Source organism: Novosphingobium fluoreni, from assembly GCF_014196615.1.
GTDB classification, from domain to species: Bacteria; Pseudomonadota; Alphaproteobacteria; order Sphingomonadales; family Sphingomonadaceae; genus Novosphingobium; species Novosphingobium fluoreni.
The window spans coordinates 1-229,437 of the sequence record NZ_JACIDY010000002.1; the positions used below are offsets into that span (position 1 = coordinate 1).

Annotated in this window: 212 protein-coding genes, 1 tRNA gene, 2 rRNA genes and 2 pseudogenes (1 of these 217 only partly in view); 124 read left to right on the forward strand and 93 right to left on the reverse strand. The window is 64.0% G+C overall.

Annotation, left to right across the window (positions count from 1 at the left end):
- From GGR39_RS03700 to GGR39_RS03740, 9 genes are all read left to right on the forward strand, one after another.
- Positions 1-98 (forward strand): 23S ribosomal RNA (locus tag GGR39_RS03700); the annotation flags it as partial.
- Between the two features lie 145 nt (positions 99-243).
- Positions 244-358: ribosomal RNA gene (gene rrf, locus GGR39_RS03705) — 5S ribosomal RNA — on the forward strand.
- Positions 359-574: 216 nt separating this feature from the next.
- Positions 575-651: transfer RNA gene (locus GGR39_RS03710), tRNA-Met, on the forward strand.
- Positions 652-860: 209 nt separating this feature from the next.
- Positions 861-2,072, forward strand: a complete 1,212-nt coding sequence (locus GGR39_RS03715; RefSeq protein WP_183615956.1) for a phage integrase central domain-containing protein — start codon at positions 861-863, stop codon at positions 2,070-2,072.
- A complete protein-coding gene (locus GGR39_RS03720; protein WP_183615957.1) occupies positions 2,069-2,344 on the forward strand; it encodes an HU family DNA-binding protein in 276 nt (91 codons plus the stop codon). The genes GGR39_RS03715 and GGR39_RS03720 overlap by 4 nt, the downstream gene beginning before the upstream one ends.
- Positions 2,345-2,528: 184 nt before the next feature.
- Complete coding sequence (locus tag GGR39_RS03725) at positions 2,529-3,413, forward strand: MucR family transcriptional regulator (RefSeq protein ID WP_183615958.1); 885 nt, start codon at positions 2,529-2,531, stop codon at positions 3,411-3,413.
- A 1,361-nt stretch (positions 3,414-4,774) separates the two neighbouring features.
- Positions 4,775-5,068 (forward strand): plasmid stabilization protein, encoded by a 294-nt coding sequence (locus tag GGR39_RS03730; protein ID WP_183615959.1) that lies wholly within the window; start codon positions 4,775-4,777, stop codon positions 5,066-5,068.
- Positions 5,069-5,071: 3 nt separating this feature from the next.
- Complete coding sequence (locus GGR39_RS03735; protein WP_183615960.1) at positions 5,072-5,683, forward strand: flavodoxin family protein; 612 nt, start codon at positions 5,072-5,074, stop codon at positions 5,681-5,683.
- Between the two features lie 43 nt (positions 5,684-5,726).
- A complete protein-coding gene (locus tag GGR39_RS03740; protein ID WP_183615961.1) occupies positions 5,727-6,947 on the forward strand; it encodes an NAD(P)/FAD-dependent oxidoreductase in 1,221 nt (406 codons plus the stop codon).
- A gap of 27 nt (positions 6,948-6,974) precedes the next feature.
- On the opposite strand, the gene GGR39_RS03745 is transcribed toward GGR39_RS03740, so the two are convergent.
- Genes GGR39_RS03745 through GGR39_RS03770 form a run of 6 tightly spaced genes read right to left on the reverse strand, consistent with a single transcriptional unit; the run spans position 6,975 to position 10,290 of the window.
- Positions 6,975-7,241, reverse strand: coding sequence for a DUF2171 domain-containing protein (locus GGR39_RS03745; protein WP_183615962.1), 267 nt, complete (start codon positions 7,239-7,241; stop codon positions 6,975-6,977).
- 22 nt (positions 7,242-7,263) lie between these two features.
- The gene (locus tag GGR39_RS03750) at positions 7,264-7,437 is read right to left on the reverse strand and encodes a hypothetical protein (protein WP_183615963.1); all 174 of its coding nucleotides are present in this window, start codon (positions 7,435-7,437) and stop codon (positions 7,264-7,266) included.
- Positions 7,430-7,738, reverse strand: coding sequence for a DUF3175 domain-containing protein (locus GGR39_RS03755; protein ID WP_183615964.1), 309 nt, complete (start codon positions 7,736-7,738; stop codon positions 7,430-7,432). The genes GGR39_RS03750 and GGR39_RS03755 overlap by 8 nt, the downstream gene beginning before the upstream one ends.
- Positions 7,739-7,741: 3 nt before the next feature.
- Positions 7,742-8,512 carry an SDR family NAD(P)-dependent oxidoreductase gene (locus GGR39_RS03760; RefSeq protein WP_183615965.1) on the reverse strand — a complete coding sequence of 257 codons (771 nt, stop codon included), beginning with the start codon at positions 8,510-8,512 and terminating at the stop codon, positions 7,742-7,744.
- 12 nt (positions 8,513-8,524) lie between these two features.
- Positions 8,525-9,715 carry a zinc-dependent alcohol dehydrogenase gene (locus GGR39_RS03765; RefSeq protein WP_183615966.1) on the reverse strand — a complete coding sequence of 397 codons (1,191 nt, stop codon included), beginning with the start codon at positions 9,713-9,715 and terminating at the stop codon, positions 8,525-8,527.
- Positions 9,715-10,290, reverse strand: coding sequence for an SRPBCC family protein (locus tag GGR39_RS03770; RefSeq protein ID WP_183615967.1), 576 nt, complete (start codon positions 10,288-10,290; stop codon positions 9,715-9,717). The genes GGR39_RS03765 and GGR39_RS03770 overlap by 1 nt, the downstream gene beginning before the upstream one ends.
- A 300-nt stretch (positions 10,291-10,590) precedes the next feature.
- On the opposite strand from GGR39_RS03770, the gene GGR39_RS03775 reads away from it, so the two are divergent.
- The 10 genes from GGR39_RS03775 (at position 10,591) to GGR39_RS03815 (ending at position 17,563) form a co-directional block, all read left to right on the forward strand.
- Positions 10,591-11,244 (forward strand): PAS domain S-box protein, encoded by a 654-nt coding sequence (locus GGR39_RS03775; protein WP_246388290.1) that lies wholly within the window; start codon positions 10,591-10,593, stop codon positions 11,242-11,244.
- Positions 11,225-11,581, forward strand: coding sequence for a hypothetical protein (locus GGR39_RS17185; protein WP_246388292.1), 357 nt, complete (start codon positions 11,225-11,227; stop codon positions 11,579-11,581). The genes GGR39_RS03775 and GGR39_RS17185 overlap by 20 nt, the downstream gene beginning before the upstream one ends.
- Positions 11,565-12,239 (forward strand): CinA family protein, encoded by a 675-nt coding sequence (locus GGR39_RS03780; protein WP_246388294.1) that lies wholly within the window; start codon positions 11,565-11,567, stop codon positions 12,237-12,239. Before GGR39_RS17185 ends, GGR39_RS03780 begins: the two co-directional genes overlap by 17 nt.
- A gap of 9 nt (positions 12,240-12,248) precedes the next feature.
- On the forward strand, positions 12,249-12,761 hold the full coding sequence (locus tag GGR39_RS03785; RefSeq protein ID WP_183615968.1) for a hypothetical protein: 513 nt from the start codon (positions 12,249-12,251) through the stop codon (positions 12,759-12,761).
- Complete coding sequence (locus tag GGR39_RS03790; RefSeq protein ID WP_183615969.1) at positions 12,761-13,243, forward strand: DUF421 domain-containing protein; 483 nt, start codon at positions 12,761-12,763, stop codon at positions 13,241-13,243. The genes GGR39_RS03785 and GGR39_RS03790 overlap by 1 nt, the downstream gene beginning before the upstream one ends.
- Positions 13,244-13,351: 108 nt before the next feature.
- The gene (locus tag GGR39_RS03795) at positions 13,352-13,864 is read left to right on the forward strand and encodes a hemerythrin domain-containing protein (protein ID WP_183615970.1); all 513 of its coding nucleotides are present in this window, start codon (positions 13,352-13,354) and stop codon (positions 13,862-13,864) included.
- Positions 13,865-13,889: 25 nt separating this feature from the next.
- Positions 13,890-14,747, forward strand: a complete 858-nt coding sequence (locus GGR39_RS03800; RefSeq protein ID WP_183615971.1) for a glucose 1-dehydrogenase — start codon at positions 13,890-13,892, stop codon at positions 14,745-14,747.
- Positions 14,748-15,446: 699 nt separating this feature from the next.
- Entirely contained in the window at positions 15,447-16,331 is an 885-nt protein-coding gene (locus GGR39_RS03805; RefSeq protein ID WP_183615972.1) for an ArdC family protein, read from the forward strand.
- Positions 16,328-16,576 (forward strand): RNA polymerase sigma factor sigma-70 region 4 domain-containing protein, encoded by a 249-nt coding sequence (locus GGR39_RS03810; RefSeq protein WP_183615973.1) that lies wholly within the window; start codon positions 16,328-16,330, stop codon positions 16,574-16,576. Before GGR39_RS03805 ends, GGR39_RS03810 begins: the two co-directional genes overlap by 4 nt.
- A 63-nt stretch (positions 16,577-16,639) precedes the next feature.
- Positions 16,640-17,563, forward strand: a complete 924-nt coding sequence (locus GGR39_RS03815; protein ID WP_183615974.1) for a HEPN domain-containing protein — start codon at positions 16,640-16,642, stop codon at positions 17,561-17,563.
- A 131-nt stretch (positions 17,564-17,694) separates the two neighbouring features.
- Here GGR39_RS03815 and GGR39_RS03820 read toward each other — a convergent pair.
- Positions 17,695-17,895: pseudogene (locus GGR39_RS03820) on the reverse strand (conjugal transfer protein TraD); the annotation flags it as partial.
- A gap of 56 nt (positions 17,896-17,951) precedes the next feature.
- On the opposite strand from GGR39_RS03820, the gene GGR39_RS03825 reads away from it, so the two are divergent.
- From GGR39_RS03825 to tnpC, 3 genes are read left to right on the forward strand one after another with little or no spacing between them, the layout of a single operon-like run.
- A complete protein-coding gene (locus GGR39_RS03825) occupies positions 17,952-18,374 on the forward strand; it encodes a transposase (protein WP_183615975.1) in 423 nt (140 codons plus the stop codon).
- Complete coding sequence (gene tnpB, locus GGR39_RS03830; protein WP_169041454.1) at positions 18,374-18,730, forward strand: IS66 family insertion sequence element accessory protein TnpB; 357 nt, start codon at positions 18,374-18,376, stop codon at positions 18,728-18,730. Before GGR39_RS03825 ends, tnpB begins: the two co-directional genes overlap by 1 nt.
- A 31-nt stretch (positions 18,731-18,761) precedes the next feature.
- Positions 18,762-20,300, forward strand: a complete 1,539-nt coding sequence (gene tnpC, locus GGR39_RS03835) for an IS66 family transposase (RefSeq protein ID WP_183615976.1) — start codon at positions 18,762-18,764, stop codon at positions 20,298-20,300.
- 57 nt (positions 20,301-20,357) lie between these two features.
- Here the strand turns inward: tnpC and GGR39_RS03840 are convergent, their stop codons facing one another.
- The gene (locus GGR39_RS03840) at positions 20,358-20,858 is read right to left on the reverse strand and encodes a conjugal transfer protein TraD (protein WP_425490578.1); all 501 of its coding nucleotides are present in this window, start codon (positions 20,856-20,858) and stop codon (positions 20,358-20,360) included.
- Between GGR39_RS03840 and traA the strand changes: the two genes are divergently transcribed.
- From traA to GGR39_RS03860, 4 genes are all read left to right on the forward strand, one after another.
- Complete coding sequence (gene traA, locus GGR39_RS03845) at positions 20,857-23,763, forward strand: Ti-type conjugative transfer relaxase TraA (RefSeq protein WP_183615977.1); 2,907 nt, start codon at positions 20,857-20,859, stop codon at positions 23,761-23,763. The genes GGR39_RS03840 and traA overlap by 2 nt on opposite strands.
- A gap of 10 nt (positions 23,764-23,773) precedes the next feature.
- The gene (locus GGR39_RS03850) at positions 23,774-24,379 is read left to right on the forward strand and encodes a DUF6118 family protein (protein WP_183615978.1); all 606 of its coding nucleotides are present in this window, start codon (positions 23,774-23,776) and stop codon (positions 24,377-24,379) included.
- A gap of 428 nt (positions 24,380-24,807) precedes the next feature.
- Entirely contained in the window at positions 24,808-26,115 is a 1,308-nt protein-coding gene (locus tag GGR39_RS03855; protein ID WP_246388296.1) for a hypothetical protein, read from the forward strand.
- 159 nt (positions 26,116-26,274) lie between these two features.
- Entirely contained in the window at positions 26,275-30,636 is a 4,362-nt protein-coding gene (locus tag GGR39_RS03860) for an NACHT domain-containing protein (protein WP_183615979.1), read from the forward strand.
- Positions 30,637-30,874: 238 nt separating this feature from the next.
- Here the strand turns inward: GGR39_RS03860 and GGR39_RS03865 are convergent, their stop codons facing one another.
- On the reverse strand, positions 30,875-31,987 hold the full coding sequence (locus GGR39_RS03865) for a DUF3800 domain-containing protein (protein WP_183615980.1): 1,113 nt from the start codon (positions 31,985-31,987) through the stop codon (positions 30,875-30,877).
- 264 nt (positions 31,988-32,251) lie between these two features.
- Here GGR39_RS03865 and GGR39_RS03870 point away from each other — a divergent pair.
- Positions 32,252-33,690, forward strand: a pseudogene (locus GGR39_RS03870) (IS1182 family transposase).
- Between the two features lie 422 nt (positions 33,691-34,112).
- Here GGR39_RS03870 and GGR39_RS03875 read toward each other — a convergent pair.
- Together GGR39_RS03875 and GGR39_RS03880 are read right to left on the reverse strand one after the other, a co-directional pair.
- The gene (locus GGR39_RS03875; protein ID WP_183615981.1) at positions 34,113-37,235 is read right to left on the reverse strand and encodes a hypothetical protein; all 3,123 of its coding nucleotides are present in this window, start codon (positions 37,233-37,235) and stop codon (positions 34,113-34,115) included.
- A 262-nt stretch (positions 37,236-37,497) separates the two neighbouring features.
- A complete protein-coding gene (locus GGR39_RS03880; protein ID WP_221225959.1) occupies positions 37,498-38,433 on the reverse strand; it encodes a citrate synthase in 936 nt (311 codons plus the stop codon).
- 270 nt (positions 38,434-38,703) lie between these two features.
- Between GGR39_RS03880 and GGR39_RS03885 the strand changes: the two genes are divergently transcribed.
- Positions 38,704-39,792, forward strand: a complete 1,089-nt coding sequence (locus tag GGR39_RS03885) for a citrate synthase (protein WP_183615983.1) — start codon at positions 38,704-38,706, stop codon at positions 39,790-39,792.
- A 195-nt stretch (positions 39,793-39,987) separates the two neighbouring features.
- Here the strand turns inward: GGR39_RS03885 and GGR39_RS17515 are convergent, their stop codons facing one another.
- The 5 genes from GGR39_RS17515 to GGR39_RS03910 form a co-directional block, all read right to left on the reverse strand.
- Entirely contained in the window at positions 39,988-40,101 is a 114-nt protein-coding gene (locus GGR39_RS17515; RefSeq protein ID WP_221225960.1) for an SEC-C metal-binding domain-containing protein, read from the reverse strand.
- 145 nt (positions 40,102-40,246) lie between these two features.
- Entirely contained in the window at positions 40,247-41,062 is an 816-nt protein-coding gene (locus tag GGR39_RS03895) for a phytanoyl-CoA dioxygenase family protein (protein WP_246388306.1), read from the reverse strand.
- 24 nt (positions 41,063-41,086) lie between these two features.
- Complete coding sequence (locus GGR39_RS03900) at positions 41,087-41,641, reverse strand: hypothetical protein (protein WP_221225961.1); 555 nt, start codon at positions 41,639-41,641, stop codon at positions 41,087-41,089.
- A gap of 176 nt (positions 41,642-41,817) precedes the next feature.
- Positions 41,818-43,038 carry a PepSY-associated TM helix domain-containing protein gene (locus GGR39_RS03905; RefSeq protein ID WP_221225962.1) on the reverse strand — a complete coding sequence of 407 codons (1,221 nt, stop codon included), beginning with the start codon at positions 43,036-43,038 and terminating at the stop codon, positions 41,818-41,820.
- Positions 43,039-43,040: 2 nt separating this feature from the next.
- Entirely contained in the window at positions 43,041-45,161 is a 2,121-nt protein-coding gene (locus GGR39_RS03910; RefSeq protein ID WP_183615986.1) for a TonB-dependent siderophore receptor, read from the reverse strand.
- 331 nt (positions 45,162-45,492) lie between these two features.
- On the opposite strand from GGR39_RS03910, the gene GGR39_RS03915 reads away from it, so the two are divergent.
- The gene (locus GGR39_RS03915) at positions 45,493-46,125 is read left to right on the forward strand and encodes a tyrosine-type recombinase/integrase (RefSeq protein WP_183615987.1); all 633 of its coding nucleotides are present in this window, start codon (positions 45,493-45,495) and stop codon (positions 46,123-46,125) included.
- 697 nt (positions 46,126-46,822) lie between these two features.
- Here GGR39_RS03915 and GGR39_RS03920 read toward each other — a convergent pair.
- Together GGR39_RS03920 and GGR39_RS03925 are read right to left on the reverse strand one after the other, a co-directional pair.
- Positions 46,823-47,827 carry a serine hydrolase gene (locus GGR39_RS03920; protein WP_183615988.1) on the reverse strand — a complete coding sequence of 335 codons (1,005 nt, stop codon included), beginning with the start codon at positions 47,825-47,827 and terminating at the stop codon, positions 46,823-46,825.
- A gap of 155 nt (positions 47,828-47,982) precedes the next feature.
- Positions 47,983-49,932, reverse strand: a complete 1,950-nt coding sequence (locus GGR39_RS03925; RefSeq protein WP_183615989.1) for a potassium transporter Kup — start codon at positions 49,930-49,932, stop codon at positions 47,983-47,985.
- A 162-nt stretch (positions 49,933-50,094) separates the two neighbouring features.
- Between GGR39_RS03925 and GGR39_RS03930 the strand changes: the two genes are divergently transcribed.
- The 3 genes from GGR39_RS03930 (at position 50,095) to GGR39_RS03940 (ending at position 52,892) form a co-directional block, all read left to right on the forward strand.
- Positions 50,095-50,502, forward strand: coding sequence for a DUF2946 family protein (locus GGR39_RS03930; RefSeq protein ID WP_183615990.1), 408 nt, complete (start codon positions 50,095-50,097; stop codon positions 50,500-50,502).
- Between the two features lie 89 nt (positions 50,503-50,591).
- On the forward strand, positions 50,592-52,580 hold the full coding sequence (locus tag GGR39_RS03935; RefSeq protein WP_183615991.1) for a TonB-dependent receptor family protein: 1,989 nt from the start codon (positions 50,592-50,594) through the stop codon (positions 52,578-52,580).
- Between the two features lie 87 nt (positions 52,581-52,667).
- Positions 52,668-52,892 (forward strand): DUF3072 domain-containing protein, encoded by a 225-nt coding sequence (locus GGR39_RS03940; RefSeq protein ID WP_058737354.1) that lies wholly within the window; start codon positions 52,668-52,670, stop codon positions 52,890-52,892.
- 43 nt (positions 52,893-52,935) lie between these two features.
- Here GGR39_RS03940 and GGR39_RS03945 read toward each other — a convergent pair whose 3' ends face one another.
- On the reverse strand, positions 52,936-55,008 hold the full coding sequence (locus tag GGR39_RS03945) for a protein-disulfide reductase DsbD family protein (RefSeq protein ID WP_183616465.1): 2,073 nt from the start codon (positions 55,006-55,008) through the stop codon (positions 52,936-52,938).
- Between the two features lie 105 nt (positions 55,009-55,113).
- On the opposite strand from GGR39_RS03945, the gene GGR39_RS03950 reads away from it, so the two are divergent.
- Positions 55,114-56,796 carry an alkaline phosphatase family protein gene (locus GGR39_RS03950; RefSeq protein WP_183615992.1) on the forward strand — a complete coding sequence of 561 codons (1,683 nt, stop codon included), beginning with the start codon at positions 55,114-55,116 and terminating at the stop codon, positions 56,794-56,796.
- Positions 56,796-58,049 carry an FAD-dependent monooxygenase gene (locus tag GGR39_RS03955; protein ID WP_183615993.1) on the forward strand — a complete coding sequence of 418 codons (1,254 nt, stop codon included), beginning with the start codon at positions 56,796-56,798 and terminating at the stop codon, positions 58,047-58,049. The genes GGR39_RS03950 and GGR39_RS03955 overlap by 1 nt, the downstream gene beginning before the upstream one ends.
- A 212-nt stretch (positions 58,050-58,261) precedes the next feature.
- Here the strand turns inward: GGR39_RS03955 and GGR39_RS03960 are convergent, their stop codons facing one another.
- The 3 genes from GGR39_RS03960 to hemC are packed head-to-tail and all read right to left on the reverse strand — an operon-like array spanning position 58,262 to position 60,905.
- Positions 58,262-59,212, reverse strand: a complete 951-nt coding sequence (locus GGR39_RS03960; RefSeq protein ID WP_183615994.1) for an MICOS complex subunit MIC60 — start codon at positions 59,210-59,212, stop codon at positions 58,262-58,264.
- 50 nt (positions 59,213-59,262) lie between these two features.
- The gene (locus GGR39_RS03965; RefSeq protein ID WP_183615995.1) at positions 59,263-59,970 is read right to left on the reverse strand and encodes a uroporphyrinogen-III synthase; all 708 of its coding nucleotides are present in this window, start codon (positions 59,968-59,970) and stop codon (positions 59,263-59,265) included.
- Entirely contained in the window at positions 59,967-60,905 is a 939-nt protein-coding gene (gene hemC, locus GGR39_RS03970; RefSeq protein WP_183615996.1) for a hydroxymethylbilane synthase, read from the reverse strand. The genes GGR39_RS03965 and hemC overlap by 4 nt, the downstream gene beginning before the upstream one ends.
- Before the next feature lie 101 nt (positions 60,906-61,006).
- Here hemC and tsaD point away from each other — a divergent pair, with 101 nt between their 5' ends.
- From tsaD to GGR39_RS03990, 4 genes are all read left to right on the forward strand, one after another.
- Positions 61,007-62,035: a tRNA (adenosine(37)-N6)-threonylcarbamoyltransferase complex transferase subunit TsaD gene (tsaD, locus tag GGR39_RS03975; RefSeq protein WP_183615997.1), complete on the forward strand. Its 1,029-nt coding sequence runs from the start codon at positions 61,007-61,009 to the stop codon at positions 62,033-62,035.
- Complete coding sequence (locus tag GGR39_RS03980; protein ID WP_183615998.1) at positions 62,032-63,033, forward strand: NAD(P)H-dependent glycerol-3-phosphate dehydrogenase; 1,002 nt, start codon at positions 62,032-62,034, stop codon at positions 63,031-63,033. The genes tsaD and GGR39_RS03980 overlap by 4 nt, the downstream gene beginning before the upstream one ends.
- A gap of 89 nt (positions 63,034-63,122) precedes the next feature.
- Positions 63,123-64,544, forward strand: coding sequence for a lipopolysaccharide biosynthesis protein (locus tag GGR39_RS03985; protein WP_183616466.1), 1,422 nt, complete (start codon positions 63,123-63,125; stop codon positions 64,542-64,544).
- Positions 64,545-64,611: 67 nt separating this feature from the next.
- Positions 64,612-65,247, forward strand: a complete 636-nt coding sequence (locus tag GGR39_RS03990) for a hypothetical protein (protein ID WP_183616467.1) — start codon at positions 64,612-64,614, stop codon at positions 65,245-65,247.
- A 106-nt stretch (positions 65,248-65,353) separates the two neighbouring features.
- On the opposite strand, the gene GGR39_RS03995 is transcribed toward GGR39_RS03990, so the two are convergent.
- From GGR39_RS03995 to GGR39_RS04010, 4 genes are all read right to left on the reverse strand, one after another.
- Positions 65,354-65,545, reverse strand: a complete 192-nt coding sequence (locus tag GGR39_RS03995) for a CstA-like transporter-associated (seleno)protein (RefSeq protein ID WP_183615999.1) — start codon at positions 65,543-65,545, stop codon at positions 65,354-65,356.
- A 4-nt stretch (positions 65,546-65,549) separates the two neighbouring features.
- Positions 65,550-67,550 carry a carbon starvation CstA family protein gene (locus tag GGR39_RS04000; RefSeq protein ID WP_281374455.1) on the reverse strand — a complete coding sequence of 667 codons (2,001 nt, stop codon included), beginning with the start codon at positions 67,548-67,550 and terminating at the stop codon, positions 65,550-65,552.
- A 289-nt stretch (positions 67,551-67,839) separates the two neighbouring features.
- Positions 67,840-68,478, reverse strand: a complete 639-nt coding sequence (locus GGR39_RS04005) for a hypothetical protein (protein ID WP_183616001.1) — start codon at positions 68,476-68,478, stop codon at positions 67,840-67,842.
- A gap of 29 nt (positions 68,479-68,507) precedes the next feature.
- Positions 68,508-69,503, reverse strand: a complete 996-nt coding sequence (locus GGR39_RS04010; RefSeq protein ID WP_183616002.1) for a sterol desaturase family protein — start codon at positions 69,501-69,503, stop codon at positions 68,508-68,510.
- A 243-nt stretch (positions 69,504-69,746) separates the two neighbouring features.
- Between GGR39_RS04010 and GGR39_RS04015 the strand changes: the two genes are divergently transcribed.
- A complete protein-coding gene (locus GGR39_RS04015; RefSeq protein WP_183616003.1) occupies positions 69,747-70,979 on the forward strand; it encodes a glycosyltransferase family 87 protein in 1,233 nt (410 codons plus the stop codon).
- Here the strand turns inward: GGR39_RS04015 and GGR39_RS04020 are convergent.
- The 3 genes from GGR39_RS04020 to GGR39_RS04030 form a co-directional block, all read right to left on the reverse strand.
- Entirely contained in the window at positions 70,968-72,437 is a 1,470-nt protein-coding gene (locus tag GGR39_RS04020) for a hypothetical protein (protein WP_183616004.1), read from the reverse strand. The genes GGR39_RS04015 and GGR39_RS04020 overlap by 12 nt on opposite strands.
- A 113-nt stretch (positions 72,438-72,550) precedes the next feature.
- Positions 72,551-73,015, reverse strand: a complete 465-nt coding sequence (locus GGR39_RS04025; RefSeq protein WP_183616005.1) for a nuclear transport factor 2 family protein — start codon at positions 73,013-73,015, stop codon at positions 72,551-72,553.
- 20 nt (positions 73,016-73,035) lie between these two features.
- Positions 73,036-74,040 carry an NADP-dependent oxidoreductase gene (locus tag GGR39_RS04030; protein WP_183616006.1) on the reverse strand — a complete coding sequence of 335 codons (1,005 nt, stop codon included), beginning with the start codon at positions 74,038-74,040 and terminating at the stop codon, positions 73,036-73,038.
- Positions 74,041-74,288: 248 nt separating this feature from the next.
- Between GGR39_RS04030 and GGR39_RS04035 the strand changes: the two genes are divergently transcribed.
- Positions 74,289-76,709 (forward strand): TonB-dependent receptor, encoded by a 2,421-nt coding sequence (locus GGR39_RS04035; protein WP_246388316.1) that lies wholly within the window; start codon positions 74,289-74,291, stop codon positions 76,707-76,709.
- 110 nt (positions 76,710-76,819) lie between these two features.
- On the opposite strand, the gene GGR39_RS04040 is transcribed toward GGR39_RS04035, so the two are convergent.
- Complete coding sequence (locus GGR39_RS04040) at positions 76,820-77,230, reverse strand: nuclear transport factor 2 family protein (RefSeq protein WP_343055765.1); 411 nt, start codon at positions 77,228-77,230, stop codon at positions 76,820-76,822.
- Between the two features lie 105 nt (positions 77,231-77,335).
- Between GGR39_RS04040 and GGR39_RS04045 the strand changes: the two genes are divergently transcribed.
- Genes GGR39_RS04045 through GGR39_RS04055 form a run of 3 tightly spaced genes read left to right on the forward strand, consistent with a single transcriptional unit; the run spans position 77,336 to position 79,158 of the window.
- Positions 77,336-78,343, forward strand: a complete 1,008-nt coding sequence (locus GGR39_RS04045) for an NADP-dependent oxidoreductase (RefSeq protein ID WP_183616008.1) — start codon at positions 77,336-77,338, stop codon at positions 78,341-78,343.
- A 4-nt stretch (positions 78,344-78,347) separates the two neighbouring features.
- Positions 78,348-78,698 (forward strand): Rieske (2Fe-2S) protein, encoded by a 351-nt coding sequence (locus GGR39_RS04050; RefSeq protein ID WP_183616009.1) that lies wholly within the window; start codon positions 78,348-78,350, stop codon positions 78,696-78,698.
- A gap of 34 nt (positions 78,699-78,732) precedes the next feature.
- Positions 78,733-79,158 (forward strand): nuclear transport factor 2 family protein, encoded by a 426-nt coding sequence (locus GGR39_RS04055; RefSeq protein WP_183616010.1) that lies wholly within the window; start codon positions 78,733-78,735, stop codon positions 79,156-79,158.
- Between the two features lie 61 nt (positions 79,159-79,219).
- Here the strand turns inward: GGR39_RS04055 and GGR39_RS04060 are convergent, their stop codons facing one another.
- Together GGR39_RS04060 and GGR39_RS04065 are read right to left on the reverse strand one after the other, a co-directional pair.
- A complete protein-coding gene (locus GGR39_RS04060; RefSeq protein WP_183616011.1) occupies positions 79,220-79,987 on the reverse strand; it encodes an SDR family NAD(P)-dependent oxidoreductase in 768 nt (255 codons plus the stop codon).
- An 89-nt stretch (positions 79,988-80,076) separates the two neighbouring features.
- Positions 80,077-82,359, reverse strand: a complete 2,283-nt coding sequence (locus GGR39_RS04065; protein ID WP_183616012.1) for a TonB-dependent receptor — start codon at positions 82,357-82,359, stop codon at positions 80,077-80,079.
- 156 nt (positions 82,360-82,515) lie between these two features.
- Here GGR39_RS04065 and GGR39_RS04070 point away from each other — a divergent pair, with 156 nt between their 5' ends.
- Positions 82,516-83,529: an NADP-dependent oxidoreductase gene (locus GGR39_RS04070; protein ID WP_183616013.1), complete on the forward strand. Its 1,014-nt coding sequence runs from the start codon at positions 82,516-82,518 to the stop codon at positions 83,527-83,529.
- A gap of 57 nt (positions 83,530-83,586) precedes the next feature.
- Here GGR39_RS04070 and GGR39_RS04075 read toward each other — a convergent pair whose 3' ends face one another.
- A complete protein-coding gene (locus GGR39_RS04075; protein ID WP_183616014.1) occupies positions 83,587-84,345 on the reverse strand; it encodes an SDR family NAD(P)-dependent oxidoreductase in 759 nt (252 codons plus the stop codon).
- 137 nt (positions 84,346-84,482) lie between these two features.
- On the opposite strand from GGR39_RS04075, the gene GGR39_RS04080 reads away from it, so the two are divergent.
- Entirely contained in the window at positions 84,483-85,283 is an 801-nt protein-coding gene (locus GGR39_RS04080; RefSeq protein WP_183616015.1) for an SDR family NAD(P)-dependent oxidoreductase, read from the forward strand.
- A 2-nt stretch (positions 85,284-85,285) separates the two neighbouring features.
- Here the strand turns inward: GGR39_RS04080 and GGR39_RS04085 are convergent, their stop codons facing one another.
- The gene (locus GGR39_RS04085) at positions 85,286-86,971 is read right to left on the reverse strand and encodes an AMP-binding protein (protein WP_246388318.1); all 1,686 of its coding nucleotides are present in this window, start codon (positions 86,969-86,971) and stop codon (positions 85,286-85,288) included.
- A gap of 110 nt (positions 86,972-87,081) precedes the next feature.
- Between GGR39_RS04085 and GGR39_RS04090 the strand changes: the two genes are divergently transcribed.
- Both GGR39_RS04090 and GGR39_RS04095 read left to right on the forward strand, forming a co-directional pair.
- Positions 87,082-88,260 (forward strand): aromatic ring-hydroxylating oxygenase subunit alpha, encoded by a 1,179-nt coding sequence (locus GGR39_RS04090; protein WP_221225963.1) that lies wholly within the window; start codon positions 87,082-87,084, stop codon positions 88,258-88,260.
- A 97-nt stretch (positions 88,261-88,357) separates the two neighbouring features.
- Positions 88,358-89,680 carry an aromatic ring-hydroxylating oxygenase subunit alpha gene (locus tag GGR39_RS04095; RefSeq protein WP_183616016.1) on the forward strand — a complete coding sequence of 441 codons (1,323 nt, stop codon included), beginning with the start codon at positions 88,358-88,360 and terminating at the stop codon, positions 89,678-89,680.
- A 51-nt stretch (positions 89,681-89,731) separates the two neighbouring features.
- On the opposite strand, the gene GGR39_RS04100 is transcribed toward GGR39_RS04095, so the two are convergent.
- From GGR39_RS04100 to GGR39_RS04110, 3 genes are read right to left on the reverse strand one after another with little or no spacing between them, the layout of a single operon-like run.
- A complete protein-coding gene (locus GGR39_RS04100; protein WP_183616017.1) occupies positions 89,732-90,511 on the reverse strand; it encodes an SDR family oxidoreductase in 780 nt (259 codons plus the stop codon).
- A gap of 22 nt (positions 90,512-90,533) precedes the next feature.
- Positions 90,534-91,352, reverse strand: coding sequence for an SDR family NAD(P)-dependent oxidoreductase (locus tag GGR39_RS04105; RefSeq protein WP_183616018.1), 819 nt, complete (start codon positions 91,350-91,352; stop codon positions 90,534-90,536).
- The gene (locus GGR39_RS04110; protein ID WP_183616019.1) at positions 91,349-92,176 is read right to left on the reverse strand and encodes an SDR family NAD(P)-dependent oxidoreductase; all 828 of its coding nucleotides are present in this window, start codon (positions 92,174-92,176) and stop codon (positions 91,349-91,351) included. Before GGR39_RS04110 ends, GGR39_RS04105 begins: the two co-directional genes overlap by 4 nt.
- A gap of 109 nt (positions 92,177-92,285) precedes the next feature.
- On the opposite strand from GGR39_RS04110, the gene GGR39_RS04115 reads away from it, so the two are divergent.
- On the forward strand, positions 92,286-93,734 hold the full coding sequence (locus GGR39_RS04115; RefSeq protein WP_183616020.1) for an SRPBCC family protein: 1,449 nt from the start codon (positions 92,286-92,288) through the stop codon (positions 93,732-93,734).
- 3 nt (positions 93,735-93,737) lie between these two features.
- The gene (locus GGR39_RS04120; protein ID WP_183616021.1) at positions 93,738-94,538 is read left to right on the forward strand and encodes a ThuA domain-containing protein; all 801 of its coding nucleotides are present in this window, start codon (positions 93,738-93,740) and stop codon (positions 94,536-94,538) included.
- Between the two features lie 104 nt (positions 94,539-94,642).
- Here the strand turns inward: GGR39_RS04120 and GGR39_RS04125 are convergent, their stop codons facing one another.
- On the reverse strand, positions 94,643-95,773 hold the full coding sequence (locus GGR39_RS04125) for an acyl-CoA dehydrogenase family protein (protein ID WP_183616022.1): 1,131 nt from the start codon (positions 95,771-95,773) through the stop codon (positions 94,643-94,645).
- A gap of 151 nt (positions 95,774-95,924) precedes the next feature.
- Here GGR39_RS04125 and GGR39_RS04130 point away from each other — a divergent pair, with 151 nt between their 5' ends.
- Positions 95,925-96,698: a helix-turn-helix transcriptional regulator gene (locus tag GGR39_RS04130; protein ID WP_183616023.1), complete on the forward strand. Its 774-nt coding sequence runs from the start codon at positions 95,925-95,927 to the stop codon at positions 96,696-96,698.
- On the opposite strand, the gene GGR39_RS04135 is transcribed toward GGR39_RS04130, so the two are convergent.
- Positions 96,689-98,365 carry a GMC family oxidoreductase gene (locus GGR39_RS04135; RefSeq protein WP_183616024.1) on the reverse strand — a complete coding sequence of 559 codons (1,677 nt, stop codon included), beginning with the start codon at positions 98,363-98,365 and terminating at the stop codon, positions 96,689-96,691. The two genes, GGR39_RS04130 and GGR39_RS04135, sit on opposite strands and share 10 nt — an antisense overlap.
- Before the next feature lie 104 nt (positions 98,366-98,469).
- Between GGR39_RS04135 and GGR39_RS04140 the strand changes: the two genes are divergently transcribed.
- Genes GGR39_RS04140 through GGR39_RS04170 form a run of 7 tightly spaced genes read left to right on the forward strand, consistent with a single transcriptional unit; the run spans position 98,470 to position 105,368 of the window.
- On the forward strand, positions 98,470-98,910 hold the full coding sequence (locus GGR39_RS04140; RefSeq protein ID WP_343055766.1) for a Zn-ribbon domain-containing OB-fold protein: 441 nt from the start codon (positions 98,470-98,472) through the stop codon (positions 98,908-98,910).
- The gene (locus GGR39_RS04145) at positions 98,907-100,067 is read left to right on the forward strand and encodes a thiolase family protein (RefSeq protein WP_058737321.1); all 1,161 of its coding nucleotides are present in this window, start codon (positions 98,907-98,909) and stop codon (positions 100,065-100,067) included. The genes GGR39_RS04140 and GGR39_RS04145 overlap by 4 nt, the downstream gene beginning before the upstream one ends.
- Positions 100,068-100,072: 5 nt before the next feature.
- Positions 100,073-101,281: an acyl-CoA dehydrogenase family protein gene (locus GGR39_RS04150; RefSeq protein WP_183616025.1), complete on the forward strand. Its 1,209-nt coding sequence runs from the start codon at positions 100,073-100,075 to the stop codon at positions 101,279-101,281.
- A gap of 46 nt (positions 101,282-101,327) precedes the next feature.
- Complete coding sequence (locus tag GGR39_RS04155; protein WP_058737319.1) at positions 101,328-102,317, forward strand: thiamine pyrophosphate-dependent dehydrogenase E1 component subunit alpha; 990 nt, start codon at positions 101,328-101,330, stop codon at positions 102,315-102,317.
- A gap of 17 nt (positions 102,318-102,334) precedes the next feature.
- A complete protein-coding gene (locus GGR39_RS04160; protein WP_183616026.1) occupies positions 102,335-103,348 on the forward strand; it encodes an alpha-ketoacid dehydrogenase subunit beta in 1,014 nt (337 codons plus the stop codon).
- Between the two features lie 13 nt (positions 103,349-103,361).
- Positions 103,362-104,801 carry a 2-oxo acid dehydrogenase subunit E2 gene (locus GGR39_RS04165; protein ID WP_183616027.1) on the forward strand — a complete coding sequence of 480 codons (1,440 nt, stop codon included), beginning with the start codon at positions 103,362-103,364 and terminating at the stop codon, positions 104,799-104,801.
- Between the two features lie 9 nt (positions 104,802-104,810).
- Positions 104,811-105,368 carry a VOC family protein gene (locus tag GGR39_RS04170; RefSeq protein ID WP_183616028.1) on the forward strand — a complete coding sequence of 186 codons (558 nt, stop codon included), beginning with the start codon at positions 104,811-104,813 and terminating at the stop codon, positions 105,366-105,368.
- A gap of 22 nt (positions 105,369-105,390) precedes the next feature.
- On the opposite strand, the gene GGR39_RS04175 is transcribed toward GGR39_RS04170, so the two are convergent.
- Positions 105,391-106,044, reverse strand: a complete 654-nt coding sequence (locus tag GGR39_RS04175) for a nuclear transport factor 2 family protein (protein WP_183616029.1) — start codon at positions 106,042-106,044, stop codon at positions 105,391-105,393.
- Between the two features lie 312 nt (positions 106,045-106,356).
- Here GGR39_RS04175 and GGR39_RS04180 point away from each other — a divergent pair, with 312 nt between their 5' ends.
- The 5 genes from GGR39_RS04180 to GGR39_RS04200 all read left to right on the forward strand — a co-directional run bounded on the left by GGR39_RS04180 (position 106,357) and on the right by GGR39_RS04200 (position 110,602).
- Positions 106,357-106,932, forward strand: a complete 576-nt coding sequence (locus tag GGR39_RS04180; RefSeq protein ID WP_221225965.1) for a 2OG-Fe(II) oxygenase — start codon at positions 106,357-106,359, stop codon at positions 106,930-106,932.
- The gene (locus GGR39_RS04185) at positions 106,929-107,459 is read left to right on the forward strand and encodes a prepilin peptidase (RefSeq protein ID WP_183616030.1); all 531 of its coding nucleotides are present in this window, start codon (positions 106,929-106,931) and stop codon (positions 107,457-107,459) included. Before GGR39_RS04180 ends, GGR39_RS04185 begins: the two co-directional genes overlap by 4 nt.
- A gap of 132 nt (positions 107,460-107,591) precedes the next feature.
- Positions 107,592-108,587, forward strand: coding sequence for a ParB/RepB/Spo0J family partition protein (locus tag GGR39_RS04190; RefSeq protein ID WP_183616031.1), 996 nt, complete (start codon positions 107,592-107,594; stop codon positions 108,585-108,587).
- Between the two features lie 769 nt (positions 108,588-109,356).
- Positions 109,357-109,740, forward strand: coding sequence for a response regulator (locus GGR39_RS04195; RefSeq protein ID WP_058737312.1), 384 nt, complete (start codon positions 109,357-109,359; stop codon positions 109,738-109,740).
- A gap of 103 nt (positions 109,741-109,843) precedes the next feature.
- Positions 109,844-110,602, forward strand: a complete 759-nt coding sequence (locus tag GGR39_RS04200; protein WP_183616032.1) for a sensor histidine kinase — start codon at positions 109,844-109,846, stop codon at positions 110,600-110,602.
- On the opposite strand, the gene GGR39_RS04205 is transcribed toward GGR39_RS04200, so the two are convergent.
- Positions 110,599-111,657, reverse strand: coding sequence for a sensor histidine kinase (locus GGR39_RS04205; protein ID WP_221225966.1), 1,059 nt, complete (start codon positions 111,655-111,657; stop codon positions 110,599-110,601). The genes GGR39_RS04200 and GGR39_RS04205 overlap by 4 nt on opposite strands.
- Positions 111,658-112,331: 674 nt before the next feature.
- On the opposite strand from GGR39_RS04205, the gene cpaB reads away from it, so the two are divergent.
- The 17 genes from cpaB to GGR39_RS04290 all read left to right on the forward strand — a co-directional run bounded on the left by cpaB (position 112,332) and on the right by GGR39_RS04290 (position 127,358).
- The gene (cpaB, locus tag GGR39_RS04210) at positions 112,332-113,279 is read left to right on the forward strand and encodes a Flp pilus assembly protein CpaB (protein WP_343055767.1); all 948 of its coding nucleotides are present in this window, start codon (positions 112,332-112,334) and stop codon (positions 113,277-113,279) included.
- Positions 113,280-113,305: 26 nt separating this feature from the next.
- The gene (locus GGR39_RS04215; protein WP_343055768.1) at positions 113,306-114,469 is read left to right on the forward strand and encodes a type II and III secretion system protein family protein; all 1,164 of its coding nucleotides are present in this window, start codon (positions 113,306-113,308) and stop codon (positions 114,467-114,469) included.
- Between the two features lies 1 nt (position 114,470).
- Positions 114,471-115,637 (forward strand): CpaE/TadZ family protein, encoded by a 1,167-nt coding sequence (locus GGR39_RS04220; RefSeq protein WP_183616036.1) that lies wholly within the window; start codon positions 114,471-114,473, stop codon positions 115,635-115,637.
- Entirely contained in the window at positions 115,634-116,992 is a 1,359-nt protein-coding gene (locus GGR39_RS04225; RefSeq protein ID WP_183616037.1) for a TadA family conjugal transfer-associated ATPase, read from the forward strand. Before GGR39_RS04220 ends, GGR39_RS04225 begins: the two co-directional genes overlap by 4 nt.
- Entirely contained in the window at positions 116,986-117,894 is a 909-nt protein-coding gene (locus tag GGR39_RS04230) for a type II secretion system F family protein (protein WP_183616038.1), read from the forward strand. Before GGR39_RS04225 ends, GGR39_RS04230 begins: the two co-directional genes overlap by 7 nt.
- Positions 117,894-118,790, forward strand: coding sequence for a type II secretion system F family protein (locus tag GGR39_RS04235; protein WP_183616039.1), 897 nt, complete (start codon positions 117,894-117,896; stop codon positions 118,788-118,790). Before GGR39_RS04230 ends, GGR39_RS04235 begins: the two co-directional genes overlap by 1 nt.
- A gap of 2 nt (positions 118,791-118,792) precedes the next feature.
- Positions 118,793-119,488 (forward strand): tetratricopeptide repeat protein, encoded by a 696-nt coding sequence (locus tag GGR39_RS04240; protein WP_183616040.1) that lies wholly within the window; start codon positions 118,793-118,795, stop codon positions 119,486-119,488.
- Positions 119,489-119,493: 5 nt separating this feature from the next.
- A complete protein-coding gene (locus tag GGR39_RS04245; RefSeq protein ID WP_343055769.1) occupies positions 119,494-121,257 on the forward strand; it encodes a TadG family pilus assembly protein in 1,764 nt (587 codons plus the stop codon).
- Positions 121,258-121,406: 149 nt separating this feature from the next.
- Positions 121,407-121,583, forward strand: coding sequence for a Flp family type IVb pilin (locus GGR39_RS04250; RefSeq protein WP_183616042.1), 177 nt, complete (start codon positions 121,407-121,409; stop codon positions 121,581-121,583).
- 71 nt (positions 121,584-121,654) lie between these two features.
- Positions 121,655-121,828, forward strand: coding sequence for a Flp family type IVb pilin (locus tag GGR39_RS04255; RefSeq protein WP_183616043.1), 174 nt, complete (start codon positions 121,655-121,657; stop codon positions 121,826-121,828).
- A complete protein-coding gene (locus tag GGR39_RS04260; RefSeq protein WP_425490580.1) occupies positions 121,825-122,277 on the forward strand; it encodes a TadE/TadG family type IV pilus assembly protein in 453 nt (150 codons plus the stop codon). Before GGR39_RS04255 ends, GGR39_RS04260 begins: the two co-directional genes overlap by 4 nt.
- Positions 122,278-122,302: 25 nt before the next feature.
- Positions 122,303-122,764, forward strand: a complete 462-nt coding sequence (locus GGR39_RS04265; protein WP_183616044.1) for a hypothetical protein — start codon at positions 122,303-122,305, stop codon at positions 122,762-122,764.
- Positions 122,765-122,945: 181 nt separating this feature from the next.
- Positions 122,946-123,884, forward strand: a complete 939-nt coding sequence (locus GGR39_RS04270) for a response regulator (protein ID WP_246388320.1) — start codon at positions 122,946-122,948, stop codon at positions 123,882-123,884.
- Positions 123,877-124,071 carry a hypothetical protein gene (locus GGR39_RS04275; RefSeq protein WP_183616046.1) on the forward strand — a complete coding sequence of 65 codons (195 nt, stop codon included), beginning with the start codon at positions 123,877-123,879 and terminating at the stop codon, positions 124,069-124,071. Before GGR39_RS04270 ends, GGR39_RS04275 begins: the two co-directional genes overlap by 8 nt.
- A 244-nt stretch (positions 124,072-124,315) precedes the next feature.
- Positions 124,316-125,485 carry a formate-dependent phosphoribosylglycinamide formyltransferase gene (gene purT, locus GGR39_RS04280; protein WP_183616047.1) on the forward strand — a complete coding sequence of 390 codons (1,170 nt, stop codon included), beginning with the start codon at positions 124,316-124,318 and terminating at the stop codon, positions 125,483-125,485.
- Between the two features lie 133 nt (positions 125,486-125,618).
- Positions 125,619-126,914, forward strand: a complete 1,296-nt coding sequence (locus GGR39_RS04285) for a sensor histidine kinase (protein WP_183616048.1) — start codon at positions 125,619-125,621, stop codon at positions 126,912-126,914.
- Positions 126,915-127,091: 177 nt separating this feature from the next.
- Entirely contained in the window at positions 127,092-127,358 is a 267-nt protein-coding gene (locus tag GGR39_RS04290; RefSeq protein WP_183616049.1) for a hypothetical protein, read from the forward strand.
- A gap of 65 nt (positions 127,359-127,423) precedes the next feature.
- Here the strand turns inward: GGR39_RS04290 and glnA are convergent, their stop codons facing one another.
- The 5 genes from glnA to GGR39_RS04315 all read right to left on the reverse strand — a co-directional run bounded on the left by glnA (position 127,424) and on the right by GGR39_RS04315 (position 132,468).
- The gene (gene glnA / locus GGR39_RS04295; RefSeq protein WP_058735259.1) at positions 127,424-128,833 is read right to left on the reverse strand and encodes a type I glutamate--ammonia ligase; all 1,410 of its coding nucleotides are present in this window, start codon (positions 128,831-128,833) and stop codon (positions 127,424-127,426) included.
- Between the two features lie 173 nt (positions 128,834-129,006).
- The gene (locus GGR39_RS04300) at positions 129,007-129,345 is read right to left on the reverse strand and encodes a P-II family nitrogen regulator (protein WP_058735258.1); all 339 of its coding nucleotides are present in this window, start codon (positions 129,343-129,345) and stop codon (positions 129,007-129,009) included.
- A 391-nt stretch (positions 129,346-129,736) separates the two neighbouring features.
- Complete coding sequence (gene argC, locus GGR39_RS04305) at positions 129,737-130,660, reverse strand: N-acetyl-gamma-glutamyl-phosphate reductase (protein WP_058735257.1); 924 nt, start codon at positions 130,658-130,660, stop codon at positions 129,737-129,739.
- Positions 130,657-131,010, reverse strand: coding sequence for an SH3 domain-containing protein (locus GGR39_RS04310; protein WP_246388322.1), 354 nt, complete (start codon positions 131,008-131,010; stop codon positions 130,657-130,659). Before GGR39_RS04310 ends, argC begins: the two co-directional genes overlap by 4 nt.
- Before the next feature lie 72 nt (positions 131,011-131,082).
- A complete protein-coding gene (locus tag GGR39_RS04315; protein WP_183616050.1) occupies positions 131,083-132,468 on the reverse strand; it encodes a leucyl aminopeptidase family protein in 1,386 nt (461 codons plus the stop codon).
- 47 nt (positions 132,469-132,515) lie between these two features.
- Between GGR39_RS04315 and GGR39_RS04320 the strand changes: the two genes are divergently transcribed.
- Together GGR39_RS04320 and map are read left to right on the forward strand one after the other, a co-directional pair.
- Positions 132,516-133,361, forward strand: coding sequence for a DUF4163 domain-containing protein (locus GGR39_RS04320; RefSeq protein WP_058735254.1), 846 nt, complete (start codon positions 132,516-132,518; stop codon positions 133,359-133,361).
- Positions 133,362-133,410: 49 nt separating this feature from the next.
- The gene (gene map / locus GGR39_RS04325; RefSeq protein ID WP_183616051.1) at positions 133,411-134,238 is read left to right on the forward strand and encodes a type I methionyl aminopeptidase; all 828 of its coding nucleotides are present in this window, start codon (positions 133,411-133,413) and stop codon (positions 134,236-134,238) included.
- Positions 134,239-134,414: 176 nt separating this feature from the next.
- On the opposite strand, the gene GGR39_RS04330 is transcribed toward map, so the two are convergent.
- From GGR39_RS04330 to GGR39_RS04385, 12 genes are all read right to left on the reverse strand, one after another.
- Positions 134,415-135,095, reverse strand: coding sequence for a CDP-alcohol phosphatidyltransferase family protein (locus GGR39_RS04330; protein WP_242866974.1), 681 nt, complete (start codon positions 135,093-135,095; stop codon positions 134,415-134,417).
- A 166-nt stretch (positions 135,096-135,261) separates the two neighbouring features.
- The gene (locus GGR39_RS04335) at positions 135,262-135,441 is read right to left on the reverse strand and encodes a hypothetical protein (protein ID WP_058735251.1); all 180 of its coding nucleotides are present in this window, start codon (positions 135,439-135,441) and stop codon (positions 135,262-135,264) included.
- A gap of 121 nt (positions 135,442-135,562) precedes the next feature.
- Complete coding sequence (locus tag GGR39_RS04340) at positions 135,563-136,816, reverse strand: adenosylmethionine--8-amino-7-oxononanoate transaminase (RefSeq protein ID WP_183616052.1); 1,254 nt, start codon at positions 136,814-136,816, stop codon at positions 135,563-135,565.
- Complete coding sequence (gene bioD, locus GGR39_RS04345) at positions 136,813-137,451, reverse strand: dethiobiotin synthase (protein WP_183616053.1); 639 nt, start codon at positions 137,449-137,451, stop codon at positions 136,813-136,815. The genes GGR39_RS04340 and bioD overlap by 4 nt, the downstream gene beginning before the upstream one ends.
- Positions 137,448-138,251, reverse strand: a complete 804-nt coding sequence (locus GGR39_RS04350) for a methyltransferase domain-containing protein (RefSeq protein WP_288487681.1) — start codon at positions 138,249-138,251, stop codon at positions 137,448-137,450. The genes bioD and GGR39_RS04350 overlap by 4 nt, the downstream gene beginning before the upstream one ends.
- Complete coding sequence (locus tag GGR39_RS04355; protein WP_246388325.1) at positions 138,209-138,850, reverse strand: alpha/beta fold hydrolase; 642 nt, start codon at positions 138,848-138,850, stop codon at positions 138,209-138,211. Before GGR39_RS04355 ends, GGR39_RS04350 begins: the two co-directional genes overlap by 43 nt.
- Positions 138,841-140,004 (reverse strand): aminotransferase class I/II-fold pyridoxal phosphate-dependent enzyme, encoded by a 1,164-nt coding sequence (locus GGR39_RS04360; RefSeq protein ID WP_183616054.1) that lies wholly within the window; start codon positions 140,002-140,004, stop codon positions 138,841-138,843. The genes GGR39_RS04355 and GGR39_RS04360 overlap by 10 nt, the downstream gene beginning before the upstream one ends.
- Before the next feature lie 76 nt (positions 140,005-140,080).
- Positions 140,081-140,281: a hypothetical protein gene (locus GGR39_RS04365; RefSeq protein ID WP_183616055.1), complete on the reverse strand. Its 201-nt coding sequence runs from the start codon at positions 140,279-140,281 to the stop codon at positions 140,081-140,083.
- Positions 140,281-140,460, reverse strand: coding sequence for a DUF4169 family protein (locus GGR39_RS04370; protein ID WP_058735245.1), 180 nt, complete (start codon positions 140,458-140,460; stop codon positions 140,281-140,283). The genes GGR39_RS04365 and GGR39_RS04370 overlap by 1 nt, the downstream gene beginning before the upstream one ends.
- A gap of 13 nt (positions 140,461-140,473) precedes the next feature.
- Entirely contained in the window at positions 140,474-141,931 is a 1,458-nt protein-coding gene (locus GGR39_RS04375; protein WP_183616056.1) for a helicase HerA domain-containing protein, read from the reverse strand.
- 93 nt (positions 141,932-142,024) lie between these two features.
- Positions 142,025-142,717: a hypothetical protein gene (locus GGR39_RS04380; protein WP_183616057.1), complete on the reverse strand. Its 693-nt coding sequence runs from the start codon at positions 142,715-142,717 to the stop codon at positions 142,025-142,027.
- Between the two features lie 112 nt (positions 142,718-142,829).
- Complete coding sequence (locus GGR39_RS04385) at positions 142,830-143,369, reverse strand: hypothetical protein (protein ID WP_183616058.1); 540 nt, start codon at positions 143,367-143,369, stop codon at positions 142,830-142,832.
- Between the two features lie 180 nt (positions 143,370-143,549).
- On the opposite strand from GGR39_RS04385, the gene GGR39_RS04390 reads away from it, so the two are divergent.
- Positions 143,550-144,323 (forward strand): DUF72 domain-containing protein, encoded by a 774-nt coding sequence (locus GGR39_RS04390; protein WP_183616059.1) that lies wholly within the window; start codon positions 143,550-143,552, stop codon positions 144,321-144,323.
- Between the two features lie 10 nt (positions 144,324-144,333).
- Positions 144,334-144,810 (forward strand): COG3650 family protein, encoded by a 477-nt coding sequence (locus tag GGR39_RS04395; RefSeq protein ID WP_221225968.1) that lies wholly within the window; start codon positions 144,334-144,336, stop codon positions 144,808-144,810.
- A 27-nt stretch (positions 144,811-144,837) separates the two neighbouring features.
- Here GGR39_RS04395 and GGR39_RS04400 read toward each other — a convergent pair whose 3' ends face one another.
- Positions 144,838-145,263, reverse strand: coding sequence for an OsmC family protein (locus GGR39_RS04400; protein WP_058735241.1), 426 nt, complete (start codon positions 145,261-145,263; stop codon positions 144,838-144,840).
- Positions 145,264-145,512: 249 nt separating this feature from the next.
- Here GGR39_RS04400 and GGR39_RS04405 point away from each other — a divergent pair, with 249 nt between their 5' ends.
- Genes GGR39_RS04405 through GGR39_RS04415 form a run of 3 tightly spaced genes read left to right on the forward strand, consistent with a single transcriptional unit; the run spans position 145,513 to position 147,307 of the window.
- Positions 145,513-146,601, forward strand: coding sequence for a PAS domain-containing protein (locus tag GGR39_RS04405; RefSeq protein ID WP_183616060.1), 1,089 nt, complete (start codon positions 145,513-145,515; stop codon positions 146,599-146,601).
- A gap of 35 nt (positions 146,602-146,636) precedes the next feature.
- Positions 146,637-147,011: a response regulator gene (locus GGR39_RS04410; RefSeq protein ID WP_183616061.1), complete on the forward strand. Its 375-nt coding sequence runs from the start codon at positions 146,637-146,639 to the stop codon at positions 147,009-147,011.
- Positions 147,008-147,307 (forward strand): hypothetical protein, encoded by a 300-nt coding sequence (locus GGR39_RS04415; RefSeq protein ID WP_246388326.1) that lies wholly within the window; start codon positions 147,008-147,010, stop codon positions 147,305-147,307. The genes GGR39_RS04410 and GGR39_RS04415 overlap by 4 nt, the downstream gene beginning before the upstream one ends.
- Before the next feature lie 18 nt (positions 147,308-147,325).
- Here GGR39_RS04415 and GGR39_RS04420 read toward each other — a convergent pair whose 3' ends face one another.
- From GGR39_RS04420 to GGR39_RS04430, 3 genes are all read right to left on the reverse strand, one after another.
- Positions 147,326-147,694, reverse strand: a complete 369-nt coding sequence (locus GGR39_RS04420; protein ID WP_425490581.1) for a DUF427 domain-containing protein — start codon at positions 147,692-147,694, stop codon at positions 147,326-147,328.
- A gap of 29 nt (positions 147,695-147,723) precedes the next feature.
- Positions 147,724-148,419 carry a DUF2490 domain-containing protein gene (locus GGR39_RS04425; RefSeq protein WP_183616062.1) on the reverse strand — a complete coding sequence of 232 codons (696 nt, stop codon included), beginning with the start codon at positions 148,417-148,419 and terminating at the stop codon, positions 147,724-147,726.
- Positions 148,420-148,484: 65 nt separating this feature from the next.
- Complete coding sequence (locus tag GGR39_RS04430; protein WP_183616063.1) at positions 148,485-149,150, reverse strand: extensin family protein; 666 nt, start codon at positions 149,148-149,150, stop codon at positions 148,485-148,487.
- A 212-nt stretch (positions 149,151-149,362) separates the two neighbouring features.
- Between GGR39_RS04430 and GGR39_RS04435 the strand changes: the two genes are divergently transcribed.
- From GGR39_RS04435 to GGR39_RS04450, 4 genes are all read left to right on the forward strand, one after another.
- Positions 149,363-150,493 (forward strand): phosphoserine transaminase, encoded by a 1,131-nt coding sequence (locus GGR39_RS04435; protein WP_183616064.1) that lies wholly within the window; start codon positions 149,363-149,365, stop codon positions 150,491-150,493.
- Positions 150,494-150,627: 134 nt separating this feature from the next.
- Positions 150,628-152,211, forward strand: coding sequence for a phosphoglycerate dehydrogenase (serA, locus tag GGR39_RS04440; RefSeq protein ID WP_058735234.1), 1,584 nt, complete (start codon positions 150,628-150,630; stop codon positions 152,209-152,211).
- A 156-nt stretch (positions 152,212-152,367) separates the two neighbouring features.
- Positions 152,368-153,492 (forward strand): ATP phosphoribosyltransferase regulatory subunit, encoded by a 1,125-nt coding sequence (locus GGR39_RS04445; RefSeq protein ID WP_183616065.1) that lies wholly within the window; start codon positions 152,368-152,370, stop codon positions 153,490-153,492.
- A gap of 61 nt (positions 153,493-153,553) precedes the next feature.
- Positions 153,554-154,324 carry an SDR family oxidoreductase gene (locus GGR39_RS04450; protein WP_183616066.1) on the forward strand — a complete coding sequence of 257 codons (771 nt, stop codon included), beginning with the start codon at positions 153,554-153,556 and terminating at the stop codon, positions 154,322-154,324.
- A 4-nt stretch (positions 154,325-154,328) separates the two neighbouring features.
- Here the strand turns inward: GGR39_RS04450 and GGR39_RS04455 are convergent, their stop codons facing one another.
- The 4 genes from GGR39_RS04455 to GGR39_RS04470 form a co-directional block, all read right to left on the reverse strand.
- Positions 154,329-156,020, reverse strand: coding sequence for a M28 family metallopeptidase (locus tag GGR39_RS04455; RefSeq protein WP_425490582.1), 1,692 nt, complete (start codon positions 156,018-156,020; stop codon positions 154,329-154,331).
- A gap of 139 nt (positions 156,021-156,159) precedes the next feature.
- Entirely contained in the window at positions 156,160-156,486 is a 327-nt protein-coding gene (locus tag GGR39_RS04460; RefSeq protein ID WP_183616067.1) for an entericidin EcnAB, read from the reverse strand.
- Positions 156,487-156,621: 135 nt separating this feature from the next.
- Positions 156,622-156,888 (reverse strand): GlsB/YeaQ/YmgE family stress response membrane protein, encoded by a 267-nt coding sequence (locus tag GGR39_RS04465; protein WP_058735230.1) that lies wholly within the window; start codon positions 156,886-156,888, stop codon positions 156,622-156,624.
- A 130-nt stretch (positions 156,889-157,018) separates the two neighbouring features.
- Positions 157,019-158,488 (reverse strand): DUF389 domain-containing protein, encoded by a 1,470-nt coding sequence (locus GGR39_RS04470; protein WP_246388328.1) that lies wholly within the window; start codon positions 158,486-158,488, stop codon positions 157,019-157,021.
- Between the two features lie 135 nt (positions 158,489-158,623).
- Between GGR39_RS04470 and GGR39_RS04475 the strand changes: the two genes are divergently transcribed.
- Complete coding sequence (locus tag GGR39_RS04475) at positions 158,624-159,949, forward strand: chloride channel protein (RefSeq protein WP_058735228.1); 1,326 nt, start codon at positions 158,624-158,626, stop codon at positions 159,947-159,949.
- A 42-nt stretch (positions 159,950-159,991) separates the two neighbouring features.
- On the opposite strand, the gene GGR39_RS04480 is transcribed toward GGR39_RS04475, so the two are convergent.
- Positions 159,992-160,237, reverse strand: a complete 246-nt coding sequence (locus GGR39_RS04480) for a DUF3253 domain-containing protein (RefSeq protein ID WP_058735227.1) — start codon at positions 160,235-160,237, stop codon at positions 159,992-159,994.
- Complete coding sequence (locus GGR39_RS04485) at positions 160,234-160,812, reverse strand: MarR family winged helix-turn-helix transcriptional regulator (protein WP_183616069.1); 579 nt, start codon at positions 160,810-160,812, stop codon at positions 160,234-160,236. Before GGR39_RS04485 ends, GGR39_RS04480 begins: the two co-directional genes overlap by 4 nt.
- Positions 160,813-161,004: 192 nt before the next feature.
- Here GGR39_RS04485 and GGR39_RS04490 point away from each other — a divergent pair, with 192 nt between their 5' ends.
- Positions 161,005-162,198 carry a DUF2252 family protein gene (locus GGR39_RS04490; protein ID WP_183616070.1) on the forward strand — a complete coding sequence of 398 codons (1,194 nt, stop codon included), beginning with the start codon at positions 161,005-161,007 and terminating at the stop codon, positions 162,196-162,198.
- Between the two features lie 52 nt (positions 162,199-162,250).
- Here GGR39_RS04490 and GGR39_RS17520 read toward each other — a convergent pair whose 3' ends face one another.
- The 10 genes from GGR39_RS17520 to GGR39_RS04540 form a co-directional block, all read right to left on the reverse strand.
- A complete protein-coding gene (locus GGR39_RS17520) occupies positions 162,251-162,334 on the reverse strand; it encodes a DUF4287 domain-containing protein (protein ID WP_425490588.1) in 84 nt (27 codons plus the stop codon).
- Positions 162,335-162,422: 88 nt separating this feature from the next.
- On the reverse strand, positions 162,423-164,990 hold the full coding sequence (locus GGR39_RS04500) for a sensor domain-containing protein (RefSeq protein ID WP_343055809.1): 2,568 nt from the start codon (positions 164,988-164,990) through the stop codon (positions 162,423-162,425).
- A gap of 167 nt (positions 164,991-165,157) precedes the next feature.
- Positions 165,158-167,836 carry a M1 family metallopeptidase gene (locus GGR39_RS04505; RefSeq protein ID WP_183616072.1) on the reverse strand — a complete coding sequence of 893 codons (2,679 nt, stop codon included), beginning with the start codon at positions 167,834-167,836 and terminating at the stop codon, positions 165,158-165,160.
- Positions 167,837-167,942: 106 nt separating this feature from the next.
- A complete protein-coding gene (locus GGR39_RS04510; RefSeq protein ID WP_343055771.1) occupies positions 167,943-169,064 on the reverse strand; it encodes an alpha-hydroxy acid oxidase in 1,122 nt (373 codons plus the stop codon).
- Complete coding sequence (locus GGR39_RS04515) at positions 169,061-169,741, reverse strand: Fe2+-dependent dioxygenase (protein WP_183616074.1); 681 nt, start codon at positions 169,739-169,741, stop codon at positions 169,061-169,063. Before GGR39_RS04515 ends, GGR39_RS04510 begins: the two co-directional genes overlap by 4 nt.
- 101 nt (positions 169,742-169,842) lie before the next feature.
- Positions 169,843-172,248 carry a TonB-dependent receptor gene (locus GGR39_RS04520; RefSeq protein WP_183616075.1) on the reverse strand — a complete coding sequence of 802 codons (2,406 nt, stop codon included), beginning with the start codon at positions 172,246-172,248 and terminating at the stop codon, positions 169,843-169,845.
- A gap of 135 nt (positions 172,249-172,383) precedes the next feature.
- Positions 172,384-173,364 (reverse strand): FAD:protein FMN transferase, encoded by a 981-nt coding sequence (locus GGR39_RS04525; protein ID WP_183616076.1) that lies wholly within the window; start codon positions 173,362-173,364, stop codon positions 172,384-172,386.
- 7 nt (positions 173,365-173,371) lie between these two features.
- Complete coding sequence (locus tag GGR39_RS04530) at positions 173,372-174,265, reverse strand: DUF4198 domain-containing protein (protein ID WP_183616077.1); 894 nt, start codon at positions 174,263-174,265, stop codon at positions 173,372-173,374.
- 45 nt (positions 174,266-174,310) lie between these two features.
- Entirely contained in the window at positions 174,311-174,793 is a 483-nt protein-coding gene (locus GGR39_RS04535) for a DUF2271 domain-containing protein (RefSeq protein ID WP_058735218.1), read from the reverse strand.
- Positions 174,794-174,816: 23 nt separating this feature from the next.
- Positions 174,817-175,512, reverse strand: a complete 696-nt coding sequence (locus GGR39_RS04540; protein ID WP_183616078.1) for a PepSY-associated TM helix domain-containing protein — start codon at positions 175,510-175,512, stop codon at positions 174,817-174,819.
- Between the two features lie 154 nt (positions 175,513-175,666).
- On the opposite strand from GGR39_RS04540, the gene GGR39_RS04545 reads away from it, so the two are divergent.
- The 6 genes from GGR39_RS04545 (at position 175,667) to GGR39_RS04570 (ending at position 186,127) form a co-directional block, all read left to right on the forward strand.
- Positions 175,667-176,452 carry an energy transducer TonB gene (locus GGR39_RS04545; RefSeq protein WP_183616079.1) on the forward strand — a complete coding sequence of 262 codons (786 nt, stop codon included), beginning with the start codon at positions 175,667-175,669 and terminating at the stop codon, positions 176,450-176,452.
- Between the two features lie 99 nt (positions 176,453-176,551).
- Positions 176,552-178,657, forward strand: coding sequence for a glycogen debranching protein GlgX (gene glgX, locus GGR39_RS04550; RefSeq protein WP_183616080.1), 2,106 nt, complete (start codon positions 176,552-176,554; stop codon positions 178,655-178,657).
- Positions 178,654-180,348: a malto-oligosyltrehalose trehalohydrolase gene (gene treZ / locus GGR39_RS04555; RefSeq protein ID WP_183616081.1), complete on the forward strand. Its 1,695-nt coding sequence runs from the start codon at positions 178,654-178,656 to the stop codon at positions 180,346-180,348. The genes glgX and treZ overlap by 4 nt, the downstream gene beginning before the upstream one ends.
- Positions 180,345-182,285 (forward strand): 4-alpha-glucanotransferase, encoded by a 1,941-nt coding sequence (gene malQ, locus GGR39_RS04560; RefSeq protein ID WP_183616082.1) that lies wholly within the window; start codon positions 180,345-180,347, stop codon positions 182,283-182,285. Before treZ ends, malQ begins: the two co-directional genes overlap by 4 nt.
- Positions 182,282-184,696, forward strand: a complete 2,415-nt coding sequence (gene treY, locus GGR39_RS04565; RefSeq protein WP_183616083.1) for a malto-oligosyltrehalose synthase — start codon at positions 182,282-182,284, stop codon at positions 184,694-184,696. Before malQ ends, treY begins: the two co-directional genes overlap by 4 nt.
- A gap of 108 nt (positions 184,697-184,804) precedes the next feature.
- On the forward strand, positions 184,805-186,127 hold the full coding sequence (locus GGR39_RS04570; protein ID WP_183616084.1) for a dihydroorotase: 1,323 nt from the start codon (positions 184,805-184,807) through the stop codon (positions 186,125-186,127).
- A gap of 3 nt (positions 186,128-186,130) precedes the next feature.
- On the opposite strand, the gene rarD is transcribed toward GGR39_RS04570, so the two are convergent.
- Positions 186,131-187,030 carry an EamA family transporter RarD gene (rarD, locus tag GGR39_RS04575; RefSeq protein ID WP_183616085.1) on the reverse strand — a complete coding sequence of 300 codons (900 nt, stop codon included), beginning with the start codon at positions 187,028-187,030 and terminating at the stop codon, positions 186,131-186,133.
- Positions 187,031-187,201: 171 nt separating this feature from the next.
- Here rarD and GGR39_RS04580 point away from each other — a divergent pair, with 171 nt between their 5' ends.
- Together GGR39_RS04580 and GGR39_RS04585 are read left to right on the forward strand one after the other, a co-directional pair.
- A complete protein-coding gene (locus GGR39_RS04580) occupies positions 187,202-187,612 on the forward strand; it encodes a glycine zipper 2TM domain-containing protein (RefSeq protein WP_183616086.1) in 411 nt (136 codons plus the stop codon).
- A 345-nt stretch (positions 187,613-187,957) separates the two neighbouring features.
- A complete protein-coding gene (locus GGR39_RS04585) occupies positions 187,958-188,668 on the forward strand; it encodes a hypothetical protein (RefSeq protein ID WP_183616087.1) in 711 nt (236 codons plus the stop codon).
- Between the two features lie 82 nt (positions 188,669-188,750).
- On the opposite strand, the gene GGR39_RS04590 is transcribed toward GGR39_RS04585, so the two are convergent.
- Both GGR39_RS04590 and GGR39_RS04595 read right to left on the reverse strand, forming a co-directional pair.
- Positions 188,751-190,157, reverse strand: coding sequence for a succinylglutamate-semialdehyde dehydrogenase (locus tag GGR39_RS04590; RefSeq protein WP_183616482.1), 1,407 nt, complete (start codon positions 190,155-190,157; stop codon positions 188,751-188,753).
- Between the two features lie 106 nt (positions 190,158-190,263).
- The gene (locus GGR39_RS04595; protein ID WP_183616088.1) at positions 190,264-191,694 is read right to left on the reverse strand and encodes a protein adenylyltransferase SelO family protein; all 1,431 of its coding nucleotides are present in this window, start codon (positions 191,692-191,694) and stop codon (positions 190,264-190,266) included.
- 67 nt (positions 191,695-191,761) lie between these two features.
- Here GGR39_RS04595 and GGR39_RS04600 point away from each other — a divergent pair, with 67 nt between their 5' ends.
- From GGR39_RS04600 to GGR39_RS17525, 5 genes are all read left to right on the forward strand, one after another.
- Positions 191,762-192,637, forward strand: a complete 876-nt coding sequence (locus tag GGR39_RS04600) for an alpha/beta fold hydrolase (protein ID WP_183616089.1) — start codon at positions 191,762-191,764, stop codon at positions 192,635-192,637.
- Between the two features lie 14 nt (positions 192,638-192,651).
- Positions 192,652-193,779, forward strand: coding sequence for a glycosyltransferase family 4 protein (locus GGR39_RS04605; RefSeq protein ID WP_183616090.1), 1,128 nt, complete (start codon positions 192,652-192,654; stop codon positions 193,777-193,779).
- A 147-nt stretch (positions 193,780-193,926) separates the two neighbouring features.
- A complete protein-coding gene (locus tag GGR39_RS04610) occupies positions 193,927-194,700 on the forward strand; it encodes a tetratricopeptide repeat protein (RefSeq protein ID WP_183616091.1) in 774 nt (257 codons plus the stop codon).
- A gap of 23 nt (positions 194,701-194,723) precedes the next feature.
- Positions 194,724-196,052: an outer membrane protein assembly factor BamB family protein gene (locus GGR39_RS04615; protein ID WP_246388330.1), complete on the forward strand. Its 1,329-nt coding sequence runs from the start codon at positions 194,724-194,726 to the stop codon at positions 196,050-196,052.
- Between the two features lie 961 nt (positions 196,053-197,013).
- Positions 197,014-197,511, forward strand: coding sequence for a methyltransferase family protein (locus GGR39_RS17525; RefSeq protein ID WP_425490589.1), 498 nt, complete (start codon positions 197,014-197,016; stop codon positions 197,509-197,511).
- Between the two features lie 36 nt (positions 197,512-197,547).
- Here GGR39_RS17525 and GGR39_RS04625 read toward each other — a convergent pair whose 3' ends face one another.
- Both GGR39_RS04625 and GGR39_RS04630 read right to left on the reverse strand, forming a co-directional pair.
- Positions 197,548-198,933 (reverse strand): glutamate--cysteine ligase, encoded by a 1,386-nt coding sequence (locus GGR39_RS04625; protein ID WP_183616094.1) that lies wholly within the window; start codon positions 198,931-198,933, stop codon positions 197,548-197,550.
- A 24-nt stretch (positions 198,934-198,957) separates the two neighbouring features.
- Positions 198,958-199,734: a 16S rRNA (uracil(1498)-N(3))-methyltransferase gene (locus GGR39_RS04630; protein WP_183616483.1), complete on the reverse strand. Its 777-nt coding sequence runs from the start codon at positions 199,732-199,734 to the stop codon at positions 198,958-198,960.
- 158 nt (positions 199,735-199,892) lie between these two features.
- On the opposite strand from GGR39_RS04630, the gene ubiA reads away from it, so the two are divergent.
- The 7 genes from ubiA to GGR39_RS04665 all read left to right on the forward strand — a co-directional run bounded on the left by ubiA (position 199,893) and on the right by GGR39_RS04665 (position 206,671).
- Positions 199,893-200,792 (forward strand): 4-hydroxybenzoate octaprenyltransferase, encoded by a 900-nt coding sequence (gene ubiA / locus GGR39_RS04635; RefSeq protein ID WP_183616095.1) that lies wholly within the window; start codon positions 199,893-199,895, stop codon positions 200,790-200,792.
- A gap of 115 nt (positions 200,793-200,907) precedes the next feature.
- The gene (locus GGR39_RS04640) at positions 200,908-201,516 is read left to right on the forward strand and encodes a flavodoxin family protein (protein WP_183616096.1); all 609 of its coding nucleotides are present in this window, start codon (positions 200,908-200,910) and stop codon (positions 201,514-201,516) included.
- 343 nt (positions 201,517-201,859) lie between these two features.
- The gene (locus tag GGR39_RS04645) at positions 201,860-203,035 is read left to right on the forward strand and encodes an HlyD family secretion protein (protein ID WP_183616097.1); all 1,176 of its coding nucleotides are present in this window, start codon (positions 201,860-201,862) and stop codon (positions 203,033-203,035) included.
- Position 203,036: 1 nt separating this feature from the next.
- A complete protein-coding gene (locus GGR39_RS04650) occupies positions 203,037-204,626 on the forward strand; it encodes an MDR family MFS transporter (RefSeq protein WP_183616098.1) in 1,590 nt (529 codons plus the stop codon).
- Positions 204,626-206,122, forward strand: coding sequence for an efflux transporter outer membrane subunit (locus tag GGR39_RS04655; protein WP_183616099.1), 1,497 nt, complete (start codon positions 204,626-204,628; stop codon positions 206,120-206,122). Before GGR39_RS04650 ends, GGR39_RS04655 begins: the two co-directional genes overlap by 1 nt.
- 69 nt (positions 206,123-206,191) lie before the next feature.
- Positions 206,192-206,374: a hypothetical protein gene (locus GGR39_RS04660; protein ID WP_183616100.1), complete on the forward strand. Its 183-nt coding sequence runs from the start codon at positions 206,192-206,194 to the stop codon at positions 206,372-206,374.
- A 66-nt stretch (positions 206,375-206,440) separates the two neighbouring features.
- Positions 206,441-206,671, forward strand: coding sequence for a hypothetical protein (locus GGR39_RS04665; protein ID WP_183616101.1), 231 nt, complete (start codon positions 206,441-206,443; stop codon positions 206,669-206,671).
- A 5-nt stretch (positions 206,672-206,676) separates the two neighbouring features.
- Here GGR39_RS04665 and GGR39_RS04670 read toward each other — a convergent pair whose 3' ends face one another.
- The 3 genes from GGR39_RS04670 to GGR39_RS04680 are packed head-to-tail and all read right to left on the reverse strand — an operon-like array spanning position 206,677 to position 209,608.
- Positions 206,677-207,372, reverse strand: coding sequence for a TadE/TadG family type IV pilus assembly protein (locus tag GGR39_RS04670; protein WP_183616102.1), 696 nt, complete (start codon positions 207,370-207,372; stop codon positions 206,677-206,679).
- Positions 207,369-207,959, reverse strand: coding sequence for a TadE/TadG family type IV pilus assembly protein (locus GGR39_RS04675; RefSeq protein ID WP_183616103.1), 591 nt, complete (start codon positions 207,957-207,959; stop codon positions 207,369-207,371). The genes GGR39_RS04670 and GGR39_RS04675 overlap by 4 nt, the downstream gene beginning before the upstream one ends.
- A complete protein-coding gene (locus GGR39_RS04680; protein WP_183616104.1) occupies positions 207,956-209,608 on the reverse strand; it encodes a pilus assembly protein in 1,653 nt (550 codons plus the stop codon). Before GGR39_RS04680 ends, GGR39_RS04675 begins: the two co-directional genes overlap by 4 nt.
- 203 nt (positions 209,609-209,811) lie before the next feature.
- Between GGR39_RS04680 and GGR39_RS04685 the strand changes: the two genes are divergently transcribed.
- Together GGR39_RS04685 and GGR39_RS04690 are read left to right on the forward strand one after the other, a co-directional pair.
- Positions 209,812-210,027 carry a hypothetical protein gene (locus GGR39_RS04685; RefSeq protein ID WP_058735192.1) on the forward strand — a complete coding sequence of 72 codons (216 nt, stop codon included), beginning with the start codon at positions 209,812-209,814 and terminating at the stop codon, positions 210,025-210,027.
- Positions 210,028-210,087: 60 nt separating this feature from the next.
- A complete protein-coding gene (locus tag GGR39_RS04690; RefSeq protein ID WP_183616105.1) occupies positions 210,088-210,780 on the forward strand; it encodes an SDR family NAD(P)-dependent oxidoreductase in 693 nt (230 codons plus the stop codon).
- Positions 210,781-210,798: 18 nt separating this feature from the next.
- On the opposite strand, the gene GGR39_RS04695 is transcribed toward GGR39_RS04690, so the two are convergent.
- From GGR39_RS04695 to GGR39_RS04720, 6 genes are all read right to left on the reverse strand, one after another.
- Complete coding sequence (locus GGR39_RS04695; RefSeq protein WP_183616106.1) at positions 210,799-211,182, reverse strand: hypothetical protein; 384 nt, start codon at positions 211,180-211,182, stop codon at positions 210,799-210,801.
- Entirely contained in the window at positions 211,182-212,405 is a 1,224-nt protein-coding gene (locus tag GGR39_RS04700; protein WP_183616107.1) for a molybdopterin-dependent oxidoreductase, read from the reverse strand. The genes GGR39_RS04695 and GGR39_RS04700 overlap by 1 nt, the downstream gene beginning before the upstream one ends.
- A 192-nt stretch (positions 212,406-212,597) precedes the next feature.
- Positions 212,598-213,683, reverse strand: a complete 1,086-nt coding sequence (locus tag GGR39_RS04705; RefSeq protein WP_246388332.1) for an LLM class flavin-dependent oxidoreductase — start codon at positions 213,681-213,683, stop codon at positions 212,598-212,600.
- Complete coding sequence (locus tag GGR39_RS04710; protein WP_183616108.1) at positions 213,680-214,588, reverse strand: aldo/keto reductase; 909 nt, start codon at positions 214,586-214,588, stop codon at positions 213,680-213,682. The genes GGR39_RS04705 and GGR39_RS04710 overlap by 4 nt, the downstream gene beginning before the upstream one ends.
- Positions 214,585-215,616 (reverse strand): LacI family DNA-binding transcriptional regulator, encoded by a 1,032-nt coding sequence (locus GGR39_RS04715; RefSeq protein WP_183616109.1) that lies wholly within the window; start codon positions 215,614-215,616, stop codon positions 214,585-214,587. The genes GGR39_RS04710 and GGR39_RS04715 overlap by 4 nt, the downstream gene beginning before the upstream one ends.
- On the reverse strand, positions 215,613-217,625 hold the full coding sequence (locus tag GGR39_RS04720; RefSeq protein WP_183616110.1) for an alpha-glucosidase: 2,013 nt from the start codon (positions 217,623-217,625) through the stop codon (positions 215,613-215,615). Before GGR39_RS04720 ends, GGR39_RS04715 begins: the two co-directional genes overlap by 4 nt.
- A 143-nt stretch (positions 217,626-217,768) precedes the next feature.
- Between GGR39_RS04720 and GGR39_RS04725 the strand changes: the two genes are divergently transcribed.
- Entirely contained in the window at positions 217,769-220,069 is a 2,301-nt protein-coding gene (locus GGR39_RS04725; RefSeq protein WP_183616111.1) for a TonB-dependent receptor, read from the forward strand.
- 93 nt (positions 220,070-220,162) lie between these two features.
- Here the strand turns inward: GGR39_RS04725 and GGR39_RS04730 are convergent, their stop codons facing one another.
- The gene (locus GGR39_RS04730) at positions 220,163-220,780 is read right to left on the reverse strand and encodes a DNA-3-methyladenine glycosylase family protein (RefSeq protein WP_183616112.1); all 618 of its coding nucleotides are present in this window, start codon (positions 220,778-220,780) and stop codon (positions 220,163-220,165) included.
- Positions 220,781-220,927: 147 nt separating this feature from the next.
- Here GGR39_RS04730 and GGR39_RS04735 point away from each other — a divergent pair, with 147 nt between their 5' ends.
- From GGR39_RS04735 to GGR39_RS04775, 9 genes are all read left to right on the forward strand, one after another.
- Positions 220,928-221,926 carry a cysteine synthase A gene (locus GGR39_RS04735; RefSeq protein WP_183616113.1) on the forward strand — a complete coding sequence of 333 codons (999 nt, stop codon included), beginning with the start codon at positions 220,928-220,930 and terminating at the stop codon, positions 221,924-221,926.
- Positions 221,927-221,941: 15 nt separating this feature from the next.
- Positions 221,942-222,289, forward strand: coding sequence for a hypothetical protein (locus tag GGR39_RS04740; protein ID WP_221225969.1), 348 nt, complete (start codon positions 221,942-221,944; stop codon positions 222,287-222,289).
- Entirely contained in the window at positions 222,252-222,998 is a 747-nt protein-coding gene (locus GGR39_RS04745; protein WP_183616114.1) for a DUF4350 domain-containing protein, read from the forward strand. The genes GGR39_RS04740 and GGR39_RS04745 overlap by 38 nt, the downstream gene beginning before the upstream one ends.
- Before the next feature lie 386 nt (positions 222,999-223,384).
- Complete coding sequence (locus GGR39_RS04750; protein ID WP_343055773.1) at positions 223,385-223,939, forward strand: division/cell wall cluster transcriptional repressor MraZ; 555 nt, start codon at positions 223,385-223,387, stop codon at positions 223,937-223,939.
- The gene (gene rsmH / locus GGR39_RS04755; RefSeq protein WP_183616115.1) at positions 223,936-224,910 is read left to right on the forward strand and encodes a 16S rRNA (cytosine(1402)-N(4))-methyltransferase RsmH; all 975 of its coding nucleotides are present in this window, start codon (positions 223,936-223,938) and stop codon (positions 224,908-224,910) included. The genes GGR39_RS04750 and rsmH overlap by 4 nt, the downstream gene beginning before the upstream one ends.
- Complete coding sequence (locus GGR39_RS04760; RefSeq protein WP_183616116.1) at positions 224,907-225,458, forward strand: hypothetical protein; 552 nt, start codon at positions 224,907-224,909, stop codon at positions 225,456-225,458. Before rsmH ends, GGR39_RS04760 begins: the two co-directional genes overlap by 4 nt.
- Entirely contained in the window at positions 225,459-227,276 is a 1,818-nt protein-coding gene (locus GGR39_RS04765; RefSeq protein ID WP_183616117.1) for a peptidoglycan D,D-transpeptidase FtsI family protein, read from the forward strand.
- Positions 227,273-228,751: a UDP-N-acetylmuramoyl-L-alanyl-D-glutamate--2,6-diaminopimelate ligase gene (locus GGR39_RS04770; RefSeq protein ID WP_183616118.1), complete on the forward strand. Its 1,479-nt coding sequence runs from the start codon at positions 227,273-227,275 to the stop codon at positions 228,749-228,751. The genes GGR39_RS04765 and GGR39_RS04770 overlap by 4 nt, the downstream gene beginning before the upstream one ends.
- A gap of 1 nt (position 228,752) precedes the next feature.
- Positions 228,753-229,437, forward strand: the start of a protein-coding gene (locus GGR39_RS04775; RefSeq protein WP_183616119.1) for a UDP-N-acetylmuramoyl-tripeptide--D-alanyl-D-alanine ligase. Its footprint extends 785 nt past the window's final position; only the first 685 of its 1,470 coding nucleotides appear in the window; its start codon is at positions 228,753-228,755; the stop codon falls past the right edge of the window.

Sequence of the window (229,437 nt, forward strand, 5' to 3'; positions counted from 1 at the left end):
CTTAGAGTCGTGATAGACCATCACGTTGATAGGCCGGGTGTAGAAGCAGGGTAACTTGTGGAGCTAACCGGTCCTAATCACTCTGTTCATGCTTGCGAAGTCCCACCATCAATGACAAACCTGCCCAAAAGCAGGCACGCTCATCGACTGGACGACAAGCCAGCCAGACACATCATCTGCAAAAAATACCGCACGGGAAAACATCGATTGAAAACCCTCGTGAGCCATGCGCTCGCTCCATTGCTTGGTGACCATAGCGTCAGTGACCCACCCGATCCCATCTCGAACTCGGCCGTGAAACCTGACAGCGCCAATGGTACTAACGCTCAAGCGTTGGAAGAGTAGGACGTCGCCAGGCATTGAAGCCAGCGCACAGCTCACGAGAACAAAAACCCATTCACAAGTCAGGGCAATCCGCCCACTCAAAGAGGGCCCTCACAGGCCCTCTTCGCGTTTCAACAAAACGCACTAACACCTTCGCGGGGCAAAGCAGCCCGCAAGTCCAAGGTCGACACCGTCTCCTCGGACAACACAAAACTGCTGCAAAAGGGCTGACACACTCAGCCCATGGTGACGCGGGGTGGAGCAGCCCGGTAGCTCGTCAGGCTCATAACCTGAAGGTCGTAGGTTCAAATCCTACCCCCGCAACCATACATCTCAATCCCACAACCGCTCTAGTGAACTCAGAGCGGTTTTTTTGTGCCTGTTTTCTACAGCTTAAGCCCGAGTCGCAAGGCTCCAGATCGTCTCAAAGCAGCCCCCTAAATGCCAGGACGGCGATTTGCATCTGGGGGTATTTTGTGGGGTACTGCCCGGCAGCACCGCAGGAGTACCCCCACATGGCCCTCAAGGAACTGGAAGTGCGCTACGCCACCAAGCGCCAAAAGGACTACAAGCTTGCTGATGGTGAGGGCCTCTACGTCCTCGTCCGTCCCAACGGCTCCAAGCTCTGGCGGCTCAAGTACCGCTTTGCCGGCAAGGAAAAGCTGCTCTCGATCGGCTCCTATCCGAAAGTGAGCCTGGCAGATGCGCGGCTTCGCCGCGCGGAAGCCAAGGTGGCATTGGGGCAGGGGAGGGATCCTGGCGCTCAAGACACGCCGGTACACGGCACGACCTTCGAGGAGGCCGCGCGAGCCTGGCATGCAAATCGTCTTTCCTCACTCGAGCCCAGCCACGCCGAGCGCCTGATGACGCGGCTCGAGCGCGACGCCTTTCCTCCGCTTGGCGCGAAGCAGCTTAAGGAGATCACCAGCGCGGACGTGTTGGCGATGGTGCGCGCTGTCGAAGCGCGCGGTGCCTTGGACGTCAGCCGCCGTCTCAAGCAGCATGTCAGCCAGATTTACCGCTTTGCCATTCCGCAGGGCTGGGCGGATCAGGATCCTGCCGCTCACATCACCGATCTGCTCAAGCCCAAGCCGCGGGTGCGGCACATGGCACGAGTTGGCGTGCGTGAGCTGCCGGAGCTCGTCCGTGCGATCGACCAGTACGATGGCGAGGAGAACCCGCGCAGGCGGGCGATCACGCGTGCGGCAATGCTGTTTACGCTGCTGACTTGGGCTCGCACCAACGAGACCCGGCTTGCAACCTGGGATGAGTTTGAGGGTCTGGATACGCCGGAGCCGCTGTGGCGAGTGCCAGCAGAGCGCATGAAGATGGAACGCGAGCATCTCGTACCCCTTTCTCGGGAGGTTGTGGCCTTGTTGAAGCGTCTGCCCAGCTATGGGGGGCGCGGCTTTGTCTTTCCTGGCGATAAGCCGGAACAGCCGCTGTCGCAGAACACCATGATTTATGCCTGCTACCGCATGGGTTACCGTGGCCGGCAGACGGTCCATGGCTTTCGGGGGCTTGCCTCGACCTGGGCGAACGAGGCCGAGGACTATCGATCCGACTGGATCGAGTTGGCCCTGGCCCATGCCGAGCAGGACGAGGTGCGCGGTGCCTACAACAGTGCGCTTTACCTGACGCCGCGGCGACGGATGCTACAGGACTGGGGAATTTTCATCGCTGGCATGCTGGAAGGCGAGGGCAAGCCCGCTAGAAGCGCTGCTCCACAACTGGAGAGTACCACATGAACAATGCCGAGCTCGCAGAGCGAATTGCTGAGACCAACGAGCTGACCAAGGCTGACGCTCGCAAGATCGTCGACGCCGTCTTCGCCGCCATCGCTGACGCAGTTGCTGCCGGCGACGAGGTCGCGCTGAATGGCTTTGGCAAATTCAAGGTGAAGGACAGCGCTGCGCGTGAGGGCCGCAACCCGTCGACTGGCGAAACCATCCAGATTGCCGCTTCCAAGAAGCTTGGCTTCACGCCAGCCAAGGCGGTGAAGGATCGCCTGAACGGTTGATTGAACAGGCCTCGCGTAAATATGTGCGCGGGGCCTTTTGGCTGCTTCATTACCGCGGCGCCAGACGCATCGCGAAGAGTTGCAGACGGCTGAGTGCATATCGACTACACTGCCTGGTAGTGATTTGTTGATCAGATGACGGGAAAAGCTGCCGTCAGATCCGCTTGCGTGAAGGAAAAGCTGAATGTCGGAGATCGAGTCCACCAATGATGTTGCGGCGCTGACAGTGCAACTGCTGAGCGCATACCTTGCGAACAATACGGTGGCGTCGCAGGACATTGCTGGCTTGATCCGCACGACCAGAGAAGCGCTCACCGGCGAGCAGGTCGAAACGCAGCCGGAGCCGGAGACTTTCACACCCGCAGTCTCGGTGCGCAAGAGCCTGGCCTCGCCCGAGCACATCATCAGCCTTATCGATGGCAGGCCCTACAAAACCCTGAAGCGGCATCTTGCGTCGCATGGACTGACGCCTGATGCCTATCGGTCGCGGTACAATCTCCCGGCCAGCTATCCCACGGTCGCTCCGGCCTATGCTGACAAGCGCCGCGAAGTTGCACAGCAGCTTGGGCTGGGCCGCAAGAAGCCGGAGGAGACTGCTACAGCGACATTGACCGTGCCTCAAAGCACGCAGACTGAGGCGCCTTCGGCGTCGGAGCAGCGGGCAACGCCAGTAGCCAAGAAGCGCGCGGGCACGTCTGCCCCAACCAAGGCCGCTGCCGCTCGTCGTGTTAAATCAAAGACGAAGGCAGCGGGAGCTGCTGACTCCACGGCTGAACTTCCCGCCGCCATGCAGGACAGTGCTGCTGTTGAACAGTCTGTAGAGGCAGCGCAGAAGCCAAAGCGCCGCGCAAAGCTGGGAGTGTTCAAGAAGTCGGATGATGAACGGGCGAGCGCGCCTGCCGCGCAAGCAGAGGCTTCGCCGCCGCCGCAGGGCTCGATTGAAGACGTTGCTGCCGCCGCAGAGCCGGCAAAGCGCAAGAGCCCCAAGCGCATGGCGCGTGGCACCGCCTCCACCCAGACCGATCAACCCGGCGCTCGGGCGCCTATCGAGGGCGAGAAGAGCGAGTAACGCAGCCTCAGGCGAGGCGCGGTAGCGCGCCCCTCGCTGGCCTGGCAGGCTTTGTGTCAGGCCCGGCGGATGCGGTTTGGGTGCTGTGTCGAAGCTGGCTTACTTGCGTGCCAGTGGCCATTGCTTGCAAGGGTAAGCGGCACACCGCAGTCCTCACATAGTGCGAGGCGCTGGTCGTTTACGCCTCGGTGGATCGAGACTGTCGAAGGCTGGTGCCGGCCAAGTATGCACAGGAGAGACACTCAGCCTGGATAGATCCGGGTGTAACGATCCTCAATTCGGTGACGCCGCGTTCTAAACAGAAGCTGTGGACACGGTGTGGACTACGCAGGCAGAGGACGGAGGCTTGAGGCTTGCTCAATCAGCGCTTTCGTACCGCCGGCAATGATAGCGGCGAGGCTGCACCCCAGGCTAGGCTGGCGCATGCAGGCCTGACCGCTCTGGAGCGCCAAGATGAAATAAGCCGACGTTTGTTCAGGTGGCTAAGGCAATGGCGGCTGCCGCCGACAAAGCCGTCGTTCCGAGGCTCGATACGACCCCCTGAAACCTGCCTTCTGTTCATATCTCGAGGCCGAGCTGCGAAGGGCAGATTATAGGGCCCGAGCCGGCCAGCCTTTGCGACGGATAAGTCGTGGTAAGCTGCCATAAATTCGTAAGCTTGCGGCTGTGGACGTTCTCGCCTTCTTTGTTCTTCCGTTCAGCGGTCTTGTAGCTTTTGGGGCGGTTCTTTGGTGCGCGATCGTCAGAGATCATGCACCGCGCCTCATTTGGCCATGCGCCTTCTGCACTCTCGTAGCGGCTACGGCTGTCGTGGGACTGCCTACGACCTACCCGACGCTCGCATGGGTCTTCTTCCTTGCAGCTATGGCGTTTCAAGCGGCAATCGGAACTATGATCGGAGCAGCAGCAGCAAGGCTTGCCATGGCTCTGTTCCGCAAACTGAGGAGAAAGCCGAACTGAGACGGTGCCCGTGCCAGCTCTGGCCGTCCAATATTGGGCGTGTCCGGAACGGCGGCTTCTGACGTTAGAAGCGAGAAGCCGTCATTCCAGATCAGACTTTCGAGCAAGGCCGCTGCCGCTGACATAGCGGACGGCAACCCAGGAAAATTGGTCTCCTGAAACTTGCCGTCTGTTCATCGCATCGGAAATTGGCCGACTTTGGTTCGCTTCAGGCCACCCTCAACGGCATCGCGAACTGTGGATTTCCACCTCGGGAATTCCCGGAATTTTCCTGATGGTCCCAAGCAAGAAGTATGGATCGGCTCCCAGCGCGATCTGAGCCAATCAGTCGGAGTTCACAACCCGCGGCACCGTTGTGCCTTTCAAGCGTTTCGCCGGCATGAAAATGCAAAGAAAACGTCATGCCCCGCGGAGACAAGTCGAGCTATTCCGACAAGCAGAAGCGCAAGGCCGAGCATATCGAAAAGGGATATGAAGATCGCGGGGTTAGCAGCAAGGAAGCTGAACGACGCGCCTGGGCGACGGTGAACAAGGAATCAGGCGGTGGAAACAAGTCCGGCTCGGGACGCGGCAAGGCAGAGAGCCGAGCCTCTTCGCGCAAGGGCGGCAAGATCAGTGGGTCGAGCCAGAGCCATGAGAAGCGATCGGCGGCGGCCAAGAAGGGCTGGGAGACGCGCCGCAAGCGAGCGGGGTAGGACATGCCGGCGATCAAGGCTTTGCCTCTCAACTGCACGTTGAAGAGCGACCCCAGTGAGACCTCGTCCACCGATGCGATGATCACAGTGCTGGCCGATGCCTTTCGCGACCGGGATGTCGCTGTAAGCGAGACCATCCGCGTGGCGGCGCTCAACATCAGGCCGGGCGTCACTTCGGACGAGGGCGAAGGCGACGACTGGCCGGCGCTGCGCAAGAAAATCCTTGCCCATGATATATTGATCCTCGGGGGACCGATCTGGATGGGACAGGTCAGCAGTATCGCCAAGCGCGTGCTGGAGCGCATGGACGCCTTCCTCGAAGAAACCGACGATCACGGACGCATGCCGAGCTACGGGAAGGTCGCGGTCGCCGCCATCGTCGGCAATGAGGATGGCGCACATTTCTGCTCGGCGCAGATTTTTCAGGCGCTCAACGATGTCGGCTGGACGATCCCGGCTGTGGCTGCCTGTTATTGGGTCGGCGAGGCAATGGGATCGACCGATTTCAAGGATCTCAACGCAACCCCGGAAATGGTCGCTAAGACGGCGAAGATGGTGGCCAGCAACGCCACGCATCTCGCCGGCCTGCTTAGCCAGCAGAATTATCCCGGATGAGGCTGTTCGCGATCGGCGCCGCTGTTGAACTGCCAATGGCCCGATGACACTCACCGAATGCCGCGACCTGCGCACCGGGGATGTTCCCTGGCAGGAAACGGACTGGCCGTCGCGGCCGTCCGATCCATTTCCAGCCGAGCCTGTCGACGTCGCCATCGTCGGATCGGGAATCGTCGGCGCGCTCATCGCTCAGCGGCTGGCGGATAGCGGGCGGCGCATCGCCCTGTTCGACCGCCGTCCGCCTGGTTGCGGCAGCACGGCGGCCTCCACCGCCGAGATCATGTGGGCCATGGATGTGCCGATGAGCCATCTTGCGACTGAGATCGGCGAAGCGGAGGCAGCGCGACGGTGGACGCGTGTGCTCACCGCCGTGCGTGATCTCGGGAAACACATCGATGCGCTGGGGCTGAATGGTGGAAGGGTTGCCCGCCCCACACTCTATCTTACCGGCTCTGTCCTCGATGAGGCCGGGCTGGTCAGGGAAGCGGATATCCATCGTCGCAACGGCTTGCCCTCCGTCTTTCTGCGAGCGGAGGAGGTGGCGGAGCGCTTCGATATCGCGGCCCGCGCGGCAATCGCGTCGCAGGGCGGCTTCGAGATCGAGCCGGTTCGCCTGTGCCATGCCCTGCTGGATCGCGCGCGCAGAGAGGGCGCGAACTTGCACTGGCCTGTTGATGTGACCGGACTCCACCCTGACGATAGCGGAATCGTTCTGGAGATGGCCGATGGAAGAAGCTGCCGAGCCGAAAACGTGATCCTCGCCACGGGATATGAGCGCGCGTCGCTGTTCCTGCCGCCCGCGTTCGGCCTGCACTCCACCTTCGCGATCGCCACGCCGCCGGGCGGCGCACCGCTCTGGCGTGAGCGGGCGATGATCTGGGAAGCGTCCGACCCGTATCTCTATGTCCGCACTGACCGTATCGGACGCATCATCGCGGGCGGAGAAGATATAGAGTCCGCCGATGAGGCCGTGCGAAACGCGCTGCTGGGCTCGAAAGCGGGTGCCATTGCCGCCAAGCTTGAGACCTTGCTTGGCGCCCGCCCGATCACCATCGACCGGAAGTGGGCGGCAACCTTTGGCGCCTCGCCCGATGGCTTGCCGGCGATCGGCCCCGTCGCGACGATGCCGAACGTTTGGATGGCGGCGGGTTTCGGCGGCAACGGCATCGCTTTCGCCAGCCTCGCCGCTCAAATGCTCGAGCGGGAATTGGGCGGCGAGCCCGATCCGGATCGCGATTGTTTCAGTCCTTACCGTTTTGAGTGACCGAGCGGCGCGGTCCTCGCGAGCCGGTCACGGGTTCTTCTCGGTCAGCGGCTCGCCCCCTTTCTCCTCCTCGAGCAGCACCGCCGCCGACCCGGCTGCGGACAACCGCACCTGATCACCTTCCACGGCAGCCACAAGGCCGCCCGAGAAATAATGATGATGATCGCCATGCGATCCACTGTCGGCCTTGGTCATCTTGATCCGATCGCCTTCGACCTTATCGACAGTGCCGATATGGACACCGTCGGCGCCGATGATTTCCATATGCTCCCTGATCTGGCTGAGGTCGGCCATGTGCATCACTCCTTGCTGTTCGTCACTGCTGGGACGGGTAATCTTCCGGTTTGACGGTGCCGACCATGGGCCGGTCCTCGACCTTTTCCACCGGCCGGCCCCCGCCCGTTCGCGTATCGTTGTCGGTGCTATCCGGACGGGCATCGCCCAGAGGGCCACGCGAGGTCTGGTCGCGCTCCCTGCCTTTCTCAGCCATGGGCTTTCTCCTTGTGCGTGTCCTTCGGCTCACTGTCGAATGCTTCACGCAGTTCATCCTTGGCTTTCTCCAGCACCTGCCGCTGGCCCTTGCCGAGATTGTCTCCCGCGCGATTGATATAGAAGTTGAGCATGCCCATCGCCGATTGCAGCGGCGTGCCCTTGCGGCGCTTGCTGCGTTCAGCCGAGCACTTGAGCGACGCAGCGATCTTGACGGGATCGTCCTGCTTGAAAACGCCGTCCTCGAGATCGAGCGCGTCCGAATGCTCGGTCACGTCCTGCGACCATTTCTTGCCGGCCATAGCTCAATCCTTCCCGCTGCCCGGCTCGGCCATGCCGCGATGCAGCTGCGCCGGCACGGATTGTGGCAGCACACCCGACGCGGCGACCTGGAGCTTGTTCTTCCAGCCCGAGATTATCGTGTCCTTGCCGGCCATCAGCGCGTCCCAGCCGTCCTTCGCGACATCCGCAGGATCGGATTTCTTGTCATTCTGGCCGACCTTGGTGTCATCCATGCCGGCACGGTGGAAGAACTCGGTCTCGACCGGTCCAGGTTCGAGGGTGGTGATTGTGATCCCGGCATGCTCCTTGAGCTCATTGCGGATCGCGGCGGTGAAATTGTCGATGAACGCCTTCGTGCCGTTATAGACCGCCGAGAAGCTGCCCGGCATCCAGCCCGCGATTGAGCCGGTCACGAGAACCTTGCCTTCGCCCTGCGCCACCATCTTCGCGAGTACCTTCTGCAACAGGTAAACGGTGCCCGTCACATTGGTGTCGATGACATGGCGCCAGTCACTGACGGCGTGGTCGAGAAACGGTCCGCCGAGGCCATGCCCAGCATTCGCGCACAGCAGATCGATACGCCGGCCACCGGCGGCGTCGAGCAGTCGATCGACCCCTTCGAGCGTCGCGAGATCGACTTCGAGCGTCCGGGCATTGGCATTCCCGACTGACGGATCGACAAAGGGCGTGTCGGCAACCAGCAGCAGGTCATATCCGTCCGCAACCGCCAGTCTGGCAAGCTCGGCGCCGATGCCGGTCGAAGCGCCGGTGATGATTGCGAATTTGTCAGCCATGTCGGTTTCTCCTTACGCGGCGACCCGGTCGAGGCCCGGTTTCAGGACCACCTTGGTCACGTCGTTCTGGTGATCGTGGAAGATCTTGTAGCCCTCAGGCGCCTCGCTCAGCGCCATGCGGTGGCTGATCAGGAAGGTCGTATCGATCTTCCCTTCCATGATCGCAGCGAGCAGCCCGGGCAGATAATGCTGCACATGGGTCTGGCCCGTCTTTAGGGTCAGTCCCTTCTCCATGAAGGCGCCGAGCGGAAATTTGTCGACAAAGCCGCCATAGACCGCAGGCATCGACACGCGACCGCCCTTGCGGCAGGCGATGATCGCCTGGCGGATCGAATGGGTGCGGTCGGTGCCGGTGAAGGTCGAGACCTTGATCTGGTCCCAGACATTGTCGACGAACAGGCCGTGCGCCTCAAGGCCGACCGCGTCGATGCAGGCATCCGGGCCGATGCCGCCAGTCATCTCCATCAGCGCCTCGTAGGTCTTACTTTCCTCGAAGTTGAGGGTTTCGGCGCCGAACTTGGCCGCCAGTTCGAGCCGGCGCGGGAAATGGTCGATCGCGATGACGCGCTCAGCGCCCATCAGGAAGGCGGACTGCACGCAGAACAGGCCAACGGGACCGCAGCCCCAGACCGCGACCGTATCGCCCGGCTCGATCTGTGCGAATTCCGCCGCCTGCCAACCGGTCGGCAGGATGTCCGACAGGAACAGCACCTTGTCATCATCGATTCCGTCGGGAATGACGATCGGACCCACGTCGCTGAACGGCACGCGGACATATTCGGCTTGGCCCCCCGCATAGCCGCCGGTCATGTGGCTGTAGCCGAACAGCCCCGACATCGGCTGGCCGTAGAGCGTCTGAGCGATGTCCTGATTGTCCGCCGGATTGGCGTTGTCGCAGGCGGAATATTGATGCTTGCCGCAATGATAGCAACTGCCGCAGGCGATCGTGAACGGCACCACCACGCGCTGGCCCTTTTTGAGCGTTGATTTGGGGCCGGTCTCGACCACCTCGCCCATGAACTCATGGCCGAGGATGTCACCCGCCTGCATCGTCGGGATGTAGCCGTCGTACAGATGGAGGTCCGACCCGCAGATCGCCGTCGAAGTGACCTTGATGATCGCATCGCGCGGGTTGAGGATTTCTGGATCATCGACAGTGTCGACGCGGACGTCATGCTTGCCGTGCCAGGTGAGCGCGCGCATCAGGCGGTCTCCTCTTTCAATTGCTTGTGTGTCCGCGCTGCCGTGGCGATTTCGCCGGTCTCCATGAGCTGTTTGAAGCGCCGCAGGTCACGGCGCGCCTGAATCGCCGGCTCGCGCTGGAACATCTTGGCGATGACCTTGCCGATGAAGCCGGCGGGTGGATCGTAGAGAATGGTCGCGGTGACCACCGTGCCGCGATCGCCTGCGTCCCTGAAGTCGATGCGTCCGCTATTGGGGACATCCGCGCCTTCCGTCGATGCCCAGGCGATCAGTTCGTCAGGCCGTTCCTCAGTGATGACGGCATCCCACTCGACGGTCTTGCCGCCGGGTGCCTTCACGACCCAATGGCTGGTGGTATCGTCGATCAAATCGACACGCTCGACATTGTCCATGAAGCTGGGAAGTTTCGTGAAGTCGCGCCAATAGGCGTAGAGTTCGGCGCGTGGCCGGTTGATCGTCACGGAGCGGCCGACAAGACTATGGCCTTTGGCCTCGAGCAGATTCTCTGTCGCATCGATAATTCCGTCGCTGCGCTTCGACGTCGTGATCGGTGCATCGTCACGCAAATCGGCCATTGCACTTCTCCTGCAGAGTGGGGTCTTCGGCGCTCGGGGGCTCGAATTGCAGAACGGGCATCATGGCCGCATCGTTCCGGCAGGAAGCACAGCCTGTCACGGCCACGGCTCGGCCTGCGTCAATATCCGGCTGGCCGATGAGTCTTCGTGCCGAACCGATGGCCCGTGGTTTGTTCCCAGGGGTGGAATCTGCTATCGTGCGGACTAGCCGACGGCCAACGCACTGTCGGAGCTCAGCTGCGGACCTTCCGCGGACGCCATGCTATTCCTTCAATGCGCCGCCGCAAGGAAGGATCGAACATGTCACCGGTAAGTCTGCATTCCCTGTCCGATCCGCACTTTTCCGCCGACACGACAGCCTGGCTTGCGGCGATCGTCGAGGATTCAACCGATGCCATCCTCAGCAAGACACTCGATGGCACTATCACCAGCTGGAACGCGGGTGCTGAGCGCCTGTTCGGCTATTCGCGCGAGGAAGCCGTCGGAAGGCCGATCAGCCTGATCATACCGGAGGAGCGCCTACACGAGGAGGCCGATATCGTGGCCCGTTTGCGCCTGGGCGAACGCATCGGCCGGTTCGAGACGGTCCGGTGCACCCGAGAGGCCGTACCCGTTCATGTCGAAGTGGCAATCTCGCCGCTTCGCAACGCCGACGGGACGATCATCGGCGCCTCCACGATTGCGCGCGATATCAGTGAACGGCTGCGACATGCGAATGAGCAGGCGCTGCTGCTGAGCGAGATGAAGCATCGGGTGAAGAACCTGCTGTCGATCGTTCAGGGCCTGATCAGCATCGGCGGTCGCCGCGCCGATGATGTCCAGACGTTCACCGAGGAATTGAACGCCCGTATCACATCGCTCGCTGCCGCGCAGTCGCTGGTGCTGCACAGCGAGGACAGGGCCGACGACCCTAGGCGAGATCCTCGCGGCGGTGATGGCACCCTATGGAGATGACGGCATCGCGGTTGTGGATTGCGATACAGTGGTCGGCCAGCATGCGATGACGTCGCTTGCGCTGCTGTTCCACGAACTCGCCACCAATGCGGTCAAATATGGTGCGCTCTCCAATCCAGACGGTTCGCTCAGCGTCGACATCGCCACCGATGCCGCAGCGGTCTCCGTGTTCTGGCGGGAAGAGGGCGGCCAGTGGTCGGAAAAGCCTCAGGCGGGGTTCGGCACGAGCCTGCTCGACGCGACCCTCAGGGGACTTCAGGGAACGATTGTCCGGGAATGGCGCGACGGCGTCTTTGAGACTGTCCTGAAGCTCCCGCGGGATGCCCTGGCGCGCTGAGGAAAAGCCACTGCCGCATTTCCAAGGGAACGGTATCGGCAGGACAGAGGTTTCTTACCAGCCGATGGCGCCGACAGAGAGAAGGAAGATGTCCTCGCAGCACAAAGCCATGCCGACACCGGACGCCGAGACGCTGTCGCCGGTTTTACCTGACGACATTATCGAGGCGGCAATGGTCCTGCTCGAAACCGCGAGCAAGGCCAAGATCGGGATCGCGACCGCGGAAAGCTGCACCGGCGGGCTGCTTGCTTCGCTGCTTACGGATATCGAGGGCGCCAGCAACGCCTTCGACCGTGGCTTCGTTGTCTACAGTAACAAGGCCAAATGCGACCTGCTCGGGCTCAGCCATCAGATGATCGACGATTGCGGCGCGGTCAGCGAGCCGGTGGCGCGCGCCATGGCCGAAGGCGCCTTGCGCCGGTCGGACGCCCGGCTGGCGATTGCGATCACCGGCTTTGCCGGCCCCGGCGAACCCGGCGACGAACCCGGGCTGGTGCATTTCGCCTGCGCCGCGCATGGGGTGGAGACACGCCATATCGTCTGCCATTTCGGTGACATCGGGCGCGGTGCGACACGGATCGAGAGCCTGCGGGTCGCGCTCGACATGCTGCCCGACATGCTATCGGCTGTGGCGGGTCGACCGCAGCGGGCGGCCTGAGCTCTGGCCATGGCAGCGCAGGCGCCGGACGGCATCACGCAAGAGCATGAAAGCAACAGCCGGAGGGCCAACCCCTGGCCGCTCCTCCTTCTCATCGTGTTGCTGGGCGCCGGACTGGCCGGCCTGTTCGGTGGCCAGCCGGCCATCGTTCGGCACTCGTCGAACGATATGGTCGCCATGAGCGTGCGAACGCCGGAAACGCTGCGCAACGGCATGGCGTTCGAGACGATCGTCGAGGTCACGCCGCAACGGCCGATCGGTGATCTCGTCATTGCCGTCTCGGATGTTCTGTGGCGGGAAATGACCATCAACACGATGATCCCGGCCGCAGGTGATGAAAGCCACAGGAGCGGCTTTCATCGCTTTTCCTTCGGTGACGCCAAGCCGGGCGAGACTTTCCGCTTCAAGATCGATGGCCAGATCAATCCACCGCTGTTCGCGGGAACGAGCGGCGAGGTCGTGGCGCTTGACGGCGAGCGTCGGCTGGCCGCTGTGCCGGTCACGATCAAGGTGCTGCCCTGATGGACATCATCCTGCGCGCCAGCGTGATGTTCTTCGTCATGTATCTGTTGCTCCGGCTGTTGGGCAAGCGGGAGCTGAGCCAGGTCACGCCGTTCGAACTGGTGCTGCTCGTCGTGATGGGCGACCTGGTCCAGCAGGGCATTACCCATAATGATCTCAGCATGACGGGCGCCGCCCTCGCCATTGGCACCATCGCCTTCTGGGCACTGGCGCTGAGCTGGGCCACCTATCTCTCCCCACGCGCCGAAAGGTTGCTGGAAGGCGTGCCACGCGTGTTGGTCAAGAACGGTGAACTGATCATGGCTAATATGCGCCGCGATCGCATCACCCGTGCTGAAGTGGAAATCGAGATGCGTCTCGCGGGCATCGCCCATATTGCCGAGGTTGCGTGGGCCATCCTCGAGCCCAATGGCAAGATCAGCTTCATCGCGAAGAAGGAAGAAGAGACATCCAAACAGGAAGATGATGACAAGACGGTGTGAAGGTGATCGCATTCAACTGCTTCACGCTTCGTCGTGCTGCGAGTCGCTTGCAGGGAACGGATGCCATGATCCGCTCATTTTCCGGGTAGCACTCCAAAGGAGGATATCATGCCCCGCGAAACCTTCACCGACGCCATCGCCTTGCTCAAGGCCGACCACCGCAAGGTCGAGGATCTGTTCGAGCAGTTCGAGAAAGCCACATCATCGAGCAGCAAACAGAAGCTCGCCCACGCGATATGCACGGAACTCAAGATCCACACGCTGATCGAGGAAGAAATCTTCTATCCCGCCTTTCGCGGGAAGATTGAGAGCGACACGCTCGACGAAGCCTATGTCGAGCATGACGGCGCCAAGGTGCTGGTGAACGACATCGAGGCCGGCAGCCCCCAGGACGATTTCTACGACGCCAAGGTCAAGGTCCTCTCCGAGGAGATCAAGCACCACGTCCATGAAGAAGAAATGCCGTCCGAAGGCATGTTCGCCCAATGCCGGAAGACCGATGTCGATCTGGTCGTGCTGCGCGACCAGATGCTGGCCCGCAAGGAGGAACTATTGGCGCAGGCGAAATCGGCTGGCCTGCCGCTGGCACAGCCGACCGCCGTGCATCTGATCGCGGCCTAACGCTCTAACTGCGAAGGATGTGGCCATGACCGGCGATCCCCGTCCGCCTTACCCCGAGCAGCAGCAGCCGATGCCGGGCAGGACCGATGCAATGGACCCGCGGCCCGACCACGGCGAGGAGAGCTATGCCGGCTCCGGCCGGCTGGCGGGCAAGCGCGCGATCATCACCGGCGGCGACAGCGGCATCGGGCGGGCGGTGGCGATCGCCTATGCGCGCGAAGGCGCCGACCTTCTCATCTCCTATCTCGACGAGCATGAAGATGCTCGCGAAACCCAAAAATGGATTGAAAAGGCGGGGCGGAAGGCGGTTCTGGTGCCCGGAGACATCAGTGACGCCGGGCATTGCGGGGCGATTGTCGAGAAGGCGATCGCGAAGCTGGGCGGTATCGATATTCTCGTCAACAATGCGGCCCATCAGGCGAGCTTCGAGGATATCGAGGACATTTCCGATGACGAGTGGCAGTTGACCTTCGCTGTCAACATCCACGCGATGTTCTACCTTTCCAAGGCTGCGGTCCCGCATCTGATGAAGGGTGGCGTGATCATCAACACGACCTCTATCAACGCCGATCAGCCCAATGCCAGCCTGCTCGCCTATGCGACCACCAAGGGCGCGATCCAGAATTTCACGATGGGCCTCGCGCAGATGCTTGCGGACAAGGGCATCCGCGTGAACTGCGTCGCGCCCGGCCCGGTGTGGACGCCGCTGATCCCTTCGACCATGCCGCCCGAGGCGGTGAAGACATTCGGCGAAAACACACCGCTTGGCCGCGCCGCGCAGCCGCGCGAACTTGCACCTCCCTATGTGATGCTTGCCAGCGATGAGGCGAGCTACATCACCGGCGCGACCGTGCCGGTGACGGGTGGCCGCCCATTTATCTAGGCCGTAGCGATCTCAAGTGGCAGGCACAGCGACGGAGGCTATTCGAGGTCTTCGATTCCGCAACCGCTGCCACCTCAACCTTGCAATGAGCCGCCCAATTCCGCCGCCGGTTCGATCCTGTTGAAATGGTGCGCCCGGAATGATCGACTATCTGTCGGTCATGACACTACCTGAGTGAGTTTCATCCGCTTTTTGGTGCTATCGCTTCGCCCTTGACGGTTCAAGTTGGGGCATGAAGCTGACACGCCCCCCGGGACGTCACCAGAGAGTGCTTTTGCCAGGTAAGGTGAAGACAAGATCTGGCGTCTCAGTGCGTCGCACTGATCGCGCTCTACCTCCGCTTCGCTCCGGCCGAGTCGCCTGATCGGCGTCTCGTCGGCTTGGCCGTCACGATCGCCTGACGCGTGTCCCGCCTGCTGTGGGCAGGCCGGTGTGAGCTGCCTTGCAGCTCGTCAGTTGTCGCCCGCGCTGGTGCGCGCGGCGGCGTAGGCCTTTGGCGGCATCAAGGTGACGGGGGGCGTCGCTGCCCGTTAGCCCCGCCTCGCCGGGGCGCAACCCCGCCTCGCTGCACTTGCAGGTCCTCCACTTCGTTGCAGCCTTGTCAGGTGCGCCCCGCCTTGGCCGGCGGGGCTGTTGGTCCGCTCCTGCCGCCCCCCGCCACCCTGGCGCCGGTCAATGGCGGTTTGAGGAGTGAAGGACATGAAGGACCATCGTCAGAGCCTCTACGCCGAGGTAACGCAGCGGATCATCGCGGAGCTGGAAGCAGGCAGGTTGCCGTGGGTGCAGCCTTGGGATGCAAGCCAGTGTGCGTGCACGATGCCGAGCAACGCGATGTCGGGACGAAGCTATTCTGGGATCAACGTGCTGATCCTGTGGGGGGCCGGCGTGGAGCAGGGCTTCACCTCCCAGCGCTGGCTGACCTACCGGCAGGCCGAACAGGCAGGCGGACATGTGCGGCGCGGCGAGAAGGGCACGGTCATCTGCTATGCCGATCGCTTCACCCTCAGGGACGGGGCGGACAAGGCCCAGAGCGAGGATCGCGAGGCGAGGACGGTTGCATTCCTCAATCGGTTCACCGTCTTCAACGTGGATCAATGCGAAGGGCTGCCAGAGGCGCTGAAAAGCCTGCAGGTCTCGGCGGATCCGATCGTTGCGGTTGAGGCCGTCGACGCGATCATCCGTGCCAGTGGTGCCGACGTCCGGATCGGTGGTGGCGAGGCCTACTACTCGCCGGTGCAGGACTATGTGGCAGTGCCACCGCAAGCTGCCTTCCACGAGCCGATCAACTGGTACCGCACGGCACTGCATGAGCTGGGGCACTGGACCGGGCACACGAGCCGATTGGGACGCGATCAGTCGGGCAAGTTTGGATCAGCCGCTTATGCCCGGGAAGAACTTGTCGCCGAGATGGCGAGCGCGTTTGCCTGTGCCTCGCTCGGCATCGTGCCGACAGTGCGCCATGCCGACTACGTGGGTGCCTGGCTCCCGGTGCTGCGTGCCGACGAGAAGGCGATCTTTCGGGCCGCGAGTGCAGCCAGCAAGGCAGCGGACTTTCTCCTGAGCTGTGGGGAGGCGCAAGCATGAGCGAGCAGCGTCCCTCGCGTGCCTTCGTGAGGAAGGCACGCCGCAGCCTGCGGCGCATGACCAATCTGCAGCGTGAGGTGTTCCTGGCCATGCGCTTTGAAGAGGGTGTGACTTACGCCCAGCTGGCTAAACGCTATGGCCTGACCGAGAGCGAGGTGCAGCACGCGTTCGCATGCGCGCTATTCATCTTCGCCAAGAGCATACGCAAGCCTGAGTCCTGGTGGTGGCGCTTGTGGCCATGGTGACCAGCCACACCCGTCAAGCGATGGCTTGCCATCGCTCGGCTGCCGCGACAGGGTAGCCGTGTTATGCGCATCGATCTCGATCATCTACCACCCGCCAAGCAGCGTGAGCTGGAACGTGTGGTGCAGATCATCTTTGAGGAGTTCGGAGCCGCGCACGAGAACGCGACTGCGCGGCGCAAGCGTGGTCGCATTCTCAAGGTGATCCTCTATGGCAGCCACGCGCGTGGCGGCTGGGTCGACGAGCCGCATACCGCCAAGGGCTACGTCTCCGACTTCGACCTGCTGATCATCGTCAACCAGAAGGAGCTGACCGACCGCGCAGCCTATTGGACCGCGGCCGAGCAGCGCCTGATCGAAGAGAAGCTAGCCGGCCGCCTGCGCACACCCGTCAACTTCGTGGTGCACTCCTGGCAGGAGGTCGGCGACGGGCTTGCGCACGGGCGCTTCTTCTTCCTCGACATCGCACGTGATGGGATTGTGCTGCAGGAGGTGGACGACAGGCCACTGCCCGAGCCCAAGCCGAAGACCCCGCAGCAGGCGCTGGCGATGGCAAAGGAGTACTTCGAGGAGTGGATAGCCAGCGCCTCAGATTTTTCAGACAGCGCCAAGCATCTCATGGAGAAGGGCCGATCAAAGCGGGCAGCTTTTATGCTGCATCAAACCGCCGAAAGCCTCTATCATTGCGTGCTTTTAGTCAGCACCTTCTACACGCCGCACAACCACAACCTTGCATTCCTGCGCACGCAGGCCGAGCGGCTCGACATGCGACTGGTCTATGCATGGCCGCGCGAGACACGGCGTGAGCGTGCGATGTTCGAGAAGCTCAAGGACGCCTACGTGAAGGCGCGCTACTCGAAGCACTACAAGATCACCTCCGAGGAGCTCATGTGGCTTGGCGAACAGGTCGAGGAACTCGGCCGGGTCGTGCACGCGATCTGCACTGAGCGGATCGCGCAATTGGAAGCCACTGCTCGCAACGCTGGCTGAAGGTTCAAGGGTGTGTTTTCGCGGAGCCGCTAGGACTTTTATTGGGAGGCCGTTCTTCGTAAGAGCGTCCGCAACTTAGGTTCATTCGACCGTTGCCAAGCCGGAATGACTTGCTCAGCTTTGCGAGCAGGTCATTTTCTCTCCTGCGGATCAGCGAGAAAGGCGCGCTTGCCACGTCGGCGCCATAGCGTCAGCATAGCCTCACGGTCCTCGCCGCGCAGTCGCGCTGCTGCTTCAGTCAGCAGACCGAGTATCACCGCCCGATCGTCGTCAACGAGCTCGACCAGCCCGGCCTTTGCGATCAGACCACCAAGCTCGATCAGATGGCGGGTAAGCGGTGTTCTGGCGGCACCTTGCGTGGCCTCGGGGTGGTGGTTGAAGTGCGGGGATGGACGAGCACCGCGTTACGACCGCATTGGACACGCACATTGGAGTGCCTCTGAAGCCTCCTGGGCGGGTCGAGGTCCTTGGCCGACTGTCAGGTCGGCGCCGCGTCTGGACGGTTGAGCAGAAGCTGGAGCTAGTCGCCGAGATGGAGCGCTGCGATAACGTCGCGGCCTTTGCTCGCGAGCGGGAGATCAGCACGGCGCTGTTGTACACGTGGCGCAGGGAGCTGCGTTACGCGATGGAGGCCGCCAAGCTTCCGCCACGCGACGAGCCGATGTTTGTGCCGGTCGTGGGTGGCTCACCACCGAGCTCGGGCGATAGCATTGAGGTCGAAGTTGGTGGTGCCGTGGTCCGGATAGGACAGGCCGTCAGGACCGATCTGGCCGTGGCCATCATTCAAGCCCTGCAAGCGGGGGCCAGCTGATGATTGGGATCGGTCCAGGTGCGAAGGTCATGGTCGCCACGCGTCCGGTGGATTTCCGCAAAGGCCCGGATGCGCTGGCTGCGCTGGTCGGCGCGGAGTACGGCGGCGATCCCTATTCCGGCGTGATCTATGTGTTCCGGGCCAAGCGCAGCGACCGGATCAAGCTCGTCTGGTGGGATGGCACCGGGCTGTGCCTGATGGCCAAGAGGCTGGAGTCCGGCGGGTTCAAGTGGCCGGCGATCCGGGACGGCGTGATGCGGCTGACGGCGGCGCAGTTGGGCGCCTTGCTCGAGGGTCTGGACTGGCGCCGGGTGCACGGCGGACGCCGCCCGATCGCCCCGCAGATTGCCGGTTGACGGGGGTTCTCACTGCTGATTCACTCCATCCATGCTCATGGAGGCGGACCTGCCAGAAGACGTTGAAGCGCTCCGTGCGTTCGCCCTCGAGCAGTCTCGCAAGCTGGCCGATGTGATGGTCGCCAAGGGTGAGTCCGACGCAGAGATCGAGCGGCTTCAGTCGATCATTGATGCGTTCGTGCGGCACCGGTTTGGCCGCAAGTCCGAGCAACTCGATCCCGACCAACTCGAACTCTGCCTGGAAGATATCGAGACAGCGCTCGGCAAGGCCCGCGCCGTCAGCGAGGCGGTGGTCACGAAGGCCGGCGGTGAGCGGCCCCGCAAGGCCAACCGCGGCTCGCTGCCAGCGCATCTGGATCGGATCGAGCAGGTCATCGACGTCGAGGATAAGTCCTGCACCTGCTGTGGCGGCGCGCTCCACCAGATCGGTGAGGACGTGGCCGAGCGTCTCGACGTCGTGCCGACCACCTTCCGCGTGCTGGTCACCCGCCGTCCGCGCTATGGCTGCCGCTCGTGCGAGAGCGCGATCGTCCAGGCACCGGCCCCGGCGCGAATCGTCGAGGGCGGCATCCCCACCGAGGCGCTGATCGCGCAGGTCCTGGTCGCCAAGTATGCCGATCACCTGCCCTTATACCGCCAGGCCCAGATCTACGCGCGGGAAGGCATCCAACTCGACCGATCCACCCTGGCGGACTGGGTTGGCCGGGCCGCCTGGTACCTGCGCCCCTTGCGCGATCACATCCTCGAGCGATTGCGACGATCCGAGCGGCTGTTCGCCGACGAGACCACGGCGCCGGTGCTCGATCCCGGCCGCGGGCGGACGAAGACGGGCCAGCTCTGGGCCTATGCCCGGGACGATCGACCGTGGGGCAGCGAAGATCCGCCGATGGTGGCCTATGTCTATGCCGCTGACCGCAAAGGTGAGCGGGCCGAAGCCCATCTCGGTGACTTCGCCGGCATCCTGCAGGTCGATGGCTTTGGCGGCTATGCCGCTCTGGCCAGGCGCCGGCAGCAGGTGAGCCTGGCCTTCTGCTGGTCGCACGTGCGGCGTAAATTCTACGAGCTGGCCGACAACTCGCCGGTCGCGGCCGAGGTGCTACGCCGGATCGCCATGCTCTACGCGATCGAGGACGAGGTTCGCGGCACCTCGGCGGAGCAGCGCCGCGCCGTGCGCGCCGAACGGGCCCGCGCCATCGTCGATGACCTGCACGTCTATCTTGAGGCGCGGCTCCGGCAGGTCAGTGCCAAGAGCAAGCTCGCCGATGCCATCCGCTACGCGCTGACCCGCTGGGCCGGGCTGTCACTGTTCCTCGACGACGGCCGCGTCGAGCTGGATTCCAACACCGTCGAGCGGTCGATCAGGCCGCTGGCCCTCAATCGCAAGAATGCCCTGTTCGCAGGTTCAGACGAAGGCGGCGACAACTGGGCGGTCATCGCCACGCTGATCGAGAACTGCAAGATCTCCGGCATCAACCCGCACGCCTGGCTGACAGACACCTTGGCCAAGCTGGCCAGCGGTCATCCAGCGAACGCCGTCGGCGAACTTATGCCATGGACGGCCGTGGCCTGAGGACACCGCTTACGATGGCGGGTCCGCTCGCGTCGTTTCACCTGCCAATCTCGGGTGTCATGCCGCGCCTGGCTCGCTGCTAGCCGGTGGCGTGCTGCTGTCACCCGGCCGAGCGCTTGCCGGCTCGCTGGTAGCGCGCTCGCCAGTGCCCTGCCGCTCGCCTGAAAAGAAGGCGGCACCGCGCCTGCGCCACACCTCTTTCGTCGCGCGATCGCTGGTACCGGCAGCCGCAAGAAGCGCGCCGGCGAGTTCTTCTGATGCGAGGCTGTCGGCACCTGTCGCGATGACCAGCTCGCCGAGCTGGCTCTGCCGGCGCGATTTGAGTTGCCGCGCTTTCTGCTCGAGTGCCTTGAGCTCCGAATCGTAGTCACGGGGTTTGCGCATCTGTCCGGCTCCTTGTAGTGGGTGGCGGACTGACCAGTTATCGTCGCTCTCGATCAGCGGCAATGTCGTGAAATCTCCTGAGATTTCGTATTCCCGAGGTTGATGAAATCTTTCGAGGGCGCGCTTATACGTCGTGCCGACGTCGCTTTTGAAGTGTAAGTGGATGGCCGTCATGGCGATCTACCACTTCTCGGCCAAAGTCATTTCCCGCGCTTCCGGCTCGTCCGCCGTGGCCGCGGCCGCCTACCGCTCGGCCTCAAGGCTGCACGACCAGCGCCTCGACCGTGCCCACAATTTCTCCAACAAAGCGGGCGTCGTGCACTCCGAAGTCATGCTGCCCGACGGCGCGCCTGAGCGCTGGCAGGATCGCGAGCAGCTATGGAACGATATCGAGGCCGTCGAAGTGCGCAAGGACGCGCAGCTGGCGCGCGAGATCGAGTTCGCGCTTCCGCGCGAGCTGGACCAGACCCAAGGCATCCGCCTGGCGCGCAACTTCGCGGCTCGTGAGTTCGTGGCGCGCGGCATGGTCGCCGATCTCAACGTGCACTGGGATATCGGCGAGGATGGGCTCCCCAAACCCCACGCGCATGTGATGCTGGGACTGCGGCAAGTCACCGACGAGGGCTTCGGCCCCAAAGTGCGCGAGTGGAACAAGACCGAGCTGCTCACCCACTGGCGCGAGGCCTGGGCCGAACACGTCAACGCGCGCCTGGCCGAGCTCGACATTGATGCCCGGGTCGATCACCGATCCTTGGAAGCGCAGGGCATCGAACTCGAGCCGCAGCACAAGATCGGCCCGGCGGCTGCGCGCATGGCGGGGCAAGGGCTGGAGAGCGAGCGGCTCGAAGAGCATCTCGCGATCGCCCGCGCCAACGGCGAGCGGATCCTCGCCAAGCCTACGATCGCACTGGATGCGATCACCCAGCAGCAAGCGACTTTCACCACCCGTGATCTTGCCAGGTTTGTGCATCGGCACAGCGAGGGCAAGGATCAGTTCGATCAGGTTCTGGCAGCTGTCCGAGCCTCACCCGAGCTGGTCTCGCTGGGCAAGGATGGCAGAGGCGAAGACCGCTTCACCTCGCGCGGCATGATCGAAACCGAGCGGCGGCTGGAGAGTGCGACCATACGGCTCGATGCCGCGCGCAACCATGGTGTCGACGAGCGCCACATCGAGCGCGCGCTGGCGCGCGCTCAATCCAGAGATATGGTACTTTCGCCCGAGCAGCGCGGTGCCTTGGAGCATGTCACCAGCAGCCGCGGTCTCACCAGCGTCGTCGGCTACGCCGGCACCGGTAAGAGCGCGATGCTGGGCATCGCGCGCGAGGCCTGGGAGCAGGCCGGCTACGACGTGCGGGGGCTCGCGTTGTCTGGCATCGCTGCCGAGAACCTCGAGAGCGGTTCGGGCATCGTCAGTCGCACGATCGCCAGCATGGAGCATCAGTGGGGGCAGCAGCGTGAGCTGCTGACCGACAAAAGCGTGCTCGTTATCGACGAGGCAGGCATGATCGGCACGCGCCAGATGGAGCGCGTGCTCGCCGAAGCCGAGAAGCGGCACGCCAAGGTGGTGCTGGTCGGTGATCCCGAGCAGTTGCAGGCGATCGAAGCGGGCGCAGCCTTCCGCTCGATCGCCGAGCGCCATGGCGCCATCGAGATCACCCAAGTGCGCCGTCAGCGTGAGGACTGGCAGCGCGATGCAACGCGGCACCTGGCGACAGGACGCACCGGCGAGGCGCTGGCTGCGTATGAGCAGGCGGGGCATGTCCATGCGGCAGGCACCCGAGACGCTGCACGCACCAATCTGATCGCGCGCTGGGACACGGACCGTCAGGCAAACCCCAATGCAAGCCGCATCATCCTCACCCATACCAACGACGAAGTGCAGGCGCTGAATGGGGCGGCGCGAGCGCGGCTGCGTGCCGCCAATCAGCTGGGCAAGGAGGTGACGCTCGGCGTCGAACGTGGCAGTCGCGACTTTGCTGCGGGCGACAGGGTCATGTTCCTGAAGAACGAGCGCAGCCTGGGTGTGAAGAACGGCTCGCTGGGTACCATCCGCTCCGTCAGTCCGATCAGCATGGCGGTGATGCTCGACGATGGCCGCGCCGTCGCCTTCGATCTCAAGGACTACAATCAGATTGACCACGGCTACGCCGCGACGATCCACAAGGCGCAAGGCATGACCGTCGACAAGGTCCATGTGCTCGCCACGCCCGGCCTCGATCGGCATGGCGCTTACGTAGTGCTCTCGCGTCATCGTGACAGCGTCGACCTGCACTACGGTGCCGACGACTTTGCCGACCGCGACCGGCTCGTGCGCACCCTCGGCCGCGACCGCGGCAAGGACATGGTGGCGGACTACACACAGGACAGTGCAGATCGCCGGCAGGTCCAGACGCCGGCAATGGCGGCAGAACGGACGAGGCCTGTTGCGACACGCGATCCGTTCGCCGGCCTCGACCTGCGGCCCGTGCACCCGCCGCCGGCGCGAGACAGGGCTGTCGCACCAACCCGGCCCCTGTCGCCGGGACCACGCGCCGCAGAGCCGGTCAGCTTGAGCACAGCCGTCCAGCGGTTTGCACGCGCCACTGCCGACATCATGCGCATGCGCAAGGATGGCTATACCGAGCTTGCCCACCAGACCATCGCCTTCCAGAAGGCGGCTGCGCAACTCGATGCCGCTCGCCCCGATGCCGCCCGCGATCTTCGCGCAGCGTTCGCACGCGATGGCGAGCTGGTCTCCGAGGCAGCCGCAGGCCGGACCAGCGCCGCCATCCGCGCCATGGCGCTGGAAGCGGAACTACGCGCCACTCCAGAAAAGCGCGCCGACCGCTTCGTCAAGGACTGGCAGAAGCTGGAAAGAGCGCACCAGGCGATGCGTAATGCCGGTGATCACAAAGGCCAAAGCGTGATCGAGAAGCAGATGACGGGCATGGCCAAGAGCATCGAGCGCGATGCTCAGGCCGAGTCGCTGGTCAGGAAGCGGCTTCCGCGTCTCGGGATCGAGGTCGGTACCGGCGTATCGTTGTCTCAGGATATCCAGCGATGGATCGGCCTCTCGCGTGGGCGTGGGATAGGACTGTAACATCGCGTCTATGGCACCTGACACCGCGCCACCCGTCGACACCAGCCTTGCCGCCCATGCTTTCAGCGAGCTGCGCGGCGAAGTCAGCTTGCTGCGCCGCGCCGTCGAGCGCACGTCGCAGCCCGACTATGCACCGAGCCTGGAAGCCATCAGCATACGTCTCGAGCACGTCGTCACCTGGGCCCAAAAGGTTTCCGAGCGCCCCGGGATCAAGCTGTCGCCCAAGGATCTGGAGCGCGAAATCGCGGAGGCAGCGGCAAGCCGGCACGATTCGGATCGGCAGGCGCTGGAGCTCGCGCGTAGCGCCATGAAGGCAACCAGCGACAGGATAGACGCGATCGTCGCACGATCGCGATCTGCCAGCGAGCAGGACGAGGAGTTGCGCTACAACCGCATAGCCTTCGCGGTCGCAGGTATGGTGCTGTGGGCGATCCTGCCTGGTGCACTTGCGCGATCGCTTCCGGTCAGCTGGGCCGCGCCCGAGCGGATCGCCGCAAGAATGCTAGGCACGAACATGTGGGATGCCGGCCAGAACATGATGGCCAAGGCTGACCCGCAGCGATGGAACCGGATCGTCGCGCACGAGCGGGAGAGGGCAGGCAGGATCAAGCGGTAAGTCTCCGCGCATCATTCCACTTCGTCTGGGTCCATCAAAATGACCCTTGCCGAGTGCACCTACTGGTGGATCCGAATGACCGGGTTGTTGGACGATCCGGAAGGGCCGCTTACGAGCGCCGGCGGGCGAAAGCAGCCCTTCGTTCATCCGGGCGGGTGAACGTCGGCTAATGCGGACGAACCGGAACGTCTCCTTTCAAGAGTGCCAATTGGGATAGCGGACGTTTCGACCGGCGAGCCGGCGTCTCAGCAACGCGCCCCCATCCCGGTCATTCGAGCCGCCCTGGCCAATTCCAAGAGCGGACACTCGGTCGGAGCGCCCACTACGGCTACAATGTTGGTCGGCGATTGAAATAAGCGCATCTTCATTCGGCTGCCTAAAAACCTAGGCTAGTCGGGTGCTGAGCGCATCTCGTTGGGGCAGTGATTATGCAAACGCTTTCATACTGGAAACGGCTTTTTAGCAATTCTTACACGCTGGAGTGCAGCGATATCCTGCTGGTTGGCAGGGATTTTGAAGGCTCCATTGTCTCCGGCCCTGGCCGGATTGAAAACGACGGTTCCTCAAGCATCCGTTTCTCAATGTACGGGACCGCGGCTGACGGCGGCGCGGCTTGGCGTAAGATGATTTCGGCGCGCGAGAATCCCTATGATGCGCTTGAACAGTTCGGCCTCTTTGCCACCGACTACGAAGGCAATGAATGGGCTGGCGGTTATACTGCCGTCGATTTCTTCACCGACCACAAGCATGGCTGGCCGCTCGCCGGAGAATTGCAGGGGCTAAGCACGAAAGTCACCGGCCCCTGGGTGGCGAAGGACAGCAGCGTAGAGTTGCTGTTCTTGCCCCCTTTCCATTTGCCCATGAACGAATGGATGATGACGACAACGACTCGCGGCGATGAAGAGCTTGGCGGGAGCCGGGGACCGGGACGGCAGGTGATCGACGTCCTCGGCACCCGGGTCGTCTTCGCCAATGACCTGTCCGAGGATGGATTGTGGCTGACCGCCGATACAAGCGATCAGCTCCGCCACCCCGATGCCGAAGGCTGGCTGTCAGAGCCGCTGCGTATCCTGATGGGCGCAATCGTTTATCCCCGGCTCACCGCGCGGAACTTCGGCGACGGTTCGGCCTTCGTAACCCTGCTGCCCGCGCCACGGCAGGTGACGCCTTCGCCGTTCGGCCTGATGCAGCCAATGGGCCTCGACCGCACGCACGATGAGCGTTTTTGGCAGCTCTATGCCGACATCCTGTCGATGGTGGCCGCCGGGGACGATACGGCAGACATGCAAAATCACGAGGTGACGCGGCTTTATGAAGAACTCTGGCAGGCACAACGCGGCTCGCGGTGGGGCATCCTGCTCACACTCGCCAGCACGGTCGAGGCACTGGCAAAATCGCTTATGAGCGAGGGCGACAGGCGCTCGGAGTTTTCTGATGATACCCTGAAAGCCATGGAAAAGCACCTTCGCGCCTGGGACGGTGACGCTGCGCTTCGCGGGCGCATGTTATCCAATCTGGGGTTTGTAAAACAGCACAGCCCACTCGCATTCCTCCGTACTCTGGCCAAAGCCGGAACGGTCAATCCGGCCCATGTAGATACGTGGCAGAAGCTCCGCAACTCGGTCATGCACGGCGAAATGGCTGCGCCGTGGTCCACGGCGGAAGGCGACCAGCACGTGCATGAACTGATCGCCCTTGTGCATGACCTGACCAGGGCGCGGATTGCTAGGGGCTGAGCGCCCGCCGCTGCGCGCGCACAAGAAGCGCAGGTTTACGCGGAAATGCCCAAGTTTATGGGAAAACTGACGTGTTCAGGTTTTTTCGCATGCACTTCGAAGTGCTATATCAGCGTGTATCGCCATCGTTTAGTAAATGAAGAGATTTGAGCACCTGCCTTGGCAAGAAACAGAGACGATTTTTCACAGAAGACAGTTCTCCAGATCGCGAAACGCGCGGGCTGGCTTTGTTCGTATCCGACGTGCCGCACGCTAACAGTTGGCGCGACGGCGGATGGCGACGGTGAAATCAATATCGGCACAGCAGCCCATATTTGCGCCGCTGCGCCCGGTGGCCCCCGCTATGACGAGAAGATGACGCCCGAACAGCGTTCGTCGGCGAAAAACGGCATCTGGATGTGCCGAGACCACGGCAAGGCCATTGATTCAGACGTGAGGGCATTCACCGTTGACCTCCTGCGTCAATGGAAAAGGCAGGCGGAAGAGGACTCCTGGCGGCGCGTATTGCGGAATGAAGCGCCGCCCGCCTCAGCAGCGCAACCCGATGGCGATCTGTATGTGCGTCTACGGGACGCCGCCGCAACCGATCTCGCCGTGTTCCGCAATACGGCAAAATGGCCTGCCACACCGGTTCCGCTCAGGCTCGAAGTGGATGGGCTCGGCGAACCTGCAACGACAAACGCAATCGCGCGTGCGGTCGTGTCATTGGACGATTTAGTCCTCGTCGCGCCACCCGGCATGGGAAAAACGACGACACTCTTCCAGATCGCCGACGCCATGCTGGCGGACGGCAGCGGTACGCCGCTCATCGTGCCGCTCGGGGATTGGGCGACGGAAGACGCAACCGTTCTCAGCTCGATCCTTAAACGTCCTGCATTCAAAGGCATTTCGGAAGACGATTTCCGCGCGGCGGCAAGCCAGCCCGGCATCGTAGTGTTGCTGGATGGCTGGAACGAACTGGACGCGGAGGCACGCAAGCGCGCGCGCGTGCAGGTCGAGACCCTCAAGGCGGAATTGCCGGAACTCGGGCTCATCGTCTCGACGCGTAGGCAAGCGCTTGACGTGCCGTTCGCTGGAACGCGCGTCGATCTCTTGCCGCTCAGCGAGGAACAGCAAATGCAGATCGCCGTCGCCCTGCGCGGCGATGCGGGGGCTAAGATCGTGGATCAGGCTTGGCGCACAACGGGCGTGCGCGAACTTGTCACGATACCGCTTTACCTGTCGGCCTTGCTTTCGCTTCCCGAGAATGTGTCGTTTCCGACGACGAAAGAGGAAGTATTGCGGCATTTCGTGACCGCTCATGAGAAGGAAGCCAGCCGTGCAGAGGCGTTGCATGGCGTGGCGAAAGGTTTTCAGGAAGACTTTCTCGACAGCCTTGCTGTTTTTGCCTCGCAAACGGCAAATACTGCCATTGCGGACAGCAACGCGCGGCGGTCGATCTCTGAAACGGGCGCGCTGCTCGTCCAGAACGGGCAATTGACTTTGAGTTCTCAGCCCGATCCCGGTGACGTGCTGGAAGTGCTGGTCAACAGCCATGTGCTCATGCGGGCCGGTGATACGCCCGGCGTTTCATTCCAGCACCAGCAGTTGCAGGAATGGTATGCCTCGCATGCGGTTGAACGCCGGATCATCAGCGAAGTGGATGATCCCAAGGGTCGCGAAGCGCTGAAATCGGAAATCTTCAATCTCCCGGCATGGGAGGAATCTATCCTCTTTGCGGTGGAGCGCATGGCGCGGGGAACAGAACCCGGGAACGCTGCCTGTGGAAAGGCAATCCTCGCCGCTTTCGAGGTCGATCCGATGCTCGCCGCCGAAATGATCTACCGCGCGACGGATGAAGTCTGGGACTCCATCGCGGCGACGATCCAGGAACGTGTCAGCCATTGGCACACACCCGGCAAATGCGACCGCGCCTTCCGCTTCATGATGAATTCAGGGCGTCCGGAATTCCTTGATCGCATCTGGCCGCTCATCACGCATGAAAACGATCAGGTAAGCCTCAAGGCGCTCCGCAATTGCAGGCGCTTTCGACCCTCCTTGCTGGTGCCAGATGCGGAAAAGCGCATCAAGGCTTTGCCGCCGCAGGCGCGCGCGGTTCTCCTGCATGAAATGGCGTTTCACAGCGGCATGGACGGCCTCGACCTCGCAACGGCGGTTGCGAAGGACGATCCCGATCCGGAGGTACAGGCTTCCGTCGTTGACGCGCTTTCATTCCGCCGCGCCGACCGCCACATCGCCGAACTGCTGCAAGGCGCAAAAGACGCAACCTTCAACTTGGTAGCGCGAAAAAGCCTTGTGGACGAAGTGGACGACGAGGCTGTGCAGCAGGGGATCACCGCTGCGCGCAAGCGGTACGAAGAAAGCGGCATGTCAACTTATGATCGGCTGCACTCGATCATTTTCGCCAGTGATATCCAAGACAGGAGCGCCGAACTCGCCACTATTATCAGCGATATGGAGATCAAGGACAGGCAAGATGCGGCGGTACGCCTCATTTATGAGGCGCGGAACCGGTATCCGCAGGCCGTAGTCGAGGGCTTGCTGGCGCGGGTGCGCGCGAACCGCGAGCTATTCTATGGGGCGGATGATATTCTCGCCAGCGCCGGTTTCGGCCTTGAAAACGATGATCTCCTCCGGCTCGCGCTGGCGGAATCCCCCCGTCTGGATGACCAGGCGGAAGCTGCTGCCTCCGTTCTCGGCCGCCAATCTGTGGGGCGCATGATCGATACGCTCTTGGATGCGGCGACACGGCTGCGCGATGCGGACGGCAAGTATAATCAGACGGCTGCGGACCGGTATCACTGCATCCAATCGCGTATTGCGCACGTGCCGGGCGCAAGCCTAGTCGCAGCCGCGCAGGCGCGTTCCGCAGAAGCAGACAATGCGCAGATAGAGCGACTAGCCGAATTGCTGTCACGTCATCCCGACGAGGCCGACCGGGGTCGTCCTTTCGATGCGGAAAGCCTTGCTGCTATCCGTGCGCTCATCGAAAACTGGGGCAATCGCCTTTTGGCGTCCGGCGATGCGGAGCGGCGGCATATTGCGAGCGTCGCTACGCTTGCACGCCGTGCGCCCCATGTAAGTTTGCTTCCTCTCTTAAAGCGGATGCTGGATGAAAATCTCCGCCGCTACCGCGCTTTCCGGGAAGAAGCCGCTGCCGAAGGCTGGCAACAAGGCAAAGCAAGAGACGAGGCGAGTTGGCCCATGATGCACGAATATATGCGTGCGTTCATGGCCATAAAGTCGCCGGAAACGACCGCGTTGATGTGTGAATATCTCGCCGATCCGCACTTCGGCGAACTCGCGGCATGCGTTCTCGCGGAGCATTGGAAGGCCGTAAACGAACCGCCGCCGGACAAACGCGTCTTTGGCGGACATGATTTTAGCGGCGTGGCGGAAAAGCGTGCGGCCCAAGCCGTTGATCCCGCTGCGACATCGGACGCGGCGGAAGCCATTTTCTCTGTCATAGAAACGCTTATCGCGGATGGCGCAACAGATGACCAGAAGCAGCTTGCGGCCGAACTCGGTATCGTGGCTGTACGTTTGCCGCACGGCCAGCGCGACGCCATCATTGAGAAGCTTATCTCTCTGACACCCCGTCGCACGCGTTCCAAATTGCTGTTCAATTTGGTTCTGTCCGGCGCGGAAATCGACAGCAAGCTCGTCATCGATGGTATCGCCGAAACACTTGAGGCTGCAAGAATCCATCCATGGATGCTCATGGACAACCAAGACTATGAATTGCGGGAATGGTTGAGATTATTACCCTTTACCAATCAACCCGCTGTAGCACTCGATATTGTACAGGACATGCCGGCCGCACAGCGGGAGCCGCGCTTTCTAGAGGGAATGATTGACGCCTTCGCCGTGACGCCTTCGGCGGGTGGCGAAGAAGCCTTGTTTGAACTCGCCGAAAAAGATCCACGATTCTACGAAAACTATCAATGGCGGGCGGCCGCGCTCAAGCTGGGCACCGCCTCATCCGCGCATCGTTTCGTTGAACTGACAGCGAAGGGCGCTTTCGACACCAAGTCAGTCGATGGCTGGCGGTTGTCGCGTGAACTCGGCGCACTGATCGCCAAACATCCGGATGTGCGCAAGCAGGTCTATGATTTACTGAAGGATAATGCCTGCTCCCCCGCCCATGCACTTCTGGCAAGGGCCGTTTCTGAAAACCCCGACTGCGAAGGCTTGCTGCTCCTGGTCGATGTTGGAGGGCAAACGCAGCGGCCCATGTTAGATTGGCACACGATTGAAACCGTTGTCACGAAACGCGTGCCGGTGGAGAGCTGGAGCAACGCCTACAACGTGGTGCCGGTGCCCGCCGCCGAACTGCGACAAGCATTGCTCGCACGAACGGTCGATAGCGGGCCTGCGGATGCCGCCGCGCGTTGCCTTACTGCCATTGACACCATACGGGATGAGCGCGGCGTACCCGTTTCGGAGCCGCGTCATCCCGATCTTGAGTCCGGTAAATCGTGGCCAATTATGACGCCCGATCCTGACGCAACGGCAGATTAGAGTTCACGCCCCTTTTGAGATCAGCGTGGCCGCGCGCAGCACTTGCAATCGGACCACGATAAAATAGCCCAATCTGATCTGAGGTATGGCCCGAATCGCATGCTTAACGAACGGCCGCATCCGACGAGCCGATTTGAAGGTTTGTATGGCAGTTATGTCGGCGGGATCAGGTGGCAGTTCCACGCGGCAAGATCACCTGTCGCAGCGACTGCAACGTCGGCGTGCTACCTCGAATGCGCTAGTAATTTGGCAACGGCGCGATCCCGAGAAAGTGGAGCATGCGGTCGGGCGCGACGAAATTAATCCCTGTCCCCCGGTTGCGATTGGCCGAGCCGACGAGGCGGTCAAAAGCGACCGCTTTGTCACCTTGCCGGGACGCACCGCTCCACACGACGTCTTGAACATATCGCGTGCAAAAACCAGCGAGGATGTCGGCGATCTGGATTCCAATCGACTCATGGGAGCGCAGGAATTTCAGCTCCGCCGCCTCCCAAAATTCGAAGTCGGCGGTTTTCAAGGGGAGCTTCAGACCGAGTTCGGCAAAGGATTCGGCAATCTGCTTGTTTTGCTGGAAAATGTCTCCGAACTGCAGCTGCTCGTCATGGAAGAGGGTCACGCCCGACATGCGTTTAGCCCTGTGGTGGTTGATGCGGGCATAGATGTTGGTGAAGGATGTCAGATTGGGAAGCACCCATAGCAGCTTGCCGACCGGGTTGGCGTCGGGGACTGGCAGCGCTCGCTCCACAGCCCTCGCCTTGGGCAATTTGCGATAGTCTTTCAGGCTGTCCTGGGCAAAGCGGACGATCCCTTGCGCGACCTCTTGAGGCGGATAAGGACTTTCCTGAGCCCATCGGATGATCGCTTTGTAGAGCTCCCTGATCGCTGCGTGGTCCCGGCTTTGGCAGCAGGCGGTGAAGGCATGCGCCAGATCGGGAGGCGCATAGAGGGCCATGTAATCCGCCATGACGCCCTTTATCCAAAGCGTTTTGGGCTCTACATCGCACTCTCCCACGTAGGGTACGACCATCCGCTCGATGATGTTCGCGACGACGAAATAATGCTTGTCCACTAGCTCGATAAAGATCGGGCAACTGCGTGCCATCAGCAGGTCTAGGAGCTCGAGCATGAAGGGCGGCTTGTCATAGGCGTGCTTGGCCTTGACCTCCGGTGCCTGGATGCGGTGCGCGGCCTTGATGGCTCCAAACTGACGGATGAGATCGTCATCGAGATCGGTTCCGAACGCTGCCAGGCCGAACATGCGCTGCTCAACGAAATAGGAGTCAATCTTGACGTTGCTCAAGTCGCCCGTGTTGCCACTTTCATCGAGATAATAGTCTGATGGGGGTTGCATCGGTCTTAAGTCAGTCCTCTTTTGCTCATCGGCAATCTGTATGCAGACGGTCGCCTAACTCCAATATTGGTTCCATTTAGGGGCTCGCGAATTGAAATGAACGATCGGTAGGCTTCAAGGAGCACTTTGGGCCCTTTGAACGACCGCAATGTTGGCGGCAGTGGACATGGCGTCGGTGCATGCCGGAAGTGGCGGCTCCCGACCGAGGCTGTGTAAAAACGCGTGGATGTGCTACGGTCTTGCCTGATTTTCGGGAGGCTTTGGATGGGCCGTTTCGTTCAAGGGGAAGACCGCCGGCTGGCCTTTCTGCTGCCTGCCTCACTTGATGATTACGTGTCCGAGGACAACCCGGTCCAAGTGGTCGAGGCCTTTATCGATGAGCTCGATTTCCATGGGTCGGGTTTTGCCGGAGCGACGCCTGCCGAGACTGGCCGCCCGGCGTATCATCCTTCGACGATGCTCAAGATCTACCTTTACGGCTACCTAAACAGGATCCAGTCGAGCAGGCGGCTGGAGCGCGAGGCCCAGCGCAATATCGAATTGATGTGGCTGACCGGACGATTGGCGCCGGACTTCAAGACGATCGCCAACTTTCGACGGGACAATGGTGACGCAATCCGGGCGGTCTGCAGCCAGTTTGTGGTGCTGTGCCGACAGCTAAGTCTTTTCGGACAGGCGACCGTTGCAGTCGACGGAAGCAAATTCAAAGCGGTGAACAACCGGGATCGGAATTACACACAACACAAAGCGGCCAAGCGGATCGAGCAGGTCGAGGGCAGCATCGAACGCTACCTTGCGGCCCTCGATCGTGCCGATCGCGAAGCCAGCGACGTACCGCAAGCGCGAGTTGACCAGATCAGGGAAAAGATCGCGGGCTTGCGCGGTCAGATGCAGTTCCTCAAGGACATGGCCGCACAGGTCGAAGCCGCGCCCGATCATCAGGTTTCGCTGACCGATCCAGATGCCAGGTCCATGAACAGCAGTGGTCGCGGCACTGGGATCGTCGGCTACAACCTGCAGGCAGCGGTGGATGCTGAACACCACCTCATCGTCGCGCATGAGGTGGTGAATGAGGGCAATGACCGAGCCCAGCTCGCGCCGATGGGGCGGCAGGCGCTAGCGGCCATCGATGCACCCGAGATCACCGTCCTGGCAGATCGCGGCTACATGAACGGCGAACAGGTGCTGGAATGCGAAGGCACCGGGATTTTGCCCTGCGTGCCCAGAACCGACACGTCCGGCAAAGCCCAGCGCGGTTTATTCACCAAGGCCGACTTCGTATACGACGCCGACCAGGACCGATATACCTGCCCAGCCGGGGAATATCTGACCAAGGCAACCCGCGTTCGGACCACCATGGCGACATCGACAACTATCGCAACCTGAGCGCATGTCAGAGCTGCGTTTTGCGATCTCGCTGTACCACTGAATACGTGAAGCGCGTCAAACGATGGAAGCATGAGGGGGTCATCGATGCGATGCAAAAGCGGCTGGACCTGTTACCCAACGCCATGGGCATCCGTCGCCGGACAGTCGAGCATGTCTTTGGCACGCTCAAATCCTGGATGGGCAGTACCCACTTCCTGACCAAGACGCTCGAAAATGTCAGAACCGAGATGAGTTTGTGCGTGCTGGCCTATAATATGAAGCGGATGATCCAGATCATGGGTATTCAGCCACTCATTGCCGCGATCCGCACCTGATCGAAAGGCGCCCCTTAAACGACAATCGTCCACAGCCTGTAGCCCCGCTAAGATCCGGCCCCCCCCTTTTGCGCGTTTTTACACAGCCTCGACCAGAAGACGCCGTTCGCAGGTCGGGTTTTCAACGGCACCTTCTGCCAGAACCTCCCGCTCGGCCGGCGTGAAACCGTCTGATAGCGATGACCTATCACAACTCCTCACGGGCGCGGATCGAAGTCGAAGGTGAAAAACCAAGGCCGCGCTTGCTCGACGTGCTGGCGGTCTAACCTCTCTCCACCGCGCCTTGCGGACGCTCAAGGGTGCGGCGCAGCACGCGGTTAGCGCTGGTGGCTGATACCCTTCCGCTGACGCATGACCCGAAGGCGCGTGCCTAAGGTAATCTCGCTCAAATATGCCCACCTGCCCGCGCTTCCTTGCTTTGGTCAGTTCTTTTTCGCCTTGAAGACCTCCAACAAGGTGGATGGCGGAATCGACCCGCGCGGCAAACGCCTGCGCAACCGGCGCGCGACCTCGCCAATGGCGTCGCTGCGCGCAAGGGTACGTTCTACCAGCCAGGCTGCCGTCTGTCGGTCTGCGACCTTCTGCTTGCGATCGCCAGTTGGCGCATGTTGGGCAGCGTCCTCGCCGCGAAGCGCGGCTGTCCAGCCAGCCTCGGCTCCTGCCGGGTCCATTGCTGCCAAGATCCGTTCGAAAGAAATTGGCGCGAACTGCCAGACGATCCGAAGGAACGGGAGCGGTTCACCGAAAAACGGTTGGGTCTTGCGCGACAATTGCTTGGCCGCGATCGCTACATGCGGCGCGATCATCGCATCGAGCAGGTCGGCATGAGCCTCTGCCAATTGCGCGAGCAGTGCAGCGCTCATCCGCCAGCTGAAATGGTCGTGGCTGGACAGCGCAACCTGACGCCGCGCCTTGAGTTGCGCGACGGCGGCATCTGGCGCCAGCATTGCGAGCCGCACCGAAAGCGCCTTGGTTTTGTCGAGGTTGCGCAGGATCATCGCCTGGATCGGCGCCTTGGCGGCGGCCGCGGAGAAGCAGATATGGAGGAGCACCTCCGTGTCATGGTTCATGCGGGCCCAGCTTTCGCGGAGGGTCCGATCCAATTGGTCCCAGTCGATCAACGCGACGGTCTCATTGAACTGCCTGCGCGAAACCTCACCGATGAACATCAGCAGCCATCCAGCCGGCTGGACTTGGCGTGGTGAGACGAAGGCGACTTGCTTCGCCAGATCCGCGGGCGCCCAGACCGCGGCCAACCTCTTCCCGATCGCGCCCATGCGGGCAGTCGGTCCCTTGGCACCCCGATAGAGGCCCAGCGAGTCGGTCAGCCGCAGGCCGTGCCAGACGACATCATGGACCTCATGGAATTCGCGGAAAGGCTGGGCGCGCAAACGCTCTGCGATCGCGGGGACGAAGGCCTCGACGAGGTCGAGGCCGAACTCCCGGTCGTCCCAGATCATGAGGCGTAGGAGCTCGTCGGCACCCGACAGATATTGGTCGCTAGGCCAACCGCTGATCGTGGCAAGGCATGCGGGCCGATCGACCGCGGCACTAAAGCGTCTGGTCCAGTCCTCGGAGCGATAGCCCATGCAGGAATAGATCATTCCGCCAGCTTCGCCCGCCAGCGCGGAATCACGTCGGCTGATGGCGGCGGCGGCTTTGAGAGGATCGGCACGGTCGATCAGCGCGGTTGTCAGCGCGGGGTCTTTCATCCCAAACTGTCCGAATAGATGGCCGACCGCATAGCCGGTTCCGGGCAAGCATTCGTCGAACCAGCGAGCGGCGGTGTCCTCATGACCAGTCGTCACCTTCGTGACCCAGTCGTTGAGATAGCTTTGCAGTTCGGAAAGCAGCCAAGCGGCTCCCCGCCGATCCACAACTTCCTCGGCGCGCCAGCAACGTTCGACGAGCGCCATCAGCAGCGGTCGGTCGATCAGATAGGTCCAGCGGGTGGGCCATTCGCCCATCATCCGCCATTCGGTCAGCAGCAGCGAGAGGCCGGCGAGCGGGAACGTCGAGCCCGTGATGACATGGTTGACCATCGCGCCGATGCGCTTGCGTCCAGCCTCATCCTGTCCTTCCAGGATGCGCGCGATCAGCACGACCGACAGGCGCTGGTGCGGGCATCGCAGGTCGTCCGCACCGAGCAGTAGCCGCTGGCGGACCAGCCAGTCGATCGCAGCCGGGCGGTCTTCGGGCGCTATTTCCGCCGCATCGAGCAATGAGCCCAGCTCGGCGAGCGTAGCGCGCGCATCGCGCGATGCCAGCTGGCGGATAGCAGCGGCCGCTAGGACTAGATCCGTGCTTGAGGCCTTCGCATCCTCGGCGGACTGGCGTGCCCGGCGCCAGCCGCCGCCCAGGATGAAGCAGAATTGCCAGGGGCGCTCAGCTTTCTCCGCCTCGTCGAGCCGGTCCTCGATCCACTCGCTTCCGACCGACAGTCCGATCCGGTCATCGATTCGCTGCACGACACGCCGGGTTGCGTCCATATCCGAACGCAGACCCGCAGCAATGACGGCCACAGCCTGTTCGGGATTGATCCGGATCGTGCCTGAGGGAGCGGCTTTGTCGTCGGCCAGGGTGTGGGCGCTTAGCAGCCAGCATGTCGGGGAGCATCGCTGCTCCGCACGCTGGAGCAGTGCGGGATCAGTCAGATGGGCGTCGTCGATGATATGCAGCGTCGGCGGATCGCCGGCCGCAAAATCGAGAGTGGGGGCCGCGGGATCGCGCAGCCGCACGACACGCCATCCGCGGTCGTGCGCGCGTTTTGCGACCTGCAGGGCGCAGACCGACTTTCCCGCGCCCGCCGTCGCTCCGAGCCGGGCGCTGTAGCCGACCTCGAGCTCGCGCCACAGCCGCTCGACCTGCGGCAATTCGGGGCAAGCGCTGACATCGGCCGGCCCAAGCGGCCTGCCAAGTAAGGCGGGCCCGAGGTCGCGGGCAGTCTCGAAGCGCTCCTCGACCCAGTCCGGAGCTTTTAATGCCAGGACTTGGCCATGCGGCGTGATGCTCTCGATCACCGCTCGAAGCTGGTCGGGGAGTGCGGTGAGCTTTCTGATCAACGTTGGCAACTGAGCGCCCAGCTCGGGATAAAATTGCTCGATGACTTCAGGATGCTGCGCCAGCAAAGCCTGAAACGTTCCCCAACCAAAGGCAGCCACCGGGAACTTACCGCCCGCGACCCGCGCTTCCGAGACCGCGCGGGCATGTGCTTGGAGAACGGCGTCGTCGGGATGCGTAGTCGTGAAGGTCCAGTGGCCGAGGGACGGCGTGAACTTCTCGGCCTTCAATAGCTCAGTATCGAATTCGGCAGTCGTCGCGGGCTTGCCGTAATGCTGGTCCTTGCCCTTGCACTGGACACCATAGGTCTTGCCCGGCACGGAAGCGGGGCAGCCATGGACATCGACGCCGTACTGCTTCTGGCCGGTGCGGCCATGTCGGCACGCACATGGATCCTTCCAGATCGCAGAGAACAAGGCGCGACTAAGCTCCTCGAACTTATCCCAGGATTTCGGAGGATGGATCTGCTGGTCGAGGAATTCCATGCCTCCCCGGATAGCCGATCGGCCCGACAGAGTCAGTGGCCCAAACCACGGTAAGCCGAGGGCGTTGCGGAGTCAGCGCACCCGCCGTTCACCCAAACCCCGCCTTGCCAAGGCTGTGGGCGCCATGGCAGCTATCCTCGGTTAGACTGCTGAAACTGCGAGCCCACTGCCTGCCCAGTTTCCGCCGCCAGCCCGCACCTGAACAAGTGGCAGCTTTTGGAGCGCTCGTTCAGTGCGCAGAATGTCCGGAATAGAGGCGACATCAGTCCGGAAGATTGCCGGTATATTGGGCGCGGGGCCTGATCAGCTTGTCTTGGCCAAATTGCTCAATGGCATGAGCAACCCAGCCGATGCTGCGTCCTAGAGCGAAGAGCCGGAAAGACGCGTCGTCGGGCAGATGGCCGAGCCGAGTCAGAACGGCGAGCGCGAAATCGATGTTGGGGCGAAGTCCGGAGACCTCCTCAACTTCTGCGCGGAGGTCATCGGCCAAGCCAAATTTCGGCAAGATCTCGAAAAGCGCTGCAGCCCGCGGATCACCCATCGGATAGAGCGGGTGGCCGAAGCCCGGCAGGTGCCGCTGTGCGGCGAGCGTCTGGCGAACCGCGATGCAAGGTCCGCGTCGTTGGGCTTCGTCCAGCAAAGCCAGGGCGGCAGCGCCCGCGCCGCCGTGTCGCGGTCCGGTCAGGGCTGAAAGCCCAGCGAGCAGGCAAGCCGCGACTGGCGCGCCCGTCGACGCGGCGACACGGACGGAAAAGGTCGACGCGTTAAGCTCGTGGTCCGCCAGGAGGACAAGCGCGCACCGCAGCGCCTCGGCAAAGTCGCCGTCCAGCGACCAGCCTCTGGCGAGCCGCCGATCCAGCGCACCTTCGATTGGCGCCGCACCGAATGCTTCGGCCAGCCTCGAGATCGCAGCTTCCCCATCGGCAAAGAGCCTGCCCGGGCTCCGCCCGAGCCCCGGGTAGCTTTCCTGAATAAGGGCTGCGAGCGCCGCAAAAGGCTGCTCATTCGCTCCGTCAGGGGAGAACGTGAGCGAGACCATGCGCCCAGCCTGCCAGAGGCTTTCCGCAGCATCCTCCCAGGTGGCCGATCGGGCGAGTAAGGTCGCGTCGCTTCCCCGATAGATCAACCTTCCCTGATGGACCGTAGAAATGGCCGTTTCGAGCGATGGTTCTCCCCAGGACATGGCGCTGCTCGCCACGGCAGCCCGACCGCGACCGCGCGACCGACGTGCCCGCAAGTCTTCGATGTCGCCCGCGCTGTAGAGGCTTCGGCGGGAGTCCTCTGGATCGGAGCGAACGCTGACCCGGCCACGACTGACATAGGCGTAGAGCGTTTGCTGCCGCACACCGAGGCGAGCGAGCGCCGCCGCGCGATCGATCCAATTTTCCATATTGATTTAATTGATCAAGATTGATGATCTTGCAACCGGAGATCATGTCTGTTCGCACCGCAACCGATGGAGGATCGAATGGCGAATGGTTTGGATGGTGTGATCGCGGCAGACACCGTGCTGTCGCATGTGGACGGGGTTGCGGGCCGGCTGATCATCAGAGGTAAAGCCCTCGCCGAGATATCCGGGCGCTGGTCGTTCGAAGACGTCGTCATCCTCCTCTTCGATGGATTCTTCACCGGCCTGCCGGCGGGCGAGGATTTAGTCAGTGCGATCGGTGGAGCCCGGTGCGAGGTATTCGAACGGATCAACTCCTCCCTAGAGAGGCTCGCGCAGCTTCCGATCTACGACGGCGTGCGCGCAGGGCTGGCCATGATCCCCGACGGCGAAGGCCTAAATGATGCTCTGTGCCTGCTCGCGGCACCGGCGGTGCTCACTGCGGCGCTGCTGCGGCACCGGGCTGGCAGCGCTCCGATTGCGCCCGATGCCGCAGCCGCGCATGCCGCGGACATGCTACGGATGACGGGGCACACCGATACCGACGGCCTCATTGCCCGCGCGCTCGATTCCTATCTGGTGACCGTCAGCGACCACGGCCTGAACGCCTCCACTTTCGCGGCCAGGGTCGTCGCATCGACCCATGCCGGCCTAACTTCGTCAGTCCTCGCTGGGATGAGCGCGCTCAAGGGGCCGCTGCACGGCGGAGCACCTGGCCCCGTCGTCGAGATGCTCGACGAGATCGCGCGCGAGGGCTCGGCACGGCCGTGGCTTGAGCGCGAAGTGCGCGCAGGCGGCCGCCTCATGGGATTTGGCCATCGCATCTACAAGACGCGCGATCCCCGCGCTGATGCGCTCAAGGCGGCTGTTGAACGTTTGCGCGCGCTGCCAGCGATTGTGGAACGTCTAGCCTTCGCCGAGCAGGTCGAAAACGAGGCCTTGGCCGTGCTACGCCGCGAAAAGCCAGGCCGGCGGCTAGATACGAATGTTGAGTTCTTCACCGCGCTTCTGCTTGAGGCCGCGGGCTTCCCGCCCGAAGCCTTCACCTGCCTGTTCGCAGCAGGACGGGTCGTCGGTTGGATCGCTCATGCGCGCGAGCAACGTGAGGGCGGCAGGCTGATCCGGCCCCAGTCCCGCTACATAGGCCCGATCGAGAACATCGCTGCATAAGCGCTCCCTACGGGCAGCAAGCGATAAGGATCGCCGCACGCTAGCTGAACGAACGTCAGCTATTAGGGCGCCGATCTGAGCGGCTAAACTTCCGCTATGTCAGCGAAGCCAGATGCGGGGCTGGCTTTCGCCAGCCCCGGCAAGATCAGTCTCGCCAATAATCATGGCGTTCTACGCCATCGAAAGCAGCCCGTCTCAAGACAGCATCGCTTGAAATCTGAGGCCCGAGCCACACGGGCAAGGATCGTTGCGTCCGAGCTTCTCGACCAGCTCCTTGTCACCATGGACAAAGCGCAAGCCGCGCTTCACGCTCGTTTCGGACGGATAGCCCTTGCGGCGCTTAGACGTGCGCTCGAAAGCAGGGCAGGTCGAATGGGTCGCGATTGTTTACTATCGTGGCCTCCTGTCATTGTGGGGGATGTTCGATAACACGACCGCCATCAGCGATCGAGGATCATGTAACCCCCAACCATGCGAGGCCTTCCGGCAGTTCTTGAGTGCTGAAATCGATCTGCAGCACACGCCGCCGCTTAGGCGTGACGGCAGCCTCAGATGCATGGAGGATTGGCGTGGAATAGGCCCAGATATCGCCAGCCAAGGCGGTGCATGCGATCGTGCCACAGAGACGGGCTGCTCTCTCTACAGCGTCGGCGGGCACGCGCCCCATTTTGTGCGAACCCGGTGCGATCAGCAGCGGCGCATTCGTGGAGGGCACATCGTCGAGATGCACGCGCAGCGTGACCATTCTCGCCAAGAGGTCGTATGGCGGTGCCACATGATGCAGCCCGGCCTTGATCGACCATGGGCCATACCCTTCCACATCTGCCTGGTGCCGGACGCAAATCGTCCGATCTTGATGCCACGCGAGGGACCAGTTCGTGCTCTCTGTCTTGTCGAACAGGACGGCGCGGACTGCCTTGCCCATGCCCCCTAAAGCCTGCCGTGCCACGAATCCAATCGGTCCACCTGGTCCAACGTAGGCTTCCAGAGCCGAAAGCCCACTGATCCTCACACCTGCTTGCTCTGCCGGGAGTGAAGCTAGGATGGCCTCCAAGTTTTTCAGATGGGGCAGAACCGCGCCCCTGAACAACGCGACACCATGTTCCTCGAGGGTGAGATGATCGAAACCGGTATCCGTCAGCATGGTCTTGGCTAGGCTGCCCGAGCCTGCTTTTGCAATGGCGGAAGCTCTGACTTTGGGGATGAATGAGCGACTGCTTTCGACGAGACCATGGGATGCCTTGAACGACCGGAAAGTCGGCGGTTTCATAAGCTTGCGAGGCCTGACAGCTACCTAGCGTTGATCAGCATCGTGGCGCGCTTCAACTAATTCGTCCACCGCTTCCGAAGGGACCGCCGCAAGTTTGGTTTCCAGTGCAGATGAAGCGTCGTTATAGCCGGCCAATGCATTCTTTACATCGGTATAGACTACGCGGTATTGTTCAATATCGACTTCCTCAGGCGGCCACTGTTTTTCATTGTTCATAGCTTCATTTAGCGCGCTGAGCCCAGTTCGCGCTGCACCGAACCGCGACACCAACTCGATTGGAAGGTCGCTTACTTTGAAGTCTTCAAGTGTTGCTAGTGCTCCGTCGGATCTAAATTGCCGCATCTTTCGTCCGCTTCGCGCGTACGAAGGTGGATCAAAACGAATCTCGAGCCTGTCCCAGATGCGCGCTGCAGCCTCGGCAAGCGCATCAGCGGCAGCGTTCGCGTAGGCAAGTCGATCCAGGCGCTTCTGGTGTCGCGGAATGAAAATGGCCGCCATCACAGAGATGAAAATGCCGAACGCTGTGATGGCAGGTGCAATCCAAAGTCGTAACTCCGGCCAGTCGACAGCACACAACATTTGAACGCTTTCTTTAATGAAACGCCTGTTACGAAGCGAGAAGCCGCAATGGAACGGCACCTGCTCGTGGCTGAATGTAAGGCAGCTTTCATGGCTGTCGACAGATTACCGCAACGTCCTGAATGTTGGCGACAGCTGCGCTAATCTAGCAATTGCAGGTCAGTATGGTTGATCGACTAACTGGCGCCTACGATTGCTCCCGGCGTAAGTGCTAGGGCGAGCAGGACGAGCGCGGTGCAGACGTAGGCCCAGGCGCCCATTCCCGTCCACGCGACCTTGAGGTTGCGCTCGACCGCCTGCCCTTCCTTGGCGAGGCGCAGGGTGTAGATTGTCGCGCCGGTTACGGCGAGGGCGGTCAAGAGGGCGCCGAAGACGAACCAGATGATCTTGGTCGCTATACCGCCCAAAGTGCCGAAGTGGAGGGGGTCCGCCATCTCGGAGATTCGCTGGTGTACACTGAGGTCGCGGCCGTCGAGTGACATGGTCACGCGGCCGGTGGACGGATCGATCGCAACGCCATTGGCGCGGTCACGCACCAGCCAGGCTTGGTCCTGACCCAGGAAGATCAAGCCATTGTCCTGAGTGAAGCGAATTTCGCGGATTTGGAGGGTCGGGCGTTCGCGGCGCACCAGTTCCACCATCCGATCTAGCGCAGGTTTGGTGGGAAGTGGCACCAAGGTCGTAACCTGCGGCAGCTTGGGCACCGGGGCGTTGCCGCCGAGCGTCTCGACCAGATACCATATGCCCGTTACCGCGATCAGCGCCACGAACCACAGGCTCCACACGCCGCCGAGCCGGTGGAGATCGCCCGTCAGTCGGCGCGCATCGCCCCCGCGCGGCCGTCGCAGGAAGCCGCGCCACCACTTCTTGTAGGTCACGATGCCGGTCACCAGCGAGATCACCAGCAGCAGGGCCAGCGAGCAGACGATGGGAATGCCGATCTTGGTCGGCAGCATGAGGTGGCGGTGCACTTGGCGCAGGAAGCGATGCGCATTGGCCCACCCGTGGGTTCCGGTGACCTGCGCCGTCCAGGGATCGATGTAGACACGCGAAGGGGCGCCCTTGCCGTGATCCATCCAGGCTTCGGCGGCGAACCAGGGATCGAGCGGCGCGTAGAGCGTCTGCAGCCGAGCGCTGGGATCGGTCCGGGCGGCCGCCTCCGCCAGCTTGCCCCATGAGGCTTGCGGGGCATCCTGCGGCGTGACCCGCATCGCCGGGGTCACCAGCCAATCGATCTCGTGCGCGAAGACCGCCAGCGTACCGGTCAGCAGGATGAAGCTGAGGAAGATCGAGAGCTTCAGCCCGAGCCAGCTATGCACGATCCACCAGAACGAGCGGCCCTTCTTCCGCTTCACCGAAAGATCCGCCTGCCCGGTTGCATCACCTGCCCGCGCCATCGTCAGAAGCCGAAGCGCAGCTCGGCTAGGAAGGTCCGCGGCTCGCCGGGGAAGTGGCCGCTCTGCGCGGAAAAGCCGGAGGCGGCATAGACCTTGTCGAAGATGTTATCGACGCGCAGCAGCAGTTCGGCAAAGCCCAGCCCTTTGGTCAGCGATGCATCGAAGATCGTGTAGGGCTTCACCTGCTGGCCCGAGAGGCTGATCCGGCGTGAGACATGCTCGCCACCAAAGCCGATCGCGGTGCCGGTCGCCGGGAATTGGTAGCGTGTCCAGAAGCCCACCTTGTGCTTGGGCGCGTTGGCGAAGCGGTTGCCTACCGCGTTCGTCACTGCCTGCCCGGCCACGGTGTCGGTGATCTTGGTGTCATTGTAGGCGTAGTTCGCCAGCAGCAGCCAGTCGGGCGTGATGTCGGTGGCGAGGTCCAGCTCGAGGCCCTTGCTGGTCACCTCGCCGATCGGACGCAGCTGGTCCTGGCCATTCACTGGGGGCAGCGTGACATCGGCCTGGAGGATGTTGCGGCGCACGATCCGGTAGACTGCAAGGTTCGCCTGCAGGCGGCCCGCGAACAGGTTCGACTTGATGCCGGTCTCAATCTGCTTGCCGGTGACGGGCGCGAAGGGCCCGCCCACGTCCGTGCTCTGGCTGGCGGCGGCCTGCGGCTCGAAGCTGCCGGACCAGCTGACGTAGAGCGAGGCATCGGGGCGGGGTTTGAACACCGCGCCGGCGCGATAGGTCACGTCGCTATCGCTGTAGGAAGATTGCGCGCCAACCCGGCCGCCGGTGCTGGTGGTCACGCCATCGTCGAACTTGTCGTAGCGCACGCCGCCCACGAGCAGCAGCGCCTTGGTGAGGGTGATCTGATCTTGCAGATAGGCGCCATTGCGCTTGGTGCGGGTGTCGGTGGTGGTGAACGGCAAGTCAGCGGCGCGCGCCACGTCGCGAGCCGACGTGACGTAGACCGGATTGCTTAGGCTCAGCGGGGTGACCCCTGCGCGCAGGATGCGCGAGTCCAGCACGTTGGTCTCGTCATACCAGTCGCCGCCGGCCTGGAACTTGTGCTCCATGCCGAAGAGGCCGACTTTCGCGCTCAGGTTTGCCATGAACGACAGGCCGTCGACATCGCGAATCTGGTCGCGGAACTCGCGGGCGACGAGGTCGGGGTTGCCGGCCACGAGCCCGCGCGGTTCGTGATACTGCTGCGTCTCCTTTGACTTGAAGTAGCGCGCGCCCGCATCGAAGGTCACCGCCTCACCGATGGTCGTGGCATAGCGGGCCTGGATGGCCTTAGATTCCAGGCGGAGGAAATCGGTCGGCTCGTTGGCGTTCCAGCGGATGTCGGTCAGGAAGTTGCCGGCATCGTCGGTCAGCACGCCGCGCAGGCGATTGCCGGGCAAGTCGTTGTCGTAGATCGTGGCCTGCAGCGTCAGCTTGCCGCCGGGATTGGTCTTGATCGACAGGCCGCCGTCGCCGATCAGCGACTTGCTCTTGGTGTTGGTACGATAGGGCGCCATGGACTCGTAGAAGCCGCCGACCCGGTAGGTGACGACCCCGTCGGCATCGACCGGCCCGGTTGCCTCGGCGGACATGCCGGCGCGGTTATAGTTGCCCAGCGTGCCCACCAGGCGCAGCGAGGATCTGTCCTCCGGCACCTTCGAGACGTAGTTGATGATGCCCCCAGGCGATCCTGGACCGAAGAACAGCCCGGCCGGTCCTTTGAGCACTTCCACCCGGCTAATGTTGAACAGCTGCGGCACCGAGAAGCCGATGAAGGGATTGCCGCGCTGGCCGTCATAAAACGACTGATCCTGGCGGAAGCCGCGAAAGGTGACCCCGGCATAGCTGAAGAAGCTGACCCCGGAAATGTTGCGATACAGGTCGGTCGCGTCGCGCGCGCCCTGGTCGCGGAACAGCTCGGCATTGATGACTTGGAGCGCCTGCGGGATGTTGAGCGGGTCCTCGGCCACTTTGCCCACGGTCGTGGTATCAACGCGGTATAGCCTTTGCGCTCGACCGTTGACGATGATCTCGTCGGTTGGTTCGTTTGCGTCTCGCGCGAACGCAGGATTTGTACCTGAAGCTAGCGTAAGCCCCGTAGCGAATGCCGCTTGCAAACCCAATCTCATGACGACCCCTGCTACTGCGATGCAGTCGCAACTAGACAAGTGTTAAATCAGGCGCAAGAGGTCGTTCATAGCCGTCGAGCGAAGCCTGCTCTTACCCGACTCAGCCGTGATCGCGGCGTTGGGCCCTGCAGGAAAGCGAACCGTCGTTCACCCGGCGGCGGGGAGATAACGAAAGACCGTTCTTCGAATAAGCGCATACCAATGTCCGGATCGAGGCCGACAGCTGCTGCGATGAAGGGGCCTTAGGTGGGCGTAAAGTCGACTCCATCATCGATCGGATCGAGCTTGCCCGCGTTTCTTTCGTGGCCCTCACGGCCGATGGAGAAACATCATGGGACACTCAGATCTTGATCCTGCTGTTCACGAGCGGCGCCCCTGGAATGCGGGCCGGCACGTCGGTCCCAAGCGGGCCCTAAAAGCTCGCGACATTTGGGCCATCCGCTTCTTCCTCGATGAACATAAACGTCTGCGGGATCGCGCGTTGTTCGATCTTGCGATCGACAGCAAGTTGCGCGGCTGTGACCTTGTGAAAATCAAAATCGGCGACGTCGTGAGCGGCGGTCATGTTCGAAACCGCTCCACTGTGATCCAACAGAAGACCGGCAGGCCGGTGCAGTTCGAAATCATGACCGAAGCTCGAAAGAGTCTTGAAGCGTGGTTTGCGCGTCGCGGCGGAACGATCCTTGATTTCGTTTTCCCCAGCCGGATCGATTATCTCGGTCATCTCAGCACGCGACAATACGCGCGCCTGGTTGACGAATGGGTCTCGATCGTCGGCCTCGACAAGCGGGAATACGGAACGCACTCGATGCGCAGAACCAAGGCCTCAATGATTTACAAGGCTACCGGCAATCTGCGGGCAGTGCAGATATTACTAGGGCACACCAACATCGAGAACACAGTGCGGTACCTTGGTGTAGATGTGGACGATGCTCTCACGTTGTCGGAACGTACGGAGATATGACTTTAGCCAGCCCTGCGATCCAACGCAGGGCTGGCAAACCGGCTCATGAATGATCGGCAGCTTTCAAGAACCAAGCTCGCGCCTTGTAACGTCGGCCATGTCGGCGGCAGCAGTCACTTCGTCCATTGGCTTTGCGACCCATCCACCACTTGAAACGCGCAGCTCGATTTCCGCTATTGGCGCTTGGAGCATCTGCGCCGCGAGGGATATTTGGTGACTTTGATGCTTACTACCAAGCAGACGGAGCAGGGCGCTTCAACTTGGCGCCGACGCGCCTCGTTTTACCGCAATCTAGCTTCGTAGGGGTATTGGTGGGGGTACTTAAAGCGCCTAGCGAAGACTTATGGCGTGTTTTCAACATATTATCGAACAGGCAAGGTTCTGTGAGGTCCTACCCCCGCAACCAATATAAATCAGCTTAATCGACACATAACGACACCAGGAATGAACTCGTGTCCGGATGGCGTACGCACCATCGCATCGATATGACGATGACCCATCAACGTATGCGCGAGGCTCGCTGAGCTTACGCTCTTGGTGATCTCTCCTTAAAGCAGGCAATCTGCTCACGACCAAACTCTGCCATGCACCCAAAGCCTGCCCTTCGCTCAGATCATCCAGGGCATCACTTTTGGGCGAAGCGCGCCTCCTTTCGTACCTAAACCAACGAGACGCGCGCCATCGCCGTGAAGCGACCTTAGCGGGCGGCGGTGCGGCCGTAGACGGCGGGTTGGGCCGCGTAGCCGTGGTACAGTGCGCTGGCGATGCTGGCGATGCGGGTTTCGCGGGCGAGGCGGGTGCCTTGTCCGGTCACGTAGATCGCGATGGCATAGGCCCGGCCATCGGGTGTCTGGATGATGCCTACATCGCTGGATGTATTGTTCAGCGAACCTGTCTTGTGCAGAACGGTCGTGCCGCTGGGGAGCAGGGCCGGAATGCGACGCTTGCCGGTGAGGCAACGGCCCATTGCGCCCAGGAGGACGTCGCGACTTGCGGGGCTGAGCATCTGGCCGCTGTAAATCTGTGAGAGGAGCCGAACCATCGCCAGCGGCGTCGCGCTGTCCCGCGTATCGATCGTGGTGGCCGGATTGACCGCGCCGTCGTCGCGCACCAGCGTGGCGATGTCCCGATCGATATGCCAGTCATTCACGCCGGCGCGGCGGACCCAGTCGTTCACGGCGCGCGGACCGCCCACGACCTTCAGCAAGGCGTCCGTGGCGTAGTTGTTGGAGCGGGTGATCATCGCCTCAATCAGGCTGCGTGCGCTCATGTATGTGCCGGGGCGCACGGGGGCCACCGCGGTGGAGAAGGGCCTGGAAGGCACCGGCATCATCATCGGGAATTCGCTGCTGAGGCTGAAGCGCCCCTGGTCCACGCCTTCGAGGAAGGTGGCGGCGATGGCGATCTTGCTGGTGCTGGCCATTGGAAAGCGCTGATCCCCCAGCACGTCAACGGTGCGACCGGAGGTGAGATCGAGCGCGGCCACGCCGATCCGTCCGCGCGAGGCTTCGGCCAGACTGGCGAGCTGCTGTTCCAGTCCCGAAGAATATGTGCGCGGCGCACGTTGGCTGGTGCCCAGCATATTATCGAACGCGCTTTGAACCTCGTCGATGCCGGCGCCATCGAGGCTGCCAGCGTAGGACGGCGCCACTGGCGCCACCACTGCGGCTAAGGCTGCCGCGATCTGAAAGAATCGCTTCATAATTGTCCTGCCTGCCCCCGACAGGGCCACCCTAGATCATCCTACCTTGGCAAAGACTTAACTGCCGATCGCACAAACGCCACAACCCAGCGATGAGTTGCAGCCTGCTTGCGACATGCTTCGGAACGAAAGAGGACTGTGGCAGAAGGGCTACGTCAGATCGCGTACTGGGCGCCCAGTTCGATCACGCGGTTGTGGGGAATCCGGTAATAATCCGTCGGGTCGGCAGCGTTGCGGTACAACGCCAGGAACAGCATATCCTGCCACAGCGGCATGCCGACCTCGGCAGACATCGCGTAATTGTTGCGGCCGATGAAGAAGCTGGCCTTCTTGGCCTCGGGGATGCGATCCCCCGCGGCGATCAGATCATCGCGCACGGATGGCGTTTCCATGAAGCCGTAGCGCAAGACCAGTCGGCAAAAATTCTCGTCGACCGGAATGATCTCCAGCCGATCAGCCTCGTCGCAAGTCGGACGGCGCAGCGTCTTGACCGTGGTGATGTAGTTATGCCGATGCAGCACGTGGTTGTGTTTGATGTTATGCAGCAGGGCATGGGGCGTCAGATCGTTGCGGGCGGTGAGATAAATAGCCACGCCGTCGACGCGAGTCGGCGGGCGGGCGGCCAGACTGCGCGCCATGTCGGCTAGGGGAATCGCGCCGTCGCTTTCCATCGCGGCGATATAGCGCCGGCCACGGTTCCAGGTGAGGATGACGATCAGCACCAGCAGCCCGACCAGCAGCGGCACCCAGCCGCCCTCTATCACGCGCAGGATGTTCGCGCCGAAGAACAGCGAATCGATCACGAAGAACGGCGTCACCAGCGCCAGCGCCGCCGGAACGCCCCAGCCCCAGCGGCGGCGCAGTACGAGGTAAGCGAGGCAGCAGGTGACGACCATCGTGCCCGTCACCGCGATGCCGTAGGCGGCGGCCATGGCGGAGGAGTTGCGGAAGCCCAGCGCCAGGATGACGACGCCGATCAAAAGCGCCCAGTTCACCGCGCCGATGTAGATCTGGCCGGAGTGCCCGGCGGAGGTCTGACGGATGTTGAGGCGGGGCAGCAGGCCCAGCTGAATGGCCTGTTGGGTCAGCGAAAAGGCTCCGGTGATCACGGCCTGGCTGGCGATGATCGTCGCCGCCGTGGCCAGCAGCACCATGGGCAGGCGCATCGTCGGGGGGATCATCAGGAAGAACCAGTCCTGATTGGTGAAGACCTTGCCGCTCGCTTCCGCCAGCTCAAGCGAATGGATGGCGAAGGCGCCCTGGCCCAGGTAATTGAGCGTGAGAGCCGGGAACACCAGCAGGAACCAGCCCACGCGGATAGGCAGCTTGCCGAAGTGGCCCATGTCCGCCGTCAGCGCTTCCGCTCCGGTCACGGTCAGGAACACCGCCCCGAGCACGAACAAGCCCAGGACACCGTGATCGGCCACGAACATCACGCCATGCCAGGGCAATGCCGCGGCAAGGATGCCGGGGCCGTCGGCGATATGCATCGCGCCCAAGGCTCCCAAGGCGATGAACCAGACGATACAGACCGGGCCGAACAGCTTGGCGACAGAGGCGGTGCCGCGTGATTGCACCAGGAACAGCCCCACCAGGATGATCAGGCTGATCATCAGGATGCGTTGCTCTGTAAAGAACGAGCCGACCCCATGCAGGGAGCGCATCCCCTCTACCGCCGAGAGTACGGACAAGGCGGGCGTGATGATGGCATCGCCATAGAACAGCGCCGCGCCGATCGATCCCAGAACCAGAACCGTGCCGCCGATCCGGGCGGACTTGCCGCTCGCCAAGGCCAGCAGCGCCAGCACGCCGCCTTCGCCTTCGTTGTCCGCACGCATCAGGAACAGGACGTATTTCACCGTCACGATCAGGATCAGAGCCCACAGCATCAGGCTGATGACGCCGACGATCTCCTCCCGCACCAGACCGTCGGAGGCGGCCTGGCCCAGCGCTTCGCGAAAGGCATAGAGCGGGCTGGTCCCGATATCCCCGAAGACTACGCCGATCGCGCCGACCGTCAGCGAAACCAGGCCGCCGTGCGAGGTGTGGCCGGAAGGCGCATCGTCGCCGGAGGGGGCATGCTCGGTTAAAGACGCACTCGACATCGTGACACGCCCCTGAAAGACACCGCGAGAGGCGGGCGGCGCGCTTTACCCGCATGGGGGCGGGGCGCAAGGGGGATGTTAGGGCGAGTGAAGCAGGCGGGCAACTTAGCGTGATATGAATGCGGGTGACATGGTGTGCCGTCGCGGCTATGGGCCGCCGCGATGAGGGGGCTCCGTCAGATCCTGTTGCGCAACCGGCGACTGGCCTTGTGGCTGGTGGCGCTGGCGTTCGCCATGAAGGCTCTGGTCCCCGGCGGATACATGCTGCGTGATGTCGGCCAGGTGATGACCATCGCCATCTGTGGCGATGCCGCGGGTTCGCATCTGACCAAGCAGGTGATTGTCCCGCAGCGCGAAACTCCGCAGGAGCGGGCGACCCAGCACGCCAAGAACCAGACGTGTCCGTTCAGCGCTCTGGACATGGCGGGCACGGCCGGCGCCGATCCGTTCCTGCTCGCGCTTGCGCTTGCCTTCATCATCGCGGTGGGCCTTGCGCCGCTGGTTGCGCAAAGGCTTACCCGCCACGCGTTCCTGCGGCCGCCGCTGCGCGGGCCACCACTTCTCACCTGAACTTTCGAGGCTCCATCGGGAGCCGACTCGCATGACACAGATCCGGCCCGCGCCAGAGGCGCGCAGGCCGGTGGTTCAGGAATTCTACGATGAAAAGCTCTTTCACGGCGCTCGCTTTCGCGAGCCTGCTAACCACGCCTGCCTTCGCCCACGAGGCGGAGGAACCCACGATCATCGTCACCGCGCGCGCCGATAGCGATGCGGCGGAGGCCCGCGTTCGCCAGACGCCCGGCGGCGCGGACGTGGTCGCGTATCAGGACTATGCCGACAAGACGGTGGTTTCCCTGCGCGATACGCTGGCGTTCTCGCCCGGCGTCTACACTCAACCCCGCTTCGGCCAGGAGGTGCGCATCTCGATCCGCGGCTCCGGCTTGTCACGCGGGTTCCACATGCGCGGCCTGACGCTGCTGCAGGATGGCGTGCCGATCAATCTGGCGGACGACAACGGCGATTTCCAGGAACTCGAGCCGATTTTCTTCGACCATCTGGAAGTCTATCGCGGTGCCAACGCCTTGCGCTTCGGCTCAGGCACGCTGGGCGGCGCGATCAACGGCGTCACCCCAACCGGCGATAGCGCGAGGGGCGTCTATGCCCGGCTTGACGGCGGCTCCTACGATTTCCTGCGCGGACTGGTTTCGGCCGGATTTGGCGATGACCGGGCAAGCGCCTGGGGTGCGATCAGCGCTGACACCGGCGATGGCGATCGCGATCATGCCAAGCGCAGTTCGGTGCGTGCCAACGGCAATGTGAAGCTGAAACTGTCCGATCAGGTGACCACTCGTTTCTATGTCAGCACCAACCGCATTCGCCAGGAATTGCCCGGCGCGCTGACCGAGCAGGTTGCGCTGACGCGGCCCAGGACCGGCAATTTCGCCAACGACCAGCAGCGCGATATCGATTCGATTCGCCTGCAGAACCGCACCATGATCGACATGGGCGACACCCGTTTGCTGGTGGGCGCATTCCTAAATTCCAAGGACCTGTTTCACCCGATCTTCCAGGTGATCGACCAGAAATCCACCGACTTCGGCGGCTTCGCGCGACTGGAGCATGAGGCTGGGCCGTTCGCGTTCACGCTGGGCGGCGAAATCCGGCGCGGCACCACGCGGGCGCGGCAATATGTGAACGTCAACGGACGCCGGGGCCGCCTGACCCTGGATGCCGATCAGCAGGCGCGCACCGCGAACATCTATGGCGAGGTGCGCTTCCGCCCTGTCGAGCGTCTGTCCCTGATCGTGGGCGGGATCTACGCCGATGGCTTTCGCAAGCGCCGCGTTGGCTTCTCCGCCACGCCGACGCAGGACGGCCGTATCAGTTTCGACCAGTTCTCGCCCAAGTTCGGCCTGCTGTTTGAGCCTTCGCGCGATGTCCAGGTCTATGCCAATTACAGCCGATCGGCGGAATTCCCCGGCTTTGGTGAGGTTTTCCAGACGGTAGGCACGACCAGCACGTTCATCGGCGCGATCCGGCCGCAGCGGGCGTGGACGGCGGAGATCGGCACGCGCGGCGTGAAGGGACCGCTTAGCTGGGACATCTCGCTCTATCGCGCCACGTTGAAGGGCGAACTGCTGCAGTACAACATGAACGTGAACGGCGGCATTCCTGCGGCGACGTTCAACGCCGATCGCACGCTGCATCAGGGCGTGGAGGCCGGTCTGGCGCTGGAGCCGACCGACTGGCTGCGGCTGCGGCAGATGTGGCAATATTCGGACTTCCGTTTCCGCGACGATGCGGTTTCCCGTAATAACCGCCTGCCGGTGGTGCCGCGTCATGTGCTGCGCAGCGAGGTGCGGTTGGGCACCGATGCGATGCATCTCTCGCCCAATCTGGAGTGGGTGCCGCAAGGCGCCTTCGCCGATTATCGCAACACCAAGCGCACGCGCGGCTATGCACTGCTGGGCATCACTGCGGCCGCCAGCCTGACGAAAGGCATCGACGTGTTCGTGGATGCGCGCAATCTGACGGGCAAGAAGGCCGTGGGCGACATCTCGGCCGTCATCCAGGCGGCGGCGAATTCCGCGATCTACTATCCGGTGGAGCGCCGGGCGATCTACGGCGGCGTGCGCGCCCGGTTCTGATCCTTCCCCTGCCCTTGGGGGCGGGGGAACTCTCGGGCATTCCGCTTCGTTTTGCCATGGAACACATGACGAACAAAGGAAGCGGACATGTCCGAGCAGTTGCACAATCCCAAGCTGGAAGAACATCCCGGCTCCAACGCGGAGAAGGACCCGGATAACTGGGTCTCCGGCGATGATCCGATGACCGGCGCGCAGGCCTCGTACCTCACCACTTTGTGCGAGGAGGCCAAGGTTGAGCCGCCGGCGGAGGGCCTGAACAAGGCTGAAGCGTCAAAAATGATTGACGAGTTGAAGCAGAAGCTCGGGCACTGACGGGAAAGTGGGGTAGCGCCCCCTTATACCCAGAACCCCGGGTCTATTTTTGCGCCGCTTTGCTGGCGAGCAGGGAAGGTGTCAGGACCTGGGGCAGCTTTTCCGGCGTTGCCCTGCCAGCCGGATACCACAAGTAAAGCGGTACCCCGGCTGCACCCTGCTTCGTCAAGAAAGCCGTGATCGCCGGATCGCGCCGGGTCCAATCTCCGCGCAGCACCACTACACCGCCCTTTTCGAAGGCGGCGCGAGTCTCTTCATGCTCGATAGCGACCTCTTCGTTGACCTTGCAGGTAAGGCACCAGTCGGCGGTGAACCAAGCGAACACGGGCTTTCCCGATGCCTGCGCTTTCGCCAGCGCCGCTTCGCTGAACGGCTGTGGCTTCAGGATGCTTTGCGTCTGCGCAACGGGGTCGCGCTCGCTCAGGGGCAGCAGGATCACGGCGGCCACTGCGATCGCGGCGAGCCCGGCGGCGGTGGGCCGGATCGCGGCGCGGCCTTGCCGTTGCCGCTTGCCCGCGAAAGCGAGCAGGGCGACCAGCAACACGGTCAGCGCCACCGCGATCATTCCGAAAGCAGGACCGGCTGCCCGGCTCGCCAGCCACGCCAGCGCCAGCGCGGTCAGCCCCATCGGCAGAGCCATCCAGCGCCGGAAGGTGTTCATCCAGGCACCGGGGCGGGGCATCCGGCGGCGCAGCGCCGGGATGAAGGCGATCGCCAGGAACGGCAGGGCGATTCCCAGCCCCAGCGTGGCGAACAGCGCCAGCGCGGCGATTGTCGGCAGCAGCAGCGCCGCGCCCATCGCCGTCGCCATGAACGGCCCGGTGCACGGCGTCGCCACGAAGGCGGCGAGCAAGCCGGTGCCGAAGGCGCTTTGCGTCGATCCGTCGATGGCCGCGCCGCCGCGCGCGAAACCGGGCACGATAAATTCGTAAAGCCCCAGCAGGTTTGCCGTGATCGCGCTGGCCAGCAGCAGCAACGCGGCGATGACGGCCGGTTCCTGCAACTGGAAGGCCCAGCCCACTTGCTCACCCGACGCGCGCAACCCAAGCAGGAGCGCGCCAAGGCCGAGACAGGCCACCACCACTCCGGCGGTATAAGCCACGCCCTCGCGCCGGGCATGCGCCTCGCTCTCCCCCGCCCGCGCCAGGCTGATCGCTTTCAGGCTGAGTATAGGAAAGACGCAGGGCATCACGTTCAACAGGAGTCCGCCAGCCAGTGCCCCCAGCAGCAGCCATGGCACGGCGGGAAGATCGGCCCCGCCGCCGCCGCCCAGTGGCTCGCCAGTCGCGGGCACCGGGCCGAGGCTGGCATTGAAGGCGATGCCGTTGCCTTGGGTATCCAGTCGCAGCACGGCGTCGACGGTGCCGGGTGAGGCCGGGGCGAACTTGGCGCGCGGGATCGTCACGATCAGCGTGTCGCCGTCCCGCGCGAATTGCTGGGGCGCGGCATAATCGACCAGCTTGTCGGCCACGATGAACAGATGCGGTGCTACCAGCGGAGCCGCCGCCGGAAGCGGGATGGCGAAGCGTACCGCCTTTTCGTCCAGCGCGAACTTCGCGGGGGAGCCGAGTGGGGCGGGCAGGCGCTGGGTCCAGCCCGCGAATCGGGGGTCCTGCGCCGCATCACCGATGGTGACGGTGGTGGCGAGCGTGGCGCTTTCGGGCACGCAGAGCTGATCGGTGCAAGCCAGCCACCGGGCCTTCACCGTTACCGGCAGGCGCTGCCCCATCCGGGCCCAGGCAGGCGGGGTAAACGGCACGAGCACGGCATATTCCTGCTCGTATACATGATTCATCAAGCCGGAGATCAACAGCGTCTGGGGCACGGGATAGCGTGGCTCCCCGGCCTTTGCCCCCTGGGGCAGGGACCACGCCAGCTGCATGCCAAGGCCCGCGTCACCGGGGTTGAGCCAATAGCCGTGCCAGCCTTTTTCCGGCTGCATCAGGATGGCGAGCTGCCCCTCTTTCCCCGCCGCCATCGACGGTCCGGCCACGAGTTGCGCGGTGATGTGGGTGGGGGCCGCATGGGCGACGCCGGCGCCGAGCAACAGCGCACAAGCCTGCCATAAGGCCGCAATAAGGATACGATAGCGGCGCATCATCTTCGATCCGGTCATCGGCTTTCGCTGGTCCATCGCGGACGATGCGGCTTGCGCGTCGGCGGCATTGCGATCATCGACGCCTCTGCTCCTTTCGGCAGGACAATTCAAGGAATCCTCCCCATGCGTGCCGCGCGTTTCGCTCTCGCCTCATTCCTGACCCCTCTCGCGCTGTCGCTCAGCGCGCCCTCGATCGCGCAGGATGGTGCGCCGACGGCACCTCCGGCACCGGTACCGGCAGCCGCCGCCGCGCCGATGCCAAAGCCCAAGCTGATCCTGGCAATTTCGATCGACCAGTTCTCTGCCGACCTGTTCGCCCAGTATCGTGAGCATTTCACCGGTGGTTTCACCCGGCTGCTGGGCGGCGCGGTCTATCCGCAAGGCTTCCAATCCCACGCCGCGACGGAGACGTGCCCCGGCCATTCCACGCTGCTGACCGGCGTCCATCCAGCGCGCACCGGGATCATCGCCAACAACTGGTACGATGCCAGGATCGGTCGCGAAGTCTATTGCGCCGAGGATGAGCGCGATCCCGCCAGCAGCGCCAAGCGTCCGGTCGTCTCCAACTGGCATCTCAAGGCCCCGACTCTGGGAGACCTGATGAAGCGCGCCGATCCCGCGTCTCGCAATGTCGCCGTCTCGGCCAAGGACCGGGCGGCGGTGATGATGAGCGGGCATACCGCGGACGCTGCCTACTGGTGGCTGGACAACGGCTTCACCAGCTTCAAGGATCGGCAGCTTTCCGCCGCCGCACAGGCGCAGAACGTGGCGACCGCCAAGCTGATCGACGCTGGCGCGCCCGCGCTGCCCGCACCGGCATGGTGCGGCAAGGTGGATCGCGCGGTGCCGGTGAAGGACTTCACCATCGGCACATTTCGCTTTCCGATGAAGCCTGGCGATTACAAGACCTTCAACCGCACCCCCCGCGTGGATGCCGCCACCGGCGAACTCGCCGTGCGCCTGGTGGACGAGATGAGCCTGGGCAAGGGAACCGCGCCGGACCTCCTCTCGGTCAGCTTCTCGGCCACGGACTACGTCGGCCATGCCTATGGCACCGAGGGTGTGGAGATGTGCATCCAGCTCGCGCAGCTGGACCAGACGCTGGGCAAGCTGTTCGCCGCGCTCGACCAGCGGGGCATCGATTACGTCGCGGTGCTGAGCGCGGACCATGGCGGCATCGACGCGCCCGAGCGTCTGCAGGTGGACGGCTACGCCACGGCCCAGCGCATCGATCCGGCGCTGACGGCGGAGGAATTGTCCAAGACGATCGCGCAGGACACCCGCATCAAGCCGCGCACCAAGCAACTGCTTTACGGCGCGGGCGCTTCGGGGGACATCTGGTTCGAACCTGGCCTATCCGCCTCGCAGCAGCGCAAGGTCACCGCCGCGCTGATCAAGCGCTTGTCCGCGCACCCGCAGATCGCGGCGGTCTATGATGCGAAGGCTTTGGCTAAAGTGCCGGTGCCGCAAGGCAATCCGCAGGACTGGACGATCGAGCAGCGCACCCGCGCCTCGTTCGATCCGCAGCGGTCCGGCCAGGTGCTGATGATGACGCAGCGCGGCGTGGTGCCCGGCGATCCGAACCCAAGCTACACCACCACGCACGGCAGCCCATGGGACTATGACCGCCGCGTACCTATGCTGTTCTGGCGCAAGGGCGTGCTCGGGTTCGAGCAGCCGCGGCCGGTGGAAACGGTGGACATTGCCCCCACGCTTGCAGCGCTGATCGGGCTGAGTGAACCTGCGGGCACATGGGACGGCCAATGTCTCGACATCGATGGCTCCGCAGCCGATACATGCCGGTGATGAACGCAGAATCGAATTTACCGCAAACCACGGCGGTCTCCACCGATCGTCGTGACCTGGTGATCCTGGGCGGCGGCCTTGTCGGCATGACGCTGGCGCTGGCGGCGGCGAAGCAAGGCCTGACCAGCCATGTGATAGACCGCGCCGATCCGTCCGCGCTGACGGCGGAAGGGGCGGACGCGCGCGCCTCGGCGATTTCCACCGCCAGCTGGAACCTGTTCACCAACATCGGCATCGCGCCCGCGCTGAACAAATTGGGCTGCCCGATCGAGGCGATCGCGGTGACGGACGGGATGAAGCCGGGCCGCATCGATTTTCGCCCCACGGCGGAAGAAGGCACGCTGGGCCGGATGTTCTCCAATCGCGACTTGCGGCTGGCCCTGTTCGAAGCGGCGCGCAACGAGCCGAACATCGCCTGGCACACCGGCGTGGAAGTGGCCGCGCGGCACCGCGATGCCTACGGTGTCAGCGTCACCCTGGCCGATGGCACGTCGTTGTCCGGCAGCCTGTTGGTCGCCGCCGAAGGCCGCCAGTCGCCCACGCGGGACGAGGCGGGCTTGAGCTATGCCAAGTGGGATTACCAGCATCGCGCGATCGTGACCGCGCTGACGCATAAGAAACCGCACGAGGGCGTGGCCTGGGAAATCTTTTACCCTGAAGGTCCTTTCGCATTGCTGCCCTTGCTGGACTTGCCCGATGGCCGGCATCGGTCGGCCCTGGTGTGGACCGTGGCGAAAAGGGACGGCGCGGCGATCACCAAGCTGCCTGAGGCGATCTTTCGCAGCGAAGTGGTGAAGCGGATGCACGGCGTGTTCGGCGCGATCGAGATCGCCGCGCCCCGCATGTCATACCCCTTGCGCTTCCACCACGCGGCGAATGTCGTCGACCAGCGCCTGGTGGTGATCGGCGATGCCGCGCACGGCATGCATCCGATCGCCGGGCAGGGCCTGAACCTGGGGCTGCGCGATGTCGGCGCCTTGGTGGAGGTGCTGATGGACGGCGCAAGGCTGGGCCTGGACCTGGGCGATGCACAATTGCTCGCCCGCTATGAGAAGTGGCGCAGTCTGGATGCGTTCATGGTGATGTCGGTGACAGACGGGTTGAACCGCTTGTTCGGCATCCCCGGCCGCCTGCCCTCCGCCGCGCGGCGGCTGGGCATGGGCGCGGTGCAGCGCCTGCCGGTGCTCAAGAACTTCTTCATGGACGAGGCACGAGGCCTATCAGGCAAGCTGCCCGAGCTGCTGCAGGGCTAGGTTCTTATAGACCTCGCGGCCTACTCGCCCCCGCTTCCTGCTGCCGTGCGCTCCCTACTCCCGTTCGTGTCGAGCGAAGTCGAGACACGGTAGCGCCAGCCCCTTGTGTCTCGACTTCGCTCGACACGAACGAAAAGATTCAGGGCTGAAGGCGCCATGCTTTCCCGCTCTCCGGCCGGGGAGGGGAGCCAAGCTACACTAGCTTCGAAGCGTCAGGCCCCCGGAACCGTCACCACGGCGCTGGTGCTGGGCGTGGGGCTGGGATCGGGTGTGGAGAGCGGGCTCGGCTGGTCCACTTCCTGCCCTGATCCATCCCGCAGCCGGCGCGGCTCCAGCATCGCCGTCGTCTCGATCAGATCCAGCGCTCGTTCCGCTTCGTCGAAGCGGCGGGCATCGGCGATCCACGTCTGCGCCGCATCCGCGCCGGGCAGGCGTTCGACTTCATCGATGGCGTTGTCGATCCGCCGCGCCGTCAGCATCAGGCGGGCACGGTCGATCCGGGCGGCGGGTTGCAGCAGCGTGGGGGAATCGCTGTGGACGGTGAACAGCGCCCGCAATTCCTCCCGCGCGCGCGCCAACAGGTTGCCCTGCGCGGTGTTGGTGAGGTTGGGGGCCAGCGCTTCGAGACGCGCGCCGAGTTCGTCCAGAGTGACCGGATTGCGGGAGAACGCAATGATCGTATCTACCGCCTTGGGCTGCGCATCGGCGAAGCGCAGCTTGAGCTGGTCGCTGACGTAGCCCAGCTGCTCGCCCCGCTCGATGATGCGGCGGGCGGACAAGGCGATCAGCAGGCTTTCCGCGCGCGCGGCATTGCCAGATGCGGCGTTGGCTTCAAAATCCAGGCGGGAGAAACGATCCTCCAGCATCGCCATGCGGGATTCCAGCGATACCACTTGCGCTTGCTGGGGGGTGATGGCTTGCACCGGCGCTGCGCCCTGGCGCGAACCAGCAGTCGCGGATCGGTCTCCGCCGGTCGCGGAGGACTGGCCGAATGCGGAACGGGCTGGCAGGTAGCGTGACAAGTCACCGTGCCACGCAAGATAGGCTACGCCGCCCGCGCCGATCAGGAACGCGATCAGCATAGCCAGCAGCACCTTCCCGGCAGAGCCACGTCGGCGCTTGGGCTCCGGGTAAAAAGGGTTGGCTGGCGCCGGGTCTGCCATGGGTGAGCCCACTATCCGGGGCGTCGTTAAATCGTCCTGCATCGGGCCTTTCAGCGGGGTTTTTCGGCTTCCCAGCGAGTGTCTTGGCACATCTGCGAGGCCAAGGCCAGCAGGGCCGCGTCACTGGGTGCATCGGCGCTGCGCACCAACGCCCAGCCGCTTCCGGCCAAGGCGTCCACGCGCGGGCCGATCGTCGCCAGGGCGATCCGCGTGCGATCGATGGCAGCGGCGGTGCAAAGCGCCTCGAAGTGCCGCGCCGCCTCCCCGGAATGGAGCATAACCACGGCCTGGTTGCCCAGCGCCCGCGCGAGATCAGGCGTCATCGGCAAGGCGTGGCTGGCGTAGACCGCGCGGGTTTGCATGATGATGCCCGGCGGCAGCGCCAGCGGGACATGGCTCACCCCCGTCAGGCGCAGCAGGCGGCGATGGCCTGGGGCGAGCCGGTTGACAACCGATTGCAACCCGCCGCTGCCGATGAATGCCACCGTAAATCCGCGCGCTTTCGCTGCTTTCGCGGTGGTTTCGCCCACGCAATAGGCCGGCAGGCCGCGCAAGGTGTCCAGCGCCGTGCCGCCATGGCGCAAGGCGTTGGCGCTGCCCAGGATCAGAGCGTCGGCCTGGTCACGGGGCACCGGCTCCCACGGCTCTGGCCGGATCGCAAAGATCGGGTGCGCTTGCGCCGCCAGTCCCAATGCCTGCGCCGCTTGTATCGTTGCGCTCGCCCCCGGCTCTGGCCGGACGACGATCAGCGGGATCACGCCGCCGGGCCGGTGAAGTGCACGGCGATGGCGGGAACGGCACGGGTGAGCAGATCGGAGGCGAGCTTCGCGGGTGCCTCTCTGTCATCGGCGGCGAACCGGGCCTCGCCCTCGACTCGCTCTGCTCCGTCAGGGCTGTAGAGCGCGGCGCGCATCGCCAGCGTGTCGCCCACCCTTTGGGTGAGGACGGCGATCGGGCTGTGGCAATTGCCGCCCAGCGCCGCCAGCAGCGCGCGTTCCGCCAGCACCGCCTCGCGGCTGGGGGCATCGTCGATAGCGGCCAGGAAGCCTTGCGTACGCGTGTCATCCGCGCGGCATTCGATCAGGATCGCGGCCTGTCCCGGGGCAGGGAGCCAATCCTCGGCATCGAGAGGGTGGCCGGTACCGGTCTCTCCCAGCCGATTGAGCCCGGCGAGCGCCAGGAAGGTGGCATCCGCCTCGCCAGCCGCCAACTTGGCGAGCCGCGTGGCGACGTTGCCGCGAAAGGTGATCACCTGGCAATCGGGCCGCGCGTGGAGCAACTGCGCCGCCCGGCGCGGCGCGCTGGTGCCGACCACGGCGTTTCGCGGCAGTGCGGCGATCGTGGCCGCACCCACCAGCACATCGCGCACATCCTCACGCGGCAGCACGGCGCCGATCGCGATTTCGGGGGGGCGGATCGTCTCCACGTCCTTGGCCGAGTGGACCGCGAAATCGATCTCTCCGGCGGTCAGCCAGGCGTCCAGCTCCTTTGTCCACAGCGCCTTGCCGCCGATATCGGCCAGAGCGCGGTCCTGGATGCGATCGCCGCTGGCGGTGACCGGTACGATCTCTATATGCGCGGCATCGATGCCGTGCGCTGCCGCCAGCCGTGCCCGCGCTTCTTCCGCCTGCGCCATGGCAAGGGGGGAGCGGCGGGTGCCGAGGCGGAAGCGCGGTGTGTTGGATGGGTTCATGGGCGAAGTGTGCTACCCGGCATTTTCGTTCAGGAAAAGGTGGGTCAGATCTGTTTACGGGGCTGGCCGGTTTGCACGGCCGGGCGGGGAGTGTGAAGCGGATGGCGACGGTACTGGGGATCGAAAGCTCTTGCGATGAAACGGCGGCGGCGCTCGTCACCGACGGGCGCGTGATCTTGGCGCAACGGATCGCCTCGCAGGATGAGGCGCACCGGCCCTATGGCGGCGTCGTGCCCGAAATCGCCGCGCGTGCCCATGCCGAGCGCCTGACGCCTCTGATCGAGGCGACTCTGGCGGACGCTGGGATGACCCTGGCGGACGTGGATGCGATCGCCGCCACCGCCGGGCCGGGGCTGATCGGCGGCGTGATGGTCGGCCTCGTCACCGCTAAGGCGCTGGCGATGGCGAGCGACAAGCCGCTGATCGCGATCAACCATCTGGAAGGGCACGCCTTGTCGCCTCGCCTGGCCGACGAATCGTTGGGCTTTCCCTATCTTCTGTTGCTCGTCTCTGGCGGGCATTGCCAGTTGCTGCTGGTGGAGGGCGTCGGGCGCTATCGCCGGCTCGGCACCACGATCGACGATGCGCTGGGCGAAGCGTTCGACAAGACGGCCAAGCTGCTCGGCCTGGGCTATCCCGGCGGTCCTGCGGTGGAGCGGCTGGCGCGTGAAGGCAATGCGAAGCGGGTTCCCTTGCCCCGCCCGCTGGTGGGCAGCGCCGAGCCGCACTTCTCGTTTGCCGGGCTGAAAAGCGCGGTGATGCGTGCCAAAGTATCCGGCCATCACGATGATGCCGATATCGCCGCCGCCTTCCAGCAAGCCGCGATCGATTGCCTGATAGACCGCAGCCGCCGCGCTTTGCACGGCGCGGGGCCGGTCAGCGCGCTGGTGGTGGCGGGGGGCGTGGCCGCCAATCAAGCGATCCGGTCCGCGTTGGAAGCCTTGGCTGCCGAGCATGGCCTGCCTTTCGTTGCCCCGCCGTTGGGTTTGTGCACCGATAATGCCGCGATGATCGCTTGGGCGGGTATCGAGCGGCTGGGCCAGTCCGATCCGCTGGACACGCCGGCCCGCCCGCGCTGGCCGCTGGACCCCACGGCAGAGGCTGTGCGCGGGGCGGGAGTGAAGGCATGACGGCGCAAGTGGGCGTGATCGGCGCGGGGGCCTGGGGCACCGCCCTGGCGCAAGCGCTGGCCAGCGACGGCAGCGAGGTTTCGCTCTGGGCGCGTGAGAGCGATCTTGTCCGTGAAATCAATCAGGAGCGGCGCAACAGCCTGTACCTGCCCAGCGCCATGCTGGCCCCGACGATCCGCGCGACGTCTGATTTGGCCGAACTGGCGACGCTTCAGGTGTTGCTGGTGGTGGTGCCGGCGCAATTCCTGGCCTCCGTGGTCGGCCAACTGCCGCCCGGCACGCGTGACCTAGTGCTCTGCGCCAAGGGGATCGAGGCCGGAACGGGCCGCCTGATGGCCGATGTCGCCGCCGATGCCGATCCCCAGGCGCGGCTGGCAGTGCTGTCCGGCCCGACCTTCGCACACGAGGTGGCGGCAGGCCTCCCCACGGCGGTGACGCTCGCCTGTTCGGGCGGGCGTGAGCAATGGGCGCGCCTGGCACCGCTGCTGGCGCGTCCAGCCCTGCGACCATATTATTCCGCCGACGTGACCGGCGCGGAGATCGGCGGCGCGGTGAAGAACGTGCTGGCGATCGCATGCGGCGTGGTTGAGGGCATGAACCTGGGGCAGAACGCCCGCGCCGCCGTGATCGCGCGCGGTTATGCCGAGATGCTGCGCTTCGGCTTGGCGCGCGGCGCGGAAGCCGAGACGCTGGCCGGGCTGTGCGGGCTGGGCGATCTGGTGCTGACGTGTTCCTCCACTTCCAGCCGCAACTTCTCGCTCGGCCTGGCGCTAGGCCAGGGGCTGACCGCGGCTGAGGCGCTTTCGGGCAAGAGCAGTGTCGCCGAAGGGGCCGCCACCGCGCCGGTCCTGGCCGAACTGGCCACGCGTGACGGGATCGCCATGCCGATCGTGGAGGGTGTGTGCCGCCTGTTGAGCGGGGTCAGCCCCGCCAGCGCGGTCGTCGCCGATATCCTCTCACGCCCGCTCAAGGCCGAGCGTGAGGAACCTGCCGCTTGAGCGAGCCTGAGCCTCCCAGGTCCGAACAGTCCCAGAAAGATCTGGCCGCCATCGCCAAGGGCGGGCGGACCAATCTGCTCGGCTTTTTCATGCGACTGGCCGCGCGCATCCCGTTCCTGTTCATCGCCGGCCGCGCGCCGGGTTATGGCGCGGCGGCGCTCGGGGTCTTCGCTTCCGCGCTGGTGCTGATCGAGCTGACTGCGATGCTGTGCACGCTGGGCGAGAAGCGCGGCCTGGCGCAGCGCCTTTCCGAATCGGACGAGCATCCCGCAAATCTGATCGCCGATGGCTCGCTGGTGGCGCTGTTGGCGTCGAGCGCGGTGGCGCTGGGATTCTGGCTGTTTCCCGCGCCTTTGTTTCCGGGCGGTGAGTTCACCTGGATCGACCGGCTGATGGTGCTGGCGATCCCGCCGTTGGCGCTGACGGAAATCTGGCTGGCCGCACTCGCCTATCGCTTCGATGTCGCCGCGACGGTGCGTGCAAGAGCGGTGGTGGAGCCCTGGACGATCTCGATCGTGGCGGGCGTGATGGCCCTGGTCGCGCCCCGGAGCGGGCTGGCGGTGGCTTATCTGGCGTCAGTCTACGCGGCGGCGGTGGCGGCGTTCGTGCCGTTTCTAAAGGCTTATGGCTGGCCGCGCGATTGGCGGCCTTCGCTCAGCAACATGGGCAAGCTGACCTGGCGCAGCCTGCCTATCGCCACGGCCGATGCCATCGAATGGGGCACGCGGCGGCTGGACATCTTCATCCTGGGCCTGTTCGCCGCGCCCAGCGCGGTCGGCGTCTATTATGTCGCCCAGCAGATCGCCAGCTTGCCGCAAAAGCTGAAGACCAGTTTCGAGCCTATCCTGGGCCCCGTGATCACCCGCAACCTCAAGCTGCGCGACTATGCGGCGATTGGGCGGCAAGTGCGGCAAGTAGGCTTCTGGATTCTGGCGGCGCAGCTGGGCATCGCCCTGGCGCTGGGCATACCCGGCGAAGGCGTGATGGGGCTGATCGGCCCACAATTCGTCGGCGGCACCGGCGCGCTGGCCTTCCTGCTGGCGGCCGAGGCGGTGGCGGCGACAGCTGTGGTGAGCGAGGCTGCGCTGATCTACATGGCGCGCAAGCGCAACTTGATCGTGTCGGTGCTGACCGTGGTCCTGCAGGGACTGCTGACGGTGGCGGGCATCAAGCTGACGCAGGCCGCCGGCTACAACGAGCTGTTCCAGGCCGCCGCCGCCGCGCTGGGCCTGGCGCTGGCGCTGCTTTTTGCCTCGATCGTGAAGTCTCACATCCTGGGCCGCATCCTGGAAACACCGACCAACAACTGGCGCTGGGCGCTGGTCTGGGCCGTCGCGCCGACCGTGCTGGTCGGCTGGGCGGTGACGTGGTTCCTGCCGGAATGGGCGGAGCTGGTGTTCGGCATCCCGGCGATGCTGGCGGTCTATTTCGGCATGTTGTGGAAGCGTGCCTTCGCAGCCGAAGACCGCCTGCTGTTTCGCAAGGCGTCACCCGAAGCGGCGGTGGCTTGACGGGAAAGCCCGCGCGGTCAAGGAGTACCGCTATTGAGCGAATGGAAGGAATGACACCGTGGTGCCCATGATCCAGGCCAATTGGCCGATCCTCGCCTTCCTGGTGGTGGTGCTGGTCCTGCTGGTGCTGTGGCTGGTCAATCGTTCGCGCCAGCCGCGCGATCGCAGCCACCGCCCCGATGTGCTGGACGAAGGTGCGGCCCCGGCGCAGCGCAACCAGGCGCTGATAGACGCGCCGCCGATCGCTGCGGTCGCCGCGCCCACGATCGTGTCGCCCCCCGCCGCGGGGACCTTTGCTGGGGTCGGGGAGGCCGTGGCCCATGGTGCGCGCGAGGAAGTTCAGGCCGCCAAGCCGGTCCCGCAAGCCGAGCCAACCTCGCACACCAAAGATGTGCCGTCACCGCAGCCAGCCCCGGAACTCTCCCCGCAATCCGCGCCTGTAGTAGCGCCCACGGTGGCGGGTGAGGGTGATGACTTGCGCCGCATCAAGGGTGTCGGCCCCAAGCTGGTCGCGACTTTGCACGCGCTGGGCGTTACCCGATACGCGCAGATCGCCGCCTGGACCGATGCCGACCTCGATGCCCTGGACGCCAAGCTGGGCGCGTTCGCCGGTCGTCCGCGCCGTGATTCCTGGGTGGAGCAGGCGCAACTGCTCTCAGGCGGAGACACGGCGGCGTACGAGGCCAAGTTCGGCAAGCTCTGAGCGCTTGGGCCCCGGTTGGCCAACGCCTTTCGTATAGAGCGCAGTCGAGAAAAAAGGGGGCCGGGGTAAGCGCGTCGCTAATCGGCTGCGCGCTCCTATCGGGCGCTCAGCAGCACTTGCCCCCGCCGCCCTTGCCGTAGCGCGCGTCCTGGCGATTGCGAAAGAACTGCGCCTCGCTCATCAGCGCGCGCTCCGGATGGTGCCGGGCCATATGCTCGCGATAGAGGCGGTACGAGGGCACGCCCAGGATCACCTTGGCGTTCTCGGCCCACAGCGACAGCTGATCACGCAGTGCCATCGCTTCAGGCTGCCAAGGCGGTTTCGGGGATTTCGTGAACGCTGGGCGCGGGCAGCCGTCGAGCGGCGAGGCAGGTCCGTACCGCGAAGAACAGGATCGCCAGTACCACGAACAGGAACACCGCGCACAAGGCCGCGTCGATCCGGTCATTGAAGACGATGCTGGCCATCTCCGCCGCCGACTTGGCCGGAGCGATCAACTCACCCCGTGCCAGTGCATCCGAATACCCTTGGGCGTGGGCCAGGAAGCCCACGCGCGGATCGGCGGAGAACAGCTTCATCAGGCTGGCGGTGATCGTGCACAGCAGCAGCCAGGCCGTGGGAATCAGCGTGACCCAGGCGAAGCGCTCATGCTTCATGCGGAACAGCACCACGGTGCCTAGCATCAGCGCCACGGCGGCCAGCATCTGGTTGGAAATGCCGAACAGCGGCCACAGCGTATTCACGCCGCCCAGCGGATCGGTGACGCCTTGATAGAGGAAGAACCCCCAGGCCGAGACGCATAGGATCGTGCCCACGACCGAGGGGACCAGCGACGATGAGTTGCGAAAGCTGGGCACTGCCAGCCCGATCAGGTCCTGCAGCATGAAGCGGCCCGAGCGGGTGCCCGCATCCACGGCGGTAAGGATGAACAGCGCCTCGAACAGGATGGCGAAGTGATACCAGAAGGCCATCATCGCCTTGCCGCCGATCAGCTGGCTGAAGATATGGGCCATGCCCACGGCCAGGGTCGGCGCTCCGCCTGCGCGCGAGATGATCGTGGTTTCGCCCACGTCCCGCGCGGTTTGCGCGATGGTTTCGGGCGAGATCGCGAAGCCCATGGCGGAAACCGCCGCCGCCGCGCTGGCCGGGTCGGTGCCGACCACGGCGGCGGGGCTGTTCATCGCGAAGTAGATACCCGGCTCGATGATGGAGGCGGCGACGAGCGCCATCACCGCCACGAAGCTTTCCATCAGCATCGCCCCATAGCCGATGAAGCGGGCGTCACCTTCGCTTGCGATCAGCTTGGGCGTGGTCCCGCTGGCGATCAGTGCGTGAAAGCCCGAGACCGCGCCGCAAGCGATGGTGATGAACAGGAACGGAAACAGCGATCCCGACCAGACCGGGCCGGAACCGTCCACGAATTTGGTCAGCGCGGGCATCTGCAGCGGCGGCGCGGTAACGACGATGCCGATGGCCAGCGCCGCGATCGCGCCGATCTTCAGGAAGGTGGACAGATAATCGCGCGGCGCCAGCAGCAGCCACACCGGCAGCATCGAGGCGACGGCGCCATAGCCGATCAGGATCCAGCACAGCTGCACCGGGGTGAAGGTGAACAGCGGGCCCCACGTGGCGCTTTCCGCCACCTCGCGTCCGTAGACGATCGCCAGGAACAGGCCGATTAAGCCGATGATAGAGGCTTCGCCCACGCGCCCCGGCCTGATCCAGCGCATGTAGACGCCCATCACGATCGCCAGCGGGATCGTTGCGGCGACGGTGAACATGCCCCAAGGGCTGCCGGTGAGGGCGCGAACCACGATCAGCGATAGCACGGCCAGGATGATGACCATGATGGTGAAGGCACCGAACAGCGCGATCGTGCCGGCTACTTGACCCATCTCCATCCGGATCAGCTCGCCCAGCGAGCGCCCGTCGCGCCGCATCGAGATGAACAGTATGATGAAGTCCTGCACCGCGCCCGCCACGACGACGCCGGCCAGGATCCACAGCAGTCCGGGCAGATAGCCCATCTGCGCGGCCAGCACCGGTCCGACCAGGGGGCCGGCTCCGGCAATCGCGGCGAAATGGTGGCCGAACAGGACGTTGCGGTTGGTCGGCACGAAGTCCAGCCCATCGGCATGGCGCGCCGCCGGCGTGGGGCGGGCGGGATCGAGCCGCAGCACTTTGTCCGAGATGTAGCGGGCGTAGAAGCGGTAGGCGATCAGGTAGACCGAGACGGCGGCGGCCACGATCCAGATCGCATTCACCGGCTCACCCCGGGCAGTGGCGATCACGCCCAGCGCCATCGCGCCCAGCAGCGCCAGCACGATCCAGCCCAGGTTCCTGATGTTGGTCAAGTGCTTGCCCTCTCGCCCGGACCTTAGCAGGCCCATCCAGCCGGTACCTGAGCAGGCGGGGCCGGTAATGGCAAGTCCGAGCCGTGCGGAAGATTAGGAAACCTGAGTTCCGTTCGTGCCGAGCGAAGTCGAGACGCGGCAGCGCAAGGGCATCATGTCTTGACAGCGCTCGATACGAACGGAAATTGGAGGCGCAGGCCAGCGTGTTTCGACCTTTAGGGCTGAAGGCCGATGGGCTTTACGCCCCCAGCAGGCGTTTGCGGAACTGGGCCTTGATCAATCGATCCTCCAGAAACCGGCCGATCAGGTAGAGCACCGCGAAGATGCCCGCGAAAACGTAGGCCGATGTCGGCTTGGTCTTTTTGTCATCCTTCTTGTTCGCATCGTCCGCCTTCTTCTTCAGGCTTTCCGGAGCCGGCGCGCCCAGCCATTTGTCGATCACGCTTTGCGGCGGCTGCACGTCTTTCTTTTCCGGCTTTTTCTTCGCCGCCTCTTCCTTTGCGGGCGTGTCCATCTTGCCCACCGCGATGGTGATCGCGGCGAAGCTCAGGAACATCAGCGGCGCCAGAAAACACAGCAACAGCGCGCGACTGACGAGGTGATAACGCAGCGCCGGGGCAGGGCCGTTGCGATCTACCGTCAGCGTGCCGCGATCGAACACCGCCATCTTGTCCTGCGCGTCGGGGTCCTTCTTGTCGAAGGTCAGCGTGTCGCCCATGCGGCGGTGGCTGGTGCCGCGCGCATCGAACAGGGGCGCGACACGGTCAAACGCATCCTCACTCGTCTGTCCAGGCGCAAGGGGGATTTCGCCCCGGATATGCCAGATCCAATCGAACAGTCCGGGTTTGGGCGCGTCGTCGATGGGGGTGCTGGACATCGGGTGGCCGGCAAAGCTCAGTGGCGCGCTCACTCGGCCGGTACCGCGCTGGTCTGGCCGTAGCGGGTGCGATCGATGCGCTCCTTGATCGATTTCCAGCCTTCGGTGAACGGATAGGTCATTTGCTCGCGGATCGACATGCGGCGGCCGCCTTCCATGCCCAGCAGTTCGGCTTCCCCATCCACGCAAGTGCCGAAGAAGCGGTCGATGATGATCCAGGTGTTGCAGAAGTTGCTGCGGCTGGCCTCGAAATCCTGAGAGTGGTGCAGGCTGTGGTGCTCGGTGGTGTTGAAGGTGAAGCGCCACCAGCGCGGCGTGTTGAACCGCACGTTGATGTGCTGGTATGTTCCCACGGCCAGGCCTAGCGCACCGGCCAGCAGCGCGGCGCGCGGCAGGAAGTCGAAGAAGCCGCCAACGCCCAGCCCGATCAGGAACAGCTCCACCGGATTGCCGACCGCGCCTTTGTTGATGTTCAGCTGGGTGATGTAGTGGTGGACCGAGTGGGGCAGCCACAGCGGGTACCAGTTGTGCATGCCGCGATGCATCCAGTACTGGCCGAAGTCGAAGATGAACGAGATCAGGAACGCCTGCAGCAGCAGCGGCAAGCCGGTGAACCAGTGGAACTTCTCCCAGTCGGCGCTGTGCTGCACCGCCTCGATGATCGCGCCGGCACCGATGAAATCCTCGACCACGTTGAGGATCGTATAGCCCAGGCCGACATAGAACAGGTCGGTCGCCAGTTCCTTCCAGGTCAGCCGCCAGCTTTCATAGCGGGGGAAGAAGTGCTCCATCGTCAGCATCAGCACACGGAAGCCGATACCGATGCCGATCGCCGTGGAAGCCTTCGCGATGGAATTGGGGGCGTAATACCAGAACAGGATCAAACCGAAGAGCACGGCGGGCTGGAACCACGTGAAGAACGCCTGCTTGAACGGCCCGCCTTCCACGCGGGGGATATTCTCCCACCCGATAGTGACCGGCGCCTGCGTGCCGATCATCCGCTTACCGACGCGAACTCCTTCCATGGCTCAAACCCCGTACAGTTTCGTCCGCCTTTTCCGCAGCTTGGCCGTGAGGACCACGAGGCTGGAAAAGAATGAAAATCTGACGGCTGAATCCCCGAGGCGGGGTCATAGCGCTAGCCGGCAATCTGATATGCCGGGCATAGGTTTGACCTATGGGCAGTAGAAATCCTTAGGCGCGGAGTTGTTTGAAGCTATAGGCTGAATTACGTAGAGCCGTCGGGGTGCGCGGAACGTGACTTACGCATGATGACGATCGCCATTTCCCTCGCGCGTCGCCGCAGTATCACCTCAGCGATTCTAATAACGGCTGTCATTTTGATCGGTGTGTCCGCTATCCGGTTCAGCCAACCCGCATTCGTCGGCGTACCCAAGGTTCTGACCGATTTTGACGCCTTTCACATCGCCGGCCGCCTTGCGGCAGCCGGTCGCCTCGATGATGCGTACGATGCCGATACATTCCTGATCGAGCAGCTAAAAGTATCGGGTATCGAAAGTTTTATGCCCTGGACTTATCCGCCACCGTTCGTGGCGGTTGTGCAGGCCCTGTCATACCTTCCGATTGGTCTTTCCTATGCTTTGTTTACAGGGCTTTCGTTCGCATTCTATCTGCTGGTGTTACGGCGCATAGCAGGGGACTATTTGCCGGGTGTGCTGATCGCGATCGCGCCCATTCTCGTCATCAATCTAAGAACTGGGCAGAACGGATTTCTGATCGCGGGGCTGATAGGGGCTTTCCTATTGGCTCTCATGTCCGCTCGCGAGAAAAGGGCGGGCGCTCTGCTGGGGATGCTGATGATCAAGCCGCACCTTGCGGTGTCGATGGGTCTGATGGCGCTTTGGCAGCGCTCGGTCGAATTGCTGGCAATAGCGGTAGCGGTCGTGGTTGCCCTGATTGGCGCGGCGAGTTGGCTCTACGGGTTTGCGGTTTGGACCGCGTTTGCGACGGCCTTGCGGCAGGCGACCGGCTTTTTGGAGTTAGGATACTACCCGTTGTTTCGCATGTCTTCCGTGTATGCGACTCTCTTCAGTCTAGGAGCCGGGCCCCGGATTGCGATAGTCGGGCAAGCCCTTTGTGCGATCGCGGCGCTGGCCGTGTTCGTGCTCGCCTTGGTGAAAGGTACGACCGCGCGCTACCGCTCGGCACTGGCTTGCGCCGTGGCGGTGATGGTCAGCCCTTATTGCTACGATTATGATCTGACGATCTTGGGCTTGGCCTTGGCCTTCATCATCCCGGATATTCTGTCGCGTTCGGCGGATCGAGAGGTTGGAATGGTGATGGCGCTGAGCTGGTTCGTTGGCGGCTATGGCCTGGTAGCGAAGATACTCATGGAAAATGTGCTTCACTTGGGGGAAAATGGTGCGGTCCTGCCGGCGCAGGCTATGGCACCGGCCTTGATAGCTCCGGCATTGCTGATCTTATGCTGTTGGATGGCTTTGATTCTGCTCCGCAATCCGCTGAACGTTTCAACGCGATAGCGGCGGTTGAATCGCAAAGATTCGGTAGTCGCTATTGCGGTCCTGGCCCCCTAAGCTTGTCGCGGTCCATCCGGCGCGGACGAGATTGGAGCCCACGCAATCCCAAAGCGGCTTTTGCAGGACGATCATGTAGCGTGTCCCGAAATGACGGGCGGTGTCGTCAAGAGCACGGTCCCAGCGGCATACGGTTTTGGTGAAACGTTTGTGGGCGGCCGCCGCATAGGCGGTTTTCAAACCCACGGCATCGATCAGATGCAACCGGGGGGCGATCCAGGCGATCATACCTGCGTCATGAATCAAAACTGTTGCGTCACGCGGCACCAACGCCGCGTTATGTCGCAATAGTCGCAGCTCCCTTTCCGTATGCGCTCGGCTCTGCTGCAATAGATCAAGGCTTGTCGGCAGAAATGCCATGGCGCATGCGGACAATCCCAGCATCAGCACCGGATAACGCAGGTCTTGCCCCAGTGCCATGCAGCAAACCAGCAGAACCGGAACCAGCGTCATCAGGTAACGATATTCGTTCCATACCAGCGCACCCGGCTGGGTTGCAGTCGCGACAAGCAATAACACAATCGTGAATACGCTACAGGCTCGTGTCAGATCGTTTTTTTTCAAAGCGATCAAACCCGCCATCAGCAGCAGAACATGAGAAAGGGTCAGAACTCCCAGCAGCATCCTGAACCGCTCAAGCGGATCAGAGCTTTCCTCGACGAAGAATGCCAGCTTCGCGCTGACGGTGTTTGGCAAGATGTGGCCGGTCTCCAGCACACTCCAGATGGCAAATGGCAGGGCGGTCAGCAGGCCGTATGCGACCATGGTGGCCTTGCCGCGCGCGGGTGCTTTCAGGAACGGGTGGGCCAGCAGCAATGCCGCCAGTAATCCCAGCTCCGGGCGGACAAAAGGCGCTATCCCCGCCAGCAAGGGGAGAAAACGGGAGCGGGCGAGGACCAGCAACCACGTCGCGACTGCCAGCGCCATCCCGCTTTCCAGGCCATTGCATAGTTGGATCGGAACGGAGCCGATTGTCAGGCCGATGATCGTATAGATAGCCACCTGCCAACCGGCCACGCCGCAGTTTCGCGCCAGCTTGTCGAGGCCCGCGGCATAAGCGCCGGCGGCGAGGATGTTCAGCAGACATGATGCTGTAACCAGGGGTAGGACGTGGCCCAGCAGCGCCAGCAGTGCGAGGTGTACGAGGCTCGTCGCGCCCACCAGCGGGCTGCCGCCATATGTCGTGTCTGCGCCTGCCAGCAGGGCGCGTGCATTGTGGAGCGTTATGTAGGCGTCGTCGAGCGGGAAGGTGCCGATCCAGCCGATCCAGCCGGTGAGGATGCACGCGGCATACGCAAGTGCGCGTACCCATGGTTGTCCCACCGCTTCGGCCAGCGTGGTGACGAACGCAGGCACTGCCTTTGTGCGAGGCAAATCCCCAGCACACACCGTTCTGATCGTCACCGTCCACGTTCCCTGCAAATTCAGAAGCGAGCTGCTTCCATGAACGGGTTTGGTTAAGAACCAGTGAGGCCTATGCGCGATGCGGGATCGTGCAGGCCTCCGCCGGAACGGGGTCAACCCAGCTTTACGTAAAGCCGGGTGATGCGTGAGGTCAGGATGCGCCAGGCCCCGTTCTCGTGGCGATAGGTCTCGTAATAATGGCCGCTGCCGTGAAGGATCGGCGTGCCATCGGCCAGATCCCAGACCTTGTCCTCCATGGCGATGACGCCTTGCGCCTCGGTTTCGGACAGGATTTCGATTTCGTGGCAATGGCCGTGGTGGACGGTGCGCCTAGTGGAGACGGCATCGCGCACGAACTGTGTGATGCCATCGCCGCCGTGATAGACCCAATCGTTGCTCTCGGCCCCGGGGCCATCGCCGGCGCCATCCAGATTCAGCGAAGCACGCGCATCGAACATGGCGTCATCGCAGAACACTTCTCGTAGTCCTGCCCAATCCTTCGTGTCCATGCAGCGAAAGTAGCGGGCCTTCAGCTGCTTGATCTGCTCGATCGCGAGCAGTCTTTCGGTTGTGTCCATCATCTCCCTCCCTTGTTTCTTCAGCTTACCCGCACGACAACCTTGCCGATGTTGGCCCCGGTGAAGAGGCGGGCATAGGCGGACAGCACATTTTCCAGTCCTGCGGTTTCGTCGAACGGGGTCACGAGCTTGCCCGCATCCGTCCAGCCTCGCAGTCGTGCGGTCAGTTCGGGGCCGCGATGGGCGAAATCGGGGGAGAAGAAGCCAGTTACTTGCAATCGACGGGCCAGGATCTGATCGAAGCGCTGCGGTCCGGGCTGTGCCTGGGCGTAGTTTGCCATCAGTCCGCAAATGGCAATGCGTCCGTAGTGCGCCATGTTCGACAGCACGGCGTCCAACAGGGGGCCGCCGACGTTTTCGAAATAGACGTTGATCCCGTCTGGCGCGGCGCGGGCGATCGCGGCTTCCACATCGGGATCACGATGGTCGATGGCGGCGTCCAGCCCAAGTTCGTCGATCAGGAAAGCGCATTTCGTGGGCCCGCCCGCGATCCCGATCACGCGCGCGCCCAGCACACGCGCGATCTGCGCAGCCAGCATGCCGGTGGCGCCGGCGGCGGCGGAGACAAGCACCGTCTCGCCCGGCTGGGTGCGCGCCATTTCCTCGATCCCGACGAGCGCGGTCCAGCCATTCATGCCCAGGGGGCCCAGGTGCAGGCGGGGATCGGTCACGGTCGCGTCCAGCTTGGTCAATCCGGACGTAAGCGGATCGACGCAGGAGACATCGGCCCATTGGCCGAACGCGCGCACCAGATCACCAGGAGCAAATCCAGGCGCACGGGATTCCAGCACGCGGCCCAGAACTTGCCCCGGCACGGCGCTGCCCAGCGGGATCGGCGGCTGGTAGCTGTCCGTGCGCGGCGTCATCCACATCCTGGTCCCCGCATCGAGCGAGAGCCAGTCGGCCGCGATCGTGACCTGCCCCTCGGCGGGGACGGGCATGGCTTGCCGATCGAGAAAGATGGCGGAGGGGAAATCCAGGCCTTCAGGATAGGCGCGCAAAGTCCACACGCGATTATCGGACATGTTCAGCCTTTCCTGCAGGGCATTACTGGATCGACGACAACCCGGATCGGGGCAACCTGATGTCTTCGCTAGGTGACGCCAATCGACGGTCGCGTAATTCGGATGCAACAGACGGCGAAAATCCACGGGAAGAACCGTGGAAACAATGAAGGCCGGATTTTCTGGGAGTGGTTAATTCGATGACATATCATCGCGCTTTTTCTCGCATATCGATACTTCTTGCCGGGACAATGTTTTCCGCTCCGGTTATGGCGCAAGAGGCCGCTGCCTCTGCCACGCTTCCGTCCGCTTCGGCCAGCACGGCTGAGAACGCGGCGAGCCAGGGCGGTTTGGAAGATATCATCGTGACCGCGCGCAAGCGGCAGGAAAGCGTGCAGGACGTGCCGGTCGCCGTGACCGCGATCTCGCCTGTCACGATCCGCCAGCAGGATATCACCAGCATCGAGAAGATCGCTGCGCGTACGCCGAACTTCACCGTAGGCCGCGCATCCAACGGGTCGGGCGCACAGTTGACGATGCGCGGTATCGGTTCTTCCTCCACTTCGATCGGTATCGAGCAGTCAGTCGCCACGGTTGTCGACGGCGTTTATTACGGTCAGGGCCGCGTCATCAACGAGGGGTTCTTCGATCTTGGCCGGATCGAAATCCTGAAGGGCCCGCAAGCACTGTTCTTTGGCAAGAACGCGACCGCGGGCGTGATCTCGATCACTACCGCCGATCCGGGCAAGGAGGCTGAATACTACGGCCGCATCGGTTACGAATTCCGTTCGCAGCAAGTTGTGGGTGAGTTCGTTGCATCCAATCCGTTGACCGATACGCTGGGCATTCGCGTCGCGCTGCGTGCATCCAAGATGTACGATGGTTATTTCAAGAACGTGGCAGAGCCATTCGATTACCCCACCATCGATGTCGCGACGGGACGGACCGGCAGCCTTGTCGCCAACCCCGCAGCCCGCAATCAGCCGGGCGAAAAGGAACTGCTGGGCCGCGTCACCTTGAAGTGGGAGCCGACTGACCGCCTGACCGCGACGGTCAAGGCTTCAGGCAGCTACAACAAGACGAACAACAGCAGCTGGAACTACGTGGCGTTCAATTGCCCGGGCGGCGTCAGCCAGCTTACCGGCTACGCCTGCGGCGATCGCTTCGTCACGCATCAGAACAAGATCCCAGAAGTCATCTCGCAAGCGACGCCGTACGGCAAGGACGATGGCAGCTTGTATAACCGCTACAAGTCGTGGGCGGTCACCGGCAATATCGCGTACACGCTGCCCGATGTCACCATCACGTCGGTCACCAATTATCAGTGGAACAACAACCGCTGGGCCTGCGCGTGTGACTTCCAATCGAGTACTGGTGCTAACTGGGCGACCGAGAATTCGACCTGGCATGCGTTCTCTTCCGAACTTCGCGCCCTGACGACGTTCGATGGTCCGTTCAACGTGATGGTCGGCGGGCTTTACCAGAAGACGAAGCGTGATTTCGACCAGTACATCATCCTCTCGGGGCTGGAAGACAGCACGGCCGCGCCCGCGGACCGCTATCTTGCCACGCGCAAGACCAGCTTCACCGATGGCGAGACACTCGCCTTGTTCGGGCAGGCGACGTGGAAGATCGTCGACACCCTCGAACTGGCGGGCGGCGTGCGCTACACGCATGAAACGAAGGGCAGCTACTTCACCCAGCCCTACAACAACGTGGCGGTGACATCGATCTTCCGTCCGCAGAATTCTGCCGATGGCCTGGGTGTGATTACCGCCAACCAGACTTTCAACAACTGGTCCCCGGAAGCGACGTTGACCTGGAAGCCCACACGCGACCTGCTGGTCTATGCGGCATACAAGACGGCCTACAAGTCTGGCGGCTTTTCCAACGGCGGCGTCAATTCGGCCTTGTCGCCTGATCCGCTGGGCGATTTGACGTTCGAGCCCGAGCGGGCATCCGGCTTCGAGGGCGGCATCAAGTCCACGCTGATGGACAACCAGCTGCGCCTCAACCTGAACGTGTACAGCTACAAGTACCGCGATCTGCAGGTAGACTTCTTCAACTCGCCGATCTTCGCATTCCAGACCTTGACTGCCGACGCGCGTACCAAGGGTGCCGAGTTCGAGTTCGAATTCGCCCCGCGTTCGCTCGACGGGTTCAGCGTGCATGGATCGATCAACTACAATCGCGCGCGTTACACCAACTTCCCGCTCGCGCCTTGCTATGCGGGCCAGAGGCCGGGTGAGGGCTGTAATCTTGCGCTGAACGCCGCCACCAACAACTTTACGCGCCAGAACCTGAACGGTGCACCGCTGTCGGTGGCCCCGGAATGGACCGGCACGCTGGGCGCCAATTACGATGCGGAGATCGGCAATGGTCTGAAGTTTGGCATGTCCGCCGATGCCCGCTACAGCGATAGCTACATCGCCTCGGGCTTCGGCAATCCGGACTCCCGCCAGGGAAGCTACGTCAACCTAGATGCCTCGGTCCGCTTCGGCGCCAGCGATGACAAGTGGCAGATTGCTCTGATCGGCAAGAACCTGACCAATCGCTTCTACGTAACGGGTGTGGTCGATGGTCCTTCGACCGGCAGCGGCACCGGCACGCCGGCCGGCATCCACGCCGATCAGCTAGGCTTCGCCACGTTGCCCCGCACGGTGGTGCTGCAGGTTTCCACGCGCTTCTGATCGGGCGCACTGCCGCCGATATTTTGGACATAAGAAAACCGGGTCGACGCAATGTCGGCCCGGTTTTGTCTTGCGTACGTGCTTCCGGCTGAGGCCGGGAGCAACGGGGATCAGGCCAGGGCGGCCTTGGCCTTCACAGCGGCCCAGAACGGTGCGGCGTCGTAGTAGAACGGCTTGATCTCGCAGCATTTGCCATCCCGGAAGCGGAAGACCTCGCACAGCTCCGCCGGGGCCAGTGCAGGATCGGCGAAGCGGAACGAGAGCAGGGTGACCGCATGGTCCTTGCCCGCGGTCGTCTCGATCCGGTCCAGCCCGGCCACATCGCAAAGGCCCATGACCTTGGTGAACAGATCGCGAAATCCGTCCATGCCATGATACGTACCGGCCATGGGCAGATCATCGGCCTCGGTGATGAAGAAATCGTCCGTCACCATCGCTGACGCCGCGTTCCAATCGCCGGTTCCCGTCGCCTGGTACAGGCGGTCCACAAAGGCGATCATCTCGTCAGGCGTCATGGTCATGATAATACTCCTCTTCCGTCCAGCAATCTGACGCAGGCATGGCTGGCGGAAACCTAGCGTTTCGGCCAGCATATCGCAGGGGCGCGCCTGCCTAAGCTGCGGGGTATGGGAAGAGTGAGACAGATCGTGTTGGCGCGGCGGCCCGTGGGCGTGCCCGTGGTAGAGGATTTCCGCCTGGAGGAGACGGCGATGCCGGAACTCGGCGATGGGGAGCTGCTCGTCAGGATGCGGGTGGGTTCGGTCGATCCGGCGATCCGTGGCTTTCTGGACGATCGGCCCAGCTATATCGAGCCCGTCGCGATCGATGCCCCGATCAAGGGCATGTCGCTGGGCGAAGTCGTGGCCTCGCGGAACGCCGACTACCCGGAAGGCACCCTGGTGCGCGCCTTCGCGACATGGTCCGATCACTACGTCCTTTCGGACCAGAGCTGGGGGATCGAGAAGGTCCAGCCACAACCCGGCGCTGACTTGCATCATTACATGGGGGCGCTTGGCCCGGTGGGTCTCACCGCCTGGGTCGGCCTGTTTACCATCGGCGAAGCGAAGCCGGGCGAAACCGTCGTCGTCAGCGCGGCGGCCGGGGCTACCGGCTCCACCGTGGGGCAGATCGCCAAGGCGGTCGGCTGCAATGTGATCGGCCTGGTCGGCTCTGAAGAGAAAGCGCAGGTCATCCGCGATCTCGGCTTCGATGCCGCGATCGATTACCGCGCCACGCCTGATATCGCTGCAGAGATTGCCAAGGCCGCGCCCGACGGCGTGGACGTATTCTTCGACAATGTCGGCGGCGAGACGCTGGAGGCGGTGCTGCCCTTGATGCGCCTGCATGGCCGCGTGGCGGTGTGCGGCATGATCGGGCAATACAACGATGCCGACCACCCATTCGGCGTGAAGACGCTGTGGCAGCTGGTGGTCAATCGCATCAAGATGCAGGGCTTCATCACCTTCGACTATCCCGAAGTGCTGGCGCAGGCGCAGGCCGAGCTGGATGGTTGGGTGGCCGAGGGCAAGCTGCGCCCGCTGGCCAACTTGCGCGATGGGTTCGAGAGCTTGCCCGAAGCGTTCATCGATCTCATGTCTGGCCGCACGATTGGCAAGACATTGGTCAGGATCTGAACGCATGGAAGAGGTTTGGCATAGCATCGCGTCTGAAAGCGAGTTTCCCGAGGACGGTAAGCTGGCCGTGACGCTGGGAGGGTGGAGCGTGCTGATCGTGCGCACCGACGACGGCTTCCACGCTTTCAACGATCGTTGCACGCATCAAGCTGCGTTGCTCTCGTCCGGTCGCGTACGGCGCGGGGCGATCATGTGCCCGTTGCACGGCGCGCGCTTCGATGTGGCGACCGGGCAATGCATCGGCGGGGCATACGCGGACTTGCGGACGTTCCCCCTGCGCAGCGAAGCCGGGAAGCTGGAAGTGGCGGTGCCCGCGGTTCCGCCGGGCCCTCAGGAGCGACCCGTGGCTGGCTGATCCCCTGCAAACGATAACAACGACGGAGACGAGGATGCCTTTCACCGGACCTTTCGAGGATCGCCTGGCCATTCGGGAATTGCTGGAGGCGTACGCCGACGCGGTGACGCGTAACGATGCCGAAGCTTGGAGCGCCACCTTCGCCGAGGATGCGGAGTGGGCCTTGCCCGACTATCCCGAGATCGGGACGACGCATGGCAAGGCTGCGATCGTGGCGATGTGGAAAGAGGCGATGAAGCAGTACCCCGGCATCATGTTCGAAGCCTGGCCCGGCTCGATCAAAGTGCAGGGCGATCATGCGACGATGCGCAGCTATACTGCCGAAGTGTACGACCAGGGCGAGATGACGGTGCGCGATCGCGGCGTGTACGAGGATACGTGCGTCAAGCAGGACGGGCGCTGGCTGTTCAAGAGCCGCTCGTTCCGCAAGCTCCATCGCCAGCAAGGCCCGAGGGGATAATCATGCCAGGGCGACCTCGTGCGGGCCCGATCAGGTCCGCACGAGGCCGCCGCGCTGATCGTCACATGGCGGTGGTGCCGCCGTCCACCACAAACTCGCAACCGGTGATGTAGCCTGCCTCGTCGCTGGCCAGGAACAGGTTCATGTTGGCGATGTCCAGCGGGCTGCCCATGCGCTGCATCGGAATTGCCGATACGATCTGCTTGAAGCCTTCCGGGTTGTCCCGGCGCGCCACGTCCTGCATCGCCGTCTCGATCATGCCGGGATGCACCGAATTGCAGCGGATGTTATCAGCCGCGCATTCCAACGCCACGACCTTGGAGAACAGCCGTACCCCGCCCTTCGCGGCGGCATAGGCCCCGCACATCGGCACACCGATCAATCCCGCCACCGATGACAGGTTCACGATCGAGCCGCCTTGACCGACCTTGCGCATCAGTTCCACGGCGCGCTGGGTGCCGAAGAACACGCTATCGAGATTGACCTTGTTCTGCCGCTCCCAATCTGCGGCGGTCAGCTTGTCCAAGGGCTTGAGGACGGCGATCCCGGCATTGTTGACCAGCACGTCCAGGCGGCCGTGGGTCTGTTCTATCGTGCCGATGACTTCGTCCCATGAAGCCTCACTGGTCACGTCCTGCTGCAGCGCCTGGGCATGCCCGCCCGCTTGCTCGATCTGTGCGACGACTTCATCGGCGCCTGCCTTGTCGAGATCGGTGACGTAGACGAACGCGCCTTCCTCGGCAAAGCGCTGTGCCGTGGCCGCACCCAATCCTCGCATTCCGCCTGCGCCTGTCACCAAGGCGATCTTGTCTTCCAGCCGACCCGTCATGGTATGTCCTTTCCCTCAAACGCGAAAATGCGTGCAGGCTGAGGGAAACCTGCACGCATCTCCGAAAGCATCCGGCTATCCCGGATGCATCAATACTTGATGCCCAGCGTCAGGCCATAGCTGCGCGGTTCGCGGGCATTGCCGAAGGAGAACAGGCCGCCGACGGTGAAGCCGTGCGTGGGGCCACGGTCGTCCAGCAGGTTGCGGCCGAAGGCGGTCAAGTGCGCTTCGGCACCCGCCAGGTTGAAGCGCGTCGTCAGGCTGGCATCCAGCAGGTTCTGCTTGTCCGTGCGCACGCGGGGATCGTTGCCGGTAACGATGGCGGGGCCGGTCGTAGTGTTGCCCGTCAGCCCGGCGATCGAAATCTGCTGATCGTAACGGTCGATGAAGCGGTAGCCGATGTTGCCGACGATCTCACCGAACGATGTCGGCACGGTATAGTTTGCGCCGAATGAAGCGGTGATCTTTGGATTGTAGATCAGATCGTTGTTGGAGAAGTCGAACGGGATGACCGCGCCAGTTACGGGCGAAATACCACCGACGATGAAGTCCTTGAACTTGGACTTCAACAGGCCGACCGCGCCGGTGATCGCCAGGCCTTGCGCCGGCTTTAGCGTGAAGTCCCCTTCGATGCCCTTGATCGTGGCCGAACCGACGTTGGACGTGACGGTTTCGTTCTGGGTGGCGCAGGATGAGCAGAAGATGTTGTTGTTCTGCTGCAGGTCCTTGTACTTGGAGACGAACCCGGCGAGATTGACCTGGAGCATCCCGTCGATCAGGTCGAACTTGCCGCCCACTTCGTAGCTGTCAACCGTTTCGGGGCCGTAGGCGCGGCTGGCGCTGGCGGCCGATCCGGCGCGCGGGCTGAAGCCACCCGAGCGATATCCGCGAGACCATGACGCATAGAGCATTACGTCCTTATTGGGCCGATAATCGACGCCGATCTTGGGCGTGAACTTCTTGAAGCTATCGGAACCCTGACCGATCAGGACACCGCCGAACGCGTTGCTGAGGGACTTCTTGTCCCGCGTGAAGCGGCCCCCGAACGAAAGGCGGAGCTTGTCGGCAAAGGCCCAGTTGAAATCGCCGAACACGGCGACGGAGCGCGTCTTGCCTTCCACGTGCTGCGGGTTCTTGTCGAACGCGCGCGGATCGACACCGGGGCTGAACCCGAAGATTCGGGTGAACTGGTCCAGTTCGTAGTTGGAGCGGAAGTAATATCCGCCGACGACGTAGTCGAACGAGGATGACAGGTTGCCCGCGGCACGCAATTCCTGGCTGAACTGGTTATACTTCTGCCCGCGGAATACGTAGTAGAGGTCGGTAGAGCTTCCGTCGAAATCCTGGGTCTGCGCTTCCTTCGATTTCCGATATCCGGTAACCGAAGTCAACTTCACGTCACCTGCGTTGAGGTTCATTTCCAGCGTGGCCGCAGGCGCGCTGTAGCGGCCGGTATTGGGCTCGCCGAATACGGTGTAGAGATCGTCCGTATTGTTGCGGTTGCATTGTTCGGCAGGAGCGAGGCCGCAGAACAATTCGCTGGAATTGGTCAGGACCGATACAACAGGGTCAAACTTCTGGACCTGCTTTTCCAACGTCAGCAGAGCTTCGAAATTGTCGGTGGGGGTGGCCAGCACGCTGACGCCGAAGTTCTCGTTGTTCGATCCGCCCCGGCGGCGTCCGTCTTGTCCTTGACGATACCAGCCATCGGACTCGTTGTGGAAATAGAACCCCTTCACCGCCAACTTGTCGCCCAGCGGGACGTTGACCACGGCCCGCGTGGCAAGCGTATTGAACTTGCCGTAAGAGACTTCGGCCTTCACGCCGAACTTGCCGGTGGGCCTGCTGCGGCGGATGCTGATGACGCCGCCGATCGTGTTGCGCCCGAACAGTGTTCCCTGCGGACCGCGCAGAACTTCGATCTGGTCGATATCGAAGAAGTCGAAGTATTGGCCGGTGCTGGTACCGATGAAAACCCCGTCCACCACGACGCCGACGGTCGGTTCGGCGGACTTTTCAACGTCTGCGTAAGTAAGGCCACGTATCGAAAGGTTGGCTGCCGCCGCGCCCGATGCCTGGTTGGTGATGATGAGGTTGGGGGCGGTGCCCATCAGGTCGCCGATGTTGACGGCCGCCTTGTCCTCGATCATCGCCGCGTTCACGGCAGTGATGGCGACGGGCGTGTCCTGCAGCGTTTCCGAACGCCGGCGAGCAGACACGATGATCTCGTTCGGATCCACCGTGGATGGGGCTGCCGTGGTCGCGGTATCCTGCGCCAGGGCCGGAGCCGAGACGCCAGTCAGCGCGCTGGTGGACAGTGCAATCTTTATGAGCGCAGAAGACCACGCTCCGCGATTGGATGCGGATGCCATCAGTTTATCCTCCCTGGCGAGGTGCTGTGTTATTCAGCCCCTTCGCGTCATCGTTACTATGCATCCGATCATCGCTGCTCCTAACTGACGAATTGCATAGGTGCAGGCAAGCGGCGAAGCAGAGATCAGTCGACAACTTGCCAGGAGATGGATGCCATGGATCAGAACCGCCGCTTTCTGCTTGCCCGCAGACCCGATGGAGAGCCGGTGCCGGAGGATTTTTCCCTCGTCACGCAAGCGATCCCCACGCCGCCGCCGGGCGGATTGGTGGTGCGCAATCATTACGCCTCGCTCGATCCCGCACAGCGCGGCTGGATGGACGATACCGAAAGCTACATGCCGCCGATCCCGCTGGGCGATCCTGTACGCGCGACGACGGTGGGCGTGGTTCATGCCTCGGACAATCCGGACTTCGCGGTGGGGCAGTGGGTCATGGGCCTCAACGCGCTGGAGGATTACTCGGTGGCGGTCCCAGGCGGTTTTACCATGCCGATCGCGGTGGATGCGGTGGCATCGCCATCGAATTACTTGTCGGCGCTGGGTGCGGTAGGGCTGACCGCGTACTTCGGCCTCAAGGAAGTCGCCAAGCCGCAGCCGGGAGAGACGTTGCTGGTCTCAGGCGCGGCCGGTGCGGTCGGCTCGGCAGTCGGCCAGATCGGCAAGATCATGGGTTGTCGCGTCATCGGGATCGCAGGCGGGCCCGATAAGTGCCGCCGCTTGCTGGACGATTACGGGTTCGATGCCGCGATCGACTACAGGGGCAAGGATCACGCAGCATTGGTGACAGAGATCACTGCCGCCGCGCCTGATGGCGTGAACGTGGTGTTCGAGAATGTCGGCGGAGCCGTGCTGGAGGCGGAAGTCTACACGCTGGCGCGCAACGCGCGGATCGTGCTGTGCGGGCTGATCAGCGAGTACAACGCGACTGAAAAGCATGGCTTGCAAAACTTGTGGCAGATCCTGGCGCGCCGGGCGACCATCCACGGCTTCCTGATCGCCGACTATGCCCATCGTTTTGCGGAGGGTGGGGCGCAGATGGCGCAGTGGCTGTCAGAAGGAAAGTTGCGCGCCGATGAGGATGTGCAGCAGGGCCTGGAGAACGCCTACGATGCCTTCATGCGGCTGTTTTCAGGCGCGAACACGGGCAAGCTGGTGCTCAAGATCGCATAACGAAACGGCGGCCCTTTGAAGGGGCCGCCGCTCAATGTACTCATGCAGGAACGCGCTTCAGAACTGAATGCGCTTGGTATATCCGCCGTCGACGATAACGTTGGTGCCGGTGGTGTAGGACGAGGCGGAGCTGGCCAGGAAGACGATCGTCTTGGCCACTTCCGCCGCGCCGCCCCAGCGGCCAAGGGCGAACGCAGCCTCGGTAGCATCGTGAAGCTCTGGCGCGAGCTGTTGCAGGGCCTCCCAATTGCCGCCGGGGAACTTGATCGGGCCAGGCGAGACGCAGTTCACGCGAATCCCTTGCGGACCCACTTGCTGGCCGAGCTGGCCCGAGTACGCGATCAGCGCCGCCTTCAGGGCGTTGAAGGCCTGGGGGACGATGAAAGTCTCGGTGCCGGCGGTGGATCCCATGATAACGATCGCGCCTTCTCCCGACTTCTCAAGGTAGGGCACCAGTGTCTCGCAGCCCAGGACCGTGCCCTTGATGTCCGCGTTGAAGCATGCCTCCCAGTCCCCGGTCGCGCCCGAGCCCGAGGCACTGGCGCCGGGCACGAATATATCGCAACCGCCCAGGCGATCCGCCGCCGATTTCAGCCATGCCACATAGGCCTCGTGATCCAGCATATCCAAGGGCTCGCCGATGACCTTGCCACCATGGCGGGACAGCACCTCAACGGTTTCAGCAACCTGATCGGCATTGCGCGAGAAGAACGCGACATCGCAGCCTTCTTCGGCGAAGATTTCTACCGCAGCGCGGCCGATCCCGCGGCTGCCTCCTGTCAGAATGACTTTCTTGCCCTTCAGTCCAAGATCCATAGCGCCTCTCCATAGTTGTCGCATGATCGATTGCGGGGCATGTTCGGCCCTGCCGTGGTTTGCCACCACTCCTACTTTGGTCAGGACGCTACCGCCAAGGGCCATGCTAGCTCAAAGGCACGATAACGGAGAGAGCGATGGGCAAGCTGGACGGCAAACGCGCGGTGATTGTCGGGGCGAGCAGTGTGGACAATATGGGCCAGCACATCGCCCGGCGCTTTCTGGCAGAGGGTGCGAAGGTGCTGGTTTCCGGGCGCAAGGAGTCCGTCCTGGCGGACTTCGCCCAAGCGCACGGCTGCGGTTTCGCAACCTGCGACCTTACCGACGAACGCAGCCTGGCCGATCTTGGCCAAGCCGCCGTGGACCAAATGGGCGGTATCGACATCGCGATCAACGCCACGGGATGGGGCCTGCTGAAGCCGTTTCTGGAAACGACGCACGACGAGCTGATGGACGTGACCATGCTGCAGTATGTCGGGCCGTTTCACTTCTTCCAGGCAATGCTGCGCCGCATGGCGCGCAGCCATGGCGGCACCGGCGGCTCGCTCATCCAGATCAGTTCGGCCACCGCCACGATCATGCTGAACGACCATGCCGCCTACATGGGCACCAAGGCGGGCACCGATCACGTGGTGCGCTGTATCGCCCATGAGTTTGGGAGCGAGGGCGTGCGGGCCAACTCGATCTCACCGGGGCTCACCGACACCCCGATGACGGCGGAGGCCATGCAGGTGCCGGGCCTGGCGGATGCGTTCCTGGCGGGCTATCCGCTGGGACGCATCGGCACTTCGGACGATATCGCCGCCGCAGCCGTATGGCTTGCCAGCGATGAGTGCTTCATGACGGGTGAGAACCTGCAGGTGAACGGCGGCCTCACGCTGCGTCGCAATCCGATGAACAGCGAGCTTGCCGCCGCCATCGCCGCCGCATCAGGCTGAACTCAGCGGGGCAGGGCCTCCACAAGCGCCTTCACTTCGGTACGAAGCAGGTCCTTGCGGACCTTGCCCGATGCGGTGCGGGGCAGATCGTCGCGAAATTCGAAGCGCTCGGGGATCTTTTGACGGGCCAGGCCGCTGTTTGCCACATGTTCGGTCAGCATGGCGGCGGACAGGGTATCGCTTTTTGTGACCACGTAAGCGCACACGCCTTCGCCCAGCCGTTCATGCGGCATGGCGACGACAGCGGCTTCGCGCACCTCGGGGTGTGCGTGCAGTACGTCTTCGATCTCCTTGGCGGAGATGTTCTCACCGCCCCGGATGATCAGGTCCTTCTTGCGCCCGGTCACGGTGATCGCGCCATCTGCCGTGCGGATGCCCAGATCACCAGTGCGGAAGAAGCCGTCCGCCGTGATCGCCTCATGGGTCTGTGCTTCGTCTGCGTAGCCCAGCATCATCGCAGGGCCGCGCGCCAGTATCTCGCCTTCCGCACCGTCTGGCACGTCGCGATCTTGCGCATCGACGATCCGCACATCGTAATCGATAATCGCGCCATCGGTGGTGGCGGCAAGATGCTCGTCATGCGGCCAACCGTAGGTAACCAGCGGCACCTCTGATGCGCCGAATACGCGGAAGGCGCGGCATCGCGCAAAAGCCGCATTGGCAGCAGGGATCAGGTCGCCAGGCACCGCCGCACCGCCGCACGCGAAGAAGCGGAAGGACGGCAATGTCTCGCCGCTATCGCGCGCGGCGGCGGCCAGTTCGACCAGGAACGGTGTCGCCGCCACTGTGCCGACCAGGCTATGCTCATTGATCAAGCCTATCGCTGCGCGGGCGTCCCAGCCATCCATCAGCACCGTGCGCGTGCCGTAGATGAAGGGTGCCTCCAGGCCGTTGGCATAGCCTGAAACGTGCGTCACGGGAGAGGGCATCAGCGTCGCCTCTCCCGCATTCAGGCTCCAGAACCGCCCGCTTTCACGCAGGACGCGCGCAATCGCGACATGGCTGTGCAGCACGCCCTTGGGGCGCCCGGTCGTGCCCGAAGTGTAGAGCACCATCTTCACGCCCAGCGGGTCCACGCGGGGCCGGGCGAAGGCGGCGTCGCGACCTTCGGCAAGAAGTGCGGCAAGATCGTTGTCCCCCTCGCCGCGTACGGTGAAGACATGGCGCAGCGCGGGCAGGTCCACCGCAACCCGCTGGGCCATCGCGGTGTAGTCGAACTTGCGGAAGCTGCCCGGCACGAACAGCGCACTCGCACCGCAATCGGCCAGCATCTGCGAAACTTCGTGATCGCGGTAGATCGGCACGATGGGATTGACGATCAGGCCGGACATCGCCGCAGCCAGATTGATGATTAGCGCTTCATGCCAGTTGGGCACCTGGAACGCGATCACGTCCCCCATGCGCAAGCCACGTGCGTACAAGGCCGCGGAGAGGGCGTGGGCATCCGCCAGCGCCTGCGCACGGGTGATCTTGGCCGATCCATCGACCATCAGCACAAAGTTCGGATCGTCTTGCGCCAGGGCTTCGGCATGGTCGGCGATCGTGCGCTCGTCCCACACGCCTGCCGTGGCATAGCGCTGCAGGTGCGCAGGCGGGGTGGCAAGCCACGCCCATGGCTTTGGTGTCCTCTCCATCATCATGTCGGACTGCCCCGGCTCATGCCCGTGGCCAACTGGCCAAAGTGCCAAGGCCCCGGGGATCGTCCGCCCGCGCAAAAACCTAACACCTTGGGCAGCTTGCGATCCGGCACGGTCATGGACAACTTGACGCCATACAATACGTGGTGAGAGGACTGCATTTGGACCGGGTACAGCAGATTGGCGATGCCGCCGAGGTCATGCTCGATTATGTCGAGAACAAAAAGACCTTCCAGACCGAACGCACTCTCAAGGTCCCGACCCAAAGCTATACCAACCCCGATCAGTTCAAGGCCGAGATGGAGCTGGTGTTCAAGCGCGTACCGCTGATGCTGGCTTTCACCGCGGAGCTGCCCAACCCCGGGGACTACAAGGCGATGGAAGCGGTCGGCCAGCCTGTGCTGATCTCACGCGACAAGCAGGGCACGGTGCGCGCTTTCCTCAACGTCTGCTCGCATCGCGGCGCGCCTGTCGCGGCAGAGGGCCACGGCAATTGCGCGCGTTTCACCTGCAAGTACCACTCGTGGACGTATGGGCAGGACGGGCGGCTGATCGGCATTTCCGAGCCCGGCACCTTTGGCGAGGTGGACAAAAGCGTGATGGGCCTGCGCGAACTGCCTTGCGAGGAGCGCAGCGGCATGATCTTCGTGTGCCTCACCCCCAACGCACCGATCGATCTGGACAATCACTTTCGCGGCTTCCTGGAGGATTTCGACGCGCTCGATTTCGCCAAGTGGACGTATCTCGGCAGTCGCACGATCGAAGGGGCCAACTGGAAGGTAGCGTTTGACGGCTATCTGGAAGGGTATCACTTCAAGTCGCTGCATCCTGAGACCATCTTTCCGCGCACGCCATCCAACTGCACGCATTACGAAGGCTTTGGCCCGAACATCCGCATCGGCTTTCCCCAGCACTCGATCGCCGATCAGCTGAAGGGCGTGCCGCGACAGGAATGGGGCACGCGGGAGAACTACGGCTACGATTTCGTGCGCATCTTCTTCCCGAACGTGTCGATCTTCATCGCGCCGGAGATCACGCAGGTGGCGCAGTTGTTCCCGGGGCCGACACCCGATCGCAACCGCACCGTGCTGAACTATCTGCGGCGCGAGCCGGTGAAGGACGATGCCGATCGCCAGGGCGTGGAAGCGGCGATGAACTTCTTCCGCGATGTGACCTATAACGAGGATTACCTGATCGGCCTGGAAATCCAGCGTGGTCTGGAATCGGGCGCGCATGACGAGATCGTCTTTGGCCGCAATGAGCGTGGCAACCAGTATTTCCACGAATGGCTGAACTGGTATCTGGAAGATGACGCCTCGCAGCCGGAACCGCGCATGTAGGCACCTGTCCGTTGTCGCAGGTGAGCAGCCGGGCAGCAGACCACATAATCCCAACCAGAGACAAGAACGTGGGCGGACTGGCCCGAGAGGAATCGCGATGAACGTACAAGGCACGGTTTCCCGCTATTCGCAGGAGTTCGACCTGCCGGTGCGGGGAGATACCATCACGGCGGAACGCTACATCTCCAAGGACTGGATGGACCAGGAGATGAAGAACGTCTGGCCCAAGGTGTGGCACCTGGGCGGCGTGCTGGCGGACCTGGAAGAGCCAGGCGACATCATCCGCCATAACTTCGCCAAGGAATCGGTGATCATGGTCCGGCAGGAGGACGGCTCCATCCGGGCGTTCTACAATTCTTGCCCCCATCGCGGAAATCGACTGGTGCTGGGCGAGGCAGCCAGCGTGCCGCGCATCGTGTGCAGTTATCACAACTGGACATTCGATCTGGACGGCACTCTGGCCAAGGTCCAGGACCCGGATGACTTCTCCGGCGGCAATCCTTGCGGGCACGTCCACTTGTCGGAATTGCGCTGCGACACCTGGGGACCGTTCGTATTCTGGTGCATGGACGATGATGTCGCGCCGCTGCAGGAATGGCTCGCGCCTTTCCCGGAGCGCCTGGCCGGCTATGGCCTGGACAACTGGGTGCGCGTGTTGAATCTGTCAGTCGATTGCGAGTTCAACTGGAAGATCATCCGCGACAATTTCAACGAGAGCTATCACCTCCCCACGATCCACCCGGAGCTGGCGACCTTCATCAACGACGGCCTGCCCGATACCTTGTTCGAGATGTACACGTCGGGTCACAATGCGATGTGGATGAAGGGGCACCAGGCCACCACGCGGACCGATTACCACACCACGGAGGTGCCCGCGCCGCTGGACCAGATCGCTCGGGCCTGGGACATCGATCCCGCCGAGTATCACGGCCGCACCGGCGATCTGCGCGCCGCCGTGATCGAGGCCAAGCGCCGGCTAGGGCCTTCGCGCGGGTTCACCAATTACGACAGCATGACCGACCAGCAGCTCGTGGACTATTTCCACTGCACGCTGTTCCCGAACCTGACGCTGACGATGAGCCCGGAACAGATGCAGGTTCTGCGCACCGAGCCTCACCCCACCGATCCGGAAAAGTGCGTGTTCCAGCACTGGTGCCTCTATCCGCCGGTGGCAGGCATGCGCGAGGTGGAGACGCCGATCGGCACCGCCCCACTGCGGCATGATGCCGTGGTGCGCCACTCGACTTATGGTGATGGGGTATCGGTTGGGTTCGTTGCCGATCAGGACTTGTCGATCGGCACCAGCCAGCAGCAGGGCCTGAACTCACGCGGGTTCAAGGGCTGCATCCTGCCCGATCAGGAAAAGCGCGTGCAGCGGTTCCACGAACTGCTGAACGATATGGTCAAGCCGCGGGGTTGAAGATTAGGGGGGCGGAAGGCCCCCCTGACGCACGCGTCCCCTGTAGCGCAATCAGACCTGGCTGAATCCCCCGTCCATCACGAGCTCGTCACAGGTCATGAAGCTGGACGCATCGGAGGCGAGGAACACGACGCCGCCGGCCATCTCTTCCGGGCGTCCCAAGCGGCCGATCGGGTGCGATGCGTACATGCCGGCCAGCGCGGCATCCATCGACGGGGCGGCCCCCAGCTCCACATAGCGCGCCATGATCGAATTCAGCATCGGCGTGTCGATGCCGCCCGGATGCACGGAATTCACCCGGATATTGTAGCCCAGCGCCGCAAACTCCGCGCCCAGGCACTTGCTCAGCATCTTGATCGCCGCCTTGCTGACGCAATAGACCGCGTTGAACGGTGCCCCTCGCAGACCGCCGACACTGGAGAAGTTGATGATCGAGGCGCCGCCGCCACGCGCCTGACCACCCTGCTTCAGCAGGTCGAGCAGAACTTGCGTGCCGATGATGGCGGAATCCACATTGATTGCGTTGATCCGGTGGAACTCAGCCAGCGGGGTCTCTTCGAACTTGGTGACGACGGAGAACCCGGCGTTGTTCACCAGCACGTCGAGCCGGCCATATGTGTCGCGGACCAATCGCTCCACGCCGCGCCAGTCCGCTTCGCTGGTGACGTCGTGGCGCAGGTAATGGTCCGCCCCGTCGATCTGGGCATCGTCCTTGAGGTCGGTGGCGATGACCACCGCTCCGGCGGCTTTCATGGCCTTTACGATCTCGCGGCCGATGCCACCGGCCGCGCCGGTGACGACGGCGACCACGTTGGGAAGGGCGATGGTCATGGTAGCATGTTCTCCGATAAGGTCATTGCGCGGTCCAGCCGCCGTCGATCACCAGCTCTGCGCCGGTCATGTACGAGCTGTCGCTGGAGGCCAGGAAGAAGGCGGCGCCGGCCAGTTCTGCGGGATCGGCCAGGCGACCGATCGGGGTCTTGCTGGCCATCATGTCTACCAGGTCCTGCGTCTTCTCCGCCACGCCCTTGTCCACCCAGCGTTGAAAGCCCTCTTTCAGCAGCGGCGTGACGACGAAGCCGGGATGCAGCGAGTTGGCGCGGATCGGCATTTTCTTTTCCGCGAACTCCAGCGCGATCGACTTCGTGAAAAGCCGGACCGCGCCCTTGCTGGCGTTGTAGCCGGACACTTCGCTCAGCCCGACCAGCCCCATGATAGAGCTGACGTTGATGATCGAGGCGCCGCCTTTCACATCCGCGCCGCTGCGCTCCATCAGCGGCACGAACGTGCGCACGCCCAGGAACACGCCGTCGACGTTGATGCCCATGATCTTGCGCCAGTCTTCCAGCGATGTCGTGGCGACCGGGCCGGTCAGGTCTATCCCGGCGTTGTTGACCAGGACATGCAGCTTGCCATGGCGCTGGGTTACCGTGTCCAGCACCCGTTGCCAGTCTTCCTCGCTGGTGACGTTTGCCTGCACGTAGCTGGCTGCCTGGCCCAAGCGGCCAAGCGTATTGACCACATCGTCGCCGTCGGGCGCGGTCAGGTCGGTAAGGACCACTTCGGCCCCTTCGGCCAGGAAGCGCTCCACGCACGCAAGGCCGATGCCGCGCAATCCGCCGGACACAAGCGCGACGCGGCCCGTCAGGCGCTGCGAACCAAGGTCTGTCATACGCCGTTCATTCCTGCGGTGGTGGCCCCGTCCATGGTGAATTCGCTGCCGGAGCAGAACCGGGCCTCGTCGCTGGCCAGCCAGGCCACCATGCCCGCAACTTCCTCCGTCGCGGCCATGCGGCCCAGCGGCGACATGCCTTCATAGGCGGCGCGGGCGGCGGCGGGATCGGCGGACTTGTCGATCAGGTTCACGATCAGCGCTGTCTCGACAACGCCGGGCAAGATGGCGTTGACGCGGATCTTGTACTTCTTGTTGCCGGCATGGACCGCCGCCGATTTGACCAGTGCCACGACCGCCGACTTGGATACCGAGTAGGCGCAGAAATTGCCCATCGCCCGATGTGCGTTCATCGAGGAGTTGACGATGATCGAGCCGGTCGGCCCATCCGGATTGCGCGCCATCAGCCTCATGGCGTGCTGCACGGTCAACATCACGCCAGTCAGGTTGACGCCGATGACGGTATTCCAACCCTCGATCGTTATGTCCTCTACACTGGCGTCTCCAGCCTCCGTGCCGGCATTGGCAAAGGCGATGTCCAGCCGGCCGTGCCGATCGGCGATCTGCTGCATCAGACCGTCCCACGCCGCGGCATCGGTCACATCGTGCCGGATGAAGTCTGCGCCAGTTTCGGCGCAAATCGCGTCGGCCGCGCTTTGGTTCGATCCGGTGAAGATTACCGCAGCGCCTTCCGCGCTCAGCCGCTTTACCGTTTCGGCTCCGATGCCCGAGGTTCCCCCCGTCACCAGCGCCACCTTGCCTTCAAGCCGCACGCCACTCTCCCAAGTGATATTGTCGCACCGATATTGTCGCAACTGGAGCATGACCTATCCCTGCGCGCCGACAACCTATGATTTTGAGCAAGGTGACCTTTTCCCCGCGATCAGGCAGACAGTCACCCAAACAGATTACAATTTTGAGAGGAAGTACACTGTGGCTGAACGCGATCCCGAACTCGCCGTCGAAGCGTCGCCCGAGGTGCTGGGCGCGGACCGCAGTAAGGGCGTCACCTGGGCTGAGTTGATGGCGCAGGATTCGGTGCCGCCGCCATCCTTCCTGCGCGAAGAAAGCTATACCTATCGCGGCTCCGAGCCGATCCCGGTGGAGCGGTACATCAGCGAAGACTTCGCCCGGCTGGAGCGCGAGCGGATGTGGCCATACGTCTGGCAATTCGCCGCGCGGGAAGAGGATCTGCCTGAACCGGGTGATTTCATCGTCTATGAAAATGCCGGGCGGTCCTACCTGGTCAGCCGGCAGGACGATGGCTCGATCCGCGCCATGCACAACGTCTGCCTGCATCGCGGGCGCAAGCTGCGGACCGAGGAGGGCACTGCCGACAAGTTTGTGTGCCCGTTCCATGGCTTTGCCTGGAACAAGGACGGCAGCTTCAATTCGATGCCGTGCCAGTGGGACTTTCCGCACCTCAGCGAGCAGAAGCTTGATCTACCCGATGCCGAAGTGGCGCGCTGGCAGGGCTATGTCTTCATCCGCGAGGAAAAGGGCGGCCCCAGCCTGGAGGAGTTCCTGGCGCCGCTGCCAGACCATTTCAAGCGCTGGCGGCATGAAGAGTGCGCAACGGTCATGCGCGTGGCGAAGGAAGTTCCGGCCAACTGGAAAGTGGTGATGGAGGCCTTCATGGAAGCATGGCACACCATCGTCACGCATCCGCAACTGCTACCCTTCACCGGGGATTCCAACGCCGCTTACTGGACCTGGGGCGACAACGTGAACGTCAACCTGGTGCCGTTTGGCGTGATGAGCCCGCACATCGAGGAGGGCCAGGGCGAGCAGTGGATCGTTGATCAGTTCATCAGGTTCAACGGTCGCTCGGCCGACAATTACGAGGAAGCCGCGCGCGACAATCCCATGGCGATCAAGGTGCCGGAGGGCGTGAAGGCTCGCGCGGCACTCGGCGCGGCGATGCGCAGCGCCTATACCCAGTCCACCGGATACGATCACGCCGACGCTACCGATGCCGAGCTGCTGGATGCGCTGGTCTATAACGTCTTCCCCAACTTCTCGCCCTGGGGCGGGTTCATGCCCAACATCGTGTACAACTGGCGCACCGGCAAGACGCCGGACACCTGCATCATGGAAGTGCGCATCCTCTCGCGCATTCCCAAGGGCCAGCCCATCCCGCGCGGCGCTCCGCTCAAGTTCCTGCGGCTGGACCAGAAGTGGACCGAGGCAGCGGAGCTGGGCATCCTGGGCGATGTATTCGAGCAGGATATGGACAACCTGCCGTTCGTGCAGGAAGGTCTTCACGTATCGAAGACCGGCAAGATCAACCTGGGCAATTATCAGGAAATCCGCATCCGCCAGTTCCAGGACACGTTGATGAAGTACATTGGCGGTGAGCTTGGCGGATGGAAGCAGGATTAAGCCATGGCGGATCAAGCCGAAAATATCAGCCATCCGCCGCGCATCAATTGCGTCCTGGTGTGTGGCGGCGTCTGGCACAACATGGATTTTGCACGGCTGGAACTGCTCAAGCTGCTGAGTGAAGACCCGTCAGTTCGCACCCGCGTGTTCGAGGATTACGAGAACATCGACGCGCTGCGGCAGGCTGATATCCTGATCACCTACACCTGCGATGTAACGCCCTCGCTGGTGGCGCAGGAAGTCTTGCGGGACTGGTTGACGGCGGGCGGGCGCTGGTATGCCTTGCATGGCACCAACTCGATCCTGCGCCTGCTGGCGGAGGGGCCTGATGCGGGCCTGTGGGATGCGCCGCGCTGGGCGCCGTTGTTTATCGACATGTTGGGCTCTCAGTTCATCTCGCATCCCCCGATCGCGCCTTACACCGTCACCGTAGCAGATCCCGGCCATCCGCTTGTGGCGGGGGTGGAGCCGTTCGAGACCACGGACGAATTGTATCATCTGGAAACGCACGGTGATTTGCATGTGCTGCTGGAAACCGAATGCACGCAGGAAGGCACCGGCTTCGTCGAAGCGGCGGATGCGCCGGGCATGCACCCGGTGATGTACCTGAAGGATCACGGGCAGGGCGCGGTGCTGTACAACACGCTGGGGCATTGCCGGGGGCACTATGATCTGCAGCCGATGCTGGATTGGTGGCCTACTGTAGACCGGTGTGCCTGGGACTTGCCCGTCTTCTACGAACTGCTGCGCCGCGGCATTGCCTGGCTGAAGCAACGCCCATCCGCCGCGGCGGCGGATAACTGACGTCCTGGCGATAGCGGGACGTAATCAGAGCCTGTCGGGTCGCACCGGAAGCAGGATCAAAAGAGGGGGCAGCCTTGCATGACGAGGCTGCCCCTAATTTTTCTTCAGTCCAAGACCTGAGCATAGCGATCAAGCGTGGCAAGCGGGGTTTCCGGCCAGCGCGACAGGACCAGCAACCTCTTGTGGCCCGCGCCGATCGCCAATTCGTCGGTAATGCCCATGCCGCCGTGGAACTGGATCATCTCATGCCCCAGATCGAGCGAGACTTTCGCGATGAAAGCGCGCGCGCCTTGCACGGCTTTTCCGAAGCCTTCCTCGCCATAGGATACCAATGCGAGATTGAGCAGGGCGCGGCTTTGCTCGATCACCGCATATTGCGCCACCATCCGGTGCTGGATCGCCTGGAACGAGCCGATCGCCGCACCGAACTGGCTGCGGGTGCGAACATAGTCCAGCGTATCCGCGAACAGCCGCTCCATGATGCCGAGCGCCTCCGCGCTGCGCCCAAGGCTCGCCATTTGATCGGCAGCTTCGATCGCGATCAGGGCTTCGGGACCCATCCGGTCCAGCTTGTGATCATCGTCGACCACGACATCTTCCAGCGTCAGCGCCACGGCGACACTGCCATCGGCCATGCGCCACTCTCGTTGCGAGACGCCCGGATGCGTGGCCGGAACCAGGAACAGCGCCAGGCCCTGGCCATCACCCGGCTCTCCGGCAACGCGGGCCAGCACGATGAACCCGTCGGCGCCGGCGCCCGCGGCACAGAACGGCTTGACCCCGCTCAAACGCCAGCGTCCTCCTTCGGCAAAAGCGCGTGTCTCCACCCATGACAGATCATCATGCGCGGCTTTTTCCATGCCAGCGAAGGCCAGGCGCTTTTCGCCGGACACCAGATCCGCCGCCCAGGCATCGCGGGCTGTGTCTGGCGCAGTCATCGCAAACAACCGCCCGGCCATCACCACCGATTCCACTATCGGTTCCACAACCAGGCCACGGCCCAGCGCTTCGCAGACTATGGCCACGCCCGTCGCATCTAGGCCCAATCCGCCCACCTCTTCGGGGAAAGGTGCTGCGATCAATCCCATGTCGCCCAGCAGCTGCCAGTTTTCAGGCGAAAACCCGCAAGGTTCGGTCAGAAACTTGCGGCGACTGTCATGATCGTAACGATCGGCGACGAACCGATCGGCCAGCGCCTTCAACATTTCCTCGTCTTCGTTAAGATCGAAGTTCACGTTCCACTCCCGGTATCCAACGTCCGTAGTATCACCCTGAGGAACGCCATCGCTGCTGAGCAAAAGGCTAGTCACATGCGGCGCTAATCCGGCTGCGCGCGATTGTGCCGCCGCGCCGTGCGGGCTAAGACGATGGGGGAGAAGGATCACAATGGCGCTGCTATCACAGGATCATATCGAGGCCGTGCGGGTGAAGTCGCCCGCCGGAGTGCGATCGGCGGCGGAGGCGCTGCATGCCATCGCCCTGAGTGTCGGCATGCGGGCGGCGCCTGCGCACGACATTGCCGACAAGCGCACGCCCGTCGATGCGGATGGCGCCATTCTCGCCACGGAAGTATTCGGGTGGGACGCCGATGAGCGGGTCTGGTGGCGCAATTCGCGTATCGCGCTGGATAGTCCGCTGACCACCGCCTGTCGTTTCGAAAGCCAGCCTTTCTGGGTCAATGCCGAGGGTTTTCGCACGCGTGAAGCGAACGCCTACCTGACATCCATCGATCTCTCCAACTTCGAACACCGCGCGATGACGTGGGCGGCGATCGGGGTGCCGGTGCATTTGCCGTTCGGCCAGATCGGCGCGGTCAGCTTCAACCCGCTCGATCGTGAAAAGACCGATCTTACCGAAGAATTCGAACTCTATTCCGACGCACTCGGGCTCTATGCGCGCACCTTCATCGCCACTTACGTGCAGGTAATGGGTTCGGAGCAGGCGCTGCCTTCGGGAACCCGCTTGTCAAAGCGCGAAGTGGAATGCCTGCGCTGGGCGGCGATCGGCAAGACCGACATGGAGATCAGCATGATCATGTCTCGCAGCCGCGCCACGGTGCGTTTCCATATTCACAATGCTGCCACCAAGTTGAATGCGGTAAACCGCAGCCAGACCGTCTTCAAGGCGGCCCAGCTGGGCTACATCTCGCTTCAGAAGTGAGGCTCCAGCGTCCGGCTTGATCGGGCGTTTGCCGGTTCGTCCCGATCCTCCAGTATCAGCCGCGCGCCACGCAGGCCGACCGCCATCGCCGGTGCGTTGGTATTACCGGTGACATGCCCCGGCATGACCGAGCAATCCGCCACCCGCACCCCCTGCACGCCGTTCACGCGCAAGCGTGGATCGACCACCGCCTGCGGATCGCTGCCCATCCGGCAAGAGCGGATGGCGTGCAGCCCGCAACTTGAAAGGCGGCGGAACATGGCGAGCACGTCCTCGTCGCTCTCCACCTCGGCGCCCGGCACCAGTTCTGCGCCGATCATCCGATCGAGCGGCGGCGCATCCATGTAGGCGCGCATCTTGCGCACCAGGGCAATGGCCGACGTGCGATCATGCTGCGTGCTGAGGAAATTGTGCAGAATGTCGGGCGCAGCATCGCTGGTCGGCCCGGTGGCGCGCACGCTGCTTTCGCTGGTGAGGCGCAGCAGCTGGCCATAGATGGTGACACCGGGCTTGGGATCGATCTTGTCCAGTGGCACCGGGTCCTTATCGTCCCCGACCTTGAAGGTATAGCCGCCCAGATAGAATTGCGCGTCGGTGCGCCCGTCCGGATGCGCGACGTTGCAGAACGCGCCGACCTCGAAAGGTCCCGTCGCCAGCACGCCGTCGCCGCGCAGCAAATAGCGCAGCATGGCGAGTGCCGCACCCAGGCCGAAGAAGCTCTTGTTGGTGCCCTTGCCGCGATCCAGCCTGAACGGCATCGACAAGGATAAATGCTCGATCATGCGCTCTCCCACATCGGGTGAGTGGGCGACCAGCGGGATACCGGCCAATTGCAGCCGTGCTGCATCCCCGATGCCCGAACGTTGCAGCAGCAGCGGGCTTTCCATGGCCCCGGCGCTCACTACGATCTCACCCGCACAGGCAAGATGCCGGGGCTGTCCGTCGATCACCACGTCCAGACCGATCGCGCGCGTTCCGTCAAATACGATCCGCTCTGCCATGACGCCGGTCATCACGGTGACGTTGGGCCGTTTGCGCGCTGCGGCCAGATAGGTGCGGGCAGAGGAATCGCGCCGACCGTTGCGGATGTTGTGGCTGTAGTATCCAACACGCGGACCTGCCGTGGCGTTGAGATCATCCACACGCCGCAGCCCCAGCGCCTCGCCCGCCGCGATCATGCTCTCGGCAAGGGGGTAGGTGTAGCAAGCCGGATCCACACGCACTAGGCCGCCGCTGCCACGCATGTCCGAGGCGCCTGCCTTGTGGTCTTCCAGCTCCAGGAACGCCCGCGTCATGCTCGCGCCGTTCCAGCCGGTCGCACCGCATTCGTTTTCCCACGCATCGTAATCGGCGGGTTCGCCCCGGCTCCAGATCATGCCGTTGATCGAGGACGATCCGCCCAGGCCCTTGCCACGAATCCACACCTCGCCCGCGCCGGGATCGTTCGCGCCTTCCTCGCGCGGCTGGGCGACATGATAGGCCCACATATGTTCGGGCTTCTTGACCAGCTTGGCGACGCCCTTGGGCAGCGTGACCCAGAAGCTGTCGTTCTCACCCCCGGCTTCCAGCACCAGCACTTGCGACCGGCCGTCGGCGCTCAACCGTTCGGCCATGACGCAGCCGGCGCTGCCTGCCCCGACGATGATATAGTCCCATTGCTTGGTCATGGCTGTCGATCTCCCGCCAGCATGGGTCGCATGAACTAGCCGATTGGCTACCCTAGCGTTTTGGTGAGTCAAAATGCGGGCGAGGGCAGGCGTAAACAGATGTCATGACCGGAGACATCAACCGGGGCGGGAGAGATATGCGCGCCATAGCCCAAGGCCTGTTCACCGACGAGACGCCTCCGCGTCTGATCGGCGGCAAGGATCGGCAAACCGGCCGCATCGTGTTTCCATGCCCGTCGACCATGACCCACGAACCCGTCGCACTGTCGCGGGAGGGCACGTTGTGGTCCTACACCGTGCAGCGCTTTCGGCCAAAAAGCCCGCCTTATGCCGGGCCTGAGGCTTTCGCGCCGTGGGTGGTCGCCTATGTCGAACTGCCCGGCGAAGTCATCGTCGAGGCGCGGCTGGATGATGTCGCGTTCGAGGATGTGATGGTGGGAATGCCGGTGCTGTTCCAGCCAGGGCTGCTTGATTTCAGCGATCCGGCCAGTGCGCTTGTGCCTGCCTTCGTGCCCGTCCGTGTTTCAGCGGAGCTTGTCGCATGAGTGACGTTTGCATCGTCGGTATCGGCATTCACAAGTTCGGACGCACGGATGGCCTTTCCGGCCTGGATCAAGGCGTCCACGCGGTGCGCGAGGCCATGGCCGACGCCGGGATCGACTGGCCGCAGGTTCAGTTCGCCTATGGCAGTTCCGATGCTGCCGGAAACCCGGACACCATGGTCGATCGCCTGGGCCTGACCGGTGTCCAGTTCATCAATGTGCGCAATGGCTGTGCCGCCGGTGGCTCGGCACTGTTCAGCGCGCAGATGGCGATCAAATCGGGAGAGTTCGACCTGGGTCTGGCGGTTGGGTTCGACAAGCACCCGCGCGGGGCGTTCAATGCCCTGCCGGCGGAATACAACCTGCCGGATTGGTATGGCGAAGTGGGCCAGATGGTCACCACACAGTTCTTCGCCGCCAAGATCATGCGGTATATGAGCCTGTTCGGCATCTCGCAAAAATCGCTTGGGTTGGTCGCGGAAAAGGCGTTCCGTAACGCGGTGCACGCGCCGCATGCCTGGCGGCGACAGCCGGTGGCTCTGGAGGAAATTCTGGAAGCGCCCTTGGTCAGCGATCCGTACACCAAGTATATGTTCTGCTCTCCGGCAGAGGGTGGTGTCGCGCTGATCCTGGCCAGCGAGAAAAAGGCGCGCGAACTGGGCAAACCTCTGATCCGGCTCAAGGCCGCGACCATGCGAACGCGCCCGCCGCACAGCTTCGAGGTTTTCGCGCCGTCCGTGGACGTGGTGGCGGACGACACGCGCCCCCGCCCCACCGCATCGCGGATCGCCTCCGCGGACGCTTTCACGGCATCCGGCATTGGCCCTGGCGACATCGATGTCGCTCAATTGCAGGACACCGAAGCCGGGGCCGAGATCATGCACATGGCCGAGAATGGCTTTTGCGCCGATGGCGAGCAGGAGCAGTGGCTGGCAGAGGGCCGCACCGAGATCGGTGGCGCATTGCCGGTGAATACCGACGGCGGTTGCCTCGCTTGCGGGGAGCCGATCGGCGCATCCGGCTTGCGCCAGGTGTACGAGAACGTGGTGCAGTTGCGCGGTGATGGTGGCGGTCGCCAAGTGCCGGGCGATCCGCGCACCGCCTACAGCCACGTCTATGGCGCGCCCGGCGTGTCCGCCGTCACGATACTGGAACGCTAAGGCCCATGGACATCGAACTTTCCCCCCAGGATGCGGCCTTTCGGGACGAGGTGCGCGCCTTTTTGCAAGACCACCTGCCGGAAGAGGTGAAAGCCGGGGGAGCGGCCACGCCTTCCGTCTTCGTGGAGCCGGAGATCGGCCAGGCGTGGAACGCGGTGCTGCACAAGCAAGGCTGGCTCGGATATCAATGGCCCGCCGCGCATGGCGGCACCGGCTGGACGCCGATCCAGCGTTATCTCTTTGAAAAGGAATGCGCGCGGGCCGGCGCGCCCAACCTGACGGTGCTGGGCCTGAAGTTGCTGGCCCCGGTAATCTATACCTTTGGAACCGAGCAGCAGAAGAGCCACTACCTCCCCCGTATCCTCAGCGGCGAGGACTATTGGTGCCAGGGTTTCTCGGAGCCGGGCTCCGGATCGGACCTTGCCAGCCTGAAGACCCGCGCGGTGCGCCAGGGCGATCACTACGTCGTCAACGGGTCCAAAATCTGGACAACTCATGCCCATCACGCCACCGGCATGTTCACCCTGGTGCGCACCAATGCCGAGGTGAAGAAGCAGGCGGGCATCTCTTTCCTGCTGATCGACCTCGCCAGCCCCGGCGTCTCGGTTCGACCGATCCTGACGACGGCGGGCGATCACGAGGTCAATCAGGTGTTCCTGGAAGACGTGATCGTTCCGGTCGAGAACCTGGTCGGCGAGGAAGGGCAGGGGTGGACCATCGCCAAGTTCTTGCTTGAAAACGAGCGTGGCGGATCCTGCCATGCGCCCAAGCTCAGCTACGATCTTGACCAGATCGAGCAAGCCGCCGCGCATGAAAGCGATGGCCGGGGCGGCAAGCTTGCCGCTCAGAAGGACTGGAAGCGCCGGGTGGCGACGACGCGTTTGTCGGTGAATGCGCTGGAGATGATCGAACTGAAGATCATCTCGGAAATCGCCAAGGGCCGCGCGCCGGGGCCGCAGACTTCGCTGACCAAGCTGCTCGCGTCAAACCTGCGGCAGGAAATCGATCTGCTGGCGGTGGATCTTTACGGCCCCGCCGGCTTGCAACTGGAAACAGACCGCCCGCTTTATGGGGATAACGCGCCATCCGCCGTGCATTCGAAGGGCGCGCAAGTCGCGTCCGCGCGCTATCTCAACAGCAGGGCGTGGACGATCTTTGGCGGGACCAACGAAGTCCAGAGCACCATCATAGCCAAGTCGGTGCTGGGTCTTTGAAGGCCCCTCACGATAACGATGGGCGCGATAACGAGAGGAATGCCCGATGCAACTGAACCGCGAAGCGTTGACCCGCGCTTACCGGCAGATGAAGCTGATCCGCGAGTTCGAGGAACGGCTTCATGAAGAAATCCAGACCGGCGAGATCGCGGGTTTCACCCACCTTTACTGCGGCCAGGAAGCCGTCGCGGTAGGCGTGTGCGAACACCTGACCGACCGTGACAAGATCGTCTCCACCCATCGCGGCCATGGCCACTGCCTGGCCAAGGGCTGCGATGTCGAAGGCATGATGAAGGAAATCTGGGGCAGCCAGGAAGGCCTGTGCAACGGCAAGGGCGGTTCGATGCACATCGCCGATATCGACAAGGGCATGCTGGGCGCCAACGGCATCGTCGGCGCCGGCGCGCCGATTGCGGTGGGCGCGGCACTTTCCAACAAGATCGACGGTCCGGATGCCGAGGGCAAGCTGGCGGTGGCCATCGCTTTCTCCGGAGATGGCGCCTGCAATCAGGGCACCACATTCGAGGCGATGAACCTGGCGGTGGTCACCAAGGCCCCCGCGATCTTCGTGTTCGAGAACAACCACTATTCCGAGCATACCGGCGTCGACTACGCCGTCGGCACCACCCGCGATATCGCCAGTCGCGCCGAAGCGTTCGGCATGAAGGTCTGGCGTGCCGACGGTACCGACTTCTTCGCGGTGTACGATACCTTCCGCGACGTGCTGGAATATGTGCGTACCCCCGGCAATGGCCCGGCGGCCGTTGAGTTCGACACCGAGCGCTTCTTCGGCCACTTCGAAGGCGATCCGCAGCGCTATCGCGGCGAGGGTGAACTCGATCGCCTGCGCGCCGAGCGGGATTGCATCAAGATCTTCCGTGCCAAGGTGAGCGGCGCTGCGCTGCTGGATGAGGCCGATCTGGACAGCCTCGACGCCGATGCCCTTTCCGCCATCGAAAACGCCGTCACCGCGTCTCGCGCCGCGGCTCGCCCGCAGCCTGAGAACGTGCTCGACAACGTTTACATCAGCTACTGATTGCAGGACCCAAACCCATGGCAAAGATGATGTATCGCGATGCGATCCGCAACACGATCTTCCAGGAGATGCAGCGCGACGAACGCGTGGTGGTCCTGGGTGAGGACGTGGTGGGCGGCAATGGCACCGCCGGTGGTCCCGAGGCGATCGGCGGCATCTGGTCGACTTCGGTCGGTCTTTACGACGCTTTCGGCCCCGATCGCGTGATCGACACGCCGATCAGCGAAAGTGCGATCATGGGCGCGGCTGGCGGTCTGGCGCTGGCCGGCAAGCGCCCGGTGGCGGAGATCATGTTCGCGGACTTCATCGGCGTGTGCATGGACCAGTTGTGGAACCAGATCGCCAAATTCCGCTACATGTTCGGCGGCAAGTCGATCTGCCCGGCGGTGATCCGCATGCCGTGTGGCGCGGGATATAACGCCGCTGCGCAGCACAGCCAGATGATCAGCCAGTTCGTCACCAACATGCCGGGCATCAAAGTTCTCATGCCGGCCACCCCCGCCGATGCCTGCGGCCTTCTGCGCCAGGCGATCCGTGACGATGATCCCGTGGTCTTCCTGGAGCACAAGTTCCTCTACGCCATGAGCGGCGAGGTGCCCGATGATCCTGATTTCGTGATCCCCTTTGGCCACGCGCGTCTCGCGCGGGCGGGTCAGGATGCAACCATCGTCGCTTCGGGCATGATGGTCAGCTATGCCGAGACCGCGGCAGACGACCTCGCGCAGGACGGTATCGGCTGCGATGTGATCGATTTACGCACCACCTCGCCCATCGACGAGGAGGCCATCCTGGACTCGGTCGAGGTGACCGGTCGCATGGTGGTGGTGGACGAGGCGCCGCCGCGCTGCTCGCTGGCGACGGACATTTCCGCGCTGGTGGCCCAGAAGGCCTTCGCCAGCCTCAAGGCCCCGATCGAGATGGTCACGCCGCCGCACACGCCGGTGCCTTTCGCTCGTGAGCTTGAGAGCGCCTACTTGCCCAGCCCCGCGAAGATCGCGGCGGCTGTGCGCAAGTCGCTCGAATACCGGTGAGGAGGCCGCTGTCATGAGCCGCATCCGCGCATTCACCATGCCCAAGTGGGGCATAGAGATGACTGAAGGCACCATTGCCGATTGGACCGTGAAGGAAGGTGACAGCTTCAAACGCGGCCAGACCCTGTGCCTGATCGAGACCGCCAAGATCACCAACGAGGTTGACGCCGAATACGACGCCACCGTGCGCCGGATCATCGTCGGCGGCGGCAGCGAGGCCGAGCCGGTCGGCGCGCTGCTGGCGGTCTTTGACGAGGGCGATCACTCGGAGGAAGAGATCGACGCGTTCGTTGCCTCGTTCAAACCGGCCGAGGGCGGCATCGCAAAGGGAGCCGCCAGCGCCAAGGCCGCTGCACAGGAAGACGCTCAAAGCGCGCCTGCTCCCGCCGCTGAGAAGCCGCGCATCCGGATCGAGACGAACCGCCCGATCAGCCCTGAAGCCCTGCGTCTGGCAGAGGATGAGGGCGTCGATATCGCGGACATCGAAGGCTCCGGGCGGCAGGGCCGCATCACCCATCAGGACGTGGTCAAGGCTCTGCGAGGCCCATCCGGCAGTGCGCCCAGGGGTGCGCTGACGCTGGATGCGGAAGACTTCCAGGTCTTCGCCTCGCCGCTGGCCCGTCGCCTTGCTGCGATCCACGGCATTGCTCTGGCGGGATTGACGGGCACCGGGCCACGCGGGCGCATCTCAAAGGCGGATGTGCTCGCGATTGCTCCCCAGCCCGCCAGCGCGACGGCCCCCGCGATGGCGGCATTCGTCGCGGGTGACAACCGGCCCGATATCGTCCCGTTCGATCGCGTGCGAAAGGTTGTCGCGCAGCGGCTGACCCAGGCCAAGCAGGATATCCCGCACTTTTACCTGCGCACATCGGCCCGCGCCGATGCCCTGCTGGAAATGCGCAAGACCGCTAATCTTGTGCTAGGCAGCAAGGCATCGGTGAACGACTGGATAGTCAAGGCCAGCGCCATGGCGCTAGCCCGGCATCCGGACGTCAACGTGCAGGTGCATGGCCAGGAGATCCACCGCTTTCCTCACGCCGACGTGTCGATCGCGGTGGCCAGCCCAAAGGGTTTGGTGACGCCAGTGGTGCGCCAGGCCAACTTGATGCGCATCGACCAGCTCGCCGCCGAGACCCGTCGCCTGATCGACAAGGCCCAGGGCAAGGGGCTCAGCATGACGGATATGGAGGGCGGCACCTTTTCAGTGTCCAACCTCGGCATGTTCGGGATCGAGAATTTCGATGCCATCATCAATCCGCCGCAAGGTGCGATCCTGGCGGTGGGTGCCGCATTGCGCCAACCGGTCGAGACGGCAGGGGGCGGCATCGGCTTTGAAACCCGCATCTCGTTCACGCTCTCGGTCGATCACCGCGCGATCGACGGCGCGGCCGGGGCGCAGTTCCTGCAAACGTTGAAGTCACTCATCGAAGAACCCGCCGGCCTCTTCGCCTAAGGAAACGCCATGACCAATCAACCCGCCAGCGCTGTACGACCCGGCCCCCTCAAACGGCTGGGCGAGGTCATCCAACTCGCCTTCTTCCCGACCGACTTCGACGCGACGATGAAGTACTGGATCGAGACCGTCGGCGTCGGCCCGTTCTTTGTCCTGAACGATGTCCGGCTGGACGACATGAAGTACAAGGGCCAGCCCACCGATGCCACGTTCACCATGGCGATCGGATACTGGGGCGACATCCAGATAGAGCTGATCAAGACCGATAGCGATGCGCCTTCGCTCTACAGCGGCGAATACGCCGTGCGTGATCGCTTGCATCACGTCTGCGTGTTCGTGGAATCCATCGCCGAAGCCCGAGCCGCCTGCGCCGCAGTCGGTGCCGAGATCATTGTCGAAGGCAAAGTCGGCCCCGACGGCGCGGTGATCTACGTCGATCCCGGCCAGGGCCCGGGGCATGTCATCGAATATCTCCAGCCCATGGCCGGATCAGAAGGCCTGTTCCAGATGATGAAGGATGCCGCCCGCGATTGGGACGGCTCCGACCCGGTACGCGTGTTGCAGTAAAGGGGTATATCACTCCCAGCCGCTATTCCTTCGGCGCGGAGGTATCGATCCGCACTTTGGGATTGCCTGCCCCGCGGCGCAGTTCGTTGATGAAGCGGAATAGTGGGGCGGGGGGGCGCACGGGTTCTTCCGAGTGATCAACCCCGTCCCAGAATTCCGCCCAGGTCGGGAAAGCGGAGTGAAAGCCGCCTGTTTGCCATTCCATGCCTTCCCAGCGCAGCTTGGCTTCGCCCCCGCCGATGGGTGGATTCAGCGCGTCGCACTGGAACCAATAGAGCGGTGTCCGCCGCTGGAAATACCATATGCCATCCCGGCGTTCGTACCGATCCAGATAGCACATGATCTCATGCATCCAGACGTTGGGATGCTCAAGGTCGTTGCGCGAATAGACCAGGCCGGTAGCGAGGTCCGGGCTTTCGAAATCGATGACATGGCCGTTGATGCCATGCGCGCTGCCGATGAGTGATCCACGCAGCACGTTGGCATACCACTTCTTCAACGCCGCACGGCCGCTCTCGGTCTTCGAGACGCGGTAATCCTCGGTGAAGAGATTCACGAGGGAATCGAAATCCCGCATATCGACACACAGCGCATATTTGGCTGGGAGCTGACGGATCTGGTCAAGGGACTCCAATCGATCGACGCGTTCGTAAAGGCGTTGCATTTCTTCTGACATTTCAAATCTCCCTAGAGTTGAGGGATATCCGCGCAACGTCTGAGAAGGCAACCGCACGCACTTAGCAATCACGGGTTGGATAGCGGAATGGCGATCGCCGAATACGCAAAAGCGCTTGGCGCCAAGCCGGCTGTTGTTCGACGTGATCAAGCGGCGCGCCTGCGTATTATAACTCTGCGTAGGACAGGGATATCGAACATAATGGAGCGGGAGATGCGAAAAAGCCGCGCTTTTTCTTTGGCGTAAGCCGCACTTTCTAATGTTTTGCGTATACGCAAACTGATGTGACTTGCGCATATGCGATTCCCTGAGATGAAAGGCATCGTCGTGAAGAATGTCTGGGAAGTATGGTCTTCCGCACTGTCCGATACGGAATGCGACACGATCATCGAGCGCGCCCGCACCTATAGCGAGGAAGATGCGACAGTCGGCTTTTCGGATACATTGCGGAGTGATCTGGCCTATCGCACTTCCAGCATTCGTTGGCTGAGTACGCATCAAGAGGGCGCGATTGTCGAGCGCATCATGCAGCTTGTCAGCGCCTCAAACCGAAATAACTTCGGCGTCGATATTGCGGGGCTGCATGAACTACAGTTCACCGAATATCATGAGACTAACAGCGGACATTACGACTGGCACCATGACGTCTGGTTGGAGTCCGCCCGGCCTTACGCGCGCCAATTATCAGTCGTCGTCCAGCTGTCATCGCCCGTGGATTATGAGGGCGGGGCTTTCGAGTTCTTCGGCATAGAGAACCCGGCCGCGCAGTTCGCGCCGCGTGGAAGCGTTCTAATCTTCCCCTCATTCTTGCAGCATCGGGTCTTGCCGGTTTCCAAGGGAACCCGGCGCAGCCTTGTTACCTGGGTTGAGGGGCCGAACTGGCGGTGATCAAAGTCGACGATCTCTCTGCTGCTGGTGCAGTGTATCCCGGCCTCACGCTCGCGGCGGCGCTTGCCATGCTGCTGCTATGTGGGGCGATCGTCTATTCCGATTTCGCTCACAGGCGCATTCCGAACGGATATTGTGCGGCGATTGCCGTGCTTTCGGTTCCCTGGTGGGTGGGACTGGGCGGTATTTCCGGCCTAGTCGGCCTGGCCTATCAACTCGCCGTGCCCTTGCTGGCCGCAATCCCCCTACTGGCATTGTTCGCGGCCCGCGTTCTGGCTGGTGGTGACGTCAAGTTGCTGCTGTCGCTACTGCTGTGGACCCCAGCCGCACTGGTACTGCCGATGCTGATCGTTATCATCCTTGGGGGTGGCGCGTTAGGACTGGTGCTCAAATTGCTGAAACGCCTTTTTTGCGCCGTCAACGCCGACACTGTGCCTTATGGCGTTCCGATCATCGCAGGTGCACTGCTTGTGCTGATACCGGAATTTCGAATGGCGATGAGCGCGCTTCAGGCCTCCTGGGCCTGACCTTGGCCGGCCGGTACCACCGGATCGGCACTGAGTGTTCCTGACAAACAATCGGTGCGAACATTGTTTGCCGATACGCAATTCGCCTTTTCGATAAGTAGTAACCACAGGCACTTTTTGTGGAAGGCGGATATGGCAAACTTCGTCAGGGATATCCTCACGACCCTTTCCTACGAACCGGAACCGGCGGAAGCGCTGAAGGCCGAAGGGGAGGAACTGGTGCGGCTCGATCAGCGGCTCGCGGGCTTCAACCAGGGGGCGGCTCGGCGTGTCGCCTTGTCGATCCGTCCTTCCGATTGCTCGGTATGGGATGGCAATCCCCGTGATGTGCCGGGACTGTCGTATGAAAGTTGCCGATCGCTGATCGATTCGATCGCGCAGGAGGACGGCAATCGTATCCCCGTGCTGGTGCGCCGGTCTGCCCCCGGTGCCGATCAGCCCTATGAACTGCTGGTAGGCAGCCGTCGGCGGTTTTCAGTCAATTGGCTCAATCACAATGGTCGGCCTGAGGTCCGCCTGAACGCTCTCGTCGTCGAAATGTCGGATGAAGAGGCGTTTCGCCTCGCCGATATCGAAAACCGGGAGCGGGAGGATATCACCGAGCTTGACCGGGCGCGCAGCTATCAGCGCGCGGTGGACAGGTTTTATGGCGGTGTGCAATCGCGCATGGCGGAAGCGCTCAGTCTATCGAACAGCCAGCTCAGCCGCTTGCTGTCACTGGCGCTGATGCCCGATGACGTGGTGAATGCCTTTGCAACCAAGGCAGAGTTGCGCGTGCGCCATTCCGAAGTTCTGACGCCGCTGCTGCGGCGCCCGGAACAGCGATTGCAGGTTCTCGCCGCCGCAAGCCAGATCGCGGAAGAGCAACAGCGCCTGGCGGCTTCCGGTGAGCGCATGATCACGGCGGCGACGGTGCTGACCCGCTTGCGCAGCGCCACGCGCACCGATCAACCCGCTGGTGCTGAGACCCCGATCGTGGTGGGCGGCGTCCAGGTGGGCAAGGTACGGCTGGCTAAAGATGGCATCGCTCTCGACGTTCAAGTCGCGGATGATCAGAACTTGGATGAGATGCTCACGGCGCTGGGCCGCGTCATCACCGAGACGCGCGCCTTGTCCGCTGCCGCGTAACCTCTCAAAGTCGTAACTCAATAATCTTACAAATGATACGAAGGGCGGGGCGTCGCCACTATGGCAAAGCGATCAAAAGCTGGCTGGGGCGAACGACTTTTTTAAGACTTAGCCGTCATTTAAGCTTTATTACTAGTGCGCCATCTCCCGCATCATCACAGGCTTTGTCGGCCCGCGTTGCGCATTTCGAATGATATTTTCCGGGTCGGCTGTCGCACCGGCTCCGCCAAAGCGGCTTTGGCGCCCACGGTTGGCCAGATTACCCGGGCGGTGACAGGCTCTGCCGACGGCGCGGGTCCGAAGATCGATCCTGTGACCTATGTGGCCGGGTCAGTAGTCAACGGCATGGCGGACAAACCGGCTGAGCGACCGGCAGTTCGGGCAGGGCAAACCCCGGCTCGCCGATCGCGCCGGTAACAGGCGTGCTGGGCGGTCTTCTGGGGCGCCTTCGTCGATAAGCGACAGCGTGCCCGATTGCCCCAGGTCCCAAGATCGGGCACGAAGCCCCGCTGGCAACAGGGCGGGGCTGAGCGGGCGGCCGCAGCAATCCGGCTGCCCCGCCTGGACAAGCGACCTAGAAAGAGTTGGCTTCGAGCGACTGAGGCCAGTCTTTTCCGGGCGACAAAAATTCCAGACCGGCGATCTAAAATAATTGACTTGGAGTGTTATTATCGCAAAATTCTCATTACCAGCTGAGGCAACAAGCTAAAAAACGCAGCCTCTTGGATCAAGTGATCCGGTCTGGAGGGAGAGACAGGATGTTCATGCGATGCATGATGCGAACGTATTGGTCGTTGATGATATCGGCGCGATCGTCGAAGAGCTGGTCACGCTGATGGCGCTTCATGGCATTCGCGCAGTGGGCGCGGCCGACCTTACCGAAGCGATCGATAAACTGGAAAACGGCCCGGAACTGCGGGTGATTTCTTGCGATGTTCGCCTTGATCGAGAGTGCGGGCTGGACATCATCGACAAGGTGGCGTCGCACCCTACGCTACACGCGCGCAAGTTCTCTTATCTGTTCGTAAGCGGGGATCAGACGCAGATCGAGAGTCTGGAAACGCAATCCGACATCGCTATTCTCAGCAAACCGGTACAGCCAGGGTTGCTGATCGATACGCTCAAGCGCGTGCTTTTAGCGACCAATGGGTAGCTCCAAGTACAACCCTAAGCGCCCTCAGCAGTTAGGCGTAACGACAATAAAATTTGTTATGGAGCCGCTTTCCGCGCGCCCATATCCATCGGGAGAGGCAGTCGTGGATCCGGCCAGCGTGATCGCTCCGGCAGTACCCGCCCCACCGCCTTCAGGTACCGGCGGGGATGACCCCCTGGCGATCCTGGCGCATGAGCTGCGGCAGCCCCTTTATACCATTGCCATGGCCACCGAAAACGCGCGGCTCTTGATGGAGCAGGGGGCCCCCGATCGTGAACGGGTGCGGGATGCTTTGGAACGCATCGCCGAGCAGGTCGACCGCACTCAGGCGCTGATCACCGCCACGCTGACATCCGCCAATCCGCGACAGCACGCCGTCGTCAGCACGGATCTGGTCGAGGCGGCGCGTAACGCGGTGACGCTGGCCAAGTTGCTGCCGATCGCGGCGCATGTCGATATCGCGTGGCAGCTACCGGAAGAAAGCATGTGCGTGGGCCTGACGATGCTGCAGTTGGAGCAAGTCTTCATCAACATCCTGCGCAACGGGATGGAAAGCATCGCGGACCGGCGCAAGCAGGGCTGGCAGGAGCGTGGGCTGATCCGCATCACCATCCAGCCGTCCGCGCGCGATGTGCGCTGCACCGTCATCGATAACGGCGTGGGGATCAGTTCGGCCGATACAAAGGACCTGTTTGAGCCCTATTTCACCACCAAGGGGGCGAACGGCAACGGGCTGGGTTTGCACATCTGCCGCCTTATCCTCGGCAAGGCAGATGGCGGCATTCGCCTGTCGCCCGGGGAGGTCGAAGGCGCCAGAGTCGAGCTATGGATGCCGCGCGTGCCTCACGAGGCCGCGTCCTAGATATCGTCACGCCCCAGGCGAATGACGAAGCGCTCTGGCTGATTGCGGCGGCTGATGGATTGGAAGTCTCCATCAGCCTCTTGCGCGACCTGTTCGATCAGCCAAGTGGTGGCATAGTCCATCGAGCGACCTGAAACTGCGGCACCTTCCATATCCACGCAATGCACGCTGATTGTGATATGCGCGGGCGTCTGCGTGGCGTGCAACAGGACCCTGCCGCGTCTGCGCGTGCCATCGGGCGCGGTGAAGCTGGCGAAGGCGCAAAGCAGCGCAGCGACGGCGATCAGCTCCAGGCAGCCATGGCGGGATGGCAGCAGGTAATCCAGGCCATTGCCGTGCAGTTCCACCGCCACGTCGTGATGGCGAACGTTGGACCGCGTGGCTGTTGTCGCCCTTTCCAGTGCGCTGCGGACGGTCAGGTCGGCGGGTTGGTCGCTACCGTCGCAGCCGAACCAGCGGAATACGCTGAGGATCGCGGCAGCGGTCTGGGTGTGTTCGGCGATGCGATCCGTGCGATCCACCAACTGGCGGCGGGTATCCTCGTCGATCGGAAGGTGTTCGGCGATGTAGCCCAGATTGCCGTTCGCCATCGAAATCACGTTCAGCGGCTGCGCCAGATCATGCAGCATGCCGCTGGTTATCCTGCCCAGCAGCAAGTCACGAGTCACGCCGACGAGGCCGTCATCGCCCCAGGCCAGTAACCGGGCATCCGCCATCGCCAGCTTACGCGATAATGCAGCGCCGATATAGAACCCGGAAAGCAGGGCTGCCACCGTCGCGATCACGCTGTTGGTTATCAGCATGGCGGAGATGCAGGCCGCCGTCAGGACGCCCAGGATATGCAGCGCCCACCGTGGAGCTCGCAAGAGGCGCGAGCTGAAATAGCGCGGCGCGAACGCCGCTCCGGTCGTGAGGGCAAGGATCAGAATATAGGAAGCGCTTGAAAGCGTGCGCGGTTCGATGAGCAGAAAAGCCAGCAAAGCCATCATCAGTATGCGCAGCTGGAGCTGTGCCGAGACGGCGAACAACGATCCGATCGAAAATACGGCGAACACGCCGGCTATTTCCGCGTCAGGAGTAAAGGCGCTTAAGGCGGCGGCGCAAAGAAGGGCCGGCCAAGGCTGTGGCCGTGTCCCATGCCTTGGGCCGTCCAAGTCAGACCAAAGCCAGGACGTGCCCATCTTTGCCCATCAACGTGGTGCCCCGGCGCATTTCACTTTTCCAATCCGGCTTATCAACAGCCCGTTCCATAACCCAATACGAGCGCTAAGGCAGCCGAAGTGATCGCCAGATGAATAAGTATATTTGCGGATAAGTCTTTCGGTGCCCGGCTATTCGCGGGCGAGCCAATTCCGAAACGCCGATAGCAAGCGAGGCGCCGTGTCTGGAAGGGTTGAAAAGAACCGTATCGAGCATTTGGATTTTAACACCATCCATCGCCTATTTTTGCGACCTTGCTAGGTATTTTGCGCAGCGGCAGGTTTCCTGCGCGAACAGCGCGAAGGCTCCCCGTTAACACTTGGCCAGAGCTGGATGGCACAATGTGGCCAGTTTGGTTGCTTCTGCGTGCCGAATTGCTCGAAATCCGATGTTACCCCCCAACTTGCAGTCCATTCCGGAGCGATCCGCAATTCGGTTGGTCTGTCGGATGCTTGGGCAAGCGGTCCGATTGTAGTGCGCAAATGTCGAGGGGAGTGACATGCGCCTTGGTGCGAGAGCCAAATTGACGATGGGAGTCGGTCTTTGTGCCGCTGCGGCGTTCGCAGTGCTTGGGGTGCGCGATCTGATGCGCTCTGACGCTGAGGTCGACCCGGCGGCCGCGAACGATACATCGCGGATGGCGGCACCGGCGGCCACGATGGTTCTGGCCGCCACGGCGCGCGGCATCCGGACGGGTGAAACCATCACCGCAGACATGATCCGCAACGCCTCCGTCGCCCCCGGTTCGAACCCCGGCGTCGCCATTCCTTCAGAGGTGATCGGCAAAGTCGCCATTCGTGATATTCCGGCCAACACCCTGATCCCGCGCAGCCTGTTGGGCGGCGAGGCCAACCTTGCGATCCGCGTGCCGGTGGGCATGCGCGCGATCAGCATCGATACGACGGCGGAGATCGCGGTGGCCGGTCTGGTGCGGCCAGGCGATCGCGTGGACGTGCAAGTGGTCTATCCCGGAGAAGATGCGATCTCCGGCGCGCGGGGCAATGGCGGCAGCCGGGCGCGGACTTTGTTGCAGCTCGTGCCGGTGCTGGCCGTGGGTGATCTGGTAGTGGGCACGCTTGCGCCGCAAAATGCGTCCGCCACGGTTGGCCAGACGAGCGGGCAGGCCGCGACACCGCCCCCGGCAATGGCCACGCAAGCGGCCCGCACCGTCACCCTGGCGCTGACACCGCCGCAGGTGGCCGAACTGTCGCTCGCCAAGAATGTGGGCTCCTTGACGCTTTCACTCCGCAACCCGGATGATCGGGATCAAGTGGAGATCGCGCAGATTTCTTCCTCGCCGATCCGCGCGGCGGCGCAGCCTCAGATCATGGCGCCAGCCCCGATGCCCATGCCGATGCAGATGGCGGTGCAACAAGCCCCACCGCGACCCGCGCGCCGCGCGCCGCAGCCGCACGCGATCGAACTGGTGGTGGGTGGCAACCGCGAAGTCATCTATTCGGGGGGCGGGGTGCAATGAGGGCGCTGCTTGGAGCATGTGCCCTCGTGGCCCTGACGGTCGCTTCCGCGTCCCCGGCGCTGGCCGCCGTGGCGGACCAGACATTGCTGGTGGATGATGCACGCACACTGAACTTCGCCACTGCGATCGGCCGGATCGAGGTGAGCGCGGAGAATGTGATCGATGTGACCGCGCCCACCGCGCGATCGTTGCGGATCACCGGCATCGGCACGGGCGAAACCACCCTGAGCGTCTACAGCGCAGACGGCCGCATCCTGCGCCAGGCGCTGATCGCGGTGTCGCCGCGTGTCAGTTCCAGCAACGGCGGCGTTGCCGGAGTTATGCGCCCGGGTGAGAAAGTCGTTGCGGTGGACGTGCAGTTCGCGGCGGTGAACTCCTCCACGCTGAAGGCACTGGGCTTCAATTTCAGCAAACTATCCGGCGATATCCAGGGCGCCGTCGTCTCTCCCAGCAGCCTGACCGACTATGCGTTCGGCGGCGGCGGCCTTGCGCTTAAGACCAGCGCGCCGCTGTCTAGTGCGTTCAACCTGTTCCTTTCGGCTCGCAACCGGGGCATCGGCGCGGTGCTCAGCGCCTTGTCAAGCAATGGCCTGTCTCAGTTGCTGGCGCAGCCGACGTTGCTGGTACGGTCTGGAGATAGCGCGGAATTCAACGCCGGCGGCCGCTTCCCCATTCCAGTGCCGCAGTCCAGCGGGTTCGGATCGTCCACGATCACCATTCAGTACGAGAAATTCGGGATCAACCTCAAGGTCACGCCCTATGTCCTGGGCAACGATCACATCGTCATGCGGATCAGGCCCGAGGTCAGCGAGCTGGACTATGGCAGCGGCGTGCAGCTGCAGGGATACACCGTCCCCGGCATACGCGAGCGGTTTGCCGATACTACCGTGGAGCTGGGCAGCGGCCAAAGCTTCGTGATCGCCGGGCTGAATTACACGAACAGCCAGGTCACCAAGGACAAGGTGCCCTTTCTGGGTGACATCCCGGTGCTGGGCGCATTCTTCAAGCGCCAGCAGAACCAGAAGGAACGCCAGGAGCTGATCATCGTCGCCACGCCGCGACTGGTGGAGCCCGGTGAGAAGCCGCCTTTGAGTGATCCGGCGGCGCTCGATCCCAGCGTGGCGCAAATGATCTCCGGCAAGGACGGTGTCGAGAAAGCCGTTGCGGACTTCGGTGTGGTGAGGCGCTGACATGGCACGCATCTATCTCCTCTCCGTCGATCGCACCTTGTGCAAGCGGATCGCTGAAGCGATGGGCGATCACATTCCGGTCGAGATGGTGCAATCGCTGGCCGATGCGGAACTTGTCGGGCCCGGCGTCATCGTGCTCGATCATGCATCGATCCCGGCGGATCGGATGCTGTCCAGCGTATTGGGCGAGGTGGCGCAGGCGGCGCAGGGGCGTGCCATCGTGGTGGCAACCGAGGACTGGTATGCCGGCCCCGTGCTGCAAGCGATCCGCTCCGGCGCGTCCGACGTGCTGCCGCGCGGTGCCAGTGCCGGGGAAATCGCCAGCGTCCTCACCCGCGTACTCAATTCCGCGCTCGCCACGCAGGGACGCTTGGCGCGGCTGACCTTGGTGCTGGGCACGGACGAGGAGGCGACCGCGCTGCTCGCCACCGATATCGCGCTGGCCCACGCCATGGCGCCGGCTTCCACGCTGCTGATCGATTGCACGCTGCCGTCCAGCACTGCCGAGGCCTATCTGGACCTCAAGGTGGATTATGGCATCGCTTCCGCCGTTGCCGATCTGGACCGGCTGGATGCCAGCCTGCTGGCGGACGCCCTGGCGCGGCACGAGTCCAGCGGCCTTGCGCTTTTGACGCTGGACGGCGGCACCGGCGGCGAGCCGGTCGGCGTTGGTCCCACCGACATTGTCGGCCTGGTGCAGATCCTGCGCGCCAGTTGCGCCCATATCGTGCTGTGCGCAGGGTCCTTGCGCAATGGCGGGCTGCTGCGGGAACTGGCATCCCAAGCGGGCGCGATAGAGATCGTCTGCGCCCAGTCGATTCGCGAGCTGGACGCTTGCCGCCGCTTGCTGGACCGGATCGCGTTGGACACCGCTAGTGCCGAGCGGCTGCGCCTGGTGGTGTGGGATCATGACGTGCGCGTCCTGCTGGATGGCCGGCGCATGGCAGATGTCCTGGGGATCGAACATGTGATCGGCGTCCCGGTGGACCGCGTCCGCCTGCGCAATGCCTTGAACGCTGGCCGCCCGATGATGATCGAGCGTGACGGCGGGGCCTATGCCCACGCGGTGCGGCGCGCGATCGGCCGCGATGGCCCCTCTCGTGGCGCTGTCGCCAGCTTTGAACGGGTGAAGCGAAAGATCATGCGCACGGTGGAGCGCAGCGCATGAGCCTGCTCACCAGCGATGCCTCGCAGGCGACGGCGCTTTCCGCGCCCCGGCGGATGACGGTGTCGCAGCCGTCCGCCCAGCGGATGAGCGACAGCTACCAGTCGGTGAAGGCGCTGACCTGCGCGCAAGTGATCGAACATCTCGAAGCGCAGGGGATGACCACTGAGCAGCTGGAAGAGCGGGGGCTGCGCTACGAGATCGAGCAGGTCATCAACAGCCGCAGCCGGCGCGGCCAGTTGGCGCTGAACAGTGCGGAACGCCTGCTGCTGATCGAAGACGTGATCGACGAGGTGATCGGCCTGGGCCCGCTGGCTCCCCTTTTGCGCGATCCCACGGTGGACGATATCATCGTCAACGGCGCCAACACCATCTACGCCGAGCGCGGTGGCATCCTGGAGCGGGTGGACACGCGTTTTCGCGATGATGCGCACCTGATGAACATCATCCAGCGCATCGTCGGCCCGATCGGCCGCCGCGTGGATGAGGCGACGCCGTTCGTCGATGCCCGACTGGCGGATGGCAGCCGCGTCAACATCGTCATCCCGCCGATCGCGCTGGATGGCCCGCTGGTCTCGATCCGCAAGTTCCGCCTGCAGAAGCTAAGCGTGGAGGACTACCTTACCGCCGGATCGATGAGCGCGACGATGGCGGCCTATCTTGCCAGCGCCGTGAAATCGCGTCTGAACGTGTTGATCTGCGGCGGCACCGGCTCCGGCAAGACGACGCTGCTGAACGTGCTGTCCGGCTTCATCAGCAACAAGGAACGCCTCGTCACCATCGAGGACGCCGCGGAGCTGCAACTGCGGCAGGATCACGTTGTCCGCCTGGAAACGCGGCCCCCCAATGTCGATGGCAGCCGCGAAGTCGGCGCGCGCGACTTGCTGCGCAACGCCCTGCGAATGCGGCCCGATCGCATCATCCTGGGCGAGGTGCGTGGGGTGGAGGCGGTGGAGATGCTGCAGGCGATGTCCACCGGGCACGACGGCTCGATGGCGACGCTGCATGGCAACAGCCCGCGCGATGCCTTGTCGCGATTGGAGATGTTGCTGGGCTTTGCCGGCCAGCAGAACGACGTGCGCGCGGTGCGCCGCTTCGTCGCCAACTCGATCCACGTGATCGTCAATATCCAACGGTTGTCCAACGGGTCGCGCCGCGTGACGTCCGTCGCCGAAGTCACCGGCGTCGAGGGTGAGGCTTTCTCGCTCAACGAATTGTTCCGTTTCGAGGAGCAGGTGCCGGGATCGGGCGAGGGCGTATTCAAAACGATGTCGCCGCGCCCGTACCACGCCGCCCGGCTGCGTGATTACGTCAGCCCGGTGCTGACCGCCGGTGAGGAAGGGGTGGGGGCATGGTAAAGGGAGCCGCCTATCTGCTGCTGGCCGCGCTGATCCTGGGCGGGTTGGTGGTCCACTGGTTCGGTGAGCGCGGGCGCGAACTGGCGATGATCGATCGCCGCCTGGGCGCCATCGGCCCGATCAACGTCCCCCCGCCAGCCACGCGCCCGCTCGTGGCGATCTCCGTGCCGGATCGGATGGCCCCGCTGCTGGCCCAGGCCCAGCTGGAGCTGACCAACACGACGCTGCGCATCTTTGTGATGAGCGTGCTGCTGGCCGCCTGGATCCTGCTGCTGGTCGCCGGCCCGGAAGCGACGGTGCTGTTGCTGATCGGACTGCCGCTGGTCGCGCACTCATGGCTCAGCGGCAGGGCGCGCAAGCGGGTGGACGCCTTGTCGGAAGCGCTGCCGCTTTACTTGGATAACGTGCGCCAGTTGCAGGGGATCGGCAGTTCGCTGTCGCAGGCGCTGGAGCGGGCGCTGGCCGATGCGCCTGAGGCGCTGAAAAGCTATTTCGCGCCCACCGCCCGGAAGCTGGCGATGGGCGCGCCGGTGGGCGAGACGATGCAGCAGATGGCCGATCGGCTGCAGGTGCCCGAAGTCTCGATGCTGGCCGCAGCGATCCGCACCAACTTGCGCTATGGCGGCTCCATCTCCGGCGTATTCCACAACCTGGCGCATATCCTGCGCGAAAGGGTGCGCATCCGCCGCGAACTGGTGGCCGCCACGTCCGAGGCGAAAGTCAGCTCGCGCGTGCTGATCACCATGCCGCTGCTGGCGATGCTGCTGCTGGTATTCCTGAACCCCGCTTACCTTGAGTTCTTCGCGTCCGACCATCGCGGCAAGACGTTGACGACCGCCGCCCTGGTGCTGGAAGGATCGGGCATCCTGGTGATCCGGCGCATGTTGCGGTTGCAGTTCTGATGACCGGGGGCGCTCTTCTCCTGTTCACGCTGTGCGCGTGCAGCGTCGGCATCGCGATAGCCGGACTGCGGTGGCTGGAGATGGACACCGTTCTGCGCGAGAGGATCGAAGGCCAGGCCTTGGTGGGGGCAGGTGGAGGCGGACGCCGCCGCCGTCTGCGCCTGCCCCCGGTGTTGCTGGCGCGCGGCAAGGACCTAAGCGAGATCGAGAAGGGCCTGCGCCACGCAGGCTATTACACTCCGCGCGCGGTGGAGGTGTTCATCTGGCTGCGGCTGGCGGCGGCCATGTGCGCCGCATTGGCGACGCTGCTGGCCGTCCTGTCGATGGGATCGAGCCCGATGAAGGCCGGCCTTTCCGCGCTCGCATTGTTCGGGCTGACGTGGATCGCCGCGAAGTACGTGCTGATCATGAAGGCCACCGCACGAGAGCGGAGGCTGACGATCGAGTTTCCCTTCCTGCTCGACCTGATGCTGATGATGCTGGAAAGCGGCGTCTCGCTCGACCAGGTCATCCGGGGCATCGCGCGTGATGAACAAGCGACGGTGCCCAGCCATGCCCGTCTGATGGCGATGCTGGTGGAAGACCTGGATCGCGGACAGGATTATCAGGTGGCCTTCGAACGCTGGGCGGCGCGGGTCAATGTCAGCGGCGCCAAGGAACTGGCGGCGCTATTCCGGCAGTCGATGTTCCAGGGCATGGAACTGGTGCCGGCGCTGCGCGAGTTCATCCGCGAGTTCTCGCAGCGCCGGGTCATGCGGGCCAAGGAAGCGATCGGCAAGGTCACCGTGCGCATGGTGATCCTAATGCTGATCTTCTTCATGCCGGCGCTGTTCATCGTGCTGGCAGGGCCGCCGGTAGCGGCGATCCTCGACACTCTCAACGGCGTGGGAGGATAGAGATGCGCGCACCTCTGATCGCTGCGTTGATCTTGCCGCTGGCGTTGCTCGCTTCGCAAGTCGCGGCGCGGCAGGAGGAGCAGGCTTCTGAAACCTCGACGCGCACGCTCTATCTTGGGTTGATCGGGCAGGCTCGGGCGGACGGCAAGCCGCGGGCGGCGCTGGCCTATCTGGATGACTTCGAACGCCAGCACCCTGATGATCGCGAGGCGCGCATCCTGCGAGTCAATTGCCTGCTGGACCTGAACCAGATCGACGGAGCGCGTCAGGCCCTGGCGCGCATCCCGGCAGACGATCGCAGCGCGGGTGCGTTGGCGGTGCGAGGGCACGTCTTCACCGCGCAAGGCCAGTGGGGCGATGCCGCCCAGGCCTACGCAGCGGCTCAGGCGGCGAGCCCGGCGGACCCCTTCATCGCCAATGCGCACGGCTATGCGCAACTGCGTGCAGGTGCAGGCGTGCAAGCGGTGGAGACGCTTCGCCGGGCGCTGGACCTCGTGCCCGATGGCGCGCCGGCCAATGCGGTGGTGCGCAACAACCTGGCGCTGGCACTGACGGCGACAGGCCGCTCAGCCGAAGCCGCCGCCTTGCTCTCCCGCATCCGGGACACGACCGAGCGATCGCGCGTGCAGCAGGAACTGGGTCGTGAGGCGCTCAGGATCGCGCAAGCGGGGGGCGGCATCGTGCCGATGGCGCAATGAGCCGAGTGTGCGCCACGCTCCAACGTCTGCGCCGGGACGATCGCGGTGTCGTCGGCCCGGCGGTGGCGGTGCTCGCGATCTCCTTGCTGGCGGCGGCGGGGGTCTCGATGGACCTCGGGCTATACTACATGGACAGTCGGGAATTGCGCTCGGCGACGGAGGCGGCAGCGCTTTCGGCGGCGTTGAACCCGGCGCAGGCGCAGCAGCGCGCCACCGATTATCTGGTGAAGAACGGCTACCCGGTCTCTGTGCTGAAATCTACGCAGGTCGGCTACTACTGTGCGAACGTCGACGCCCGATATCCGGCGGGCGCGCGCTTCGTGGCTGCGGCCAATCTGGCGGATTGCCCCGGCAGCACCGTCCAGAACGCGGTCAGGCTGACGACGGGAAAGAGCAGCCGTCGGTTCATAACCGGTATTCTGGGAGAAGCCAGCCCGATCCCGGAACTGGCCGCCACCGCCAGCGCCGCGCGCATTGATGAGGCGGGCATCGCGGTCACTTCCGGCCATCTCACCGTCACCAACACATTGCTCAATTCGGTGAACAACCTGTTGGGCGCGCTGATCGGCATAAAGCTGCGCCTCTCCACCGCCGAGATCGAGGCGCTGATGGGCGGCAATGTCGATGCCGGGAAGTTCTTCGACGCGCTGGCCAGTCGCACCGGCCAAAGCGGCACCTATGATCAGCTGACAAGGGGGACTTACGGCATCGGCGATATCGCCAGCGCTGCTTCGACGGCCGCTGGAGATGCCGCGACCGCTGCCGCCTTGCGCAGCTTCGCAACGGCCACCGGCAATGGCTATCAAGTGCCGCTGGCCGGGATGTTCGGGCTGGGCGTTTGGAAGAACATGCCGGTGGGCGGGGCCGACGGCCAGCCTTCGCTGCGGGCCGGGCTCAACGCCTACCAGTTGATCACTTATGCCGCGCAGGCCGGGCCGGGCGTGGTCGATGCGTCGGACCTTGTAAACCTGCTGGTGCCGACCAGTCCCGGCAGCAGTGTGCGCGTCGTGGCCGTCGCCAACAATCCCTCGGCCCGCGCCCGCTTCGCTTTCGGCCCGGCGGGGGAGACCGGGGCGGGAACCTCGATGATCCGCCTGCAACTGGATGTCAGCCCGGCGGGCGTGGCGACCTTGCCAATGATCGTCGACGTGGCCGCCGCCAGCGCCACGGTGACCGGCATCGATTGCGCCAACCAGGTCGAGCAGAACACCCAGACCCGCGTCACCATGACCGCGAATTCCGGCCTGGTGAACATCTACCTTGGGCGACTGAACAAGGCGGACGGCATGTCGAAGCTAACGCCGACGCTGACCAAGAACGATTTCGATTTCACCCCGCTAGTCGATCTACGCCCGGTGTTGTGGATCAACGCCAAAGCGGTGGTGAAACCCGCCGTTGGTGAGAGCGCGCGCACCGCCGTGTTCGGGCCGGGCGGTGCCGGAACGATCGGCAGTCCGCAGGCGCCCGGCCGCCCTGTGATCGTAGGCAATACCTCTCAGGTGGGCAATACGCTGGGGACCCTCGGCAGCTTTCTGGGTGGCCGCAACGGTGGCCTGCAAGTGTGCGCGATCCTTACCGGCTGCGTGATCGACACCTCGGACAGCGCGCTGTTGGGGTCTGTCGGCAATGTCGTGAACGCGCTGGGTGGAGTCCTCAACAACAGTGCCGATCCCTTGTTGGACAATGTCTTGGCAGCACTGGGCGTTGAACTGGGTCACGCCAGCGTATGGATAAATGGTTCTAGATGTGGAGTGCCAGTACTGATTTGAATGTATTCAATTGTACTATAATTTATACAGTATTTTAAATAGGATGGTTTATTGATAATAAATAAAATAGTGAGTCTCTTCGGATACAAGTCTCGCCTGAAATATCCTCCAGTGGCGTGGTATATTGTTTTGGAGGAAGGAGAATTATCATGACTGATGCGTTCTACAAATTTTTCGCCCGTCTCGCCGCCGATGATCGTGGCCTAACCGCTGTTGAATACGCAGTCCTCGGCGCGATCGTCGTCGCTGCGATCGTGGCGGTAGGTACTCAATTTCAGACTGGCCTCGGCACGGCCTTTGGAAAGCTGTTTACCAAGGGCGTTTGAATTCATCTGCCGCTGCTCGCGGTCGTCAGTGGCCGCCTTTTTGCGACACGCACATCAAGGGGGAAGCGATGATGCCTCGTTCTATCCTTAGCCTGATCCGCCGACTGCGAGACGACGAAGGCGGCCTAACCGCAGTTGAGTACGCCGTGCTTGGTGCCATCGTCGTGGCGGCGATCGTCGCGGTGGGTGCATCGTTCCAGAGCGGTCTCGGCACCGCCTTTGGCAAGATCTTCACCGGCGCGTGACCGGGCGGTCGGCATCACGCGTGTTGCCGCATCACCTGCGCCGCTTCCGGCGCGAGCGTCGGGGGCTGGCCGCGCTGGAGTTTGCACTCCTGGCGCCAGCCTTGCTGATGCTGGCTTTCGGAGTGATCGTCTATTCAATCTATTTCACTGCTGTTCTGGGCGTGCGCCAGGCAGCGGCGGAAGGCGCGCGCGCGGCGATGGCGGGCTTGTCCACGGTCGAGCGTGCGGGGCTGGCGCAGACCCGCGCTTTGCAAGTTCTGAGCGGCTATGACGATCTGCTGGGTGGCAGCACGCCACAAGTGACCGCCTTGCCGGACGGGACCGGCGTGTTCCGCGTGACGGTCAGTTATGACATGAGTTCCAGTCCGATCATGCGTTACGGGAACTTCGTGCCACTGCCGACCAGCGATGTCCGCGCCAGCGTGATGGTGACGAACGGGGGATATTGAGATGGGGGCAGGGGGATACTTTGCCTTGGCCGGTTTGGTCGTGTTGCTGCTGCCGGTGGTGATCCTGCCATGGGAGGGGCGGCGTACGCCCAGTCTGTTCCTGGCATCGCTGGGAGCGTGCGGATTGCTTGTGCAGTTCCTGGGCGGTGGCCTCGGCGCGCTGATGGGCGGTGCGGTGACGGCGCTCGCGGTGCTGGTGCTACTGGGTCTGGTGACGACGCTGTTGCGCGGACGGATGCGGCTGCGCATCCTGACGGGCGGGCAAATCAAACTGATGGCGGCCGGGGCGGCCTGGTTAGGGCCGATTAATGTGATTTATATGTTAATTTTAGTCGTGTTGATGACTTTTACGGTTGCTGCGGTCGGGCAACTTCGCCAAACTCATTGCCATCCGCAGTCGGCAGTCATCATCGCTACAGCGATCGTGCTTGCTGCCACTCAGCAATATGCGTGGTCGCTCTATCCGGTTCCCATAGCAGTTGCGTAAGTTAAGTCAGATGGGGATCATGACTTCGAATTGGCGAAACAAGATCGGCTCTTTCTTGAATGCACCGGCACCAGCATCCCGAACGGACTCAGGTCATTCCGATAGCGCTCGAGAAAATGGCATATCGGGCGATGAATCTTTCGAGCCAATAGATGAACCTTCATCCATTTTGGCAAAGCCTTTGCCGCTTCCCCCGGAAAAGTCGCACGTCGCCTCCGAGCCGGGTGAGCCGGTACTGATCGTTGACGACGATCGAGACTGGTGTCTGGAATGCGCATTCGCGGTGGAGCGGCTGGGTTATGAGGCGCTGATCGCCAACGGCACCGAAGATGCGATGGCGATTTTTATTCAGAACGACGTTTCCGTCGCCATCGTCGATTACAATTTGCCCGAGCGGGACGGCCTTTCGCTGATCCAGTCCCTGACGCAGACGGCAGAGCAGCAAGGCCGGCACTTAAGCTTCATCATGGCGACGGGTTATGCCACCAAGGATGTGGCGATTGGCGCGATGCGGGCGTCAGTGTCCGACTTTCTGGAAAAGCCGATCACCCAGGACCAGTTGCGCCAGGCCCTGCAGCGGATCAAGGGGCAGCGTCCTTCCGCTCCCGCGCGCGACATGCTGCTGGACAAGATCACCGGCCTTGGTGCCGAGCTGCAGCGGCTGGCCCAGCTGATTGACACGCCGGGCAGCGCCCCGACGCCCCAAGTCGCCCCCCAATCCACGCCGCCGCCAGCACCCTCCGAAGCGGCAGAGCCGGTCGAAAGCGATCCGGCGCGGCTTAACCAATACATTCGCGAGCAGCTTCGGCGCGAGGCCAAGCGGCGTGAAATCGGTGGTGGCGAATTGTTCGGCGATCCGACCTGGGCGATGCTGCTCGATCTCCTGCTGGCCAAGATCGAAGGGCGGCGCATTTCCGTTTCCAGCGCCTGCATCGCCTCGGGCGCACCGATGAGCACCGCGCTGCGCCTGGTACGCCGGCTCGTGGGGGAGGAAGTCCTTTGTCGCATCCCTGATGAACATGATCGCCGTCGCCATTTCCTGATTATCAATCCGAAATTCGAGCAGCCGTTGATGGACTATATAAACGATCAACTGCGCCAGCCCGGTCGGCGTGGCTGACCGTTCCGGCGATTGTCGGCAGTTCCGCTTCCAGCAGCCTCAACAAACTATCCAGTGTGGTCGCCTGATGGCGCATGGGGTGAAAGCCCCGTGGAAGAAACGCGAAACTGCCCAGTTGTTTGACGATCCGGCCCATCGGCCTGCCTTTGACGCTTACGATCAGGGCGTGCGGCGCTGCTTCGAATGAAAAGACGGGATGGTCGGGAGGCGGAGTCACGGCTTTCTCGTGGGACTGACGTTTCATCCTGAATTTGCGCGGCGGCCATTCTGAAGACAATGACAAGCGGAACCAGAGCGGTTCTTTGAAACGGGAATTAGCGCCATCCGATCTCCGGTGAGGATTACGAGAGCGACGACCGTGAGTGATACGCCCGTGGACAATCGCGGCGGTTCGGGCCACTCAGGCCGCGATTGAAGACAAGGCGGATATGATGACGTTCACGGCGAAGATCCTACTTCTGGGCTCGGGCGAACTGGGGCGCGAATTTGCGATTTCGGCCAAGCGCCTCGGCTGCGAAGTGATCGCGTGCGACAGCTACGATGGGGCGCCCGCCATGCAGGTCGCCGATGCGCGCGAGGTGTTCTCGATGCTGGATGGCGACAAGTTGCGCGAGGCCGTGGAGAGGCACCGCCCCGATTTCGTGGTGCCTGAAGTAGAAGCGATCCGCACCGAAGTGTTGGCCGAACTGGAAGGTGAGGGCGTGACGGTGGTTCCTTCCGCCCGCGCCACCGTGATGACAATGAACCGGGATGGCATCCGCGAAGTCGCCGCCGTGGAACTGGGCCTGCGTACTTCGCGCTACCGCTACGCCGAAACCTTGGAGGACGTGCGCGCTGGGGCCGAGCATACGGGGCTGCCATGCGTGATCAAACCGGTCATGTCGTCCTCGGGCAAGGGGCAGAGCACCGTCCGCAGCGCCGATGAATTGGAGACCGCCTGGAATTACGCCGTCGCCAATATGCGTGGCGACCGCGCGCGCGTGATCGTCGAGGAGTTCATCGCATTCGATTACGAGATCACGCTGTTGACGGTTCGCACGCGTGAAGGCGTGGTGTTCTGCCCGCCGATCGGGCACCGGCAGGAACGCGGTGATTACCAGGAAAGCTGGCAGCCTGCCGCGATGTCGGACACGGCGATCGCCGCCGCGCAGGACATGGCCCGCAAGGTGGTGGACGATCTGGGCGGATACGGCCTGTTTGGTGTAGAATTCTTCGTCAAGGGTGACGATGTCATCTTCTCCGAACTGTCGCCACGCCCGCACGATACCGGCATGGTGACGCTGATCTCGCAAGGGCTGACCGAGTTCGACCTGCATCTGCGCGCCATCCTGGGCCTGCCGATCCCGAACGTGCCTTTCCACGGTCCCTCCGCCTCTGCGGTGATCCTGGCAGACCGCAATTCGGACAGCCTGCGGTATGCCGGTCTTGCCGAGGCGCTGGCGACGCCCGGCGCCGAGGTGGACTTGCGCATTTTCGCCAAGCCCACCTCGCGGCCCTATCGTCGCATGGGCGTGGCTCTGGCGCGTGCGGATAGCACGGATACCGCCCGCGCCACCGCGGCCCAAGCCGCATCGCGTGTTCGGATCGACTACGGCGATTGACACCGCCGCGCATGGGATAGCGCGATGACAAACTGTTGCGGCGTTGCGATTTTTTTTGACCTTTGCAGCCGCGCGGTGTGAGCCTTTCCCCAGGCTCGCGCGGCATGGCGCGGGTGATGGAGAGGCATTCGTAATGGCAGGCATGAAATCCCTGCGCCTGTCTGCCTATGCCGCCGTTCTGGTGGTGGCGATCGGCCTTGTGCAGGCGATCGCCAGCGTCTCTTTCTACCGCTCGATCGATGCGCACACCCTGCGGGAGGATCACGCAAGGCGCGTGGCCGAATTGCTGGTGGTGAGCGAACGGGTGTTCCAGTCGCAGCCGGAGGCCACGGCGCGAGTGATGACATCCAACCATTTGCAGGTGGCGGTGGCGACGCGGCCCTCGGTATCCCGACAAGCCGCCAGTGACGAGTTGACGGATCTCGATGCCCAGATCCTGCGGTGGGAGCCGTCGCTCGCGGACAAGGCGATCCACCTTGCGATCGTGCGCACGCAGGCCGATCGGCGGGATTTTATCGGGTCGATGCAATTGGCCGATGGGCGCTGGCTGAACTTCCAGTCGCAGGATATTTCATCGATGTGGCCGATCGCGCTGCGGGCCACGTGGATGACGGTGGTGACCGCAGCGGTGTGCCTGGCCCTTGCCTTGGTGGCGTTGCGCGTACTGACGCTGCCGCTGCGGCGGATGACCCAGGCGACGCGGATGATCGGCAGTGGCCAGCGCGTGGCGATCCGCGAAACCGGCCCCACGGACTTGCGCAATCTGGCGCATTCGATGAACGAGATGCAGGATCGCATCGCGCACCTGGTGGAGGATCAGGCCCGTTCGTTCGAGGCGATCGGGCACGATCTGCGCACGCCCCTGGCGCGCCATAAGGTCGCGGCCGAACTCGTCGAGGATGCGGAGCTTGGGGCTTTACTGCTGGGTAGCGTGGCGGAGATGGAGGCGCTGCTGGATTCGCTGCAGTCTTTCCTGCGCGCCCAGCACTTGCGTTCCGATCCCGAGCGTGTCGATCTGGCGGAATTGCTGCAAGCGTTAACGACGCCGATGGGCGATTGTGCGCGGCTGGATTGTCCGTATGAGGCTGTGGTTCGAACCTATCGTGAGCCGGTGCAACTAGCCTTGTCGGCACTGGTGGAGAACGCGTGTCGCTATGGGCAGCAGGCCCATATCACGGTTCATAACAGGGCAGGCGCGTGGACGGTGATCATCGCGGACGATGGGCCCGGAATACCCGATCGCCACTTCGAGGACGTTCTCGAGCCGTTCTTCCGGCTCGACGAAGCCCGCGGACGGACGACCAGGGGCTTTGGCCTCGGTATTCCCACGGCACACCGGCTGCTGGCGCGGTTCGGTGGCGGGCTTTCGTTCAGCCGCGGTGAGAACGGTGGCCTGATCGTTACCGTGAGGCTGCCGGTCGCGAATTGAACGGCCTGTCTCTGCTGACGCTCGTTTGGTGGCACAACGTAACACGTTCATCCCCGAAACAGGAATGCTGCGACACATTGGCACATCGACTTTGGAGATGTGTTATCATGAAAATCAAGACGATAGTGGCCGCCGGCCTGCTGGCGATCCTGGGCACTTCGGCTACCGCAGAGGCACATGACTGGCGGCGGGACCGTGATCATCATGGCCGGCATGATCGGCGTGACTGGCGCGGGGATCACCGCGATTGGCGAGGGAGCCATCGGGATTGGCGAGGCGATCGGCGCGATTGGCGCGGAAATCGCGATTACTGGCGGGGCGATCGGCGCTGGGGTTACAACGATGGCCGCCGCTGGGATCGGCGCGGCAACCGCTGCTGGACCGAATGGCGGCACCATCGCCAGATCCGTGTCTGTCGCTAAGACCGCAATAGCGCGCGGTTAGCGCGTGAAACGAGTAGGGCGCCCGGATCACTCCGGACGCCCCCTCGGCGAACGTCGCCGCTCTGATTAGAGCGAGTAGTACATGTCGAATTCGACGGCCGAAGGCGTGGTTTCCCAACGCAGCACTTCGGGCCACTTCAATTCGAGGTAGGCTTCGATCTGGTCGACGGTGAAGACGCCGCCTTCCAGCAGGAACGCGTGATCGGCCTGGAGCGATTCCAGCGCTTCACGCAGCGAGCCGCAGACGGTCGGCACTTCGGCCAGCTCGGCCGGGGGCAGATCGTACAGGTTCTTGTCCATGGCTTCGCCCGGGTGGATCTTGTTCTTGATCCCGTCCAGACCGGCCATCAGCAACGAAGCATAGCACAGGTAAGGGTTGGCCATCGCGTCGGGGAAACGGAATTCCACGCGCTTTGCCTTGGTGCCCGAGCCGTAGGGGATGCGGCACGATGCCGAGCGGTTGCGGGCCGAGTAGGCCAGCAGCACCGGCGCCTCGTAGCCCGGCACCAGACGCTTGTAGCTGTTGGTGGTCGGGTTGGTGAAGGCGTTCAGCGCCTTGGCGTGCTTGATGACGCCGCCGATGAAGTACAGGCAGGTGTCCGAAAGACCGGCGTAGCCGTTGCCGGCGAAGGTGTTTTCGCCGTTGTTCCAGATCGAGATATGCGTGTGCATGCCCGATCCGTTGTCCTTCATGATCGGCTTGGGCATGAACGTGGCCGTCTTGCCATAGGCCTGCGCGACCATCTGCACGACATACTTGTAGATCTGCATGCGGTCCGCGGTGGTGACCAGCTTGCCGAAGGTCAGGCCCAGCTCATGCTGCGCGGCGGCCACTTCGTGGTGGTGCTTGTCGCAAGGCAGGCCCATTTCGAGCATGGTGGTGACCATCTCGCCACGGATGTCGGTGCAAGGATCGACCGGAGCGACGGGGAAGTAGCCGCCCTTGGCGCGCGGGCGGTGGCCCAGGTTGCCGCCTTCGTATTCCTTGGCGGTGTTGGTCGGCAGCTCGATATCGTCGATCTTGAAGCCGTTGCCGTCGTAACCGTCGTAGAACTTCACGTCGTCGAACATGAAGAATTCGGCCTCGGGGCCGACGTACACGGTGTCACCGAAGCCGGCCGACTTCACGAACGATTCCGCGCGCTTGGCGGTCGAGCGCGGGTCACGGCTGTAGAGATCGCCGGTCGAAGGCTCGACGATGTCGCAGAACAGGATCAGCATCGGGGTGGCGCTGAACGGATCGACATAGACCGCATCGAGGTCGGGCTTGAGGATCATGTCGGACTCGTTGATGGCCTTCCAGCCCTCGATCGACGAACCGTCAAACATCAGGCCGTCTTCCAGCTCATCCTCGCCGAGGACGGTGGAGACCATCGTCAGGTGCTGCCACTTGCCCTTGGGATCGGTGAAGCGAAGGTCGACCCACTCGATCTCTTCGTCCTTGATCCGCTTGAGGACGTCCTTTGCACTTGCCATGAGCACTTATCTCCGAGGTTATTCTTCGGCTTCCCGATCCATGGGCCCGAAAGAAGCTGGGGGTCAGTTGGGATAATCCGGGACTTTCCCGGCCCCCCGGCCGGTATGGTCCCGATCCGGACGGGCCGGATGGAATGGGTCAGAACGCCGGCCTGGATACGCCGGCGGCTGAATCAAAGCGCGGCGTCATCCCGCTCGCCAGTGCGGATGCGCACGACGGTTTCGATGGGGACGACGAAGATCTTGCCGTCGCCGATCCGCCCGGTCTGCGCGGCTTCGGCGATGGCCTCCACCGTGCGTTCGGCCAAGCTGTCCGGCACGACGACTTCCAGCTTCACCTTGGGCAGGAAGTCCACCACATACTCCGCGCCGCGATAAAGCTCGGTATGGCCTTTCTGGCGGCCAAAACCCTTGGCCTCGGTAACGGTGATGCCAGAGACCCCGACTTCGTGCAGCGCTTCTTTCACTTCGTCCAACTTGAACGGCTTGATGATGGCTTCGATCTTTTTCACGCTGCCTCGTTCCTTGCATCTGGCCGAACCGCATCCCCGCGATACGGGCTCAACCTTATGCCTTGCGCGCGATCTCATCAAGAATCGTGCCAGGCGGATGCCAGCGTCCTAGGCTCTTTACGCCCATGCGAAAAGACCGGAAACACGCGTTTTCTTGCGCAGAATTATCGTGAAACGCTTCGTCGGGTGCGGGATGCGGGTCGGCTGTGATCAATAATGAGGCAGCGTTGCCTGATTGTTAGGCAGTCAGGGGTTCGGCCCGCCATCCCTGACACGCCATTCCCTTGACGCTTGGTAAACCGACAGCGCCGGTGACGGGTTCCCGCCTGCGCGGAAATGAAGAAGGAATGAGGGAAGCGGCGGCGTGGCTGATTAGCGCCCAAGGCTCGGCTTAAAGCCGCAGGCCTGCTGTCTCGTCCAAGCCGGCCATGAGATTAAGGTTCTGCACCGCCGCGCCGCTTGCCCCCTTGCCGAGGTTGTCGAGCCGAGCGATCAGCCGCGCCTGCGAGCCGTCGCGCGCGCCGAACACCATCAGTTCCAGCGTGTCGACCGGCTCCATCGAGCCCCGCAGCAACAGTTCGCCCTCTTCGGCTTCCAGCACGCGAACGATCGGGCTGCCGCGATAGGCCTCGGTCAGACTGGCCAGCATGGCATCGGGAGCCGCCGCCAAAGGCATGGCCGCCAACTGTAGTGGAACTTCCACCAGCATGCCGCGATGGGCGGGCACCACGGCCGGGGCGAACAGCGGTGCGTGGGCCAAGCCGACGTGCCGCTGCATCTCGGGCACATGCTTGTGATCCATCGCCAGGCCGTAGGCGCGATAGGCAATGTCGGTATCGTCTTCGAAACGCGCGATCATCGCCTTGCCGCCGCCCGAATAGCCAGACACGGCATGGCAGATATAAGGCCAGTCCTTGGGCAGCAGCCCGGCGCTGACCAGCGGGGCAAGCAAGCCGATGAAGCCTGTGGGGTAGCAACCCGGATTGCTGACGCGCCGCGCCGATGCCACGGCCTCCCGCCCGATCACTTCGGGGAAGCCATAAGTCCAGCCGATCGCCGTACGATGTGCGCTGGAGGCGTCGATCACGCGGGTCTTGTCATTGCGGATCATCGCCACCGCGTCACGCGCGGCGTCATCCGGCAGACACAGGATTACGAAGTCCGCATCGTTCAAGGCTTCGGCGCGGGCGGCGTCATCCTTGCGGCGTGCCTCGTCCAGCGTGATCAGCGCGAACTCGGAACGGCCCGCCAGTCGCTCGGCGATTTCCAGACCAGTGGTGCCCACGGCGCCGTCGATGAAGACAGAAGCGGTCATGCGGCATGCTCCAGATCGGCGATGGCCACGTAACCGACCAAGCCATCGTGCTCCACTTGCCCCCAGGCCCAGGCACCGGCAATATCCAGCACTTCGAACAGGGTACCGTGCGCCAGCGTGGCGATCAGGTCCGCCGTGTCGCGGGGTTGGCTGCGCAACACGGTCTCCGCCTTGGCACGATGCGGCATCGGCACGGCATAGTGCGGCACGAAGCATTGCCCGGCCAGCTTGATATGCGCCAAGTCACCGCGCACGGCGAGATGGCCGGGATCACCCGCGCGGCTGGGTCCGCTGAGCGCCAGAAACCGCTCGGCGATATCCGGATGCGTGGGAGATGGCTCGAGCGGCAACGGGCAGATAACTCCGAAAAAGCGAAGGGGCGCGCTTAGACGGGTCGTGCCCGCTCCGCAAGTTGGCGCGGATCAGGCGCTGTAGCGTTTGCGCAACATATGCCAGGCCGCACGCAGGCCCAAAGCATCTCCCCCCTTGGGTCGGCCCGGCTTTGCCGATGGACGCCAGGCGAACGTATCGAAGTGGGCCCAGTCGATCCCTTCGGGCACGAAGCGGTCGAGGAACAGTGCGGCGGTGGTCGCTCCGGCAAAGCCACCGGTGCCCGCATTGTTGATATCGGCGATGTCCGATTTCAGGAATTCGCGATAGCCATCGTAGAGCGGCAGGCGCCAGCAGGGATCGTCCACCGCGGTGCCGGCGTCGATCAGGGCGTGCGCCGTATCGTCCAAGCGAGCGAAAAGGGCGGGCAGGTCTGGTCCAAGCGCCACTCGTGCGGCTCCGGTCAACGTAGCGAAGTCGATCATCAGTTCCGGCTTGTCTTCGCCTGCGCGAGTCAGGGCGTCACCCAGCACCAGACGGCCTTCTGCATCGGTGTTGCCGATCTCGACCGAGATGCCCGCGCGCGATCGCAGCACGTCTCCAGGGCGGAAGGCGTTGCCCGCGATCGCGTTTTCTACCGCCGGGACCAGCACGTGCAGCCGCACCGGCAGGTTGGCGTCCATCACCAGTTGCGCCAGCGCCAGGGCATGCGCCGCGCCGCCCATGTCCTTCTTCATCAGCAACATGCCCGAGGACGGCTTGATATCCAGCCCGCCGGAATCGAAGCATACGCCTTTGCCGACCACGGCCACGCGCGGGTGCGCGGGATCGCCCCACTCGATCTCGATCAGGCGCGGCGCGTGGCTGCGCGCGGCGGCACGACCGACCGCATGGATCATCGGAAACTCGGTCTGCAGCGCATCGCCGCGAGTCACGCGCACGACCGCGCCGTGCGGTTTGGCGATCGCCTCGGCGTGAGCCTCCAGATCGGTGGGGCCCATGTCCTCGGCGGGCGTGTTGACCAAATCGCGGACCAGGGCGGTGGCGGCGGCTTCGGCCAGGATGCCGTCGATCGCCTTTGGCTGGCCGGTCAGCAACGTCCGTGGCCCTTCGGGCTTGGGGTCGGACAAGTATCGTTCGAACCGGTACTGCGCGCTCACCCAGCCCAGCAGCGCGGCGCCGGGCTCTGCGGAGGCCAGGCGATAGGTGCCGGCGGGCAACGCCTGCGGCAGCTTGGCGAGGCACCAGGTGGACAGCGCGTCGGCCTTGGCGACGCCGGTTACGACCGACCAGCCATCACCTTCCGGCAGGATCGCATGGCTGCCTGCCTCACCGGCAAACCGCTGTGCTTCCAGCGCCGCGCGCTGGGGAACCGTGCGGCCCTTTAGGAATTCCTCAAGTCCATCCTTCGTGATCAGGTGGATGGCGATAGCCTGCTGGCCCTTGTCGGCCTGGATCAGCGTTTCTTTGTCGTTCATCAATCTGATCTTAGACCGCCCTTTGTCATCAGCGCGAGTGGAAAACGATGCAGCGCAAACTCCTTCCCACCCTGACCCTCATGACGCTGGCGGCGATTCCCCTGGCCGCTTGCGACGCAACGCCCACCGCGCAGCAGGCCGGCGCCAGCCCCGCCGCTACCGCCACGGCAAGCGCGCAGCCTGCGCCCACCGCATCCGCCACCGCCGTCGCGGTTTCCGCTGCAGGCCGGGCGGAGAAGGTCGATAACGATCTATACGAATTCGAATACAGCTACCCCGGCAAGGCTGCGGCGATTCCGGACCTCAAATCCTTGCTCGACAAGAAGCTCGCCACCGCCCGCGCTGAGTTGGAGGCCGGTTCCAAGGCGGATCAGGTGGAAGCGAAGAAGAGCGACTATCCTTATCGCCAGCACAGCAGCAGCGCCGAGTGGAAAGTGGTTACGGACCTGCCGAACTGGCTGTCTCTGTCCGCCGAGGGCTATGAATACAGCGGCGGTGCGCATGGCCAGACGTTCTACCAAAGCCTGCTGTGGGATCGGCGGCAGAACATGGCGCGTGATCCGTCCGACCTGTTCTACAGCAAGGCGGCGCTGGGCAGCGTGATCCGCGATGCCTTCTGCGACGCGCTCGACAAGGATCGCGCCAAGCGGCGGGGCCAGCCGGTGAACCGCAACAGCGGTGATGAGTTCGACAAGTGCATCGATCCTTCGGAAAACACGATCATCCTGGGCTCTACCAACGGCAAGACGTTCGACCGGATCGGCATCCTGGTCGGGCCTTATGCCGCCGGTTCCTACGCCGAGGGGACGTACGAGATCACCTTGCCGGTGACGGCGCGTGTGATGGGCTCGGTCAAGCCGGTGTACCAGGCCGATTTCAGCGTGCGGAAGTAACGGCCCGCACCCGCTCGCATTTTAGGGCGAATGGGGCTATATCCCCGGCATGACCGAATACCAGTTGATCGAAGCCGACGATACCGTCCTGCGGGATGGCACTATCAAGCTCCATGGACCCGACGGGTTCGAAGGCATGCGCCGCGCCGGGCGGCTGGCCGCCGAAATCCTGGATGAGATCGCGCCGATGGTGCAGCCGGGCGTCAGCACCGCCGCCATCGATGACAAAGTGCGGGAAATGACCCTGGCGGGCGGCGCGGTGCCGGCAACCATGGGCTATCGCGGCTATGCGCATTCCTGCTGCATCTCGATCAACCACGTCGTGTGCCACGGTATCCCGTCGGAAAAGACGCTGAAAGACGGGGATATCGTCAACATCGACGTTACCCCGCTGCTGGACGGATGGCATGGCGATTCCAGCCGCATGTATCTAGTCGGTGATGTGCCGCTGAAGGCGCGGCGGCTGGTGGACGTCACCTACGAGTGTCTGATGATCGGTATCGACAAGGCCAAGCCCGGCGCGCGGTTGGGCGATATCGGCGCGGCGATCCAGGCTTATGCTGAGCAGAACCGGTACGGCGTGGTGCGCGAATTCTGCGGTCACGGCGTCGGACGCCTGTTCCACGATGCGCCCGAAGTGGTCCACGCCGGACGGGAGGGCACCGGGCCCGAACTGAGGCCGGGGATGTTCTTCACCATCGAGCCGATGATCAACCTGGGCAAGCCGCCTGTGAAGATGCTGGCCGATGGCTGGACGGCGGTGACGCGCGACAAGTCTTTGTCAGCGCAGTTCGAGCACTCGATCGGCATCACCGAGGATGGGTGCGAGATTTTCACGCTGAGCCCCAAGGGCCTGCACAAGCCGCCTTACGCCTGATATCGATCCTGGGTCGTTGTCTTTAGGCGGAGGCGGGCACCCGTCCCGCCCGAGCGTTTAAGGGCGAAGTGGGTGCGGCCTTTAAAGCTGCTTTTCGTCGTGGCGGAAATGACGAAAAAGGCAGCGCGCTATCGGGCGGTGCAATACAGCCGACCAGCCTGATTAACGCCCTGTCGTCACTCCACCGGGCGGCGTCGATCGCCCCCGCGGGCGGCTTCCAGCGCCAGTCTGCGCCCTGTCACCAGGGTCTGCACTACGAACAGCGTCATCAGGATCGCGCCGATCGCGCCGACGAACAAGTCAAAGCCGGAAATCGCGCCGAACAGTCCCGGTCCGGAGCCCAGAACCAGCATCGCCACGGTCAGGCCGATCAGCAGGAAGCGCAGTTCCGTGGGCCCGGCGGCGAGGTAGGACAGCTTGAATTCGCCCAGCACGCGGGCCGAAAGATAGGCGTGGATCGAGAGCAGCAGGTACCCCACCAGCGCCACCATCACCACGTCCATGGTGACATAGGGGGTGGTGCCGATGCCCCAGACGATCAACGCGGTGGTCAGACCGTCGCAGCTGTGATCGATGAAATAACCGTAGGAGGGCCGCTCGATCTTGCGCCAACGGGCAAGACTGCCATCCATGGAATCGCCGAACCACTGGATCACGTAACCCGCGATCGCCAGCCACAGCCATTGTTCGGATAAATTGCTGGCCGCATAGCCGCCAAACGTCAGCATCGCGCCGAACACGCCCAGCGCGGTCAGCCGATCCGGAGTGACCCAAGCCGGCATCCGCGCACAAAGCCAATTCAGCAATTGCCGTTCGCGCCGCGCCAGGATGTTTTCCTGGATGCGCACGGTTTTCATCTCGTCAGTGGGGCGTGGAGGACTGGGCATCGGTCTGGCAGGGGCCTGCTCGATTGCGGAGGGCAGTGCATGTGTTGCGGGGTCGAGCATGCCGCCGCTATGCCGCAAGTCTTCGAGTTATTACAGTTTTGTTTCGTGGTCCGCGCCCAAGTGAGCCGGGCACGGGTCAGTCACCCTGTCCGGTAGCCCACATCGGATACTGAGCCACGCCCATCGAACGACGCAGCCGTGCGATCCGGCGTTCGTAATGGCCGACCAGATCGAACATCGATGCACCGAAGGGCGCGCGATCAGGGGTGCGCATTACCGCGACCTGATGCTGGAATAGCAGCTGATTGAGATCCATGACGATGCTCCATATTTGCGGGAGCGCGTAGTCTCTCAGTCGCCGAAGTGCAGTGTGAGGGCAGCGATGAAATGGCTATACACGAATGTCTGAAAAACGCCACCTCTAACCGGAACGCCCTCTAGAACGAGATCACCGCCTCACCGATGGCATCGTGGATTTTCGTCAATTGATCGGGCGTGATGCAATAGGGCGGCATCACATAGATCGTATTGCCCAGCGGCCGCAGCAGCACGTCGCGCTCACGGAAAAACGCCATGAGGCGGGGGGCCAGGCTGTTCATGTAGCCGCCGCCCTCCTGCGTGCGCATATCCAGCGCGGCGATCGTGCCCAACTGCCGGGCGTTGTCGAAGTGGCAATAGGTGCCGAGGGCCGCCAGCCGCTCTGCCTGCATCGCCGCAAGTGTGGCGATCCGGTCGGCCACCGGCTCGTCACGCCAGATCGCCAGGTTGGCATTGGCTGCGGCGCAGGCGATCGGATTGGCGGTGTAGCTGGACGAGTGGAAGAACATCTTCGCGCGATCGTCTGACCAATGCGCCTGGAAGATCGCCTCGTTGGCCATGGTCACCGCCAGCGGTAGCGAGCCGCCGGTCAAGCCTTTGGAAAGGCAAAGGATATCGGGCACGACGCCGGCTTGCTCGCAGGCGAGCAGGGTGCCGGTGCGGCCCCAGGCGGTCATCACTTCATCCGCGATGAACAATACATCGTGGGCCGTGCAGATGGCGCGCATCTGGGCCAGGACGTGCGCGGGGTAGAACAGCATGCCCCCCGATCCCAGCACCAGCGGCTCCAGGATTAGCGCGGCGATATCGCCTTCACGGCACAGCGCCTCCAGCGCATCGAGCGTTGCCTGTTCCGCCCCGGCCGCGGGGTAGGGAATGGCCGAAACGTCGAACAACAGCGGGGCGTAAGTCTGGTTGAACACGCCGCGCGCGCCGACCGACATCGCGCCGATCGTGTCCCCGTGATACGAATGCTCCATCACCACGATGCGGTGGCGGGCCTCCCCGCGCGCGGCCCAATAGCCCAGCGCCATCTTCAGTGCGACTTCTACGCTGGTGGAGCCAGAGTCCGAAAAGAACACCCGCGTCAGGCTTTCTGGCATGATCTGCGTCAGGCCCAGGGCCACGGCTTCGGCCGGTTCGTGAGTCCAGCCCGCGAAGATCAACTGGTCCAGCCGCTGCGTCTGTTCGGCGATGGCGGCCATGATACGCGGGTGACAATGGCCGTGCGTGGTCACCCACCAGGACGAGATCGCATCGATTACCACCCGGCCATCGCGAGTGTGCAGCACTGCGCCCTCGGCCCGCTCCACCAGCGGGATCGGCTCGCGCAGGCCGTGCTGGGTGAAGGGATGCCAGACGGGCGAGGTCATGCGCCGAAATCCTCCACCCGAAAGTTCGCGGCGAAGGCGGCGGACAAGGCAGCCTGGTCGAGGGTGGCCAAGCGGGGCAGGCGGCCCAGGCGCTTGATCCTGCCCATCTCGGCGATGGTGCGTTCGGTATCTTCGTTGGCGTCACCGACAAAGGCGATGCCGATCAGGCTGACCCCGCGCGCCCGCAGCGCCTCGATGCTCAGCAAGGAGTGGTTGATCGTACCCAGTTCCGTGCGGGCGACCAACACCGCCGGGTAACCCCAGACGGCGAACTGGTCGGCGTAGGTGTGGCTGCGGGTGATCGGCACCAGAGCACCGCCGGCACCCTCGATCACCAGCGGACCGTCCACATCGGGCACCGCGAGCGCGGCGAGGTCGATCGTGATGCCGTCGATCTCTGCCGCGCGGTGGGGCGAGCAAGGCGTGTTGAGGCGATAGGCTTCGGGCAGCACGCGCGCGGGATCGATACCGCACAAGCGCGCCACGGCATCGGCATCGCCGGTACCGTCCGGCTCCAGCCCCGCCTGCACCGGCTTCCAGTAAAACGCGTTGAGCGCGCCGGTGAGCGCGGAAGCGAATACGGTCTTGCCGATACCGGTGTCCGTGCCGGTGACGATGATGCGGGAATGGCTCATATCGGCGTGCTAGCGCGGGTGAGGTGGCACGTCATCACCTCATAGCTCGCCACCGCGCCCGCTTTCTCGAATTGCCGCATCACCCGGCGCAAGGCCCCGGCGGAGAGCGGATGATGATCGGGATCGGCTGTGGTTGCGCCGATGCCCCGCAATGCGCGCAGGAAGGCAGGAGCACTGTCATGATGCTCGCGATGATGTTCGACGATAGCCGGCTCGGCCAAGTCGAGCGCGGCAAAAGCGCTGGGCGGGGTGAAGCGCGGCGTCCCGGCTTCCACGCCCAGCATCACGTGCGCAGCGCGCCATTCGGCAAATGTACCAGCGCCCAGGGTCGCCACCATGATATGGCCACCGGGGGCGAGCCAGGCCGGCCAGCGCGCCAGGGCCGCGGGTTCATCCGTAAACCACTGTGTCGCCAGGCTGGCACAAATCAGATCATAGGGCAGACCGTCAGGCGTGCCGTTTTCGCCGTCCAGCACCGCGTAGGTCATCCCGTCGCCCAGCCGTTGGCGCGCGCGGGCGAGCATTTGCGGGGCGATATCGGTAAGGTGCCAGGTGCCGGTGACGCCCAGGTTCTGCAGTTCCAGACACAGAAAGCCGGTGCCGCAGCCAATCTCCAGGATACGGGGCGCAGCGGGCAGATCGAGCGCGGCGATGCGCTGGGCCAGATCTCGCGCGATGCGGCGTTGCACGGTGGCATAGCGATCGTAGTCGGTTGCGCCACCGAAAGCGCGGCTGATCAGCGCTTTCTCCGGCGCGGTCATGGCAGCGTGGCGATGAAGCTGCGGATCGCGTCGGCGCACCACGCCGGCTCCTCGCGCGGCAGCAAATGGCCCGCGCCGGGATGGTTTCTCCGCATGACGCCAGTGGTGGCGGCGAACACGGTCTCTCGCATCGGCATCGGCAGCAGCGGATCGCGATCGCCCTGGAGCGAGAGGACCGGCACGTCCAGCGCCCCGGCCACGAACCGGAAATCACCATCCCGCATGATCTGCAGGTCGGCCAGAAGCCGGTCCACGTTGACGTCTGCGGTAGGCGCGGTGCTGCCCAGCGTGGTGTGGAAATCGGCCAGCACCGTCTCCGGCGCTTGTGCCATCGCGCCGATCATCCGGCTGACGACACGATCGGCCACGCCCGGGCAATCCTCTGCGCGGGTGAACCGGTCGAAGCCGGATATCGCGACAATCCCCATAAGACCTGGCGGCGGTGCGGCAAGCAGGCGCATCGTGCCAAAGCTGTGCGTGATGGCAAGGCACGGCCCGGTGACTGCGGGGGCGATGGTTGCCCCGAAATAGCCGGCATCATCCACGGCTTGCGGCATGTCCGACAGGATTTGCGTCAAAGGGGTCCAGAAGCTGGCATCGAAGCCCCAGCCGTGATGGAACAGCAGTGTCAACGACATGCAGAGATGCCTTCCAAAAGCGCGTCTATGTCCGCTGCGGAGTGCGCGGCGCGCAGCGCGATGCGCAGGCGGCTGGTGCCGGGCGGCACCGTCGGCGGGCGGATGGCGGCGGCCAGGAAGCCGCGCGCCTCCAGCTTGCTCGCCAGCGCCATCGCCTGATCCTCGGGGCCGATGATGGCCGGGACGATCTGGCTGGCCGATGCGCCGTGATCAAGGCCCAGTTCGCCCAGGCCCCGCCGCAAGCGGTCGGCCAATGAAGTGAGGTGCGCGCGTTCGCTATCCAGATCGGGCAGCAAGTCCAACGCTGCGTCCACCGCGCCCAGCACGCCCGGCGGCAAGGCGGTGGAGAAGACGAAGCCGCTGGCCGCGTTGCTGAACCAGTCGATCAAGGCGCGTGACCCGGCAAGGTAGGCGCCGAAGCTGCCGATCGCCTTGCTGAACGTGCCCATGATCACGTCGACCCCGCCGGGAGCCGTCGCCGAAAGTCCCGCGCCGCGCGGGCCCAGCACTCCGGTGGCGTGTGCTTCGTCCACATAGAGGATGGCGTCATGCTCCCGCGCCAGAGCGGCGAGGGCGGGCATGTCTGCAACATCGCCGTCCATGCTGAACACGCTTTCGGTCAGGATTACGCGCGCCGGCGCTTCTCGGCCCTTGCTGGCCAACAGGTGCGCCAAGTGGTCCAGGTCGTTGTGCCGGAAGCGATGCTGTCGCGTGCCAGAGATCGCGAGCCCCGCGTGCATGCTGGCGTGGATCAGCCGGTCAGTGAACACCGCCGCACCGGGCAGCGCCGCCAGCAGGGCCGGGATCGCCGCAGCGTTCGCTTGCCAGCCTGAGCCGAATATTAGCGCCGCCTCGGTGCCCTTGAACGCGGCGATCCGGTGTTCCAGCGCTATGACTTCGGCGCTGGTGCCGGTGACCAGGCGGGACGCGCCGCTGCCCGTGCCATGGCGCTGCGTCCATTCCCGTGCTCGCTCGGTCAGCAGGGGATGCGTGGCAAGGCCCAGATAATCGTTGCTGGAGAAGTCTATCAGGCTGGCCGTATCTCGCACCAGCCGGCCTTGGGGTGCAATCGCAGCGGGACGCAGCACGCGGCGGCGACCGGCTTGCTCGATCTTGGTCAATGCGGCTTGGAGATGCGCGTCCAGGTTCGCCATGGCCGCTGCCGGTACGGCAAGACGATTGCCGAGACAACGCCTGTGCCAAGACAATACCGGCGCGAGGCGATTGCGCTCAGCTATCCAGGTCCAGGTAGGCGATCACATCGTTGTCCGTGGCGATCCACAGGCCGTCTTGCGTGGCCTCGTCCTGCGCCTCCGCGATGGCCAGGGCTTCGGACAGGGGGCCGTAGAACAGCGTGGTGGCCGCGCCACCTTCGCCCGCATCGTCCAGGTGATAGAGGCGGACGCTGGCCTCCTCGAACGTGGTGCGCATCAGCTATCCTCGCGCCGGGCATGGTCAAGCGTGCGGGCGGTGCGATCGGCTTCGTCCTGCGCCAGCTTGCGCTCCGCCTTGGTCGCGCCGTGCCGCGCGCGATTGGCGTTGGCTTGTGCCGCCTGGGCATCGCGCGCGCGGGCCTTGCGGGCCTGCCTCAGGTTGATGATTTCAGCCATGACCGCGCCAGTCTTACGCCTCGACGGCGGCGGTGGCGAGCCCCAGATGCGGCAGGCCGACCGAACGCTTGCCCGAAAAATCGGTGCGGACCACGATCAGGCCGTCTTTCTCCAGATAGTCCAGTAGCCGCTGGATGCGGCGGGGAGAACTGGTGCCGTAGATGCGGGCAAGCTCTGCATCATCTGGGCAGGGCCGCCCTTCGGTGGCGGCGCGGCCGATCAGCAGGAACGGCGCAAGCAGATCGTCAGGCACGCCGGCAGCCAGATCCAGCAGGCCGGTCCAGCGCGGGTCGGACGGATCGGCGATGCCCGCCACCGCCATCGCGAAGCCCCGGCGAAACCGCACCGCGTCGAACGATCGGGTCGGCACGCCGCGCATCCGGCAGCGCAGGGTAAAGTCCTGGAACAGCGTGGCCGCCGGCTGGAAGGTACACTCCGCCTCTTGCGCCATTTGCGAGAGGATCTCGGCAATGGCAGCCTCGGTCTCGGCCGCGTCGAACTCGGGCAAGTCGGGGCGGCGGGGCGCGGGAGCGGCCTGCGATGCGGCGATCCGCTCAACCAACTCGTCCGGATCGGCGCGGACCGGGGCGGGGCGATAGACCTCGCGCACCGGCTCGGCCAGATTGTCATGCAGCAGCGCGTGCAGTTCCTCGGGCGAGGCGGTGGGCGGCGGGGCGTAGCTTTGCACCACCGCGCGGCTGCCGGTGCGCACTTCGCCGATGCTGACCGCGACCGGTCGGCGGCTGATCGCCGGGCCCAGTCCCAGGAACTGCCCGCGCGACAAATCGCGGATGGCTTCGGCCTGGCGGCGCTCCATACCCAAAAGGTCGGCGGCGCGGATCATGTCGATATCGAGGAAAGTGCGGCCCATCAGGAAGTTGCTGGCTTCCGCCGCCACGTTCTTGGCCAGCTTGGCAAGCCGCTGCGTGGCGATCACGCCAGCGAGGCCGCGCTTGCGGCCGCGGCACATCAGGTTGGTCATCGCCGCCAGGCTGATGCGGCGCGCCTCCTCGCTCACTTCACCCGCAGCGGCGGGGGCGAACATCTGGGCTTCATCCACCACCACCAGCGCGGGGAACCACTCCTCTCGCGGGGCATCGAACAGGGCGGAAAGAAATTGCCCGGCGCATTTCATCTGCTGGTCGATCTCCAGCTCGTCGAGCGCCAGGACGACCGAGGCACGATGCTTGCGGATGCGCGCGGCGAGGCGGCCAATCTCCGCCTCGGCATATGCGGAGCCATCGATCACCACGTGGCCGAACGTTTCCCCCAGCGTCACGAAATCGCCTTCAGGGTCGATCACCACCTGTTGCACCAGTGGCGCGCTTTCTTCCAGCAGACGGCGCAAGAGGTGCGACTTGCCCGAGCCGGAATTGCCCTGGACCAGCAAGCGCGTGGCCAGAAGCTCGCCCACGTCGATCTCGACCGGGGCGCCATGGGTATCCTGGCCGATGACGATGGTTGCGCTCACCGGAGCCGCCATAAGCGTGCGCCGGGGCGATTCGGAACCGAGGGCGGCGGGTTTTCCAGAGCTTTGCGGTGAGCGTGCCCACAACGCCTACGATCAGGGCAGCGCATTCTCCGCCGCGCGAACGTCGCGCGCCGCCTCCCGAGCGCGCTGGGCGGCTAGAGCTGCGGCATCCTGGCCCGGGTCCGCGGCGCTGCCTGGTGGATTTGCGCGCGGCTCTTGAGCGCGCGGGGCAAGCCGCTGGGTGAAAGCTTCCGACGTGGAGTAAGCCGGTTCCTCGGGAGGTGGAAACCAACGGCCGTAGCCGTAATCCCGTTCTCCATCCGAGCCGTAGAAATCACGCGGATCGTCACGCTGGACGTAGCCATAGGGTTCCTGGCGCTGCCGCCAACGCTCGCGATAGCCGTAGCCTTGCTCCAACCGCCGTTCCTCGCGAAATTCGGGGCGCCGATCGTCGGACTGGTCGTACGCCTGTGGCTCTTCGCCACGGCCGGTCCAGGAACGCCACTCGTCCATGGCGCGGCGGCCCATGTCCATCAGCGCCAGGGGGCGGCCAGTCCATTCGGGAAGATCTATCGCGAGGCTGCCGTCGACCGGGCCGGGGCGAATGCCAAAGCCGTCATCGGGCGCCGATTCAGGTCGCGTGGCAAGCTGGCCCACGCTGTTTTCCGGCCCCGCGACGATGATGGGAGCGGGGCGGCGCTCTTGAAGGTAGGGCGCGATCGCCGGGATCGTCGCGACTGCCAGGTACGCACCCACAGCCACGCCCATCGCCGCTAGAGACACCATTACTCTTGCCGCACCCATTGTCGTTCCGTCGCTCGCAAAAAGGTCACGGCTATGGTTGGCAAGCTGTCGACGCGATGAACGCCGTCCCTCTGCGACACTGTCGCGACGACGCTCAGCCGGAAACGATGGCGGGCGCGGGTGTGTCCGACGATGCCGGTGCGGCTGGTTCGGCCACGGCACTCTCGATCGTGCGCACGTCGGCCGCTGCCTCGCTGGCCGCGTTGGCCGAAGCAGCGGCGGCATCGTCAGAATCATAGACGACGATCTTGCGATCGGCATCACGCGTCGCGATCAGCGCGGTCGGCAGCGGTTCGGCGGAAGCGATGGCACCATCGTCATCCAGGTCGAGATCGGCGCTGCTGTCATACAGGGTGGCGCTGTCGGGACTGTAGGTGGCAGGGATCGGTTGCGGATACTCCTGCTGCGCCGTCATCCAGCTGACCGGGGTGAGATCCTGCGGGGGCGCTTCGAAGGCGATCGCGGGCATTTCGTCAGCCTTGACCTCTTTCACGCCGATCAGCGTGCGCCAGTCATCCGCCTTTTGCTGCATGGTCGTGGGAACGGCCATGGCAGTGAGAAACCCGGCGGCGAGCCCGCCCAGAACGACGCCGCCGATAAGCTTGCCGACCATCGCCTTGCGTTCGTGTTTCATGACGCTTTTTCCTGAAAGTTCTGATGCGTTTGGCGTTTTGAACGCGGATCGCGGTGCCAGGTTCCGCAAAGTTCTTGGCGGAACCACCGGCGGCTTGTTACGCTGAGGCATCATGACGAACCCGCCGGACCCTTCCGCAATCGTACTACGTCGAACGCCGTTCACACAGGGCGGCAGGGCATGAGCCTTGGCGCGATCCGTGCGGGAACCGGCGGCTGGGTCTATGATCCGTGGCGCGAGACGTTCTATCCCGAGGGCCTGGCGAAGGCGAAGCAGCTGGAATACCTGGCCACGCATCTCACTGCCGCAGAGGTCAACGCCACGTTTTACAGCCGGCAAGCCCCCGCGACTTTCGCCAAATGGCGCAAGACCGCGCCGCCGCACTTTCGCTTCGCGTTGAAGGGGTCGCGCTACTGCACCAACCGCAAGAACCTGGCCGAGGCGGGGGAATCGGTTGCGAACTTTATCGACCAGGGGCTGGTGGAGCTGGAAGATCGGTTGGGTCCGATCAACTGGCAGCTGAACGACAAGAAGCGGTTCGATCCAGAAGAGATCGCGGCTTTCCTGGCTCTCCTGCCATCAAGCCATGCGGGCGTACCGCTGCGCCACGCGATCGAGGCACGGCATGAAAGTTTCGACGATCCCGCGTTCTACGCTTTGCTGCAGGATGCCGGAGCAGCGCTGGTGGTGACGCGGAGCGAGGATTATCCGGACTTCACGCGTACGGACGGGCCCTTCGTGTATGCGCGGCTGCAAGGCTGCCGCGCGGACGAGCCGACCGGGTATTCCGCCGACGAGATCGCTGCTCAGGCCGCCGAGGCGGTGAAATGGGCGGCCGATGGGCGCGAGACGTTCGTGTTTTATATCGCCGGCGCGAAGGAGCGGGCCCCGGCGGCGGCGCTGGCGTTGATCGAGGCGTTGGGAGAGGATGCGGTCCGCCCCGCAAGCTGCTAGGCGCCGCACCATGACCTTGCATCGCGTCGCGCTCGTTTCCGCCCTTGGGCTGGCCCTTATCGCCGTGAGCGGCTGCGGCCCACGGCGTGGCGAGGACAACGGCGGCGTGCCGGGCGACACCGACTCGTCCAAGCCGTTCAGCGCGATCTCGCCGCGAGAGACATTGCATTTCGGCGGGACAGAGCCGTTCTGGAACGGCACCGTGATCGGCGAAACGCTGACTTATGCGACCCCCGCCCAGCCGGACGGTACCCGCATCACCGTCAAAAGGTTTGGCGGCCGCAACGGGCTAGGGCTCAGCGGCACGCTGGAGGGCAAAAGCTTCGACATGACGGTGACGCCGGGGACTTGCAGCGACGGCATGTCGGACCGCAGCTTTCCTTTTTCCGTCCTGCTGAAGCTGGGAGAGGAAACGCGTCAGGGCTGCGGCTGGACAGACAGCCGGCGCTTTACGGAAGCGAAGGAGCTTGCGGGAAAGCCACAATAAGCAGCCTTCCCGCAAGATGCGCCTCGATCAGTTCTGGAACGAGGTGGTCAGCGTGATCTCGCAGTTCAGGAGCTTCGAGATCGGGCAACCGGCCTTGGCTTCGGCGGCAATCTTTTCGAACTCGGCCTGATCCAGGCCTGGCACCTTGGCGGTCAGCGCCAGTTCGGACTTCGTCACCTGAAAGCCGCCGTCTGCCGAGACGAGCGTGACCTTGCACTCTGTCTCCAACGACCCGTCGGTGTGGCCTGCCTTGGCCAGCGCGAAGCTGGTGGCCATCGTGAAGCAGCTGGCGTGAGCGGCGGCGATCATTTCCTCCGGGTTGGTGCCGGGGGCATCTTCGAAGCGGGTGGTGAAGCCATAATCCGCATCGATCGCGCCGGACTTGGCGGTGACGTGGCCTTTGCCTTCCTTGCCCAGACCTTCGTATCGGGCGGTGGCGGTATTGACTGTCATGGGGAGGGTGTCCTTTGGCTGAAGAGACGTCCCGCTTTGGCGCGGGCCGGGCGTGGGCGAAACGGCCGAAGCCGGGTGCGGTTGCGCCCTGATTGCCCTGGAGAACACCTAGCCGATATCTGGACCTTTTTGAACGCAGATGGCATTAGGAAGCGGGTCGTTTGCGTCCCGGTTGGTGGAACTCTTCCCAGTTGCACGCATTGTTGAATTCACGTTACAGGCACTTCGGATAAATTTCAGGGGCGATCGATGTCGCACGACAAGACAGTGGCATCGGGTGTCCCTCTAGGTTGGGATGACACCCAGACCTATTTCAATTCCAGCGGCGATACGCCCGGCGTAAGCAGGCCGGAGGACCAGTTCGTCGGTGCATCCGGCGTTCTGTTCGAACAGGCTATGGCACAGACCCGAATGGCCGTGTGCCTGTGCGATCCACACGTCACGGACATGCCGATCGTATTCGCCAATCGAGCGTTCAGGCGTCTGACCGGTTACGAAGAGCACGAAATCATCGGCCGGAATTGCCGGTTCCTCCAGGGCCCGGAGACCAACCAGCGGGAGCTGGACAAGCTGCGGTCCGCGCTCGCTAACGAAGACGTGGCGGTGGTGGAACTGCTCAATTATCGCAAGGATGGCTCCACTTTCTGGAACGCGCTGCACCTGGGGCCGATCTATCGGTCCGATGGGTCGTTGGCATATTTCTTCGGCAGCCAGTGGGACGTCTCGGAAGTCCGCGCGGTGCGCGCTGAGGAAGAACATGCCCGCAGCATGGCGCGCGAGCTTTCGCACCGCATGAAAAACATGTTCGCGGTGATTTCAGGGATCGTGAACATCACGGGCCGCGTTCGCGGCATCCCGAGGGAAGCGGATGAGATTAACGGCCGCATCCAGGCGCTGGGTCGCGCGTATGAGACCACGTTGGACGAGGCGTCCAGCGGCACGATCGAGATCGGTCCGGCAATCCGCGCGATCCTCGGCCCCTACGATGCTGACACGCAGCGACTGTTATTTCTGGGTAACGGTCAGCGCGTCCATTTCGCCACTGTATCCGTCGTCGGACTGGTGCTGCATGAACTGGCCGCCAACGCGACCAAGCACGGCGCCTGGGCCAATAATGACGGTCGGGTGGAGTTGAACTGGTACGAGGGCAAGGGCCGTGGCCCCAGCAATCTTGTGGTCCACTGGCGCGAATACGGCGGCCCCGGTATCCGCATGTCTCCGGATAGCCGCGGCACTGGTACGCAGATCGTCGATCGAATGCTGCGCCATGGTGGCGGTTCTATCGAACGTCGCTGGCACGATGATGGTCTGGAAGCCACCATCGTAATTCCCGCATGACCCAAGCTGCCTTATTGCAGGAATTTCCCGCACCGATGAATATCCTGATGCTTGAGGACGAGCCTTTGATCCTGATGGACCTTGAGTTCGCGGCGGAGGATCTCGGCTGTCGCGCCATGTGCGCCTCCAGCGTGGATGAAGCGATGGAGATCCTGGATCACGAAACGGTCGATTGCGCGATCCTCGACGTGACATTGAAGGACGGCGAGACGTGCGTTCCCGTTGCGGAGGCCTTGGCACAGCGCGGCATTCCCTACCTGCTCCATTCCGGCGATCTGGACCGTCACGACGAAACGGTTCGCGGTCTCGGCGCCGAACTGGTCGCCAAGCCGGCCAGCGCCAGCCGCGTGATCGCTCGCGCCGTCAGCTTTGCGCAGGACAAGCCTGGCGAGACTGCGGTTCCGCAATGAGCCGCCCGAGTGGTAGCGTTGGGCTGGGCCTGCCGGGTCTGGCCTTTCAAGCCTGCGAGCTGGGCATCGATTCCAGCTGGGTGATCTGGATGCGGTGCATGCGCATGGCGGCCGGCGGGCCGGGCAGCCAGAAAGAGGTACACCGCATGGTTGCCGAAAAGTGGCAGGCGCAAGTCGAGCTGACGATGGCACTGGCGACCGGGCAGCTGGGTGCGGACCCCATCGAGGTGGCGGGGCAGGCGATCGATCATTATCATTCCCGCGTTCGCGCCAACCGCAAGCGTCTCTCGCGCTGACAGCTGGCGCGGCGAGCCCTAGCTGACTTCCACGCCCTTCCAGAAGGCGATGCGATCGCGGATCTGGCTGGCTGCGTCCTTGGGCTCGGGATAATACCAGGCCGCGTCCTGATTGGTCGAACCGTCCACCGTGATCGAATGATAGCGCGCGTCGCCCTTCCACGGGCAATGGCTGGTCGTTTCGCTGGGTTGAAGGACGGCGGGGTCCACCGCATCGCGCGGGAAGTAGTGGTTGCCTTCCACCACCACCGTATCATCACTATCGGCTATTATGCTGCCGTTCCATCGTGCCTGCACCATGATCGTCTCTCCACTTACGATAAGCCGCGCGCTGCCTGAAGCGTCAACACACGCGCCGCCACATGGTGCCTGAACGATCCGGTTCATGCCCGGATCGCGTCGATTTTCTCCGCTAGTCAGTGCCGGAAGAACAGAGATACCGACGCGACATGGTTCACCCGCGTCCGCCCGCGGGTCTGGTCGATCACCTGATTGAGATAGCCGATCTCCGCCGTGCTCGTCCCGGGAAGGCCGACCTCCACGCCCACGAAGCTGCGCAACTGGTCAAAGCCGCTGCGCGCGCCCCAGTCGGTATCGTTGAATGCCACGAACGCTTCGGCATAGACCAAGGCGCTCACCGCGTCACTGGCGGGCCGCAGCGGCTTCTCATAGCGCAGCATCTCGCGCACACGCCAGCCCACGTCGCCGCCGTCATTGCGCCAGCGCTGCTCTAGCCTGGTTCGGGAAGAAAGCTCTCCGCCCCATGGCTTGCCGAGCGCAAGGTTCAGTTGCTGAAAGCTGCGTTCCTCGTTGATATCGCGCCCACCGCGCTGGGGCGTCTCGACATGGGCGAACCCCTGGTAGAGCGTGACCGTGGAGGACAATTTCCAGCCGATCGCACCGCGCAGCAGCAATTGATCCACCCGCGAAACGCCGTCGCCGAAGCGCGGCTGCAACTCGGCGAAGTAGACCACCTTTCCCGCTATCGGACCCATCGCGGTCAGGTTCAGCCAAGCCTGCTCGTCCTGAATAGTTTCAGCAGCCGCGGGGAAAGCCATGGTGAAGAGGGATACGGCCAGCGCACGCGCGGCGATCCGGGGGCGGGTACGCATAGCGGTACGCGACTAACCAGGCTGCGTGTCTCGAACATTGCTAGGCTGTCTCTCAGCCTTGCCGGTCACCGGCAGAAATCGGCCCCGTCTGCTTCCAGGTGGAAGTGATTGCGATGCGCCGCGTTGTATTGCGGGCCCAAGGTGGTGCCAAAGCGCTTGCAGGCGCTGGCGTGGACAGTGCGCAGGAAGCGGCGTTCGGCCGGGGTGCCGCCGTCCCAGTCTTCCAGTACGGTGATCCGCCGTCCATCTTCGAGCACGAAACCGGACACGTCGATCGCGTTGGCGGTGGCATGGCCCGACATGCGACGGGTGCCCGCGATCGTGCGGCAGGAATAGCTGCCGAAGGTCTCGATCCGGCTGACTCGCGCGCCCAGGATCTGTTGCGCCGCGCGGTCCACGCCAAAGCGCGCCCATCCGGCGAACTGGGTGGCGACGTTGCAGGTCACCGGCCCCAAGTTCGCCAGGGCCAGCTGCGCGGAATCGCTGCGCAGGCTATCCAGCCGCACCGTGCCGACATTGCGGCAACCGCCAGAAAAGTAGCGATCGGGCAGTGAGGCGAATCGTGCTTGCGCCAGCCCTAGCTGACTCAGGCACTGCCGCAATTCGGGCCGCGGCGGCGGCGTGCGCGCCGGGCCGGAGCGCCTGGGCGGGTCCCGCCGCGACCCCTTGGGAATGTCGATACAGCCGTGGAGCGTGGCCACGAGCGGCAGGAGCAGCAGGATCCGTCGCATCGCTACGGGTATCCCTCCATCGCGTTTATCCAACGTGAACTGACAGTTGGCACCCGGTCTAGGGCAGGGTGGGCCGAGGGGCGAGGCCAGTCGGATCGCTTTCGGCTTCAGAGCGGGGGATATCTTCCTTGACTTGGGTCACCCACGAACTAGACGCAGCGCCGGGCCACGCGGTCCCAACGCCGCGCGTGCTCTCTGTAAGGAGAGACTACATGACTGCACCTACCAAGCCGTTGGCTAAGCCGGCGCGCCCGTTCTTCTCTTCCGGTCCCTGCGCCAAGCCGCCCGGATATTCTCTCGAAAAACTCGCGACCGAATCGCTAGGCCGTTCACACCGAGCGAAGATCGGCAAGTCGCGCCTGTCGTACAGCATCGACCTGATGCGCGAAGTGCTGCGCCTGCCCGATACGCACCGCATCGGCATCGTTCCGGGTTCGGACACCGGCGCGTTCGAGATGGCGATGTGGACGATGCTGGGTGCCCGCCCCGTCACCACGATGGCCTGGGAAAGCTTTGGCGAAGGCTGGGTGACGGATGCGGTCAAGCAGCTCAAGATCGATCCCACCGTGATCCGCGCCGACTATGGCCAGCTGCCCGATCTGGGCCAGGTCGATTGGTCGAACGACGTGTTGTTCACTTGGAACGGCACCACCTCGGGCGTGCGCGTGCCGAATGCCGACTGGATTGCCGCCGATCGTGAAGGCCTGTCCTTCGCCGACGCCACCAGCGCGGTTTTCGCTTACGACATCGACTGGGCGAAGATCGACGTCGCCACGTTCTCCTGGCAGAAGGTGCTGGGCGGCGAGGGCGGTCACGGCGTGATCATCCTCGGTCCCCGTGCGGTCGAGCGGCTGGAAAGCTACACGCCCGCATGGCCGTTGCCCAAGGTGTTCCGCCTCGTCTCCAAGGGCAAGCTGGCCGAAGGCGTTTTCAAGGGCGAGACCATCAACACCCCCTCGATGCTCGCCGTGGAAGATGCGATCTTCGCGCTGGAATGGGCGAAGGGCCTGGGCGGTCTGGAAGGCCTTAAGGCCCGCTCCGACGCAAACGCCGCCGCGCTCGACAAGATCGTCGCCGAGCGTGACTGGCTGGCCCATCTGGCCGCCGATCCCGCCAGCCGGTCGAAGACTTCGGTGTGCCTGACCGTCGAAGGTGCGGACGCTGACTTCATCAAGCAGTTCGCGGCCTTGCTGGAAAAGGAAGGCGCGGCCTACGACGTCGCCGGATATCGCGATGCCCCCCCGGGCCTGCGCATCTGGTGCGGCGCAACGGTGGAAACCGCTGATATCGAAGCACTCGGTCCGTGGCTCGACTGGGCCTACTCCACGGCGAAGGCCGGCTAACCACTGCTATTTGCCGTCGCCCCGGGCTTTACCCGGGGCCCCGCTTCCTTCTCCCCGCCCGAAAAGAACAAGCGGGATCCCGGATCAAGTCCGGGATGACGAGGGAAGGGTTACAGACTTCAGGAACACACCTCATGACCAAGCCCAAAGTTCTCATCTCCGACAAGATGGACCCCAATGCCGCGCGTATCTTCGAAGAGCGCGGTTGCGATGTTGACGTCATCACCGGCGAGACGCCGGAACAACTGATCGCCCGCATCGGCGAATATGATGGCCTGGCCATCCGCTCTTCGACCAAGGTGACCAAGGAAATCCTGGCCGCCGCGGGGAACCTCAAGGTCATCGGCCGCGCCGGCATCGGCGTCGACAACGTCGATATCCCAGCCGCTTCCGCGCAGGGCGTGGTGGTGATGAACACGCCGTTCGGCAACTCGATCACCACCGCCGAACATGCCATCGCGCTGATGTTCGCGCTCGCCCGTCAACTTCCAGAGGCGAATGCGCAGACCCAGGCCGGCCTGTGGCCGAAGAACGGCTTCATGGGCGTGGAAGTCACCGGCAAGACGCTGGGCCTGATCGGCGCGGGCAACATCGGTTCGATCGTCGCCAGCCGTGCGCTGGGCCTGCGGATGAAGGTTGTTGCGTTCGATCCGTTCCTGACGCCGGAACGTGCGGTGGAGATGGGCGTGGAGAAGGTCGACCTGGACGGCCTGCTGTCGCGCGCGGACTTCATTACCCTGCACACGCCGCTGACCGACCAGACCCGCAACATCCTCTCGGCCGAGAACCTGGCCAAGACCAAGAAGGGCGTTCGCATCATCAACTGCGCGCGCGGCGGTCTGGTGGACGAAGCTGCGCTGAAGGCCGGGCTGGACTCGGGCCACATCGCGGGTGCCGCGCTCGACGTGTTCCAGACCGAACCGGCCAAGGAATCGCCGCTATTCGGCACGCCCGGCTTCATCTGCACCCCGCACCTGGGTGCCTCGACCAACGAAGCGCAAGTCAACGTCGCGCTGCAAGTGGCAGAGCAGATGGCTGACTTCCTTGTGAACGGCGGCGTGACCAACGCGCTCAACATGCCCTCGCTCAGCGCGGAGGAAGCGCCCAAGTTGAAGCCCTACATGGCGCTGGCCGAAAAGCTGGGTTCGCTGGTGGGCCAGCTGACGCGCGATTCCGTGCCGCGGATTTCGATCCACACCGAGGGCGCCGCGACCGAGCTGAACCAAAAGCCGATCGTCGCCGCCGTTCTGGCTGGCTTCATGCGCGTCCAGTCGGACACGGTGAACATGGTCAACGCGCCGTTCCTGGCCAAGGATCGCGGGCTTGAGGTGCGTGAGGTCAAGACCGAGCGTGAGGGCGATTACCACACGCTGATCCGCGTTTCGGTGAAGACCGAGGCGGGCGAGCGTTCGGTGGCAGGCACGCTGTTCAACAACGTCGAGCCGCGCCTGGTCGAGATGTTCGGCATCAAGGTAGAGGCCGATCTGAACGGCCACATGATGTATATCGTCAACGAAGACGCCCCCGGCTTCATCGGTCGCATCGGCACGCTGCTGGGTGAGAACGGCATCAATATCGGTACCTTCAATCTGGGCCGTCGCAACGCCGGCGGCGAAGCGGTGCTGCTGCTTTCGATCGACAGCCCGGTGTCGGAGGACCTGTTGAAGCAGGCCTGCGCTTTGCCAGGCGTGAAGCTGGTGAAGGCGCTTTCGTTCTAAAGGGTTCGCCGCCCCTGCCGCGGCAGCCTTCAAGTCCCCCTCCCGCGTGCGGGAGGGGCTAGGGGAGGGCCTGTTTTTAAGCTACAGGCCCTTCCGATCACCTCCTCACGCAGGGGGACGGGGATCGTCGACAGCCACCTGCGGGGCAGATTTCCAGTGCACCACGATACCGATCGCGATCTTTTGCCCGAGGGACTGGGTGATCGTCTCCCCGCTCAAGCCGCCGCTGCCGGCCGCGTGCGGCGGGCGATGACCGATGCGTTCGCCAGCCACGGCTATGCCCGCGTCGAAACGCCGACGATCGAATTCGAAAAGTCGATGGCCAGCCGCATGGTCGGCGTGAAGCCACGGCGTATGTTCCGGCTGGTCGATCCGATCTCGCTGCGCACGCTGTCGCTGCGGTCCGACATTACCGTGCAGATCGGGCGCATCGCCGCCACCAGCCTTGCGGCGCGGCCACGCCCGTTGCGGCTGTGTTATTGCGGTCAGGTCCTGACCATCAAGGGCGATGGCCTGGACCCCACGCGTGAACGGCTGCAACTGGGCGCCGAACTGATCGGTAACGACAGCGTCGCCGCCGCCGCCGAGATCGTCGCGCTGGCGATCGAGGCGCTGGAGGCAGCCGGGGCGACCGGGATCTCGATCGATTTCACCTTGCCCGATCTGGTCGACACTCTGGCGGCGGAGGCCCTTCCGCTGCCCCCCAGTCAGATCGAGGCTGTCCGCCGCGAACTGGATGCCAAGGATGCGGGTGGCCTCGTCGATGCCGGTGGCCAGGCGTATCTCCCATTGCTCTATGCCATTGGGCCGTTCGAGGATGCGATCGCCCGCCTGGCGGCGTTTGATGCCGGTGGCGCGTTAGCCAGCCGCATTGCCGCCTTGCGTGAGATCGCCGGACGGATCGGCGGTCGCGCCCGCGTCACGCTCGATCCATCGGAGCGGCATGGTTTCGAATACCAGTCATGGCTGGGCTTCACGATCTACGCCGCTGGCGTCCAGGGCGCGCTGGGCCGGGGCGGTACCTATCGCATCCTGGGTGAGGCGGCAGAGGGTGAGGTTGCCACCGGGTTCTCGCTCTATCCGGACCGTCTGATCGATCTTCTATCGGAAACGACCGACGAGGGGGCCAGCCTGTTTCTGCCGTGGGGTCACGACACGGAGACGGCCGCTCGCCTGCGCGCGATCGGCTGGCGCACCGTGGCGGCACTCTCGCCCGAAGACGATGCGCTGACGCTCGGTTGTAGCCATCAGCTGACGGGCGCAGAGGCCGTTCCGCTATAAGGCAGCCTCCCGCCCGCTTGCTCGTTATCGGCTCGAGTTTCAAGCAACAGGCGGTACGGCAATGCGAACGGCAATCGTCACGGGTGGCGCGCAGGGGATCGGCAAGGGCATCGTCGAACACTTGCTGGCCGATGGCTGGCGAGTGGTCGCGATAGACAGCGACGCGGAGGCGATTAGCGACCTTGCCGGCGAGCTACCGGTCACAGAGTTGCTGGCGGTTCGAGCGGATGTCGGCAGTGAGAGCCAGGTCGCCAAGGCCTTCGATCGCCTGAAAGCGTGGAACGAAAAGGCCGGGGAGCCGGCTGGAATCGATCTGCTCGTCTCCAACGCCGGGCTGGCCGATCCGGTAAGCGGCCCGATCGAGGAACTGGACCTGAAGCGGTGGCGACAGTGGCAGGATAGCCACGTCACTGGCGCATTTTTGATGGTGCGCGCGGCCGTGCCGCTGCTGCGGATGCGCAAGGGGGCGATCGTGCTGATGGCCTCTACCCGGGCCTTGCAGTCCGAACCGGAATGCGAGGCCTATGCCACGGCCAAGGGCGGCCTTTGCGCCATGGCGCATGCGCTGGCGATCAGCCTGGGCCCCGACATTCGCGTGAACGCCATCCTGCCGGGCTGGATCGAAACCGGACCCTGGCAAAAGGCGGCGAAGCGGATCGAGGCAAAGCATCGCCCGATCGATCGGAAACAGCACCCCGCCGGCCGGGTCGGCACCCCCCGCGATATTGCCGCCACCGTCGCCTTCCTCGCCTCCGAGGGCGCGGGCTTCATCACCGGCCAGCAATTCGTGGTCGATGGCGGCATGACCCGCAAGATGATCTACGCCGATTAACGACCTATTGCCGCTTCTCTGCGAGCTGGCGTCTTGCCGAAGATGTTTTGTCGCGAATGGCCTTGAACTCGGAACCGGGCTTCCATTCGGGCCACTTTGATGAAGTTGCCAGATCTTGAGCCAGGGTGCCCACCAGTTCGATGTCCTGGACGGCACCTGTGATGTCCCAAGCTGGTTCCCAAGCATCGCAGGCCTGATGGTAGCAGTTGCCCGTGTAATTATCGATCCAAGCCTGTCCGGCGGTCCGGCCCCCCTGCTTCAGGTCAGATGCGCCAGCGATGCCCATTTGCAGCAATACCGGGACGCCTCGCTTGGCAAATGAGAAATGGTCGGCGCGATAGAACAGTCCGCGCTCGGGCAGGCTTTCGGGTGTGACTGTGCGCCCCTGATCCTTGGCAATGCGCGCCATGTCGTTCTCAAGCGTATTTTGACCTTGCCCGACGAGCACGACATCTTTTGCCGCACCCGCGGTTTGCAGAATGTCCAAGGTCAGGTTGGCGACGGTTTTCTCGATCGGATAGACCGGGGTTGCTGCGTAGAACTCACTACCAAGAAGGCCACGCTCTTCCGCCGTCCAGAACGCGAACATGACGCTGCGATCCGGCACCGGCCCTGTCTTCATGGCCCGCGCGATTTCCAGTAGGCCTGCAACCCCCAGGGCATCGTCATTGGCACCTGCTCGAAATACGCGGCCCTTCGCATCTGGCTCACCCTTGCCGTAAGCGTCCCAGTGAGCTCCAAGAAACACCACTTCTTCGGGGTGCCTGGCGCCGGGGATGCGGCCAAGCACGTTGTGGCTGATCACATCTTCGTGGGTAACGGGGAGGGCGGCGCTGAATGTCAGACCGCTGAGTGGCACGGGCCGAAAATCGGCTTTGCGAGCCGCGATACGCAACTGGCCCAGATCAAGCCCCGCCTGCTGGAACATGTCTGTGGCCGCCGTCCCCTCGATCCAGCCTTGCACGCGCAGACTGATCAGGTTTTCGGGCTTGCGCAGGATGTCGTAGTTTTCGCCTCGCGGGCTGGTTACGACATTCCAGCCATACCCCGCTCCCGGCGTGTCATGAACGATAAGCGCGCCGATCGCGCCGCGCCTTGCCGCTTCCTCAAACTTATAGGTCCAGCGCCCGTAGTAGGTCATCTTGCGACCGCCGAAATTCCCGGAAACCGCCTCATCCGGAGCGGCAGAGAAATCCGGATCGTTGATCAGGAAGACAGCGACTTTGCCCGTCAGGTCGACGCCCTTGAAGTCATCCCATTGTCGCTCGGGGGCATTCACGCCATAACCAACAAAGACCATCGGTGCCTTTTCGACGCGAGCCGTATCATCGGGGCGTAGCGTCGAAAGGTAGATTTCCCGCCCCTGAGACACGGGCGTTGAGCCAAGGCTCACCGGTCCTTGACCCAAGGTGGTGTGCAACAGGGGTACCGCCTGAACCCACTGCCCCGCTGGACCGCCAGGTTCCAAGCCCGACTGCCGGAGGCGCTCAATGAGGTATTCGATCGTTCGTGTCTCGCCCGTCGTGCCCGGTGCCCGCCCCTCGAACGCGTCAGAGGCAAGAGTTTTGACATCGCGCGTAATGCTTGCCGGGTCGACTTTGATTTCCGCGAGCGCCGGGGCGCAAACAGCAAGAGTGAACGCGGCGGATAAGGTCGCCAGAAGATGGGATTTTGTCATTCCGGCGATCTTAGACATCCAAACGATCCTCGCCTAGACCACGTTGGCGATTGCCTCCGACGGCCGGCAAACGCGAAGATATCCGCTGCGTTGCATCGCAGATGCCCCGTCATTCCTTTACCATAATATTCGCAGCTATTTCGGGCTTCTTTTGTATTTAGTCGCGCTTGGCCTTTTCGACTGACTCGTTTTGAGCATCGGCCTCAACGCGGGCCCGGGCATTCTCAGCCTTTCCTCCGAATTCATCCGCCTCGGCAGCTGCTTTATCGGCGGCCTTCGAAACAGCGTGTCCTGCATCTGACACGGCATCTCCGGCGGCGTTGACGCTCTTCTTAACGGCGTGTCCTGCGGCGTCTCCGGCGGCCTCAACATCGTCACCGGCCGACTTCGCTGCTTCAGCTGCCGTATCCTGCGTTTTTTCAGAGCACGCAGATACACCGATCGCCATGGCCGCGCTTGCCGCGACAATCATCAATTTACGCATGTTCTGATCGTCCTATTCTGGTGAGACACTTTCAATGATGAGCTCAAGATTGCAGCCGCCACGCCAAGTTCGCCACCCTGGGTGGGCTTGCATGCGCACAACGCGGCGGCTGCAATCTCGTTTTCGGGCGGTGCCTTAACGCACCGAACCGCGCTTGAAGAAGTTCACGATGGCCAGCAGGATGACGGCACCAACAAACGCGATGATCAGTCCGACGAGCGAAAATTCCTGCACGCTTCCACGCACGCCCAGCAGGGGGCCGGCAAGAGCGTTGCCAATGAGGGAGCCGATACAACCGACGACGATGTTCAGCACCACGCCCATCGATGCATCCCGATTCATAACCAGGCTTGCAAGCCAACCGGCGACACCACCAACGATCAAAGCAATAATCCAGCCCATGTGCTAATCCTCCTCCAGGCGCATGTGTGCGTATTTGCGCATGATAAGAATTTGCGTGGGGTAGGATTGTTCCGGCTTTTGAGCGCATCAGCTTTTACGCCATCGTGTTTCCCATCCTCCCGTGAGTTTATTAGTTTGCCGATTCCTGCTGTGGAGCGGCGCTTGCACTTACGGGCCATGCCAACCTCAGCAGTCCTGCGGCGGGGCCGACTGTTGCCTGGCCGTCTCTGTCCTGAATACCGCGAGCGACGGCTTCGCGCTGCGCCAGCGTGCCGCCTGAGACCGCGAGCGGAAGGCCACGTCGGGCGGAGGCCCAGGCGGACAGGCGCAATGCCTCATCATCGATGACGCCGGATGCTATGCGCAGCGCGGGCAGGGTGGCTTCGTCGGGTGGCACCAAGTTGACGGTCCATTGCGGCAAAGCCTGGTTTGCCCGGTCTTCGAGGGCGCGATAGCCCGCCATCGGCAGGCCTGGCAGGGGCGAGGCCGTTACCTTCAGTGTCCGGGCGGCGGCATCCGCTGCCACGGACTGGGGCGTAACACCCGCGATCAGCGCAAGATCGGCAACGGCTCTTTGCTGGCGTTCGTTGTCCCGGACCGTCGTACTGTTCGCTCGCGCGATCTGCGCGGCTTCCACGCTCGTATTCTCAGGAGCGACGCGCAGCTGATCGACATGGACGTCGATCGGGCGCGCGAGCCGCTGCCGCAGGTCTGCCGCCAGGACGCGATCCGCGCTGGGATCCAGCCGGGGCGTCAACACCACAGCGCGTATCCGGATCGGCCGCGCGCTGTAATCGATGTCCAGCTGGCCCAGCCGTGACGCATCGGAGAAGCGCGCGCTGATTGTTTCACGCACCTGGCGCTGCGCCACCGCTTCGAACGCGATCTGCCGCAACGCTGCTCCCAGCGGAATCGACAGCAATCCCAGCCCCACGAAAAACAGGATCAGCTGCCACCCGGTATGCTGGGGCGACAAATGACTGCCAAAACCATAGCAGCGCGCCACCAGGGCCGCCGTCAACGCGATGGTGATGGCGTTGGTCACGAATAGCAGCAGCGAGCCGGCAAAGACCGTCCAGTTCAGCGTGGCGATGCCAAAGCCGACCACGACCAGCGGCGGCATCAGGGCAATGGCGATCGCCACGCCCACCACCGTGCCCCCACGCCCCCGGATCAGCGCGTAGGCACCCGCAACCGCCGAGAGCAGGGCGACGAGCAGGTCGAACAGCGTAGGGCGGGTGCGGCCCGCGATCTCGCTGGTGATCGTCTGGATCGGCGATAGCGTGACGCATACAACCGACAGCGCCACCGCGATCAGCGCTCCGGCGACAAGGGCCGTTGCCGCGCGGCGCATCTCGCTCGTGTCGACCGTGGCGATGCCAAAGCCCAGACCGATGATCGGCATCATCAATGGCGATAGCAGCATCGCGCCGATCAGAACCGCCACCGATGGCATCAGCAGCCCGAGCAGGGATATCGCGGCAGAGATAACGATCAGGAACGCATAACGCCCGCTCCAGCCGGAATCCTCCGTGATCTGGCGCAGGACAGCGTCGTGGTCGACGCCGCCGACAACCCAGATAGACCACCACCGCCGCAACCTGCCTCGTCCTTCTGCTACTTCAACCACCATCGTCTGCGTTCACCTGCTGCTGGAGATCAGGCTTGGTAGGGGAGTTGCTCGCCCATGGCGACCCGCGCTGGCATTCTTGGCCCGGGTTGATAGAGCGGCGCAATGATAGACAGGCGATCGCCCCGATCGGGCTCCCGCAAGTGGACCGCTGGCCGCTATCGCGCCCTGCTGCGCAGCCGTGGCCCACAATCGGTGCGTTTCCGCACGCGATTGGCCATCCTTTTGGGGGCGGTCGTCATTGGGTTGGCCGCGACAGTCTTCGCGCTGGCGGCTGATGCGGCAGGTGCCTTGTTCGAGCGATATGTGGCCCGCTACCCATACGTGCCGCTGGTCTCCACACCGTTGATCTTCGCCGGGCTGGTCTGGATCACGCGCCGCTATGTGCCGCTGGCGCGCGGGTCCGGTATCCCGCAAGTCATCGCCGCGCAGTCCGATCCCGAGGCGGCCACGCAATCCCTGGTGTCGATCCGCACGGTAGTCGGCAAAGCGCTGCTGACGCTGGTGGCGGTGCTGGGTGGAGCCTCGGTCGGGCGCGAGGGGCCGACGGTGCAGATCGCTGCGGCAGTGATGGGGCTCAGCCATCGTGTGCTGCGCGTTCCATTGCGCGGGGCGGTGCTGATCGCGGGCGGCGCCGCCGGGGTGGCGGCGGCGTTCAATACGCCGCTCGCCGGGTTGCTCTTCGCGATTGAGGAACTGGCGTCAGCATACGAACAGCGCGTGACGCTGTTGGTGATCGCGGCGATCGTGATCGCCGGCATGGTCGCCCAATCGGTGCAAGGCGATTACGTCTACTTCGGGCTGATAGGGGCGCACATGGGGCTGGGATCGGCGCTGTTCGTGGTGCCCGTAGCCGGATTGGTCGGCGGTGTGACCGGCGGCTTGTTCTCACGCCTGATGCTGGCGTTGGCGACCGGCCCGCATGCAATCACGCGCTGGTCGAAGGCAAGACCGGTGCAGTTCGCGGCGCTGTGCGGCCTGGTGGTCGGAGGCCTGGGCTGCCTGACCGGGCTGACCTGGGGAACCGGCTATGGCGCCGCCCGTGCGATGATCACCGGCGTGGATGCGCCGCTGTGGTTCGGCCCGGCCAAGTTCGTATCCACTCTCGCCACGGCGGTCGCGGGCCTGCCCGGCGGCATTTTTGCGCCGTCACTGTCGGTGGGAGCTGGGATCGGCAATATCCTGCGCGGCGTCTTCCCCGACTCGCCTTCATCGGCGGTCGTGATTTTGGGCATGGTCGGCTATTTCGCGGGCGTAGTCCGGGCGCCGTTGACCGCCGTCATCATCCTGTCCGAAACGACTGCGAGCCGGGGCCTGATGCTGCCGATGTTCGCCACGGCGTTTCTCGCGGATGGGGCCAGCACTTTGGTCTGCCGGGAAAAGCTGTACCATGGCCTTTCCAAGACCTTCGCCATGCGATCATCGGCCTGATCGAAAGGGCTCATCGGCACTGCTGAAACGCCAATCCGCGTTTCAGAACCGACTTGCGCGACCAATGCGGTACGGGCCGGCGCGGGTGGAGAGCGGCTTGCCTTTCCAACTGAGCCGGACGCGCCCCTCCTGCACCAGGCGATCGACGGCGGCATGAACCAGCGGCATCGCCTCTCGCCAGGCGCCATCCAGCGCGATCGCTCTGGCGACTTCGCTCGGGCACACAGTCGCCTCCGGTGCGCGGGCTGACAGAAGCCTGAGCGTCGTATCGGAGGCGCAAGCCGTCAATCGTCACCAGCGATCGGCGGCGAGGGAAGAGCGGCGGAGGTCGCCTTCTGAATGCGCTGCTGCAAGTTGCGTAGCAGCCCGCCCAGCATTTCGACCTCCGTGCCATCCATCGTGGCAAGGGCCCGCGTGTGGGCAGCGTCCAGGCCGTTCTCGCTTGAGCGTAGAACCGCCAGCCCGGCGGGTGACAGGCGAACCATCTGGCTTCCGCGACCGGGCGCGTGTGTCGTTCGCTCGATATAGCCCAGATCGGCCAGCTTGGTGATCCTCTTGCCGATCCCCGCAAAGGAGATGAAGAACTGCTTGCGCAGTCGCACAGGCGTTGTCTCGAACGGCGGGCCAAGCCGGTGAAGGGCATCCAGAACCAGCATCTCTCCGGTGTTCATTCCGTGCGACTGTGCCTGGGCGCCAAAGCTCTGCTCGATCAAGGTGGCGACATAGAGGATGCGGGTGCTGACGGCGTAGATGCGTGCGTTGTAGGCAGAAGTATCGGTGGTCCAGGCCCGCTCCGCCTCGTCGATCAGATCGGGCGGTGCGGATTCGCTTGGCGCGCTGTGTCTGGTATCCGCTTTCTTCAAGACAGTTCGCCAAGCCTGAAATTGTGGGAAGCCGGGATAAGCGCCTGGGCTGGCCGTCGCAATAGAGCGTTGCGGAACGGCGCATTGGCGATCGGCAAGACTGCTTGGCCATCGTCGGGACCGCCCTTTCGGGAAACACTCTGTTACAAAGCCGATCGTGAGACGTTTCTGGCTGCAGAGGAGATGACATCGATGACCACGCCGGGCCGTTCCGATCGTCAAGCCATATTGGAAGCCAGTCGCACGCGGAAGATGGCGCGGTCGGCTCATGCCTATGTCAGGGGGAATACCGCCGCTTTCTATGATTGGTTGCAGGCTGGGCCGCACGCTCCGCGTGTGCCGGATGGGCCGGCAATCTGGATTTGCGGCGATGCCCACCTTGGTAATCTGGGGCCGCTGGCGGCGGGAGACGGCCGTATCGAGATTCAGGTTCGAGACCTGGATCAGGCGGTCATCGGCAATCCCGCGCATGATCTCATCCGGCTGGGGCTTTCTCTGGCCACCGCTGCCCGGGGTTCGGACCTTCCGGGCGTGATCACGGCGCGGATGATGGAGGAAATGGTCCAGGGCTATGCGGCTGCGATCGCCGATCCCACCAGCGGCAATCCCGGCGTGGAGCCCGATGTGGTGCGCAGCGTCAAGCGGCAGGCGCTGGGCCGTCGTTGGAAGCATTTGGCGAAGGAACGGTTGGATGCCGTCGAACCGACGTTGCCCATCGGCAAGAAATTCTGGGCGCTTAGCAAGGAAGAGCGCGATGCCCTTGAAGGGGTGTTCGCCGATCCGTCCGTGGCCCAGCTTATCCTCTCGCTCGATCACAAGGACAAGGATCGGCGCGTCCGCGTGGTGGATGCGGCCTATTGGATGAAGGGTTGCAGTTCGCTCGGGCTGCTTCGCTATGCCGTCATCGTCGGGCTGGAGAATGCGCGGGGACGTTCGGACTACGCGTTGGTAGATATCAAGGAAGCCGTCGCACCGGTCGCTCCGGCTTACCCCGGCGTCACCATGCCGTCCGATAATGCCCACCGGGTGGCAGCCGCGGCCCGTGCGTTGTCACCCCATCTTGGTTCCCGGATGATCCCGGTCAGCATGCTCGATCGCACCTTGTTCATTCGCGAATTGGCGCCGCAAGACCTCAAGCTGGAGGTGGAGCAATTCAGCCAGGGAGAAGCGATCAAGGCTGCGCGCTACCTAGCGTTCGTGATCGGCAAGGCTCACGGTCGCCAGCTTAACATCGGGCAGCGTGCGGAATGGGGCAGCATGTTGGATGCAGACCGGCGCGGCAAGATCGATGCGCCATCCTGGCTGTGGGAAAGCGTCGTGTCCCTGGCGGGCAGGCACGAGGCGGGCTATCTTGAGCATTGTCGGCGGTACGCTCTGGCTGCCTAGCCTGCCAGACGAAGCCTGGGCGCTACCCTTTGCGCCCGGTTATCCGCCGCCCTCAGGTCTTCTCCGTCAAAGTATGCGCGACGATAGCGTTGGCATGGCCATGGCCCATGCCATGTTCGGTTTTCAGCATGGTCACCAATTCCGGTGAAGACGCGCAAGACCGATCGGCGGGCGGCAGCGATGTATGCTGCGCTAGGTTCCGCTGGTCTCGGGCCGGGGCGCGCTCAGCCGGCGGTGCGGATGATCGCCGTGCCGGCTTGCATCAGCCGCCGCTCGACGGCTTCTCCCGCAACGGCGGCGCCGAACAGGTAGCCCTGGCCAAAGCCGCATCCATGCTCGATCAGGTAATCCGCTTCGCTTTGCGTCTCGATCCCCTCGGCGATGACGTCCATGCCAAGCCGTCCCGCCAGCCCGATGATCGCATCGACGATCGCGGCGTTGGTGGACCCGTGCGACAAGTTGGTGACGAAGCTGCGGTCGATCTTGATCACGTCCACCGGGAACGCCTGCAAGTGCGTCAGCGAGGCGTAGCCGGTACCGAAATCGTCCAGTGCCAGGGACAATCCCTCGTCATGGAACTTGCGCAGCACGTCCGCCACGGTTTCCGCGCCGCGTCCCAGGAAGACCGTTTCCGTCACTTCCAATTCCAGCAGCGAAGGCGGAACCCGATGGCGATGGAGCTGCGACATCACGCGATCGAACAAATCCTCCCGCCGGAATTCGGCAGGTGACAGGTTGATGGCAACGCGGCCGAACGGCAGGCCCTGGTTGAGCCAATGGGCCATATCTCGGCAGATCGCTTCCAGCATCCGTTCGCCCAGGACCGGGGCCAGGCTCAAATCCTCGAACGCGGCGCTCAGGCTATCTGGACCGCGGATGGCGCCATCCGCATCTTGCCAGCGCAGCAGCGCCTCGAACCCGGCCACGTGCCCACCCGCCAGCGATACCTTGGGCTGATAGAACGGGCGCACCCGCGCTTCGTTGATCACGCGCCGGGCGGTGGCCAGCATCGCGGCGCGATGCTGGATGCTCGCGCGCATATCCGGCCGGAACACCGTCAGCATCCCCCGATGCGAAGCCTTGCCGGCATAAAGGGCCACATCCGCCGTCTTCAGCAAGTCTTCGCCCGTATCGCCGTGGTCCGGGAAGAAAGCGGCCCCGGCCGTGGCGTTGCAGTCCAACCCGATGCCGTCATGATAGACCCCGCCGTCATCCTGCAGCGCGGGTGATAACAGGGCGACCAGTTCGTCCGCGCGGCAACGGGGCAGGAACGCTGCGAACTCATCGCCGCCAAAGCGCGCCACGAATCCCCGGTCGCCGATGCACCGCTCCAGCCGCTTGGCGAAACCGCAAAGCAGCAGGTCACCGGCATCATGGCCGATCGTATCGTTCGCCTCCTTGAACCCGTCGATGTCGAACATCACCAGGGCCAGGCTCTCATTGTTTTCGCGGGCCTGTGCGATCGCAGCTTCCAGTGCGTCGTTCAGGCTCCCGCGATTGGGCAGCCCGGTCAGTGCATCGTGACTGGCCATCCAGTGCATGCGGGCGCTGCTGTTGTGCTGTTCGGTCACATCGCTCAGGGTCACAAGCACGCGCTGGACGCGTCCGTGGGTTTCCTGAATGCGCCAGCCGTTGATTTGCAGGCAGCGAATTGCGTCATCATCGGCGCGGTGGATGCGGAGGAACGCTTCGAAGCGGTGATCGCTGGCGTTGGCCTCCACGGTGCGGATCAGATGGGACAAGGCAGGCCGATCCTCCGCGACGATCAGCGTCATCGCCAAGCGAAGGTCTGGCTGAACCTCATTCGGCAGGCCCAGCATCTGCTTGAATTCGGCGGACCATTCCCACCTGTTCTGCACCGTATCGAAGTCCCAGATGCCGATCCCGGCGGCCTGGGCGGCCAGGCGGAAGCGTTCCTCGCTTTCGCGCAGGGCCTGCTCCGCGCGCTTGCGATCGTCGATATCCTCGACCGCGCCATACCAGCGCACGACATTGCCCTGTTCGTCCAGTCGCGGCGCGCCGCGGGATCGGAACCAGCGATAGCCTTCGCCGACGTTGGCCCGGTATTCCACGTCGATCGGCTGGCCGTCTATCTGCGCGCGGGCCCAGGCTTCGCGAATGTCCGAAAGATTGTCGGGGTGCACGGTGGAGCGCCAGACATCGCCCAGGTAGGTCCCCGGTTTTGCTCCGACCTTCTCCAGCCATCGTGAGCTGATGGCCGACATCTTGCCATCAAGGCCGGTCGTCCAGGCATATTGTGGGCTCAATTCCACGGTATTGCGGTAGTGCTCCTCACTCTCCCGCAAGTCCGCCTCGGCCTGACGGCGAATGGTCTCGTCCAGGACGATACCGATCGAGGAACCGTCCTGCAGGAAACTTACATGGACCGTGCCCCAGCGTTCGGTGCCGTCAGACCGCACATAGCGCCGATTCATTTGGTAGGATTGACGCGTCACCGCATTTTCGCGGTAGCGGTGAAGGATGTTTTCCGCTTCCTCGGGATGGGCGTGATCCTGGATGTTGATATGGGCGAAGTCCTCGTCCTCTCGCCCGATCAGCTCTTGATAAAAGGCGTTGACCGCCAGGACCGTCCCCTTGGACGAGCGATGAATGACGCCGACTTGCGACTTGCTCAGCGTTTCCATGAACTCCGCCGACGCGACCCAGCTCACCCCGTTCAAATTGGACGTGGCGGCCTGAAATTTGCGCTGAAGCCCGGCCAGATGCAGCGCGTCGAGCGCCGATGCGGCCTGGCTTTCGCAAGGAGGAGCGGCTTGCCGCACGAAGGTCACCTCTCTCAAAACGGCCCATCGCCCGCCCCCGAAGGGGCAAAGCGTCCCGGTATGGTCTGACCGTTACTATTGAGAGGCTTAACAAGGTGTTCAGCCTGGGCAGGTGATCTCCTTAATTACAGGCGATGCGGTCCTTTCTCCCGTTCCTTCAGGCACTATCCCCCACGTCAACGCCGTGCGGACTTTGCCAGCCAGGCTGCCAACTGCGCGCGCTGCGTGGGACGCGTGGCCACGCGCTGGCGCAACGCGGTCTGCGCCTGCACCACCGGCTTGGCCTCGTCCGCAGGCAAGGTGGCGGCAAAGGTCTTCAGTTTGCCCTCCATCTTCGGGTCGGTGCTGGCGGCAACGATCCGGGCGATAAAGCGGGGGCGTCCGGCGCGTTCCACCAGTTTGTACACCGCAGCCTGGTTGGCGCGCACGAAATCGAACGCAAGCTCGGGATGCACGCTGCCGACCGAGGCGATCATCTGCGAAGCGCTGGTGGCGTCTGGCGTGCCGGAAATGGCGAGCGCGAGGGTTTCCTTGGCCAAGGCCTGGTCGTCTGCTCGACCCAGGCTGCTGAGATAAAGCTGGCGCTCCACCACGCCCGACGCCTTGCCCGCTTGCTGGCGCAACAGATCCCAATCGGCCCGCGTGGCATTGCGAGCGGCAACATCGAGCCAAGTGCGCTTCAGCGGCCCGTCGAGCGCGGCGGGGTTCGTGGCCAGGGCCTGCAGCTTGCGGCGCGCTTCGGTGACGACGGCGGTATCGCCGGCAACGCCCAGGGTGGCGATCAATTGCGCGCGCAGCTTGGTGTCGGTCAGCGCCTCTCCGGCTTTCGGCTCGAAGCCCAACTGCTGCAGGCGCGTCGACCATGTGCGAGAGATCAGCGCGCCCATGCGATCGCGCACCGGGCCCTTTTCCAGCAGGCCGTAGGTCATCTGCCAAAGCGCGGCGGTATCGGCTGCCAGGGTGGCGCTGGCGTTGGCCGGCATGGCCGACAGCAGGTTCATCCCCGCCGCCATGTCCTGGTAGCCCGCCATCGAGAGCGAGAGATTGTCCCGCACCAGTCCATACTGGTCGATCGGCTTCAACGACCCGAACGTCTGCGTCAGCTTGGTGAGCGAAGGGGCATCGTAGAGCGTGCGATAATAGCCAAGCTGGCCGCTGTTCACCAGCACCGGCCCACAGCCCGCCAGCGTCACCGTCTCGGTCTTTTGCGCCATCAGGTGCCGTGTGGGCGCAGCATCGCCCACGCTGATCAGCAATGGCATCGGCCAGAGCGGCTTTGCGCCACCACGGCTTTGCGGATCGAGGGAGAAGGCGTCCTGCGTCAAGGCAAGGCTCGTCTGCCCTGCTTTGCAGGTGGCGGACTGCACGCGCAGCATCGGGACACCGGGAATGGTGGTGAATGCCTGCGCGATACGGTTCACGTCCTTCGCGCCCGCGCCTTCGATCGCGGTCCACAAGTCGCTGCTGACCGTGTTGCCATAGGCGTGCTTGGTCATGTAGCTGCGCAGCCCCGCGCGCCAGATGTCCGCGCCGACATAGTCCTCCAGCATGGCGATCGTCGCCTGGCCCTTCTCGTACGTGATCGAGTCAAACGCCTGCTCCATCTCGGAGACGGTGCGGATCTTTTGGACCACCGGGTGCGTGGTGGGCAGGGCGTCCTGCGCCATTGCCCCTTCACGCCCGTCCACGCCGTTCAGCTGGAAGTCCCACTCAGGATGAAAATGCGCGGTGATCTTGTCCGCCGCCCAGCTGGCGAAGCCTTCGTTCAGCCAGATGTCGTCCCACCATGCCATGGTGACGAGATCGCCGAACCACTGGTGCGCCGTTTCGTGCGCCTGCGTGCTGTAAATATCCTGGATCTCGGCGGGGCTGGTGGTAGCGGGATCGAGCAGCAGGATACGCTCGAACGTCATGATCGCGCCCCAGTTCTCCATCGCGCCGAAGAACTGCGAACTGCCGGGGGCGGCGATATTGTCCAGCTTGGGCAGGGGAAACTTCACGCCGAAGTAGTCATCGAACCAGGGCAGGATTTCGGCCAGGCCATCGCGGGCATAGTTGGCCTTATCGCCGCTTCCGGCAGGGGCGATGATGCCCACTTCCACGCCGTCCGCCGCCTTCTTAACCGTGCGCTCGAAATCGCCCATGCCGAAGAACAGCAGGTACGAACTCATGCGCGGAGTGGTGGCGAAGGTGACGCGCTTCAGGCCGCCGCTCAGCTTTTCCTCGCGCGCGGCGGGCATGTTGCTGACGGCCATCAGGTTGGCGGGAACGATGGCGGAAAGATCGAACGTGGCCTTGTAGCTGGGCTCGTCAAAGCTGGGCACGAAGCGGCGCGCATCGGGCGCTTCGAACTGGGTGAAGAGGGCGCGCGTGTCCTTGCCGGTGCGCTTGTCCGGGTAATTCAGCGCGAAAAGGCCGGACGGCTGCGTGCCGATCGTTCCGGAATACGTGATGTCCAGGCGATAGGCCCCTGGCGCGATCGGGCTGGCGGAATCGAAGCGCAAGGTTTGTGCGGCATCATCTGCGGCGACGGTGAGCGGCAGGCTCTTGCCACCCTTTGCGGCGATCAGCTGGGCCGAAGCGACCTTTAGGCCATTGCCATGCACGGTCAGCGAGGAAGCTTGGGTGAAGACTTGCAAGTCGATCCGCGCCTTGCCGGCGAAGGTCAGGTCAGTGGCATTAGGGGTCACTTCGATCTGATAGTGCGAGGGACGCGCCGTTCGTGGCAAGTCGCTGGGGATGGACTGATCAAGCGGGGCGGCGGCGCTGGCCGCAGGGGCCGCCAACGTGGGCCAAGCGGTCGCCAGCGCGGCGATGGCGGAGATCGTGGCGAAGGTGCGGGGTAATGAGCGCATGAAAAGAATGCTCCGCTATCGGAAAAATTCGTGTCGACGTAACAATGCATCTAGCGCGCAGTTGTTCGTCAATCCAGTCAACGATTGAAGCGGCGGTAGGAGCCCGTCAAAATTCGCCATGGATGCGGATGAGTCTGCGGGGCGTCAAATCGGCGAGGGTGGGGCAGCCAAGCTGCGCCATCGTCATCTCCAATTCGGTGCGCAAAAGGTGCAGCGCGTGTGCGGCACCGGCCATCCCGGCTACGGCAAGGGCGTGCATCTGCGGTCGGCCCAGAAGCACGGCAGTCGTCCCCAGCGCGATCGCCTTGGCCATGTCCGCGCCGGAACGTATGCCGCTGTCGATCAGCACTGGCAGCGACGTGCCGATCGCTTCGCGAAGGCCAGGCAGAACGTCCAGCGGACTGGGCAGCCCATCCAGCACACGGCCGCCGTGGTTCGACAGGATCAACCCATCCGCGCCCATTTCCACCGCGCGACGGGCGTCTTCGTCCAGCAGCATGCCCTTTACGAGCACCGGCAGGCGTGTCGTGGCGCGCAGCCATTCCAGGTCTTCCCAGCGCGGTGCCGCATCCGCCAGCGCAGTGCCCAAAATGATGCGGCCGCCTGCCGTCGCGGTCTGGCGCAGTCGCGTCATGCCTTTGAGGTTGGCGGCTTCGATTCCGGCGGGAAGCGACAGTCCGGCTGGCTTGATCGCCGCATCCACCGTCAGCACGATCGCTTCGAAACCGGCCGCCTCCGCCCGGCGAACCAGCGCCAGGGAGTCGGCCCGATCGGGCTGAAGATAGAGCTGGAACCACAGGGGCGAAGGCGCGAGGCCAAGCTGGCGGGACGCGTCACGGGCGGTGTGGGCGATTTCCTCCAACGAGACGCTGGACAGGGTACTGGCGATCATCCCTGCGCCCAGCGCGGCGGCCGCGCGCGTCACTGCCAGTTCGCCATCGGGATGGGCCAGGCGTTGATAGGCGATGGGCGCCAGCATCAGCGGCGCAAGATGAGCGCGGCCAAACAGCGACAATGCCGTGGTCCCGCCGCGCAAGTCTGCCATGGCGCGCGGTAGAAACCCCCATCGTGCGAAGGCGGCGCGGTTTCGCGCCAGTGTCCGCTCCTCGCCAGCGCCTTCCTGGATGTGTCGCCAGACTTCGGGGGGGAGATGCGCTTGCGCCGCTGCCTCATAATCCGCCAGGGTGGTGATGCCCGGCGGCACGGTGGCATGCGGCGGCTTAATCACGTCTGCGACCATTGGCGCAGGAGATTGTGATAGATCTGCGTGAAGGTATCGACCGAGCCATGCTCCGGATGATCGCCTGCCAAAGACTGAATCGCGCCATCCAGATCGAACAGCAATCGCCGCCGCTCGGGCGAAGGCACAAAGCTTTGCGTCCAGAAAAACGCGGCATAGCGCACGCCGCGCGTCACCGGGGCGACACGGTGGAGGCTGCTGCCGGGGTAGACGATCAGATGCCCCGCCGCCGGCTTGGCGCTGTGCGTGCCGAATGTGTCCGCGATCACCAGTTCGCCGCCGTCGTATTCGTCAGGATCGCTGAGGAACAGCGTGGCCGAGATGTCGGAGCGCAGATGCTCGCCCGTGCCCGGCATCGGGAAGATCGCATTGTCGACATGATCGCCGTACTGCCCCGCGCCCGCATAGCGCGAGAAGCGGGGCGGCAGGACACGCGCGGGCAGCGCGGCGGCGATGAACAGTGGGGTCTGGCCCAGCCGCTCCAGCACTTGCTGGCCCAGCTTCTGCGCCAGCGGATCGCTGGCGGCCAGTTGCTCGTTGTCCTTTACCCGCGCGGCGCGATGACCGGCGGTGGTGCGCCCGTCCGTCCAGGCGGCGCTCTCCAGCAAAGCACGCATCTGGCGCACTTCCTCGCGCGAGAACAGTTCGGGGATATCGACGACCATGCCCCATCCTTGCCGCCGCGGCGACGCCCTTGCAAAAGGAAAAGCCCGACGGATGCATAGGGCTTGCATCCGCCGGGCCGTCCATCCTTGGAGAGGAGGACTTACATCTTCGCCGTGATGGTCAGCACCGCCGCACGCGCATCGCCTGGCGTTGCCCAGCCATTGTTGCGGATGCGGGTGAAGTACAGCTTGTCACCCACGTTCTTCACGTTGAGTTGTGCCGAGACATTGGGTGAGAAATCGTAGGCCAGATAGGCCTGGTGGATCAGGAAGTCCTGCGAGCGGATCGCCGGGGTGGTCGGCGTGCGGGCGGTCAGCAGGAAGCTGCCCTGATACGTGAAGCCATAACCCACGGTCAGGCCGAACGGCAGGCGATAGGTGGTGAACAGGCTGCCCGAATGCTTGGGTGTCTGCGGCAGATACTGGCCCGCGCCGGGATTGGGGTTGAGGGGGGTGTTGGTGCAGGAGCCGGTGCCAGGATTCGCCAGGCAGTTGTCGGACACGGACTGAAGCAACTTGGCTTTCAGGTACGTGTAGTTCGCCGTGATCGACCAATTGGGCGTGATCATGCCCGATGCGCCCAGCGCGATACCATCGACGCGGGACTTGCCGTCCAGCTGCTGATTGGGAACGATATCGCCGGAGACGACCGCGTACTTGTCACGCTCGTTGCGGAAAGCAGCGGCGGTGAGCAGCAAACCGCCATTGAACAGTTCGGCCTTCGCGCCGATCTCGTAGTTCTTCGCCGTTTCCGGATTTATGTTGCAGGTCGTACCGGTGATGATCGAGCCGTCCGGATTCAGCCCGTCCGCCGTGCACGATCCGTTGACCGAGTTCTTCGACGGCGTCTGCGAGTTGCCGTAGGCCGCGTAGAGGCTGACCGCTTCGGTGGGCTTGTAGTTCAGGCCCACGCGATACGAAAATAGCGTGTCCGCCACCCGCCCTCGCGGCGCGGTGGTGATCTGGCGGAACTGATACGGGCGATTGAATAACGTGCAACCGGTGAACGTGGCGCAATAGTTGATGGTGTCGTTGGTGCCGACGTTGCGCTCGACACGGGCAGCGGCGTTCAGTTCCAGCTTGCCCAGCTTCATCGTGTCCAGAAGATAAGCGGCGACGTTCGATTGTTCACTCAGAACATGGCTGCCCCGGACGAAGTTCAAAGGTCCGTTGTATACGTTGTTGCCATAGGTGAAGGGGGCAGGGCCGGGCACCACCGTGCCGGGATTGGCGATGTTGATCAGCGGGAAGCTGGCATAGGCCGGGCTGCCATTGGGATTGCGCAGGACGTTGCCGGTATCGAGATCATACTGTTCCCAGGTGGCGGCCGCGCCGAGATCGACGGTGTGTTCGATCGCACCGGTATTGAACAGGGCGCGCAGATCGATCTGGTCGAACATCAGCTGGTTGCGAGTGATGCGGGTGTTACCGCGTGGACCGCTTGCCAGGTAATAGCCGCGCGGGACATTGGTGGGACAAGCGGCGCCCAGCGGGGTCAACCCATTTGTCAGGCAGTACGTGCCTTGCGGCGGGGCCACGATAGTGGTCTGGCGCGAATCCTGCCAGCGGGCGAGGTTGCGGATCGAAACCTTGTCGCTGAATTCATGCTCGAAGATGGCGGTCGCCTGATCGATATTGATTTTCTGCTTGTCGACATTGCGATAGCCGAAATAGTCGCTGCGATCGACGCCGGGTACGATCCGTCCACCGTAGTAGGGCACGCCGTACTGCGGCGTGTTGTCGTCCTCCTGGTGCCAATACTGCAGGGTCAGGCGGTTCGGGCTATCCACACCGATCGTGACCGAGGGCGCGACACCCCAGCGCTTGTAATCATCCACATCGCGGCCCGGCACGTCGTTGCGATGCCACATCGCGTTGAGACGGAAGGCGATCAGGTCGTTGACGCGGCGGTTGAGGTCCACCGTGGCGCGATAGTAGTTGTCGGTGCCGATGCCGGCGGTGGCGACATAGGCGTCATTCGCCAATGGGCGCTTGGTGACCAAGTTGATGTTGCCGCCGGTGGAGCCGACGCCCGAGATAACCGAGTTCGCGCCGTTGGTGACTTCGATCTGCTGCAGGTTGAACGTGTCGGTGCGAGTGATCTGCGCGCTGTCGCGCACACCGTCAACGGTGATGTCGTTGCTGGCGCTGTAGCCGCGAAAGGTGATGTTGTCGCCCGGGCCGGTGCCGCCTTCACCAGCGCCGAAGGTGACGCCGGGAACGGTCGAGAGCACGTCGCGCAGCGTCAGCAGGTTCTGCTGCTCGATCACTTCGTTGGTCAGGACGGTGATGGTCTGGGGCGTATCGCGAACGGTGCGGGTGCGCTTGGGCGATTCCAGCTTGCGGCCCGGTTCGTCGACGATCGCGCTCTCGGTCACCGTGACGCTGCCCAGCGATCGCTCGGCGCTTTCGGTCTGCTGCGCCTGCGCCGTCGAAGTGAAAGCGGGTGCGATGCAGGATAGCGCCAGGAACGTGCGGCGCGCGGTGAATGATCCCTTGGATGACATCAGAATTCCCCCCTCTTGAGTTTCAGGTCATGCAGTGAGAGGTCCGATATTGAGAGTCAGTCGCAGTAGCAAGCTAGAAAATGATGGACGGGTAACTTTATTGCAAATCGATTGCAAAAAGGGTTTCGACCTGGATCAGTCGACCGCAGCGTCGACCATCATCCGCTCCAGCGCCGGACTGATCCATTCCATCACGCCTTGCTCGTCTCTGGCCAGTGCGCGAACCGCAAGCCGCTCGCGAGTGGCGAGCCACTGCATCTCTGATGGTGGCAGCACCGTCAAAGCCGTGGCCCAAGCGTCAGCCATCATCGCGCTGCGGTGCAAGACGCTCAGGCTCAGCATATGCGGGACGGCAGCGCCGGTTCGTGGATCGATCGTGTGGCGTCCGCGTACGTAGTCGCCCGAGGTGGCGACTGCCATCTGGTGCAGCGCGATCCGCAGGGGTGCGCTCTCCGCGGTCGGAGTTTCCAGATCGACCCACCATGGATCGCCGTCAGGGCGCAGACCGAGGCCGAGCAGTTCGCCGCCGATCTCCACCAGCGCATGGTGGCAACCGCGCCGCGTCAGCAATTCGCCCAGGGCGTCGACCGCAAAGCCCTTGGCGATGCCGGAAAAATCCAGATGGACGCCGCCCGGCTGACGCAGGCGCCTGGTTTCGGCATCGTAGGCAAGACGGTGCGCGCCGACGTGTCGGAGCGATTGCCCGATCGCATCGTGATCCGGGGCCTGCGCTGCCGGCGTAGGGCCAAAGCCCCCGAGGTTGACCAGTCGCCCCGCCGCCGCATCGAATGCGCCGCCGCTGGCTTCCCCAACAGATAAAGCCGCCTCCCAGACCGTCGCGAAGTCTGCCGGGAGCGCAAGCCAGGTGCCCGCGGCGGCGCGGTTGAACCCGCCAAGGAGCGAATCCTCACGCCAGTGGCTCATCTGCGCCAGGATCGCCTCAAGCCGCTGCTCGATCGCTTGGCGCAGGGAGTTGACGTGCAAGCCCGGCGGCTGGGCCAGGCGCACGTGCCATGTCGTGCCCATCGTCTCGCCCCGCAGATCGACCACGGGCGCACCCGGCTTCCACCCGGACAGCGCGCCGGGGTCGATCTCTAGCGGGACGGCGAGGCGCAAGGTGGGCTCAGGGTGCGACCACTTCCAGCACCGTCGTGAAGCTCAAACGGCGTTCGGTGGCCTTGGGCTCAGTCGTCTTGACGTCCGTGGTGGTGGCGTTCAGCCAGTACATGCCCGGCACCGGCCACTTGACGTGGAGTACGCCGTCCGCACCGGTCTTCAGCTCCTGCGCATCTTCGGCCTCGCGATACTTCTTGGCGCCGGGCACCACCGCCACGGTCAGGCCGGCGGCGGGCTTGCCGTCCACCAGGAAGCGGAACTGGCCTTCTTCGTCGGCGACGAGGCTGCCGGGCAAAGTGATCGGCTGGAACTCCAGGCCCTTGCCGGTCACGCGGTAGCTGGCGGCGGTGGGCGCATCCGCGGTGACGTAAACGTAGTTGCGCGCGATCGTCTCGCTCAGCTTCACGTCCGTCGCGTTGGCGGGGATTTCCGCTGCCGTGGCGACGAACTTGGGCGCAGCCTCGCCAGCGGGGCGGTTCATCGCCGGACCGGGCATCCTGCCGCCCGCTCCCCCGCCGCCGTTGCGCCCGCGGTTGCCGACGCGCCAGGTTTCGCCGTTCACCTTGAACGAGCCCATCAGCCCGGTGCGCTCCATTCCGATCACCCAGGTGCCTGGCTTGTCGATCTTCACGTCAAACGTGGAGCGATACCGCAGCGTGGCCGCGTTCTCCACTTGGCCTTCGGTGCCATCGGGGGCCCAGACCTTGATCTGGGCGGGATCGATCGGAAAGTGATCGGCATAGAACAGGTCGTTGGAAACCGCGCCGTCCACCGTCACGTACTCGCTGGTTCCGGCAAGCGTGGTGGTGGAAGGCAGCAGCCACTGGCGATGCGCCATGGCGGGAGTGGAAAGCGCGGAGCCAAACGCGGCGGCGGCGATCAGGGCGTGACGGATGTTCATGGTGATTCCCTGTTGATGGTGATGAAGTCGTGCGGAACGCGGCGATCAGCGGATCGACACCGCCCCAAGCTCGGTCTTGCCCGAGGCCGCGCCGCCGCCGCGCGGCACCGTGATCGGCACGGAAACCAGTTCGCGCCCGCCGGTTTCGCGCGCGGCTTCGACCTTGAGGACGTACTGGCCCGCAGGCACGTTGGGCAGCGGGATCTGGTACGTGCCGGGCGCGCGGGTCGCGCCGCTCACGCCGTCGGCGGGCAGCTTGAGCGAACGGCCGCCCTTGCGCCACCAGGTGCGCAAATCCGCCAGCCACTTCGTGCCCGGCTCGCGCCCGCCCTTTTTCAGGTCGTACCAGACGAACACCGTCTTCGCCTCGCCACCGGCCACCGGCTCCAGCCAGCCGACGACGTAGGGCTTGTGATATTCCGCCACGTTGATGCGTGGAACGGTGACGCTGACGGTCGCGGCGGCGGCGGGGACGGCCATCGTCGTCGCGGCGAGCAGCGGGATCGAGGGCAGGGTTTTCAGGTTCATCGGCAAGAGCGGACCTTTCGCGGTCAGTGAATGAAGAAAAGGGCGATCACCAACGGTATGGCGAGGCTGAGGCCGACCAGCGGCCAGGTGGACGGGCGATGGCGCGCGTGAAGTTGCAGCAGGATCAACCCGGTTACCGTGAACACAAGGCAAGCCCCGGCGAAGACATCGATGAACCAGAACCATGCCGAGCCGGTGTTGCGGCCCTTGTGCAGGTCATTCAGGTAGGAAACCCAGCCACGCTCGGTGCGCTCAGCGCTGATGGCGCCCGAAGTGCGATCGATGCTGACCCATGCGTCACGGCCGGGGCCGGGCATGGCGACATAGACCTCGCCCTCATCAGACCAGTCCGCCGCGAAGCCTGACGGGTCCAGCGGTATCGTGCCCGCGATCGCTTGCGCCACGGCGGGGGGCAGGGGGTCATGGCCATCGTTGGCGCGGGGCAGGCGCTCCACCATGGCCATCGGCAGCTTGCCGCTGCTTTGCGTCACCACCGGCTCCGCCGCGATCGAGGCGGCGTGGTTCAGCGTGATGCCGGTGATCGCGAACAGCAGCATCGCGGTGAGCGATACCGCGGCGCTGATCCAATGCCAGGTGTGCAGTTGTTTCAGCCAGAACGTGCGCGCCTTGCGGCTTTTGCGCGGCGTGGAAACGGCCTTCGCCGCCGGCTGGGAAGCCCTGAGGCTGACAGGAGGCGGGGCGGTTTCGGCGGCATCCACGGGCGGGCGGGCTTTCTTGGCTAGGCGGACGGATCGCCGGAGAAGGACCACAGGCTGGAACGCAGCCGGTTTAGGTCTGGACGGCGCTGCTGATAGTGCCTATGCGAATGACTCGCAATAGCCTGATTTGGCATCGAGCGAAGAAGGGGCACGCATGGCGACGCTGGCATTGAGCCTTACAACAGCAACGAAGGCTGATCGCGCCGGAGGGCGGTTGGCGCTGGAGGCTCCCTCGTTCCGCACGATAGAGCCTGTCACAGAACCCGTGGCGTACGAGCGAGCGGTCTATCAGCCGTCCCGTCGTGCCGGACCGGTCGCCGCGCTTGCCTCCGCAGCGGTCCTGCTGGCGACCGGCGCGGCGTTGGCGACGTTGAGCATCGTGGCCCAGCAAAAGGAGCAGCAGCGGCTGACCGTGGTGGCGATGAAGCAGCTGGACACTACGCCTCCGCCCCCGCCCCCTCCCGCCAAATCGCTCGACAAGCCGATCACCCCGCCCGAACAGGCCTTCGTTCCCAAGCCAATGATCACGCTGCCCGCGCCCGGGCCCCAAAAGGTGGCGATGGACTTGCCGCCGCCGATCCAGCCCAGCGTGGTGGAAGCGCCGCGCGTGCCGGTTCCGAACGCGCCGGTGGCGGCCGCCCCGGTCGCGGCGACACCGGTCGAGGGCGGGGACTTGTCCAGCCAGGTGATCTCCGCAAGGCCTCCGGTCTATCCCATCGATGCCCGCCGCCGCCGAGAGCAGGGCACCGTGAAACTGCGCGTCCTCGTCGGCCCGGATGGTCGCGTGGAGGATCTGCAGATCGCGGTCAGCAGTGGTAGCGACCAGTTGGACAAAGCGGCGCTGACCGCCGTGCGCCGCTGGCGCTGGGCTCCGCAAAAGCAGAACGGCCAGCCAGTCGCGGTGCGCGGCATGGTGCCGGTAACCTTCGCTCTGGCCTGAGAAGGCTCTTTTTTCGCACCTGCAACCAAGTCTCTGCATCCAATCCCGTCAGCAGGCATTCTTCCTGCCAGAAACCAGTGCATTGCGGGGAATAGCGACGTGAGCCTTCTGCCTGATCACCTGGAGGGCGGGCGGCCCTATCCGCTGGGCGCGACGTTCGACGGCCTTGGCGTCAATTTCGCGATCTTCTCCGCGCATGCCGAGAAGATCGAGCTTTGCCTCTTCGATGCCAACGGCAAGCGTGAGGTGGCCCGCTTCGCTTTACCCGAATGCACGGACGAGGTGTGGCATGGCTACCTGCCGAATGCGCGGCCCGGTTTGGTCTACGGCTATCGCGCCCACGGCCCCTACGAGCCGGAACAGGGCCACCGCTTCAACCCGAACAAGCTGCTGCTCGATCCCTACGCACGGCGGCTTTCGGGTAATATCCGCTGGAACGATGTGCTGCACGCCTACCCCTTGCGCAGCCGCCGTGGGGACCTTGCGTTCGACAAGCGGGACAGCGCCCCGGCCATGCCCAAGGCAGTGGTGACGCACGATTTCTTTGATTGGTCGGAAGATCGCCGCCCAAACACGCCCTGGGCCGAGACTGTGATCTACGAGGCCCATGCCAAGGGCCTGACCAAGCTGCTGGAGCAGGCCCCGCCGCAGGAACGCGGCACTTTTGCCGGGCTGGCCCACCCCAAAGTGATCGATCACCTTAAGCGCCTAGGCGTCACCGCGCTGGAACTGCTGCCGATCCACGCCTTCACGCAGGACCGGTTCCTGCAGGAAAAGGGCCTGCGCAACTACTGGGGCTATAACACCCTGAATTTCTTCACGCCCGAGCCCAGCTACTTCGCGGACGAAAGCACGCAGGACGAACTGCGCGTGGCCGTGCGGCGGCTCCATGCGGCTGGAATCGAGGTGATCCTGGACGTGGTGTACAATCACAGTTGCGAGGGCAGCGAACTGGGGCCGACGCTCAGCTGGCGCGGTCTGGACAATGCCACGTATTACCGCCTGCTGCCTGACAACAAGCGCTATTGCCTGAACGATACCGGCACCGGCAACACCTTCAACCTGACGCATCCGCGCGTGATTCAGATGGTGGCGGACTCGCTGCGGCACTGGGCTACGTCCTACGGGATTGACGGTTTCCGCTTCGATCTGGGCCTGACGCTGGGCCGCACCGATCATGGCTTCGATCCCAATGCCGCGTTCTTCCATGTCCTGCGGCAGGACCCGATCCTGGGCCGCCTGAAGCTGATCACCGAGCCGTGGGATGTTGGCATGGGTGGCTACCAGCTCGGCAATTTCCCGCCAGGTTTCGCCGAATGGAACGACAAGTTCCGGGACACCACGCGCCGCTACTGGCGGGGTGACGCGGGCCAGCGGGCGGACCTTGCGGCGCGGCTTTCGGGCTCGGGCGACTTGTTCGATCTACGCGCTCGGCGGCCTTGGGCCTCGGTCAATTTCCTGACCAGCCACGATGGCTATACCCTTGCCGATCTCGCCGCCTACGAGGAGCGGCACAACGAAGCCAATGGCGAGGACAACCGCGACGGGCATGACAACAACCTCTCGCGCAACTGGGGTGCGGAAGGGCCGACCGACGATCAGGGCATCAAGGATACCCGCGCCAAGGTCCAGCGCTCCATGCTGACGACGTTGCTCGCCTCGCTCGGCACGCCGATGCTGGTGGCGGGCGACGAATTCGGACGCACCCAAGGCGGTAACAACAACGCCTATTGCCAGGATAACGAGATTAGCTGGATCGATTGGTCGCAGCTGGAAACCGAAGAGGGCGCAGCGCTGAACGCCTTCACCTCGCGCCTGATCGGCTTGCGCCGGCAATACGAGGTGCTGCGATCCGAAGTGTTTCTCTACGGCCAGGATTCGCCGGGTGAAGGCATCAACGATGTCGAGTGGTGGGACGAACGCGGCGAGCAGCTTTCGCCCGAAGATTGGCAGAATCCGGAGGGCCGCGCGCTGTCGATGCGGCGGGCGACCCGTTTGGAGGATGGCCGGGTGGAGGCGATCAACCTGCTGCTGAACGCCAGCAGCGATCCGGTCCTGTTCAAACTGACCCGCACCGTGGCGCAGCGCACCTTGCTGCTGGACAGCGCAAGGCCAGAGGCGGGCGAGGAAACGCTGGACGATGAATACGAACTGGCGGCCCACAGCGCGGCGTTGATCCGCTCGGTGTCGGAATTTCCCGCATGACACAATGCTGGGGGCCACTGGAAATCACGCCGGGGCTTTGGCGCTTTTCCCTTTGGGCCCCCGGCGCGGAGCACGTGACGCTGGAAATTGACGGAGCGGAACCCGTCACGTTGATCAGCGACGGCGGTTGGCTCCACACCGAAGCGCCCGCGCAACCCGGCACCCGCTATCGCTTTCGTCTCGCGGATGATGTCGCCGTTCCCGACCCTGCATCGCGCGGCCAAAGCGGCGGGGTTCATGGCTGGAGCGTCGTTCCCGCCACATCGTATCCCTGGAAGTACCCCGAGTGGGCCGGCCGCCCCTGGGAGGAGGTCATCCTTCAGGAGTTGCACGTCGGGGCGCTGGGCGGCTTCTCAGGCGTCGCCGCCGCGTTGGAGCGGATTGCCGCGCTGGGCATCACCGCCATCGAACTGATGCCGGTCAACGCCTTTTCCGGCACGCGAAACTGGGGTTATGACGGCGTCCTCCCCTTCGCGCCTGCGGAGAGTTACGGCTCTGCGGAAGATCTCAAGGCGCTGGTGGACAAGGCCCATGGCCTGGGCCTGATGGTGTTCCTGGATGTGGTCTACAATCACTTCGGGCCGGATGGGAACTACCTTGGGGGATACGCTCCGGACTTCTTCCACGCGGAGGCCGATACCCCGTGGGGCGGCGCTGTCGCGGTGGACGAACCTGCCGTCGCCGCCTTCTTCCGCGAAAATGCGCTGATGTGGCTGCGCGATTATCGGATCGACGGGCTGCGTTTCGATGCGGTGCACGCGATCGGCAACCCAGCTTTCCTGGACCAGATGGCCCGCGATCTTCGCGCCGCATTACCCGATCGGCATATCCATTTGGTGCTGGAAAACGAGCATAACGAGGCTGATCGCCTCGCCCCGGGGCTCTACGATGCGCAGTGGAACGATGATTTTCACAACGTCCTGCACGTCTTGCTGACAGGCGAAACGGACGCCTATTACGTCGATTTCGCCGATCGCCCGGCGGAGCGGCTGGCACGCTGCCTGGCGGAGGGGTTCATCTACCAGGGAGAGCCGTCCACCAATCAGGACGGCAAGCCACGCGGCAGTGCGAGCGGGCATCTGACGCCCAGCGCCTTCGTGGCGTTCCTGCAGAACCACGATCAGGTGGGCAATCGCGCCATGGGTGAGCGGCTGACGTTGCTGACCAGCAAGGAAAAGTTGCGTGCCGCCACGGCGCTGCTGCTGCTGATCCCGCAGATCCCGCTGCTGTTCATGGGCGATGAGACCGGTTCACACGCCCCGTTCCTGTTCTTCACCGACTTTCACGATGAACTGGCGGACGCGGTGCGAAACGGGCGGCGCAAGGAATTCGCCAAGTTCTCCGCTTTCGCCGACGAAGCCGCGCGTGAGCGTATCCCGGACCCCAATGCGCAAGCGACCTTTGCCGCGTCCCGCCCCGAACCGGGCCCCGATGCGGCGGAGTGGCAGGCCTTCTATCGCGGCATCATCGGCTTGCGCACCCGCCTGATCGTTCCTCGTCTGAAGGGAGCCCAGGTGATCGCGGCGAAGGCGGTGGGTGACAAGGCGGTCACCGCTGCGTGGCGATTAGGTGATGGCGCCGTGCTGACGATCGCCCTAGACCTAGGCGAGCATCCCGCGCTGCCGGACCATGCAGGTGAGCCGGTCTGCGCGGTGGATGGCCGGTTCGCGGCATGGTTCCAACCGGCATGACACCCCTTCACGACCTGGCTGATGCGGTCGGCGTGGTGCGCGTCTGGGAGGATGCCCAAAGCCGCCCGCAGACCGTGGCCGACGCGGTGCTGAGGACGATCCTGACCGCACTGGGCTTTCCGGCGGCTGACGACACCGAGGTGGCGGCAAGCCTTGCCCGGGTGGCAGACGAGCAGGCGCAGGTGCCAACTTATCTGGCGGGCGACGTGGGAGAGCCGCTGCCGCTGCCGCAAAGCCTTGCGCATGAGACGACCGCGATCCTCTCGCTGGAGGATGGGCGCGAGCGGCATCTGGCCATCGCATCCGGTATGCTGCCCGCCATCGCCGAGACGGGATACCACCGCTTGCGGATCGCCAATGCCGAGCTGGCGCTGATCATCGCGCCGCCGCGCTGCCTGCTGCCCGCCGATCTCAGCGCTGCCGCCGCATCCCACATGTGGGGGATCGCGATCCAGCTGCCGTCGCTTCGGGAACGGGCCACCGCTTATGGCGATTTGGCCGATCTGCGCCATGCCGTCACCCTGCTGGCGGGGCAGGGGGCGGACGCGATTGCGATCAGCCCCGTTCATGCGCCGCCACCGGGTCAGCGGGCGTTCTATCCCTATTCGCCGTCCAGCCGGCTATTCCTCAATCCCGCCTTGGCTCAGGCTCCCGGCGGTGAGAGCAAGGCCTTGATAGATTGGTCCAGCGCGCTTGCCGCTCAGACCCAGGGCCAGCGGCAGGCCTTTGCGCGCCTGACCGAAACGGACCGTGCGCAACTGGAGCAGTGGGCGGTCGGCAAGGGTGATCACTTGACCCGCCACGCCTTGTTCGATGCTTTGGCACTGCATTTAGGCAGCGCTGACTGGCGTTCCTGGCCGCAGGATTACCGGTTTCCCGATGGCGTTCCGGTACAGCAATTCGCGCGTGAGCATCCGGAGGAAATCGCGTTTCACCTGTTCGGCCAGTGGCAGGCCGAACAGGCTCTCGGCACGGTCCAATCTGACGCCAAGCGCGGCGGGATGGCGATCGGGTTGATCGCGGACTTGGCGGTAGGCGTTGATCCCGGCGGCAGCGATGGCTGGTCGATGCAGGATGCGATGCTGACCGGCCTGACGATCGGCGCGCCGCCCGATCCGTTGGGGCCAGACGGACAGAACTGGGCCCTCACCAGCTTTTCGCCGCAGGGCTTGCGCCGCACCGCCTTTGCGCCGTTCATCGCGATGCTGCGCGCGGCCTTGCGCCAGGCGGGGGGCGTTCGGATCGATCATGCTTTCGGCTTGTCCCGCCTTTGGGTGGTGCCACAGGGGGCTTCGGCCAGCGATGGCGCTTATCTGCGCTATCCCTTCGCGGACCTGCTGCGCGTGATCGCCCTGGAATCGCATCGTGCCGGGGCGGTGATCGTGGGGGAGGACCTGGGCACGCGCCCGCCCGGCTTCGTATCGCCGGTGGCCAGCAAAGGCATCCTTGGAATGCGCGTCCTGTGGTTTGAGCGGGATGAGGATGGCTTTCGTGCCGCCGACGCTTTCCCCGCACAATCCGTCGGCATGACCGGCACGCACGATACCGCCACGATCGCCGGATGGTGGACCGGCAATGACATTCAATGGAACCGCCGCCTGCAGCGCGGTGGCGACTGGCAAACCGAGGAGACAAACCGCATGGCCGATCGTTCGGTGCTCTGGTCCGTAATCGGCGACGACAAGCCGCAGCCGGCCATCGATGACCCCGCACCCGTGGTCGACGCCGCAGTGGCGCATCTGGCCAGCACCCCGACGGCGCTGGCCATCATCCCGCTGGAAGACCTGCTGGGCCTGGAGGAGCAACCGAATCTTCCGGGCACGATCGACCAGCACCCCAACTGGCGGCGGCGGCTTTCCGCGCCGCTGGCCGATCTGCTGGCCGATCCCAGCACCGCCCGCCGTGTCGCCAGCCTGATCGCCGCCCGCCCGGCATGAGGCCGACCGCCACCTATCGCCTGCAACTGCACGCGGGCTTCACCTTCGCCGATGCGCAAGCCGTGGTGCCGTATCTGGCGCGGCTGGGCGTGAGCCACCTCTACGCCTCACCCATCACCGCCGCGGCCAAAGGATCGACTCATGGCTACGACGTGATCGACCCCACGCAGGTCAATCCCGAGCTGGGGGGTGAGGACGGGCTGCTCAGCCTCGTCGCCACGCTGAAGGAGCATGGCCTGGGCCTCATCATCGACATCGTGCCCAATCACATGGGCGTTGCCGGGGATGAGAACCTGTGGTGGCTGGACGTGCTGGAGCATGGCGAGGGCAGCACCTTTGCGCCGGTCTTCGATATCGACTGGCGCGAAAAGGTGGCATTGCCGGTGGTGGGCACGCCTCTGCCGCAAGCCTTGGACGATGGCGCGATCAAGCTGGTGCGCCGCGGATCGGGTCTTGGCATTCAACTTTACGATGGCGCGATATATCCCGTTCGGGCCGATGATCCGGACCTCGCCGGGGACCTTGACGATGCCATCGCGCAACATGCGCCGGATCGGGAGGAGGGCCGCAAGGCGCTGATGGCGCTGCTCGATCGCCAGTATTATCGCCTGATCTATTGGCGCGCCGCGAACGACGAACTCAACTGGCGGCGGTTCTTCTCGATCAATGAATTGGCCGGTGTTCGGATCGAAGACCCTGCCGTGTTCGAGCGGACCCACGCGTTGTATTTCGACTTGTTCCGTCGCGGATTGATCGATGGGGTTCGAGTGGATCATGTCGATGGTCTGAGCGATCCCGCCGGCTATTGCCGCCGCCTGCGCGAACGCTTCGCCGAGATCGCACCGGATCGGCCCGCCTACGTCGTCGTCGAGAAAATCCTGGCGGCGGACGAACCCTTCGCCACGGACTGGCAGATCGAAGGCACCAGCGGCTACGACTTCATGCGCGAAGTGTCCGAAGTGCTCCATGAGCCTTCCGGACAGGCGCCGCTCGGGGCCTTGTGGGAAGCGGTCAGCGGCCGCAGCGCCGCGTTCGCCGATGAGGCGGTCCCCGCAAGACAGGACCTGCTCTCCTGGCAGTTCGAGGGCCAGCTGGAGGCTTGCGTGGCGAGCTTCCACGCGCTGGCGCTGCATGCGGGCGAGGGGTGGATCACGAAGGGCATGTTGCGCCGCGCGATTGAGCGCTTGCTCTGGGTATTCCCGGTCTATCGCACGTATGCCACCGCCACCGGCGCGCCTGATGCCGATGCGAAAGTCCGGGCCGAGGCGCGGGAGGCCGCGTTGCCGCTGATGCCTCCCGGCGAAATCCTCGTGCTGGACGCGGTTCTGGACTGGCTGGCCGGAGATGGCGGAGCGCCTGCGGCCGACGCGGTGCGCCGATTCCAGCAATTGTCCGCACCGATCGCGGCCAAGGGCGTGGAGGACACCGCGTTCTATCGCCACGGCGTGCTGCTTTCGGCGAACGACGTCGGCTTCGATCCCGATGGCATGGCCTGCCCGATCGCGACGTTTCACCAGGCGATGCAGCACCGGGCCGAACGAACGCCGTTCGCAATGCTGGCCACCGCCACGCATGACCACAAACGCGGCGAGGATGCGCGTGCCCGGCTGGCGGTGCTGAGCGCGATTCCGGAGGAATGGTCACGCCGGTTGGAAGACTGGCTGGCGCTGGCGGCCCGGCACGCACCGGGTGTCGATCCTGCCGATGCCTACCTGCTGCTGCAGACCCTGGTCGGCGCATGGGAGCCGGGGGATGATACGCTGTTGCCCCGCCTGCACGATTGGCAACGCAAGGCCTTGCGCGAAGCCAAGCTGCGCTCATCCTGGGAGGACCCGGACGAGGCGTACGAGGGGCAATGCCACGATCTCGCCGCCGCGCTGCTGGAAGACCCCACGTTCCAGCAGGATTTCGGCCGGTTCATGGCGCAATTGGCGGCTCCGGCGCTTGCGAACACAATGGCGCAGACCGCGCTGCACCTGCTGTCGCCCGGCGTTCCCGATATCTACCAAGCCTGCGAGCTGATGGACTATTCCATGGTAGATCCCGACAATCGCCGTCCGGTGGACTTCGCATCCCGGCAGGCCTTGCTGGAGAGCGGCACGGGCGCCAAAAAGCTGCATTTGACGCGCGGTTTGCTGGACTTGCGCCGCACGTCCACCGCCATCCGTGAGGGCGATTACGAGCCGCTTTCGGTCTCCGGCAAACGGGCCGAACACGTGCTGGCCTTTGCCCGGAACAACGGCGGTGAGCGAGTGGTCTGCGCAATGGCGATCCGGTTGGGTGCGGTCCTGTTCGGGCACGAACAGCCGTTTCCCCCGCCAGACTGGTGGGGCGATACGGTGATCGAAGATGGCGCTAGAAAGCACCAAGCCAGCGCGCTGTTCGCCGACGATGTCGTCTCCACAATCTGACCGTGCGCTGCCGATCCAGCCACAGCCGCACGGTTCAATAAGGACTGTCCTACAGGCCCCGGTTCGTGACAGACGGGGCCCAACGATTCGCTACCGAAAGGCCGCGCCATGAGCATCGCACCCGAACTCGTCCTCACCGGTGGCCTCGTCCACACGCCGTCCGGATCGATCCATGCCGACGTCGCCGTGCGCGAGGGCAAGATCATCGGCATCGGCAGCTATCCCGATGCGGCCCGGCGGATCGACTGCACCGGGCTGGATGTGCTGCCCGGCGTGATCGACAGCCAGGTCCATTTCCGCGAGCCCGGGCTGGAGCACAAGGAGGACCTGGAAAGCGGCAGCCGCGCCGCGGTGCTGGGCGGCATCACCGCGGTGTTCGAAATGCCCAACACCAATCCCAACACCGACACCGCCGATCGCGTGCTGGACAAGCTTTCGCGCGCGCATCACCGCATGTTCTGCGACCATGCGTTCTACGTCGGCGCGACGGCGGACAATGCCGAGAACCTGGCCGAGCTTGAGCGTATTCCCGGCACGGCCGGGGTGAAGATCTTCATGGGCGCATCCACCGGCAGCCTCCTGGTGGCGGAGGACGATGCGCTGGCGCGGGTGCTGGCGAGCGGTCGCCGCCGCGTGGCCATCCACGCCGAGGACGAGCCCCGCATGAACGACCGCAAGGGTGAGAGGGTGGAGGGCGATCCGTCCAGCCACCCCGTCTGGCGTGACGATGAAAGCGCGATGCTGGCCACGCGGCGCATCGTGCGCCTGGCGCGGGAGGCGCGGCGGCCGATCCACGTGCTGCACATCACCACGCCCGCCGAACTGGAATTCCTGTCCCACCACCGCGATGTCGCCACGTGCGAAGTGACGCCCCAGCATCTCACCCTCGCGGCCGAAGAGGCCTATCCGCGGCTGGGCACATATGCGCAGATGAACCCGCCGATCCGCTCGGGCGCGCATCGCGATGGGCTGTGGCACTGGCTGAACCAGGGCGTGCCCGATGTACTGGGCTCAGACCACGCGCCGCACACGATCGAGGAAAAGAGCAAAACCTATCCCAACAGCCCCAGCGGGATGCCCGGCGTGCAGACGCTGCTGCCGCTGATGCTGGACCATGTCGCCCATGGCCGCATGACGCTGGAGCGGCTGATCGACATGACCAGCGCGGGCGTGCAGCGCGTGTTCGGTCTGGTGGGCAAGGGGCGCATCGCGGCCGGCTATGACGCCGATTTCACCGTGGTTGACCGCAAGGGCACTTTCACCGTGGCGGAGGACTGGCTGGAAAGCCGCTGCGGTTGGTCGCCGTTCACCGGCATGGAATTGAAAGGCCGCGTCGTCGGCACGATCATTCGCGGCGAGTCTGCAATGTGGGAAGGCCAACTGGCCAACCAGGCACAGGGTCAGCCCCTGCGATTCGCCGGCGCGCTATAAGTTTTACGACGCGGACGCGCGCGCTTTGCGGCTGACCAGCAGATCCCAGCAGAACACCGCGATCGCTGCCCAGATGAAGACGAAGCTGACAAGCTGCACCGGCCGCAGCGGTTCGTGGAAGACGAAGACGCCCAGCACGAAGATCAGCGTGGGCGCCAGGAATTGCACGAAGCCCAGCGTGGAATAGCTCATCCGCCGGGCCGCGGCGGCGAACAGCATGAGGGGCAATCCCGTGACCACGCCGGCTGCGGCCAGCGTCACGTCGATCGTGGTGGAATGGCCCAGCGAGATGCCGGCCGGTTGGGCGGCCTGCCAGCCCACCAGCGCCAGCGCGGGCAGGGCCAGCACCAGCGTCTCCACCGTCAGGCCGGGCAGCGCGTCCACCACTGTCAGCTTGCGCACCAGGCCATAGCCGCAGAAGCTGACCGCCAGCCCCATGCTGATCCACAAGGTGTTGAGCGCCCCCAGCGCCAGAATCGCGACGCCGATCGCGGCCAGGGCCACCGCGATCCATTGCCGCCGCGTCAGCTTCTCGTTCAGGAAAAGCGTGCCGGCCACCACGTTCATCAGCGGATTGATGTAATAACCCAGGCTTGCCGCGAAGACATGGTCGGTGGCGATGGCCACCACGTAGATCAGCCAGTTCGTTCCGATCAGGCAGGCGCTGGCGGCAAGCGCCAGCAGCGTCTTGCGCGTGGTGAAGGCCGCACGCAGCTGCGATCCTTGCCGCAGAAAAAGCACCAGCAGCAGGCAAGTCGGCAAGGTGAACAGGATTCGCCAGCCAACCATCTCGAACGGCGGCACATCATGCAGCAGGCGGAAATAGAGCGGAAACAGCCCCCAGCACAGGTAAGCTGCCAAGGCATAAGGCAATCCGCCGCCGCGCTGTTCGATGGTGTTCATCCGCCGCGCTCTATGATCAGCGGTGTCGCGAAGCAACTGATCGACCGTGGAAACTCGGTTCATCGCAAACTTCGTTTCTGACGACCGCGTTGCGATCTGTTCAGAATAAGTGGTCTAAAGATGAATGTGTAAGGCGGATCTCCCCAGTGCCGCCGCCAAGGAGAAACGATGATGAACACTCTGCTCAAGATTTCCGCTCTCGCTGCTGCAAGCGCCACGCTGGCGACTGCGGTCCCTGCCACGGCAGCCGTCAGCTTTGCCGACAACGCGACGACGTTTTCCGCCCCCGGCACCGAGACCTACAACAACTGGCGTGACCGTCGCGGGTATCGTGACGACTATCGCCGTGGTTACCGCGATGACTACCGCTACAGCGGTCGCAACTGGCGCGGTAACGATGGCCGCTACTACTGCCGCCGCGGCAGCGGCACCACCGGCCTGCTGCTGGGCGGTGCGGGCGGCGCCCTCCTGGGCCGCTCGATCGACGGCGGACGGGACCGCACTCTGGGTACCGTGATCGGTGCCGCCGCAGGTGCCTTGGCCGGTCGCGCGATCGACCGTGGCGGTTCGCGCTGCCGCTAATACCTGATGACCGGTTTTCCCGCGCGGACGGCGACGCGCGGGGGAACGGCGGGGTGACCGCGACGCTCTAGCGTTGCGAACCGCGCCGGGAGGGCGTCCCCCCACTCCTGCGGGGGCGTCCTCCTTGGCGTGTCTGCGCGAGACGCGCCTATTTGCTTGGCCGTGGTTTACGCTTCGTTGCACGGGCATCCCGGAACGGGACGGCACGGCTATTAACCAAGACTTTCCCAAAATCCTTATGCATTCCTCGCCATGGCTGATCGCCAGTCGGGCCTGCACGTCAGGCCCGAGTAGTGAGACAGGCCCCGAGGCGAAGGTCGCCCGGCTGGTAAGGATGCGTCGACGATGTTGAACAAGGCCCGTTTCGTGCTCAACGGCAGCACCGCCGTGATGCTTCTGCTGCTGGCGGCTTGCAATTCCAACAAGGATGCGCCGGTACCTGCGGAGAGCGATCCGGCGGTCAGCGGCGCGCTGGGCGATCAGATCGTGGTCGATCCCAACGTGTCCGACGCCAGCGGCGCCGGAAAGACCCGCCAGGCCGAACTGCCAGCGGCAAAACGCTCGCCCGAGGCGATTGCGGCGGCCAAGGACGAAGCGATGGTGCAGGCGGGCGGCACGTTGAAATCCGCACCCGCACCGCAGACCGGCTCCACAAATGTGCTGGTGGAAAGCGCTGCCACCGCAGCGCGAGCCGCGCAGGAAGCCAAGGCCGCATCTACCGACTGCACGAAGAAAGCCCAGTATTCCGCCACCTGGGCTGCCAAGTTGCCCAAGGACCTGCCGGTCTATCCGCGCGGCGCCGTGCAGGAAGCGGCGGGTACGGATGAGGGCGGCTGCCGCTTGCGCGTGGTCACCTTTGTCAGCCCGGTCGCGCCCAAGGACGTGGTGGACTATTACTACACCCGCGCGACGGCAGCCGGTTACGGCGCGGATTATCGCATGGACGGCGCGGACCACGTGCTGGGCGGGCGCAAGGGTGGACAATCGTACCTGGTCTATGCGCGCAAGCAGAAGAACGGGCTGACCGAAGTGGACCTGATCGCCAGCGGAGAGTGAGGCAGAGCTTACGCCTCTACCCTCATCATTCCATCGTTTCGTTCGAGTCGCGTGAAATCTCAAAGACTTCGCGCGCGGGCCTCTATCGCAACCCTACGCCGATCGCCGCGCGCGGTTGCTCCATTTCGCCGGACGCGACTGGATAGGCGCAATAATCCGCCGCATAGAAGCCGCTGGGGCGGTGGTTTCCTGATAGCCCGGTGCCACCGACCGGCGCGGCGTGCGAAGGGCCGATCGTCGGCCGGTTCCAATTGACGATGCCGGCGCGGGCATGGCCCCAGAAGCGGTTGTATTCCTGGGGCGTGCCGCCCACCAGCGCCGCGACCAGGCCGTAGCGCGTGGCGTTGGCCTCCGCGATCGCCTCGTCGAAGTCCGATACGCGGATTACTTGCAGAATCGGCCCGAACAGTTCGACGTCCGGCTTTTCTGCCATCGCGGTCACGTCGATGATTGCGGGCGAAAGGAACGGCAGCGCTTCGTCGGGGCGCACCAGGTGCTTGATCGCCCGGCCGCCGTGGCTGAGGAGATAGAGGAAGCTTTCGGTCAGGCCATCGGCGGCGGCATTGTCGATCACCGGGCCCATGAACGGGGCGGGGCTGTCGAACGGTGCGCCAAAGATGATGCGGTCCGCCAGGGACTTCACCTCGGCCAGAAGTGGCTCGATCATGGTGTCTTTCACGATCAGGCGGCGCGCGGCGGTGCAGCGCTGCCCGGCGGAGGCGAAGGCCGATTGCACCACGATCGCGGCGGCATCCGTGATCTTGGGCGTGTCCCACACGACGATCGGGTTATTGCCACCCATCTCCAGCGTCACCAGCTTGTCCGGCCGCGCGGCGAGGCGGCGGTTGATGGTGATGCCGGTATGGGCCGACCCGGTGAAGAGGACGCCGTTCACGCCTTCGTGCGCCACCAGCTTCTGACCCTCTGCGGGTCCGCCAGCGCAAAATTGCATGATCGCGGCAGGCACGCCGGCCTTGTGGAAGCAGCGCGCCAGGAACTCGCCGCTGGCAGGCACCTTTTCGCTCGGTTTGAAGATCACCGCGTTACCCGCGATCAGGGCGGGGACGATATGCCCACAAGGCAGGTGAGCGGGATAATTGAACGGCCCCAGCACCGCCACCACGCCGTGCGGCTTGTGACGCAGCGCCATCGTGCCTTGTAAGGCACTGTCTAGCCGGCGTTGCGCGGTGCGTTCGGCATAGGCGCGGATCGACAGTTCGACCTTGGCGATCACGCTTTCGACTTCGACATTGGCCTCCCACATCGGCTTGCCGGTCTCACGCGCGATCAGGGTGGCGAAGGCTTCGGCATCCTTGCGCACTTCATTGGCGAAGCGGCGCAGCAGTTCCATGCGGGTGGAGAGCGGCTGCGCGGCCCATGCCGGCCAGGCGCGGCTTGCGCGCGCCACCTGCTCGTCGACATCGCCCAGCGGGCCGCGCCACATTTCCGCGCCCGTCGCGGGTTCGAACGAGACCAGCTCGACCGCCATCGGCGCGCGAGGCAGGGCCTTGCTTTCGTTCGCCGGGTGCTCGGTGGTCAGGCCGCTCATTAGGGTTGATGTTCCGTTTATTGCCAAGGGTTTTCGCGGAAGACCGCTATGCCATGCCGAGTCCTACCGGGTTATGAACGCCGGGCGTGTTAACGATTGGCTGGGCGCCCAGCGCCGCGCCGAGACGGCGGATATCGGCGACGGTGTCCATCAGCGGCTGCCAGTCGTCATGCTGGTCGATCGCGGCCCAGATCCGCTCCACCTCCTCGATGACCAGGGTGGGCGGCTTGTCCCGCTGCCAGAATGGATCGTCCATCGCTACGCCGGAGTAATCGCGCAGGACTTCGCCGAATTCGCCTTCCGCCGCTCCGCGACCGCCGCGATGGCGAAGGAAAAAGTCGTCCGGGCCGATGCCATGCTCGCGCATATGGCGCTCCGCCGCGCCCACCAGCGCCGTGTCCGCCTCTTGTCCGCGCGAGTCGACGCCCAGCCGCCAGGTGAAGCGCCGTGTCATCGCCGCGGTATAAAGATCGCCGAAGCGGTTGAGCGCGGCCAGCAGCGGCTCGGTATCGGCCAGCAATCGCAGCGCCACGGCCAATTGCTGGCAGTTCCACAGGATCGCCTCGGGTTGGCGGCCAAAGGCATAGAGGCCGCTGTGATCGAAGTAGGCGGCGGTGAACGATGGGTCCCACTGCGGGAGCCAGCGCCATGGGCCATAGTCAAAGCTTTCGCCCGAAATGTTCATGTTGTCTGTGTTCAGCACGCCGTGGACGAAGCCTGCCACCATGTAGGAGGCGGCCATGTCCGCCATGCGTTCCACCACCTGATGCAGCAGGATCACGGCGGGCTCATCGCGGCCCGGTGCATCCTCGGGCGGCAGGCCGCCGGGGTAAATCGCCAGGCAATAGTCGACCAGCAGCGCCATATGCTCGCGTTCCTCCAGTGCCAGCAGGCGCTGGAAGGTGCCGAAACGGATATGCCCGTGGCTCAGCCGCGTCAGCACCGCCGAACGCGTGGGCGAAGGCTCGTCACCCCGTTGCAGCGATTCGCCGGTTTCGATGACGGAGAACGTCTTGCTTGTGTTGACGCCCAGCGCCTCCAGCATCTCGGTCGCCAGGATTTCGCGCATCGCGCCTTTCAGCGTCAGCCGGCCATCGCCAAAGCGGCTGTAGGGCGTCTGCCCCGATCCCTTGGTGCCAAAATCCAGCAGGTGATCCTGCCCATCGCGCAGCTGGGCATAGAGAAACCCCCGGCCATCGCCGATCTCGGGGTTGTAGCTGCGGAACTGATGGCCGTGATAGCGCATCGCCAGCGGCTGCGGCAGGTTGCCCGGCAGCGGCTGGAAGCGTCCGAAATGGCCAAGCCACTGCTCGTCATCCAACGTCTGCAGCCCCACCGCCGCCGCCCAGCGATCGTTGCGGAAGCGCAGGATATGCTGGGGAAACCGCGCCGCCTTTACAGGGTCGGCGATCCAGGAGGCGATCGCCTCGATCTTCGGGTCGGGGCGATAGTCACTCGCTTGCGGTTCGCGTTGCATCAGGCGATAGTGGGGAGAGGGCGCCCGCCGATCAACCCGGGCGAAGCTATCAAGGGCGCCAGAGGCGATGACGTGTTACGAAGACCGGTTCTGGTCCAGCCGGGACGGGCTGAAATTGCACTATCGGGAATATCCGGGGCCGGAGCATCCGGGGGCGGATGGGCGTCCGCCGATCGTGTGCCTTCATGGCCTGACCCGCAACGCTCGCGATTTCGAGCAGCTGGCGGAGCGCCTGTCGCCCGAGTGGCGGGTGATCTGCCCCGATATGCGCGGGCGCGGCGAAAGCGAGTATGCGCGCGAAGCCGCCGCCTACAACCCGTTGCAGTATGTGGAGGATGTGACAGTCCTGCTGGACGAACTGCAGATTGATCGCTTCGTGGCGATCGGCACGTCGATGGGCGGATTGATGACGATGCTGATCGCGCTGCAGCAGCCCAATCGGGTCGTCGCGGCGGTGATCAATGATGTCGGCCCTTATCTGGAGCCCGCGGGGATCGAGCGGATCAAGGACTATGTAGGCCAGGGGCGCAGCTTCCCCACCTGGGTCCACGCCGCCCGTGGCCTGGAAGAGATGCACGGCGGTGCCTATCCCAACCGCGACCTGCCGTTCTGGATCGCCGCGGCCAAGCGCGTGATGACGCTGTCCAGCAACGACCGCATCGTGTTCGACTATGACATGAAGATCGCCGAGCCCTTCGTGCAGATCGATCCGGAGGCCGCGCAGGCGGACATGTGGCCGGCTCTGGAGGCTCTGGCCGGTAAGCCGGTGCTGATCCTGCGGGGCGCCTTGTCCGACCTGCTGGGCACCGCCACGCTGGCGGGAATGGTGCAGCGCCTGCCCGGCGCGGAGGCGATCACGATCGCGGATGTCGGCCATGCGCCGACTTTGTGCGAGCCGGAATCGTTTGCCGCGATCGACCGGCTGCTGGCGCGCGTGGCCTGAGGATCGCCGGTCCCTTGCGCATCCTGCACCTTCATTCCAGCTTCGATCGCGGCGGCAAGGAACTGCGCGCGGCGCGGCTGATGAATGCCTTCGGGCGCGGGATCGAACATCACGTGGTCTCCGCCGTGCCGGGCGCTTTGGCGGCGGCGCAGGCCGTCGATCGCGAAATCAAGGCGGTCTATCCTGACGATTTTCCCAGCTTGGTCGGCAAGCCCACGCCGGGCCGCCTGCAGAAGATCGCGGCGGCGATGCGCCCGTTCGATCTGGTGCTGACATACAATTGGGGCGCGATGGACGCGGTTATGGCCCATACCGTGTTCCGCGATATCCAGAAGCTGCCGCCGCTGGTCCACCATGAGGACGGCTTCAACGAGGATGAGGCCGAAAAGCTGAAGGCCACGCGCAACTGGTATCGCCGCATCGCTCTGGGCCGCGCGGCCGCGCTGGTGGTGCCATCGCGCAAGCTGGAGGCGGTGGCGTTGGGGCCATGGCAGCAACCGCGCGGGCGTGTTCACCTGATTCCCAACGGCATTCCGCTGGCCGCCTACGCGAAAAAGCCCAAGCCCGACGCCTTGCCACGCATCGTCAAGCGTCCGGGTGAGCGGTGGGTCGGCACGCTGGCGGGCCTGCGCGCGGTGAAAAACCTGCCGCGCCTCGTGCGGGCTTTCGCCGGGCTGCCGGCAGAGTGGCAGCTGGTGATCCTGGGCGATGGGCCTGAGCGTGATGCGATCAAGGCACAGGCCTTGGCCTCGGGCGTGGCCGATCGCGTCCATCTGCCGGGCTTCGCGCCCGATCCGGCCAAGGCAGTCGGCCTGTTCGATGTGTTCGCACTGTCTTCTGACAGTGAGCAGTTCCCCATTTCCGTGGTTGAGGCGATGGCCGCTGGCTTGCCGGTCGCCTCCCCGGCGGTGGGCGATGTGGCGCAGATGGTGGCGGACGCCAACCGCCCGCTGATCTGCGCGCCTCATGACGACGCGGCGCTGGCGGATGTTCTCTTGCGCCTGGCTAACGATGCGGCGTTGCGGAGCACAGTCGGGGCGGCGAACCGCGCCCATGCATCGGCGCATTATGATGAGGCGGCAATGATTGCTGCCTATTCCGGGGTTTACGCTCAGGCGATGGGCATTGCGAAGTTCCCCTGAGTGATGTCGCGGGGCTGCCTTGTGCCCCAACCGTCCCATTCAGCGCCGCTTCACCGGCTGGCAGCCAACACGATCACCGTTGTATTGCAGCGCTCATCCGCTAAACAGCGCCGCTAACGTTTCAGGCATCCCAGAAAGCGCCCGCACTTGGCCGTACCCCCGCAGACCCCGGTGACCAATGCCGCCGCCGCCCGCCGCCAGTCTGAGCAGAGCGGCGTGTTCATGCGCGAAGTGGACGATGCGCTGCGTCAGGATCAGTTCGAAACCTTCCTGCGCCGCTACGGCAAGCTGGTGATCGCGGCGATCGTGATCGGTCTGCTGGCTTTTGCCGCCTACCTGTTCTGGCATCATCGCCAGAAGGCCGAGGCCGAGGGTGCGTCTGAGCAACTGGTGCTGGCGCTGGACGATCTGGACGCGGGCAACGCCGCCAAGGCGCAGCAGAAGCTGGCAGCCCTGACCCAGACCGATGCCGGCCATGCCGCGCTGGCCCGCCTGGCGCAGGCGGGCATCGCGCTCGACAAGGGCCGCACCGAAGAGGCCGCCAAGCTCTACTCGCAAGTCGCCAGCGACACGAACGTGGGCCAGCCGGTGCGTGATCTCGCCACCGTGCGCGAAGTTGGCGCCGCGTTTGACAAGCTGCCGCCGCAGACCGTGGTCGATCGCCTTTCCGCCCTGGCGCAGCCGGGCAACGCCTGGTTCGGCGTGGCGGGCGAGATGGTGGGCATGGCCTACCTTAAGCAGGGCAAGCCGAAGGAGGCCGGCCTTCTTTTCGTCAAGATTGCGAAAGACAAGACTCAGCCCGACGGTCTGCGCACACGCGTGCGCCAGCTGGCCGGGCAACTGGGATACGACGCGCTGGACGATGTCGTTCCCGTTTCGGATGAGGATGGCGCGCCCGCACAGGGCAGCGCGGGAGAATGAATTTGGCTGGCAAGGTCAATCACATGCACACACGTAAACTCGCTCCCGTGGTCCTGCTCGCGCTGGCCATGGGGCTTTCCGGTTGCGGCATCTTCAAGGGCAAGGGCGGACCCAAGACACCCACCGTGGGTGAGCGGATTCCTATCCTTTCGCGCATCGAATCGGGTGCGAAGGTCGATCCGCAGCTATCCGGCGTGTCCGTCATCCTGCCGCCGGCGGAAGCGAACACGGAGTGGGCGCAGGCCGGTGGTCCGTCCAGCAAGGCTGCCGGGCACCTGGCGCTGGGCGCGTCGCCCGCTCGCATCTGGACGGCGCAGATCGCCGGTTCCAGCAACAAGCGCCGCCTCGCCGCTTCGCCCGTGATCGGCGATGGCCGCCTCTACGTGATGGACACCAGCGGCATCGTCACCGCCTTCAACGCCGATACCGGTGCCAAGGTATGGAGCAAGAGCTACGACGTCGGCGGTGACAGCAAGGCCGTGTTCGGCGGCGGCGTCAGCTACGATAGCGGAAACGTCTACATCACCACGGGCGTCGGCGAAGTCGCGGCGCTGGGTGCCGCGGATGGCGCGGAGAAGTGGCGCGTGAAGCCTGCGGGCCCGCTGCGCGGTTCGCCCACGGTCGGGTTCAACTCCGTCTACGTGATGACGCAGGATAACCAGATCGTCGCGCTCAACACCGCGGACGGCAAGCAGCAGTGGAACGAGTCCGCCTCCGTCGCGCAATCGGGCGTGTTCGGCGTGGCAGCGCCCGCTGCGGCTCAGGGCACGGTCGTTGCCGGTTACTCGTCTGGCGAACTGGTCGCCTATCGCTATGAGAACGGCCGCCAGCTTTGGTCCGACGCGCTGGCACGCACCTCGATCTCCACCGAAGTGGGCAGCCTGACCGACGTGGACGCCGATCCAATCATCGATCGCGGCCGCGTCTATGCCCTGGGCCAGGGCGGCCGCATGGCGGCGTATGAACTGGTCACCGGCCAGCGCATCTGGGAACTGAACCTTGCGGGTATCTCCACGCCGGCGATCTCGGGAGACTGGGTCTTCACGCTGACCGACCATGCCCAGTTGCTTGCCATCGCGCGGGCTTCCGGCAAGGTGCGCTGGATGAACCAGCTGACGCGCTATCGCAACGAAAAGAAGCGTAAAGGCTCGGTGTTCTGGGTGGGGCCGGTGCTGGCGGGTAATCGCCTGTGGGTGGCCAATACCGAAGGGCAACTGGCCTATGCCGACCCGTCCGAAGGCACCCTGACGCCTTATGCGGAGCTGAAGAACGCGATCTCGCTGGCGCCGGTCGTCGCAAACCAGACGCTTTACCTGCTGGACGATAGCGGACGCATCAGCGCTTACCGCTGAGGCATAGCGGCACTTTCGGCACGCCATCGTTGGAATGTCGATACACCCGACGTGTTGAAGGGGCGGGCCTGCCGGTCTTTTCCCGCCCCTTAACCTTTTCCGGCCTATCGCAGGCGGCATGACCCGCCCGGCAGCCCATCCTGAAAGTGACGTATCGGCCGCCGTCGGCATTGTCGGCGTGTTTGGCCTGTTCGGCTGGATCGCGATTTGCCGCAACTGGGCCAGCGTGGCCGATGCCCTCGCCATTCCCGGCCCTCGTGCGCCGCTATCCGGGCCTTATGCCGCCGTTGCCGCGTTGCTGTTCGCCGCGCTGCCGATGATCGTATGGTCGCTGGCAGTGGACAAGGTGCACCGCCGGCCCAGCACCGGCATCGATTGGTCTTTGCGGCGGCCCTTGCGCCAGACGCTGGGCGATTCCATCACAAAGCTGGCCGGCTACTGGGCGACCTGGGCGGGGATCGCCGCGTTCTATTGCCTGGGCCGGTGGTACTGGGACGGGCAGTTCCTGTTCGCGATGCACGTGATCGCCACCTTTGCCGTGCCGATGCTCATCCTTTCGGCGCCTTATGTCTTGTGGCTGGACCGCAAACTGGTGGAGCCGCGCGATGCCGCCTGGCATTTCGGCGCCTTCCTGACGGGGCAGGCGGGCTGGACTTCGCCCAAGATCGTGGCCCATTGGCGCGCCTGGGCGATCAAGGGCTTTTTCAGCGCCTTCATGATCTCGATCCTGCCGCCCGGCTTCGCGCAAGTGGTGAACGCAGACTTCGCCGCAATCGTGGCCGATCCGGTGCGGCTGGCGCAGATCCTGATCGAGACGCTGTTCTTGATCGACGTGCAGATCGGCACCGTGGGCTATCTGCTCACCTTCCGTCCACTCGACGCCCATATCCGTAGCGGCAATCCGTTGCTGGCCGGCTGGCTGGCGGCGCTGGTGTGCTATCCGCCGCTGGTGTGGGGGATCATGGGCCGCCCGGACGTGCTGGGCTATCAGGCGGCGACGGCGGACTGGTCGCAATGGCTGGCCGGAAGCGCGCCCTTGCTGTGGGGCTGGGCGGCGCTGCTGGTCTTCCTGACAGGCGTCTATGCCTGGGCCACGTTCGCCTTCGGCCTGCGGTTTTCCAACCTCACCTATCGCGGCGTGATCACCAACGGGCCGTATCGGTTTACGCGGCACCCGGCCTACCTATCGAAGAACCTATTCTGGTGGTTTTCGACTTTGCCGTTCCTGGTCACCAACGGATCGCTGGTCGACGTGGCGCGCAATACCGCGATGCTCAGCGTGATCAGCGCAATCTACTTCTGGCGGGCCAAGACCGAGGAAGCGCATCTGCTGGGAGAAGACGTCAAGTACCGTGCCTACCATGCCTGGATGTCGCAGAATGGCGCGATCACCCGGCCCCTGACCGCGTGGACCACGCGGTGGCGCGGGCGTGGGATGGCGCTGCAACCGGCGGAGTGATCGTCGGCCCGGCTCATACCCGGGACGACACCGACGTCAGAACCGCTCTTCGTAGACTTGCGAGATGTCACCGCCCCATTCGCCGTGGAACTTGTCCAGCAGGCGTTGCGCCGGAACTTTGCCGCTCTGCGCGATCTCGGCCAGGGGAGTGAGGAAGCCCGTCTCGTCCTGGCCCATCGCGTCGCGCTTGGCCCTGGAGGCCAGGCCGGAGCGGGCGATATCGACCACCTGGCTGGCAATGTCCTTGAGCGTGCCACCACTCGGAAGCGGCGCATCTAGGCCGAGGCGCGGCACTTCGGTGCGCAGGCGTTCGCGGCCGTCCATGTCCCAGTCCTTGACCAGGTTCCACGCTGCATCCAACGCGCCCTGATCATACAGCAGGCCGACCCAGAAGGCGGGCAAGGCACAGATCCGGCTCCACGGACCGCCATCGGCACCGCGCATTTCCAGGAACGACTTCAATCGCACTTCGGGGAAGGCGGTAGAGAGGTGATCGGTCCAGTCGCTCATGCGGGGCAGTTCACCCGGCAGGACCGAGAGCTTGCCAGCCATGAAATCACGGAAGGAGAGGCCCGAGGCGTCGATGTACCGCCCATCGCGGAACACGAAGTACATCGGCACGTCGAGCATGTAATCGACATAGCGTTCGTACCCGAAGCCATCCTCGAATACGAAGGGCAGCATCCCGGTGCGGTGCGGATCGGTGTCCGACCAGATGTGGCTGCGGTAAGAAAGCATGCCGTTGGGCTGGCCTTCGGTGAAAGGCGAATTGGCGAACAGCGCCGTCGCCAAGGGTTGCAGCGCCAGCGAGGTGCGGAATTTCTGCACCATGTCCGCCTCGCTCGCATAGTCCAGGTTGACCTGGATGGTGCAAGTGCGCAGCATCATGTCCAGCCCCAGCGATCCCACGCGCGGCATGTGCCGCAGCATGATTTCGTACCGGCCCTTGGGCATGATCGGCAGTTCGGCGCGAGTCTTGTCGGGCCACATGCCCAGGCCCAGGAAGCCCAGGCCCAGCTTGTCGCCCACGGCCTTCACTTGTTCCAAGTGGCGGCCGGTTTCGTTGCAGGTCTGGTGCAGGGTTTCCAGCGGCGCGCCGGACAGTTCCAGCTGGCCTGCCGGCTCCAGGCTGACATTGCCGTCCGCGCCCTTGAGGGCGATGACGTTGGTCGTGCCGTCGGGGCCGATTTCTTCGATAGACGTCCAGCCGAACTGGCGCAGCTCGTCCAGCAAGTCGCGGATGCCGCCCGGTTCGTAATAGGAGGGGGCACGGTGATCGGCGAGGCGATAGACCTGCTTTTCGTGTTCCGTGCCGATCCGCCAATTTTCGCGCGGCTTTTCGCCGGCGGCCATCGGCTCTGCCAGTTGGCGGATGGATTCGATCACCGGATCTTCGCGATCCGAAGATTCTCGCGTGCTCATCGGCGGGTGCTCATGGCGGAGCCGTTAGGGCACCGATGCGTGCCGCGCCAGCGAATTTTGCCAGTCGCCCGCAACCGCCATCCACAAGGCGCAACCGGCTATTGCCGCTGTCTCGCCACGCAGGATACGGGGGCCCAATCCGATCGGACGCGCCTGGGGCAGGTCGCGGATCGCGGCGCGCTCCGTATCGTCGAACCCGCCTTCTGGCCCGACCAGCAGCGCGGCGGGCCCGGTGCTGCCTTGAAACGCGGACGCCGCGGGTTCGCCACCGTTTTCGTCCGCGAAGAACAGCGTCCGCTCGGCCGGCCAATCGCGCAGCAGAGCGTCGAGCTTCAAGGGTACGGCCAGGTCTGGCAGGGCGGTGCGGGCACATTGCTCTGCCGCTTCGGTGACGATCGTCAGGGCGCGATCCGGGTTGAGCTTGTCCGCCACGCAGCGACGGGTGATCACCGGCTGGATACGCCGCACGCCCAGCTCGGTGGCCTTTTCCAGCACGAGATCGAAGCTCGGCTTCTTCAGCAGCGCGGGGCAAAGCCAGAAGTCAGGCACGGCCTCCAGCGGGCGCAGGTGCTGGCGGATAGTCAGCGAGACGCCGCGCTTGCCTATCTCCAGCACTTCGGCGGCCCATTCGCCGGTTCGGTTGTCGCACAGGATCACCACCTCGCCCGGACCTGCACGCATGACGCGGGACAGGTAATGCGCTTGCGACCCGTCCAGCGTTACCGTGGCTTCCAGCGCGAGCGGGTGATCGATAAAGAGGCGTGGAGCGCTCTTGGGCGGCCAGGCGGGAGTGGCGGGCATGGGCGTCTCTGGGTTGATTTCAGCGCGGTCCATGGCCCGATCATCCCCGTCTGTCGAGGATCATCCGATGGGTGCGAGGGGGCGGGGCAGCAGGCGCAAGCGCGCGTTTGACCGGCAGGCCACTGGCATCGTGCCCTGCATCTCGCTATCCGGGCCGCATGGTCCAGATCGTTCCCGATACCGAGCATCGCGGCATCGTCTCCGCATTGCCGCCCAGGCTGCGTGACCTGGCGCTACTGGCGCGGTTCGATCGTCCGATCGGGTGGTGGCTGCTGTTCTGGCCGGGCGCCTGGGGTGTGCTGCTGGCGGGCGGCCAGGCGCGCTGGGGACTGATCCTGTGGCTGCTGCTGGGATCGATCGCGATGCGCGGCGCGGGCTGCGTCTATAACGACATCATCGACGCCGATATCGACCGCAAGGTCACCCGCACGGCATCACGTCCGGTGGCGAGCGGGCGCGTGGGCAAGCGGGCCGCGTGGATATGGCTTTTGGTGTTGTGCCTGATCGGCCTTGTCGTGCTACTGCAATTGCGTTGGCAGGCCCAGCTTGTGGCGCTGGGCAGCTTGCTGCCGGTAGCCGCTTACCCCTTCATGAAGCGAATCACCTGGTGGCCGCAGGCATGGCTGGGCCTGGTATTCTCCTGGGCGGCGCTGGTCGGCTGGGTGGAGGTGCGAGGCGATGAGCTGGCGACCTTGGCGCTGCTGTACGCCGGGTCGATCGCTTGGGTGATCGGCTACGATACGATCTACGCGCTGCAGGATCGGGAGGATGACGCGCTGGTGGGCGTGCGCTCATCCGCCTTGCGAATGGGCGCGCATGTGCGTGGCGGCGTGACGATGTTCTACGGGGTAGCGCTGGCGTGCTGGGCCATGGCGTTCTGGCTGTTGCGGCCGGACTGGCTGGCGCTGCTCGCGTTGCTGCCGATGGCGCTGCATCTGGGCTGGCAGGTTTTCACGCTGGACGCGGCGGACGGCAGCAATGCCCTGGATCGTTTTCGCGCCAATCGCTTTGCCGGGCTGCTGATGGCGCTGGCGTGCTGGGTCGTGGGGAACAGCTGACGGGGTCAGCGGGCTTCGCCAATTCCCCTGCGGGCAGGACCTGTTTGACAACCTTTTGCGTTCTCAAGGCATGACCTCGCGCGTTGCGGTGTCAGGTAGAAGAGGATTGCCGTTCATGTCGCTCAAAGCCATCGCCATCAATTGCACGCTCAAGTCCGGCACGTCGGAAACCTCCTCGACCGACGAGATGATCGAGGTTTTGGCGAAAGCCTTTGCGGACAAGGGCGTGGAGTTGACCGAAACCGTGCGTGTCGCCTCGCTCGATATCAAGCCGGGGGTCTCGTCGGACGAGGGCGAGGGGGACGCGTGGCCAGCCCTGCGCGCCAAGATCCTTGAGCATGACATTCTGATCTTTGGTGGCCCGATCTGGATGGGCCAGATCGGCAGCGTCGCCAAGCGCGTGCTGGAACGCATGGACGCGTTCCTTTCGGAGACCGACGATCAAGGCCGCATGCCCAGCTACGGCAAAGTGGCGGTGGCTGCGATTGTCGGCAACGAAGATGGCGCGCATTTCTCGTCTGCGCAGTTGTTTCAATCACTGAACGATACGGGCTGGACGATACCCGCCGTGGCCGCTTCCTATTGGGTAGGAGAAGCAATGGGCTCTGTGGACTTCAAGGATCTGGACGAGACGCCCGAGAAGGTCCTGAAAACGGCAAAAATGGTTGCGGGCAATGCCGCACATTTGGCTGGATTGCTAAAGCAGTCACCCTATCCCGGATGACGGGTTGGCCGTTAACGGGTTAGCCCAGCAGCGCCAGCGCGACGAGAAAAATTACAAGAGCCGTCGCGCTGGCTTTTACCAGTAAGCCGAACGGGCATGCGTTAATCCGGTGATCCACTCTCTCCATAACATCCCTCTTCACAAGGTTGTCTTGTTTTAGGGCATAGCATAATCGTTGGTTGCAGGCGCATCAAGCAAACTTGCGGTAGATCAAGGGAACATCCTAAGGTAGTTACGCATTTTGCAAGCCTTTGTGGGACGATCTGCGTGGGGAATGTAATGAGTGTTGTTTCAGGATGCCGGGGCCTTGGCGCTCGGGCCGCCGATCGCTCTGCGCCACTCCATGGCTGACGATACAAATTCGCCTGAGCAGGCCATCCCAGACACATCCACGGACGTCGACGAAGCGACGGCGAGGCGTCGGTCTCTCAGCCCACGGACCAAATTGATCTTGCTGGTGGTGGTGGCCGTCCTACTGATCGGCGGTGCGGTGTGGTTCCTGAGGTATAAGACTTACGGACAGTATTTCCAGGAAACGAACGACGCCACGATCATGGCCGATGCCGTGGCGATCGCGCCGCGGGTGAACGGCTATGTTTCGCAAGTTCTGGTGGCTGAAAATCAGGACGTGAAGGAAGGCCAGGCGCTCGTCCGGATCGATGCGCGGGATTATCAGGCCCAGGCCGAGCAAGTGCGCGCCCAGATCGCCCAGGCCGAAGCCAGTGCGGATAGTGCCCGCGCCTCTATCTCGGAACAGCAGGCTGCCATCGCCCAGGCAGAGGCGCAACTGGCGTCGGCCCGGGCCAAGGCGGCCAATGATGCGCGGGAAGTGGCGCGTTACACGCCGCTCGCCGCCAGTGGCGCCGAAACCCGACAGCAACTGGCGCAACTGCGGCTGGCCGCGGAGCAATCGGCGCAGCAAGTGCGTGAACAGGTCGCCACAGTCGAACTGCAGCGCCGCCGCATCGCCGGTATCGACAGTCAGGTACGGCAGGCGCAGGCGCAAGTGCGCGGCGGCAAGGCCCAGCTGGCGGCCGCCGGGGTCAACCTGGGAGCCACGCTGATCAAGGCTCCGTCAGCCGGCCGTGTGGGCAACAAGACGGTCAACCCCGGGCAGTACGTGCAGGCCGGAACGCGGCTGATGTCGCTGGTGCCGCTGGACAAACTGTATGTCACCGCCAACTTCAAGGAGACGCAGCTGGCGCTGATGCGGCCCGGCCAGCCCGCAAAGATCGAGGTGGACGCGCTATCCGGCACCGAAATCGACGGTCGCGTGGTCAGCATATCGCCCGGCACCGGCGCGCAATTCTCTATCCTGCCGCCGCAGAACGCGACGGGCAACTTCACCAAGATCGTGCAGCGCGTGCCGGTGCGCATCGCCATCGAAGCCACGCCCTCGGCGCGCCGGCTGTTGGTGCCCGGCCTGTCGGTCACCGTCACCGTGGATACGCGCGGGGCCAAGGGCGATCTGGAGCGGATCGAGCAGCAGCAGGAACGGCTAGAGAAGCAGGGCGGCTGAGATGGCGGCCGCCGCTCTACCGGCGAAGGCGCCCTCGCGCATAGGAGCACGCGGAGGAGCGGGCGCGGAACCGGACGCCGATCTGGGCGCGTGGCTGGCCGTGGCGGCGGGAACGCTGGGCGCCTTGATGGCCACGCTGGACATCTCGATCGTCAATTCCGCGCTGCCCACGATCCAAGGCGAAATCGGCGCGACCGGCACCGAGGGCGCGTGGGTCGCCACCTCGTACCTGGTGGCGGAGATTATCATCATTCCGCTGTCTGCCTGGCTGGAGCGTCTGCTGGGCTTGCGCCGCTTCCTGCTGATCTCGGTGACGCTGTTCACCGGCTTCTCGATCATCTGCGGACTTTCCACCTCGCTGATCATGATGATCATCGGACGCGTGGGGCAGGGCATCACTGGCGGGGCGATGATCCCGACGGCGCAGACTATCATCGCCCAGCGCCTGCCGCGCCATCAGCAATCCATCGGCACCGCCATGTTCGGCGTGGTCGCCATCATGGGCCCGCTGCTGGGACCGCTGGTAGGCGGCTGGCTGACTGAAAACCTCAGCTGGCACTATGCCTTCTTCCTCAACGTGCCGCTCTCGGCAGTGCTGATCGTGCTGCTGCTGACCGGATTGCCCTCTCAGCGCGCCAATCTCGATCTCATCCGGGAGGCGGACTGGTTCGGCATTGCCGGGCTGGCATTCGGCATGGGTGGCCTCACCGTCTTCCTGGAGGAAGGCCCGCGCGAGGAGTGGTTCGCCTCCTCCACGATCCAGGCGATGGCGGCTATGACGATCTTCGGCTTCGTGCTGCTGTTCTATGGGCAGGCGACCGCCAAGCGACCGGTGATCAAGCTGAGCCTGCTGCTGGACCGGCAGTTCAGCTCCGTCGCCATCATGGGCATGGCGCTGGGCGTGGTGCTGTACGGCACGTCCTATGCCATCCCTCAGTTCCTGGCGGCGATCGCGAACTACAACGCGCTGCAATCGGGCAAGGTGGTGCTGCTGTCTGGCATTCCTGCGATGCTGCTGATGCCGTTCGTGCCGATTCTGATCCGCAAGATCGACATCCGCTTGGCAGTGGGGTTCGGCATGCTGGTGATGGCGACGAGCGCTTATCTGGAAACGAACCTCACGGCCGATTCAGTGGGCGCTGATTTTGTTGATTCGCAGCTGATGCGCGGCGTCGGTTCGATCATGACGATGCTGTTCCTCAGCCAGGCGGTGGTCCAGTCCGTGCCCCCGGCGGATGCGGGAGACGCTTCGGGACTGTTCAATTCCATGCGCAACCTGGGCGGCAGCTTTGCCTTGGCGGGAATATCCATCCTGCAGCAGGACCGCGTCTGGCTGCATGCGCGTCGCCTTGAGGAGACGCTGAGCGCAAACTCCATGGCGGTTCAGGATTACGTGACGGGCGTCGGCCAGAGTGTCGGTAGCGCGGAAGGGGGCATGCGATTGATCGGCCAACAGATACAGCAACAGGCCCTGGTTATGACGTACAATGACATATTTTTTGCGATGAGCCTGGTGACGTTGATGGTCGCTCCGCTGCTGATCTTTCTGCGACCGTTGCCGCGCAACGCCAAAGCGGCGGCGATGCACTGATGCGCCGCCTGGTCTCTCTCGCCGCCACCACCGCGCTGCTCTCCGCCTGCACGGTGGGGCCTAGCTACGATGGCCCGCCGCCCGTCGGCAGTGCGGCTACCCAGCGCGGCCACTTTGCCAGGGCGGGCGATGCGGCGCTGGTGGCGGCTCCTGGCGTCGCGCGCTGGTGGGAGGGGTTGGGTGATCCCACGCTGACCCGTCTGGTGGACGAGGCTTTGACGCAAAGCCCGCAAGTGGAGATCGCCCAAGGCCGGATCCGGGAGGCGCGCGCCAAGCTGGATCAAGGTCGCGCGAACCTGTTGCCCAACATCTCGGCCACCGCGATCTATGCGCACGCGCGGCTGCCCGGTACCGGCATCGGCAACTCGGACGGCGGCAGCGGTGAGGACAGCGGCGGTGATGATGCTTCTGCCGTCAATTTCTACAACATCGGAGCCACGGCTTCATGGGAGCCGGATATTTTCGGTGCGGGCCGGCGCCGCGTATCCGCCGCGCGGGCGACGGTGGAGCAACGCTATGCGGACCTTGCCGATGCGCAAGTGGCGCTGAGCGCGCAAGTGGCACAAACCTATGTCAATTTGCGCGATGCGCAGGAGCGGACTCGGCTGAACGCCTTGTCCAGCGAGAAGCAGCGCCGATCGCTGGACCTGACCCGGCAGCGCTACGCCGCTGGCACCGCGTCTCGGCTGATGGTGGAGCGGTTGCAGACCCAGAAGGAATCGACCGACGCGCAGAACATCCCGCTGTCTGCACAAGTGGCGATGTACAAGGATGCGCTGGCGGTGCTTACCGGGCGTGTTCCGGGTGAGCTGGACGCAGTTTTGGGCGATAGTGGGCCGGTGCCCGCGCCGCCCGCGCAAGTGCCGGTCGGTGATCCGGCAGCGCTGATCGCGCAGCGGCCCGATATTCGCTCCGCCGAACGGGCACTGGCCGCCAGCACCGAAAACATCGGCGTGCAGAAGGCCCGCATGTTTCCCGGCATCAGCTTCACCGGCATCCTGGGGCTGGGCGGCACCCGGCCCGGTGATGTCTTCGATCCTGACAAGCTGGCGGCCTTGCTGATCCCGCAGCTGATGTGGCCGATCCTGGACTTCGGCCGGATCAAGGGCGCGGTGCGCGAAGCGGAGGGGCAGCGGGATACCGCGCAAGGGCAGTATCGCCAGACGGTGCTGGCCGCCTTGCAGGATGCAGAGGACAGTCTGGCCCGGTTCGGTGCCACGCGACAGCAGCTGGCAGGCCTGATCCGTTCGCAACGCAGCGCCGGCATCGCGGCGACGCTGAACCGTCAGCGGTTTGAGGCCGGAACCAGTACGTTGATCGACCAGCTCGATATCGAGCGCCAAGAATTGTCCACCACCAGCGCGGTATCCCAGGCGCGGGCGCAGCTGACGATCGACTACATTGCGGTGCAAAAGGCGCTGGGGCTGGGCTGGAAGATGCCGGACGCGGGGCAGAAAAGCCAGGATACGGTGGAAAGAGGCCAGGGCGGCCAGTAGGCGCGCCAAGCTGATCCAACCTCCTGCGCGTGCGGTGCGTTGTGCATACGCAACATCAAGGAGTGAGCCATGCTCATCAAACTCGCAGCATTGGGCGCGCTCGGCTACGCCGGGTATCGTTATTTCCAAAAGAACGAGGCTGGCGGTTATCGCGAGCCGCGTCGTATCCAAGTCGCCGGTGGGCCGCTGAGCGATCAGGCTACCGTTCAGCCCAGCGCGACCGTGCCTCCCGCCGGTTTCCAGCCTAATTGATCGCACGCGTTTTTCCGGAGCGGCGCGTGAGCCGCTCCGGACGCCTTGATGGAGAGGATGCCCGTAGTGCCGGATCTTGATCAGAAAGCGCAGGAAAGTCCCGCGAAGGATCTGCCGCGGCAGGTGAATGACGATATCGCCGGAGTGCAAGGCGCTGCGCCGAACGAAGATTCCACGGCACCAGCCCAAGGCGCGCAGCCCGGCCAAGGCCAAGCCAAGCAACCCGCGCCGGACGCGGGGGAAGTCGAATGGGCAGGGCAAGTGGTGAAAAAGCCGCCTCATCCGGACGGTGCCTGAGCACCTTAGCTGACGGTGGCGGTGTACTTGGTGCAGACCATAGATGGTGAAGCTGGTGTGGTCTGGAATAGCTGGCTCAGATCCCGGCTGGCCCGCACCGTGTAAGTGGCGATCGAACTGATCGTTGGCGTACCTACGAAGGTGGCACTGATCAACGGCTTGTAGTCGTACTTCACTTCCACAAAGATCACGGCCTCTTTCTCAAAGGCGTAGACCTCACTTCCGGTCGGACCCATACCGACCGTGCGGATGTCCCCTTGAACGCCATAACTTGAGTTTACGCGCTTGGTGCCAAGGCAGCGCTGCCAGTGGATATACTGCTGTCCGCTGGAGTTCACTTCCAGGCTGCTGATGATCACGCGGCCATTGTTGAACAAGTCCAGCTGCGTGCCGGACTGGATGCCGGCGCCGATCAGCATGTCGTTGACGTCGCTCTCATAGACCTTGCGATTTTGCAGCTGGGAATAGTCACCCAGCCTTGAGCCATTGTCGGCGATGCGCGTCGCCAACTGGCCGATGCGCTCGCGCGTGTAGCTATAGTTCGCCAGTTCCACGCCCCATAGTCCCACGCCCAGGAAGAACGGCATGATCAAGGCGAACTCGGTCAGCGCCATGCCCGAGCGGTCGCGTTGCAAGCGTCGGCCTAAGCCCGCGCGGGCGAGACGAATGCGGGCAAGCAGGGCGCGGGAAGGACGGATCATTTGCAATTCCGGATCGCGGGAGACTTCTTCACGTTGTCCCACGGCTGGTTCGCCAGCACCGTCTTCGTGGTCATCTGGTAATTGCCCGACTCGCCGAACAACCCCGCCACGGACAGGACGCGCGGATAGCTGACGTTGACCTGATAGACCACGACATCGCGCGCCCCGCCGGTGCCGTTGCTGCCTTGATCGCTATCCCAGGTGCCGTTGTTATTGGCGTCTTCGTAAGGCTCGCCGTTGTCGCAGCGGTTGTTGCCGTTGGTGTCCGTATAGTCTTCCGGTTTGCCGACGTCGGAGAACGTGGGATAGGCGGTGCGTTGGAACGTCACCGTTGCATTGGGAACGACATCCTTGACCGCAGAGGTAACGGCGGCGTCGATCGTAGACGCGTTGGAGGATGCACCTTCCAGCGTGGAGGAACGGGCGGCGGCTTGCACCGTGCCTTCCAGCACCGCCGCCGTGTACATGTTGTAGCCCAGTTCCAGCAGGCCTAGGACGGCAATCGCCAGGATCGGCGCGACCAGTGCGAACTCCACCACCGTGGCACCGCGACTGTCCGGTAAAAGGCGGGTGAGGCGCCGGATCATTTAATGATCCGCAAGTCGCCGATGGATGCCGCGATCGCCGCGAACGCATCAGCCAACTGCTTGGAATTGGACGCTTGGAACCAGTGGCCCGGGCCCGCGCAGTTCTTCATCAGGTCCGTCACTGCCGTGCCGAAGCCGATCGTCCAGACGGTGACATTCTTGTTCTTCACCTGGTTGCACGCCACGGTGAAGCGGTTCTCTACCGTCTGGGTCAGGGTGTATTTTGAGCTGTAATTCCAGCGCTTTTGCGAAAGGGGCTCCACCCCGTAGCTGTCGTAGGAATATTCCAGAGGCGAAGTCTCGCCGTCGGTCAGGAAGATCAGGTGGCGCGTGGTGGGCCGTCCGTTGATCTCGGCATTTTCCGCCGCGAACAGGCCGGTCGGCGAAATCAGGCGGCCGCCCCAGATCATGCCGATGTCATGATAGGTGCTGCCGGCGGCGACCAGGCTGTTGACGTAGGTGTTCACGTCCGTCGCAGTCATCTCGGCCAACTTGCGGGCCTTCGCGGGACAGGCGGCGAAGCCGAGCGCGGACGCGTTGGTATAGTCGTCACTGTAATCGACCGACCCCGGCGACCAGCTTCCATAAAGATAATTGCCCCAGTTCGTGATGCCCCGAAGATACGCCAGTTCAGGGAATAAAGGACGCCACTGCGTATCCGGATTATTGGAAACAGGCACAGCGTCGATATCAAGATCGTGTGCGCGAGTCAGATCCACATTGTTGTAATCGTCGATCACATAAGTTGCGCGTTCTTCGATGCACCCGTTGTACGTCAGTGTCGTGTTGAGTGGCGAAGATGGCGTGCCTGCGATCCTCTCGGTAATGGTGCCGCCGGGATAGAGTGTATCAGGGTTGCTCGACTTCAGACCGCTGACGGGGATCGATCGGCTGGCATAGCGCCACCTGGCGTTGAATCCTGAGCCGACGGCACTACGCGTCTCGTAGTTATTCTGATCCACCATCCAGCCTGACTTCAACAGGAAGCCCACGTTGACGTTGGTGGAATAGGGCACGAAGCCATAGCGGATGCGGGTGCCTTGGCCCTTGGTGGCTTCCACCGAGGTATAGAAGTCCTTCACCACTTGGCGCAGCACGGAAATCTTGCTGCTTGTGTCTCCCGGGTTGGTATCGTTCATCGATCCGGTGGTATCCAGCACCATCATGATGTCCGAGTTCGAATAGTTGAACTGGGCCGAGCAGTTGACGGTGATCGGAAGATTATCGATCGTGAACAACTTCATCACCGAAGTCGGCACCGTGGCCGTGGCCGTGCCGTTGATGGTGTAGTTGGACAGCAGCGTCATCGTGAAGGTGCGATTGGTGGTACCATACGCGCCGTCCTGGAAATTGAGGTTGAAGAAACGGTTGCCCGCCGCGGCCGCATCCGTCGGGATGACGTTGTTGGTGATGACCGTGCTGCCGATCTTTTTGCGGGTGGCCAGAACGCCGGCGTCGCACGCTTCCTGCAGCCGTGTACGGGCAAGGTATCCCCGGCTCATGTCGATCCCGCTGCCGACCATTGCAAGCATGGGCACCATCGCGGCGGCTGCGATCATGAAGGTGTTGCCGCGCGTGTCGTTCCAAAGACGACGCCAGTCAGCGATCCACCGATTGGCGGCAGCGATCAGGGTTGCCACGTTGGGCATGGTGACAGGCGACTCCGCATAATCCCAAGCGCCGTTATCCTCCCGGCGCGGTATGTGTCCTTTCAACGATCGTGGTTAAAACCACTGTAAAATGCGCATGCGTAAGAGGGTACGGGGTAGAGGTTAACATTAACGCGTGATCGTGCTGAATGCGGTTGGAACTTACACGCCGGCAAATCGCTTTCACGCCAAAGGAGATTGTCATGCTCGGAAAGATCATCGGCGGCGTATTGGGTGCAAAGGCTGGCCGCAACACGCGCGGCGGTAGCGAATCGGGCGGGGCCTTGCTGGGCGTTGCCAGCGTGGCCCTGGCCCGCAGGTTCGGCATTCCCGGTATGATCGCGGCGGCGGCAGGTAGCTATGCCCTGAAGAAGTACAAGGAAAAGCGCAGTTTCAATCAGCGCGGTCCGCTTCGCTGAATTAGCTTAGGCTGAATTGGAAAAGGCGGTGCCGGTGCACGTCGGCACCGTTCGCCTGTTATGACCACCCATATCCTTCTGACCGGGGCAAGCCGGGGCATTGGAGCCGCGATCGCCGCCACGCTTCACGGGCGTGATGCGCTGGTGTTCGAGGCGAGCAGCGCGGACGTTGATCTGTCGCGGCCCGGCGCTGCCGATCGGTTGTGGGCGACGGCGATGGATCGCCTCCAGGGCCGGATCGATGTCCTGATCAACAACGCCGGGGTTTTCGAAGCCGCGCCGATCGACAGTTCGGACGAGGAATGGCTGGCCGGTTGGCAGCGGACAATGACGATCAATCTTGAGGCATCGTCGGTGCTATCGCGGCGCGCGATCCTGCATTGGCGGGAACACGGGCACGGCGGGCGGATCGTGAATATCGCCAGTCGCGCAGCCTATCGCGGCGACAGTCCGGCGCACTGGCACTACGCCGCTTCGAAGGCTGGGATGGTCGCCGTCACCAAGACGATCGCGCGGGGCTACGCAGCAGAGGGTATCCTGGCCTTCGCGGTCTGTCCCGGGTTCACCATGACCGGCATGGCCGACGATTATCTGGAAAGCCGGGGCGGCGACAAGCTGCTGGCAGACATTCCGCTGGGCCGCGTGGCGACGGCGGAAGAGATCGGCACGATCGCCGCCTTCCTGGCCCTGGATGCCCCGCCATCGATGACCGGCGCGGTGATGGACGCCAACGGCGCAAGCTACGTCCGGTAAACGGCCCCGCCGAAAGCCTCAGTCCTTCTTGGAAGGCTGGGTCGCCATCAATGCCTCTACGATCGCGCCGGTTTCCTCCTTGGCGAACGGTGCGCCATAGGCTTCGCGCATTTTCGTGACTTCCGCCGTCCACGTCTTGCGATCAAGCGGCGGCTGGTAGCGGATCATGCTGGTCGAGTGGCAGGCGAGACAGGTGCGGTTGAGGAGAGCGGCGTGTTCCCCCTCGCCAAAGGTTTCGGCGTCCTCAGGCAAGGTGATGCTGGCCTTCTGGATCGAGGCCAGCGGGGCGAAGCTATCCGGTTGGGGCGCGCTGGCCATGTCTTCGGCGGTCGTATCGCGCTCTCCCTGGCAGCCGCTTGCCAGCAGCAGCATCAGCGCAATCGAAAGAGTGGCGGCGCGCATCAGGCGATCTCCACCGGGCAGGGCTCAACGCAATTGCGCATGTAGCCGCCGGGATTCCAGTTGGCCTTCATCGGCTGCACCGCGCCATCGGCGTTGGTGGCCCGGCTCATCAACACGACCTGACCGCGCGCGACCGGCAACGACGCTTCGAAGCGGCGGAAACCGTAACGGCCTTGATCCTTGTCCAACTTGGCATCCTGCCACGTCTGGCCGCCATCGGCTGACACTTCGACACGCTTCACGCCGGTGTCTCCGCCCATGGCGATGCCGCGCAGGGGCAAGCGATCGGCATAGGGGATGCGCGCGCCGGGTTCCGCGCTGGTGATCCAGGAGCGCACGTTCATCGTGCTGATTGGCGTCTTGGCGAAATCGGTGGTTCCGGGCGTTACGTTCGCCCCCGCAGCGGTGGGGATCTGATAGGCCTTGGCCATCCAGTAATTGGCGTCCTTGCCGGAGAAGAGCTCAATCTGGTTGAGCGACTTGACCCAATACGTCGAGTACCAGCCCGGCACGATCAACCGCAGGGGGAAGCCGTTCAGCAGCGGCAATTGCTCCCCGTTCATGGCAAAGGCCACCATGACTTCGCCGTTCATCGCATGATCGAGCGCCAGTGATTTCTCGAACGGGTCGACCTGCGTCAGCGGCTTGTCCAGCCCGCCGAAGCGCACATGGCTGGCGGTGGACACACCGGCCTTTTCCAGCAGCGTCTTGAGCGCCACGCCTTCCCACATCGCGTTGCCCATCGCGCCATGCGCCCACTGCGCACCGGGCACGCGCGGATCAAACAGGCCACGGCTATTGCCCGAACACTGGTTGACCGCTGCATAGGAGATGCGTGGCATCTTGAGGATATCGGCCAGGAATAGCGAAACCGGCTGCTTGCCGCCCGTGATGGTCAGGCGGAAGGCATCCGCGTCCACATCCAGCGGAATGTCGGCCCAGTGCCAGCGCACGAAGAAGCGGTCGTTCGGCGTGAATACGCCCTGGTCGAACACGCTGAGCGGCGTTTCCAGCAACGGCGGCCGATTGCGCTGCAGGATCATCTCACCCTTGCCGGGAAACCCGCTGGTGAGCGGGCGTTGCTCCCGTCCGCTTGAGAACAGCAGCTGCGCCATGCCGCCGCTCTGGGCGAGGGCCGCGCCGCCGGCCAGCGTCAGCGCCCCGCCGGTGAGCAGGCGGCGCCGTGCCAGGGTGCGGGCGAGGAAGGGATCGAGACGGTCCATGATCGCTTTCTAATCTAATCCAGCGTCTTAGTCATTCGGGGCAAGGCCAGGCTCTTCGTCCCGCTTTCCCGAAGAATGACGAACTACGCGTGGCGTGCATCACGCGCGCCATGCGCGCTTCCTGTCGGGAAACCATCGCCGTTCGTGTTGAGCGAAGTCCAGATACCTCGCCCACGCGAATGGCGCAGGACTTCACATCACCAGCGGTCCGTGGTTCAGCTTGGGCAGCACGTGGCGCGCGAACAGGTCCGCCTCGGCGGCGTGGGGGTAGCCGGAGAGGATGAAGGCATCGATGCCCTCCGCTTGGTAGGCGCGCAGCTTGGCGAGGACCTGGTCGGGGTTGCCGACGATCGCCGCGCCGCAGCCCGAGCGGGCACGGCCTATGCCGGTCCACAGATTTTCCTCCACGAAGCCGTCGCCCCCCGCTGCCGAGCGCAGCTCCGCCTGGCGGGTCACGCCGACAGAGGCGCTGTCGAGCGACTTCTTGCGGATTTCCTCACCCGTCTGGTCGTCCAGCTTGGACAGCAGACGATCGGCATAGGCGCGTGCCTCGTCCTCGGTTTCGCGCACGATCACGTGAGCGCGATAGCCGAACTTAAGGGTGCGGCCATGCTTTGCGGCACGTGCGGTCATGTCTGCGATCGTCTCGCGCGTCTTGTCCATCGTGTCCGGCCACATCAGGTAGACATCGCAGCCCTGCGCCGCCGCTTCGCGCGCATCTTCGGACAGGCCGCCGAAATAGAGCGGCGGGCATTTACCCGATACGGTGCCGATCCGCGCCGGGGCGAGGTCGAGATCGAAGAATTCGCCCTTGTACTTCAGATGCTCGCCCGAGAGCATGATCTTGAGGATCTGCATGATCTCCAGCGTGCGCTGATAGCGCGGGCGGCTCTCCATCTTCTCGCCGGGAAGATCGGAGGAGATGATGTTCACCGTCAGCCGCCCGCCCAGGATGCGGTCCAGCGTGGCGATGCGGCGGGCCAGCTGCGGCGGCCAGTCCTCGCCCATGCGCAGGGCCCAAAGCAGGCGGATGGTCTTGGTCAGCGGCGCGATGGCGCCTGCGAACATCGTCGTGTCGATGCCCAGCTGATAGCCGGAGGGCAGCAGGATATTGTCGAACCCACCCTTTTCGGCTTGCAGCACGATATTGCGGCAATGCTCCCAACTGGACGCCAGCATCGGGTCGGGCTGTCCCAGGAACTCGTAGTCATCATCGCACAGCGCCGAAAACCAGCTGACTTCGCAGGTTTTGTCCGCATTCATGGCGTTCTGTGTCATGGCAGGGGCTCTCCTTTGGCGGCGACCAGCACGCCGTACCAGCGGGCCCGGTCCCAACGGACCTTGAGCGCGTCGGCGGCTTCGGCGATCCGGTCTGCCTTTTGTGATCCAACGATGGGGATAGGGCGCGCGGGGTGCGCCATGATCCAGCTATAGGCGGCCGCGGTGCGCGAAACCGCGAATTCCTGCGCCACCTCGTCCAGCGCGTCGGCAGCGGCTTTCGCGCGTTCGTCTTGCGGATTGGCGATGCGTCCGCCGCCCAGGGGTGACCAGGCCATGACCGCCATGTCCATCGCGATCGCCTGATCCAGCTCGCCATTCTCGATCGGAGCCAGCTTCAGCGGCGAAAGCTCGGGCTGCGTGGAAACGATCGGCAGCGACAGGTACTGCTGTAGCGTGGCGATCTGGCTGACAGTGAAGTTGGAAACGCCAAAGCTGCGGATCTTGCCAGCCTTGTGCGCAGCCTCGATGGCCTGGGCGATCTCGGCCGGATGGGTTAGAATGTCGGGGCGGTGGATCTGCCACAGCTCGACATGATCGGTACCCAGCCGTTGCAACGAAGCATCGATCGCGTTGGTGAGATAACTGGCGCTGGAATCGTAGGGCACGCCCATCGAGATGCCGCCCTTCGTGGCGATGGTGAACTTGTCACGCAGGGTACCGTTGGTCGCCAGCGCGCGGCCCAGCAGCACTTCGGATGCGCCGAACGGCTCGTTGTTGTCCGGGCCGTAGATGTCGGCAGTATCGATAAAGTCGATCCCGGCACCCAGTGCGGCATGAAGCAGCGCGACGACGGCGTCGACGTCATCGCCGCGAAGGCGCCAGTTGCCCCAGGCGAGGGCGGAGACCGTCAGGCCGCTTTTGCCAAGCGGGCGGCGGCTTTCCAGGGCGGGAAGAAGGGTCATGAAAGGTCCTGTGAGGAGAGGAGATCGGGATTGACGGGGGCGACCGAGGCGCGCTCGATCAGGTCGTGTTGCAGGCGGCGGTGCGTAAGTTGCGCCCCCTGGAGCAGCAATTGCGTGGCGGCGAAGGCCATTTCGCGCGTGGGCTGATGGATCGTGGTCAGTTGCGGCCACACCATGCGCGCCAGCGTGGTATCGTCGAACCCGGCAACCGAAAGGTCCTGCGGCACCGACAAGCCCATGTCATGCGCCACGGACAGGACACCGGCGGCCATATCGTCGTTGCTGGCAAAGATCGCGCTGGGGCGGGTGGGACCGTTGAGAAACAGGTGTGCCGCCGCGACGCCGCTGTCGAAATCGAATTCGCCGGGGGCGACCAGCGCCGGTTCGAACGGCAGGCCCGCACGGTCCAGCGCGCGGCGATAGCCGAACAGGCGCTCTTCCGATGCCATGTGGCTAGAATGGCCGCGGATGAAGCCGATCTTCCGATGCCCTTGCGCGATGAGGTAGCTGGTCATGTCGTCCGCCGCCTGGGCGTCGTCCATGAAGACGGACGAGGTCATCGCGTGGTTGGTGCCGGGCGATATCCGCACGAATGGGATGTCCATGCCTTCCAGCGCCTTCAGCACCGGCGCGCAGTCCGTGACGGGGGACGACAGCACGACGCCATCGACATGGGTTTCGGTCACGAGGCCGCGCACCTGCTCGCCCACCATGGCATCACCCACGTCCACCGGTTGGGCCAGCAGGCGAGAATTGGATGCCTGGCAGGCCTCCCAGCAGCCCATCTGCACCTGGTTCATGTAGTAAGGGCTATGATTGTCGTAGATGAGGGCGATCTGGCCGGACTTGTTGCCCGCCAGGATGCGCGCCGCCACGCTGGGGCGGAACTCCAGCTCCTGCATCGCTTTTTCCACGCGCTCCCGCGTGTCCTGGCTGACATAGCGGTGGCCGTTGAGAACGCGGCTGACCGTCTTCACCGACACGCCCGCCAGCGCGGATACGTCCTTGATGTTGGACCGATCACTCATGCTTGTGTCTCCAGCGAGGCGAACAGCGGCGCGAACGGGCTGTCTGGGCGATAGAACACCGGCGGCCGGCCATAGGGCGCCTTCACGAAATGCGTGCCGGGCGCGAGGTCCTCGCCGCTCCACAGATGACGCCAGGGCGCATCTCCCGGCAGGATGACGTTACGGCCGGTGGATCGCGCCTCCACGATCGGAGCCACCAGCATGTCCACGCCGTAAAGGTATTGGTCCTGCACGCTGAACAGCGCGTCCTCGAAATAGTGCAGGAACAGCGGCCGCTGCACCGGCAGGCCGGTCTTAACCGCCTCGTCGCTCAGATGGCGGACATAGGGCGCAAGCTTTGCGTGAACCTGTGACATCGCCGCGAACTGCGCCAGCAGCGCCTCGGAACTGTCGATCTGGAGATTGTCGTCGGGGCGGTTGCCCTCATGACTGCGCATCACGGGGGAAAACGCGCCCAGCTCGCACCAGCGCATCATCAGATCGGCAGTGCGGACGTTGCCGTGCAGGCTGGTGTAGCCGCCGACGTCGCTATGCGAATAGGCGTTGCCGACAAGCCCGGCGGACAGCGCGGCGGTGAGGACGGTGTTGATCCCGTCGTGCCGAGTGAAATCGACCGACTGGTCCCCCGCCCACAGCAGCGGACAATGCGCCTGCACGCCAGAGAAACCGGCGCGCATGAAGAACACCGCGTCCCCGGTCCTGCCGCGCGATGCGATCGCCTTGGCGTTTGCTTCTGCCCACAGCACCGGCCAGCGGTTGTGCATCAGCATCGGATCGCTGCCATCGTGAAGCCGCAGGTCGACCGGCAGATACTCGCCGAAATCGGCCATCCAACCGGACAGACCGAAGTCCAGCATCTCCTGCCCGATCACGCGATCGGCGAACCAGTCCAACGCGGCGGGGTTGGTGAAATCGACCACGCCGCAGTCGAACTCGCCGAAATCGACGAGGTATGGCGCGTCACTGTCCTGCCGCAGCGCCAGATAGCCGGCGGCGAGCGCCTCCTGATACTGCACGCCATCGTTGGCGAGGTATGGGTTCACATAGCCCAGAAAGCGGATGCCGCGCGTCGCCAGATCGGCGATGCGGGTGGGAAGGTCAGGATAGCGGGCTGCGTTCCACGACCAGTCCCAAAACAGGCGGCGGCCAAAGGTGGTCTGGCGGATGCCGATCCAATCCTCGCACCACAGGCCGCTGACTTCGGCCCCGGCGGCAACGATCCGCTCCAGCCGCGTGAAGCTGGCCTCGCCTTCCTTAAGGCCGACGATCGCGCCGCCGATCGCCCAGTCGGGGAGGGGGGGCTGACGGCCGAAGCGGGTGCTGAGTTGGCCGACGAGATCGCGGATGTCCGGTGCGACATACAGTTCCAGCGCGAAATCGCCTTGCCACACCTCGATCCGGTGCCGCGTTGCATCGGTGAAGTCGAGCACGCTGTAGGCGCTGCTGTCCAGATGGCAGGCCATCAGGCTGGATGTAAGGAAGGTCGGCTGCGGATAATTGGTCCACCAGTAGTCACCGCCGCCCATGCAGTCTTCATCGACCAGGCGGGTCAGCTCGGTGGACTTGTCCCGGCCCACGCCAGGTTCGCTGGTCCAGATCGGAAAGCGGCGGCCCGACAAGTCGAGATAGCTCATCTGCTCGCCCCCGCCCCAGACATGCTCGCCCGGCTGCGCGGCCAGGTCGATCCAGACGCGATCGAACCGCGTATCAACGGTGCGCACCTCCAGGCGGTTTTCCGCGATCCGCAGGCGGAGAAGGGGTTGCGCGCCGTCCTGGACGGACAGGACAACATCCGCGCCGTCCATGCGCGCGAGGGAGAGGGAATGATGATCCTGCGGCGTATCGCCGATTGAGAAGTTGCCGCGAATCATCCGCACATCGGCATCACCACGCGCCACCTGGAAAGCTGGTTTGTCCGCCGTACTGCGCAAGATCACGCGATCCTCCAGCAGGAGAACGAACCCGTCATCTTCAAGCGCGAAGTTCAGCGACAACAAACCAGCTCCCATTGTGGCATATGCGACACCGAGGGCTTTTGCCGTATGGCCCTTCTTATGACAACGCTTGACAGAAATGTTCATGGGGATCAAGAGCGGATCATCAAGACCCGAGGTTTCGAAAGCCAGGGCTTTGCATCAGGAGGGGAGAACTCATGAGTCATTCGTCACACCGCCGCGTCGTCGTTCGCACCGCGCTGGCCTTTACCGCTTCGGCGCTCGCACTGTCCGCCGCCAACCCGGCTGCTGCCCAGGTCGAAGAAATTATCGTTACCGCGCAGAAGGTTAGGCAGAGCGCCCAGGACGTGCCGATCTCGATCAGCGCCGTCACCGGGGCCGCGCTGGACCGCGCTGGGGCCAAGAGCCTGGAAGACATCACCAAGATCGTCCCCTCGGTAACCTTCCGCAAGGGCACCACCAACGCCAACAGCGCGATCGTGATGCGCGGCGTGGGTACGATCAGTTTCTCGATCGCAGCGGAGCCAAGTGTGTCCACCGTTGTCGACGGCATCGTGCTTAGTCGGTCGGGCCAGTCCTTCCTCGACCTGGTGGACTTCGATCGCATCGAAGTGCTGCGCGGCCCGCAGGGTACGCTGTTCGGCAAGAACGCGTCCGCCGGCCTCGTGAACATCGTCTCAAAGGGCGGCACCGACACGTTCCAGGCCGAGGCCAATCTTTCGGGCACCACCGATGAGGAATACCGTGCGCGCCTGACCGTGTCCGGTCCGATCGCCGAAAACCTCAGTGCCCGCGTCACCGGTTTCTACGGAAACTTCGATGGCAACATCAAGAACACGTTCTACAACAAGACCGTCAACGGCTATGAGCATTACGGCGCTCGCGGCCTGCTGGACTGGGATGGCAACGGCGCGCGTGTCCGCCTGATCGCCGATTACTTCAAGGCGAACGACGATTGCTGCGCCGAAGTGACCGGCGTCTCGCGCGGGACCGTTCTCGATCGCGAGCTGGGCATCACCCCGCAGGGTGAGGACACCCGCCGCGTGAACCAGAACCTGATCACCCGCTCGCTGGACCGGCAGATGAGCTTCACGCTGAACGCCGATATCGACACTTTCGCCGATCACACCTTCAGCATCGTCACCGGCTATCGCAACTGGAGGAACACCGAACTTCGCGACGGTGACTTCCTGCCGCGCGCGCTGGTCGGCACGCCCCAGCTGCACGATCGCGGCACGGTGGAGACCGATCAGGTTTCGGCCGAAGTCCGCCTGGCTTCGCCGCAGAACCAGGCCCTGACCTATCAGGTCGGCGGCTTCCTGTGGTATTCGAAGAACACCCAGGACTTCACCCGCAGCGATATCACGTGCGCCCGGTCGACCAGCCCCGTCGACGTGACCGGCGGACAGCCTTGCAACCTGGCGGACACGGCGAACACCCTGTTCCCCACCGCCACGTCGGAAAGCAAGGTATCGTTCAGCAACTGGGCGGTCTTCGGGCAGGCGACATACGAGTTCGTCGAAGGTCTGCGCATGACCCTGGGCGGCCGCTACACGCATGACGACGTGCGCTACACCCACTTCCGTGGGCCGGCGCGCAACGCCACAAACGGGGTGATCACGGGCGGCGCGGGCCTCTCGACCGTCGGCGCGGGGGGCACGCTGCCCAATGGCAATGGCACCAACTTGTCACGCGGCCAGACGGACGCCAGCAACTTCTCGGGCCGCGCCGTGCTGCAGTACGATGTCGCCAAGGACGTGATGGTCTACGGCAGCTATACCCGCGGTTATAAGGGGCCGGCCTTCAACGTCTTCTTCAACCACACCGCGCCCACCAACTCGACGCCGATCGATCCTGAAAAGTCGAACAGCTACGAAGTGGGTCTGAAGAGCCAGTTCTTCGACCGTATGGTGCAGGTGAATGCCACCGCGTTCCTGGTCGATTATAAGGGTTTCCAGGCCAACAACTTCGTGCTGCTGAACGGCGCCGTCGTCACCAACCTGACGAATGCCGGCTCAGTGCGGTCGAAGGGTTTCGAAGTGGACACTACGTTCGCGCCGACCGAAGGCCTGACCTTCCGCGCCAACCTGGCCTATGCCGATGCAAAGGTGCGCCGCTTCAACCCCAACCCGCTGACCAACGCGCCTGACGCGCGAGACGGCACCCGCCTGCCGCTGGCGCCCAAGTTCAGCTACACCGTGGGTGCGGACTATGACGTCGATGCGGGGCCGGCCAAGCTCTACTTGTCGACCGACTGGCACCATGTCAGCAAGCAGTTCTCTGACCTGGGTGAAAGCGGGCCGATCGATCCCTACGGCATCTGGAACGCCAGCGTCGGCGTGTCGGACGCGGACGACAAGTACCGCCTGACCTTCTTCGTCCGCAACATTCTGGACAAGAGCTACGTGCTTCTCAACACCACCGCCGGGCAGCGCCTGATGATCCCGCGTGATGCGGATCGCTACGCCGGTGCGAATTTGCGAGTGCGTTTCGACTGAGGGCCCAGGCGCGGGGGAACGCGCCTCCTTGATCGGCACTTGCGGAAAACCCCCGGCGCTTCTCTCCCGCCGGGGGTTTTTTATCGCCCGCGTTCAGAGCGCCGGGTTGTTGTACATATGCCAAGTGAAGATCGCCGCCGCGCCGCGGTGCGGTCGCCAGGGTTCGGCCAGATCGCGCGTCTGCTTTTCGCTGGGGCGGGCGTCCAGGCCCAGGATCTTGTGCAGGCCCGCCTGCACCGCCAGGTCGCCAGCGGGCCAGATGTCCGGCCGGCCCTCGGCGAACAGCAGGTAGATTTCGGCAGACCATCGCCCGATGCCCTTGATCCGCACCAACTGCGTGATCGCGGCTTCGTCGTCGGCGGGCAGGTTATCCAGATCGAGCGAACCGGCCGTCACCAGTTCGCACAAGGACCGTGCATAACCCTGCTTCTGGCGAGAAAGGCCGCAGCCGCGCAGCGCCTCGAACTCGGCGGCGAGTAGGACTTCGGGCGGGATGCTTTCGCCCAGCAGCGCCTGAAGCTTGTTCCATACCGAGGCGGCGGAGGCGACGCTGACCTGCTGGCCCACGATCGTACGCAGCAGCGTGGCGTAGCCGGTTTCGTAAACGCGCGGTTCGGGATAGCCTGCCACCGCCAGGGCATGGGCGATGCGTGGCTCTGCCGCAGCTATCGTATCCAATCCTTCGCGGATCGCCTCTGCCTTCAAGCCCATCGAATTTGGCCCATCGGATCGTTTGCCTTCCTGCTTATGCCGGCGACCGATGCCGCAGCCATGAAGCCACAAGATATGCGTCCATCGCGCGGCTGCAACGCCACTTGGCGATTGCGCGGCGCTCCGCTTCTTCCTACTTCCCACGGCATGACAGCGCCTGACATTCGCCGCTCCTCCCTCGATCTCATCGGCAACACGCCGCTCGTCCTTTTGAAGGGGCCGAGCGAGGAGGCGGGCTGCGAAATCTGGGGCAAGTGCGAATTCGCCAACCCCGGTGCCTCTGTGAAGGACCGTGCGGCACTGTGGATCGTGCGCGATGCGGAAGAGAAGGGGCTGCTGCAGCCTGGCGGTACCATCGTGGAAGGCACGGCGGGCAACACCGGCATCGGCCTGGCGCTGGTCGCCAACGCCCTGGGCTACAAGACCGTGATCGTCATGCCCGAGACGCAATCGCGCGAAAAGATGGACACGCTGCGGGCATTGGGCGCGGAGCTGGTGCTGGTGCCTGCCGCGCCCTTCTCCAACCCCGGCCACTTCGTCCACACCTCGCGGCGGTTGGCGGAAGAGACGCAAGGCGCGATCTGGGCCAACCAGTTTGACAATATCGCCAACCGCAAGTCGCACATCGAAAGCACTGCACCGGAAATCTGGCAACAGATGGAGGGCCGAATCGATGGCTTTACTTGCGCGGCGGGCACGGGCGGCACGATCGCGGGCGTGGGCATGGGCCTGAAGGCGTTCGATGAAAACATCACCATCGCGCTCACCGATCCGCACGGCGCGGCACTCTATAACTATTACGCCTGTGGCGAGCTGAAGGCTGAGGGGTCTTCGGTCGCGGAAGGCATCGGGCAAGGCCGCATCACGGCCAACCTGGAGGGCGCGCCGATCGATACGCAATTCCGGATTTCGGACGAGGAGGGGATCAAGTGGGTCCGGCGCCTCCTGTCGGAAGAGGGGCTGTGCCTGGGCATGTCCTCCGGCATCAACGTGACCGGAGCGGTGGCGCTGGGCAAGCAACTGGGCGCAGGTTCGCGTGTGGCGACGATCCTGTGCGACACGGGCTTTCGCTATCTCTCCTCGCTTTACAACCGGGAATGGCTGGAGGCTAAAGGCTTGCCGGTCTTCCCATGGCTGGCACAATAAGCTAACATCTCGCCGATGGCAGGAAACGTTCCGCCTCGCATTGTCGAGCCGATCCAGACGCCGCAGCACTACGCGCCGCCCAATGCGCGCGAACTGCGCATGCAGGCGATCCACCGCCTTCAGGTGGGCTTGATCGGGCTGTGCGCGATGCTGCTGATCGTGGGGCTGGCCAACATCATCATGGATCGCGCCAGGCTGGGCGATGTGCGTGAGCCGGTGGAGCAAGTGGTGGCGGTCGACACCCAGGCCAAGAAGCCGGCCAGTGAGCCGCTGGCGGATATCGGCGTCGTCCCCGCCGCAGACCCCACGCCGGGCAGCAGCCCCGATGCCGCGCAACCATCCGGAGCGGTTCCTGCGCCTTAAGGGGATGCGCACCGCTGCCCTCCCGTTCCTTGTGGCGCTGGCGTCTTGCGCACAGGGTCAGGAGAAGGTGCCGGAGCGGGTGATCGGTCTTTCCAGCAGCCTGCCGCTTGTCTGGGCCGAAGCCGGGGATATCCGGGGACAGCTTTCCGATACCACAGGCAAACACTGGGCGTTGCAGGCGATGGAGCGGCGGGGCAGGGTCATTCCGCTCGACACCCTCGCCGGGCCAAAGGGGCTTCCGCTGCTGCATGACGCCTTGCTGGTGCTGGCGCAGCCCCGCCCGCTGACCCCGGACGAGAATGTCGCTCTCGATGCTTGGGTACGGGCAGGCGGTCGCCTGTTGCTATTCGCCGATCCGATGCTGACGGCGCATTCGGACTTCGCTCTGGGTGATCCGCGCCGACCACAGGACATCGCCATGCTCTCGCCGATCCTGCGGCACTGGGGATTGGAGATGACCTTCGATCCTGATCAGCCCGCGGGAGAATCACAGGCCCGGGCATTCGGCGTCAGCGTGCCGACAAATCTGTCCGGGCGATTCGTGGCCAGGCCGGATGCGCAGTGTCGTCTTGCCGCGGATGGAATCGCGGCCAACTGTGTCATCGGCCGGGGCCGGGCGATCATCATTGCGGACGCTGCGGTGTTCGATGGGGATGATGCGGGACAAGCTGAGGCAATCACGGGATTGCTGGGGCTTCTCAGCCGCTGATATCCCCTGGCGGCCAACTGCGCCGGACGGAAAATCCTGTAAATACAATATGTAGCGTCAGCAGACGCCGTCGGTGTCTTCTGGCCCTGGTCAACCCCACCTCCGCCTCATTAAAGCTGCTAGACCGGTCGAGGTCTGGAGCGTGGGGACGAGTGGGGAGAGCCCGATTGATACCGTTTACCTGCCTATACCCTCGCAATTGCGTGCTATTGCACAATCGCGAAGATTGTTCCGAGTAAACAATCAACAATTTTCAAGGGATCGATCCCCACTTTTCCCTTTCCGGCCCGCTCTGGAACCGATAAAAGCGGCATCAATCGGAATGACTGAACCTCCTCGTGATTACGCCGATCACGGGAACCCGGCCGCTCGAAGGGTGGCCGGGCTTGGGGGAAGTCATTCGCGAGACGGGGCTATTCGAAGGGTCAGAGTCGCGAAAAATGGCGGGGCAGCCGTTGATCTACCGGGGGCAGGGCTTCTCGCTTCGACGCGATAAGAACCGCTTCGTGCTGCCCAATCTGTTCCGTGGCACCGTCCGCGAATCGAGCGGCAGCCAGGTGCTTTGCCTCGCCAAGCATGAAAGCTGGAACTGCCTTGTCGGCTACGGCCTGTCCCGCGTGGCCCAGTTTGAAGACATCATCGAGCAGGAGCGCGAATTCGCCATGAAGTCCGGTCAGCCCTTCGACCGGGATATGAAGGCGATGACGCTGTACAACTACCACGAGATTCCGTTCGACGGCTCGGGCCGCTTTGTCCTGCCAGAGGATCTCGCCACTTTGGCCGAAGTGGACGACCAGCTCTATTTCCAGGGCGCCGGCCAGTACTTCTTCGTCTTCGCCCCAGGCGCGCTTGCCGCCATGACCGAGCCCCAGTTCAAGGGCGCGCAAGTTTCCTGTGCCAGCCTCGCCAAGGCTGAGCTGAAGAAGGCGGGCCGCGCATGACCGCCGCCGCATCCCATGCCCCGCACATCCCCGTCCTGCTGGAGGAAGTCATCGCGGCGCTGCGTCCTGCCCCGGGCACAGTCATGGTCGATGCCACGTTCGGCGCGGGCAGCTACACCCGGCGACTCCTGGATGCGGGGGCGACCGTCCATGCCTTCGATCGCGATCCAGACGCCATCGCGGCCGCGCAGGGCAACCCGCAAGGATGGCCCGAGCTTGGTGGCGATGCCCCGCGCCTCGTGCTGCACCCCCGCCGGTTTTCGGAAATGGTGGATACTTTGGCTGAGCTGGGGATAGCGCGGGTTGACGGCATTGCGATGGATATCGGTGTGTCCTCAATGCAGCTGGATCAACCCACGCGCGGCTTTGCATTTTCCAGCAACGGCCCGCTGGACATGCGCATGAGCCAGGAGGGGGAATCCGCGGCCGATTTTCTGAACTCCGCCGAAGAGAGCGCGATCGCCGACGTGCTCTATACCTATGGCGAGGAGCGTCAGTCGCGTCGGGTGGCCCGCGCGATCGTGGCGGCGCGTCCGCTGCAGACCACCGAGGACCTGGCGCGTGTGGTGCGCAAGGCGCTTGGCTATCACGCTGGTGCGCCCAAGGATCCCGCAACCCGCAGCTTCCAGGCGATCCGCATTCACGTGAACGGCGAACTGGACGAGCTGGAGGGCGGCCTGGCCGCGGCAGAGACGCTGCTGGCACCGGAAGGTCGCCTGGCCGTGGTCTCGTTCCACTCGCTGGAAGACCGCGTGGTGAAGCAGTTCCTGCGCGAAGCCAGCGGGGGCAATGCCTCCACCTCGCGCCACTTGCCGCAAGTCGCGCCCGCCGATGCGCCGACCTTCGCACAGGTCTCGAAGGCCATTCGCCCCGGCGATGGCGAAGTCGCCATCAATCCCCGCTCGCGCTCCGCCACCCTGCGCAGCGCCGTCCGCACCCAAGCCCCCGCCCGCTCGAGGAAATCCGCATGAACCTCACTCGCGATCGCGTCCATTCGATTGGTTGGATGACCGTGCTGCTGATCTGCGGCGCGCTGAGTATCGCGCTGATGCTTCGGGTGAATGCGGTGAAGAGCCAGGTCGCGGGCACGGAAAGGCGCATCGCCTACCTGCAGCGCGATATCGATTTCCTGCAGACCGAATTCCAGACCCGCTCCAATCAGCAGCAGCTGAAGACGCTGAACGAGGTGGAGTTCGGCTACGAAGCCCCGCGTGCCGAACAGTATATCGAAGGTGAGCGCCAGTTGGCGGCGCTGGGCAAGGCGGCGGCTCCGGGCGCGCCTGCACCGATCCGCTACGCCAGCGCCGACAAGGCGGCAGAGGGCAGCGAAAACACGGGTGATGGCGGCCTGTTGGCGATGGTTTCCCCCGTCACCGGCATGGGTGCGGCGGTCGCTCGCACCGTATCCGACGCGGGCAGCACGCCGGACGACAAGGTCGAGGCAAAGGCGCTGGCTCGCGATGCGCGTGGCCTGGGCAAGCGGCTGGCCCGCATCCAGCTCGCCTCGGACGTCCAGTAAATGGCCACGCGCGCCCTCTCGCCCGATAGCATCACGCCGCTTCCCGCAGGGGTTAAGCGGCCGCAGCCGGCGGCGCGCCTGGCTTTTTCCAATCCTGACCCGGTTACGCCGACTGTCCCGCTCTCCACGGGCCGGCACCGCCTGAACAATGTGCGGCAAAAGGCGCTGCTCGTCGCCAAGTGGCGCGCGCTGTGGGTGCTGGCGGGCTTTGCCCTGCTGGCGACTTGCGCGATGGTGCGCCTCTCGTTCCTGGGCTTGACCGGCGGCTTCGGCCCCCGCGCCGATATGGCCGCGTTCATGACGCCCTCTCGCGGGATCATCGTCGATCGTAACGGCACGCCGATGGCGCGCGATTTCCATGTCTATTCGCTGTGGTTCAATCCCAAGGCGATGACCGATGGCCCGCCGCTGGTGGGCAAGCCCGCCGACGTAGCCGCCAAGCTGCATGCGATCTTCCCCGATCTCGACGTCAAGCGCGTGACCAGCATGCTGATGTCCGGCCAGAAGGGCTATCTGCGTAAGTCGATCCTGCCCGAGGAAGCGAACCGCGTGCATGCGCTGGGTGAGCCGGCGCTGGAATTCCCGCAGGAAACCACGCGCTTCTACCCGCAAGGGTCCACCGCCGCGCACGTTCTGGGCTTTGTCGATTCGTACGGCAACGGCAAGGTCGGCATGGAGGAAGCGTTTGACGCCCGCCTCAAGTCCGCCGAGGGGCGCGCCACGCCGATGAACCTTTCGATCGACGTCCGGGTGCAGGGCGCGCTGGAAGACGAGCTGGGCCGTGGCATGGCGCTCTCCGCCGCCAAGGGCGCGGCGGGTGTCGTGCTGGACGTCGATACCGGCGAAGTACTGGCGCTGGCCTCGCTTCCTTCGTTCGATCCCAACAAGATCGACAAGGCGAACACGCCCAACATCTTCAACCGCGTGACCAACCAGGTCTACGAGCTGGGCTCCACGTTCAAGCCGATCACGGTGGCCTCGGCACTGGACGCGGGCACGATCACCAATCTTGGTCGCCGCTGGCCGGCCTCGCCGTTGCATGTCGCGGGCTTCACGATTCATGACAGCCACAACTTCGGCGGCTCGCTCAACGTCCCCGAGACGCTGATCCACTCATCCAACGTCGTCACCGCGCAGATCGCCGACGAACTGGGCGGCGTGCGTCTGAAGAAGACGATGGAAGCGCTGCACATGAATGCCCGGCCCAGCATCGAGCTGCCCGCGCGTGGCTTCCCCATCTGGCCCTCGGGCGTGTGGCCGCGCCTGCGCACCATGACCGTATCTTACGGCCACGGCATCGCGGTAACGCCGCTGCACCTTGCCTCTGCCTACGCCGCGCTGGTGAACGGCGGCATCTATCGGCCCGCCACGCTCAAGAAGCTGGAGCCCGGCCAGGTGCCGCAGGGTGAGCGTGTGTTCACCGCCGCCACCAGCGCGCGTCTTCGCCAGTTGCTGCGGATGATCGTGGCGTTCGGCACCGGCCGCAAGGCGGATGCGCCGGGCTTCCGGGTCGGTGGCAAGACCGGCTCGGCGGAAAAGCCGGGCGCCGGCGGCTATCAGCGCCATTCGTTGATCGCGACCTTTGCGTCCGCCTTCCCGATGGATCACCCGCGATACGTCGTGATCGCGATGATCGATGAGCCGCAGGGTACCAAGGCCACGTCCTTCCAGCGCACCGCCGCCTGGAACGCCGCGCCGGTGATCAGCCGTGTGGTGCCCCGGATCGGACCGCTGCTGGGCATCATGCCGGACGAGACGCGCGATATCGACATCTCGGACATCCGCTCGCTCGTACCCGCCGGGGCGGACAAGGAATGAAACTTTCCGCGCTCGCCACGATGTCCGGTTTCACGCTTCCGGGTGATAGGGATGGCAATGTCACCGGCTTTGCGATCGATCATCGCAAGGTCGCGCCGGGCACGGTATTCGGCGCGTTCCCGGGGGCTCGCGTCAACGGCGAAGACTTCATTCCCGCCGCGATCGAGGCAGGCGCCGTCGCGATCGTCGCTCGTGCCGAGGCGATGGTGGCGGGCGTTGCCCATTTCGCCGATGCCGAACCGCGCCGCGCCTTCGCGCGCCTGGCGCAGGGTTTCTATCAGCCGGTGCCCGAAACCCTGGTTGCGGTGACGGGCACGAACGGCAAGACCTCCACCGTGGAACTGACGCGCCAGCTGTGGCGCATGGCGGGCCTGCGCGCCGCCTCGATCGGCACTCTGGGGGTGACGACCAGCGATGAAAGCGTTTCCACCGGCCTGACCAGCCCCGATATCGTCACGTTCCTGTCGAACATGACCGGTCTGGCGCGCGAAGGTGTAACCCACGTCGCGTTCGAAGCCTCAAGCCATGGCCTTTCGCAATTCCGCAGCGAAGGTCCGCGCGTGGCGGCGGCGGCCTTTACCAATCTCAGCCGCGATCACCTCGATTACCATGCAACGATGGAAGACTACTTCGCAGCCAAGATGAGGTTGTTCGACGAAGTTGTTGCGAACGATGGCACCGCGGTCGTCTGGGCGGACGATGCCTGGTCGGGCAAGGCCGTTGCCCATGCCGAGGCGCGGGGGTTGAAGCTTTTCACGGTTGGCGAGCGGGGCACCGACCTGAAGCTGGTTTCGCGCGCGCCGACCTTGCTGGGCCAGACTCTGGTGGTGGAACACGCCGGGCAGCAGGTGAAGATCGAAGTGCCGCTGATCGGGGCTTATCAGGCTGCTAATGCGCTCGTAGCGGCAGGTCTGGTGCTGGCGACGGGCGGCGATGCGAAGCAGACCTTCGATGCCATGAAGCGCCTGCAGACGGTGCGCGGGCGGTTGGAACGTGCGGCGGTTTCATCGCGCGGCGCGCCGATCTACGTCGACTACGCCCATACGCCCGACGCGCTGGAAGCGGCCATTGCCGCCTTGCGCCCGCACGTTTCGGGTCGGTTGATCGTGGTGTTCGGCGCAGGCGGGGACAGGGATCAGGGCAAGCGGCCGCAGATGGGCCGGGTTGCCTGCCGCAACGCAGATACAGTTATCGTCACCGACGACAATCCGCGCGGGGAAGACCCCGCCGCGATCCGGGCCATGGTGCTGGCCGGGTGCGTCGAAGGGGCTATGGAAATCGGAGATCGCCGCGATGCCATCGGCGCGGCGATCGCTGAGGCTGGCGGCGGGGACATCGTCCTCGTTGCCGGCAAGGGGCATGAACAGGGGCAGGTGGTAGGCAGCGGCGCACATGCGCGCGTGCTGCCGTTCGACGACGTGACGGTCGCCAGAGAAATGTCTGGCGCACAAGCTATCCCCTTGGGAGACCATTGAAATGAACGCCATTGCCCGCATTCTCGACTGGCCGGTCGACACGCTTGACGAGACGCCGCTGGCGCTGTGGGATGCAGAAAGCATCGCTCGCGCGGTGAAGGGCACCGCCAGTGCCGAATTCCTCGCCTCGGGTGTCGAGATCGACAGCCGCGACGTGCAGCCGGGTGACTTGTTCTTCGCGCTGAAGGGCGAGAGCATGGACGGCCACCGCTTCGTCGACATGGCCCTGGCCAAGGGCGCGGCGGCCGTCGTGGTCGATCGCCCGGTCGATGGCCCGCACATCCTGGTCAAGGACACCACGGAGGCGCTGGTGCGCCTGGGCGCCGCGTCCCGCGCGCGGGGCCGGGGCAAGATCATCGGTGTGACCGGCTCTGTCGGCAAGACCGGCGTGAAGGAGTCCATCTTTGCCGCGCTCGATCGCGCTTCGCATGGCGATGCGCATCGTTCGGTAAAGAGCTACAACAACCATGTCGGCGTACCGCTCAGCCTGGCGCGGATGCCCGCCCGGGCCCGCTTCGGCGTGTTTGAGATGGGCATGAACCACGCAGGTGAGATTGCGGCGCTGACGCGGCAGGTCCGCCCCGATGTCGCGGTGATCACCACGATCGCGCCTGCCCATATCGAGATGCTGGGTTCCGAAGAAGCCATCGCCGATGCCAAGGCGGAAATCTTCGAAGGGCTGGAGG

Coding starts and splice junctions, on each gene's coding strand:
- GGR39_RS03810 (WP_183615973.1), top strand. CDS start 16,328: ATGAGCGAGCAGCGTCCCTCGCGTGCCTTCGTGAGGAAGGCACGCCGC.
- GGR39_RS04340 (WP_183616052.1), bottom strand. CDS start 136,816: ATGACCTCGCCCGTCTGGCATCCCTTCACCCAGCACGGCCTGCGCGAG.
- GGR39_RS04415 (WP_246388326.1), top strand. CDS start 147,008: ATGAGCCGCCCGAGTGGTAGCGTTGGGCTGGGCCTGCCGGGTCTGGCC.
- GGR39_RS04630 (WP_183616483.1), bottom strand. CDS start 199,734: ATGCCCGCCACTCCCGCCTGGCCGCCCAAGAGCGCTCCACGCCTCTTT.
- GGR39_RS04240 (WP_183616040.1), top strand. CDS start 118,793: ATGCGCGCACCTCTGATCGCTGCGTTGATCTTGCCGCTGGCGTTGCTC.
- GGR39_RS04535 (WP_058735218.1), bottom strand. CDS start 174,793: ATGAACCTGAAAACCCTGCCCTCGATCCCGCTGCTCGCCGCGACGACG.
- GGR39_RS03950 (WP_183615992.1), top strand. CDS start 55,114: ATGCGTGCCGCGCGTTTCGCTCTCGCCTCATTCCTGACCCCTCTCGCG.
- GGR39_RS03855 (WP_246388296.1), top strand. CDS start 24,808: ATGCAAACGCTTTCATACTGGAAACGGCTTTTTAGCAATTCTTACACG.
- GGR39_RS04715 (WP_183616109.1), bottom strand. CDS start 215,616: ATGAGTGATCGGTCCAACATCAAGGACGTATCCGCGCTGGCGGGCGTG.
- GGR39_RS03850 (WP_183615978.1), top strand. CDS start 23,774: ATGGCACCTGACACCGCGCCACCCGTCGACACCAGCCTTGCCGCCCAT.
- purT (WP_183616047.1), top strand. CDS start 124,316: ATGACGTTCACGGCGAAGATCCTACTTCTGGGCTCGGGCGAACTGGGG.
- GGR39_RS04410 (WP_183616061.1), top strand. CDS start 146,637: ATGAATATCCTGATGCTTGAGGACGAGCCTTTGATCCTGATGGACCTT.
- GGR39_RS04695 (WP_183616106.1), bottom strand. CDS start 211,182: ATGCGCGCCGCCACTCTTTCGATTGCGCTGATGCTGCTGCTGGCAAGC.
- GGR39_RS04225 (WP_183616037.1), top strand. CDS start 115,634: ATGAGCCTGCTCACCAGCGATGCCTCGCAGGCGACGGCGCTTTCCGCG.
- GGR39_RS17185 (WP_246388292.1), top strand. CDS start 11,225: ATGGCACCCTATGGAGATGACGGCATCGCGGTTGTGGATTGCGATACA.
- GGR39_RS04005 (WP_183616001.1), bottom strand. CDS start 68,478: ATGTCCAGCACCCCCATCGACGACGCGCCCAAACCCGGACTGTTCGAT.
- GGR39_RS04455 (WP_425490582.1), bottom strand. CDS start 156,020: ATGTCTAAGATCGCCGGAATGACAAAATCCCATCTTCTGGCGACCTTA.
- GGR39_RS04425 (WP_183616062.1), bottom strand. CDS start 148,419: ATGCGTACCCGCCCCCGGATCGCCGCGCGTGCGCTGGCCGTATCCCTC.
- GGR39_RS03750 (WP_183615963.1), bottom strand. CDS start 7,437: ATGGCTGAGAAAGGCAGGGAGCGCGACCAGACCTCGCGTGGCCCTCTG.
- GGR39_RS04315 (WP_183616050.1), bottom strand. CDS start 132,468: ATGAACGACAAAGAAACGCTGATCCAGGCCGACAAGGGCCAGCAGGCT.
- GGR39_RS04320 (WP_058735254.1), top strand. CDS start 132,516: ATGCAGCGCAAACTCCTTCCCACCCTGACCCTCATGACGCTGGCGGCG.
- GGR39_RS04475 (WP_058735228.1), top strand. CDS start 158,624: ATGATAGACAGGCGATCGCCCCGATCGGGCTCCCGCAAGTGGACCGCT.
- GGR39_RS03930 (WP_183615990.1), top strand. CDS start 50,095: ATGAGGGGGCTCCGTCAGATCCTGTTGCGCAACCGGCGACTGGCCTTG.
- GGR39_RS04365 (WP_183616055.1), bottom strand. CDS start 140,281: ATGCGCACCACGTTCGAGGAGGCCAGCGTCCGCCTCTATCACCTGGAC.
- GGR39_RS03955 (WP_183615993.1), top strand. CDS start 56,796: ATGAACGCAGAATCGAATTTACCGCAAACCACGGCGGTCTCCACCGAT.
- GGR39_RS04135 (WP_183616024.1), bottom strand. CDS start 98,365: ATGACCAAGCAATGGGACTATATCATCGTCGGGGCAGGCAGCGCCGGC.
- rsmH (WP_183616115.1), top strand. CDS start 223,936: ATGACCGCCGCCGCATCCCATGCCCCGCACATCCCCGTCCTGCTGGAG.
- GGR39_RS17525 (WP_425490589.1), top strand. CDS start 197,014: ATGGGCCGCCCGGACGTGCTGGGCTATCAGGCGGCGACGGCGGACTGG.
- GGR39_RS04065 (WP_183616012.1), bottom strand. CDS start 82,359: ATGGCATCCGCATCCAATCGCGGAGCGTGGTCTTCTGCGCTCATAAAG.
- GGR39_RS04075 (WP_183616014.1), bottom strand. CDS start 84,345: ATGGATCTTGGACTGAAGGGCAAGAAAGTCATTCTGACAGGAGGCAGC.
- GGR39_RS03985 (WP_183616466.1), top strand. CDS start 63,123: ATGCGACTGGCCGCGCGCATCCCGTTCCTGTTCATCGCCGGCCGCGCG.
- GGR39_RS03760 (WP_183615965.1), bottom strand. CDS start 8,512: ATGGCTGACAAATTCGCAATCATCACCGGCGCTTCGACCGGCATCGGC.
- GGR39_RS04105 (WP_183616018.1), bottom strand. CDS start 91,352: ATGACAGACCTTGGTTCGCAGCGCCTGACGGGCCGCGTCGCGCTTGTG.
- tsaD (WP_183615997.1), top strand. CDS start 61,007: ATGGCGACGGTACTGGGGATCGAAAGCTCTTGCGATGAAACGGCGGCG.
- map (WP_183616051.1), top strand. CDS start 133,411: ATGACCGAATACCAGTTGATCGAAGCCGACGATACCGTCCTGCGGGAT.
- GGR39_RS04465 (WP_058735230.1), bottom strand. CDS start 156,888: ATGGGCTGGATTATTGCTTTGATCGTTGGTGGTGTCGCCGGTTGGCTT.
- GGR39_RS03915 (WP_183615987.1), top strand. CDS start 45,493: ATGGGACACTCAGATCTTGATCCTGCTGTTCACGAGCGGCGCCCCTGG.
- GGR39_RS04730 (WP_183616112.1), bottom strand. CDS start 220,780: ATGGGCTTGAAGGCAGAGGCGATCCGCGAAGGATTGGATACGATAGCT.
- GGR39_RS03945 (WP_183616465.1), bottom strand. CDS start 55,008: ATGACCGGATCGAAGATGATGCGCCGCTATCGTATCCTTATTGCGGCC.
- GGR39_RS03795 (WP_183615970.1), top strand. CDS start 13,352: ATGCCCCGCGAAACCTTCACCGACGCCATCGCCTTGCTCAAGGCCGAC.
- GGR39_RS04110 (WP_183616019.1), bottom strand. CDS start 92,176: ATGCTCCAGTTGCGACAATATCGGTGCGACAATATCACTTGGGAGAGT.
- GGR39_RS03755 (WP_183615964.1), bottom strand. CDS start 7,738: ATGGCCGGCAAGAAATGGTCGCAGGACGTGACCGAGCATTCGGACGCG.
- GGR39_RS04145 (WP_058737321.1), top strand. CDS start 98,907: ATGAGTGACGTTTGCATCGTCGGTATCGGCATTCACAAGTTCGGACGC.
- GGR39_RS04645 (WP_183616097.1), top strand. CDS start 201,860: ATGGCTGACGATACAAATTCGCCTGAGCAGGCCATCCCAGACACATCC.
- treY (WP_183616083.1), top strand. CDS start 182,282: ATGAGGCCGACCGCCACCTATCGCCTGCAACTGCACGCGGGCTTCACC.
- GGR39_RS03900 (WP_221225961.1), bottom strand. CDS start 41,641: ATGTTGTGTGCTGTCGACTGGCCGGAGTTACGACTTTGGATTGCACCT.
- GGR39_RS04180 (WP_221225965.1), top strand. CDS start 106,357: ATGAAAGGCATCGTCGTGAAGAATGTCTGGGAAGTATGGTCTTCCGCA.
- GGR39_RS04655 (WP_183616099.1), top strand. CDS start 204,626: ATGCGCCGCCTGGTCTCTCTCGCCGCCACCACCGCGCTGCTCTCCGCC.
- GGR39_RS04175 (WP_183616029.1), bottom strand. CDS start 106,044: ATGTCAGAAGAAATGCAACGCCTTTACGAACGCGTCGATCGATTGGAG.
- GGR39_RS04405 (WP_183616060.1), top strand. CDS start 145,513: ATGTCGCACGACAAGACAGTGGCATCGGGTGTCCCTCTAGGTTGGGAT.
- GGR39_RS03920 (WP_183615988.1), bottom strand. CDS start 47,827: ATGAAGCGATTCTTTCAGATCGCGGCAGCCTTAGCCGCAGTGGTGGCG.
- GGR39_RS03980 (WP_183615998.1), top strand. CDS start 62,032: ATGACGGCGCAAGTGGGCGTGATCGGCGCGGGGGCCTGGGGCACCGCC.
- GGR39_RS04685 (WP_058735192.1), top strand. CDS start 209,812: ATGCTCGGAAAGATCATCGGCGGCGTATTGGGTGCAAAGGCTGGCCGC.
- GGR39_RS03790 (WP_183615969.1), top strand. CDS start 12,761: ATGGACATCATCCTGCGCGCCAGCGTGATGTTCTTCGTCATGTATCTG.
- GGR39_RS04120 (WP_183616021.1), top strand. CDS start 93,738: ATGGCGGATCAAGCCGAAAATATCAGCCATCCGCCGCGCATCAATTGC.
- GGR39_RS03960 (WP_183615994.1), bottom strand. CDS start 59,212: ATGGCAGACCCGGCGCCAGCCAACCCTTTTTACCCGGAGCCCAAGCGC.
- GGR39_RS04360 (WP_183616054.1), bottom strand. CDS start 140,004: ATGGCGAACCTGGACGCGCATCTCCAAGCCGCATTGACCAAGATCGAG.
- GGR39_RS04600 (WP_183616089.1), top strand. CDS start 191,762: ATGACGTGTTACGAAGACCGGTTCTGGTCCAGCCGGGACGGGCTGAAA.
- GGR39_RS04385 (WP_183616058.1), bottom strand. CDS start 143,369: ATGAAACACGAACGCAAGGCGATGGTCGGCAAGCTTATCGGCGGCGTC.
- GGR39_RS04040 (WP_343055765.1), bottom strand. CDS start 77,230: ATGACCATGACGCCTGACGAGATGATCGCCTTTGTGGACCGCCTGTAC.
- argC (WP_058735257.1), bottom strand. CDS start 130,660: ATGACCGCTTCTGTCTTCATCGACGGCGCCGTGGGCACCACTGGTCTG.
- traA (WP_183615977.1), top strand. CDS start 20,857: ATGGCGATCTACCACTTCTCGGCCAAAGTCATTTCCCGCGCTTCCGGC.
- GGR39_RS04490 (WP_183616070.1), top strand. CDS start 161,005: ATGACCACGCCGGGCCGTTCCGATCGTCAAGCCATATTGGAAGCCAGT.
- GGR39_RS04160 (WP_183616026.1), top strand. CDS start 102,335: ATGGCAAAGATGATGTATCGCGATGCGATCCGCAACACGATCTTCCAG.
- GGR39_RS04615 (WP_246388330.1), top strand. CDS start 194,724: ATGCACACACGTAAACTCGCTCCCGTGGTCCTGCTCGCGCTGGCCATG.
- GGR39_RS04290 (WP_183616049.1), top strand. CDS start 127,092: ATGACTGGCGGCGGGACCGTGATCATCATGGCCGGCATGATCGGCGTG.
- GGR39_RS04760 (WP_183616116.1), top strand. CDS start 224,907: ATGAACCTCACTCGCGATCGCGTCCATTCGATTGGTTGGATGACCGTG.
- tnpC (WP_183615976.1), top strand. CDS start 18,762: ATGCTCATGGAGGCGGACCTGCCAGAAGACGTTGAAGCGCTCCGTGCG.
- GGR39_RS04030 (WP_183616006.1), bottom strand. CDS start 74,040: ATGTCCGATAATCGCGTGTGGACTTTGCGCGCCTATCCTGAAGGCCTG.
- GGR39_RS04705 (WP_246388332.1), bottom strand. CDS start 213,683: ATGACACAGAACGCCATGAATGCGGACAAAACCTGCGAAGTCAGCTGG.
- hemC (WP_183615996.1), bottom strand. CDS start 60,905: ATGAACCCATCCAACACACCGCGCTTCCGCCTCGGCACCCGCCGCTCC.
- GGR39_RS04060 (WP_183616011.1), bottom strand. CDS start 79,987: ATGACGGGTCGGCTGGAAGACAAGATCGCCTTGGTGACAGGCGCAGGC.
- GGR39_RS04770 (WP_183616118.1), top strand. CDS start 227,273: ATGAAACTTTCCGCGCTCGCCACGATGTCCGGTTTCACGCTTCCGGGT.
- GGR39_RS04710 (WP_183616108.1), bottom strand. CDS start 214,588: ATGACCCTTCTTCCCGCCCTGGAAAGCCGCCGCCCGCTTGGCAAAAGC.
- GGR39_RS04700 (WP_183616107.1), bottom strand. CDS start 212,405: ATGGACCGTCTCGATCCCTTCCTCGCCCGCACCCTGGCACGGCGCCGC.
- GGR39_RS04380 (WP_183616057.1), bottom strand. CDS start 142,717: ATGGTGTCTCTAGCGGCGATGGGCGTGGCTGTGGGTGCGTACCTGGCA.
- GGR39_RS04155 (WP_058737319.1), top strand. CDS start 101,328: ATGCAACTGAACCGCGAAGCGTTGACCCGCGCTTACCGGCAGATGAAG.
- GGR39_RS04100 (WP_183616017.1), bottom strand. CDS start 90,511: ATGACCATCGCCCTTCCCAACGTGGTCGCCGTCGTCACCGGCGCGGCC.
- GGR39_RS04545 (WP_183616079.1), top strand. CDS start 175,667: ATGGCGACGCTGGCATTGAGCCTTACAACAGCAACGAAGGCTGATCGC.
- GGR39_RS04570 (WP_183616084.1), top strand. CDS start 184,805: ATGAGCATCGCACCCGAACTCGTCCTCACCGGTGGCCTCGTCCACACG.
- GGR39_RS04220 (WP_183616036.1), top strand. CDS start 114,471: ATGGCACGCATCTATCTCCTCTCCGTCGATCGCACCTTGTGCAAGCGG.
- GGR39_RS03935 (WP_183615991.1), top strand. CDS start 50,592: ATGAAAAGCTCTTTCACGGCGCTCGCTTTCGCGAGCCTGCTAACCACG.
- GGR39_RS04765 (WP_183616117.1), top strand. CDS start 225,459: ATGGCCACGCGCGCCCTCTCGCCCGATAGCATCACGCCGCTTCCCGCA.
- GGR39_RS04035 (WP_246388316.1), top strand. CDS start 74,289: ATGGCGCAAGAGGCCGCTGCCTCTGCCACGCTTCCGTCCGCTTCGGCC.
- GGR39_RS04390 (WP_183616059.1), top strand. CDS start 143,550: ATGAGCCTTGGCGCGATCCGTGCGGGAACCGGCGGCTGGGTCTATGAT.
- rarD (WP_183616085.1), bottom strand. CDS start 187,030: ATGAACACCATCGAACAGCGCGGCGGCGGATTGCCTTATGCCTTGGCA.
- GGR39_RS04725 (WP_183616111.1), top strand. CDS start 217,769: ATGAGTCATTCGTCACACCGCCGCGTCGTCGTTCGCACCGCGCTGGCC.
- GGR39_RS04250 (WP_183616042.1), top strand. CDS start 121,407: ATGACTGATGCGTTCTACAAATTTTTCGCCCGTCTCGCCGCCGATGAT.
- GGR39_RS04450 (WP_183616066.1), top strand. CDS start 153,554: ATGCGAACGGCAATCGTCACGGGTGGCGCGCAGGGGATCGGCAAGGGC.
- GGR39_RS03925 (WP_183615989.1), bottom strand. CDS start 49,932: ATGTCGAGTGCGTCTTTAACCGAGCATGCCCCCTCCGGCGACGATGCG.
- GGR39_RS04675 (WP_183616103.1), bottom strand. CDS start 207,959: ATGATCCGGCGCCTCACCCGCCTTTTACCGGACAGTCGCGGTGCCACG.
- GGR39_RS03735 (WP_183615960.1), top strand. CDS start 5,072: ATGCCGGCGATCAAGGCTTTGCCTCTCAACTGCACGTTGAAGAGCGAC.
- GGR39_RS03745 (WP_183615962.1), bottom strand. CDS start 7,241: ATGGCCGACCTCAGCCAGATCAGGGAGCATATGGAAATCATCGGCGCC.
- malQ (WP_183616082.1), top strand. CDS start 180,345: ATGACACCCCTTCACGACCTGGCTGATGCGGTCGGCGTGGTGCGCGTC.
- GGR39_RS04140 (WP_343055766.1), top strand. CDS start 98,470: ATGACCGGAGACATCAACCGGGGCGGGAGAGATATGCGCGCCATAGCC.
- GGR39_RS04650 (WP_183616098.1), top strand. CDS start 203,037: ATGGCGGCCGCCGCTCTACCGGCGAAGGCGCCCTCGCGCATAGGAGCA.
- GGR39_RS03765 (WP_183615966.1), bottom strand. CDS start 9,715: ATGCGCGCGCTCACCTGGCACGGCAAGCATGACGTCCGCGTCGACACT.
- GGR39_RS03775 (WP_246388290.1), top strand. CDS start 10,591: ATGTCACCGGTAAGTCTGCATTCCCTGTCCGATCCGCACTTTTCCGCC.
- GGR39_RS04690 (WP_183616105.1), top strand. CDS start 210,088: ATGACCACCCATATCCTTCTGACCGGGGCAAGCCGGGGCATTGGAGCC.
- GGR39_RS03725 (WP_183615958.1), top strand. CDS start 2,529: ATGTCGGAGATCGAGTCCACCAATGATGTTGCGGCGCTGACAGTGCAA.
- GGR39_RS04130 (WP_183616023.1), top strand. CDS start 95,925: ATGGCGCTGCTATCACAGGATCATATCGAGGCCGTGCGGGTGAAGTCG.
- GGR39_RS04595 (WP_183616088.1), bottom strand. CDS start 191,694: ATGCAACGCGAACCGCAAGCGAGTGACTATCGCCCCGACCCGAAGATC.
- GGR39_RS04585 (WP_183616087.1), top strand. CDS start 187,958: ATGTTGAACAAGGCCCGTTTCGTGCTCAACGGCAGCACCGCCGTGATG.
- ubiA (WP_183616095.1), top strand. CDS start 199,893: ATGGTCCAGATCGTTCCCGATACCGAGCATCGCGGCATCGTCTCCGCA.
- GGR39_RS04190 (WP_183616031.1), top strand. CDS start 107,592: ATGGCAAACTTCGTCAGGGATATCCTCACGACCCTTTCCTACGAACCG.
- treZ (WP_183616081.1), top strand. CDS start 178,654: ATGACACAATGCTGGGGGCCACTGGAAATCACGCCGGGGCTTTGGCGC.
- GGR39_RS04285 (WP_183616048.1), top strand. CDS start 125,619: ATGGCAGGCATGAAATCCCTGCGCCTGTCTGCCTATGCCGCCGTTCTG.
- GGR39_RS03780 (WP_246388294.1), top strand. CDS start 11,565: ATGCCCTGGCGCGCTGAGGAAAAGCCACTGCCGCATTTCCAAGGGAAC.
- GGR39_RS04420 (WP_425490581.1), bottom strand. CDS start 147,694: ATGAACCGGATCGTTCAGGCACCATGTGGCGGCGCGTGTGTTGACGCT.
- GGR39_RS03805 (WP_183615972.1), top strand. CDS start 15,447: ATGAAGGACCATCGTCAGAGCCTCTACGCCGAGGTAACGCAGCGGATC.
- GGR39_RS04430 (WP_183616063.1), bottom strand. CDS start 149,150: ATGCGACGGATCCTGCTGCTCCTGCCGCTCGTGGCCACGCTCCACGGC.
- GGR39_RS03990 (WP_183616467.1), top strand. CDS start 64,612: ATGATCCAGGCCAATTGGCCGATCCTCGCCTTCCTGGTGGTGGTGCTG.
- GGR39_RS04625 (WP_183616094.1), bottom strand. CDS start 198,933: ATGAGCACGCGAGAATCTTCGGATCGCGAAGATCCGGTGATCGAATCC.
- GGR39_RS03770 (WP_183615967.1), bottom strand. CDS start 10,290: ATGGCCGATTTGCGTGACGATGCACCGATCACGACGTCGAAGCGCAGC.
- GGR39_RS03885 (WP_183615983.1), top strand. CDS start 38,704: ATGGCGAATGGTTTGGATGGTGTGATCGCGGCAGACACCGTGCTGTCG.
- GGR39_RS03740 (WP_183615961.1), top strand. CDS start 5,727: ATGACACTCACCGAATGCCGCGACCTGCGCACCGGGGATGTTCCCTGG.
- GGR39_RS04660 (WP_183616100.1), top strand. CDS start 206,192: ATGCTCATCAAACTCGCAGCATTGGGCGCGCTCGGCTACGCCGGGTAT.
- GGR39_RS04230 (WP_183616038.1), top strand. CDS start 116,986: ATGGTAAAGGGAGCCGCCTATCTGCTGCTGGCCGCGCTGATCCTGGGC.
- GGR39_RS03940 (WP_058737354.1), top strand. CDS start 52,668: ATGTCCGAGCAGTTGCACAATCCCAAGCTGGAAGAACATCCCGGCTCC.
- glnA (WP_058735259.1), bottom strand. CDS start 128,833: ATGGCAAGTGCAAAGGACGTCCTCAAGCGGATCAAGGACGAAGAGATC.
- GGR39_RS04735 (WP_183616113.1), top strand. CDS start 220,928: ATGACAGCGCCTGACATTCGCCGCTCCTCCCTCGATCTCATCGGCAAC.
- cpaB (WP_343055767.1), top strand. CDS start 112,332: ATGGGAGTCGGTCTTTGTGCCGCTGCGGCGTTCGCAGTGCTTGGGGTG.
- GGR39_RS03865 (WP_183615980.1), bottom strand. CDS start 31,987: ATGCAACCCCCATCAGACTATTATCTCGATGAAAGTGGCAACACGGGC.
- GGR39_RS03785 (WP_183615968.1), top strand. CDS start 12,249: ATGGCAGCGCAGGCGCCGGACGGCATCACGCAAGAGCATGAAAGCAAC.
- GGR39_RS04330 (WP_242866974.1), bottom strand. CDS start 135,095: ATGAAAACCGTGCGCATCCAGGAAAACATCCTGGCGCGGCGCGAACGG.
- GGR39_RS04170 (WP_183616028.1), top strand. CDS start 104,811: ATGACCAATCAACCCGCCAGCGCTGTACGACCCGGCCCCCTCAAACGG.
- GGR39_RS04015 (WP_183616003.1), top strand. CDS start 69,747: ATGATGACGATCGCCATTTCCCTCGCGCGTCGCCGCAGTATCACCTCA.
- GGR39_RS04050 (WP_183616009.1), top strand. CDS start 78,348: ATGGAAGAGGTTTGGCATAGCATCGCGTCTGAAAGCGAGTTTCCCGAG.
- GGR39_RS04165 (WP_183616027.1), top strand. CDS start 103,362: ATGAGCCGCATCCGCGCATTCACCATGCCCAAGTGGGGCATAGAGATG.
- GGR39_RS04070 (WP_183616013.1), top strand. CDS start 82,516: ATGGATCAGAACCGCCGCTTTCTGCTTGCCCGCAGACCCGATGGAGAG.
- GGR39_RS04505 (WP_183616072.1), bottom strand. CDS start 167,836: ATGCGCTCATTACCCCGCACCTTCGCCACGATCTCCGCCATCGCCGCG.
- GGR39_RS04045 (WP_183616008.1), top strand. CDS start 77,336: ATGGGAAGAGTGAGACAGATCGTGTTGGCGCGGCGGCCCGTGGGCGTG.
- GGR39_RS03905 (WP_221225962.1), bottom strand. CDS start 43,038: ATGGCGCGGGCAGGTGATGCAACCGGGCAGGCGGATCTTTCGGTGAAG.
- GGR39_RS04680 (WP_183616104.1), bottom strand. CDS start 209,608: ATGCCCAACGTGGCAACCCTGATCGCTGCCGCCAATCGGTGGATCGCT.
- GGR39_RS04335 (WP_058735251.1), bottom strand. CDS start 135,441: ATGGATCTCAATCAGCTGCTATTCCAGCATCAGGTCGCGGTAATGCGC.
- GGR39_RS04460 (WP_183616067.1), bottom strand. CDS start 156,486: ATGCGTAAATTGATGATTGTCGCGGCAAGCGCGGCCATGGCGATCGGT.
- GGR39_RS04720 (WP_183616110.1), bottom strand. CDS start 217,625: ATGGGAGCTGGTTTGTTGTCGCTGAACTTCGCGCTTGAAGATGACGGG.
- GGR39_RS04025 (WP_183616005.1), bottom strand. CDS start 73,015: ATGGACACAACCGAAAGACTGCTCGCGATCGAGCAGATCAAGCAGCTG.
- GGR39_RS04590 (WP_183616482.1), bottom strand. CDS start 190,157: ATGGCGGTCGAGCTGGTCTCGTTCGAACCCGCGACGGGCGCGGAAATG.
- GGR39_RS04400 (WP_058735241.1), bottom strand. CDS start 145,263: ATGACAGTCAATACCGCCACCGCCCGATACGAAGGTCTGGGCAAGGAA.
- GGR39_RS03815 (WP_183615974.1), top strand. CDS start 16,640: ATGCGCATCGATCTCGATCATCTACCACCCGCCAAGCAGCGTGAGCTG.
- GGR39_RS03840 (WP_425490578.1), bottom strand. CDS start 20,858: ATGACGGCCATCCACTTACACTTCAAAAGCGACGTCGGCACGACGTAT.
- GGR39_RS04520 (WP_183616075.1), bottom strand. CDS start 172,248: ATGTCATCCAAGGGATCATTCACCGCGCGCCGCACGTTCCTGGCGCTA.
- GGR39_RS04195 (WP_058737312.1), top strand. CDS start 109,357: ATGCATGATGCGAACGTATTGGTCGTTGATGATATCGGCGCGATCGTC.
- GGR39_RS04670 (WP_183616102.1), bottom strand. CDS start 207,372: ATGATCCGTCCTTCCCGCGCCCTGCTTGCCCGCATTCGTCTCGCCCGC.
- GGR39_RS03825 (WP_183615975.1), top strand. CDS start 17,952: ATGGACGAGCACCGCGTTACGACCGCATTGGACACGCACATTGGAGTG.
- GGR39_RS04530 (WP_183616077.1), bottom strand. CDS start 174,265: ATGAACATCCGTCACGCCCTGATCGCCGCCGCCGCGTTTGGCTCCGCG.
- tnpB (WP_169041454.1), top strand. CDS start 18,374: ATGATTGGGATCGGTCCAGGTGCGAAGGTCATGGTCGCCACGCGTCCG.
- GGR39_RS04395 (WP_221225968.1), top strand. CDS start 144,334: ATGACCTTGCATCGCGTCGCGCTCGTTTCCGCCCTTGGGCTGGCCCTT.
- GGR39_RS04740 (WP_221225969.1), top strand. CDS start 221,942: ATGGCAGGAAACGTTCCGCCTCGCATTGTCGAGCCGATCCAGACGCCG.
- GGR39_RS04370 (WP_058735245.1), bottom strand. CDS start 140,460: ATGGCTGAAATCATCAACCTGAGGCAGGCCCGCAAGGCCCGCGCGCGC.
- GGR39_RS04255 (WP_183616043.1), top strand. CDS start 121,655: ATGCCTCGTTCTATCCTTAGCCTGATCCGCCGACTGCGAGACGACGAA.
- serA (WP_058735234.1), top strand. CDS start 150,628: ATGACCAAGCCCAAAGTTCTCATCTCCGACAAGATGGACCCCAATGCC.
- GGR39_RS03910 (WP_183615986.1), bottom strand. CDS start 45,161: ATGAGATTGGGTTTGCAAGCGGCATTCGCTACGGGGCTTACGCTAGCT.
- GGR39_RS04080 (WP_183616015.1), top strand. CDS start 84,483: ATGGGCAAGCTGGACGGCAAACGCGCGGTGATTGTCGGGGCGAGCAGT.
- GGR39_RS04055 (WP_183616010.1), top strand. CDS start 78,733: ATGCCTTTCACCGGACCTTTCGAGGATCGCCTGGCCATTCGGGAATTG.
- GGR39_RS04745 (WP_183616114.1), top strand. CDS start 222,252: ATGCCGCGCAACCATCCGGAGCGGTTCCTGCGCCTTAAGGGGATGCGC.
- GGR39_RS04435 (WP_183616064.1), top strand. CDS start 149,363: ATGACTGCACCTACCAAGCCGTTGGCTAAGCCGGCGCGCCCGTTCTTC.
- GGR39_RS03730 (WP_183615959.1), top strand. CDS start 4,775: ATGCCCCGCGGAGACAAGTCGAGCTATTCCGACAAGCAGAAGCGCAAG.
- GGR39_RS03800 (WP_183615971.1), top strand. CDS start 13,890: ATGACCGGCGATCCCCGTCCGCCTTACCCCGAGCAGCAGCAGCCGATG.
- GGR39_RS04515 (WP_183616074.1), bottom strand. CDS start 169,741: ATGGTCGTCGATATCCCCGAACTGTTCTCGCGCGAGGAAGTGCGCCAG.
- GGR39_RS04355 (WP_246388325.1), bottom strand. CDS start 138,850: ATGTCGTTGACACTGCTGTTCCATCACGGCTGGGGCTTCGATGCCAGC.
- GGR39_RS04640 (WP_183616096.1), top strand. CDS start 200,908: ATGTCGCTCAAAGCCATCGCCATCAATTGCACGCTCAAGTCCGGCACG.
- GGR39_RS04150 (WP_183616025.1), top strand. CDS start 100,073: ATGGACATCGAACTTTCCCCCCAGGATGCGGCCTTTCGGGACGAGGTG.
- bioD (WP_183616053.1), bottom strand. CDS start 137,451: ATGAGCCATTCCCGCATCATCGTCACCGGCACGGACACCGGTATCGGC.
- GGR39_RS03895 (WP_246388306.1), bottom strand. CDS start 41,062: ATGAAACCGCCGACTTTCCGGTCGTTCAAGGCATCCCATGGTCTCGTC.
- GGR39_RS03995 (WP_183615999.1), bottom strand. CDS start 65,545: ATGGCACTGCGTGATCAGCTGTCGCTGTGGGCCGAGAACGCCAAGGTG.
- GGR39_RS03875 (WP_183615981.1), bottom strand. CDS start 37,235: ATGGAATTCCTCGACCAGCAGATCCATCCTCCGAAATCCTGGGATAAG.
- GGR39_RS04580 (WP_183616086.1), top strand. CDS start 187,202: ATGAACACTCTGCTCAAGATTTCCGCTCTCGCTGCTGCAAGCGCCACG.
- GGR39_RS04095 (WP_183616016.1), top strand. CDS start 88,358: ATGAACGTACAAGGCACGGTTTCCCGCTATTCGCAGGAGTTCGACCTG.
- GGR39_RS04010 (WP_183616002.1), bottom strand. CDS start 69,503: ATGGAAGGAGTTCGCGTCGGTAAGCGGATGATCGGCACGCAGGCGCCG.
- GGR39_RS04000 (WP_281374455.1), bottom strand. CDS start 67,550: ATGGCGCTGGGCGTGATCGCCACTGCCCGGGGTGAGCCGGTGAATGCG.
- GGR39_RS03720 (WP_183615957.1), top strand. CDS start 2,069: ATGAACAATGCCGAGCTCGCAGAGCGAATTGCTGAGACCAACGAGCTG.
- GGR39_RS04235 (WP_183616039.1), top strand. CDS start 117,894: ATGACCGGGGGCGCTCTTCTCCTGTTCACGCTGTGCGCGTGCAGCGTC.